This is a genomic window from Marinilactibacillus piezotolerans (genome assembly GCF_900169305.1).
GTDB lineage: Bacteria > Bacillota > Bacilli > Lactobacillales > Carnobacteriaceae_A > Marinilactibacillus > Marinilactibacillus piezotolerans_A.
Window position 1 is genome coordinate 576,714 of the sequence record NZ_FWDP01000004.1, and the last position, 230,686, is coordinate 807,399.

204 protein-coding genes and 1 pseudogene (2 of these 205 only partly in view) are annotated in these 230,686 nt (G+C 37.4%); 36 read left to right on the forward strand and 169 right to left on the reverse strand.

Annotated elements, in window-relative coordinates; genetic code table 11:
* The 51 genes from ftsE to B6F02_RS06915 form a co-directional block, all read right to left on the reverse strand.
* A protein-coding gene (ftsE, locus tag B6F02_RS06665) for a cell division ATP-binding protein FtsE (protein ID WP_080146583.1) crosses the window boundary here: on the reverse strand, positions 1-490 show its 5' portion. Its footprint begins 227 nt before the window's first position; 490 of the gene's 717 nt are visible here — the first part of the coding sequence; its start codon is at positions 488-490; the stop codon falls past the left edge of the window.
* Positions 491-543: 53 nt separating this feature from the next.
* Positions 544-1,326: a flagellar hook-basal body protein gene (locus B6F02_RS06670; RefSeq protein ID WP_080146584.1), complete on the reverse strand. Its 783-nt coding sequence runs from the start codon at positions 1,324-1,326 to the stop codon at positions 544-546.
* 11 nt (positions 1,327-1,337) lie between these two features.
* Entirely contained in the window at positions 1,338-2,117 is a 780-nt protein-coding gene (locus B6F02_RS06675) for a flagellar hook-basal body complex protein (RefSeq protein WP_218672170.1), read from the reverse strand.
* Positions 2,098-2,814: a sigma-70 family RNA polymerase sigma factor gene (locus B6F02_RS06680; protein WP_080146586.1), complete on the reverse strand. Its 717-nt coding sequence runs from the start codon at positions 2,812-2,814 to the stop codon at positions 2,098-2,100. The genes B6F02_RS06675 and B6F02_RS06680 overlap by 20 nt, the downstream gene beginning before the upstream one ends.
* Before the next feature lie 21 nt (positions 2,815-2,835).
* A complete protein-coding gene (gene flhA, locus B6F02_RS06685) occupies positions 2,836-4,920 on the reverse strand; it encodes a flagellar biosynthesis protein FlhA (protein ID WP_372924830.1) in 2,085 nt (694 codons plus the stop codon).
* Positions 4,921-4,943: 23 nt separating this feature from the next.
* A complete protein-coding gene (gene flhB, locus B6F02_RS06690; protein ID WP_080146587.1) occupies positions 4,944-6,011 on the reverse strand; it encodes a flagellar biosynthesis protein FlhB in 1,068 nt (355 codons plus the stop codon).
* A 41-nt stretch (positions 6,012-6,052) separates the two neighbouring features.
* Complete coding sequence (gene fliR / locus B6F02_RS06695) at positions 6,053-6,805, reverse strand: flagellar biosynthetic protein FliR (RefSeq protein WP_080146588.1); 753 nt, start codon at positions 6,803-6,805, stop codon at positions 6,053-6,055.
* Positions 6,806-6,811: 6 nt separating this feature from the next.
* On the reverse strand, positions 6,812-7,075 hold the full coding sequence (gene fliQ / locus B6F02_RS06700; RefSeq protein ID WP_080146589.1) for a flagellar biosynthesis protein FliQ: 264 nt from the start codon (positions 7,073-7,075) through the stop codon (positions 6,812-6,814).
* A gap of 35 nt (positions 7,076-7,110) precedes the next feature.
* Complete coding sequence (fliP, locus tag B6F02_RS06705; protein WP_080146590.1) at positions 7,111-7,776, reverse strand: flagellar type III secretion system pore protein FliP; 666 nt, start codon at positions 7,774-7,776, stop codon at positions 7,111-7,113.
* A 15-nt stretch (positions 7,777-7,791) separates the two neighbouring features.
* Entirely contained in the window at positions 7,792-8,175 is a 384-nt protein-coding gene (locus B6F02_RS06710) for a FliO/MopB family protein (protein WP_080146591.1), read from the reverse strand.
* A gap of 30 nt (positions 8,176-8,205) precedes the next feature.
* Entirely contained in the window at positions 8,206-8,694 is a 489-nt protein-coding gene (locus B6F02_RS06715) for a flagellar basal body-associated FliL family protein (protein ID WP_179128540.1), read from the reverse strand.
* Positions 8,684-9,472, reverse strand: a complete 789-nt coding sequence (locus B6F02_RS06720) for a flagellar motor protein MotB (RefSeq protein WP_080146593.1) — start codon at positions 9,470-9,472, stop codon at positions 8,684-8,686. The genes B6F02_RS06715 and B6F02_RS06720 overlap by 11 nt, the downstream gene beginning before the upstream one ends.
* Positions 9,473-9,495: 23 nt before the next feature.
* Positions 9,496-10,296, reverse strand: coding sequence for a motility protein A (locus tag B6F02_RS06725; RefSeq protein ID WP_080146594.1), 801 nt, complete (start codon positions 10,294-10,296; stop codon positions 9,496-9,498).
* A complete protein-coding gene (locus tag B6F02_RS06730; RefSeq protein ID WP_080146595.1) occupies positions 10,293-10,496 on the reverse strand; it encodes a flagellar FlbD family protein in 204 nt (67 codons plus the stop codon). The genes B6F02_RS06725 and B6F02_RS06730 overlap by 4 nt, the downstream gene beginning before the upstream one ends.
* A gap of 37 nt (positions 10,497-10,533) precedes the next feature.
* Positions 10,534-11,433 carry a flagellar hook-basal body complex protein gene (locus B6F02_RS06735; protein WP_080146596.1) on the reverse strand — a complete coding sequence of 300 codons (900 nt, stop codon included), beginning with the start codon at positions 11,431-11,433 and terminating at the stop codon, positions 10,534-10,536.
* 106 nt (positions 11,434-11,539) lie between these two features.
* On the reverse strand, positions 11,540-11,920 hold the full coding sequence (locus B6F02_RS06740; protein WP_080146597.1) for a hypothetical protein: 381 nt from the start codon (positions 11,918-11,920) through the stop codon (positions 11,540-11,542).
* Position 11,921: 1 nt separating this feature from the next.
* Positions 11,922-12,347 carry a hypothetical protein gene (locus B6F02_RS06745; RefSeq protein ID WP_080146598.1) on the reverse strand — a complete coding sequence of 142 codons (426 nt, stop codon included), beginning with the start codon at positions 12,345-12,347 and terminating at the stop codon, positions 11,922-11,924.
* Between the two features lie 26 nt (positions 12,348-12,373).
* Positions 12,374-13,855, reverse strand: a complete 1,482-nt coding sequence (locus tag B6F02_RS06750; protein ID WP_080146599.1) for a flagellar hook-length control protein FliK — start codon at positions 13,853-13,855, stop codon at positions 12,374-12,376.
* Positions 13,856-13,899: 44 nt separating this feature from the next.
* Positions 13,900-14,349, reverse strand: coding sequence for a flagellar export protein FliJ (gene fliJ / locus B6F02_RS06755; protein WP_080146600.1), 450 nt, complete (start codon positions 14,347-14,349; stop codon positions 13,900-13,902).
* A gap of 12 nt (positions 14,350-14,361) precedes the next feature.
* The gene (gene fliI, locus B6F02_RS06760; RefSeq protein ID WP_080146601.1) at positions 14,362-15,687 is read right to left on the reverse strand and encodes a flagellar protein export ATPase FliI; all 1,326 of its coding nucleotides are present in this window, start codon (positions 15,685-15,687) and stop codon (positions 14,362-14,364) included.
* The gene (locus B6F02_RS06765; protein WP_080146602.1) at positions 15,687-16,448 is read right to left on the reverse strand and encodes a FliH/SctL family protein; all 762 of its coding nucleotides are present in this window, start codon (positions 16,446-16,448) and stop codon (positions 15,687-15,689) included. The genes fliI and B6F02_RS06765 overlap by 1 nt, the downstream gene beginning before the upstream one ends.
* The gene (gene fliG, locus B6F02_RS06770; protein WP_080146603.1) at positions 16,432-17,463 is read right to left on the reverse strand and encodes a flagellar motor switch protein FliG; all 1,032 of its coding nucleotides are present in this window, start codon (positions 17,461-17,463) and stop codon (positions 16,432-16,434) included. Before fliG ends, B6F02_RS06765 begins: the two co-directional genes overlap by 17 nt.
* 10 nt (positions 17,464-17,473) lie before the next feature.
* Entirely contained in the window at positions 17,474-19,099 is a 1,626-nt protein-coding gene (gene fliF / locus B6F02_RS06775) for a flagellar basal-body MS-ring/collar protein FliF (RefSeq protein ID WP_080146604.1), read from the reverse strand.
* Between the two features lie 42 nt (positions 19,100-19,141).
* Positions 19,142-19,465, reverse strand: coding sequence for a flagellar hook-basal body complex protein FliE (gene fliE, locus B6F02_RS06780; RefSeq protein WP_179128541.1), 324 nt, complete (start codon positions 19,463-19,465; stop codon positions 19,142-19,144).
* A gap of 49 nt (positions 19,466-19,514) precedes the next feature.
* Positions 19,515-19,949, reverse strand: a complete 435-nt coding sequence (gene flgC, locus B6F02_RS06785; RefSeq protein WP_080146606.1) for a flagellar basal body rod protein FlgC — start codon at positions 19,947-19,949, stop codon at positions 19,515-19,517.
* Between the two features lie 26 nt (positions 19,950-19,975).
* Positions 19,976-20,353 carry a flagellar basal body rod protein FlgB gene (gene flgB / locus B6F02_RS06790; protein WP_080146607.1) on the reverse strand — a complete coding sequence of 126 codons (378 nt, stop codon included), beginning with the start codon at positions 20,351-20,353 and terminating at the stop codon, positions 19,976-19,978.
* Between the two features lie 536 nt (positions 20,354-20,889).
* Positions 20,890-21,255, reverse strand: coding sequence for a flagellar export chaperone FliS (fliS, locus tag B6F02_RS06795; RefSeq protein WP_080146608.1), 366 nt, complete (start codon positions 21,253-21,255; stop codon positions 20,890-20,892).
* A gap of 20 nt (positions 21,256-21,275) precedes the next feature.
* The gene (locus B6F02_RS06800) at positions 21,276-21,638 is read right to left on the reverse strand and encodes a hypothetical protein (protein WP_080146609.1); all 363 of its coding nucleotides are present in this window, start codon (positions 21,636-21,638) and stop codon (positions 21,276-21,278) included.
* 18 nt (positions 21,639-21,656) lie between these two features.
* Positions 21,657-23,090 carry a flagellar filament capping protein FliD gene (gene fliD / locus B6F02_RS06805; RefSeq protein ID WP_080146610.1) on the reverse strand — a complete coding sequence of 478 codons (1,434 nt, stop codon included), beginning with the start codon at positions 23,088-23,090 and terminating at the stop codon, positions 21,657-21,659.
* Positions 23,091-23,094: 4 nt separating this feature from the next.
* Positions 23,095-23,487, reverse strand: coding sequence for a flagellar protein FlaG (locus B6F02_RS06810; protein ID WP_080146611.1), 393 nt, complete (start codon positions 23,485-23,487; stop codon positions 23,095-23,097).
* Between the two features lie 149 nt (positions 23,488-23,636).
* Positions 23,637-24,623, reverse strand: a complete 987-nt coding sequence (locus tag B6F02_RS06815; RefSeq protein ID WP_080146612.1) for a flagellin N-terminal helical domain-containing protein — start codon at positions 24,621-24,623, stop codon at positions 23,637-23,639.
* 176 nt (positions 24,624-24,799) lie between these two features.
* Positions 24,800-25,735, reverse strand: a complete 936-nt coding sequence (gene flgL / locus B6F02_RS06820) for a flagellar hook-associated protein FlgL (RefSeq protein ID WP_080146613.1) — start codon at positions 25,733-25,735, stop codon at positions 24,800-24,802.
* Positions 25,736-25,738: 3 nt separating this feature from the next.
* On the reverse strand, positions 25,739-27,232 hold the full coding sequence (flgK, locus tag B6F02_RS06825; RefSeq protein ID WP_080146614.1) for a flagellar hook-associated protein FlgK: 1,494 nt from the start codon (positions 27,230-27,232) through the stop codon (positions 25,739-25,741).
* A 12-nt stretch (positions 27,233-27,244) separates the two neighbouring features.
* Complete coding sequence (flgN, locus tag B6F02_RS06830; RefSeq protein WP_080146615.1) at positions 27,245-27,610, reverse strand: flagellar export chaperone FlgN; 366 nt, start codon at positions 27,608-27,610, stop codon at positions 27,245-27,247.
* Positions 27,611-27,613: 3 nt separating this feature from the next.
* On the reverse strand, positions 27,614-27,898 hold the full coding sequence (gene flgM, locus B6F02_RS06835) for a flagellar biosynthesis anti-sigma factor FlgM (RefSeq protein WP_080146616.1): 285 nt from the start codon (positions 27,896-27,898) through the stop codon (positions 27,614-27,616).
* Between the two features lie 205 nt (positions 27,899-28,103).
* Entirely contained in the window at positions 28,104-29,222 is a 1,119-nt protein-coding gene (gene fliY / locus B6F02_RS06840) for a flagellar motor switch phosphatase FliY (RefSeq protein ID WP_080146617.1), read from the reverse strand.
* On the reverse strand, positions 29,215-30,219 hold the full coding sequence (fliM, locus tag B6F02_RS06845) for a flagellar motor switch protein FliM (RefSeq protein ID WP_256864663.1): 1,005 nt from the start codon (positions 30,217-30,219) through the stop codon (positions 29,215-29,217). The genes fliY and fliM overlap by 8 nt, the downstream gene beginning before the upstream one ends.
* Positions 30,219-30,632: a chemotaxis protein CheW gene (locus B6F02_RS06850; RefSeq protein ID WP_080146618.1), complete on the reverse strand. Its 414-nt coding sequence runs from the start codon at positions 30,630-30,632 to the stop codon at positions 30,219-30,221. The genes fliM and B6F02_RS06850 overlap by 1 nt, the downstream gene beginning before the upstream one ends.
* An 85-nt stretch (positions 30,633-30,717) precedes the next feature.
* Positions 30,718-31,080 carry a response regulator gene (locus B6F02_RS06855; protein ID WP_080146619.1) on the reverse strand — a complete coding sequence of 121 codons (363 nt, stop codon included), beginning with the start codon at positions 31,078-31,080 and terminating at the stop codon, positions 30,718-30,720.
* A 23-nt stretch (positions 31,081-31,103) separates the two neighbouring features.
* Complete coding sequence (locus B6F02_RS06860) at positions 31,104-31,706, reverse strand: chemotaxis protein CheC (protein WP_080146620.1); 603 nt, start codon at positions 31,704-31,706, stop codon at positions 31,104-31,106.
* A complete protein-coding gene (locus tag B6F02_RS06865; protein ID WP_080146621.1) occupies positions 31,703-33,727 on the reverse strand; it encodes a chemotaxis protein CheA in 2,025 nt (674 codons plus the stop codon). Before B6F02_RS06865 ends, B6F02_RS06860 begins: the two co-directional genes overlap by 4 nt.
* 25 nt (positions 33,728-33,752) lie before the next feature.
* Entirely contained in the window at positions 33,753-34,541 is a 789-nt protein-coding gene (locus tag B6F02_RS06870) for a CheR family methyltransferase (RefSeq protein WP_080146622.1), read from the reverse strand.
* A complete protein-coding gene (cheB, locus tag B6F02_RS06875) occupies positions 34,538-35,545 on the reverse strand; it encodes a chemotaxis-specific protein-glutamate methyltransferase CheB (protein WP_080146623.1) in 1,008 nt (335 codons plus the stop codon). Before cheB ends, B6F02_RS06870 begins: the two co-directional genes overlap by 4 nt.
* Positions 35,546-35,579: 34 nt before the next feature.
* Positions 35,580-36,062, reverse strand: a complete 483-nt coding sequence (locus B6F02_RS06880) for a chemotaxis protein CheD (RefSeq protein ID WP_080146624.1) — start codon at positions 36,060-36,062, stop codon at positions 35,580-35,582.
* A gap of 34 nt (positions 36,063-36,096) precedes the next feature.
* On the reverse strand, positions 36,097-36,573 hold the full coding sequence (locus B6F02_RS06885) for a chemotaxis protein CheW (RefSeq protein ID WP_080146625.1): 477 nt from the start codon (positions 36,571-36,573) through the stop codon (positions 36,097-36,099).
* A 22-nt stretch (positions 36,574-36,595) separates the two neighbouring features.
* Entirely contained in the window at positions 36,596-38,860 is a 2,265-nt protein-coding gene (locus B6F02_RS06890; RefSeq protein WP_080146626.1) for a methyl-accepting chemotaxis protein, read from the reverse strand.
* Positions 38,861-39,075: 215 nt separating this feature from the next.
* On the reverse strand, positions 39,076-41,196 hold the full coding sequence (locus B6F02_RS06895; RefSeq protein ID WP_080146627.1) for a methyl-accepting chemotaxis protein: 2,121 nt from the start codon (positions 41,194-41,196) through the stop codon (positions 39,076-39,078).
* Between the two features lie 188 nt (positions 41,197-41,384).
* The gene (gene hflX, locus B6F02_RS06900) at positions 41,385-42,629 is read right to left on the reverse strand and encodes a GTPase HflX (RefSeq protein ID WP_080146628.1); all 1,245 of its coding nucleotides are present in this window, start codon (positions 42,627-42,629) and stop codon (positions 41,385-41,387) included.
* A 4-nt stretch (positions 42,630-42,633) separates the two neighbouring features.
* Positions 42,634-43,569 (reverse strand): tRNA (adenosine(37)-N6)-dimethylallyltransferase MiaA, encoded by a 936-nt coding sequence (gene miaA / locus B6F02_RS06905; protein WP_080146629.1) that lies wholly within the window; start codon positions 43,567-43,569, stop codon positions 42,634-42,636.
* Between the two features lie 97 nt (positions 43,570-43,666).
* A complete protein-coding gene (locus tag B6F02_RS06910) occupies positions 43,667-43,999 on the reverse strand; it encodes a hypothetical protein (RefSeq protein ID WP_080146630.1) in 333 nt (110 codons plus the stop codon).
* An 89-nt stretch (positions 44,000-44,088) separates the two neighbouring features.
* Entirely contained in the window at positions 44,089-47,373 is a 3,285-nt protein-coding gene (locus B6F02_RS06915; protein ID WP_080146631.1) for an SNF2-related protein, read from the reverse strand.
* Between the two features lie 146 nt (positions 47,374-47,519).
* Here B6F02_RS06915 and B6F02_RS06920 point away from each other — a divergent pair, with 146 nt between their 5' ends.
* On the forward strand, positions 47,520-48,164 hold the full coding sequence (locus tag B6F02_RS06920) for a pentapeptide repeat-containing protein (RefSeq protein WP_080146632.1): 645 nt from the start codon (positions 47,520-47,522) through the stop codon (positions 48,162-48,164).
* A gap of 683 nt (positions 48,165-48,847) precedes the next feature.
* Here B6F02_RS06920 and xylA read toward each other — a convergent pair.
* Both xylA and xylB read right to left on the reverse strand, forming a co-directional pair.
* Positions 48,848-50,176 (reverse strand): xylose isomerase, encoded by a 1,329-nt coding sequence (gene xylA, locus B6F02_RS06925; protein ID WP_080146633.1) that lies wholly within the window; start codon positions 50,174-50,176, stop codon positions 48,848-48,850.
* A gap of 135 nt (positions 50,177-50,311) precedes the next feature.
* A complete protein-coding gene (gene xylB / locus B6F02_RS06930; protein ID WP_080146634.1) occupies positions 50,312-51,805 on the reverse strand; it encodes a xylulokinase in 1,494 nt (497 codons plus the stop codon).
* Positions 51,806-52,059: 254 nt separating this feature from the next.
* Between xylB and B6F02_RS06935 the strand changes: the two genes are divergently transcribed.
* The 3 genes from B6F02_RS06935 to B6F02_RS06945 all read left to right on the forward strand — a co-directional run bounded on the left by B6F02_RS06935 (position 52,060) and on the right by B6F02_RS06945 (position 56,495).
* On the forward strand, positions 52,060-53,211 hold the full coding sequence (locus B6F02_RS06935) for an ROK family transcriptional regulator (protein ID WP_080146635.1): 1,152 nt from the start codon (positions 52,060-52,062) through the stop codon (positions 53,209-53,211).
* Positions 53,212-53,575: 364 nt separating this feature from the next.
* Positions 53,576-55,177 (forward strand): PTS transporter subunit EIIC, encoded by a 1,602-nt coding sequence (locus tag B6F02_RS06940; protein ID WP_256864664.1) that lies wholly within the window; start codon positions 53,576-53,578, stop codon positions 55,175-55,177.
* The gene (locus B6F02_RS06945; RefSeq protein ID WP_256864665.1) at positions 55,167-56,495 is read left to right on the forward strand and encodes a 6-phospho-alpha-glucosidase; all 1,329 of its coding nucleotides are present in this window, start codon (positions 55,167-55,169) and stop codon (positions 56,493-56,495) included. The genes B6F02_RS06940 and B6F02_RS06945 overlap by 11 nt, the downstream gene beginning before the upstream one ends.
* 44 nt (positions 56,496-56,539) lie before the next feature.
* On the opposite strand, the gene B6F02_RS06950 is transcribed toward B6F02_RS06945, so the two are convergent.
* Positions 56,540-57,286 (reverse strand): MurR/RpiR family transcriptional regulator, encoded by a 747-nt coding sequence (locus B6F02_RS06950; protein WP_080146636.1) that lies wholly within the window; start codon positions 57,284-57,286, stop codon positions 56,540-56,542.
* 151 nt (positions 57,287-57,437) lie between these two features.
* Between B6F02_RS06950 and B6F02_RS06955 the strand changes: the two genes are divergently transcribed.
* Positions 57,438-58,274 carry a DUF72 domain-containing protein gene (locus B6F02_RS06955; RefSeq protein WP_080146637.1) on the forward strand — a complete coding sequence of 279 codons (837 nt, stop codon included), beginning with the start codon at positions 57,438-57,440 and terminating at the stop codon, positions 58,272-58,274.
* Between the two features lie 40 nt (positions 58,275-58,314).
* Here the strand turns inward: B6F02_RS06955 and B6F02_RS11070 are convergent, their stop codons facing one another.
* Both B6F02_RS11070 and B6F02_RS06965 read right to left on the reverse strand, forming a co-directional pair.
* Complete coding sequence (locus tag B6F02_RS11070; RefSeq protein ID WP_080146638.1) at positions 58,315-58,989, reverse strand: VanZ family protein; 675 nt, start codon at positions 58,987-58,989, stop codon at positions 58,315-58,317.
* A gap of 71 nt (positions 58,990-59,060) precedes the next feature.
* Positions 59,061-60,011: an aminopeptidase gene (locus B6F02_RS06965; protein WP_080146639.1), complete on the reverse strand. Its 951-nt coding sequence runs from the start codon at positions 60,009-60,011 to the stop codon at positions 59,061-59,063.
* Positions 60,012-60,121: 110 nt separating this feature from the next.
* Here B6F02_RS06965 and B6F02_RS06970 point away from each other — a divergent pair, with 110 nt between their 5' ends.
* Complete coding sequence (locus tag B6F02_RS06970) at positions 60,122-61,138, forward strand: zinc-binding alcohol dehydrogenase family protein (protein WP_080146640.1); 1,017 nt, start codon at positions 60,122-60,124, stop codon at positions 61,136-61,138.
* Between the two features lie 23 nt (positions 61,139-61,161).
* Here the strand turns inward: B6F02_RS06970 and B6F02_RS06975 are convergent, their stop codons facing one another.
* From B6F02_RS06975 to B6F02_RS07060, 18 genes are all read right to left on the reverse strand, one after another.
* Positions 61,162-62,100 carry a sensor histidine kinase gene (locus tag B6F02_RS06975; protein WP_179128542.1) on the reverse strand — a complete coding sequence of 313 codons (939 nt, stop codon included), beginning with the start codon at positions 62,098-62,100 and terminating at the stop codon, positions 61,162-61,164.
* Positions 62,101-62,156: 56 nt separating this feature from the next.
* Positions 62,157-62,951: a hypothetical protein gene (locus B6F02_RS06980; RefSeq protein WP_080146642.1), complete on the reverse strand. Its 795-nt coding sequence runs from the start codon at positions 62,949-62,951 to the stop codon at positions 62,157-62,159.
* The gene (locus B6F02_RS06985) at positions 62,944-63,864 is read right to left on the reverse strand and encodes an ABC transporter ATP-binding protein (protein WP_080146643.1); all 921 of its coding nucleotides are present in this window, start codon (positions 63,862-63,864) and stop codon (positions 62,944-62,946) included. Before B6F02_RS06985 ends, B6F02_RS06980 begins: the two co-directional genes overlap by 8 nt.
* Positions 63,865-63,994: 130 nt before the next feature.
* Entirely contained in the window at positions 63,995-64,669 is a 675-nt protein-coding gene (locus B6F02_RS06990; protein WP_080146644.1) for a response regulator transcription factor, read from the reverse strand.
* A 147-nt stretch (positions 64,670-64,816) separates the two neighbouring features.
* Complete coding sequence (locus B6F02_RS06995; RefSeq protein WP_143745233.1) at positions 64,817-65,437, reverse strand: YesL family protein; 621 nt, start codon at positions 65,435-65,437, stop codon at positions 64,817-64,819.
* A gap of 8 nt (positions 65,438-65,445) precedes the next feature.
* Entirely contained in the window at positions 65,446-66,192 is a 747-nt protein-coding gene (locus tag B6F02_RS07000) for a carbohydrate ABC transporter permease (protein ID WP_179128585.1), read from the reverse strand.
* A 216-nt stretch (positions 66,193-66,408) separates the two neighbouring features.
* Positions 66,409-67,299 (reverse strand): carbohydrate ABC transporter permease, encoded by an 891-nt coding sequence (locus B6F02_RS07005; protein ID WP_080147400.1) that lies wholly within the window; start codon positions 67,297-67,299, stop codon positions 66,409-66,411.
* A gap of 167 nt (positions 67,300-67,466) precedes the next feature.
* A complete protein-coding gene (locus B6F02_RS07010) occupies positions 67,467-68,798 on the reverse strand; it encodes an ABC transporter substrate-binding protein (protein ID WP_080146646.1) in 1,332 nt (443 codons plus the stop codon).
* A gap of 344 nt (positions 68,799-69,142) precedes the next feature.
* Positions 69,143-70,117: a permease prefix domain 1-containing protein gene (locus B6F02_RS07015; RefSeq protein ID WP_080146647.1), complete on the reverse strand. Its 975-nt coding sequence runs from the start codon at positions 70,115-70,117 to the stop codon at positions 69,143-69,145.
* The gene (locus B6F02_RS07020; protein ID WP_080146648.1) at positions 70,101-70,445 is read right to left on the reverse strand and encodes a PadR family transcriptional regulator; all 345 of its coding nucleotides are present in this window, start codon (positions 70,443-70,445) and stop codon (positions 70,101-70,103) included. Before B6F02_RS07020 ends, B6F02_RS07015 begins: the two co-directional genes overlap by 17 nt.
* A gap of 158 nt (positions 70,446-70,603) precedes the next feature.
* Positions 70,604-72,205, reverse strand: coding sequence for an ABC transporter permease (locus tag B6F02_RS07025; protein WP_080146649.1), 1,602 nt, complete (start codon positions 72,203-72,205; stop codon positions 70,604-70,606).
* A 1-nt stretch (position 72,206) separates the two neighbouring features.
* Positions 72,207-73,103, reverse strand: a complete 897-nt coding sequence (locus B6F02_RS07030; protein WP_080146650.1) for an ABC transporter ATP-binding protein — start codon at positions 73,101-73,103, stop codon at positions 72,207-72,209.
* Between the two features lie 23 nt (positions 73,104-73,126).
* Positions 73,127-73,774 carry a TetR/AcrR family transcriptional regulator gene (locus B6F02_RS07035; RefSeq protein WP_080146651.1) on the reverse strand — a complete coding sequence of 216 codons (648 nt, stop codon included), beginning with the start codon at positions 73,772-73,774 and terminating at the stop codon, positions 73,127-73,129.
* 99 nt (positions 73,775-73,873) lie between these two features.
* Complete coding sequence (locus B6F02_RS07040; RefSeq protein ID WP_080146652.1) at positions 73,874-74,947, reverse strand: ABC transporter permease; 1,074 nt, start codon at positions 74,945-74,947, stop codon at positions 73,874-73,876.
* Positions 74,947-76,221, reverse strand: a complete 1,275-nt coding sequence (locus B6F02_RS07045; RefSeq protein ID WP_080146653.1) for an ABC transporter permease — start codon at positions 76,219-76,221, stop codon at positions 74,947-74,949. Before B6F02_RS07045 ends, B6F02_RS07040 begins: the two co-directional genes overlap by 1 nt.
* Before the next feature lie 14 nt (positions 76,222-76,235).
* Positions 76,236-77,168, reverse strand: coding sequence for an ABC transporter ATP-binding protein (locus B6F02_RS07050; RefSeq protein ID WP_080146654.1), 933 nt, complete (start codon positions 77,166-77,168; stop codon positions 76,236-76,238).
* 105 nt (positions 77,169-77,273) lie between these two features.
* A complete protein-coding gene (locus B6F02_RS07055) occupies positions 77,274-77,909 on the reverse strand; it encodes a response regulator (protein WP_080146655.1) in 636 nt (211 codons plus the stop codon).
* Positions 77,902-79,014, reverse strand: coding sequence for a sensor histidine kinase (locus B6F02_RS07060; RefSeq protein ID WP_179128543.1), 1,113 nt, complete (start codon positions 79,012-79,014; stop codon positions 77,902-77,904). Before B6F02_RS07060 ends, B6F02_RS07055 begins: the two co-directional genes overlap by 8 nt.
* Before the next feature lie 264 nt (positions 79,015-79,278).
* Between B6F02_RS07060 and licT the strand changes: the two genes are divergently transcribed.
* From licT to B6F02_RS07075, 3 genes are all read left to right on the forward strand, one after another.
* On the forward strand, positions 79,279-80,115 hold the full coding sequence (licT, locus tag B6F02_RS07065; RefSeq protein ID WP_080146657.1) for a BglG family transcription antiterminator LicT: 837 nt from the start codon (positions 79,279-79,281) through the stop codon (positions 80,113-80,115).
* A 110-nt stretch (positions 80,116-80,225) separates the two neighbouring features.
* Entirely contained in the window at positions 80,226-82,124 is a 1,899-nt protein-coding gene (locus tag B6F02_RS07070; protein ID WP_080146658.1) for a beta-glucoside-specific PTS transporter subunit IIABC, read from the forward strand.
* Positions 82,125-82,481: 357 nt separating this feature from the next.
* A complete protein-coding gene (locus B6F02_RS07075) occupies positions 82,482-82,904 on the forward strand; it encodes a hypothetical protein (protein ID WP_143745235.1) in 423 nt (140 codons plus the stop codon).
* A 53-nt stretch (positions 82,905-82,957) separates the two neighbouring features.
* On the opposite strand, the gene B6F02_RS07080 is transcribed toward B6F02_RS07075, so the two are convergent.
* The 7 genes from B6F02_RS07080 to B6F02_RS07110 all read right to left on the reverse strand — a co-directional run bounded on the left by B6F02_RS07080 (position 82,958) and on the right by B6F02_RS07110 (position 91,242).
* Complete coding sequence (locus B6F02_RS07080) at positions 82,958-84,061, reverse strand: NADH-dependent flavin oxidoreductase (RefSeq protein WP_080146660.1); 1,104 nt, start codon at positions 84,059-84,061, stop codon at positions 82,958-82,960.
* Between the two features lie 97 nt (positions 84,062-84,158).
* Positions 84,159-84,623 (reverse strand): hypothetical protein, encoded by a 465-nt coding sequence (locus B6F02_RS07085; protein ID WP_080146661.1) that lies wholly within the window; start codon positions 84,621-84,623, stop codon positions 84,159-84,161.
* A gap of 156 nt (positions 84,624-84,779) precedes the next feature.
* Entirely contained in the window at positions 84,780-85,517 is a 738-nt protein-coding gene (locus B6F02_RS07090; protein WP_080146662.1) for an SDR family NAD(P)-dependent oxidoreductase, read from the reverse strand.
* Between the two features lie 174 nt (positions 85,518-85,691).
* Positions 85,692-86,540, reverse strand: a complete 849-nt coding sequence (locus B6F02_RS07095; protein WP_080146663.1) for a PRD domain-containing protein — start codon at positions 86,538-86,540, stop codon at positions 85,692-85,694.
* A gap of 44 nt (positions 86,541-86,584) precedes the next feature.
* Positions 86,585-88,039, reverse strand: a complete 1,455-nt coding sequence (locus B6F02_RS07100; RefSeq protein ID WP_080146664.1) for a glycoside hydrolase family 1 protein — start codon at positions 88,037-88,039, stop codon at positions 86,585-86,587.
* Positions 88,040-88,041: 2 nt separating this feature from the next.
* The gene (locus B6F02_RS07105; protein ID WP_080146665.1) at positions 88,042-89,892 is read right to left on the reverse strand and encodes a beta-glucoside-specific PTS transporter subunit IIABC; all 1,851 of its coding nucleotides are present in this window, start codon (positions 89,890-89,892) and stop codon (positions 88,042-88,044) included.
* A gap of 258 nt (positions 89,893-90,150) precedes the next feature.
* The gene (locus tag B6F02_RS07110; RefSeq protein WP_080146666.1) at positions 90,151-91,242 is read right to left on the reverse strand and encodes a glycerol dehydrogenase; all 1,092 of its coding nucleotides are present in this window, start codon (positions 91,240-91,242) and stop codon (positions 90,151-90,153) included.
* Positions 91,243-91,629: 387 nt separating this feature from the next.
* Between B6F02_RS07110 and B6F02_RS07115 the strand changes: the two genes are divergently transcribed.
* The 4 genes from B6F02_RS07115 to B6F02_RS07130 all read left to right on the forward strand — a co-directional run bounded on the left by B6F02_RS07115 (position 91,630) and on the right by B6F02_RS07130 (position 96,951).
* Positions 91,630-93,447 (forward strand): DUF4153 domain-containing protein, encoded by a 1,818-nt coding sequence (locus B6F02_RS07115; protein WP_080146667.1) that lies wholly within the window; start codon positions 91,630-91,632, stop codon positions 93,445-93,447.
* A 404-nt stretch (positions 93,448-93,851) separates the two neighbouring features.
* The gene (locus tag B6F02_RS07120) at positions 93,852-94,742 is read left to right on the forward strand and encodes an SDR family oxidoreductase (RefSeq protein ID WP_080146668.1); all 891 of its coding nucleotides are present in this window, start codon (positions 93,852-93,854) and stop codon (positions 94,740-94,742) included.
* A gap of 171 nt (positions 94,743-94,913) precedes the next feature.
* Complete coding sequence (locus tag B6F02_RS07125; protein ID WP_080146669.1) at positions 94,914-95,726, forward strand: aldo/keto reductase; 813 nt, start codon at positions 94,914-94,916, stop codon at positions 95,724-95,726.
* A gap of 106 nt (positions 95,727-95,832) precedes the next feature.
* Positions 95,833-96,951, forward strand: coding sequence for a bifunctional glycosyltransferase family 2/GtrA family protein (locus B6F02_RS07130; protein ID WP_218672171.1), 1,119 nt, complete (start codon positions 95,833-95,835; stop codon positions 96,949-96,951).
* 53 nt (positions 96,952-97,004) lie between these two features.
* On the opposite strand, the gene B6F02_RS07135 is transcribed toward B6F02_RS07130, so the two are convergent.
* The 4 genes from B6F02_RS07135 to B6F02_RS07150 all read right to left on the reverse strand — a co-directional run bounded on the left by B6F02_RS07135 (position 97,005) and on the right by B6F02_RS07150 (position 102,371).
* Positions 97,005-98,411, reverse strand: a complete 1,407-nt coding sequence (locus tag B6F02_RS07135) for a glycoside hydrolase family 1 protein (protein ID WP_080146671.1) — start codon at positions 98,409-98,411, stop codon at positions 97,005-97,007.
* Positions 98,404-100,338 carry a beta-glucoside-specific PTS transporter subunit IIABC gene (locus B6F02_RS07140; protein ID WP_080146672.1) on the reverse strand — a complete coding sequence of 645 codons (1,935 nt, stop codon included), beginning with the start codon at positions 100,336-100,338 and terminating at the stop codon, positions 98,404-98,406. The genes B6F02_RS07135 and B6F02_RS07140 overlap by 8 nt, the downstream gene beginning before the upstream one ends.
* Before the next feature lie 294 nt (positions 100,339-100,632).
* Complete coding sequence (locus B6F02_RS07145; RefSeq protein WP_080146673.1) at positions 100,633-101,481, reverse strand: aldo/keto reductase; 849 nt, start codon at positions 101,479-101,481, stop codon at positions 100,633-100,635.
* A 104-nt stretch (positions 101,482-101,585) separates the two neighbouring features.
* Positions 101,586-102,371 carry a glucose-1-dehydrogenase gene (locus B6F02_RS07150; RefSeq protein ID WP_080146674.1) on the reverse strand — a complete coding sequence of 262 codons (786 nt, stop codon included), beginning with the start codon at positions 102,369-102,371 and terminating at the stop codon, positions 101,586-101,588.
* 216 nt (positions 102,372-102,587) lie between these two features.
* On the opposite strand from B6F02_RS07150, the gene B6F02_RS07155 reads away from it, so the two are divergent.
* The gene (locus B6F02_RS07155; protein ID WP_080146675.1) at positions 102,588-103,292 is read left to right on the forward strand and encodes an FAD-dependent oxidoreductase; all 705 of its coding nucleotides are present in this window, start codon (positions 102,588-102,590) and stop codon (positions 103,290-103,292) included.
* Positions 103,293-103,713: 421 nt separating this feature from the next.
* Here B6F02_RS07155 and B6F02_RS07160 read toward each other — a convergent pair whose 3' ends face one another.
* The 6 genes and pseudogenes from B6F02_RS07160 to B6F02_RS07185 form a co-directional block, all read right to left on the reverse strand.
* Positions 103,714-106,389, reverse strand: coding sequence for an HAD-IC family P-type ATPase (locus tag B6F02_RS07160; protein ID WP_080146676.1), 2,676 nt, complete (start codon positions 106,387-106,389; stop codon positions 103,714-103,716).
* 257 nt (positions 106,390-106,646) lie between these two features.
* Positions 106,647-107,330, reverse strand: coding sequence for an N-acetylmannosamine-6-phosphate 2-epimerase (locus tag B6F02_RS07165; RefSeq protein WP_080146677.1), 684 nt, complete (start codon positions 107,328-107,330; stop codon positions 106,647-106,649).
* 10 nt (positions 107,331-107,340) lie between these two features.
* Positions 107,341-108,726, reverse strand: coding sequence for a M24 family metallopeptidase (locus B6F02_RS07170; RefSeq protein ID WP_080147401.1), 1,386 nt, complete (start codon positions 108,724-108,726; stop codon positions 107,341-107,343).
* Positions 108,727-109,046: 320 nt separating this feature from the next.
* A complete protein-coding gene (locus B6F02_RS07175) occupies positions 109,047-110,195 on the reverse strand; it encodes a plasmid pRiA4b ORF-3 family protein (RefSeq protein ID WP_080146678.1) in 1,149 nt (382 codons plus the stop codon).
* Between the two features lie 387 nt (positions 110,196-110,582).
* Positions 110,583-110,810, reverse strand: a pseudogene (locus B6F02_RS07180) (6-phospho-beta-glucosidase); the annotation flags it as partial.
* 202 nt (positions 110,811-111,012) lie between these two features.
* Positions 111,013-111,741, reverse strand: a complete 729-nt coding sequence (locus B6F02_RS07185) for a nuclease-related domain-containing protein (protein ID WP_256864695.1) — start codon at positions 111,739-111,741, stop codon at positions 111,013-111,015.
* Positions 111,742-111,814: 73 nt separating this feature from the next.
* Here B6F02_RS07185 and B6F02_RS07190 point away from each other — a divergent pair, with 73 nt between their 5' ends.
* Positions 111,815-112,150, forward strand: coding sequence for a DUF6054 family protein (locus tag B6F02_RS07190; RefSeq protein WP_080146680.1), 336 nt, complete (start codon positions 111,815-111,817; stop codon positions 112,148-112,150).
* Between the two features lie 321 nt (positions 112,151-112,471).
* On the opposite strand, the gene B6F02_RS07195 is transcribed toward B6F02_RS07190, so the two are convergent.
* The 3 genes from B6F02_RS07195 to B6F02_RS07205 form a co-directional block, all read right to left on the reverse strand.
* Positions 112,472-113,317 carry an N-acetylmuramoyl-L-alanine amidase family protein gene (locus tag B6F02_RS07195; protein WP_080146681.1) on the reverse strand — a complete coding sequence of 282 codons (846 nt, stop codon included), beginning with the start codon at positions 113,315-113,317 and terminating at the stop codon, positions 112,472-112,474.
* A 23-nt stretch (positions 113,318-113,340) separates the two neighbouring features.
* Positions 113,341-113,889 (reverse strand): sigma-70 family RNA polymerase sigma factor, encoded by a 549-nt coding sequence (locus B6F02_RS07200; RefSeq protein ID WP_080146682.1) that lies wholly within the window; start codon positions 113,887-113,889, stop codon positions 113,341-113,343.
* A 262-nt stretch (positions 113,890-114,151) separates the two neighbouring features.
* Entirely contained in the window at positions 114,152-114,823 is a 672-nt protein-coding gene (locus B6F02_RS07205; protein WP_080146683.1) for a YoaK family protein, read from the reverse strand.
* Positions 114,824-115,242: 419 nt separating this feature from the next.
* On the opposite strand from B6F02_RS07205, the gene B6F02_RS07210 reads away from it, so the two are divergent.
* Positions 115,243-115,560 (forward strand): PTS sugar transporter subunit IIB, encoded by a 318-nt coding sequence (locus B6F02_RS07210; RefSeq protein WP_080146684.1) that lies wholly within the window; start codon positions 115,243-115,245, stop codon positions 115,558-115,560.
* Between the two features lie 96 nt (positions 115,561-115,656).
* On the opposite strand, the gene B6F02_RS07215 is transcribed toward B6F02_RS07210, so the two are convergent.
* Positions 115,657-116,424 (reverse strand): tyrosine-protein phosphatase, encoded by a 768-nt coding sequence (locus tag B6F02_RS07215; protein ID WP_080146685.1) that lies wholly within the window; start codon positions 116,422-116,424, stop codon positions 115,657-115,659.
* 322 nt (positions 116,425-116,746) lie between these two features.
* On the opposite strand from B6F02_RS07215, the gene B6F02_RS07220 reads away from it, so the two are divergent.
* Positions 116,747-118,000: an MFS transporter gene (locus B6F02_RS07220; RefSeq protein ID WP_080146686.1), complete on the forward strand. Its 1,254-nt coding sequence runs from the start codon at positions 116,747-116,749 to the stop codon at positions 117,998-118,000.
* A gap of 803 nt (positions 118,001-118,803) precedes the next feature.
* On the opposite strand, the gene B6F02_RS07225 is transcribed toward B6F02_RS07220, so the two are convergent.
* From B6F02_RS07225 to B6F02_RS07250, 6 genes are all read right to left on the reverse strand, one after another.
* Positions 118,804-119,520 carry an MIP/aquaporin family protein gene (locus tag B6F02_RS07225; protein WP_080146687.1) on the reverse strand — a complete coding sequence of 239 codons (717 nt, stop codon included), beginning with the start codon at positions 119,518-119,520 and terminating at the stop codon, positions 118,804-118,806.
* Between the two features lie 6 nt (positions 119,521-119,526).
* Positions 119,527-121,356, reverse strand: a complete 1,830-nt coding sequence (gene glpO / locus B6F02_RS07230; RefSeq protein ID WP_080146688.1) for a type 1 glycerol-3-phosphate oxidase — start codon at positions 121,354-121,356, stop codon at positions 119,527-119,529.
* 25 nt (positions 121,357-121,381) lie between these two features.
* Complete coding sequence (glpK, locus tag B6F02_RS07235) at positions 121,382-122,887, reverse strand: glycerol kinase GlpK (RefSeq protein ID WP_080146689.1); 1,506 nt, start codon at positions 122,885-122,887, stop codon at positions 121,382-121,384.
* A gap of 188 nt (positions 122,888-123,075) precedes the next feature.
* A complete protein-coding gene (locus B6F02_RS07240; RefSeq protein WP_080146690.1) occupies positions 123,076-124,545 on the reverse strand; it encodes a helix-turn-helix domain-containing protein in 1,470 nt (489 codons plus the stop codon).
* Entirely contained in the window at positions 124,535-125,872 is a 1,338-nt protein-coding gene (locus B6F02_RS07245; protein WP_080146691.1) for an FAD-dependent oxidoreductase, read from the reverse strand. Before B6F02_RS07245 ends, B6F02_RS07240 begins: the two co-directional genes overlap by 11 nt.
* Positions 125,873-126,125: 253 nt before the next feature.
* Positions 126,126-126,377, reverse strand: a complete 252-nt coding sequence (locus tag B6F02_RS07250) for a Txe/YoeB family addiction module toxin (protein WP_080146692.1) — start codon at positions 126,375-126,377, stop codon at positions 126,126-126,128.
* Between the two features lie 300 nt (positions 126,378-126,677).
* On the opposite strand from B6F02_RS07250, the gene B6F02_RS07255 reads away from it, so the two are divergent.
* Both B6F02_RS07255 and B6F02_RS07260 read left to right on the forward strand, forming a co-directional pair.
* The gene (locus tag B6F02_RS07255) at positions 126,678-127,517 is read left to right on the forward strand and encodes a competence protein ComK (protein WP_080146693.1); all 840 of its coding nucleotides are present in this window, start codon (positions 126,678-126,680) and stop codon (positions 127,515-127,517) included.
* Between the two features lie 500 nt (positions 127,518-128,017).
* Positions 128,018-128,353 (forward strand): hypothetical protein, encoded by a 336-nt coding sequence (locus tag B6F02_RS07260; protein ID WP_080146694.1) that lies wholly within the window; start codon positions 128,018-128,020, stop codon positions 128,351-128,353.
* A gap of 99 nt (positions 128,354-128,452) precedes the next feature.
* Here B6F02_RS07260 and B6F02_RS07265 read toward each other — a convergent pair whose 3' ends face one another.
* Positions 128,453-128,695, reverse strand: coding sequence for a hypothetical protein (locus B6F02_RS07265; protein ID WP_080146695.1), 243 nt, complete (start codon positions 128,693-128,695; stop codon positions 128,453-128,455).
* Between the two features lie 273 nt (positions 128,696-128,968).
* Between B6F02_RS07265 and B6F02_RS07270 the strand changes: the two genes are divergently transcribed.
* Positions 128,969-129,673, forward strand: a complete 705-nt coding sequence (locus B6F02_RS07270; protein WP_080146696.1) for a dihydropteridine reductase — start codon at positions 128,969-128,971, stop codon at positions 129,671-129,673.
* A gap of 775 nt (positions 129,674-130,448) precedes the next feature.
* Here the strand turns inward: B6F02_RS07270 and B6F02_RS07275 are convergent.
* The 8 genes from B6F02_RS07275 to B6F02_RS07310 all read right to left on the reverse strand — a co-directional run bounded on the left by B6F02_RS07275 (position 130,449) and on the right by B6F02_RS07310 (position 138,991).
* Positions 130,449-130,982: a hypothetical protein gene (locus tag B6F02_RS07275; protein WP_143745239.1), complete on the reverse strand. Its 534-nt coding sequence runs from the start codon at positions 130,980-130,982 to the stop codon at positions 130,449-130,451.
* Positions 130,927-132,150, reverse strand: coding sequence for a muramidase family protein (locus tag B6F02_RS07280; protein ID WP_080146698.1), 1,224 nt, complete (start codon positions 132,148-132,150; stop codon positions 130,927-130,929). The genes B6F02_RS07275 and B6F02_RS07280 overlap by 56 nt, the downstream gene beginning before the upstream one ends.
* Before the next feature lie 561 nt (positions 132,151-132,711).
* Entirely contained in the window at positions 132,712-133,368 is a 657-nt protein-coding gene (locus B6F02_RS07285) for a transaldolase family protein (protein ID WP_179128545.1), read from the reverse strand.
* Positions 133,369-133,427: 59 nt separating this feature from the next.
* A complete protein-coding gene (locus B6F02_RS07290) occupies positions 133,428-134,354 on the reverse strand; it encodes a transketolase family protein (protein ID WP_256864666.1) in 927 nt (308 codons plus the stop codon).
* A gap of 32 nt (positions 134,355-134,386) precedes the next feature.
* On the reverse strand, positions 134,387-135,238 hold the full coding sequence (locus B6F02_RS07295; protein WP_080146701.1) for a transketolase: 852 nt from the start codon (positions 135,236-135,238) through the stop codon (positions 134,387-134,389).
* Positions 135,239-135,258: 20 nt separating this feature from the next.
* Complete coding sequence (locus tag B6F02_RS07300; RefSeq protein ID WP_080146702.1) at positions 135,259-136,626, reverse strand: PTS ascorbate transporter subunit IIC; 1,368 nt, start codon at positions 136,624-136,626, stop codon at positions 135,259-135,261.
* 24 nt (positions 136,627-136,650) lie between these two features.
* Positions 136,651-136,941 (reverse strand): PTS sugar transporter subunit IIB, encoded by a 291-nt coding sequence (locus B6F02_RS07305; RefSeq protein WP_080146703.1) that lies wholly within the window; start codon positions 136,939-136,941, stop codon positions 136,651-136,653.
* Between the two features lie 4 nt (positions 136,942-136,945).
* Positions 136,946-138,991: a BglG family transcription antiterminator gene (locus tag B6F02_RS07310; protein ID WP_179128546.1), complete on the reverse strand. Its 2,046-nt coding sequence runs from the start codon at positions 138,989-138,991 to the stop codon at positions 136,946-136,948.
* 173 nt (positions 138,992-139,164) lie between these two features.
* On the opposite strand from B6F02_RS07310, the gene B6F02_RS07315 reads away from it, so the two are divergent.
* Both B6F02_RS07315 and B6F02_RS07320 read left to right on the forward strand, forming a co-directional pair.
* Positions 139,165-139,728, forward strand: a complete 564-nt coding sequence (locus B6F02_RS07315; RefSeq protein ID WP_080146705.1) for a helix-turn-helix domain-containing protein — start codon at positions 139,165-139,167, stop codon at positions 139,726-139,728.
* Complete coding sequence (locus tag B6F02_RS07320) at positions 139,692-140,558, forward strand: IS3 family transposase (RefSeq protein ID WP_080146706.1); 867 nt, start codon at positions 139,692-139,694, stop codon at positions 140,556-140,558. The genes B6F02_RS07315 and B6F02_RS07320 overlap by 37 nt, the downstream gene beginning before the upstream one ends.
* Before the next feature lie 293 nt (positions 140,559-140,851).
* Here B6F02_RS07320 and B6F02_RS07325 read toward each other — a convergent pair whose 3' ends face one another.
* Entirely contained in the window at positions 140,852-142,111 is a 1,260-nt protein-coding gene (locus B6F02_RS07325; protein WP_080146707.1) for a sunset domain-containing protein, read from the reverse strand.
* A gap of 200 nt (positions 142,112-142,311) precedes the next feature.
* A complete protein-coding gene (locus B6F02_RS07330) occupies positions 142,312-143,673 on the reverse strand; it encodes a DUF4301 family protein (RefSeq protein WP_080146708.1) in 1,362 nt (453 codons plus the stop codon).
* Between the two features lie 153 nt (positions 143,674-143,826).
* Between B6F02_RS07330 and B6F02_RS07335 the strand changes: the two genes are divergently transcribed.
* Entirely contained in the window at positions 143,827-144,219 is a 393-nt protein-coding gene (locus tag B6F02_RS07335) for an ATP-binding protein (protein WP_143745243.1), read from the forward strand.
* Positions 144,216-144,398 carry a hypothetical protein gene (locus tag B6F02_RS07340; RefSeq protein WP_080146709.1) on the forward strand — a complete coding sequence of 61 codons (183 nt, stop codon included), beginning with the start codon at positions 144,216-144,218 and terminating at the stop codon, positions 144,396-144,398. The genes B6F02_RS07335 and B6F02_RS07340 overlap by 4 nt, the downstream gene beginning before the upstream one ends.
* Before the next feature lie 477 nt (positions 144,399-144,875).
* Here the strand turns inward: B6F02_RS07340 and B6F02_RS07345 are convergent, their stop codons facing one another.
* From B6F02_RS07345 to B6F02_RS07400, 12 genes are all read right to left on the reverse strand, one after another.
* Positions 144,876-146,408 (reverse strand): oligosaccharide flippase family protein, encoded by a 1,533-nt coding sequence (locus B6F02_RS07345; protein WP_080146710.1) that lies wholly within the window; start codon positions 146,406-146,408, stop codon positions 144,876-144,878.
* Between the two features lie 28 nt (positions 146,409-146,436).
* On the reverse strand, positions 146,437-147,570 hold the full coding sequence (locus tag B6F02_RS07350; protein WP_080146711.1) for a hypothetical protein: 1,134 nt from the start codon (positions 147,568-147,570) through the stop codon (positions 146,437-146,439).
* A gap of 150 nt (positions 147,571-147,720) precedes the next feature.
* Positions 147,721-148,869: a glycosyltransferase gene (locus tag B6F02_RS07355; protein ID WP_080146712.1), complete on the reverse strand. Its 1,149-nt coding sequence runs from the start codon at positions 148,867-148,869 to the stop codon at positions 147,721-147,723.
* A gap of 243 nt (positions 148,870-149,112) precedes the next feature.
* Positions 149,113-150,288, reverse strand: a complete 1,176-nt coding sequence (locus B6F02_RS07360) for a glycosyltransferase family 4 protein (RefSeq protein ID WP_080146713.1) — start codon at positions 150,286-150,288, stop codon at positions 149,113-149,115.
* 1,191 nt (positions 150,289-151,479) lie between these two features.
* A complete protein-coding gene (locus B6F02_RS07365; protein ID WP_080146714.1) occupies positions 151,480-152,496 on the reverse strand; it encodes a glycosyltransferase in 1,017 nt (338 codons plus the stop codon).
* Positions 152,471-153,631, reverse strand: coding sequence for a hypothetical protein (locus B6F02_RS07370; RefSeq protein ID WP_080146715.1), 1,161 nt, complete (start codon positions 153,629-153,631; stop codon positions 152,471-152,473). Before B6F02_RS07370 ends, B6F02_RS07365 begins: the two co-directional genes overlap by 26 nt.
* A gap of 17 nt (positions 153,632-153,648) precedes the next feature.
* Positions 153,649-154,773, reverse strand: a complete 1,125-nt coding sequence (locus B6F02_RS07375; protein WP_256864667.1) for a glycosyltransferase — start codon at positions 154,771-154,773, stop codon at positions 153,649-153,651.
* A 2-nt stretch (positions 154,774-154,775) separates the two neighbouring features.
* On the reverse strand, positions 154,776-155,489 hold the full coding sequence (locus B6F02_RS07380; RefSeq protein WP_080146716.1) for a sugar transferase: 714 nt from the start codon (positions 155,487-155,489) through the stop codon (positions 154,776-154,778).
* A gap of 116 nt (positions 155,490-155,605) precedes the next feature.
* Complete coding sequence (locus tag B6F02_RS07385; protein ID WP_080146717.1) at positions 155,606-156,307, reverse strand: CpsD/CapB family tyrosine-protein kinase; 702 nt, start codon at positions 156,305-156,307, stop codon at positions 155,606-155,608.
* Positions 156,308-156,318: 11 nt separating this feature from the next.
* A complete protein-coding gene (locus B6F02_RS07390; RefSeq protein ID WP_080146718.1) occupies positions 156,319-157,062 on the reverse strand; it encodes a YveK family protein in 744 nt (247 codons plus the stop codon).
* A 123-nt stretch (positions 157,063-157,185) separates the two neighbouring features.
* A complete protein-coding gene (locus B6F02_RS07395; RefSeq protein ID WP_080146719.1) occupies positions 157,186-158,355 on the reverse strand; it encodes a nucleotide sugar dehydrogenase in 1,170 nt (389 codons plus the stop codon).
* Positions 158,356-158,521: 166 nt separating this feature from the next.
* Positions 158,522-159,493: an LCP family glycopolymer transferase gene (locus B6F02_RS07400; RefSeq protein ID WP_080146720.1), complete on the reverse strand. Its 972-nt coding sequence runs from the start codon at positions 159,491-159,493 to the stop codon at positions 158,522-158,524.
* Positions 159,494-159,936: 443 nt separating this feature from the next.
* Between B6F02_RS07400 and B6F02_RS07405 the strand changes: the two genes are divergently transcribed.
* Genes B6F02_RS07405 through B6F02_RS07415 form a run of 3 tightly spaced genes read left to right on the forward strand, consistent with a single transcriptional unit; the run spans position 159,937 to position 162,985 of the window.
* Positions 159,937-161,598 carry a CotH kinase family protein gene (locus B6F02_RS07405; protein WP_179128547.1) on the forward strand — a complete coding sequence of 554 codons (1,662 nt, stop codon included), beginning with the start codon at positions 159,937-159,939 and terminating at the stop codon, positions 161,596-161,598.
* The gene (locus tag B6F02_RS07410) at positions 161,591-162,307 is read left to right on the forward strand and encodes a polyphosphate polymerase domain-containing protein (RefSeq protein WP_080146722.1); all 717 of its coding nucleotides are present in this window, start codon (positions 161,591-161,593) and stop codon (positions 162,305-162,307) included. Before B6F02_RS07405 ends, B6F02_RS07410 begins: the two co-directional genes overlap by 8 nt.
* Before the next feature lie 3 nt (positions 162,308-162,310).
* A complete protein-coding gene (locus tag B6F02_RS07415) occupies positions 162,311-162,985 on the forward strand; it encodes a DUF4956 domain-containing protein (protein ID WP_080146723.1) in 675 nt (224 codons plus the stop codon).
* Positions 162,986-163,249: 264 nt separating this feature from the next.
* On the opposite strand, the gene B6F02_RS07420 is transcribed toward B6F02_RS07415, so the two are convergent.
* The 23 genes from B6F02_RS07420 to B6F02_RS07535 all read right to left on the reverse strand — a co-directional run bounded on the left by B6F02_RS07420 (position 163,250) and on the right by B6F02_RS07535 (position 193,740).
* On the reverse strand, positions 163,250-164,308 hold the full coding sequence (locus B6F02_RS07420) for a bifunctional glycosyltransferase family 2/GtrA family protein (RefSeq protein ID WP_080146724.1): 1,059 nt from the start codon (positions 164,306-164,308) through the stop codon (positions 163,250-163,252).
* A gap of 12 nt (positions 164,309-164,320) precedes the next feature.
* On the reverse strand, positions 164,321-166,081 hold the full coding sequence (locus tag B6F02_RS07425; RefSeq protein WP_080146725.1) for a hypothetical protein: 1,761 nt from the start codon (positions 166,079-166,081) through the stop codon (positions 164,321-164,323).
* A 785-nt stretch (positions 166,082-166,866) separates the two neighbouring features.
* A complete protein-coding gene (rfbD, locus tag B6F02_RS07435) occupies positions 166,867-167,700 on the reverse strand; it encodes a dTDP-4-dehydrorhamnose reductase (protein ID WP_080146727.1) in 834 nt (277 codons plus the stop codon).
* Between the two features lie 54 nt (positions 167,701-167,754).
* Positions 167,755-168,738: a dTDP-glucose 4,6-dehydratase gene (gene rfbB, locus B6F02_RS07440; protein ID WP_080146728.1), complete on the reverse strand. Its 984-nt coding sequence runs from the start codon at positions 168,736-168,738 to the stop codon at positions 167,755-167,757.
* A gap of 2 nt (positions 168,739-168,740) precedes the next feature.
* The gene (rfbC, locus tag B6F02_RS07445) at positions 168,741-169,307 is read right to left on the reverse strand and encodes a dTDP-4-dehydrorhamnose 3,5-epimerase (protein ID WP_080146729.1); all 567 of its coding nucleotides are present in this window, start codon (positions 169,305-169,307) and stop codon (positions 168,741-168,743) included.
* A gap of 14 nt (positions 169,308-169,321) precedes the next feature.
* Positions 169,322-170,191: a glucose-1-phosphate thymidylyltransferase RfbA gene (gene rfbA / locus B6F02_RS07450; RefSeq protein ID WP_080146730.1), complete on the reverse strand. Its 870-nt coding sequence runs from the start codon at positions 170,189-170,191 to the stop codon at positions 169,322-169,324.
* A 96-nt stretch (positions 170,192-170,287) separates the two neighbouring features.
* Positions 170,288-171,709 (reverse strand): lipopolysaccharide biosynthesis protein, encoded by a 1,422-nt coding sequence (locus tag B6F02_RS07455; protein ID WP_080146731.1) that lies wholly within the window; start codon positions 171,707-171,709, stop codon positions 170,288-170,290.
* 282 nt (positions 171,710-171,991) lie between these two features.
* Positions 171,992-174,184 (reverse strand): Ig-like domain-containing protein, encoded by a 2,193-nt coding sequence (locus B6F02_RS07460; protein WP_080146732.1) that lies wholly within the window; start codon positions 174,182-174,184, stop codon positions 171,992-171,994.
* Between the two features lie 51 nt (positions 174,185-174,235).
* The gene (locus B6F02_RS07465; protein WP_080146733.1) at positions 174,236-175,882 is read right to left on the reverse strand and encodes a glucosaminidase domain-containing protein; all 1,647 of its coding nucleotides are present in this window, start codon (positions 175,880-175,882) and stop codon (positions 174,236-174,238) included.
* Between the two features lie 111 nt (positions 175,883-175,993).
* Positions 175,994-178,663, reverse strand: coding sequence for an N-acetylmuramoyl-L-alanine amidase (locus B6F02_RS07470; protein ID WP_080146734.1), 2,670 nt, complete (start codon positions 178,661-178,663; stop codon positions 175,994-175,996).
* A 264-nt stretch (positions 178,664-178,927) separates the two neighbouring features.
* The gene (locus tag B6F02_RS07475) at positions 178,928-179,836 is read right to left on the reverse strand and encodes a glycosyltransferase (RefSeq protein WP_080146735.1); all 909 of its coding nucleotides are present in this window, start codon (positions 179,834-179,836) and stop codon (positions 178,928-178,930) included.
* A 15-nt stretch (positions 179,837-179,851) separates the two neighbouring features.
* A complete protein-coding gene (locus B6F02_RS07480) occupies positions 179,852-180,904 on the reverse strand; it encodes a hypothetical protein (protein ID WP_080146736.1) in 1,053 nt (350 codons plus the stop codon).
* Between the two features lie 16 nt (positions 180,905-180,920).
* A complete protein-coding gene (locus tag B6F02_RS07485; protein ID WP_080146737.1) occupies positions 180,921-181,841 on the reverse strand; it encodes a glycosyltransferase family 2 protein in 921 nt (306 codons plus the stop codon).
* 21 nt (positions 181,842-181,862) lie between these two features.
* Positions 181,863-182,990: a glycosyltransferase gene (locus tag B6F02_RS07490; RefSeq protein ID WP_080146738.1), complete on the reverse strand. Its 1,128-nt coding sequence runs from the start codon at positions 182,988-182,990 to the stop codon at positions 181,863-181,865.
* Positions 182,987-184,330 carry a hypothetical protein gene (locus tag B6F02_RS07495; protein WP_080146739.1) on the reverse strand — a complete coding sequence of 448 codons (1,344 nt, stop codon included), beginning with the start codon at positions 184,328-184,330 and terminating at the stop codon, positions 182,987-182,989. The genes B6F02_RS07490 and B6F02_RS07495 overlap by 4 nt, the downstream gene beginning before the upstream one ends.
* Positions 184,324-185,562, reverse strand: a complete 1,239-nt coding sequence (locus B6F02_RS07500) for a hypothetical protein (RefSeq protein WP_080146740.1) — start codon at positions 185,560-185,562, stop codon at positions 184,324-184,326. Before B6F02_RS07500 ends, B6F02_RS07495 begins: the two co-directional genes overlap by 7 nt.
* Positions 185,563-185,721: 159 nt before the next feature.
* Positions 185,722-187,041, reverse strand: a complete 1,320-nt coding sequence (locus B6F02_RS07505) for a nucleotide sugar dehydrogenase (protein WP_080146741.1) — start codon at positions 187,039-187,041, stop codon at positions 185,722-185,724.
* Positions 187,042-187,052: 11 nt separating this feature from the next.
* Positions 187,053-188,186 carry a glycosyltransferase family 4 protein gene (locus B6F02_RS07510; RefSeq protein WP_080146742.1) on the reverse strand — a complete coding sequence of 378 codons (1,134 nt, stop codon included), beginning with the start codon at positions 188,184-188,186 and terminating at the stop codon, positions 187,053-187,055.
* 17 nt (positions 188,187-188,203) lie between these two features.
* Positions 188,204-188,956, reverse strand: coding sequence for a glycosyltransferase family 2 protein (locus B6F02_RS07515; protein WP_080147403.1), 753 nt, complete (start codon positions 188,954-188,956; stop codon positions 188,204-188,206).
* 11 nt (positions 188,957-188,967) lie between these two features.
* Positions 188,968-190,347: a sugar transferase gene (locus tag B6F02_RS07520; RefSeq protein ID WP_080146743.1), complete on the reverse strand. Its 1,380-nt coding sequence runs from the start codon at positions 190,345-190,347 to the stop codon at positions 188,968-188,970.
* A gap of 39 nt (positions 190,348-190,386) precedes the next feature.
* The gene (gene wecB / locus B6F02_RS07525; RefSeq protein ID WP_080146744.1) at positions 190,387-191,505 is read right to left on the reverse strand and encodes a non-hydrolyzing UDP-N-acetylglucosamine 2-epimerase; all 1,119 of its coding nucleotides are present in this window, start codon (positions 191,503-191,505) and stop codon (positions 190,387-190,389) included.
* A 171-nt stretch (positions 191,506-191,676) separates the two neighbouring features.
* On the reverse strand, positions 191,677-192,603 hold the full coding sequence (locus tag B6F02_RS07530; RefSeq protein WP_080146745.1) for a glycosyltransferase family 2 protein: 927 nt from the start codon (positions 192,601-192,603) through the stop codon (positions 191,677-191,679).
* A gap of 81 nt (positions 192,604-192,684) precedes the next feature.
* The gene (locus B6F02_RS07535; protein ID WP_080146746.1) at positions 192,685-193,740 is read right to left on the reverse strand and encodes a glycosyltransferase family 2 protein; all 1,056 of its coding nucleotides are present in this window, start codon (positions 193,738-193,740) and stop codon (positions 192,685-192,687) included.
* A gap of 228 nt (positions 193,741-193,968) precedes the next feature.
* Here B6F02_RS07535 and B6F02_RS07540 point away from each other — a divergent pair, with 228 nt between their 5' ends.
* The 3 genes from B6F02_RS07540 to galE all read left to right on the forward strand — a co-directional run bounded on the left by B6F02_RS07540 (position 193,969) and on the right by galE (position 196,000).
* Positions 193,969-194,385: a nucleotidyltransferase substrate binding protein gene (locus B6F02_RS07540; RefSeq protein ID WP_080146747.1), complete on the forward strand. Its 417-nt coding sequence runs from the start codon at positions 193,969-193,971 to the stop codon at positions 194,383-194,385.
* Positions 194,378-194,716 carry a nucleotidyltransferase family protein gene (locus tag B6F02_RS07545; RefSeq protein WP_080146748.1) on the forward strand — a complete coding sequence of 113 codons (339 nt, stop codon included), beginning with the start codon at positions 194,378-194,380 and terminating at the stop codon, positions 194,714-194,716. Before B6F02_RS07540 ends, B6F02_RS07545 begins: the two co-directional genes overlap by 8 nt.
* A gap of 270 nt (positions 194,717-194,986) precedes the next feature.
* On the forward strand, positions 194,987-196,000 hold the full coding sequence (gene galE / locus B6F02_RS07550; RefSeq protein WP_080146749.1) for a UDP-glucose 4-epimerase GalE: 1,014 nt from the start codon (positions 194,987-194,989) through the stop codon (positions 195,998-196,000).
* Positions 196,001-196,697: 697 nt separating this feature from the next.
* On the opposite strand, the gene B6F02_RS07555 is transcribed toward galE, so the two are convergent.
* The 5 genes from B6F02_RS07555 to B6F02_RS07575 all read right to left on the reverse strand — a co-directional run bounded on the left by B6F02_RS07555 (position 196,698) and on the right by B6F02_RS07575 (position 202,814).
* Positions 196,698-197,465, reverse strand: coding sequence for a carbohydrate deacetylase (locus B6F02_RS07555; RefSeq protein ID WP_080146750.1), 768 nt, complete (start codon positions 197,463-197,465; stop codon positions 196,698-196,700).
* A 339-nt stretch (positions 197,466-197,804) separates the two neighbouring features.
* Entirely contained in the window at positions 197,805-198,113 is a 309-nt protein-coding gene (locus tag B6F02_RS07560) for a hypothetical protein (RefSeq protein ID WP_080146751.1), read from the reverse strand.
* Positions 198,114-198,435: 322 nt separating this feature from the next.
* A complete protein-coding gene (locus B6F02_RS07565; RefSeq protein WP_080146752.1) occupies positions 198,436-199,869 on the reverse strand; it encodes a glycoside hydrolase family 1 protein in 1,434 nt (477 codons plus the stop codon).
* 24 nt (positions 199,870-199,893) lie between these two features.
* Positions 199,894-201,798: a beta-glucoside-specific PTS transporter subunit IIABC gene (locus B6F02_RS07570; protein WP_080146753.1), complete on the reverse strand. Its 1,905-nt coding sequence runs from the start codon at positions 201,796-201,798 to the stop codon at positions 199,894-199,896.
* Between the two features lie 167 nt (positions 201,799-201,965).
* Positions 201,966-202,814, reverse strand: a complete 849-nt coding sequence (locus B6F02_RS07575) for a PRD domain-containing protein (RefSeq protein ID WP_143745245.1) — start codon at positions 202,812-202,814, stop codon at positions 201,966-201,968.
* Between the two features lie 411 nt (positions 202,815-203,225).
* Between B6F02_RS07575 and B6F02_RS07580 the strand changes: the two genes are divergently transcribed.
* Positions 203,226-205,166, forward strand: a complete 1,941-nt coding sequence (locus tag B6F02_RS07580) for a heavy metal translocating P-type ATPase (RefSeq protein WP_080146755.1) — start codon at positions 203,226-203,228, stop codon at positions 205,164-205,166.
* A 36-nt stretch (positions 205,167-205,202) separates the two neighbouring features.
* Here B6F02_RS07580 and B6F02_RS07585 read toward each other — a convergent pair whose 3' ends face one another.
* The 9 genes from B6F02_RS07585 to B6F02_RS07625 all read right to left on the reverse strand — a co-directional run bounded on the left by B6F02_RS07585 (position 205,203) and on the right by B6F02_RS07625 (position 216,229).
* Positions 205,203-205,532 carry an ArsR/SmtB family transcription factor gene (locus tag B6F02_RS07585; RefSeq protein WP_080146756.1) on the reverse strand — a complete coding sequence of 110 codons (330 nt, stop codon included), beginning with the start codon at positions 205,530-205,532 and terminating at the stop codon, positions 205,203-205,205.
* A 1,334-nt stretch (positions 205,533-206,866) separates the two neighbouring features.
* Positions 206,867-207,067: a hypothetical protein gene (locus B6F02_RS07590; protein ID WP_080146757.1), complete on the reverse strand. Its 201-nt coding sequence runs from the start codon at positions 207,065-207,067 to the stop codon at positions 206,867-206,869.
* A gap of 121 nt (positions 207,068-207,188) precedes the next feature.
* On the reverse strand, positions 207,189-208,604 hold the full coding sequence (locus tag B6F02_RS07595; protein WP_080146758.1) for a glycoside hydrolase family 1 protein: 1,416 nt from the start codon (positions 208,602-208,604) through the stop codon (positions 207,189-207,191).
* 116 nt (positions 208,605-208,720) lie between these two features.
* A complete protein-coding gene (locus B6F02_RS07600; protein ID WP_080146759.1) occupies positions 208,721-210,079 on the reverse strand; it encodes a PTS sugar transporter subunit IIC in 1,359 nt (452 codons plus the stop codon).
* 1,905 nt (positions 210,080-211,984) lie between these two features.
* Positions 211,985-212,701 (reverse strand): GntR family transcriptional regulator, encoded by a 717-nt coding sequence (locus tag B6F02_RS07605; RefSeq protein ID WP_080146760.1) that lies wholly within the window; start codon positions 212,699-212,701, stop codon positions 211,985-211,987.
* 143 nt (positions 212,702-212,844) lie between these two features.
* The gene (locus B6F02_RS07610) at positions 212,845-213,390 is read right to left on the reverse strand and encodes a metal-dependent hydrolase (RefSeq protein WP_080146761.1); all 546 of its coding nucleotides are present in this window, start codon (positions 213,388-213,390) and stop codon (positions 212,845-212,847) included.
* A gap of 34 nt (positions 213,391-213,424) precedes the next feature.
* The gene (locus B6F02_RS07615; RefSeq protein ID WP_080146762.1) at positions 213,425-214,501 is read right to left on the reverse strand and encodes an acyltransferase; all 1,077 of its coding nucleotides are present in this window, start codon (positions 214,499-214,501) and stop codon (positions 213,425-213,427) included.
* Positions 214,502-214,743: 242 nt separating this feature from the next.
* Positions 214,744-215,499, reverse strand: coding sequence for a type I methionyl aminopeptidase (gene map, locus B6F02_RS07620; protein WP_080146763.1), 756 nt, complete (start codon positions 215,497-215,499; stop codon positions 214,744-214,746).
* A gap of 112 nt (positions 215,500-215,611) precedes the next feature.
* Positions 215,612-216,229: a hypothetical protein gene (locus tag B6F02_RS07625; protein WP_080146764.1), complete on the reverse strand. Its 618-nt coding sequence runs from the start codon at positions 216,227-216,229 to the stop codon at positions 215,612-215,614.
* 255 nt (positions 216,230-216,484) lie between these two features.
* On the opposite strand from B6F02_RS07625, the gene B6F02_RS07630 reads away from it, so the two are divergent.
* The 4 genes from B6F02_RS07630 (at position 216,485) to B6F02_RS07645 (ending at position 219,534) form a co-directional block, all read left to right on the forward strand.
* Positions 216,485-217,432 carry an NADP-dependent oxidoreductase gene (locus B6F02_RS07630; protein WP_080146765.1) on the forward strand — a complete coding sequence of 316 codons (948 nt, stop codon included), beginning with the start codon at positions 216,485-216,487 and terminating at the stop codon, positions 217,430-217,432.
* A gap of 265 nt (positions 217,433-217,697) precedes the next feature.
* A complete protein-coding gene (locus tag B6F02_RS07635; protein ID WP_080146766.1) occupies positions 217,698-217,952 on the forward strand; it encodes a kinase to dihydroxyacetone kinase in 255 nt (84 codons plus the stop codon).
* A gap of 152 nt (positions 217,953-218,104) precedes the next feature.
* Positions 218,105-218,563 carry a flavodoxin gene (locus B6F02_RS07640; protein ID WP_143745250.1) on the forward strand — a complete coding sequence of 153 codons (459 nt, stop codon included), beginning with the start codon at positions 218,105-218,107 and terminating at the stop codon, positions 218,561-218,563.
* 125 nt (positions 218,564-218,688) lie between these two features.
* Positions 218,689-219,534 (forward strand): aldo/keto reductase, encoded by an 846-nt coding sequence (locus B6F02_RS07645; RefSeq protein ID WP_080146768.1) that lies wholly within the window; start codon positions 218,689-218,691, stop codon positions 219,532-219,534.
* 794 nt (positions 219,535-220,328) lie between these two features.
* Here the strand turns inward: B6F02_RS07645 and B6F02_RS07650 are convergent.
* The 5 genes from B6F02_RS07650 to B6F02_RS07670 all read right to left on the reverse strand — a co-directional run bounded on the left by B6F02_RS07650 (position 220,329) and on the right by B6F02_RS07670 (position 226,319).
* Positions 220,329-223,076 (reverse strand): YfhO family protein, encoded by a 2,748-nt coding sequence (locus B6F02_RS07650; RefSeq protein WP_080146769.1) that lies wholly within the window; start codon positions 223,074-223,076, stop codon positions 220,329-220,331.
* 1 nt (position 223,077) lies between these two features.
* Positions 223,078-223,497, reverse strand: coding sequence for a GtrA family protein (locus B6F02_RS07655; RefSeq protein WP_080146770.1), 420 nt, complete (start codon positions 223,495-223,497; stop codon positions 223,078-223,080).
* Complete coding sequence (locus B6F02_RS07660; RefSeq protein ID WP_080146771.1) at positions 223,494-224,510, reverse strand: glycosyltransferase family 2 protein; 1,017 nt, start codon at positions 224,508-224,510, stop codon at positions 223,494-223,496. Before B6F02_RS07660 ends, B6F02_RS07655 begins: the two co-directional genes overlap by 4 nt.
* Before the next feature lie 33 nt (positions 224,511-224,543).
* Entirely contained in the window at positions 224,544-225,575 is a 1,032-nt protein-coding gene (locus B6F02_RS07665; protein WP_080146772.1) for an NADH:flavin oxidoreductase/NADH oxidase, read from the reverse strand.
* A gap of 183 nt (positions 225,576-225,758) precedes the next feature.
* Complete coding sequence (locus B6F02_RS07670) at positions 225,759-226,319, reverse strand: TetR/AcrR family transcriptional regulator (RefSeq protein WP_080146773.1); 561 nt, start codon at positions 226,317-226,319, stop codon at positions 225,759-225,761.
* Positions 226,320-226,687: 368 nt separating this feature from the next.
* On the opposite strand from B6F02_RS07670, the gene B6F02_RS07675 reads away from it, so the two are divergent.
* Positions 226,688-227,926: an aminopeptidase gene (locus B6F02_RS07675; protein ID WP_080146774.1), complete on the forward strand. Its 1,239-nt coding sequence runs from the start codon at positions 226,688-226,690 to the stop codon at positions 227,924-227,926.
* Positions 227,927-227,983: 57 nt separating this feature from the next.
* On the opposite strand, the gene B6F02_RS07680 is transcribed toward B6F02_RS07675, so the two are convergent.
* The 3 genes from B6F02_RS07680 to B6F02_RS10945 form a co-directional block, all read right to left on the reverse strand.
* A complete protein-coding gene (locus B6F02_RS07680; protein WP_080146775.1) occupies positions 227,984-228,448 on the reverse strand; it encodes a GNAT family N-acetyltransferase in 465 nt (154 codons plus the stop codon).
* Between the two features lie 113 nt (positions 228,449-228,561).
* The gene (locus B6F02_RS10940) at positions 228,562-230,199 is read right to left on the reverse strand and encodes a glycoside hydrolase family 13 protein (protein ID WP_143745252.1); all 1,638 of its coding nucleotides are present in this window, start codon (positions 230,197-230,199) and stop codon (positions 228,562-228,564) included.
* A gap of 12 nt (positions 230,200-230,211) precedes the next feature.
* Positions 230,212-230,686: the end of a LacI family DNA-binding transcriptional regulator gene (locus tag B6F02_RS10945; RefSeq protein WP_256864669.1), read on the reverse strand. The gene runs 506 nt beyond the window's last position; only the last 475 of its 981 coding nucleotides appear in the window; its start codon lies beyond the right edge, outside the window; it ends in the stop codon at positions 230,212-230,214.

Consider the following 230,686-nt stretch of genomic DNA (forward strand, 5'->3'; position numbering starts at 1 on the left):
GCTCATCTGCTAACAGTATCACAGGTTCATGGACGATTGCTCTGGCAATAGCAATTCGCTGCTGTTCTCCACCAGAGCACTGCTTAGGATATTCAAAAATTTTATGCTTCAATCCCACTACGTCCAATGCATGGATCACTTTGTCGCTGATTTCTTCTTTTGGAACACCAGTGACTTCCAGCACATAGGCAATATTCTCAAAAACCGTCAGGTAAGACAACAGCTGAAAGTCTTGAAAAACTACACCGATTTTGCGTCGCAAAGTATGAAGCTTTTTGCTCTTTGTAGTATGGACTGGGACATCAGCAACATAGATCTGACCAGAAACAACCTTTTCCTGTCCATATAAGGTTTTAAGCAAGGTACTTTTGCCAGATCCGCTTTTCCCTTTTAAGTAAACAAACTCTCCTTCTTCTATTTCAAGAGAGACTTGCTGTAATGCTTTGGTACCATCTTTAAATACTTTGGAAACTTTATTTAAAGAGATCATTTCATCACCATGGTCCTTTTATGTTCGTTTCTAGGGAGTTCCCTATCTAGAGGTTAACTGAATTGATTAATTAATGATTGTATTTCGTCGGTACTTCTAGTGACTTGGGCATTTAGGGAATAGGCCCGTTGAGTCATGATCATGTCTGTAAAAGACTGTGCCAAGTCGACATTCGATTCTTCATAAACGCCTGACATAAACGTTCCAAATGCAGCTGGATTATCAATAGAATTGGTCAATGTTGCTTGTTGTTCCGGGCTGACCATAAAGTTGTTATCGCCGGTCGGAATCAAGGCTTGCGGATTTTCAACTGTATAGAGTGGAATTCTGCCAACCTGAACATCTCCCTCAGTCGTTTTGACCAATAAGTTTCCCTCACTGCTAACAGTCAATTCACCTTCCGGCCAAGCTTCTCTAGGAACAGTCAGATCTGCATTCACTAACTGTCCGCGTCTATTAACCAGTCGGTTTCCTTCATCTAAAGTAAACTGCCCGTCTTTTGTCAGTACTAGATTTCCAGCATTGTCTGTAACGCCGAAAAAGCCCTCTCCATTAACAGTCAGTGATAGATTATCAGCTGATTCAATCAAGGAACCAGTAGAAAAGTCAGTACCATTAACTGAACTCTGTACACCGCGGTTTAATCCAGCAGCATTCACTTCCGCAGATAAAAGTGTGTCTTGTTCGGTAATGTCATTCACTAGCAGCTCTCTGAAACTGACATTTTTTTGTTTGAACCCAGCAGTATTGACATTCGCAATATTATGCGCAAGGGCATCTAATTTCTGCTGCTGAGCTTTCATTCCGCTTTTACTGATACTGTAAGGAATTCTCATTCTATCTGCTCCTATACTCTTCCGATTTCTTGTGTTGCTCTACGTAAGGTTTCATCTGTTGTCCGCAGCATTTTCTGATTTGCTTCGAATTCTCTGGAAATCTGCATCATATCCGACATAACGTCGACCATATCGACATTTGACTGCTCGACATATCCTTGACGAGCCGAGAATCCCGTACCTACAGGTGTTCCATTTTCTCCTTGGTACAGCGTGTCACCAACGTGTGTCAGATCAGCTTGATTTTCAAAGCTTGTAATGTATAAAAATTGCTGCGCATCTTGTCCTGACTGAACAAATCCATTTTGATCAATTGTAAAGTTTGTAGAATCAACGGTAATCGGTGCAGTTCCCCCGCCGGGTAGGATCCCTAACACATTATATCCTTCTTGTGTAACCAGTTCATTCTGGTCATTTACAGAAAAATTACCGTTTCTTGTATAAAAAGTTTCACCTGCTGGACTTTGCACCGTGAAAAATCCATCTCCACTTAATGCAACATCAGTCTGACTATTAGTTCCTTGAATTGCACCGCTCTCAAGATTGAGATAGGCTTCATCAAGTTGATTTCCGAAAACGATTTGTCCTGTTTCTCTTCTGAGATTCAGCTCAGGACCATTAGTATAATTATGTACATCGACTTCTTCCATCGCACTGGTCACTAGCTTTTGTGCTCTATACCCAGGCGTTGTCACATTTGCCGCGTTGGAAGCAAGGTTTTTTTGTTTTTCAGATAATACATTGAAGCTTCTGGATAATGTATCGATTCCTCTAATCATTTGCGTAGTCACTCTCCAAAATGGTTCTAAGTTTAAGTAAAGTTTTCCCATGAATCTGCGAGACTCTTGGAATACTTATATCAAATATATAGGAAATTTCTTTCATGCTCAAACGCTCAACGTAAATGAGCTGCAAAATCTGTTGTTCTCTTTCTGCCAGTTTTGTAATGGCTTTTGAAAGATATCCAGACTGTTCCTTTTTTAAAATAGATTCATCCATTGAAAGTGAATCCTGATCATCAATCGCGTCCATCATGGTTACTTCATTATCAGAGTCAACATTTATCACTTCATCTAATGAAACATAAGCAAGATGATGAACGGTATCATGAATTCCTTCCAGGTCTTTTTTCGTTAACCCGAGTTTGCTGCAGATCTCTTTTTCTGTCGGTGTCCGTTTCAATTCCACTTCCAGTTCTTCTTTAGCTTTGTAGTATGCATTCAGCTTAGACATTCTGGAGCGAGGGACTCTTGATGTTTTACGAACTTCGTCGATTATTGCCCCTTTGATTCGAATATAAGCATAATTTTCAAAAGGAACTTTCTGCGTTTCATCATATCGATTCAACGCATCCATCAGACCAATCACACCAATATTTACCATATCTTCATGGTCATAGTCCCTGTTCTTTACATTGATTGAATGAACGACTTTATGAACAAGCGGCATATACTGCATGATTGTCTGATTACGATCTTCTACTTGCATACGAACGACTCCCTTTCTTTATTATCCTTTGATCTCAATCATTCCAACAGTTTCGATTGGACAGTCGTTAGGTACTTCGTTCAAAGAAACGACCGCTAATTCAGGAAAGTTGAAGGCAATGAGATTTTTAACAGCCGGTCTGATTTTAGGCGGTGTCAATAAGACATGACTGATACCTTGAGCCGTCAAACCAGTGTGCTGCTGATTAATACTGTCAAAAAACTTCGTAACAACTTGCGGCTGCAGTACAGGAATGGATCCAGCAGAAGATTTTTGAATACTAGTGCTGAGAATTTCCTCAGTATCTGGATGAATGGTCAAAACATTTAAGGTGCCTTGTTCATCTAAATGAGGCTTAATAACAGAGCGTTTAAGCGCCTGGCGTACGTATTCTGTAAGGGTTTCAGGATCTTTTGTAGTATTGCCGTAGTCGGCTAAAGTCTCTAATATCGTTACTAAGTCAGTAATCGCAACATCTTCTTGCAGCAAGTGCTGCAGTACTTTTTGCACATCTCCTAATTGAAGAATATCTGGGATCAGTTCATCAATAACAACATTATACTGATCTTTGATTCCTTCTAACAGTTCTTTTACTTCTTGTCTGCCCAGTAACTCGTGTGCATTTCTCTTAATCACTTCTTTAAGATGTGTAATCAATACAGTTAAAGGATCTACAACAGTAAAATCGTGCAGCTCGGCGATTTCTTTATTCTTGTCTGTTACCCAAAGCGCGTCTAGTCCAAAAGCTGGTTCAATGGCCGGAATACCATCAAATTCGAAATCTTCCTCTGGTCCGCCTGGTTCAACAACTAAGAAACGGTCGGTATAAAGTTCTCCGGAAGCAATGACATTTCCTTTTATTTTGATAACATATTCATTCTGCCCCATTTGCAGATTATCTCGTATGCGTATAGGATTCAGCAGAATCCCTTTTTCGTACGAAAGCTGCTTACGTACAGCTGCAATCTGATTTGTCAGATTGGAATCTTGATCTTCATTTGCCAACGGAATCAATCCATAGCCAATTTCGATGGCAATACGGTCGACTTGAAAACTGGAAACTGTCTCTTCCTCTTTTACTACCGGCTGACTTTGTTCAGCCTGTTGCTGATGTTTAGCTTTGTCGGCTGCTTCTTGTTTTTGTCCTTCGCTGACCAAGTATCCGGAAACGCCCAGAATAATACCTAAGATAATAAAAGGAATAAATGGAAAACCAGGAATAATCGCAAACACAACCATCAAACTAGACACGATATACAGTACTTGCGGTGTATGGAAAAGCTCACCGCTGATCGTATCTCCGAACCCTTTTTGGTTGGATGTTCTAGTAACCAAAATACCGGAAGCGACGGAAATGAGCAGTGACGGAATCTGGCTGACCAGACCATCCCCTATTGTTAATCTGCCGAAGTGCTCAATGGCTTCTGTAAACGAATAACCGCCCTGGAAAGAGTGGATCAATATCCCACCGATCAAGTTGATCGCTGTAATGATCAAACCTGCAATCGCATCACCTTTAACAAATTTACTGGCTCCATCCATCGCGCCGTAGAAGTTAGCTTCTTTTTCTAAATTAGATCTTCTCTCTTTAGCTTGCTGCTCATTGATTAAGCCAGAGTTTAAATCTGCATCAATGGCCATTTGCTTTCCTGGCATTGCATCCAATGTAAAACGTGCGGATACTTCAGAAACTCGACCAGCACCATTGGTTACAACCATCATCTGAACAAGTACGATGATGATAAAGATTACAGCTCCAACAATGTAGTTGTTACCCGCAACGAAGTTAGCAAATGTTTCAATGACTTCACCCGCTTCTCCTTCACTAAGAATCAGTCGGGTAGAACTGATATTCAGTCCTAATCGAAACATTGTTGTAATAAGCAACAATGTAGGGAAACTTAGAAACTCCAATACAGAGTGCGTAAATAAAGATAAAACTAAAATTGTAATGGCTAATGATATATTAACAACCAGCAGCACATCCAGTATAAATGGCGGCATGGGAATCATAATAATGCCAATGATGGATACAACAATAAAGGCGATAAAGATATTTAAATAATTGCCGATTCCTTTTTTACTTGAAGGCATCACTTGCTTCATAATCATTCTCCTACTTCTTTAATCTAGATTTTATGTTTTTTACGTTTCTCTGCCTGTAAGATCAAAGCTAAGATCTCTGCAATAGCTTCATACAGCTCAATAGGGACAGGATCTCCAGCATTCACATCTTTATACAATGCTCGGGCAAGCGGTCGATTTTCAATCATCGGAATATCGTGTTCTTTAGCACGTTCTTTCATTCTTTGTGCTAAGTGATCTTGGCCTTTTGCTAAGACAACTGGCACTTCATCGATCGTTTGATCATAGCGGATCGCGATGGCAAAGTGAGTCGGATTGGTAATAACGACCGTCGCCTGATCTACGTCAGAAACTTTCCCGTTCATTATTTCACGGTAACGTGCTTTCCGCTGAGATTTCATCTGCGGATCGCCTTCCATTTCTTTGTATTCATCTTTGATTTCCTGCATAGACATCATTAATTCTTTTTTATGTGTGTACCGCTGGAATATGAAATCTCCAACACCTAGAATGGCTAAAAAGACTGCCAATCCAAAAGCTAATTTCGTAACTAGTCCGATCATTAAGGGAAAGATGTGTTCTGTTCCTACACTTCCTGCATTCATGATCATTAATGCAGAATCCCATAATATGTAAAGAGTAAATCCAACCACAATAGCCAGTTTTGCTAAGTTTTTAAATAATCCGAAGACTGCTTTCTTACCAAAAATGTTTTTAAAGCCGGATATTGGATTGATTTTCTTCAAACTCGGTTTCAAAGGTTCTCCAGTAAATAAAAATCCAACTTGTGCTAGATTTCCAATCAGTGCAGATAGGAATGCAATGATAAGAAAAGGTGCAGCCAGCAGGAAGAAGAACCCCATAGCTTGTGTGCCGATACTGCCTAATTCGTTTTCTATGTTTTGAATTTTGAATCCGCCTCTCAGCATATTCTGCAATATGACAAAAGCTCGCTGTAAAACATAAGTAGTCAACGCAGTAAAAGCAAGCGCAAATGTGACAAAAGATAAGGCCGAGGATAAATCTTGGCTTTTAGGTACCTGCCCTTTTTTTCTAGCATCTCTCAGCTTCTTGGGGGTGGGCTTTTCCGTTTTACCGTCTTTTTCAGCCAATCTTCCTCACCTCTTTCTACAAATTATCACTTTTTACAACATTACATAGACTGCATAAATTCATTCAAATACTTGATCATCTCTGGGAATACTTCTGCGATATTTTCCATCAACATCGGTAAAAAGAGAAACATGAAAACTAAACTCAACAAAATTTTCATTGGAATACCTAAGATTAATACATTGATTTGAGGAACAGTTCTGGAGATCAACGCTAAAGTCAGTTCCGATAATAGTGCTACGATTATAAATGGAACTGCCAGATTAAATGCCAGCTCGAAAACATGACTGAAAAGATGAACGATTCCTTCTGTACCCATATATGTAAATGACAATTGCTCCAGCGGGATATAATCAAAGGACTGTACTAAACTTCTGATCACGTGATGATGAATATTCGCGATAAAAAATATGCCCATCGAAATCCAGTAATAAATTCTCCCAAAGTTTGATGCGCTGACACCAAGTGAAGGATCATAAATTTGTCCCATAGAAAATCCAACTTGAAAGTCGACTAAAGTTCCGGCAATTTCGACTGTTGTAAAGAATAATAATGTAATATAGGCTAATGCCATGCCAATCAGCAATTCCTTGATGCCGGTAACTAGAAACAGCCCCATAGGCAGTGATGCATTTAACTGCGGGATGCTTCCCATAACGATGACCGATAACGCCAAAGAAATACCTAATTTTGCAGCGGTTGGAAAAGCACGATTGGAAAAACCGGGACTCAGTGAGATAAAAGTTGAGATTCTGATTAAAATCAATAAGAAATGCTGTAATTCTGATTCCATTTTTAATCACAACCCGGCAATAATATCAAATAAACGTTCAGTAAAGGAAATCAATGTATTCAGCATAAAATTGCCCAATAGTACAAGCGTCAACAAGATTGCAAATAACTTAGGAACAAAGCTTAGAGTCTGTTCTTGTATTTGAGTGGTCGCCTGCAGAATACTGACCACTAGTCCTATAACAAGTGCAATTACTAATACGGGAGCTCCAACGCGCAACAGTACAAGAAAAGCATCTTGTAAAACATCTAATACATTTTGTGTGGTCATTTATGCATTTCCTTTCTTATTTTTTACCTGTCAGCTTAAAAGAAACTGCTGACAAGGGACTCTACAACTAAATACCAGCCATCTACCAGAACAAACAACAGTAGTTTAAACGGTAACGAGATCATGACGGGAGATAGCATAAACATTCCCATTGACATCAATATACTGGCCACAACGACATCTATCACAAGAAAGGGAATGAAAATAAGAAAGCCCATTGTAAAAGCAGTTCTTAATTCACTAATTGAAAATGCCGGAATAATCGTCGTAAGCGGCAAGTCAGCTGGTACATCAGGATAATCCTCCCCGGAAAGATCGACAAACAACTCTAAATCGCTGGTTCTAGTTTCATCCAGCATAAACTCTTTTATCGGGCTCTGTGCTTCTGCAAAAGCTTCTTCTCTTGTTATTTCACCATTCATGTAAGGCGAAAGAGCTGTTTCATTGACCTCTTCATAAACGGGTTTCATCACAAATAGGGATAAGAATAAAGCTAATCCAATCAGTACTTGATTCGGAGGTGTCTGTTGTGTACCCATTGCATTTCTTGTAAAAGACAATACGACAATGATCCTTGTAAAACTAGTCGTCAGTACTAAGAAAGAAGGAATCAGTGCTACTATTATCAATAGTAGATACAAATCGATGACTTCTGAAGATTCACCAGTATTTGAAAATACATCTACTAAATTATTGATCATATCTTCGTCCCTCTCCTAGTCTTGCTTAAAAGAATGCTCATACTTCTCTTTGAATTGATGAACTTTACCTTTTAAGGTACCGGTAATTTTCTTGATGTCTGTTGCATCCCTGACTTCTTGAGTTTGCTGATGAATTTTTTGCTGAATCTCTGCTTTTTCTTCAACTGTAAACTCTTTAACCACAGTACTGCCCTGCTCGCTGAAGCTCATCAGCATGTACTGATTCCCTACTTGTACAATACATAAGGAGGAACTTTTTGATACAGGGACACGTTCGATGACTTTGATAGCCTTGGTTCTAACCTGATTGATATTATTCAATTTCTTCAATAAGTAGTTGGCTAATACAATGATCACGAATAACGCAGCCAGCATTTGAAAAATTTGGCCTAATCCCATTTTTCTTTCCTCCTTACTTGTAAAATAGACTTAGTTTTGAGTCAAAATATTGGTGATATAGACTTCGTCGATCAGTTCTTCGCCGAACGACTCATTGATACGATTTTTTAAATCGTCTTTTATTACAAAAGATCCATCTTTTCTTTCCAGCAGGGTTTCCGTACTTTCATTAGAAACAACATGTATAATAGCATCTCTGACTTTTGCTACATCTGCCGTAATCAGTTCTTCAGCACCCTCTGTAAAGCTGCTGACAGTGACTTCCATTTTCACCATTGCATTGCTGCTGCCGGATTCATTTGAAACATTGATTAAAAATTCTTCTAATGGAACTTGTACTTCTGCTGGTTCGGGTTCTTTTGCTAACTGGCTGATAAAAGGGATGTTATCAGAGCCTGTGACCAATGAAAACCCTACTGCCCCGCCTAATACTAAGATGATGGCTGACAGAATAATAATGATGATTTTTCCTTTTTCGCCTTGTTTCTTACTGTCGACTGTCACTATGTTATCCGCCACTTTCGACTTCCTCTCTACTCTCATGCATAATGGTAATATTTACTCTTCGGTTTAGTGCTCTATTCTCTGGTGAATCATTCGGTACAATTGGCGAATGTTCCCCGTATCCTTTTGCTGACAGTCGGCCTGGTGCCACGCCTCTTTCTTCACTCAAATAACGAAGTACAGAAACAGCTCTGCCTGTCGACAACTCCCAGTTAGACGGGAACTGAGAAGACCTCATAGGGACATTATCCGTATAGCCTTCTACAACGATCTCATTATCGAAGAGTTCAAATAATCCAGATAACGAGCCTAACGTTTCTTCTCCTGAGGATGTGATCTCTGCACTTCCTGAGGTAAATAGAATGGACTCTTGAATATCGATATAAACGCCTTCTGCATCTCTAGAAATGGTGAGATCAGACTGAATGCCGTTTTCTTCAAGGTATTCATTTGCTGTTTCATATAATTGCTGCACTTCTTCCGGAATGACATTTGACTGTGGCTCCGTTTCTGCCACTATGGCATCTTCAGGATTCACTTCTTCCATATCTTCTAATTCTGTTGTATTCAAATCTGAGATCGACTGCCCGCTGTCTTCAAGAATCGAATCATTGGAACTGCCGGCCAGTGCTACTCTCAGTGAATCTGCAACGGCTTTGAATCGTTCCTCACTGACAGCAGACATCGAAAACAATAGAATGAAAAAGGTCAGCAGCAAAGACATTAAATCTGAGTAGGTCGCCATCCAGGAAGGGGCGCCGCCAGAACTTTGTTTTTTTGCTTTTCTTGCCATGTTACCCCTCTTTTACTGACTCATTATCTTTCGGTTACTGCAACTGGATCTTCTGTATTTACATCTGCCTTGATATCTCTTGGTGAGATGTAACTCTGAAGTTTTTGTTCAATGACACGCGGGTTATCCCCTTTCTGCAATGCTAGAACGCCTTCGATGATCATCTCATTCGTTTTTAATTCATCTGCAGTTTGCATTTCTAAGTTTTTTGAGATTGGGATAAAAACTAGATTTGCCAGAAAACTTCCGTAAAAAGTCGTCAGCAAAGCAGTCGCCATTCCAGCTCCAATCAGTGAAGGATCCTGCAAGTCTCCAAGCATGGCAATCAGCCCCACTAATGTCCCAATCATACCGAAAGCTGGAGCGTATTCGCCCCATTTTGCAAAAACTTCATGCCCGACTGAGTGTCGGTTTTCAATTTGTTCCAGTTGAACGGTCATCAGTTCCTTGATAGTTTCTTCGTCTGTACCATCTACAACCATCTCAAGTCCATATTTCATTAATGGATAAGGCAGTTCTTTGATATCAGATTCGATTGAAAGAATACCTTCTACTCTAGATTTTTTTGTGATTTGTATCATGTTTTCTATCAATGTTACACGGTCTGTGTCCGGAGAGCTAAGCAGTTTTTTCATCAGACCAGGTACTTTTTTCATAGTTTCTATAGGATAACTGATCAACAATGCACAGAAAGATCCTAACAAAGTGATGATCAAAGAAGGAACGTCAAAATATCCAGCTAAAGGACCGCTCGAAGACATTGCGTAAATAACGAGTCCAATTCCAAGAATCATCCCTATAATAGGGGTCAAGCTTCGTTTCATTCCTCTACCTCCAATGGTTGAGTATATAGTTTGCGCTTATACGCAATGACTTTGTCTCTGACTTCGGCTGGCGTTTCTTGAACCCACAAGGCTTTTTGATCCGTCAGCGTAATCAAAGTATCATATTCTCTTTCAATCTTATAAATTAAATCGCAATTTAAGTAAAACTCTTTTCCAGTCAGTGATTTCAAAAGAATCATACTAGACCTCTTTCCTTAACGATTAATCTCAACTTGATTAACGTTTCAAGTTGATCAGTTCTTGAAGCATTTCGTCAGAAGTCGTGATACTTCTAGAGTTTGCCTGGTAAGCTCTGCTGGCTACGATCATTTCAGTAAATTCAGATGCTAAATCTACGTTAGACATTTCAACGAATCCGGAGCGGACAACGCCGTATCCATCTTCAGAAGGAGCGCTGAATTGAGGCTCTCCAGAGTTGGTAGTAGCATTGTACATGTTGCTTCCAGCTTTTTCTAACCCATCTGGATTTGCGAAATTCGATAAAGCTAGTCTTCCTAAGACATAAGTATTTCCGTCACTGTATGTAGCGATGATTGTCCCCGTATTGTCAACGTTATAATCTTGAAGTTCTAAATCTTCTCCATTGACGGTCATTGTTTGATTGATTTGAATCGGTGTTAAGCTTCCTTGCTCCATTGTGAAGGTATCTGCTGTGTAGTCTGCTTCCTGTGTTGGTGCTCCAGGCATATATCCCATCACACGTCCACCGTTGGTTGTTGTAAGATTTCCATCATTATCAATTGTAAAACTACCATCACGACCATACATCAAATCAGTATTCGTCCCGCTCTCACTAACAACAAAAAATGAATTGTCGCCATTTTGAATAGCGAAGTCAAGGCTTCTTCCTGAATACTGTAATGATCCGCCTTGCATCAGCATACCTGTAGAAGCGACTTGTGTACCTAATCCAACTTGCTGTGCATTGATCCCACCTCGACCATTATTATTCGGTCCTTGTGCTGCTGCATTTGTTTGAGAAATCATATCTTGGAAAGAGACTTTTTGAGATTTGAATCCAGTTGTATTCACGTTAGCAATGTTATTTGAGATAACATCCATTTTTGTTTGTTGCCCTTTCATGCCTGTAATACCTGAGTACAATGATTTTAACATGTTTTTTCCTCCTATAAATTAACAATGTATGAACATTAGATGTCTCTATATCAGTCGGTCAATAGAGATAAGCTTCTTTTCAGTCCAGCTTTTTACATCAACTGCTTTATTTGATTTGGATGGCGCTGTCTATGTTTGTTACTTCGTGCATTTCATTTGATTTCAATGCTGTAATGACTTTTCTATTTTTGATACTGGCGATCAGTGCCAGATCATCATAAAGAATCAGAGACTGCTTCGATCCTTTAGCTGCCAGTGTGTCAACAGCTTCTTCCAGCTTTGTAAGGTCCTGCTGATTCAAAGATACACCGTGCTGATCTAATCGCTTCTGTGCATGATGGGAAAAGGTCATCTTTGGTTCTGAATCAACATTCTTTAAAGCATCATCAATAAAGGAACGAAATGTTCTATCGACATTTACTTGTTTAGACTTTTGCTGGATAGGTTGATGAACAACTCTATCTGAACGGTTGATGTTATGTATCATTTTATGCACCAACTTCCACGATCGTATTCAGTGAATAAGGCTCGCCGTTTACTTGAATAGTTGCATATCCACTATCAAAGCGAACTTTTTCTACAACTCCCTCAACTAGTTGATCTTCTTGAGTTTTTAGTTTGACGTTTTTTCCTACCATACTTACGGCTTGCTGCTGTTGTGTCATCAGCATTGTAGTCTGCATTGTATCCGTCAGATCCTGCATTTGGTTTAACATCCCAAATTGAACCATTTGCCCAATATAGTCGGTTTCACTCCCGCCGCCACTGCCGCCGCCTTCAAGAGATGGCATACTCATTGCGCTGGAAATAATCTGTAAAAACTGTTCCATATTCAAATCAGAATTTTGTTTAGTTTCTGCTTCCGGGGCGATTTTGTCCATAGATCCAATCGTCATTTGTGTTGGAATATTCATTATTTATCACTCCCTACTCTTTTAGATTAGGCCATTAAATTCAAACTGCCTGCTTGATTATTAGTTTCTGTTCTTGACCGTTCGCTCTCTTCTTCCGATTCGGCATGAGAGAGGATATTATTCTGCTGCGCTTGTTCTTCAAAAGAATGCTGAGCGTGCTGCTGTTCTGAAAAATTAAATGCTGCTTCAAAAGATTCCTGTGGAGGTAATACGGTTATCTCGATTTTTTCCAGTGGAATCGATTGACTGCCCAGTCCAAATGTTACGGACTTGAACTGCTGCTCGACTAATCTTTTAGCTTCTTCAGAAATCACAGTCAGTTTTCCAAATAGTTTTGAGTCTGAGTATTCTAATTCAATCGTGACTTTACCTAAAGTTTCCGGTGTCAACTGAACGGTTGACTTAATCAGCTCTGGTTTGCCGGGTTGTTGAATCTTCTCAGTTACCATGCTCTGGAGTTCAGCCAGATCTGCTTTTGTCATTACAGCTGGTACTTCAGAAGATTTTAATTGTACCGACTCCGTTACCGGTTGCTGGGTTAACTGAATACTTTGTTGAACCTGCGTCTGATTACTTTTTGTTTCAGGTAATGCTGTTTCTGTCGAAAATTTACTGATTATAGTCTGTTCGGTTCCTTCCGTACTGACTGTTTCAGAAGTAGTTGCACTTGTTTCACTTGCGGAAACCAAATTAAGTGTATCCTGTATTGACTGTTGAGAGTTCATCTCAATACTTCCTTCACCGCCTGTTTTTTCAGTTAGTATAAGTTCTGCAGATTCAGTTAAGGTACTCAGATGCTTTAAATAATGAATCATTGTTTGGTTTTCTTTAGATAAGCTGAAAGATTGAGACGGCTGTTTTATAGGCGCATTTTCATTAGAAGCATTTGCCGGTAAAGATTGGCCTTTTACATTTCTACTCGATTCTTCTTTTGAGCTGATTTCTTTTAATGCCTGCTCAATAGATTCAACAAGCGTCGTTTCATGCTTTTGTTCAAACACTTGTTTCTTATAAACAGTCGGATCAGCAATCTGCTCTTTAGGCACAAGATCTTTCAGTTGAACAGGTGTCGAAGTCGTATCCTTGGTCTTTTGACTAGAATTCAATTGGTCAACTATTCTAGCGACTAACTCAGCTTTTTGTTCATTCAGCACGACTTCAGGAGAAGCTTGTTTAGTAATGTTTGCAATCAAGGTTTGTTCTGGTTGATTGAGCGTACTAACCGTTTCTTCATTCTTTAATAAGAACTGTAGAAATTCCGACACCATCAGTACCTGTTCTTCTGCTTCCTCAGACGTTTTTTCTTTTTTTATAAATGAGTCGCCCGTTTCTGATACTGATTTAGAATCCTTAGGTTGGCTGCTCGCAGTTTCTGACTCTTTTGACTTCCCTGATTCTGTCTGCTTTGATAGATAAGAAACAAAAAGGGGGTTATCTGATTTTGTTTCTTTGGACTTTGCCTGCTGTCCAGCCGACTTGATGGATTGTAGCTGTACTTGCTGGGTCATTTTATCACCTCCTTTCAATAGCTTAAATGGATTGAACGAAGTGCTTAGCTTTTAGGATTAAAAACAAAATTTCGACCAAATTGCAGTGTTGAAATTTCATCTAATTGCTTTTGTTCTTCTTTTTTTTCTGCTTCGATATGTAAGAACCGCTCTTTTTCTTCCAGTTTTTCCATCATTCGCTTATCCTTATTGGCTTTCATTAAGGCTGTTTGAGCAGCAGCCAACTCTTGTTCCGCTTCTTTGATTTGCAGACGCTGCTGAATGATTTTGTCATTCAGCATGTCTTGATATAAACTATGTCTTTTTACAGAATCGATATTAGCATTAAACAAGCGGTCACTTTTTAACTTGCGGCTGTCTTTCAACAGCGCTTCTAGGCGTTGTTCTTCTTTTCGGACTTTTAGTTCTGCTGCTTTGACAGTATTGCGCGCTTCTTCTTCAAGATCTTCGCGCCAGTCTAGTATTTTACCCATTGAAAACTGGTATGGCTGCATTCTTCATTCTCCTTATCTTATCGGTTGAGCTGAAAACACAGAGTTTAATTCTGATAATGTTTCTTCGAAAGTATACGATTCAGTTGTTTTTTGTTTTAAGAATGCTTTGATCGGGCGGTTCAATCTGACTGCCTGATCGATTAGAGGATTAGAACCTTGCTGGTAAGCTCCTACATCTATCAGATCTTTAGAGTCCGAATAGCGAGTTAGATTTTCTCTCAATCTGCCTGCTAGTTCATCCTGTTCAGGACTGACCAGAGCTTTCATTAAACGACTTAAACTATTCGGAATATCGATAGCTGGATAATGGTTTTCTGAAGCGATTTTCCGCGACAGGATAATATGTCCATCCAGAATTCCTCGAACCGAATCGGCTATCGGTTCATTCATGTCGTCTCCTTCTACTAATACCGTGTAAAAGGCTGTAATAGAGCCGGTTTGAGAGGTTCCGCTGCGTTCCAGCAGCTTTGGTAAAGTAGTAAAGACAGAAGGGGTATATCCTTTACTCGTCGGTGGTTCGCCTGTTGCCAAACCTATCTCCCGCTGCGCCATTGCGACACGGGTAACGGAGTCCATCATCAAAACCACTTTTTTCCCTTGGTCACGGAAATATTCTGCAATCGCTGTAGCCACGTAAGCCCCTTTCAAGCGGACTAAAGGCGGCATATCTGAAGTTGCACAGACAACAACTGACTTAGCATACCCTTCTTCTCCAAGGTCTTTTTCAATAAACTCCAAAACCTCTCGACCACGTTCACCAATCAATCCGATGACGATCACATCTGCTTCTGCATAACGCGCCATCATTCCAAGCAGAGTCGACTTACCGACGCCCGATCCGGCAAAAATGCCCATCCGCTGCCCTTCTCCAACCGTTAATAATCCATCAACTGCTTTAACGCCAGTCGTCAGAACATTTTCGATTTTCTTTCGCTTGAAAGGGTCAGGAGAAGAACGATTCACTTCAAAATTTTTGCTTTCCGTCAATCGCTTTTCTGTTAACGGACGGCCGAGACCGTCTAACGTCATGCCAAGCATGTCATCAGAAACTTCTACTTTTAACGTCTTTCTTGTCGGTCGAACCAGACAGCCTGGACCAATTCCTTCTAGTTCGTCCAGCGGCATCAGCAGAACCGTTTCATCTACGAAGCCTACCACTTCGCTCAATACGACCTTATCCGTCGATTTGATTCGAATCTCGCAGACTTCACCGATGAAGGCATCCAGTCCATCTACTTTGATGATCAAACCAATGACTTGGCTTACTTTACCTTGTTTTAAAGTATAAGCATTCTTTTCTAGAGAATCATGATACGCTTTGAAAGGAATATTGAGCATTAGACATCCCGCTCCGTTTCTTTCATTTCCTTCAACATAGATTCTAACTGCGCCTTTACTTGCAGATCGATCACTTTATGCGAACTCTCTACAATGCATCCATAAGGATCAAGCTGACTATCTTTCAATACTGCAAATCGAACACCATGATAGCTCTCTTTAAGTGCTAATAAATGATCTTGTACCCATTCTTTCGAGGAAGGATGGACGGTGAGAGAAATAAAATCTTCCTCTCTATCCAGTTGATGAAGAATAGGATGAACCAATTCGAGTATACCTTCATCAGAGTGATCCAAATGATCATGAATCACTTTTTCTGCCATATGTAAAGAAAGAGACAGCAAGTCTTCTTTCTTGTCTTGAATGTATTGCTCGATCTCAAGCTGAGCTTCAACTATTAAAGCTCGGCCTTGCTGTTTCAGCAGTTCGCTTTCTTTTTGCCCTTCAGAGTATCCATTACTCATTCCTAAAGTATAGCCCTCTTGATAGCCAGCTTCCTTACCAGCTTGCATTCCTGTTTCATAAGCTTGCTTTTTGATGGCTTCTGCTTCTTTTTTTGCCTGTTCAATGATTTCGGTTTGTTTTACTTGAGCTTCATTGATGATTTTTTTCTTCTTGTATTCTGCTTCAGCAAGCTCACCGGAATCTTCTGTCTCCTCTTCAGCTTCTTCTGCATCAGTTATGACTGTATCGATTACCCAGGCATTTTCAGCACGGTCCATGTTGTATTTTGATTTGATGATTCTACTCGACGATTGCATCTTGTTCGCCCCTCATAATGTACACTTCACCCTGCTCGTCTAAGCGGCGAATAACCGTAACGATTTTCTGTTGCGCTTCTTCGACAGCTGACAATCTTGCAGGTCCCATAAATTGCATATCTTCTTGGAGTGTTTCCACTGCTCTCTGAGACAGGTTTGAGAATATGAATTCGCGCAGTTCGTCCGAAACGCCCTTGAGTGCAAATATAAGGTCGTCTTGATTGACTTCGCGCAGAACTTTTTGAACATCGTTTTTTTGCATGGAAACAATGTCTTCGAAAGTAAATAAGCTGGCCTTGATCTCTTCTGCCAATTCGGGTTGTTTTTCTTCCAACTCAGAAACAATGGTCTTCTCAGTTGTACGTCCGACTTGATTCAAGATATCGACCAGCGTATTAACGCCTCCGACACTTTCGGTTTCATTCTCAACGTAAGAAGAAAATTTGCTTTCAATGACCTTTTCAATTTTCTCAATCACTGCTGGAGAAGTACTGCTGATCGTCCCGATTCTCTCAGCAATATCAATCTGTTTCTCCGGCGGAAACTCAACAAGGATCTGAGCTGCTTTATCCGGCTGCATATAGCATAAGATCAATGCAACTGTCTGCGACTGCTCACCCAATAATAAGTTAGTCAACTGTTGCGGATCTGCTTTGCGTGCAATATTGAAAGGACGCTCGCGCAGCTGGATCTGGTTCAGCATATCGATCACTTCTTTTGCCCGATTTGATCCCAAGGCTTTATTCAGAAGGGTCTTCGCGTAGTCAATACCCCCATCTAAAATATATTCACGAGCCTGAGACATCTCAAGGAATTCATCGACAATGGCTTCTCTGTCTTCTCGACTGACATGATCGATATTTGCAATTTCATAACTGACTTTTTGGATGTACTGATCCGGCAGCTGTTTCATAATCTGAGCAGAGGTTTCCGGACCTAAAGCAATCATGAAAATAGCCGCTTTTCTTATTCCATCAATTTTAGGTTTCTTTTTCTCTTCTTTGATCTCTGCCATCTTATCCCTCTTATTCTTTCATCCAGATTTTCATTAATTCTGCAGCAAGTTCTGGATTTTGTTTCGCTTCTTCACGAACAAGATCCTCTTTCTCGCTCATTACTTTCATCTTCTGTTTCTTCCGTTCTTGATTCATATCCACCGGATCCGGTTCGATTGGTGTCAGTTCAACGGATTCTTGTGGTACTGAATTGACCGGTTCAAAAGCTTGATCAAATTCATCCAAGTTGTCTTTTCTGCCGCGTCGGAAAATACCTAATACAATAATCAGCGTGACAAGTAATACAATGCTGCCGACCATGTATGGCCAGTATCGATTAAAGAAGATCATTAAGTCATCCATTAAGTTGCTGCCGATCGGATCAATCTCATTCCCTTCAGCAAATGGCATTGCTTGGAATGCTACATCCCCAACTAATTCTTCATTACCCGGATCATCTAAGCCTAAAACTCTTCTGGAAATTTCTACAATTTGCTCTTCACTCGGTACAACTTCAGCATTCTGATTCACAATGATCGAAGCATTGATTGCTTCGACTTTGCCAGGAGCTTCTACATAACGTTCTGTTTTGCTGTCTAATTCATAATTGGTTGTACGATCTGCTGAAGTATTATTTCCATCTTCAGCTTCTGCTTCTTCAGCAACAGGCAGTTCTCCTTGCTCAATCAGACCTTGCACCGCATCACCAGAACCGTTATAGCTTTCTGTCTGACTTCTGATCAGTCCTTGGGGGTCTTCAACTTCTTCGCCTTCTTCTGTCATAGGAGCAGTGTATTCCACTGTTTCTCCTTCAACAGCATCAAAGTTCATTCTCGCATTAACTGCAACTCTCAGATTGTTTCGTCCGTATACAGGTCCTAAGAGCGTCAGAATACTTTCTTCCATTTCTTTTTCATAGCTATTTTGTACAGATAACTGTTGATTAGAAATGTCTGTCGCACCCATCGCACTCTCGCCGCTTTGTAAAAATCCACTCAAAAGATTCCCATTCGCATCCACGATTTGAATGTTTTCAATGGGCAGTTTATCTACAGCACCAGAAACCAGCGCAGCAATTCCTTGAATGTTCTGAGTCGTTAACTGACCAGCGCCGGTCGCATCGACTACAATAGAAGCAGAAGCTTCACTACTGTACTCGGGATTTTGGAATACACTCTCTTCTGGCAGTGACAGCATTACTTTTGCAGAATCAATTTGTTTTAAAGACGAAATAGATCGTTCTAATTCTCCAGTAACCGCCCTCTGATACATAATCTCGCGGTCTTCATCCGTCGCCATCATACTGGTTTCATCAAAAATCTCAAATCCAGTAGAGCTTTCCGGCATCAATCCGTTTGTAGCTAACTGCAGACGGTACTCGTCAACTTTTGTGTCGTCAATTAGGATCTTTGTCCCGCCGTCTTCCAGTCTGTAATCTACACCGTCTGTTTCAAGATTTTCTACGATTGCTCCTGCGTCGGCTTCATCCAACTCGGAGAACAGAACGGTATAGCGGATCTGTTGGGTAATATATGCTAGTACACCCAGTAATACAGCAGCAACCACAACAACTGAAATCAGTCGCGTTCTCTTTTTTGAATCCAGATTTATCCAACCGTTTCTCAGGTTGTTCCATAGTTCTTTTACCTTATCCATTCACTCTTTCTCCTTCTAGCAGCAATTGAACTTGAATCCAGTCTAGAATTGCATACCCTTAATCTCGTTGTATGCTTCTAACGCCCGATTTCTTAATTGGACAGCTACTTCCAAAGAAAGCTGTGCTTCTGTCGTTTTCATCATTACAGTATGTAAATTATCTGCTGTTCCATTCACTAGTGATTCAACCGCTTGTGTAGAGTCTGTCTGCTTTTGCTCCATCGTTTGGATCGCTTCTGTAAATATGTTAGAGAATGCTTCTGATTCTTCTTTTGAAACGCCCGCTTTCTGACCAGCACCTGCTGCCTGGTTCATCTGACTTAAAGCATTCGTATATAAAGAACTCATTCCATTTAATTCATTCATATTTAAATCCCCTTTTTGTTTCATTCTGATTTAACTTTTAAATGTTGGTTTATTTCCCGATTTCTAGTGCTTTTGTCAACATGTCTTTATTGTTGTTGATTGCCGTTACGTTAGCATCGTATGTCCGCATCGCTGTCATCATATCAACCATTTCATCCGCCATATCCACGTTAGGATAAGCCACATAGCCATTTTCATCTGCATCTGGGTGTTCCGGTTCAAAAACCATTTTGATATTCTCTTCGTCAGCCTCAACACCTGTAATACGTACTCCCGCGCTTTGTGTTGAAGTTTCTCCTGTAAATCCCGAAGTTTGTGTTCTCATGCTTTCTTCGAATAGTACTTGCTGTTTTATGTAAGGTCCTTCTCCGTTTTCAACTCGTGTGGTATTCACATTTGCAATATTTGTTGAAATCGTGTCTAGCTTGAATCGCTCCAGTGTCAGTCCGCTCGCATTGATTCGCATTCCATCAAAAATCGACATACTCTCTCTCCTGTCTAAAATTTAAATTAACGCAGCACTGAGCGAAGCATGCTGTACTGTGCACTTGTCTGAGAAATCAGTGACTGGTAATACAAGTTGTTCGCTGATAATTCAGCCATCTCTGTATCAATTGCCACATTGTTTCCGTCGTCTCCGACCATGTTACCTTCTTGTTCTTCTACTCGAGCCGTAACCTCGTTAATGCTGTTTGCTCCAAAATGACGGTCATTTGTACGACTTAATCCAGTACCATTCATCGCTTCTGTAAGCAAAGATTCAAATTCCACTCGTTTAGCTTTGTAGCCAGGTGTATTCACGTTGGCAATATTGTTTGATACCATCTCTTGTCTCAGATCAGATGCATCTAACGCTCTATGTAATAAGCTGAGATTATGAACATTCATCTCATGTCCTCCTTAAACTGTATGAGTACTTATTCTTTTGTATAAAAATCGAATATAAAGGATTTATACAACAGTAATTAGTTTAAATTAGTCATCAAAAAGTTTCAATCTTAATTTTATTGAAATGAAAATATTAAGTCTGTAATTGTGAACATTTAAGAAAATTCATCAATCTAAACTGGTACGTTCTTTCAAGTTCTCTCAAACTCGTAAACAAGACAACCCTTATAATATCAACGTTATTCTGGAACCAATTGCACTTGTCAAGGATTGAACCAGTTTACATTGTTTTATATTATAGTTGTTATCAAACGGACTTTCTGTCAAAAAGTAAACAATCGACAATATTGTGAACGATAGAATATAACCGATTACATCTATGCTGGAGTTTACCCAATTTTTTACATCAATTTTTAAATATTTCAGCTATAGTAAATTTTGTAAAAATCAATCTTTTTTTGTGTATATTTTTTATCAATTTTTATACATTATGTTATCTATAAAAGTCTCATTATGCTACAAAAAAAGACCAGCAACTAAATGCTGGTCCAAGCTTCCAATAATTCACTTAAGATATTACGAGCGCTGCTCATTTTTTCAACGTCTTTTTTTAGATTTGCTTGCAGCAATTCATTCAGCAAGTAATCGTATAATACTTCCAGTTCACTAGCAATCGCGTTTTCACCATTTTGATGGTTCAATGCATTAGATAATTCTGAAACGATATCTTGTGCTTTGATCAAGTACTGATTGACCTTTGCAATATCCTGTTTCTCTTGTGCCAGTTCTGCCAAGCGAATATTTTTAATAGCTCCTTCATACAACAAAATAACTAATTGTTTAGGAGAAGCCGTTTGAATTTGGTTCTTTTTGTACACACTCGATGCATTTCCGTATGCCATAATGGACTCCTTGTCTATCTTTAAGCCTGTTTGTCTAAAAACATGGACTGGTTCTTTTCCATATAGTTTTCAATGATGTGGTTCTTTTTGTTGACCTGGCTCATCTGTTTTCTGACTTGCGCATTCTCTTCTTTCATCAGCTCAAGAATCTCAAGATGCTTGGAAATAATTTCTTTCCAGATATCCTGGTACTGCTCTGTAAAATCCTGTTTTTCTGCATCTGACAGTTGAAGATCAATGTCTGTCATTTCTAAGAAGTATTCTTCAACTTCCTGTACAACAGTAACCGCAGACTCCAGTGAATATTCATAGTTCTCATATTCATTGAATACCTTCAGCAGCAATGCTTTTTTTCTCTGTAATAATGGATTGTGTATTGCCATGGTCTACCCTTTCTCTTATTATGCTCCAGTCGTTCCTCCAAGTTGTCCCATCATAAAAGATAATTGAGACTCTGCTTGCATCATCGCCGTATCTAAAGCTGTAAACTGGCGAATATACTGTTGGCGTTTGGTTTCAATTCGCAGATTGAATGAATCGATTCGATCATTGATATCGTTGATCATACGATCATACGTGTCTGATTTTGTCTTAATAATCCCTGTAGTACTGGAGATATACTCATCCACAAGAGAGCGTGCTTCATTTGCAAATCCTGTCAGTTCTGTCTCAGTCTCCATAACGCCTTCTGCATTTTCTCTTTGGATCTCTTTTGTACCGCTGAAAAAGTCGACAACATCTTGCTGGTTTGTTTCCAGCTTTTCAATGAATGTTTCACGATCAAAAGTCGCTACACCGTACCGGTCAATTTCTACTCCGAGATCTTGAAGGTTATTGATCGATTCAGAATCTGATACAATATTGCGGGTAAACATACTTCTTAGATTCGTTTGAAGTCTAGTCAGTGCACTGTCACCAGATAGTGCTCCCGTTTCATTATCTTCAGCAGAAGGATCCCCAACGGATAACTGATCATCAATAAAACTAATCGTAGAGTTATATTGATCGATCAGAGCTTTCATCGTATCTGCTGCCTTTTCAGTGTCTTCTGCTATTGTTAGAGTATCTGCTTCTGATCCTTCATGGATATTTTTTAACGTAAAAGTGACGCCTTCAATAACATCTTCGATTTTGTTGGAATCCCGCTCGATTTCTATTCCGTCAATAGTAAATATAGAACTTTTTCCATCGGCAGCAGCAACATTCAGTTGAAGGATATCTTCAACTCCGTTTTCACCTGTGTCATTAACGGTAAGACCTTTGTACCCAGTCTCCATATGCGTAAATATCAATCGATTATCAACAATATTAGCTTTGATTTTATTATCTTCAGCGTGTTCATTTATAAGATCTTTCACTTCTTCTAAACTAGCATTTGCAGGAATAACATAGTTCAGTTCTCTCTCATTGATTGGTATGCCGGCATCATCGACTCCATCATTGACCGTTAAAGAAAGTGTAGACTCTGCAGTAATATTCAGATCATCTTTTATAGAGGCAACATCTATTCGGTTTCCTGTCAAACGAGATGCGCTGGCCAGCTGTTTGACCTGAACACGATACTCGCCAGTAGCAGAATTTTCATCAGCACTAACAGAAAGATAGTCTTTACTGCTGACATTTACCGTTTTAGAATTGAAAGATTCCGCTTTTTTTAAAGCATCCAATCTAGTATACAGGTTGTCAAGTCGGCCATTAACATCTTTCCAAGCCGTCTGTTCTTGTTGATACGCTGTTTTTTGCTGAGTGTATCTTGTTCCACGTGAGGACTCTGCTTGTATCAACTGATCGATCGTTGACATATCAATCCCTGAATAAGTACCCATAATATTCATTTTCTCACTCCATTCTATCTATAATAAGTCCGGACCATTTCCAGATTCCAGAAATTATATCCAGAATTTTTTCTGATGGAATTTCTCTTAGTACTTCTCCTGATTTAATATCTATTAATTCCACTACTGTTCTTCCCGTACCATCATGTTTACGAAAAGATAATTGCGTATTCACTCTCTGCATAACTTCTTTAGCTTCTAGTACCCACTGATTAACCTGTTCTTCTGAAATCGTTTCTTTATACAGATCCGATGTCTGATCAGCTCTTCTGATTTCTCGGACCGGCTGAATAGGTTCTATGTAAGAATCCTCGTATAATGATATCGTACTTTTAGGTTGTTGTAAAACTCGGTCAATATGTTTTATAGCTGTCTGCGTGTGTATAGGCTGTACCATGAATCCAGCTCCTCTAGTCAATATGGATACAGTTCAGTATCCATATTGACTAAAAGCTATGGATCTCTGCATCTTATATGTACAACAAAACCGAAGCTGGAAAACCAGCTTCGATCCCATTAAGTTTAGTATAATAAGAGTATTGGAGATTAACCCAATAATTGAAGAACACCTTGTGGCATTTGGTTTGCTTGAGCAAGCATTGCAGTTGAAGCTTGAGAAAGGATGTTAGATTTAGTAAAGCTCATCATTTCTTCAGCCATGTCTACGTCACGGATACGTGAGTTAGCTTCAGTCAAGTTTTCTTTAGTTGTAGTTAAGTTGTTAATTGTATGATCTAAACGGTTTTGGTTAGCACCTAATTTAGAACGTTCTTCAGAAACAGATGCAATTGCGTTATCAATAGCTGCGATTGCTTCATCAGCTCCGCTTTCTACTGCTTCAACGGCGGCTTCAGCTACAACAGCTGGAGTGATTTCATAATCAGTTTCTACTTCATCAGTATCAGGATTGTCACCAACAACAGCATCTTGTGCTTCAACAGCATCTTGTGCTTCAACAGCTGCTCTAGTTACATCAATTGCAGATAAAGCAACACCAGTAGTCGTCCCTTCAGCATCTGTTTTAGTACCTAAGTCATCTTTACCCATTCCGTTGATTTGAATTGTCAACTTGTCATCTGCACTAGTTTTAGCTCCAATTTGTAAAGAAACACTAGCTGTTCCGTCTAATAATTTTGTACCATTGAATTCAGTAGTATCAGCAATTCTACCAATTTCAGTAGTTAATTCATCAATTTCAGATTGGATAGCTTCTAAATCTTCAGTACTGTTTGTTCCGTTACCCGCTTGAACTGAAAGGTCACGCATACGGTTCAAGATTGAGTGTGTTTCATTCAAAGCACCCTCAGCTGTTTGGATAAGAGAAATTCCATCTTGAGCGTTACGAGTTGCTTGAGATAGACCTGAGATTTGATTTTTCATTTTTTCAGAGATTGAAAGTCCTGCAGCATCGTCGCCTGCTTTGTTGATTCTAAGTCCTGATGATAGTTTAGCTAATGAACCACTCTTCGCTGAATTTGCTTGAGTCAAACGAGAGTATGTATTCAAAGCTGCTGTGTTTGTGTTAATACGCATAGTTGATTTCCTCCAATAATTGTTTAATAATTTTTAAGGCTTTATCGCCTTCTAATTATAGTATCGGTTCAGTACTATAATTATTAAGCCCATTTAAAGAAAATATTCAAAAAAAAACTTTCTAAAATCGAGTGTGAACTCAGAATTAGAAAGTTAAGTTGATAGAAAGCTATTTTTTACATGTAATTCAATAAACTGTTCTGAAGTATTTTATTTCCCATCTGAAGTGAAGCTTCATAAGCTACCATTTCCATTGAATACTGCATATATGTTTCAGCAAGATCAATATCTTGTGTGTTGGAATAGGTTGTTTTTAAATTCAAATATTCTGATTCATTACGATCTTTAGCTGCTGTCAATCGGTTGTTGGTTGCTCCAATACCTGTTCGAAGGTTAACGATATTATTCATTTCAGCATCCACTCGTTCTAATAACTCTCCGCCAAGATCGTCTGTATTGTTTTCATCAAGCGCAGTCAGCAATTTATTAAAGAAAGCACCTAAATTATCTTCTTCACCTTGGCTATTCATTAAAGCGCGTCCATCGGTCTGCAGCTCCACATTAACCCCACGGGCAATTTCTTTCGTTGTATTTCCAGACATGCCAGGGCCATTTTCTTCTGTAGTTCCATTATATTGGATACCTGTAAAGTTGCCTTCTGCATCTAAAGTTTTTTCGAAAGGTTTTGATGTTGTATGATTACCCGCAAAAATGTATCGACCACCGAAACTGGTATTCAGTGAATCCAGCAGCGTATCGATTTCATTCTCTACTTCTGTTCTGATGGCATCTCGGTCTTGTTCATTATAGGTACCATTCGCTGCTTGTTGCGTCAGTGTATAGATTCGCTGCATTGAATTCGTTGCATTTGCCAGTGCTGAATCTTGAGCATTGGTAAAATCAATTGAGTCGTTGATCGTAGATTTGTATTCTTCATTTTGTTTGATTTCATTATTCAGGTCTAATACTTTAGAAACTTTCAGCGGATCGTCACTAGGACGGCTGACTTGTTCCATTGTGGAAAGCTGCTCCTGATATTTATAAACACTTTTCATATTGTTGTTTAAGTTGCGCATAAAGTTTTTAGACATTAATGAGTTTGTGATTCTCAATGATTACACCCCTGTTCGGTTGATTAATGTATCCAGCATTTCTGACAATGTGGCAAGCACTTTTGAATTTGCTTGGAAAGCACTTGAATATTTGATCATATCGGTAACTTCACCGTTAATGTCAACACCAGATACAGATTCACGACGTTGTTCCAGTAGTGCCATCAATCCTTCTTGGGTATCCAGCATATTATCTGATTGCTGCTTGATAATGCCCATGTCCGTTACCATCCCGTTATAGCTGTCAAATAGTGTTGAACTATTTACATCTGAGTTGATTTTCATAGTATTCTCATTATACCAATCACCGTCTAAGTTAATGGGTGTATTCTTCAAACTTGAAATCAACTGTGCTCTAGAACCATCCCCAGCAATCTCATTGTTTAAAGATTTTCCGGTTACAATCAGACTTGGATTTTCCTTGATCTCTTGGTTAACTTGCAAAGATAAAGCCGATCCTTCTTCGCTGACAGTAAAGAAATCAATTCCATCTTCATCGCCATCGTTGCTGTGAATGGTGTTAACAGCAGTAGCAAAGTCATAAGCAAATTGATCTAATCCCGCTTGCATATCATCAATAACCGTCAAAGCTTCTTGTGTTCCTTTAACACTTCCGCCATCAAGGTTGATGGGCTGATACGCAGCAGTTCCTTCATTATCCGACTTGATAACGAATTGTCCTACTTTTGCTTCGGCAGTTAAAGTTGTTTTGTCTGATAAAACGGCTTCCCCAGAATCATTTAAGCTGGTAACGGTCATGATTTCATTACGCGTATTTTCATTTAGCAGCGTTTGTTCATCCATGGTAATAGAAACTCGGTTATACTTGTCTTTGCTGACTTGGATATCTCCCTGACTCGCTAACTTATTGACAAGCTGATCTTGCGTATCTAATAAATCATTAGGTGTATATCCTCTAACAGAAGCTTGCCAGATCTGGTGGTTCAAATCTTCCAGCTGCTTAAGCGTTGAGTTTGCATCGACAGCAGCTTTATCCAGTTGCTGTACAGTATCTGCTTTTAGTGCTTTCATAGCATTAGCCATATGTTGGATGGTATCTACAAATGTTTCACTCGTTTGAACAATCATAGTTTTAGAAGCTGCTTGTTCCGGATTGGAAGCTAAGTAGGTCCATGCATTGAACACTTCGGAGATCTGGTTGGATAACCCAGTTTCTGAAGGTTCATTGAACGTCGCTTCTAATTGTCCAATTGTATCCGATAGTGCTTGATGTTTGCTTGTTGTAGAATACCCATTCATTAACTGATTCATAATAAAGGGATCAGTCATTCTAGAGATCCCGCCGACTTGTACGCCTGTACCGATCTGACCGACTCCCGGTACTTGTTGCGCGACATTAGTCTGCAGATCTACACGCTGTCTTGAATAACCTGGTGTGTTCAAGTTCGAAACATTGTGTCCAATCGTTTGTAGTGCATTTTGCTGTGCAAGCAGTCCGCTGGTTGCCGTATTTAGTGTTCCAAATAATCCTGACATGGTATGTACTCCTTATAATGACTGATCAATAAAGGCCGTTTGTCCTGTTTTTTCAAAGGTGCCTTTTTTAGAATAAGTATTTTTCTTTGTGACATTCTTTTGAATATTACTGACAAGTTGTTCTGTAAAACTTAAAGATTGTTCTGTCAGCATTAAGTTTATTTCCTGCAGCTCTTTGATTTCTTTTGTTGTTTCGATTAATTGGTCGATGTCGATATCTGCCTCATCAAAAGCAGATAGTGCAGTCATGATCTCTTCTTTTGACTGCACTAATTCGACAAGTCGCTCGCCATTATGTTGGATCAGAACGGTGCTTTCTTCAGTCAGCAGGTTCTTCAATTCCAGCATTTTAGCCAGTACTTGTTCTGTTTTTGACATGGATTATAGCTCCTTTTGATCCTGGATCGTACGAACTAACTCTTCAGAAATTTTGCTGGCATCCACTTCATATTCACCGTTTTGGATTGCGGCTTTGATGGCTTGAACTTTTTCTGAAAAAGCTGTCTTTTCAGCATCCAGCAGTGCTTGCGCTTCTTTAGAGATATTGACTTCAACGGGTGACTGGCTTTTTGCAGACGCGGCAGCTGGCTTAGCAGCTTTTGAAGCGCCTGATTTGGTTTGGTTGATAGAGTTCAAATATTTATTATATTGGTTATCGATTTTCATGATTATCGCCTCTTTTTAAATAGATTATTAGGTGATCAACTGTGTTCACAACAAGGTGAACGGTATACAGTACTATTATCGGTCAAGATTTTATAAGTTTAAGGTTTAATTTCTATTTCTCCAACTTAAATAGTATAGCGAAAATCGTCACAGGTTGAAAGTACAAAAAAGCATCAGCCGGAGCTGATGCCATTAAGTATTCAGTTTATTTCAAATGATTCAATCTTTGTTCTTTGCTGAGGATATTTGTGATTCTGATACCGAAGCTTTCATTAATGACAACGACTTCGCCTTCAGCGATCAATTTTCCATTTACGTAGATTTCTAATGGTTCATCCGTCATTTTATCCAATTCAACGACTGAGCCTGTCCCAAGCGACAAAATATCTTTGATCGTCTTTTTGCTTTTTCCTAAAACAACGCTGAAGTCCAGCGGTACATCCATGATCAGATCCAGATTACGCGGTGAATTTCTTAAACTTGATTGTTCAAGATCTTGGAATTTCGGTTTCTGAACATTCACTGTTTCTTCTGCTGGAGCTGGTTCAGCTTTCTGTTCAGGTTCGTAAGCGGATGGTGTCTCTGCAACAGCCTCTTGTGGTTGAGAGGTTTCTCTTCCGTTCAACACTTCTGCTTCATCACCCAGCATAATCTCTACGATTTCCGAAGTCGTATCCAGCGGTAAAATCTGCATGATCTCGCTCTCCAGCAATCCTTCTACGCTTAAGTTGAAAGAGGTTTTTACAACCAGGCTTTCATCGGTCATTCCTTCAAGAACTGCATCTTCCAATTTATTCCATGATTCTACCTTAGGCGGCAGGATGTCGATCTTTTTATTGAACATCGTAGCCATGGCGGTTGAAGCTGACCCCATCATTTGGTTCATCGCTTCAGCAACGGCACTTAGTTCCAGTTCTGTAAACTCTTTTCCTTCTACATCTGTTCCATCGTTACCCATCATCAAATCAGCAATAATGATGGCATCTTGTACATCGATCATCAAGATGTTGTCGCCTTCTAACCCTTCTTTAAAGCCAATAGTTGTTACGACTTTTGGAACATCAGACTCTTCAATAATTTGTTTCAACGTCACACCAGACACTCTTGGTGTCGTGATTTTGATCGTACGATTCAATAATTGAGAAAGAGTGGTAGCTGCTTGAGACATGGAAATATTTCCGACTTCGCCCAAGATATCTTTTGTCTCTTGACTGATCAGGTCTGCTGAATCAGTATGATTGCCAGCCGGTTTATCAGCAGTACTCACACTGCCGCCGTTCAACAATGCATCGATTTCTTCTTGTGATAACTGATTGCTACTCATCTGCGCTCTCTCCTCCCATAAATTTTAATACTTCTACTGCTAAATGATCTTCTATCATGCCAGGTTTAACCTGATAATAAGGTTTATCTTCAATATACATTGTCAATGGTTTAGACGTTTTTTCATTCAACTGAATGATGTCGCCTTCTTCCATCTCTAAAAAATCAGAGATGGTCATCTGTGATTCACCCAGCAGCACTTCTAAGTTCAAAGGGACGTGATCCAGATTTTTGGACAATTGGCCTCTTTCAGATGAATCAAAGTCTTTACCAGAATGGAACCAGTTTTTGAAACTTAGTTTATCCAGAATTTCTTCAAAGAAGATATACGGAACACACATATTGATAAAAGTCCGCTGTTGTTCAAGACCTACTGAGAAAGTGACCAGTAAGACCGGTTCATTCGGAGACATGGTCTGCAGTAACTGCGGATTGGTTTCTGTGTATTCCAGCTCAACGGATAGCTCAGTGATTTCCCGCCATGCGGTTTCGAATGAACGTAAAAAAGATTTCGTAATATCTTCTAGTATCGCTCGTTCGATATCTGTAAAACTGTTTTTCTCTGAAGAGAAGTTATCTTCTGAAACTTCATTGTATCCGCACAGCAATTCGATCATTTGCAAACTGAACTGCGGATTGATTTCAATGATCTGCATCCCGTTAAGCGGTTTGCTTTGAAAAATGCCCATTAGGGTAAAGCTGGGAACAGAATGGACAAATTCATCAAAAGAAACTTGTTCAATTGCAGCGATTTTGATATCTACAGGTCTTCTCAACTGAGTAGATAACAGATTAACGGCAATTTTGGCAAAGTCTTCAAAGACCATTGTAATGGTTGATAAGTATTCTTTAGACAGACGAACAGGACGGCGAAAATCATACGGTTTTACCTTAGGGGAATCCAGTTCCTCTACCATTTGTTCTGTATCGATTTCGCCACTGTCCATCGCATCCAACAATGCATCGATTTCTTGTTGTGACAGGACTTTTTGGCTCACTATACTTCCTCTTTCTCCTTAAAGATCTTTTCTAGTTCAATACAGCTTACGATCTCACCGTAAGCTGAGATGTATCCAGAAATTACAGATTCTTCTTCCCCCACAGATTGCAGCTGGTCCTCTTCAATATCGCTTACTCCAATTACAGCGCCTACTTTAAGTGCAATAGGATTTTCTTCGGTATGTATGATGATTGTATTTTTATACCAATCGCCTTCAGAAGAATGGGATCCATTAAGGAGTATATCGAGGTCTACAAGTGTCATCACCTGTCCTCTTAAATTAACCAGTCCTACCGTCCACTCAGGAGACTGCGGTATAATCGTTGAGTCCAGTACAGTCGTTATTTCTTCTACTTTGTCTGTGGAAAATCCATAAATTCTTTCACCTAGACGAAACACGATCATTTGCATGGCTCGTCCCTCCTTATTATACGTAATATAAAACGGTGTGGGTGTGACAATTTTTTGAATTTCACATCCCCACCGTTATGTAGTCTTACTGGCTTGCTTTATCTAGTGCTTTGATGACACGTTCTGTATCAAAAGGTTTTACGATAAAGTCAATAGCTCCTGCACGAATCGCATCCATTACCATTGATTGTTGTCCCATAGCTGAGCACATCAATACAACAGCACTAGGGTCGATCGCTTTGATTTCTTTCAAAGCTTCAACACCATCTTTTTCCGGCATGGTAATATCCATCGTTACTAAATCAGGTTGAGTTTCTTTGAATTTTTCTACTGCTTCAATTCCATTTTGAGCTTCTGCTGCTACTTCATACCCATTTTTCTCAAGAATATCCTTTAATTTAATGCGCATGAATGCTGCATCATCAACGATCAATACACGTTTAGCCATTTTAACATTTCTCCTTTTCGTTCTTAAATTCCTAGTTGACGCAATAATAATTCTAACACACCAGGCTTAGGTACAAAATATAAACTTCCGTCAATTTTGTGTCCTAAATTGTAAAATTCATTTTTGATGATAAATATATTTTGATCAAATTGTTCTTGTTCCATATAAACACTGCTTAAAATGGATCCAAACATATCTTCTGTCATGATGGGAACGGTTGACACAATATTACGTTGGATCATCTTCATGACAGCAGTCATAAAGGAGTGTACAAGGATATTCACAAGTTCCTTGATCGCTGAATCAACAAGTTCATCTGTCAACTCGACATCTTCCTGAAGCATCATTCTTGCCAGCTTTTCTGCATTTTCGGGTTGAACGACAAACAGAAAGACACCGTATTCTTTGAAATCTCCAAAAGCGTTCATCAATACCGCCTTGACGATTTCATCTTCCTTGCGAATTTTTTGAAAGACTTGCTCGTAATCCATGATTTCTAACGTTGGAACATCCATCTCAACTTGCCCGTCGATCATTGTTGCTAAGCTAGTTGCTGCGTTACCTCCGCCAATATTCACAATCTCCTGTAAAGCATCTAAGCGAAGCAAAGATTTTTTTTGCTTCATTGTATCGCTTCCCTTCTGCCTTTGCAGATGGAAGTGAGATCCAGAATCAGACTGATGCTACCGTCTCCCATGATCGTAGCACCTAAGAAGTGACCCATTTCACCCAGTTCTTTCCCTAATTTTTTGATGACGATTTCTTTTTGTTGAACTAACTCATCAACAACTAAGGCGTGTTTTTCATCTCCGATCGAAACAATGATCACATGCGGACTGCCGGACTCATCTTCTGGCAATTCCAGTTTTTCCGTTAAACGGGTCAATGGAATGGTTGTTTCTTTGTATTGATAGACCTCTCCTTGGTGAACTTGAATAGCATCCTGTTCTTCAAATCGGTTTACTTTATCTATGATGGCTTGCGGCATCGCGAAGGTTTCTCCACCAGCTTTAACTAGTAGGGCTTGAATAATAGATAAGGTCAGCGGCAGAACGATTTTAAAGGTCGTTCCTTCTCCTGGAACACTGATCGTTTCGATCGTTCCGTTCAAACTGTTGATTTTTTGTTTAACAGCATCCATCCCTACACCGCGTCCGGAAATACCGGTCACTTTAGCAGCTGTTGAAAAGCCAGGGTGGAAAATCAGCTGCTGAATCTCTTCATCGGATAAGCCATCGGTTGATATGCCTTTTTTCTCTGCACTTGCTTTGATGATTTCCGGTTTTAATCCTTTACCGTCATCAGATAGCGTAACGACCACTCTGTTTCCTTCAGGATAAGCTGCCAGTTTAACTGTACCTGTTCTTGGTTTACCCAGTTTTTCCCGTTCATCCGGCATTTCCACACCGTGGTCGGCCGAATTTCTGAGCAAGTGAATCAGCGGCTCGCCAATTTCAGAAATAACCGTACGGTCTAACTCAGTGTCTTCTCCTTCAGTGACTAACTGGATCTCTTTCCCCAGTTCGTTCGCCAGATCTCTCAGCATTCGAGGAAAACGTTGAACGACCACACTAAAAGGCTGCATCCGTAACTGAAGAACTAACTCTTGCAGTTCTGTTGTAATTCTTCCAACTTGAGTCAGTGGTTCCGAAAGTTCAGATAATTTCTCTTTCTCAGATAAGTCCTCCAAACGGGTACGATGAATCACCAATTCAGATACTAAGTTCATAAATTGATCTAGTCTGGATAGATCTACGCGTATCGTTTGCTTTGCGATCGATTTTTTAGCTGTGGCAGCTTTTGTTGCTTGGTCAGCAGCAGCAGTTGGTGTTTCGACTGCGTTCGCAGCTGTTTCGATCGGAATGACCTCTGCTTTTTTTACGTGCTGCTCTTTTTGGAACGGTTCAATCAGCACTTGTTCAATTTCACTGGTATCCATAATTTGTGCTTTAATGTCTTCAGTATCTGATTTGCTGAGCAGCAGCAGTTTGAAATAATCCTCAAAGTCGCCTTCTTCGATTTTGTCAGAAGCAGGCTCTGTATGCATAATATCGCCTTCCTGCTCTAGCTTATTGATGACAAGGAAAGCTCGAGCAGCTTTCATAAAGCTCTCGTTATCGACTTTTACAGCAATCGAATAGGCTTTGTACTCAGTCTGTTCAGCTTGGGCAATCACTTCTAAGTCAGAGTCTTCCAAGTTAGATAAGATCAGATTCATTTCAGCAGAATGCTGATCACCAGTATCCTCAGTTACTGCATTCCATTCTGCGTCTCCGACAGCTTCCAGACGTTTGACAAGATGAGTGATATCCATATCATCACTTTCTCCGGCCCGAAGCGCTTCTACTATATCTGTTAATGCATCCAGACAGTCAAATATCAGTGAAATCGACTGTGTGTCTACCTGAGCAGTATGAGATTTAAATAATTCAAAGACATTTTCGACTGAATGGGTTAATTTTGCCATTGTATTATATCCCATTGTAGCAGCCATTCCCTTTAGGGTATGAGCGGCTCTGAATATAGCATCAATAATCTCACGGTCTTCAGGATTTTGTTCTAAACGCAGCACTTCTTCGTTTAATACTTCTAAATTGGTGTCTGTTTCCTCGAAAAACAGATCGCGGTATGCACTATTATCTTCCATGCTGATCGCCTCCTTCTAAATTGATTTAAACTATTTTTTCATATATAAATGATGCAACTTTTCTTAGTCCATATTGATCCGGCTGATAAATAGTCTCTGTTGCTCCTGTAAACAATAGGCCGCCCTTGACTAGAGAATCTGCCATCTTCCGATAAATTTCATCTTTCACTTCCGACTTGAAATAAATCGTCACGTTGCGGCATACGATTGCGTGGAACCCACTCTCATAATTTTCTTGCACTAGATCATGCTGTTTAAACTGGACTTTATCCCTTATTGATCGATGAATCGTATAATATCCATCGTCTTTAGTAAAGTACGTTTCTTTATCTACAAGCGATACATTTTTCAGTTCACCTTCACGGAAGTAGCCTTTCCCAGCTCTTTCAAGAATGGTCGTATCAATATCTGTTGCCAGGATTTTCTGTTTCAATTTGATGTTGTTTTTTTCCATAATAATAGCTAATGAATAGGGTTCTGCACCGATAGAACAAGCGGCACTCCAGATTTTCAATGCATCAAATTTAACCGACAAGTGCGTATTGACCATGAGTTCAAAGTTTTCAAATAAATCTTTATTTCTGAAAAATTCGGTTACATTGATCGTTATGTAATCCAGGAATTGTTTTTTAATGATTTCATCTGTTGAGATACTTCGGGCATATTCTTCTAAAGTAGCAGCTCCAGCCTGTTTCATTACAGTGCCGATTCTGCGCTGCAATTGTTTTTCTTTGTAAGCATTTAAGTTGATTTCCAGATTATCTAGAACCCACTTATAAAAAAACTCAAAATTTAATGTCGACATATCTATCATCCAATCATATGTTTTAATATTCCGCCGATTTCATCCAGCCTTGCTACTTTATCCGAAAATCCTTTTTCTTCCACATTCTTTGGCATACCGTAAATCACACAAGTCTCTTGATCTTGTGTGATCATATATCCGCCAGCTTTTTTGATGGCCATACTCCCTTTTAATCCATCATTTCCCATTCCAGTGAGCACAACACCCACTAGATGATTTTGATACTTTTCTGCTGCACTTTCAAATAAATAATCGACAGCAGGTCTGACTCCATGAATTTTTTCATCTTCTGTTAAGCGGATTTTATTGTTTTCAATCACCATGTGTTTTCCACCTGGTGCAAGATAAACGATGTCATTGTATATTCGTTCTCCGTCTTCAGCTTCGACGATTTTGAGAGCCGATAAAGTGTCTAGCCGTTTTGCAAATGATGCAGTGAATCCTTTAGGCATATGCTGAACGATAAATATCGGGATACCCACTTTATCCGGCAATTCTTTTATGACTTCGATAATCGCTTTAGGTCCTCCAGTAGAGGCTCCGATGACGATGGCATCCACTGGTGATGCAAAAGTCTGCTGAACTTTTATAGGTTGTTCGACCTGTTTGACTGCTAGTTTGATGACTGAAAAGTGCGCTTTGATTTTTTTCTCTAACGCTTCGCTGAACAGTGTCCAGTCTTTATTGATATCTTTAGGTCGTGAGATAAAATCTAAAGCGCCAAGTTCCAAAGCTTTTAATGTTGTCTCTTTTCCATCTGTCGATGAGCAGATCAGCAGTACTGGAACATTATATAGATGAGTCAGCTTACTCAACAGGTTCAAGCCAACACTACTTGAATCTTGTATGTCAATCGTGATCAGATCCGGCAGTTCTTTTCTCAATTCGGTAAATAACTCAGTTTCCGTGCTGACCGTTTTAAAAACTTCTACTCCTTCTATATCTCGGAGAATATGGCTCATGATTTTTCGCATTAATGTGGAAGAGTCCAACACCATAACTTTTATTGACATCTTCCAGCATCCTTCTCTAATAGTGATTTTTTTCTTATAGTATGTGCAGTTCGCGATTGACCATACGCACAGTCACTTTGAACGTTTCTAAATCAACAAACATGGTTCTTCCCATTTCTCCTCCAGTATGTTCTCCCAGGACAGGAATGTTCATTGAGTATAAGACATCTTTGACCGCCTTTATATTTCGCTTTCCGATCTGGATAGAATCAGGCTTCGAGCTGAATGAAAACATGCTGGCACCTCCAGCAATTTTTGCAATCAGCTTCTTATTGCCTGTCTGTTTAAAAAGCAGCTCAGCTACTTTCGGTATCGCAAGATCAGCAAATTTTTCCCATTTGGTCGTATCTTTGAATCCGCTGCTTTCCGGCAGCATGATATGGATCAGCGCCCCGACTTTAGTAATGGGTTCGTACAAAGCGATTCCCACACAAGAGCCCAGCCCTATCGTAATCAGCTGATTGGGCGGCTCGGAGATTTTATAATCTGAAATCCCCACTTTCACTTGTTCTGACATGACCTATCCTCCATCACTTGATAAAGCATTGCGCTCAATGCTGAATGCTGTCGATTTCTAACAAAGCTCGGATTTCTTCAGCTTGTTCAGCATTGAATAACAGGTTCGTATCTAAGATAGGAATAATGCCAGTATCCGTTTGAACAAAGTTTGAAATATAGGACGTCGCCAGTCCATCCATTTTATCTAATTGTTTTCTGTCTTTTGAAACTTGAGTTTCATAGTACGTTTCAACTGATAAAACTTCATTTACAGCGATACCGATTTTCTCGCCTTTCCAGTTAACGATGATTGTATCTGAGCGGTCAAGGTTTTCAATCTTCATCCCATAAAATCTTTGTGCCATATCTATGAGTGGTGTTATCACACCTTCTACGTCTTGGATTCCAATGACAGAGGCAGACATATCGGGCACAACAGTGAGATTTTCAATATGGATCACTCGATCCGTACTCGAGATTGGAATAGCAAAAGTCTGTTCTCCTACTCGAAACAAAATATGTTTATTCAATTTAGCTCCTCTTTTCTACAAATTAGACAGGTTGAGCTGTCAAGTTACCTTCGTCTACTGTCGGTCCAGCTGCTGATTTGCGTGAACCATTGATTTCAAAACCAGCTGCAGATTCTTTTAATGTTGCAGCAACTTCTTCAAGCGTTCTGATATGAGAAGAGAAATCTTCCATTGTTGCCAGAATTTCTTCTGCATTAGCAGAAACCTCTTGAGTCCCAGCAGAATTTTCTTCCGCTGAAGCTGCAATATTTTCCAGTTGAGCAACCACTTCATCTTTCCGTTCATTGATTACGGTAGAAGACTGCATAACGACAATCATACTCGCAACTAATTGTTCTAATGAACTCGCAACATTTTCAGAAGCTGTCAATGCTTCATTGATTTTCTGTGTCTGAACTTCGCTTTCCTGATTCGTTTCTTCTAAATGACTGACCATTCCAGTAGATTTCCCTTGGATAGTATGAATAATATTTTGAATATCTTTGGAAGACTGAGCACTTTGTTCAGCCAATTTGCGAATCTCTTCTGCTACTACAGCGAATCCTCTTCCTGCATCGCCAGCTCTGGCTGCTTCAATCGAAGCATTAAGGGCTAGGAGATTCGTTTTCTTAGCAATATTTGTGATTGCTAAAACGATGCCTTCGATACTTTGAATGTCGCCATCCACTTCTTCAATTTGTTCTTTCAAATTGTTTAAGGTCTCTAAGGTGACTTTCCAGTTTCCATCTACTTCTTGAGTAGCAAAAATGTTATTCCCGTTCAGTATCATTGTTTCATCTGCATGTCCACCCATTTTACCGACTGCTTCGTTGATCTCATTCAAAGCCTGCGACAAGTCGTTCATTTGGGTAGCTGTTTCTTCTGTATCCTGTGTCTGTGAACTCGTTGCTTCTGCTACACCCGTTATCGTTTGAGAAACTTCTGCTGTCGCTCTACTCGTCTGATCCGAAAGTTCAGTCAGAGTTGTAGCCATTTCAGATACATTTTTACTATTTCCTTGAATAGTCGCAATCGTAGATTCAAAAGTATCCATGGTCTCATTAAATGCTAGCGCTATTTGGTGAATCTCATTCCCTTTAGGATCCAGATCAGATCGAGCAGCTTTTTTTGTATTTTCTTTAGATGGCTGGCTGCCAGCCGCTTTGTTCACCAAAGCTGAAATAGGATTTTTGAAACTGACTAATTCCCCATAAGATAGACGATTTTTTAGATTTCCATTTTTCACTTGCTCGAATTTCTCCATCAGACTATTGGTAATGGACATGATGAATCCTGCTGCAAAGTAAGAAATAATCGCTGCGAGGATAATCGTAAAAATGATAATGATGATCAGCATAGTGGTTAAAGCAGCTTTTTCACTGCTCATTTCATTGGCATCGACCATCCCAAAGACCATCAAATCTAAATTAGGAATCCGTTCATAGTAAATTCCGAATGAAGACTGGTTAACAGTCTGATCATAGATCATGCCGGTATTATCATCAGTCATTTCATTTTTTGCTTTGACGAAAAACGGCTTATCTTCATATCGCTGTCCAATAATAGATTCATCTGGAGAAGCCAATACAATTCCATCATTCGTAATAATCTGTACGGATCCTGTTTCTGCGATTTCTGCTTCTCGAACGTCTTGTTTGATTGTCTCTAAATCCAAATCAACTGCCAGGATTCCAATCGTCGTTCTGCCAGCTACAAGTGGTCTAGTAACTGTCATGCGAGTTCGATTATTTAGAATAAACGGCTCAGACCAGTCCATTCCAACCGATTCCTTAGCTGTATTGAACCACGGCAGGATTTCAGTAATCGCTTTTCCTTTTAGTGATACAGTAGTTACAGCATTTTCTTCAGTATTTTCTGTCGGTATATAATAAGCATCAGCTATGTAACGATTTCCAGTAGACACATAATTGAGTCGGGAACTCAAGTCTTGTTTGGCATCTTCTACTCCAGAAGAAACCTGGTTCAACAAACTGTCCATCGCCAATCGTTCAACGGTTGACTCTGCTGCTGCTGCAGCACTATCGATCGTGCTGATAATATTTGTTGTGATCTGACGTTCTTGATCTTCAATTCGCTGCGTTAAAACGGTTGTTGTCTGTATGTATGCAAAGGTCAGCGATGCTAGTACCGGGATCAGCATCACGACGGTGAGTGCGATCATAATCGGCCATCTGACGCTTTTGTGACCTTTCTTATGTATGTTGTTTTTAGAACCCTTCAGTTTAGACCAATCGACTTTATTCCATTGACTCTTGAAAGTGTTCCATTGTGCTTTGATTTTATCCATAAATTTACGAACTCCTTCTCAGTGCAACAATGCACCTCATTAAAATATACTTTAAAGAATACTTAACCGACATAGTTTATTATCGGTAAGTATTCTTTAAAGTTTATATTAAAAAAGGAATAATTTAAAATAGAAATCTCACTCTTTAACTTAAAGTTGTTAGAATAGAATGAATAATGGTACCGTATTAAGAAAGAATTGAAGATAAAATTATCCTATTTGATCGTAAAATGATCAGTCGATTCTTTTAATGTGCCTGATAATTCTTTTAGATGATGGATCGTATCTAAGAATTCATCCATTGTAGCCAAAATTTCTTCAGCGTTAGCAGAGACTTCTTCTGTTCCTGATGAATTTTCTTCTGCGGAAGAAGCAATGTTGACTAAAGCACCAACAACTTGTTCTTTTTTTTGTTCGATCGTCGAAGTTGAATCAATGGTTTTATCAATAGATACCACCAGTTCTTCGATCCGTTTAGAAATATCAGCATTGGTCTGTGTTACTTCACTCAATGCACTAGTCTGATTTTGACTCTCTTCAAAGGCTTCTTCTAATGTATGGACCATTCCGGTTGATTTATCTTGAACATTCGATATGATTGTACTAATGGTATCAGAAGATTTATGACTCTGCTCAGCCAGTTTTCTGATCTCTTCAGCAACCACAGCAAATCCTTTTCCAGAATCACCAGCACGCGCCGCTTCTATAGATGCATTAAGAGACAAGAGGTTCGTCTTCTCTGCAATTCCTTGAATTACTTCAAGAATTCCTTCGATATTTTGAATGTCTTGATCGACCGTCAAAATATTGCCTTTCAACTGCTCTAATGTGCGCAACGTTGCAGACCAATTCTTATTAACATTATCCAGATTAGCGTTATTTTCTTTCAAAGCACTCGTAGTCGTATCTGATTTATCAGCAATGATCTTTACATGTTTTGAGATTCGGTCTACTGAACTCGATAATTCATTCATCTGATTTGCTGTCTCTTCCGTGTCCTTAGTTTGTATACTGGTTGCTTCAGCAATTCCAGCAATCGTTTCAGAAACTTCCTCTGTCGCAGATTGTGTCTGTTCTGCAATATTATACAAATTATCAGACATAGACGTGACATTTGTCGCTTTATCAATGATCATATGAATGACTTGGTTAAATGAACGAGCTGCCTGGTTAAAACTAATGGCAATCTGATGTAATTCATTTCCGTTAGGATCCAGATTCGCTTTTTCCTTTTGTTCTTCAAGCAGTGCCTGCGGGTCTTTTTTCTTGTCTTTTCCAAATAAGTCATAATTAAATGCATAAATACGTGCCGTCATGTCTCCGTGCTCTAGTTTATATAGAGCTTGCTGAATCGTACGGGTTATAGAGACAACATACTGAGACACCAGCCATCCGATAATGACAGCGAGTATGAGTGTAATGAATAGAACAATCACAACTCTATTCAAGAACATCTGGTTCTCATTCGCCATTTCATCTGCTGATACTGTACCATATACTGTTAGTCCCAACTGCTCAACATTCTCATAGTAAATGGGGAAAGAACGATTATTTAGATCGTTGAAAAGTTCACCTGATTCACCCGTTGCATCTAAAAAGATCGACTGATCCGAGACGTCTTGTCCATTTAATTCCTGATTACTGGTTAGTTGTCTGATTCCTTTATTTGATATAACAAACGGATAGCCGGTACGTCCGATCTGTTTATTGTCAACAAAATCGCTGATATTCTGTAAATCGAGTGTTACACCGACAACTAATTCCTGGTTAGGCACTTGTCTTATAATAGCCATTGTAGTCGCTTCAGTTTCTTTATCAATATATGTATCTGACACATAGAATTCTTCATCTGTCTGCATTGCTCCATCGAACCATGCATTAGCCGATAAGTATAAATTTTCTTCAGATAATGTACTTACATTATTCATACCTGGTTGGTAAACAAAAATATCCGATACATAAGTCAATGATTCTTTCATCAACTCCATTGATCGATTTAATTGTGCTACGGGAGCGTCTTGTCCTAGTTGTCCGATTTCAGGAGCATTCGTTACGGCAGTAATCGTTGATTCAGCTTCAAGTTCAGCATCTTCCAGAAAAGATATCACTCGTCCTGTCGCTTCTTTTTGCTCTCTGAGCAAACGATGCTCTACCGTTTCCTCCATTTCAAGATATAACACATAAGATACAAGTACAACTGGTATCAGAACGAGTAAGCTGAAAATCAGAATTAATCGATTTCTAAGAGATTTCTTTCGCTTAATGTTCTTTTTTCGATCAGCTTTAGAAAAGTTTCTGAATTTTTCTTTAACATTTTCTTGAATAGAACCTTCCATTTTATTCCCACGCTTCCTTTTCAGTTAAATTTTACAACCTTTCGTATAATCGGAGACTAAACTATTGTTTTAAGGCTGTTTTCAGTAACCTTACTTCTTTGTAATCGTTAGATAACACTCTTTACATAAAATAAAAACTTCTATGCCAGCTGATTGTTTTATCAGCAGCATAGAAGCTTTTTTATGATTTATGATTTTTCAAATCGATTCCACTTCGAATCTTCCCTAGTATATCCTTCTAAGTGATAAACCTGATTCTCTTCGTCATATAACTGTCTTTCAATAATAGTTTCATTACGGAGCTGCACTAATAAATCTCCACGTGTATGCTCCACTTCAAGCTGATATGGAACCATTGTTTCCTGAATGGCATTCTCAACTTTCTCCAACAATAAAGCAATATCTTCATCAGACTTGGCTGAAATGACGACATTCGGGTACAAACTCGGCTCAACATTTCCTTCAACTAAATCTTTTTTATTGTAGACGGTTAATCTTGGAATGTTATCCATATCCAGTTCTTTCAATAAATCCAAGACCGTTTGTTCATGCCCGGATATATTTTCTTCTGATGCATCAACAACATGCAAAAGCAGATCCACCCCTTTTGACTCTTCTAAAGTCGATTGAAAGGCTTCAATCAGCTGTGTCGGCAGGTCCTGAATAAATCCTACTGTATCAGTTAGGGTTGCTTGCAGACCTGATGGCAAAACGATTTGTCTTGTTAGCGGGTCCAATGTGGCAAATAACTGGTTCTTTTCGTAAGTGCCTGTTTCAGTAATAGCATTTAATAGAGTGGATTTCCCGGCATTTGTATAACCGATTAATCCGATCTGATAGACATTGCTTTGTTTTCTTTGTTCACGGCTGCGTTCTCGGTGAGCTTCAATTTTTTTCAGTTCTCGTCTGATGTCTGTCATTTGTCGCTGGATATGTCTGCGGTCTGTCTCTAGTTTCGTTTCACCAGGACCACGTGTACCGATTCCAGCACCTAATCTTGACATATTGACCCCTTGTCCGGCAAGACGCGGCAGCAAGTATGATAACTGCGCCAGTTGTACTTGTAAACGTCCTTCTTTACTCTGGGCTCTTAAAGCAAAAATATCTAAAATAACTTGAATCCGATCAATGACTTTTGTTTCTACTTCTTCCTGGAGGTTGCGGATGTGTCTGGGAGAGAGTTCCTGGTTGAATACAACGGTGGCAGCCTCTGTTTCTTCCACCAAGTGTTTTAACTCATTCACTTTTCCTTTTCCAATAACGGTTTTTGCATCTTGCCGTTCTCTTTTCTGAGTTAATTCTCCGACTACTTCTCCTCCGGCATTTTCGACCAACTGCTTCAGTTCTTCTAATGAGTAAAGAAACTGCTGATCGGTTTCCGTAGTCTGGATGCCGGCAACGATCACTTTTTCATATTGCTCTTCTTGTTCCATCGTCTCACGTCCTTAAAAATACTTCTATTTGTTCTAGAAGCTCAGATTTTGTTTCTGGGTACTCTACTAAATTCCACCAGCCGCTGACCTCCATCCGATTTCTGAACCAGGTCAACTGACGTTTTGCATATCTTCTGGAATTCTGTTTGACTTTTTCTGTCGCTTTTTCTAATGATTCCTCGCCTTCAAAATAGGGAATCCATTCTTTATAGCCGATTCCTTTGATACTTTGCGCATCTGCTGGAACAGAACGGATCAGTTTTTCAGCTTCTTTCAGCAAGCCGAGTTCAAGCATTTCATCCACTCGTGAATCGATACGCTGATATAACAACGCTCGGTCAGTCGTCAGACCAATGATGAAAGCATCATACAATTTCTCTTTCTGCTGCTTTTCTGATTGCAGTACTGAAAAACGTTTACCAGTTGTTTTAAATACTTCTAGTGCTCGAATCACTCTGCGTACATTGTTAAAATGGATTTTTTCTGCAGCTTCAGGATCAGTATCTGCCAGTTTCTTCCATAAAGATTTATTGCCATGCTTAGCTGCATAACGCTCCATTTCAGCACGGTAAACTGGATTAGGTGCTGCTGATCCGCCATGAGAGACATTATATAGAAGGGACTCGATATATAAACCCGTTCCGCCTGCAATAATCGGCAGTTTATCTCGACTAGCGATCTCTTCTATTCTCGCAGAAGCCTTTTCTTTAAAATCAGAAACCGTATAAGCTTCCGTCGGTTCAATTTCATCAATTAGATAATGCGGGATCTGACTTCTTTCTTTCTGAGTCGCTTTTGCTGTACCAATGTCCAGACCTTTATAGATCTGCATAGAATCTCCGCTGATAATTTCTCCATTAAGCTGCTGTGCCAAAGAGATACTTAAACTTGTCTTTCCAACTGCGGTAGGACCGACAATCACAATTACTTTTTCTTTCACGTTCTGCCTCCAGTCACTTTCTGTACCGTTTAGTATACCATATTGACTGATAGGCTCTAAACAAAAAAGCAGCACCTGTACGGTACTGCTCACTGTATTACGCGTTCATTTGAGTTTCGATCTTGTCTAACAGTTCATTTCTGCCAGCGACTGCAAAGATAAATTCATCACCCTGGTTGTCGCTAATAAATAGTCGATTGGAAACCAGCTTGATCGATTTGCTTTTACGAAGCACATGGATATTCTCTAATTTGATGCGCAATGGTTCGTCAGAGAGGCTTCCTTTAAGTGATTTAAAATAAAGTGCCTGATCTGTAAGGATGATCGTTCCACTGATAAAATCATAACGTTTGTGCTTGAGCTTTGCTTTCTTATCTATGATTTGTGTCTCATCAGGTGGAAAAATTGAAGCTTCATTACTGTTTTTCAATATACACACCTTCTTTATGAGTCAGTATTGAATTAATCATAGTTTAAAACTTCCCTAAGCTAATCACAACTAAAACACTTCTGGTTTTGTTAATCATTTAATAAGGATAAGACTTCATCTTTTGAAAGACTGGAAATGGTTTGTTCATTACCTGTTTCTATAACCGTATCGATCAATTCCCGTTTTTTGGCTTGCAATTCATTGATACGTTCCTCAATCGTTCCAGTAGCGATGAGGCGTATGATTTGAACGGCCTTTTTCTGTCCATAGCGATGAACTCGGTCAGCGGCCTGATCTTCGATCGCCGGATTCCACCAAGAATCATATAAGATAACTGTGTCTCCGCCAGTTAGGTTCAGGCCAGTACCGCCTGCTTTGAGTGAAATTAGGAAGAGATCCTTTTCGCCCATATTAAATCGAGTCGTTAAAGTCAGTCGATCTTCATTTTTTGTCTGTCCATCCAGATAATGATAATCAATTTCCTGTTGATCCAGCCGCTCCCGTATGATGCTTAGCATGGAGGTGAACTGAGAAAATAATACGACCCGCTTGCCATTCAATCTTGCTTCTTCTAAATATTCAAGCAAACGTTCAAGTTTTGCAGAATGTCCTTCATAGTCATTTATAACCAGTGAAGGATCGCAGCAGATCTGTCTCAGTCTCGTCATTCCTGCTAAGACTCTTATTCGGTTACGTTCGAATGAGTTCTCTCGAATCATTCCTTTTACTTCTTCTCTGATCAAGCTCAACTGAGATTGATAGATTCGTTTTTGGTCGGTCGTCAGATCGATGTATTCTGTAGTCTCTGTTTTCTCCGGCAGATCGCTTAACACATCGCGCTTCAGTCTTCTCAATACAAAAGGACGTATCTTCGCTGCAATTCTGGATTGATCCAGCTGCTTATACCCTTTTCTGTTTTTAAACAGACCTGGCTGAATAATGGAGAATAATGACCACAGTTCTCCAAGATTATTTTCAATCGGTGTTCCAGATAGTGCAAATTTTGTATCTGCTTTAAGCTGATGAACAGCCTGCGTCGTTTTCGCTGCACTGTTTTTAACATTTTGCGACTCATCCAATACGATCGTCTTGAAGGATTGATTCTGGTACAGCAAGAAGTCTCTTTGAATCAACGGATAGCTGGTGATGAGGATAACAGAATCTTGATCTTCAGTCTGACTGATGATGGCTTCACGTTCTTCAATCGAACCAGAAACCAGCACTGTATCTAATTCCGGTGCAAATTTCTTAAATTCATGCTGCCAGTTATACAAGACGCTTGATGGACAAATGATCATATACCGTCCACCAGATTCTTGAATTTTAGATAGCAAGAAGGTAATGGTCTGGAGCGTTTTTCCAAGACCCATATCATCCGCCAGCACCCCTCCGAAACCATAATGATCCAAGGATTTCAGCCAGTTGTATCCTGTTTTCTGATAAGGACGCAATTCAGCATTCAGATGATCCGGTAAGTCAAAGGTAATATTCTGCGGTTCCAATAACTGCTCAGCCAATTTTTTGAATTGATTTCCTTTTTTAATGATCGAATCTTCTAGAACACTCAACCCTTGAAAAACAGGTACTGACATATTTTTAGATATATCTTTAGATTCAATATCCATCTTCTGGACTGTTTCATTTAACTGTCTGAACTTTTCTTCTTTTAAGTTCAAGATTTTACCATTCGATAAGCGATAGTATTGTTTGTTGTTATTTAGTTTCTTGATAATTTCTTTCAGATCTTCTGCGTGTATATCTTCAGCATCGAAACTGACATCCAGCAGATTAGAATTTCTGTTAAGTTCAATGGAAAGTGATGGAGCAGTTTTAGGCTCATAAACCAGTCGTCTGGCATTGACAGACATAAAGATCTCGAACTGTTCTGCCAGTACAGGCAGACTTTCATACAAGAACTCACTTAATTCATCTAGTGTTTCCAGTACCCAGCGTCCATCTTTGACTACTGCTGTACTTAAAGCTTCATGTGCCATACGCAGCAAGTAGTCTTCTTTGATCAGCTGACGAATCACTACTTTGTCGGCTTCTTCTTCAATCGGCTGATCTCTGAGCGGATAGATGGTAATACTGCCATACTTGAACACTGGACTGACATGCAGCTGGTCATTCACTGTGTCGATGTAGCATTGAGCTACAAGTTCTTCTTGATAGACCGTCTGCTGAACATCAGTATTCATTTCAATATCCAAAAAGGATGAAAGTTGAGAAAGGACAGTTGAAGCAAATTCCGTCAACTCTCTTGATCTCAATACTAATGGAGCGCGTTCTGTTTTATCAAATACTTCCATCAGACTGCTTAACAGCTTATATTGATCGGTCTTCAGAAAGAAGAATTCATGGTTCCATTCCACTAAGTTAGCTCCACGATGAAAATTCAGTTCCAGCTCATCCGCATTTTCTTCAGCGATTGAGAAATGATACAGCTTATCTTTTTTCTCCAGCTTGAAAGACAGTGGAAAGCGGTCAAAAGAATCAGTAATCAGAACATTGTCCAAATCGCTCAGCTTCATCAAATGCTTCGGCGGTCTTCCGAAGCGGACAAATCCGCCATCAGTTTTTTCCAACGTTTTCAGAACCAGCTTCAAGCTTCTCGATGGAATTTCCAGTTCGTTTTTATTCTGATACGAACTCGCGTATCCCACTGGAGTCGCTGAACGGACTAATTGATAGACATCATACAATACTTCAAGCATTTTACGATCCCATGGATTCAGTCCATGCTGATCTGGATCATACGTGAAGTTTTTTCCAAATTCATATGTTCTGCCTTCCAAAATCTCAGAAATAACATGAGGAATATTTTTGACCACGTACAACCGATCAATACCGGCTTTCATATAGAAGTCATATGCATAGGCGTATCCAGTCCCGCTAATGTTCAGCACAAATTCAAATTTGATTGCCTGATTCTTATAATCGTTAGATTGTCTCGAAATTTCCTGCTTGGAGACTTGTATCAATTGCCGAATGGCTTCTTCACTTTTCTTATACGAAAACATTGGCTCTTTTAATGTAGATTCAGGTCTTAATTGACCGACTTTTTTTAAGTCATTGGATTGGATTTCATTCGCTCTCAACATACTGGCAACCACATGTTTACAAGCTCCGGCATTTTTTTCAAAAGGAAGGCAAGAACAGTGATATTTTTTCGCAACACCATTTGGGTAGAATCTCAGATTGACTTGTTCTGTTTTTTGATCTTCTACACTAAATGATAATGTGTTCGCCGGCTCATCTACACTAGTCAAGTGTACAGTGCCTGCTTTAAACAACTGACTGCCTTCTGAGTAAACGTTGGAACTAGAGGCTAATGAATTAATGGTTGTTTCGGGAAAAAATTGCTTTTTAAACATGCATGTCATCCTTTAAACAGTTTTAAACAGAAGAAAGGATTGCTCCTTAAAGTTCATCTATATATTATAACAAACATTGAAGAAACTTGTAACACATTCACAAAAGAGATACACTAAATCTACGAATTTAGACTAGGAGAATAATCATGCCAAAGAGAAAAATTGTATCCCCTAATTTACCCGACCAGTTAGCTGCAGGAGATCTGGAGGTTCTGTTAGATGTAGAAGATCCCATTATAGAAAATGTCCTGATTGAGAACTGCACAGTTTCGATTGATTCCATTCGAAACTTGGAATTCAGACAAGTTCGTTTCAAAAATGTAATATTTATGAACTTCATTGCCCCAAATGTCTATTTAAGAGATGTTGAATTTGATCATTGTCAATGTATCAATGCGGAACTGACCGAATCAGCACTAAAACAAGTTGAATTCCGTCAGTGCAGAATGAACGGTATCTCATTTGGTGAGAGCTTTTTAGAGGACGTACAATTCAATCATTCCATGCTGGATCTTTCCAGCTTTGCCTATGCAAAGCAAAAAAACGTCCGCTTTTCTGATTCCCAGCTAAAAGAGGCTGACTTTTACGAGAATACCTTTAAATCCATTCAGTTTGATCAATGCGATCTGTCAGGCACTCGATTTTCTAATACGTCTCTCAAAGGGATTGACTTAAGTACTTCAAAATTTGAACAAATCAGTGTTGATATTGACAGTATTAGAGGGGCCATCGTTAACCGCGAACAAGCTCTCGGATTTCTGCAGCTATTAGGATTAGTAGTCAAAGATTAAAAAGTAGATGAACTGATCATAAGCTGATCAGTTCATCTACTCTTTAGATTAATTTATATAGTTTTACATCATGACTTTCATTTGTTAAATTGGTCGATTCTATTATTGAAATGTTATTCAAAATTTCTTTGGCAACTTTGAGCATTATAGAGCTATTTTTATAGTAAGATAAATTACCTATCGATGTATCCGATATAAGATAAACAGACAAAACATGACCTACAACTTTTTCTTGATTTAGACTATTTTTATGTTCTTAGTGTTACATTGAATACGTCTGGAAATTCATGTCACATTTTAATCCTGTTTCTTATTCAAATGGTTTTGATAAAGTCAGGATACTAAACGCAACTTTTAAAAACTAGCTGCTAAATATAAGGTACTGTTTATCTTAAGTCATTTCAAACTACTTAATAATTTAATATCTGACTTCTTGTTGACCATCCGTTCTTTTGGTTTTCTTTCCTTAGATTAATAAATTTTCAAATATATTATGTACTATTTTTACATCTATAGTAAAAATTACTAAATAATGAAAAATTGCTGAAGGCTAACTGAATAAATTAAATTAATTCATTATGAGTTCTTTGAGGAATGAAAGCAGTATCAATATAATACCGTAAAAAAATTCCCGGATTCAACAGTGTTGGTTCACTGTCGAATCCGGGAACAATTCTTTTATATTATTTACTGTCAAGTGTTGTAACTAAATATTGATTTAAAGTAGCCCGTATTTCTTCTAAATGTCCTGATTGATTGACAGGCTGATCATTTTTCAAAGCATATTCCTGCAATTCTTTCAAACTGGTTGTTCCTTCGACGATTTTCTGACCAATCCCAGATTCAAAAGATGCATAGCGTTTACTGACGACTTGATCGAGTGCTCCATCTTCAATAATACGGTGCGCTGTTTTCAGCCCAATTGCAAAACTGTCCATACCAGCAATGTGAGCTTTGAACAGGTCCTCTGGTTCAAAGGACGTTCTGCGTACTTTTGCATCGAAGTTCAATCCGCCTTTTCCAAGGCCTCCGTTTTTCAGAATCTCTACCATGGCTAATGTTGTCGCATATAAATCAGAAGGAAACTCATCTGTATCCCACCCTAAATGCGGATGACCCTGGTTGGCATCTACAGAACCAAGCATGCCATTGATACGAGCATAGCGCAATTCATGTTCGAATGTATGACCAGCCAAGGTTGCATGGTTGGCTTCGATATTAAATTTAAAATGTTTTTCCAAGCCATATTTTTGAAGGAATGCAAAGCCGTGTGCTGTATCATAATCGTATTGATGAGTAGTTGGTTCCATTGGTTTTGGTTCAATAAGGAACTGCGCATCAAAGCCGATTTCTTTTGCATAATCTACAGCGAGATGGAAGAATCTTCCTAGATTGTCAAGCTCCAGTTTCAAGTCAGTATTCAATAGGCTTTCATATCCTTCTCTACCGCCCCAGAACACATAGTTTTCAGCGCCTAATCTATTTCCGACTTCCAATCCTTTTTTCACTTTAGCTGCTGCGTACGCATAAACCTCGGCATTGTTAGAAGTAGCTGCACCGTGAACAAATCTTGGATGGGTAAAGTTGTTAACGGTATTCCAAAGCAGCTTCACTTTACTGTCTTTTAAGTAATCTTCCATTAAATCTACAATAATGTCTTGATTATCAAACGTCTCTTTTAATGTAGCCCCTTCTGGAGCAATATCTGCATCATGGAAGCAGAAATAAGGAATGCCCAGCTTTTCAAAAAATTCAAAAGCAGCTTCAACTCTAGCTTTTGCTTTATCCATTGGATCTGAAAATTTATCCCATGGACGGATAGCAGTTCCGCTTCCAAAAGGATCTGATAAATCTTCTGTGAAAGTATGCCAGTAAGCCACACCAAATCTCAATTGCTCTTCCATCGTTAAGTCGCCTACTTTTTCGGCTGGGTTGTAAAATTTAAAGCTTAATGGATCTTTTGACTGGCTCCCTGCAAACTGAATTTTTTTAACTGAATCAAAGTAGCTCATTACTTCATCTCCTATTTTTAGTTAGTTAGTATAACTTACAAACTAACTATATGTTATTTTGTAAACGGTGTCAACGTTAAATGTTCTCTCTTTTTTCTGTCTAACAGTATCCATTTTGCCATATCTCTATTTTTCTTAGAATTTCGCTAATTTATGACTTATTGGTTTGATTGATGGATAAATTTCTCGGTAGATATTATAGAGTTCATTATACCGCTCGACATTATCCAGGTTTGGGATGACGGCTTTTTTATATTGAACAAAACGATCTGCACAGTCACTGAAGTCAGTGAACCACCTTGCACCTACCGCAGCAATCATAGCAGCGCCCAATGCCGGTCCCTGTTCAGCTTTTAATGTAGTGACGGGTGCATTAAAAATGTCCGCTTGCATCTGCAGCCATTCAACGTTTTTGGAACCGCCTCCGACTGAGACAATTTCTTTAAAGGACTTCCCGGAGAATTCTTTCATCAGCTCGTATGAATCTCGAAGCGAAAAAGTAATGCCTTCAAGAACAGAACGGGTGAAATGATCTCTAGTATGATTGATATCCATTCCGATGAACGTTCCGCGAATCTCACTGTCTGTGTAAGGCGTCCGTTCACCTGTAATATAAGGTGCAAAGAGCAAACCATTAGAACCGGGATCAATGTTGTCGATTTTCTCTAAAAGCGTCTCATAACTGGTTTCTGGAGCAAAGGTCTTCTTATACCAGCTCAGGCTGTTCCCTGCTGCTAACGTGACGCCCATAGAATAAAACTGCCCCGGAATAACGTGGTTAAAATAATGAACGTGCCCTTGATAATCTTTGCTATCTGAAGGTTCAAATGCCAGAAACACTCCTGAAGTCCCGATACTTGCCATCGCTTGGTGAGGATGAATGATGCCTGCTCCCAATGCGGCACATGCGTTATCTGCTCCTCCTGAAAAGACTTCAACGTCTTTACTTAGATTCAACTTTTCTGCCAGCTCTTGAGAAAGCGTTCCGATTTTGTCTTGAGACTTTACGAGTTTTGGACAAATTTCTGGACTGATATCAAAGGCATCTAAAATCTCTGTGCTCCATTTTCGGTTTTCAACATCCAATAATGAGGTCCCTGCTGCATCTGAGTACTCCATTTGTTTGCTTCCGGTCAGTTTAAACCCTACGTAATCTTTAGGCAGTAAGAATCCTGCAACCTTTTCCCATATCCTTGGTTCATGTTCTTTTACCCAAAGTAATTTCGGAAGTGTGAAGCCTTCCAAAGCTTTATTTTTTGTAATGTCAATCAACTGATCTCCCAGTTTTTCTTCAATCATTCTGCATTGTCTAGTTGTCCTGACATCGTTCCATAAAATGGCTTTTCTAAGGACAACATCATTTTCATCTAAAAGAACCAGCGAGTGCATCTGACCAGAAAAACTGATAGCCTCTATATTTTCCGCTGCATCTTCAGTCGAAGCTGCAATTTCTTTCAAAACTGATTTAGCTGCTTTAACCCAGTCATCAGGATCTTGTTCACTATACCCTTTTTGAGGAGTATATAGATCATACTCAGCAACCGCTGAACTTACGATATCACCATTCTCGTTTACCAAAATACCTTTTAATCCGCTTGTACCGATATCTAATCCAACAACGTAACGCATTGACTCACTCCTTTGATCTTTTTACTTTTCCAGTCTATTTATTCGATGATAAAGACTTCGAGTTATCAACAAAGCTTTTGATTTTCTGATAAATTATGGTAAAGTAAAAATACTTTCTTAGTTTGTTTAAATTTTAAACGAACTTGCAAGCTTACTATATCGAATCCACAACTTATTGTCAACCGCTTTCATTGCTTTATCTTTAGCAAATGAGCAGCGGTTGCTAAACTATACTTAAAAAAGAAGGAATCATTATGATCCAATCCATTAGAGAACAAAATTCACTGCTCGTGCTGTCAGAAATTATCAATCAGTATACAATTTCTCGTGCCAAAATCTCAGAGAATACAGGTCTCAATAAAGCGACTGTCTCAGAAATTGTAAAACAGTTGATCACTGATCACTACGTTATTGAAACGGGAGCCGGCACCAGTACTCCTTCAGGCGGCCGCAAACCGATCATGCTGACGCTCAATCATCAAGCAGGCGTCGCTGTTAGTTTCGATATTCGTTACAATCGACTGAGTTACCTAGTCACCTACTTGAATGGAGAAAAAATTGAACGACACTCAAGAGAGATAGAAGTCAACAAACATACTGTGATTCCATTGATTTCGGAAGTCTATAAAGCTTTGCATGAACGCTATAGCGACTTGCCGTTTAGTATCATTGGTGTCACTGCCTCAATCCACGGAATCGTTGATCAGAATCATATTTTACTGACCCCCTATTTTGATTTAGATGAAATAGAGCTCGCTGAAAAGTTACAAGAACACCTGCAAATTCCTGTGTTTATCGAAAATGAAGCGAATTTAGCGGCTTTAGCTGAACTTTCGTTCAACCCTTATCGTTCACACCTTATTTCATTTAGTGCTCATACAGGTATCGGAGCTGGGATCATCCTTGATCAGCAACTCTATAAAGGATTTAAGGGCAGAGCTGGGGAAGTTGGCCATACCGTGTTGTATCCAGAAGGAAAACTTTGTGCCTGCGGCAATCATGGCTGCTTTGAACAATACTGTTCTGTCACTGCTTTTGTCAACCGAATGCACACTTTAAAAAAAGATCATACACTTTCACTGGACAGCATCGCAGCCCTTTACCGAAATGATGATTCTCAGACACAGCAGTTTTTAAATCAGTATTCTAAAGAAGTGGCTATCGGATTGACCAACTTGATCGGCTTATATGATCCTCAGATCGTCTACCTGAATTCTGAAATTTTCGAGCTGTTTCCAGACAGCCTAGAACAAATTGATCAGTATATCCAGCAGACAATTTATAAAGATGTATCTGTACTTCCTTCACAGTTGGGAAGTGATGCCAGTCTTTATGGGGGCGCCGTCTTATGTTTGAAAAATTATTTTAAAGTAGAGACCTTTGCATTTCCCCAATCCACCGCTTAATAATTATTCATGAAGATAAAACATCCCTGGATACACTTTTATCTATTAAGTGTATCCAGGGATGTTCTTTTCCCCCTCTTCTATATCAAGCAATCCAAATTATGCTTTAATAGCTGCCATAACTCATTAAATGACTAGGTAAAACTTAATCTTTAAATAGTTGCTTATGTTATTCAGACTGAATACTTACGGTTTCAGTTTGATTATAGATATCACACCATTAAAACTGAAATCGCTGTTTTTATGTCTTATGTACACCGGAATGTGTACAAAAAGAATGAAAGTGTACAGGTGCGCTTCTTCTTGTAAACGGTTCATTAAAACCCTTACAATAAGCTTATCAAAAATATAAGGAGGCATCATCATGTCAAAAGATTTTTGGCAACGTCTGGGTAAATCTTTAATGACCCCTATTTCTCTGATTGCTGCAGCAGGGATTTTTCTAGGGATCAGTTCTGTTCTTCAAAACGCAGATATTGTAGGAGAGGCTTTTGTCTCACTGACTGTTGTACAGCATTTTATCGGAATCGTCCGCGCATTAGCCGGAGGAATTTTCGGAAACTTGCCGATATTGTTTGCGGTAGCCATTGCCTATGGTCTAGCAAAAAAAGAGAAAACGACCGCTGCTTTTTCCGGTGTGATCGGATTTATTTTATTCCATATTACGATTCAGTATTTATTGAGCGTTAACGATATCACCGCCGCAACTTATTCTGTTGAAGCACTTATGGAAAGCGGTATGTCAGAACTCGCAGCAACACAAACTGCTTCTCAGTATGAGACCGTGTTAGGCATATTCACACTGCGCATGAACGTGTTTGGCGGTATTTTAGTCGGTCTGCTCGTTTCATTCTTGCATAATCGTTTCCACACCATCGACTTACCGACTGCTATCAGCTTTTTCGGCGGAAAACGGTTTGTCCCTATTATTACTGCAGTAGTAACACCATTTCTTGCATTATTAATGTATTTTGTCTGGCCTTATTTTGGAGCTGCTATTGAATGGGTCGGAAACTTGATTGCACAAGCGGGTTTGATTGGAACTTTCTTGTTTGGGTTCCTCGAGAGACTGCTGGTTCCTACTGGATTGCATCATATTCTGAATCAGCTGGTTCGCTTTACACCGATTGGAGGAATAGCAGAGATCGATGGCGAACAAGTAGTAGGTGCGCTGAATATTTTTAATACCTCTCTTGCACAAGATACACCAGATATGGGCGTCATGTCAGAAGCTACTCGATTCTTGGCACAAGGTAAAATTCCATTTATGGTATTCGGTCTTCCGGCGGCAGCCTTTGCTATGGTCAAAACGGCTTTGAAAGAGAAAAAACAAGAAGTTAAAGGATTAATGTCCGCTTCCGGTTTAGCCAGCTTTACCACCGGAATTACTGAGCCGATTGAATTTTCATTTATTTTCGTTTCGCCTATCTTGTATTTATTCCATGCTTTTATGGCTGGAATGAGTTTTATGCTGATGGACGCTTTCGGGGTTGTAATCGGAAATGTTCAAGGCGGCGTAATTGATCTATTTGTTTTCGGTATTTTACAAGGAACAGCAACGAATTGGTACTGGGCAGTGTTAGTCGGTTTATGCTATGCCCCAATCTACTACTTCGTATTCAAGACCGTTATAGAAAAAAGACATGTTCTGACACCAGGTCGAGAATTAGAAGATGATGAAGTAACAAATGAAACAGCTTCTCCATCTGCTGATTCAGGAGATCTGGGAACCGCCATCGTTCAAGCTTTAGGCGGCAGCAATAATATTAGAAGCATCGACAACTGTTTTACTCGTTTAAGATTAGTTTTAGGAGATACCTCTCTTGTTGATGAAGCAGCATTGAAAAAGACCGGTGCAGCTGGAACGGTTCAACTAGATGAGACCAATTACCAAGTAATTTATGGACCAAAAGTAGAAAATATTGCACCACAAGTGAAGGGAGCAGCAAATTATCATGATGAATAAAAAAAGTAAAATCGTACTCGTAGGTGGCGGCTCAACATGGACGCCAGGAATTCTCAAAGCGATGACGACACATTTAAAACAATTCCCATTAGAAAAAGTTACCTTGTATGATATTGACGAAGAACGTCAGAAAGTTATAGGAGAATTCGCAAAAATATTGTTTAAAGAAGAAGCACCTGAAGTAACAGTATCTTATACCACTGATGAAGAAGAAGCTTATTCAGATGTAGACTTTGTCTTTTGCCAAATGAGAACTGGCGGATTTGAGATGCGCGACAAAGATGAAAAAATACCGTTACAGCATGGTGTAATTGGTCAGGAAACTTGCGGACCAGGCGGGTTTGCTTATGGATTGCGTTCGATTCGCGACATGGAGAAAATGGTTAAAAGCGTTCGAACCTATTCCCCTGACGCTTGGATTTTAAATTATACAAATCCAGCAGCAATTGTAGCCCTTGCCTTGGATAAGATATTCCCTAAAGAAGATAAGATTCTAAATATCTGTGATCAGCCAGTCAACTTGCTGCGCTCTTTTGCCAGCTTGATCGATTTCGATGCTAGTAACTTTGAACCAGTTTATTTCGGATTGAATCACTACGGCTGGTTCACCCATCTTTATGACGAAACGGGACATGACCGCATGCCGGAAATCAAAGACATTATTTTGAACGGCGGGTTCAGACCAGTTGATGCAGAACAGCGAGATCAATCCTGGTTAGACACTTATGCAATGGTTGAAGATATGCTGAAAGACTTCCCGGATTATCTGCCAAACACCTATTTACAGTACTACCTATACCCTGAGTATAAATTATCTAAAATGGATCCTAACCATACTAGAACCGACGAAGTTCGCGAAGGACGCGAAAAGAAAGTCTTTGAAGAATGCCGAAGAATTGTAGAAAATGGGACGGCAAAAGACTCTTCTGTCGTTCATAATGATGCCCACGGAGATATGATGGTTGAAGTCGCTGCATCTATTGCTCACAACTTGAGAAAAACCTACGTTGTTATGGTCAGAAACAATGGAATTGTTTCAAATCTGCCGGACGACAGTATGGTCGAAGTCGCTGCATCTCTAGGTGCTAACGGTCCTCACCCTTATGCAGTCGGTGAAATCGAAACCTTTTATAAAGGGTTGATCGAATCGCAGCATGCATATGAGAAATTAACAGTTGAAGCCTATATGGAAGGTTCTTATACTAAAGCCCTCCAAGCTTTGACCATGAATCGGACAGTCGTAGACGCGAAAAAAGCACGCAGACTGCTGGATGACTTGATTGAAGCCAATAAAGCTTACTGGCCAGAATTAAAATAAACGGTATGTTAAAAGGACTCTCCTGTTGTCAGGAGAGTCCTTTTTCAGGTTGCCGGATAATATTGACTGAGATATTCATTGAACAGTTTATTGACTAAGTAATGCAAGCCGAAACGATCTGCAGCATCTATCCCTTCTATCCTTATTTCAGAACTGTACGCATACAATTGAAAGTCAGTGATCTTAGATAGATCATTGCTGGAAAAACCGGTCAGGCTCACGGTTTTAGCCCCAGCGATATTTGCCCGATTCGTTGCCGAAAAGACATTGGAATTCCCGGATCCGCTTAAGCTGATGGCGATTCCCAGATCTTTTTCCGTCATTTGTTTGGCATTATGCTTCATCAAATGCGGATCTATAAATGTCTGGCTTCTCTTTCCCAGAATTTTCAAACGTTCACTGAACTCTTCCGCTGGAAAACGAGAAAGCCCCACTGCGAAAAATAAAATATTATCCGACTCATGGATTAAGTCTAGAACTGATTGCATCACTTCTTTATTCAACAACTGCTTTGTCTTGATGACTTTTGCATCCATATCTGTCATTTCAAGAATCGTTTCTTCTACTTCAAAGGTTTTCAGCAGTTCTTCTTTAAACTCTTGATACCCCTTGAATCCTAACTTCTGACATAATCGAACGACCGTATTAGGTACAGTATAGAACTGCTTTGCAATATCTCTAATCGTCCAATGCTGCAGGTGCTTTTTTTCATTGATCAAATAGGTAAGAATTTTTTCTTCGTTCTGGTTTAAATGTGTCCGGTTTTCTTTAAGGCGCTCGTAAAAGTACATTTCTGATCCTCCTGACTGTTCATTCTAACTTAGTATAACAAACTTTTAATCAGACTTGTTCTTGATTCTCATCAAAATGCTAAATATAGAAAGCAATCCTGTATCATGCTACACTAGAATCAAATAGTGAAATACGAGGAGGTAAATATATATGATTACGATAGGACTGACCGGGTGGAGTGACCATCCGACCATTACACAAAAAACATCCACAAAGCTGGAAGACTATTCTGCACATTTTCCAGTTGTTGAGTTAGATACAAGTTATTATGCGATTCCACCAAAGAAAAATATTCAGAGCTGGATAGCCAAAACACCAGAAGGATTTCAATTTATTCCTAAAGCTTATAAAGCTATGACACAGCATAAAGAGTGGATAGAAGAATTCTCAAGTGTAGAAAACATGTTCCAAGTATTCTGCAATACTTTTGAAGCGATGATGACTGCCCAAAAAGTCAAAATGTTTCTTTTTCAGTTTCCGCCTTACTTTGACTGTACAAAACAGAATGTTGAGTACTTAAGGGCAGTGAGGACGCTTATGAAAGACTGGCCAGTTGCGATTGAATTCAGAAATCAAAGCTGGTTTAGTGAGCAGAATAAGGAAAGGACCCTCCATTTTTTAGCTGAGCAGCAGTTTATTCATGTAGTCGTAGATCAACCTCAGACGCCGAATAACAGCGTCCCTGCTATTCCAACTGTCACAAACCCAACGCTTTCTTTCTATCGTTTGCATGGAAGAAATTATGAGGGGTGGTTGGGAGAGAATATCAAAGACTGGCGTGCAGAACGCACCCTATACAACTATTCAGAAAAAGAGTTAAAAGAGTTTGCAGCCACTGCTAAAACCTTAGAACAGTCTGCAGAAGAAGTTTGTGTGATCTTTAATAACAATTCAGGTGGACATGCTGCCGGAAACGCTAAAACACTACAGGATCTACTAGACATAGATTTTCAGGGCCTTTCTCCGCAGCAGATGGATCTGTTCTAATAAAAAGATGACTTGAATGGCTCAAGTCATCTTTTTATTGCTATCTTTTTTTAGTGTTCCAGAATGCCTGCCAGATACTTCTTCTTCCAGATATCCAATCCAGGAAAGAATAAAATATTATTCCGAGAAACGAACCTGTAGAATCAATCAGCACATCACTGACCAAAGCCGTTCTTCCTGGTATAAACCTCTGATGAAATTCATCTGTAGAAGCATAGGCAGCACAAATGATCAAAGCCAGCAAGATGGCTTTAACCCCATTAACTCCTGAAGTAGAAAGGGCATTTTTCACTATAATCCCAAGTAAGAGATAAATAAAGAAATGAGCATTTTTTCTTAAAAAATTATGCAGGACATAATAGTTCATTTCTCTTAATTCACTGATGCTGAATCTAGGTCGTACAATACCGATCAAAAAGTAGACTGTTGCAGCACAAAACAGCAAGAATAGTATGAACAGCAAGACTTTTCCCCATAACGGAGCATCTCTTCTTCCCAACCATACTAAAAATAAGCTGAAGACCGCCACAAATCCGGCAATGCCGACTATCCGCCAGTGACTGACTACCTGTCCGGCAACCTCCATTGCACTAAAGCTTAATTCAGCAGATTCGTTCGCTGGCTGCGAAGAAAACCAGAAAATGATCGCCATCCAAATCAGAACGGCAAGCCAAGCAAAGAGGATCGGGTAAAAGGAAGTGGTTTGCTTTCTCATAGACGCTCCCCTTTCTCATAATTTTTAAAACTATCTTCCTATTTTACGCTTTATCGAGAGAAAAAGCGAGCTTAAGCATCAACTAAACTTTTTCCTTGATCCAATATTTTCTGGCCATCGATCCAGACTGTCGGTTCTTTAACAACGCAATCGATATGGACTCCTGCTTCTGTCTGTCCCCCAAACGGCTTATTGCTTCCAAAAGCGATATGAATGGTTCCATAGACTTTTTCATCTTCTAAGACGACTCCTGTGATTCGTGCCGCTGGATTTGTCCCAATGCCGAATTCAGCAATCAATCGACCGTCTGCTTCTCCAAGCAAAGCTAACAGAGCTTCTCCCTGTTTTCCTTCTGCCTCCATCAAGCGGCCTTCTTTTAATGTCAATTTGATAGGATCGCTGACTTTTCCCAGTTGTGCAATGGACCCGTCTACTATGATCGATCCGTTTGCGGAATTTTCTAAAGGTGCTATAAAGGCTTCTCCAGAAGGAATATTCCCACTTTGCCCTTTCTCCCGGAAAATGCCGGTACTCGGAATGCCTTTTCTGCCATTTATATTAAAGGTCAACGTTTCTCCATCTTTTTCAATTCTGACTTCTGATCCCTTTTCCAGCAGTGAAGTAAATTGAGCGGTTAAAGATACGACGACACTCGGCTCTGCTTCAATCGCTCCTTTCTCTAGCATCTCTAAGGTGATGCCTGGCATCGTACCGATTCTTGTTCCAGTTGCAGCTGCTTCTTTTTTAGCTTTAGTGTGTGTCAGACTGGCAGAAGTTATGCAAAGTGCTACATCTGCTTCTTTTAAAGAGTTACCAATCAAAGCTGGTGGTTCTTCTCCGCTTTTATAATTTGCGGGAAACTGGATCAGTACAGTCTCATTCCCTTTTGCACTAGCTGCTTCATAAAAGTGCTGCGCAATAGTTTTCATATCATCATCCGTAACAATCAGTACTTTTTCTTCTGACTGCAAATCAAAATTGTTCTCTAAAACTTTTTGAGCATTAATGATGTATTGTGTCAATGCGATCCATCCTTTTTGTTTATTCTTTTTTCATTTTATCACATTATATTTGTTCTCGCTTTTTTGAAAGAGTAAACTGGATTTATCATACTCAGAAAGGAAGATGAAACGTGTCAGAAAAAATGACAGCTTACGGATTTTCTAAACCAGGAGATACAAGCAAAACACCTATATTCGAGGAAACACAATTGGAAAAGCCTCAGCCTTCAGCACATCAGCTGCTTGTCGAAATTAAAGCAGTCGGACTGAATCCTACCGATATCATGACTTGGAAAACGAAAAAAGATGATGACACATTTACGGTTTTAGGGAGAGATGCTGCGGGCATCGTTCGAGAAGTTGGAGACGATGTGACCATGTTCAAACCAGGCGATGAAGTTTATTATCCAGGATCAAGTAATATACAAGGTGCTCAGGCAGATTTCCATGTAGTAGATGAACGAATGGTCGCTTTGAAGCCAGATAATTTAGACTTTGCAGAAGCTGCAGCACTGCCATTAACGGCTCTGACAGCTTATGAAACCTTTAACGATCGCATGCATTTACCTAAGCAGTCAGAACAGACTGCTGCTTTACTGATCGTAGGTGCTGCTGGCGGTGTTGGTTCAATTGCTTCCCAAATTGCTTTACAAGACGGCATTCGAGTAATCGGAACAGCTTCAAGAGAAGAATCAAGAAATCATCTAAAGGATTTAGGCGTAACAGAGATCATTAATCACAAAGAAAATTTCAAGCCGCAATTAGAAGAAGTTGGCATAGAGTCTGTCGATTATGTTTTTCTTGCAGCAAACGCAGACCAGAATATCGAAGAAGTCAGCAAGATCATCAGTCCTCAAGGCCATGTTTGCTCTATCTTGCCATTGAGCAACCCACTTCCAAAATCTTTTTTCGGAAAAAGTGTTTCCTTCAGTTATGAACTGATGTATACACGATCTGTTTTTGAAACCACTGACTGGATCAAACAACATGAATATTTGACAGAACTAAAAGAAAAAGTCGAATCCGGCGCTATCAAGACGACCCTTAACCATCGTTTTGACAAAATGAATACAGAGACTCTTTCAAAAGCATACGAACAGCTGATGACAGGACATACTAACGGAAAAATTGTCCTTGAACATCAATAACCTTAAAAAGGACGAGAACGTTTCTAATGATAAACGTTCTTGTCCTTTTTGATTTTATTTAGTGGTATCGATAACTTAAATTGAAGTCGCTTGTGATTTAAGTCAGCTTCCAGTTCATACCCAAGCGTATCTGCAATTTTTTTAGCGATAGATAAACCCAATCCAGTTGAACCCGTTGCTCTGGTCTCATCCCCTCTGTACATTCTTTCAAATAGTCGATCGACTTCCAGAGTACTAGGACTATCCACCTCGTTTTCAATATAAATCATTAGGTGATGCTCCGACAACTCATTGTATATAGAAAAGCGGTTAGTTCCATGTGTAAAAGCATTTTTGATGAGATTGCCAAGCATTCGATTGAACTCTATCGGGCTGGTTTCGATCGATTGTTGTTCTTCCATCAGCTGTACGGTAATATGATCAAACGTTTCATCCAGTTCTGCATGATAAAGGGCAATCTGCTCTTGTATCAAAAGGATCGGATAGACGTTTTCGATTGTCAGCTGATACTCATTGGATTCCAGCAGGCTGAGACGATAGAATTCTTCCACTAATTCGCTTAATGCTTTCGTTCGCTCTTCGACGATTCTTAGATATTTTTCTTCTTTCTTAGAATGACTGCCAGACTGTAAAATCTGTACATAGCCAAGCATAGAGGTCAGCGGAGTTCTGAAATCATGTGAGATCGAAGAAATCATCCGTTTATTCTGTAAAGTTACTTCTTCAAACTCAACCTGCAATTTACTTAACTGTTCGATAATCTCGTTGATTTCATCGACTAACAAATCTTGAGCAGACGAAGACTTGGAATGCCGCAGTTTGGATAGAGCATCTCCAGAAATAATCCAGTTCAGTTGTTTTGTCAATCTTTTATAGGCTTTTCGGTCTTGATAAAATTTTACGACAAACAAAGTATTGATCAACAAACTGATAATAGCAATCCATAACCAGATCCACTGCATACCAAGTCCTCCTCTCTGCATTTATTGTTTAAAATAAACCTAAGCTTCTGGATTGATTACTTGCCTTCTTTAATTTCCACTTTGTTTAAGACTAGAATACCCAATACACTTGCAACAACAATATAAATCAAAGTTACGCCCCAAGTTTCAAAAGGCATCGTAAATCCGCTATCTGGCACAAGGAGTTGAGTGAATAAAGTGTTGTTTGATTCACTCAAATGGTAAGAAAGTGTATATTCTCTAAGAAATTCTAGTTTATCTGTTGCTAAGCTGGCTAAATTCAAAATGGTCAAAACCATATTTGAAATCAGCGCTACGAATGTAATAAGCGATATTGTCGTGTTTTGAGTGAAAAATGCAACTACACTAGCAACCATTGCATAACCAATCAATCCCAGGAATACATTAAAGGTCATAACGGCAACTTTCTGGAATCCTTCATAGTAGATTTCTCCGCCTTCAAGCAATAACAGCACTCCATAAAATCCTAGATATACCACAATACCAGACAAGAAAGTGATCAGCATATAAGTAAACATGATCATCAGTTTACTAAGAACGAATTCTACTTTTGACAAACCACTGCTGAAGATATTCTGATAGCTATTGGAAGACACATCATTTAAAAATACAGTACTATACGCCTGAACACCAAAGACCAACGGAAATAATTGTGTCAGCAGTATGCCAGCTAATTCAACAAATCCATTTGTGAATCCTTCACCTTGTTCAAAAGCTGTATAAGTCCAAGTCACTAAGGCGATAAATGCAGCAAATAGAACCCCATAAAAGATGTAATTAGATTTTTTGTGAAACAATCTGTAAAGATCTGCCTGTATATAATTAAGCACGTTGAGTTCCTCCTTTAGCAATAAGATTCAAGTAGTAATCTTGAATCGAAATTTCTTGAGTGATCAATTTATACAGTTTCAAATCATTGGTCACCATCAGTTTGGCGATTTCATCCGACTGATCTGTCATTTTAGAAACGACAAGCTCTTTATCTCCATTGATGATATACTCTACTCCGTCAAATTGCTGTTCCAGCAGATAAGCTGCTTTTTTAGGATCATCCGTTTTCACTAATACTTTTTCTTCTGTTTTCTTGCGGACTGTCTCTCTATTCAATTCTTCAATCAGTTTTCCATCATGAATAAAACCAAATCGAGTAGCCATCAATTCTAATTCACCCAGAATGTGTGAAGAAATCAGAAAGGTAATTTTATTTTCTTTATTCAGTTTTTGAACAATTCTTCGAAAATCTGCGATTCCTTGCGGGTCTAATCCATTAATTGGTTCATCTAAAACAATCACATCTGGATAGCCCATCAGTGCATTAGCAATACTGACTCTCTGTTTCATCCCTAATGAGAATGACTTAAATGGTTTTTTCACACTGTCCATTTCAACTAATTTGAGAACTCTATGCACTTCGTTTTTATCAGAAATTCCTTTTAATCTTCTGAAATACTCCAGATTCTCACTGGCAGAAAGGTATGGGAAGAAACTTGCCCCCATCATAAAGCCCATTCTTTGACGAGCATGGTCCAAACCACTAGATGAAGTTTCACCAAACAGTTTGATTTCTCCAGAAGTTTTAGGTGCAAGCCCCATCATCGTTTTAAATAATGTTGATTTACCCGCACCATTTTTTCCAATCAATCCATAAATTTCTCCTTGTCTTACATGAATCGATACATCATCTAATGCCACAGACCGGTTATAACGCTTGGTCAAATTGACGGTTTCTATTAAATTCTCCATTTTAACGCTCCTTTTTCCAACTTGTTCTCATCAATCGTAAGATCTCTTATCGACACTTATCATTCTATAGAGCACTCTTTTCAAAACTTTGTATTAAATCTTACAAAAGTTTTAATTCCTGATCAGAATTTCAGAATTGTTTTAACTTGAATCCGACACCCCAGATCGTTTCTATCAGTTCTTCTTCATTATACTGGGACAATTTTGACCTCAATCTTGAAATATGTACTGATATCGTGTTATCATCCCCGAAATAAGGTTCATGCCAGACAGATTCAAATAAGTTGGCTTTCGTAAAAACCTTTTGCGGATGAAGCAGGAAACTTTTGAGCATATCAAATTCCTTTTGCGTTAAAGTAACCTCTGAACCGTTGACTTTAACCACTCTGGCTGCTTCATCCAGCTCGATTGGTCCTCTCCTATGTACTTCAGTCTTCTCAAAAAATTCTTTATGGTCTCTCAGCTGTGCTTTTACTCTCGCTTGAACTTCTATTGTGTTAAAAGGTTTAGAGACATAATCATTCGCTCCGATACTCAACACATTGGCCAAAACATCCACTTCTGCTTTTGCAGTCAAAACAATAATAGGGACTTCTGATGTACGTCGAAACGCTTCAATAAAAGCTTCTCCGCTGATTCCCGGAAGCATTAAGTCCAGCAATATAAGATCAAAAGATTCAGTCTCTGTTAATCGCTTAGCTTCAGATCCTGCATAAGCTTGAGTAACATCGTATTGCTCATTTAATAAATCATATAATAGTTCATTGATCGCATTATCATCTTCAACTATTAGGATTCTTTTCATTTCCACCGCTTCTTTCTTTATATGTAATCTCTGTCTAATCCAGTTTACAAGAAGGCTGATCAGAATACTAGGGACCAAAAGTCCTATTTTTAACCAAAAAAAGACTGAAAAGAAGGAATAGCTTCTCTCCAGTCTTGATTGATTCAGTTATTTTTTTGATGTCATCTTTTTTAGTACTTTTTCTACTGCGAGGTAACTGACAAAAGCTGGAAAGCTTATCAAGAAAAATACAGCAAACGCCGGCCAGAAAATATATACAACCATTGAAACAGCGAAAAAAAGAAAGGTTGATATACTGATCAATGGATATTTTACAATCAGATAAAAAGAAAGCAGCCATTGTTCTTTAAGCGGTCGCTCTGTTTGCTGTGCGACTGCAAAGTAGTAGCTCGTCACGATCAAAAACAACACAAACAGTAAACCAATGGCAACCGAAACGATACTAAACCATTCTGGTATCGCCGAACGGTTCCAAAGGATTAAAAAGTCTATACCAAATATAACGCTTAAAACGATTAGCGGCCAATTTCTCTTATAACTATTCAGAAATTCAGCTTTGAAATAAGTTAGAAATTGTTTATAGGGATGCTTTTCCTGATGTTGGCGAATTCTATAGAGACTATAATATAGCCCCTCTGTCGCCGGCAGAATCGTAATGATCGGAAGTGAGAATAACAGCCACATCAGATTCAGTATAGCCAAGCGAGCAAACCACTCAGTTGCTTTAACGATGACTGTATTCTGCTTAGGCATATGCTCATTAGACATGTTTCCCACTATCCTTTCGTCCCTCCAGTCAAGTCCATTCCTTCAATGAAATATTTCTGTGCAAAGAAGAAAAGTAAAATACTTGGAATCAAGACGAGTGTTGCTCCAGCCATTAGATAATTCCATTGAGTCGTTGACTGATTCGAAAAAGACTGAAGTCCAATCTGCAATGTGTACATGCTTTCATCTGTTATATAGAGCAATGGACCAAGGAAATCATTCCATGCACCATTAAAAGACATAATTCCTACGGTAATCAATGCCGGTTTAGTTAAAGGAATCATTAAATGACTCCAGATATAAAGATGGTTTGCACCGTCTATCTTAGCAGCTTCGATCAATTCATTATTGATCGATAAGTAAAACTGACGTAATAAGAATATATTAAACGCACTACCGAAAAAGGATGGAACGATCAACGGCAGATAAGTTCCAACCCAATTGATTCTTGTAAATAAAATATATTGAGGAATCATCGTCACAAATCCCGGTACCATCATTGTAGCGAGAACCAGTGCAAAAAGCACTTTTTTACCCGGAAATTCAATTTTGGCAAATCCATAGGCAATAAAGGAATTTGACAAGACGTTTCCTAAGACGACAAATATGGTTATAATTAGTGTATTTCCCATATATTTAAAAAATGGAAAAGACTGAACCGTGTCTACATAATTCTGCCAGACAATCGTTTCAGGTATAAAAGTAGGTGGAAATCGAACGATTTCCTGCATTGGCTTCAGTGATGTACTGACCATCCATACCAATGGAGATAACAGCAAAACACTGACTAAAATCAAGACAATATAGACAAGAATTTTACCATTTCTATCTTGTTTTTTCTTGCTTTTAAAATACTTTGTTTTTGAGGTCGAGGATGAGCTGTCGCTTTCCTGGACGTATTTCGTTTTAGATGATTCTATCAAGGTTATTCCCTCTCCTTCTATCCGACAAAAAACGGTTTATAATCGGAATCAGTAATGGACCCATTTAGGTGCCAGCTTAAGATTGATAAAGGTCAATACCAGTACAATGGCAAACAGTACCAGCGACATAGCCATGGCATACCCCATATCAAAAGCCACAAATGCTTTGTTCCACATATGCAGATTATAAAATAATAAGGAGTTTGCCGGTCCGCCAGTTCCATTCTCAGTCATGACATAAGCAGCTTGGAAAATCTGGAATGCACCAATCGTAGAAGTAATAACGTCATAAAAAATGATCGGTGTAATCATCGGCAAAGTGATATGCCAAAGCTTTTTAAATCTGTTCGCACCATCTACTTCAGCTGACTCATAAAGCTGTCTAGGGACATTCTGCAGCGTTGCCAAGTAAAGCAGCATCGCGCCGCCTACACTCCAAAGTCTCATCAGGATCAGTGCTGGTTTCGTCCAGTCCGGGTCAAATAGCCAAGCAGGACCATCAATACCTACGAAAGAAAGCACTAAATTGATCAACCCACTCGTTGGCGACAGCAGCTGCATCCATAATACATATACCGCTACACCAGATAAGATTGCCGGCAAGTAGAAGATTGTCCGAAAAATCGTAATCCCTCTGATGTTTCGGTTCAATAGTACAGCCAAAAACACACCACCGGCAGTTGTCAGCGGTACATTCAAAATAACATAATAAATAGTATTATATAGTGACTTTAAAAATAGTTGATCTGTTGTAAACATTCTAATGAAATTGTCTAATCCAATAAAATCCATTTGAGAAGTGATATTATAGTTGGTAAAACTACCGATTAAAGAAAACATCATAGGCAGAAACATAAAAGCTAAAAATCCTATAATAAATGGAGAAACGAAAAGCAAGCCCCATAAAGCCTCATTTCGTTTTCGTTTATTCCAATTCATTTTTTTTCTTTTGTTTTTTCCATTGTTATTTGATGTTTGATTTGCATGCATGTATTCTCACGCCACCTTAAAAAAAGAATAGTGAGAAGGAAAAGGGCTGCCCCGCTCTCCTTCTCACCTTTTCCACTGTTCTATTCATCCTGCTTAATAGATTAAACAGTCAAACTTTACTCAGCTAAGTTTTCAACTGCTTCTTGAGCATCATTCAATGCTTCTTCAGCTGATTTTTCACCTAGGAACGCCGCGTCAATCTCTGCGTTGACTAGAGAAGAGAAATCTGGAGCATTTAAAGGTACTGGTGTTATGGTTGTAACGTCTAAATTGGCATCTGCTAATTCATAGATTCTGTGTCCCATTTCATCCAATTCTGGATGACTTTGCAGATTTTCATTTGCTTCTGTATTAGCCATAATATCAAAACTGTTCATTCCAAACTGCTCTTGTACTTCTGTAGAAGATAAATACTTCATGAAGTCATATGACTCTTCAGGATGTTCAGTATTTCCTGGAATCTCAAGAACAAATCCTCCACCCCAAGACCAGTGACCACTGCCTTCTTCTTTTTCAGGAAGCGGCGCAACACCGTATTCAAAATCATCAGGTGCATTTTCAAGCAGATTTGTATAGTAATTAATGTTTTGGCCGCGCATTGCTACTAAACCAGAGATAAATGGGTCAGAAACACCTGAACCAAATTCTGCTTCGTACTGATTAATTGTGTCTCTTCCATAATAGTCTTGCCATTCAAGCATCCATTCCAGCGCTTCTACCTTTTCAGGAGTATTGATTCGAATATCGCCTTCTTCATTAAACCAAGAGACACCATTATCAGCATTCAATGCCCATATGTCAGCTCCTAAATTCCAGCGAGGGTAGAAACCAATCTGTTCCCAATTATCGCCGCTGCCTTGATCTAATGCTCTTGCGGCTTCTTCCAGCTCAGCCCATGTGGAAGGCGGATCTTCTGGATCTAAGCCAGCTTCTTCAAATGCAGTCTTATTGTAAAAGAGTACTTGAGTATCCGTATTGAACGGTAATGCATAAGCCTCGTCTTCATATAAAACAGTGTCCCATAATTGTGGATAAAAATTTTCTGAAATATCATCTTCATCGAGATATTCTTGAATATTTGTCGCTTGATTCGCTTCTGCTCGCTGCTTTACACTGTTAATATCTTGTACAATCACGTCCGGTGCATTACCACCTGCAATCGCTGCAAGTGACTTCGTCCAGATATCTCCCCAAGGCTGATAAACATATTCGACCGTTACTTCTTCTTGTGATTCATTATAGTCGCTGATGATATCTTCAATGGCATCTCTTCGAGAACCAGATCCCCAAAATGACCAGAACTCTAAAGTTGTTCTACCATCTTCTCCTTCAGTTGCTGCTCCACTTTCAGAAGCACTTTCTTCTCCACCGCAAGCAGACAAGAGTAAAGCTGCACTTCCAAGTGTCAAGCCGTATTTTAAGATATTTCTTTTAAATAATGATTTCAATGGAAACCCTCCTTAAGTTTTGACTGAAGAAGATTATGTATCCGTCTAACTGCTTCTTCTTCTGCTTTCTACAATAATGCAGAAAAGAAGAAGAAGCAAATAATAAGACTTTTCACTGCTAAAATTTTATAAGTTAAAATAGAATCAGTTTTGATTTACTCACATAAAATAGAAGTTAAAAAAACTTAATTATAACAAAATAAACACACATACACAAACGCCTATCACAATAGAAGCACTTCTCTTCAAAGCTTATCTGATTTCTTTCCCTCAACTTTGCAAAAAATTTCCATTAAAAAACTGCTAAGAGCAACCAAATCAGTGCACTCAGCAGTTCTTTCACTTTATTTTTCTTCAAGATTAAACATATCTTTGATGATCGTTTCAAAGAGACCAGCTATAGGAAATATAATCCATGTCCATGCCCAGCCTCCAAAAATATAATTCATTAAAAAATATGATATGACAACAATGGGCCAGTAAATATTAGATAACAGATGATCTACTTTTTTCGTTTTATAGTACCGCTCCCTAGCTGCAGTAACTTCTTCAAATGATTTTCCTTGTGATAAAAGGTTATTATACCCCGTCCACTTCATTCCTGTATAAATAAACAGTAAGACACCGATACTAGCAACAATAAACATCATTGCCGCGCCTAGCAATATAACATCATCATGGTATGTCATCACCCCAAGTAAAACAGGTATCAAAGAAAACACACAAAAGGCTATTCCAGAGATAATGCTATAAATATGTGACTTTTTGTACAGTTCTTTTAGTTCTGTTATTTTTTCCTGCGCTTCTGGAACGAGTATAAATGGACTGTGATATGCTTTGTACCTTGATAACTGCAGACCTTGAAGAATAAATTGAGAAACACCTAGTACTCCCATAATCAACAGCCAGATCACTCCAATCATAATGTATGAAATTGAATACATATCAATAGCGACACTGCTAACGAGTCCAGCTACCCCAATTGAACAAGCGACGACTCCTAGACCAATCCCCAGTCCTGCTTTTCGCCGTGCTTCGAGATACTCATGAGCATCCTCTAATTCGACGACCATTATATCATCGTATTCTCTTTGATGATTCTCTTCCTGGCTTAAGCCCATTTCGTCCAGTACTTCTTCAATATTTCCAAATTCAACGATGACTGTACCGACCGCTTCATTTTCAGAAGCCCCTTCTTCAATCAGTGCCTGATAACGATCTTCCATATTGGCTAGAATATCGATCTTTAATTGTTCTGTTTCTTCAGTTTTTACCACATGTTTAAACATCTTTTCTACATAGTCATGAATCGTATTCATTTTGTCCACCTCCAAAAAATGTATCCACAACAGATTTCGTTAACAACCATTCTTTTTGTTTTTCCAGGAAATACCCTTTTCCTTTAGCCGTAATTTTGTAATACGTTCGTTTTCTTCCCTGCGTTTCTTTTCCAGGATATGATGTAATAAATCCTTTCTTCTTCAACCGCGTAAAAGCAGAATAAAGTGTTGTTTCTTTCATAACATATTGTTCATTTGTTCGTTCTCTGATTTGTCTGGAGATCTCGTATCCATACGAATCTCCATCAATCAAAATAGATAAGATAAATGAATCGTTATATCCTCTGCTGACATCACTGCTGATCATCCACCTCACCTCTTTATGTATACGGAATGGAGCCATAAATTACTTCATCTGTCGTTGTAATCAGTATACCAGAGTACTTTCAGCATTACTACATCAGATGCAGTAAAATAATAAAAATCAGACCTGAGACCTAGTTAGCTCAAATCTGATTTTTTGTTTTAATCGTTGATTAAATCCCTGCGGTTAAACCCTATAAAACCACTTGCTGTCAACACTGCACTCATCATCATTAATAAAATTAAGCTAAGCGTTCCCTCTTCTCCCCTTAAAATTTCCGGAACATGATAGAACGGTGAAATACCTTTGACCCATTCAGCAAGGTCAAAAAGGTTAGAAAAGTAAAGAATCATGAAACAGAATCCTAATAATCCCCAAACTCCTGAGATTATTTGCGGAAACCAGCCATAAAGGAATACTGCTGCTCCAATCAATACCCAAAGTGCTGGAATATAAGCCATGCCGCCTAAGACGACATCCTTAAATGCAAGTCCTTCTGGCTGACTGGTCATCGCTGCTCCGCCGAAAGCGGCAGTTTGCAGCAATTGCATGAAGACACTGACAAGGAAACTAAATGCAGTGTAACTTAAAAGAACTCGAGTTCTTGAGCGGTTTCCGACCAGCAGATGACTTATTCTCCCTTTCTTTTCTTCACTATAGGCTTTCATCATTACCTGAAGTGCGGGAATAGCCGCCGCTATCGACAGTACACCCAACAATATAGAAATAAACTGATTGACGATGCTCTGTGAAGGGTCATTTGCAATGATTTGTTCAATTACCGCATTTCCGGCAATCAAGGTTTCAACGTCTCCAATGACAGATCCATATGCAATACCTAATAACACAAACGCCATAATCCAGATAATCAACGGCATTCTGAGGAGTCGGAATATAATACCAGGCAAAGATTTCAAAAATGATGAAGCTGCCCTTTTCCCGTTTCCAGCAGGAAATAACCCTCCTCCCATGTCTCTTTTGCTCTGCAGATAAAAAGCGGTTAATCCCAATACCATCATAATGGGTATAATCACTAAAACAGGCCACCATTGATTCGTCACAAAAGGTTCCGTTCGGTATAGAAGTCCTAAAGGTGACAGCAGACTGAATAGTTCCAATCCTGTATCACCGATAATACGCAATCCATAGGCAATGCCTAAAATAGAAAATGCTGTAACAGATGCACTCCTGCTGTTCGCTGAAAATTGTGCGACAAGCAAAGCCGTTATACCAAAGAAAAGACCATTTAAACCATAAATAATCCCTGTGAGTATCGCTCCTTCTAGAGAAATACTGCTATCTCCAAATATCAGCAGTATCAGTATAGTAAAGACAGCAATCAATATATTGCTGATCAAAAGCATACTCAAAGCAGCCGTAGAATGAGCCATTTTTCCTGTAGGCAGGGACCGGAATAATTCCAGCATCCCTTCTTCTTCTTCCTGCCTAGTGTTTCTTACTACTAGCAAAATAGAGTGAATACCAATTAAAGACAAGGTCATCACCGTCATTGTATGAGAATACATAGCACCAATTGTATAATTGTCCAGTCCGATCGCTTTCCCAAACAAAGCTTGCATTGCTGGATTGGACATCGCTGCTGACATTGCCTGCCGGTCCGCTGCGCCACTGTAAATACTGACAAAAGCGATGATTCCGACTAATACAAAAGACAAACAACCTAAGACCCATAAGCTGAATTTCAACCATTCTTTTTTTAGTGAGAAAAAAAGCAGCGATCCTGTTTGCTTAAACGCGCGCATGTTAGTCTACCTCCTCATCCGTCTCATAATGACGCATAAAGAAATCTTCTAATTTTGGCGGTGCACTTTCAAATTTTGTAACGTTGCAATTTTGCAGTTCGGACAGCAAGTCAGCTAAATGGTTTGTATCTAGCAGAAAAACCGTCTCAGACTTATCTTTGGAGTAATCATGAATCCAGTTTTTTTCTTTTAAATGGTCTAATGAACGTTCAGCTTTCACTCTGATCTGTGTTCTTGTAAGATGTTTTAATGCTTCAAGTTTTCCTGTTTCAACAATTTTGCCATTTCGAATGATAGCTACTGTGTCACATAATGCTTCTACTTCTGAAAGAATATGACTGGATAACAATACACTTGCGCCTCTTGCTTTCACTTTTCGTACTTGATCTTGAAAAACTCGTTCCTGCAGCGGATCAAGGCCTGAGGTCGGCTCATCAAAAATATAAAGGTCAGCGTCTGCAGCGAAAGCAGCAATCAATGCAACTTTTTGTCTGTTTCCTTTAGAATATGCTCGGCATTTCTTCGTCGGATCAAATTCAAAAGCTTTCATGAGAGCTTCTTTTTTATCTTGGTCAACAGCAGCACCACGCATACTTAGAAATAAGTCAATCACTTCTCCACCAGTCAGATTCGGCCAAAGATTCACATCCCCCGGGACATAAGCAATTCTTTTATGGATCTCTACTGCATCCTTCCAGGCATCTTGACCAAAAAGTTCAGCCGTACCAGAAGTGGGTTTCAGCATCCCCAGTAAAATGCGAACGGTCGTAGATTTGCCGGCTCCATTAGGTCCGATAAACCCCAACACTTCTCCTTTTCCCAAAGAAAATGAAACGCGATCCAACGCTTGATGTCTGCCAAATGATTTTGAGAGACTTTCGATTTTAATCATTTTCATGTTGCTTTTCTCCTTTTGATCCATTATTCTGCCGATTGTTTATAATAAATTTTTCTCAGTTGATCTTTTAGCTGTTCATATTCTTCGTATATGGATTCAATGGTCTTTTGATCAAATTGTTTGTCTTGAAGCTTTTTGACTTTCGCTTCTGCTTCTAGGCGAAACCCGTCAACTGTCCATCTGACTAGATCCAGCACAGAATCTCTTGAAAGATCCTCTCTGAATTTAGTTAAATCAATGTTCTTCTTTAGTATATCAGCCCATGCAGCTTCTACTTCAGCTCTTTTTTTCAGTTCTGCTTCAGACAAAGGATACTTATCCAGCCCCATTAAGATTTCAGAAAGAAAACGCATAGAATAAGGATATCGCTGGTATATGGACTGTTTTAATTCATTCACTTCATCTAATCGTTTAAAGAAATCAGTCTGATCATAATCAATCTTAGAAAAATATACATCATAAGTTTGCTCAAAAGCGGTTTCTATTAATGCATGAAACAGTTTTTCTTTATTTCCAAAATAATAAAAAAGTGTACCTTTCCCAATCCCAGCTTGCCTGGAAATAGTGTTAGTAGATGCTTCTTCATAGCCTCTTTCTGAGAATTCCTTATAAGCGGCATTCAAAATCGTTTCTTTTTTTTCACTCGATAATTTCAAAAATGCTTCATTCATACTTTCACTTCTTTCAATTTCCTAAACAAAATCGACCAACCCGGTCAACAACTGAAGTTTAGCACTTCTGACCGGGTTGGTCAACAGCTTTTATCCTATTTATCTACTGACTCTTTCCATCAAATTAATGCCCACGCCCATGAACAGAACACTCATTAAAAGTAATATGCTGATTGGTTGAATCGATTCCAGGAAGCTTCGGTTTTGTAAAATCGTCTCCATCATTCCATAGACAGCATGTTTGATCGGCATCAGTTCAGCGGCAAACTCCAAGAAAGCATTATTAACAACTTGCAGCGGCCAGAACGCACCACCTAGCATAGCCATAGCTGTTGCCACAATTGGTATAATGACTTGCAGCATCGATACGGTTCTTGATAAAGCTGTCAACAAGATGCCTATCGAAACAATACATAAAATATATGAGAACGTAATGGCCAGTAAGGCCGGTGTGTTTCCAGTGAATTCTATAGATAATAATTGACTTAGTATAATAAACAGCGTTAGTACCTGAAGGAAACCTATCGTCACATAAAAAACCAGATGACCCAGGTAAAGTTGTGTTTTTGATATTGGTGAGAAAATCAGTCGATTCCAAGTTCCAGACTTTTTTTCTTCAAATAAATTCAGCATCAGAAATAAAATGGAATAAATCGAAAAGTAAAAGGTCATACCTAAAATAACGGACATACTTGTAATATTACCACTTAGTTCGGTTAAAGAATTCGTTTGAATCTTTACTACTTCGTTCGCTTCAAGATCTGAACCAGGAAAGTCAGCACGAACTTCTGCCAGCGTATTCTTCTCTCGATAGAATTGCTGCAAATACTGATCAACTATCGCCATAGTCTGACTCTCTCTGCCAACAAGAAACCGATAATTTTCGGTATCCAGATTCACCCCATATCCATATCTGTCCATACGAATATCTTCTTGAATGTCTTCACGAGTCATTTGCTCAAAATGAAAGTTCTCATCCTCATTCAATGTGTTTACCAACGTATCTAACTGATCACTGGACAAGGTTTCACTGAATGCTCTAACGGTTGTTTTCTGATTTCCTTGAGAACCGGCTACTACGGTCACCATCATTATTGTTAACCCCATGAACAGCAGAACAAGGAATGGTTTTTTGATTAATCTTTTCCATTGCAATGCATAAACAGTCAACATCAGTTTAACCTCCTTTTTGGAAACAGCAAGACTGCACTAATCAGCATTACTAACGACATACCAATCATTCTAACGAGCAGGGGAGCTATTTCTGCGAGATCAAATCCCATCATAATTTGAAGATATGAGCTTAATGCTGCACCGTTTGGTGTCCAGTTTCCAACTTCTTTAATTAGTTCAGAAAATGTTTCTACCGGAGTAAAACTCCCACCTAAAAAGGCCAGTACAGCAATAAATGAACTGAAAAATCCTACTGTTGCATCACTCGAACTTCTTAAAGACAGCGACGTCAACAGGCTGGTCACACTGCCCACTACTAACGAATACAGGAAAGTGATCAGTAGTGTATTCATCCAGAAATCTAATCCTTTACCACTAAAAGTTCCAAAAAAGACAGTAGATAACACAAACAAAATCAGTAATTGAAGATACGTAATGAGTGTTCCGGAGACCATCTTACTGAACAGATAAGCCATTGGAGACTGATTACTCAACATGATCCTGGCAAAAACATGCTGCTCTTTTTCTTTGTATGCTCTAAGAGCTACTGATCCTGCTACACTCAAAGCGTAAAACACGCCCATTCCAATAGTATAATATTGAAAAGAATTGATCGGCTCTTCTGTCGAGAATCTCTGGATTTCTCCATAATCTTGGTTATCAGCTGCAGCAATTTGGGCTTCGCCTTCCGTTGCGATAGCTACCGAAGCCTGCAAATTATATTCCTCAATAAAACTGCTCAAAATAGTGTCTAAAACGACTGCTCGAATTTGAGAAGGATCTTGGACAGTCACTTCTAATTCAGCCGTAGTTTCTTCCTCTAAAAACAGACTTTTCCAAACGGAGTAACTAAAAGATTCAGGAATTTCAATAAAGCCTCCAATCTCATCATCTGTTGCAGCGGCTTCCGCCTCATTTATAGATTCGTATGGCTGGATATTGATCATTTCTCTGATCTCCTCTGACTCGAACATCCTATTCAACTGTTCTGCAGGATCCATCGCTGCTGCTGCTGACAGCAAACCTTGGACGGTTTCTTCTGGCATTCCAGCTTCTCTTAAATCTGATTCAAATCTGTCTAAACTATCTTGTAAGTTTTGATGATTGATCACCCCAAATTCAGCTGTTTCCAATTCGACCTCCGTGTTATTCATCAGCCCGCCTAAAGCGAATCCTAATATAGAGAGAAGTAGAAGAGGGGTAAGCAGCAGTTCAATCAGTTCATTTTTACTTTTAGAGAGCGTCAATAAATCCTTTTTAATTAAACTGAACATTTTGGAACTCCTCTCTAATCTCTTAATGTTCGACCTGTTAAATGCAGAAAAACATCTTCCAGTGTAGGTTTTTTGATCTGTATTCCTAAAATCGACATGCTGCTCTCTTCTGCATATTCGAATAACTGTACTAGTAACTGTTCACTATTCGTTACGATCAAAGTATAGCTGCCTTCCGCTGCGATCACTTGATTGACACTAGGATGTTCTAAGAGCTTTTCTTTAAAAGCTTCACTAGTTTGTTTCACCTTTACTTCAATCGTCTCTTCATTCGATAATATACTGCGCAGTTCTTCATTTGTTCCAGAAGCTACGACCTGACCATGATCCATGATATAAACCCGGTCACACAGTTTTTCTACTTCTTCCATATAGTGACTGGTATATAAGACCGTCAACTGTTTCTCTTTATTTAATTTGCGGATCATTTCTAAAATATAATTTCTGGATTGCGGATCTATACCGACAGTCGGTTCATCCATAATCAGTAGTTCAGGATCATGTAAAAGAGCCACTGCTAAATTTACGCGCCGTTTCATACCGCCAGAGTAATCTTTTACCGGGTCTTTTTGCCGATCTTTTAATCCAACTAAACCGAGTGTTTCTTGAATTTTTTCTTTTAAGATTTGCCCTCTTAGTCCGTGAATCTTGCCAAAGAACTGCAGATTCTCTAAGGCAGAAAGTTCTTCATATAATGCAATCTCCTGTGGAACAACCCCCATCTTAGAACGAATATCTCGAGCATCTTCGAAAACATCTTTCCCATAGAATTGTACACGTCCATTCGTTGGATGCAGTAAAGTAGATATCATAGAAATGGTTGTCGATTTCCCCGCTCCATTTGGTCCTAAGAGACCTACTGACTCTCCTTTTTCAATATATAAGTTGATATGATCCACTGCAGCCTTTTTCTTGAAAACTTTTTCCAAATTTTGCACTTCTAACATTTCAGTTCAACTCCTTTGCTCTTTTTTAACTAGTTTCATTGTATATAAAAAGAGACAGCACGGTCACTGTCTCTAGTCATGAATTCCTATGACTTAAGTCACTATTTACTGAATATCATGATTTAATGCATAGATTGCTAATTGAGTACGGTCTCGTAATTCCAATTTGTGTAAAATACCAGAAATTTGATTTTTAATTGTACCAACTGATAAAAATAGTGTCGCTGAAATCTCCTGATTACTCAGCCCTTTTCCAATCAGGGCAATGAGATCAAGTTCTCGGTCTGTCAATCGTTCATCTACTTTCTGAGTGAATTTCTGTTGTTCAAGTAAAGTCGGCATAATCTTAGCCGCTACATGATCTTCTAATGCTAGACCGCCGCCTAATGCACTTTTGACAGATTTGATCAATTCTTCCGCATCTCCGTCTTTTAATAAATAGCCGTTTGCACGATTCTTTAATGCTTCCAGTGCATATTCCTCATCATTAAACGTTGTCAACATAAGAATCGTGCTGTCAGGAAGCAGTTCTCTGATTTTTTTACCTGCTTCCAGCCCATTCATGACAGGCATTCTGATATCCAGCAGAACTAGATCATAGCGGTTTTTTTTACAGCACTCAACGGCTTCTTGTCCGTTTACTGCCTCTCCGGTGACTCGAAAGTCTGCTTCTGTTTCCAGCATCATTTTCAGTCCTTGTCTGACTAATGCCTGATCTTCAGCTATCAATATATCAATCATTCTGCTTCACCTCTAATGGAAATTGTCCTATCAAACTCAACTGCTCTGTAGTTTGATTAAAACTCAGCCTTCCTCCGATCTTGTTCAGCCTTTCCCGCATACTGGTAAGACCGAAGCCTTCTTTTATCTGAATTTTTTCTTGGATTGGATGGCTGACTTTAAATCGAAAGTCACGTTCAGCAATAATTTCAAATTCTATTTCTGCGGTTCGGCTGTTTCCATGTCTCATCATATTAGTCAAAGCTTCTTGGATAGACCTATATAATGCAACAGATTGCTGATTAGTAAAAAACAGGTTCAGTACTCCAGGCTGCAATTTGATTGACAACCGAAGGTGACTTTCAGATTCCAGTTTTCTAATAAGCAATATAACAGCTTGAAGTCCTGAATATTCTTCTGTTTTAAGTGACTGGACGGCCTTACGCGTATCCTGCAGACTACTTTGAGCTAATGTTTTTAATTCTGTAAATTGCTGTTTGCTTTTGTCATCTTGTGCTTTCAACCGTGCCACTTCCATCTGCATCAATAAGGCAGTCAGTCGATGCCCAACCGAATCATGGATTTCTCTTGCAATCTGATTTCTTTCTTCTTGCCTGATCAGTGTTTCATTGCTGACATTCTGCCGCTTACTGCTTCTTAGTTCTTCTGATACTGATATGTACTGTTCTTTCCACTTTTTTATCTGAAATGATTTCTCTTCTATACGATCTAACGCAACCAGCGAAATGACTACGAAGAGAAACAGAAAGACTATCTCGAGCAGATCAGCTTCAAAGACAGCAGAAAAAGAAGTTGCCGCAAAACTTAAACTGATCATTCCGTACAACTGTCCTCTTTTAAATAAATCTGTTGCTTGTGATGCCAAAAGGATCAGTACCAGCCAAGCAAAAAGGTTTAAAGTATCTGAATAGAAGCTGATAGTCGTCAGTGTTACTAAAAAAATAATCCCAATCTGCTGCATCCGTGTATTTATGATTGGAAGAATAAAGTATATTGTAAAGAAGACAGCAGCTGAGAAGATCATTACTGCTGAAAAACCAGCTGTCATAGCAGCAAACAACCAACTTAACGCAATAAAAATAAACGTAGTCCAGAACCCTAACATCATCTCCCTCCTTCCAAATCTACTTGATGATCTAATTGATGATCTAAGTATAGCTCAAGACAAATCAGAACAGCAAGCGCCCTTCAAATAATCATAGAATTAAAGGTTTATGATCTATAATATGTAACCGCTAAAATAACTGTTGACACTATTTTTAATCTATGTTTCAATGTTAAAGAACGTGAAAATTGTTACTGTTAAATCAGGCTATATTTTATGTTCAAATCTGTTAGTCGACTAATACGTCTAAAGGGATAGACGCAAATGAAAGTAAATAAAGTAATTAATAATAATATTGTTCAATCTATAAATGAATCAGATGCTGAAGTACTTGTTATGGGAAAAGGAATCGGTTTTAAAAAGAGTGTCGGCGATCTTATTGATCAAGAAAAAGTTGAAAAGGTGTACACAATCACTTCCCACTTATCTACCAATAAGCTGGAACAATTATTAGCTAATATCAAATTAGAACACTTGCAGGTAGCCAATGAAATCATCAGCTATGCAAAAGTTTCTTTAGGTAAAAAGCTGAGTGAAAATATTTTTTTGACCCTTACGGATCATATTGATTATGCTATTGAACGTTTTAACACTGATCTCCCTATTAAGAATGCTCTACTATGGGAAATTAAAAGATTTTACAATCATGAATTTCTAATTGGTAAAGAAGCACTGACCATTATACAGCGTAAACTCGGTATTCAATTACCAGAAGACGAAGCTGGATTTATAGCACTTCATATCGTTAATGCAGAACTTGACATGGCAAAGGTTAGTCAAGTTTCCGAAATGACGCAAATTATTCAAAGAATCATGAACATCATAAAATATCATTACAAGGTGGACATAGATGAATACTCTTTAAATTATGAACGATTCATAACACATCTTAAATTTTTTGTACATCGGTTATATAGCGGTGTTGAATTAGAAGCAGATAAAGATACCGGCTTTCTTTTTATGCTGAAAGAACGTTATGCAAAAGAATATGGATGTGCATTGAAGATCAGAGATTACATTATTAAAGAGTTTGGTCGTGACCTTAAAGAAGACGAAATGATTTATCTGACCATCCACATTCGCAGAATTACAAGTAAATAAGGATTGTTACTATTCAATTAGGCTATACCTGGATAATCTCACCTATTCCATTAGGTGTTGTTATTTAGGTATTTTTTATTGCCTTCATTAATCAAATTAAGGAGAAAAATATGGATTACAACCAACTTGCAAAGAAAATAATAAAAAACGTCGGTGAACAGGATAATATTAATGGACTTGTTCACTGTGCAACTCGTCTAAGATTCAATCTTAAAGATGAATCTGCAGCAAATACTGAAACACTGAAAGGAACCCAAGGTATTATGGGGGTTGTTTCCAAAGGTGGTCAGTATCAAATCATTATCGGCAGCGATGTCGGAAGTGTATACAATGAGATTGTAAATGAAATTCCATCATTAAGTGAGGACCAGGAAGCTGAAGGAGATAGTGAAAAGTCAGTCGTTGCTAGAATCATTGACACAATTACTGGTATTTTCACACCTATTTTGCCAGCAATTACAGCTGCTGGTATGATTCAAGCAGTATTATCATTATTAGTTGTTTTTAACTGGATCGATAATGAAAGCCAAAACTATCAAATTATCAGTTTTATGGGTAATTCAGCATTTTACTTTTTGCCTATGCTTTTAGCAATGTCATCGGCTCGAAAATTTAAAACAAATCCCTACTTAGCAGTCATGATTGGAGGAATTCTCCTTCATCCTAATTTCTTAGATATGATTGCTGCTGTAGAAGAAACTGGTGGCATCCAATTTTTTGGTATTCCGATTTCTCCAGTTAATTATTCTTCTTCTGTTATTCCAATTATTTTATCTATCTGGTTTATGTCTTATGTAGAACCGATTGCTGACAAAGTATCTCCAAAAGCAATCAAATTCTTTAGCAAACCATTGATTATTATTGCAGTTGTAGGAACCGTTGCATTAGCTGGAATCGGGCCTCTTGGTCATTATATCAGTGAATTGATCTCAGCTGGTATTCAGTGGCTTGAAAACTTAGCACCTTGGTTGGTACCTACAATTATCGGGGCATTTTCTCCACTGTTTGTTGCAACAGGAACTCACTACGGGTTAGTTCCAATTGGGATTAACAATCGTTTGACTAATGGTTTTGATACCGTGATTTATCCAGGAATGCTGGCTTCAAATGTTGGACAAGGTGCAGCCGCTATGGCAGTTGGATTTAAATCAAAAGACTCAACAATCAAACAGCTAGCTTCTTCTGCAGGTCTAACGGGTCTGTTTGGAATTACTGAACCAGCCTTATATGGAGTAAATCTAAGATTTAAAACACCATTATACGGTGCCATGCTAGGTGGAGGAATTGGTGGGCTTTATATGGGTATTATGCGTGTGAGAAACTTTACTGGTGGTTCACCTGGTCTACTGACCTTACCTAGCTACATTGGTGATGATACATTGCAATTTCTGATTCATGCTTGTGTAGGTGCAGCTATTTCTATCATCATTGCTTTTATCGCTTCATATATTTTGTATAAAGATCCAGCAGCTACAGAGGATCCAGTTGTATCAAAAGGACAAAAAGCAGTTGATCCAGAAGATGGAACTTTAAGCAGTAAAAATTATCAATCAACTGAAGAAATACTAGTATCTCCTATGACCGGAAAAGCTATAGACTTAGTACAAATCGATGATGGTATGTTCTCAGAAGAAATTTTAGGAAAAGGGATAGCGATTCGTCCAAGCGATGGTACGGTAACTTCCCCAATAAACGGAACAGTCACTGCTACTTTTGATTCTAAACATGCCATAGGATTGACGACCACATCAGGATTAGAAATTTTAATTCATGTTGGTATTGATACTGTTCAACTTGCCGGAGAAGGATATCACTATCTGGTTGAACAAGGACAAAAGGTATCTGCAGGAGAACCGTTACTGAGCGTTGACTTAGACTTTGTCACTAAAAAAGGCTACGACACGGTCACACCTATAGTCATTACAAATTCTGCAGATTATGGAGATATCTTAAATTTATCCAATACAGAAGTAACACCAGGAGATCAAATTATTAAAGTTTTACCTTAAACGATCACTTCTCTTTAACTCCTTTTTCCATTTTTGGGAAGAGGAGTTTTTGATTAAGCAGTATTTTCTGTCTATAATCTAATTAATTTTAATCGAGAGTCCAACATTAATGATCTAAGAGAGAATTTTATTTAGATTATTACAACATATATACGTAGGAGCATAATAATTGATTGTAATGCGAATTTTCGTTAAAATATATAATGTTATTTTTATCATGAATTTTTAGACTTTGTGGAAGGAGGTCTTTTTATCAAATTCATGGACTCGATAAAGAGGTTATGGCAAAAGCAGACCTATCAATCTCAGCAGTTAATCAAGCAATTACCCAAGTTAAAAGACAAAAATAGTCTCCCTATGGAGATTGAGTATAAGATCCATCTTAATGCTGAGAAAATAACTTCTGATCAAGAGGTTATAGATAGAATCGCTAACCAGATAATTGAAGAAGATGTTGCGAAAAGAAAATATGCTGGTAAATCAGACCAAGACCTCAAAACCTATCGTGACAAAATATATAAATATGAAAGTTTTTTAACGCAGGATGTAAAGTTGGTTCCAAATGATGTCAATCATTTAGATGTATATGTTAACCAGATCCTTCTTGGCCAATTGCCAGATGAGTACACTGTTGATGTCCTTCACTTTCTACAGTCGACGATTGTGATGGCATTTGCCTATATCAAAGGCGGACCTTATAAAACGTATGATGCAGCAACGGATTCTGTTGTAAAGAAAAGCGAACCGTTTGACCTTAATCTATACATTCAATTCAGTTAAAAACGAATAAAGAAAGCTGAAACACTTCAATGTGCTTCAGCTTTCTTTTTTGTCTATTTAATTCTATCTGGCATCATTGCTTGCATGAACATCCAGACACCGGTATTTAATTTTAGTTCATTTCTTTCTTCTGCAGTAACGGTTGTACGGATCGTATCTTCTCTCCCGCTCAACACTTTGCTGGTCCAGTGAGGATCAGCAAGCAGCACTCTTCCCATGGCTACCATCTCGCTATTATGAAGAGCTTCTTCTGCATCGGCTCCGTTACGAATATCGCCTACACTAATCAGTGGAACTCTTCCGTTGATCTTTTCATGAACTCGTTCTAGAATTGTCTGCTCGTTTTCTTCATCTGTTTGAGCAGATTTTCTGAAGTCCCCTAGTGAGATATGAAGATAGTCCAACGGTTTTTCCGCTAATTGATCAACCAAGTAAAGCGTATCTTCCATACGAATACCAGGATTTTCGTACTCTTCAGGAGAGAATCGATAACCGATTATGAACGGTTCAGAAGTGTATTCATTGACCGTCTCAACAATCCCGTTAACCAATTGATCAATGAAAGAGTACCGTTTTTCGAGTGAGCCGCCCCACTGATCATCTCTGCGATTAGAATGCGGTGAAAAGAATTGTTGGATCAAATATGTGTTTGCACCATGAATCTCGATACCGTCAAACCCAGCTTTGACCGCTCTTACAGCAGCTGCTTTAAAATCCTCGATCACTTGCAGCACTTCTTCTTCACTTAATGCTCTAGGTTCTTCCGAGTCAGAACGCAAAGCTTTAACTGCACTGGCAGAAACTGGCTGCTCTCCTCTTAAAATCGAAGAATTCGTCATTCTTCCTCCATGAAAAATCTGCAGGATAGACTTTGTACCGGCTTTTTTTATAGATGAGGCAAGTTTTGATAATCCTTCAATATGCTTATCATCATAAACACCCAGCTCACCTTCCCAGCCTTTGCCAATTTCCTGTACATTGGTAGCTGCTGTGATAACAGCACCTACTTCACCGCTTCTTAAAGCATAATAGTCTAACTCATTATCGGTAATGGTTCCATCAAAAAAACTCATCATATTGGTCATAGGTGCCATAACTGCTCGGTTTTTAAGCGTAATACCGCTATTTAACTTAATTGGTTCTCCCAAATTCTTCATTACTGTCATCCTCCTAAATAAAGTCACTTACTAATTGTAACTTTACCTAATGGAAAAGACAACTCATATATTACTGATCAACTTTTAAAACAACAAACTATTTTGAAACAGAAGAATCCTTTCCATAAATCTTCTCGACTGTTTTGTCAGGATCAATAACAATATACAACTTTTGCTGGCTGCCGATCATAGAAGTCTGATAAGCATTATCATGACCATCACTATCTAACGCTTCATAAGGGAAGTAAATTCTATCTTTTTCTGCTGAATTTTTATAGATAATGTCCATTTTTTCAATATCTTTGAACTGAAGAACACGATCAAACATTCCGGTTTCTAGTCCGCCTAAGTTGATATCATTGGAATTTACATGATCTGCTTCGCTGTCGATTTCAATTTTGAAGGATCCACAAGGATGGATTTCTTGAAAATCGTCCTCCCCAATACGCCCAAAACTAGTGGTTACTTGTTTAATCCATAAATCTCCAATATATTTTCTGTCAATTGTCCATGTTTCTCCATTTCTAAAAATGAATTTCAATCCGCTCATCACTTTTTTCATACTGTCCACTCCTTTTTATTTGTGAATAGTATAACAAATAAATTGATAGATTCAAATAGTTTCATACTATATTTTTTGTCTATTTTGTGTATAAATGAACATTAAAAAAGAGAGTTAAACCAGTTTATCTGATTTAACTCTACTATCATCCTTAAATTATCTTCCGACAGTCCACCCGCCGTCTAGCGTTAGCGAAGCACCTTGCATATAGTTAGAATCCTCAGAAGCTAAAAAGACAGCAGCTGCAGCGATTTCTTCTGGAGTACCGGCTCTTTCATCAGGAATATCTTTTAAACGATCTTCTTCAATACCTTCTGTCATTGGAGTTCGAATGAATCCAGGTGCCAGCAGATTCGATTTTATTCCTTTGTGACCAAAGTCATAAGACAGTTGTTTCGTAAAGCCGAAAATCGCATGCTTTGATGTTACATACGCTGAACCGCCAGGACCAGCCGCAAATGTCGCTTGAGACCCAACATTTATAATGGTTCCTTTACCTTTTTCTACAAAGATCGGCAGCACTTCTTTAGTCGCAAGATAAGGTCCTTTAACATTGACTTCCATCAATTTATCATAGTCAGACTCTTCTGTATCCAATACTGTTTTGTAAGAATCATGGATACCAGCTCCATTATATAAGATATCTATGGTTTCATAGGCATCTTTTATGGACTTAACTGCATCTTGCAAGTCTTCTTTTTTTGTAGTGTCAACTTTTACATAAATGGCTTCTCCGTTATCTTGCTTTATCTCAGAAGCGATTCGGTTGCCTTTTTCTTCATTTCGTCCGGCTACTACTACTTTTGCGCCTTCTTTTGCAAATCTCTTTGCAGTAGCTTCACCAATCCCAGAAGTCCCGCCAATAATCAAAGCTACTTTATTTTCTAATTTCATTTCGCATTGCTCCTTTAAGTTTTCTAGAATGATTTTTCCAACATCATCTTAACGCTCATCGTTCATTGAAATCAAAAGATACAGTTTGAAGCAGTTGTTTTATTTATACATACAGGAATACATAAAAACGACTGCTTAAAAAACACGCTGACGATAAATGTCAGCGTGCTAAAATTAACGATTCAATTCTGAGTATTTCAACAGTCGGTTGATATGGACTGCTATATAAGTCAGTTCATCTTTCGGTATCGACTGGTGATGCACTTCCTGCATATATTCCTTAATCTTAAAAGCAATATTCATTGCTTCAGGATACAAGGTTGAGATTTGTTCAAACAATTCATCGTCTTTCTCTTCCATAAGATGACCAGATAAAAAGCGATCCACAAAGAATTTAACGTGAGTAATAAAACGACTGTAATGAATAGAGTCAGTTTGCAGATTTGTATTCAAATGGTATCGAACGAGATTGACGATACCGCCAATCATTTTGGCTTTTTTCATTCCATCTTTGTTGTCATTGGCTGAACCTTGAGCATTGATCAGGTGGAAAGCAATATTTGCTGCTTCTTCTTCAGGCAGTTCTATATCAAATTCTTTATTCACTAATACTCTAGCGTACTCACCAACTTGGAATTCTTCTGGATAGTAGTTTTTCACTTCCCAGTATACACGATTTGAAATGTTGATCCCTTTTCTGGCTCTTTCCACTGCAAAATGTAAATGATCCATTAAAGTAAAATAAATACTTTGCTGCAGCTCGGTATCTAGATGCTGTTTGGAATAAAGGATAATCTCTTGAACCATTGACAAGTAAATTTCCGGTATGTTACTCAGCAGCTCCAGTACTTGCTGCATTCGGAGGTCTTCTGCAGATAAGAATACTTGATCAATTTTCGACTGATCGATTTGTTCACCGGGTTTTGCTCCAAAGCCAATTCCCTTGCCGAACGCAACGATTTCTTTACCTTCTCTTTCGATTAGTACCACGCTCGTATTTAAGACTTTTTTGATCCGCGCCACAGAACCCCTCCTTTTAGACCATTTGAAAAAAAATACTTATTATTCTATAGGTTTTCTCCGTTTGTCTCAATCACTTCTTTATACCAGTAGAATGAATCTTTTTTGATCCGCTCCATCGTTCCATTTCCTTCATCATCTTGGTCTACATAGATAAATCCATAGCGTTTAGACATTTGAGAGGTACTTGCACTGACAATATCAATTGCACCCCAGCTTGTATAAGCAATCAAATCTACCCCTTCATTAATGGCTTCTTTCATTGCTTTAAAATGAGATTCAAAATAAGCAATTCTATATGGATCATGTATTTCACCATTAACTACTTCATCTTTAGCACCCATACCATTTTCGACAATCATGAGTGGTACATTATAACGGTCATACAATTCAAGCAAAGATATTTTCAAGCCTTTAGGGTCAATTTGCCAACCCCAATCAGTGGACTCCAGGTATGGATTCTTAACGCCTAAAACCGTATTTCCCGGAGTTCGTTCAGCATTTTCATCATGAGATTCTGTCATCGACATATAATAGCTGAAAGAAACAAAGTCGACAGTATGTTCTTTCATCACTTCTAGATCGCCTTCTTCAAAGTGAAGTTGGATACCTTTCAATTCTAAGTCTCTTAAGATCAGACGAGGATATTGACCAAATACTTGCACATCTGCATAAAAGTTATTTTCAAGATTCTTTTTCAATGTCAGTTCCACATCTTCAGGATGACAAGTTCTAGGATAAGTCGTTAATTTTGTGATCATACAGCCAATTTGACTGCCTTCAATGATTTCATGGCAGTCTTTCGTTACAATTGCCGAAGCAACAAACTGGTGGTGAAGAGCCTGATAAATATCTTGTTTTTCATTTCCTTCTTCACACTGATCTGGAATGATTCCAGCTGTAGTAAATGGATGTCTGTGGATACTGTCGATTTCGTTGAACGTTAACCAATATTTTACTAGATTCTTATATCGTTTGAAACAAACTTTTGAAAACCGTACAAAATCATCTACAACTCGTCTATCTACCCATCCGTTATACTTCAAACTCAATGATAAAGGCATTTCGTAATGAGATAAAGTGACAATGGGTTCGATATTCAATCGATTCATCTCAGTAAATAAATCTTCATAGAATTGTAAACCTTTTTCATTTGGTTCTGATTCTTCTCCGGTTGGAAAGATTCTTGCCCAAGCGATGGAAACGCGCAGTGTTTTAAATCCCATCTCTGCAAATAGTGCTAAATCTTCTTTATATCTATGGTAAAAGTCGATCCCTCTTCTTTTAGGGTACCATTTATCAGTTGGGTCCTCTGCGGCTTCTTTTACCATTTCAGAGCTGATACTCATATGCTTGGCATAGTTTTTAACGTCCACATTCGGTTTATACGTTGCAATATCCGCTACCGATAACCCTTTCCCGTCAACATTCCAAGCTCCTTCTGCCTGATTTGCAGCAATTGCGCCGCCCCACATAAAATCTTTTGGAAATCCTTTTGTCATTTTTATCCTCCTATTGGTGATACTGTCATAACTGATTGGTTGATTAACACTGTTTCATTACTGACTTTCTGATCAACTGCATAATCATCTTGATTCGTAACGACTACGATAACATCAGAGTCGTATCCAGCTTTTTTAATCGCATCAATATCGAAAGAAACCAGTAAATCTCCTGCGTTCACTGTATCTCCTGCTTTGACATGTGCTGTAAAAGGTTTCCCTTCTAATTGTACTGTGTCTATACCGATATGAAATAGTAACTCAGCACCATTATTCAACTTCATCCCTACTGCATGTTTTGTATCAAAGACCATACTGATTGAGCCTTTTGCTGGTGCTCTTAATTCACCTGTTGCTGGTTGAACAGCGAATCCTGATCCTACTAATCCTTTAGAAAATACTTCATCATTTACATCTGATAACGGAATGATGGTTCCTTCAACCGGACTATTCATATCAGCTGTTGTTTGTCGTTCAGTATTGAATTCTTCTTGAGCTTCCTCTACATGTTTTTTCTCGTCTTTCCATAATACTAAAACGGCAACAAATGAGATAAACAGAGATAATACAAACGTAACCCCTGCCCAAACAATGTTCATAGGATTATCAGGGTTTGCGAACATCGTAATACTTGCAAAACCTGGTCCAACTAAAGCAAAAGCCTCAACTGCCATAATTCCGATAAATGATCCACTGATCAAACTACTGATAATGACACTATATAATACAGGTTTGTGTAAAATCGTTACCCCATATAGTGCCGGCTCAGTAATACCGAAGAAAGCTGAAATTCCGGCAGAAATTGCTGTAGCTCTTAATTTTTCGTCTTTCGTTTTGATTGCGACAGCAAAACAGGCACCTGATTCAGAAATATTGTGTGCTAGTGAAGCAGGAAGATATAAAAGCTCTCTCCCGATACCACTCATTGAGGAGACAGCATAAGGGATCATTGCTTTATGCATCCCAGTCACAACCATGAAAGGCAATACAGCTGCCAGAAGACCTGTAGCAACCCAACCTACATTCTCAAAAATAAATAAGATGACAGCTGATAATTGTTCACCGACAACATATCCAATTGGCCCTAACACCAATAGTGTTACAGTGACAGAAATAGCCAGTGACATGAGTGGAACAAAGAAAATTCGAATAGCTTTTGGAGAGATCTTCGTAAAGAATTTCTCAAGTACAGCATAAAACAAAACTAAAAGGATTGCCGGAAACACTTGAGAAGAATACGTAATGTTTTGAAGTGGAATACTCAACAAACTGACTCCATCACCCAATAATGTCACCATACCCGGGAGCAACAAAGCTCCTACTGCTGAAGCAGCTACAACTGCATTGACTTTCAACTTGTTCGCTGTAGTGATTGCTACGATAATGGGTAAGAAGTATAGCGGCGCAGAACCGATTAAATCTAAAACTTGGTACGTTTCAGAAGTAGATTCCATCCACCCCAGCATGTCAAAGAGCAGTAACAGAGATCGAAGAATTCCTCCACCGGCTACGGCTGGAATTGTTGGTTGAAATACACCGATGATAAAGTCTAAGAATACAGCACTCCATTTTTGTTTCGGTGCATTCTGCTTTTCAGCAGCTCCATTCCCGTTACCCACTATCGCTTTTACTTCATCATAAACTTCTACGACATCATTTCCGATGATAACCTGTGTTTGAACATTTTTACGTACACCCATTACACCATCAATTAATTCTAATTGATCTATGTTTGCCTGACTATCATCATTTAATGTAAATCTTAAACGAGTAGAACAATGCTCTAAATGCGCAACGTTTTCTTTTCCACCAATGTTTTTTACAATTTCACTAGCTGTCTTTTGATAATCCATTCATTTCATCTCCTTATGATCATATTTTGTTTGCTTGGCCAAAACAAACAAAAAAGACAGGACACCACACTCAAAAAGATTACAGTTTTCCCGTAAAATTTAAGAAGTGTAAGGTCCTGCCTGCATTACCAGTCACATGCCTGTTTATTTGATATCACTATATCATCAGTTTTTGGAAACGTCAACAATAAATTTAAATTTATTCTGTTGTGTTCATCAGTATATCTGCTTTTCCGTTTTTTTCAGTCCATTTCTTATTTATGACTTGCTTAGTGTATCAACTGCTAGTATAGCTTGAGCCACTTGTTCTGCTGTAATTTCCGGATCTAAGTTTTCCATTGTTTCGCCTTCAGCTGTTGCCAATTTTCCAACCTCTTTCAAGTCTTCTAAGGATGCATTTTCCAAATGAAGATCTTTTAAGGTTGTCGGCATATCGATGGCCTGGTAAAACTCAATATATTTCATGATTTCTGCTTCCGTTTTTCTTTCTAATACTAACTGTACGAGCGTTCCGTAGGCGACTTTTTCTCCGTGAGTCAAATTGTGGATATCTCCATGCAAAGCTGTAAAGCCATTATGAATAGCATGCGCACCTGCGAGCCCGCCATTTTCGAATCCTAAACCAGAAAGCAGCGTATTTGCTTCAACGATTGCTTCGACTTGAGGAGTTACTAAACCTTCATTTGCAGCTTTATATGCAGCTAAACCATATTCGAATAATACGTTCTCTGCCATTTCAGCAATTGCTCTAGCTGCAAATGTCGGTTTTCCGCCAGCCATAGCATTTCCATTTCTTTTCAACGTTGCATTGACTTCTACTAAAGTTGCCATTGCATCACAGATGCCTGACGCAAATAATCGAATAGGCGCATTCACGACCACTTGTGTATCCACTAAAACCAGTTCTGGATTTTTATCATAAAATTTGTATCCTTCAAATACACCGTCTTCTGAATAAATCACAGAAAGCGCACTTGTCGGTGCATCCGTAGAAGCAGTCGTCGGTACAATCACGACAGGAACGGCTAGTTGATCAGAAACCGCTTTGGCAGTATCCAGTGTTTTACCGCCGCCTACGCCGATCACATAATCAGCACTCTGTTCTTTCCCTACATTCGTTAAGCGATTGATTTCTTTTGTAGAAGCTTCTCCATTAAAGGCCTCGAAGTAAAAATCGGTCTCGGATTGATCAAAACTGCTTTTCAAAGCTTCTTGTGTAATTTCCCATACGACATCGTCAGCGATCAACAACGGTTTTTGCCCTAACGCTTCGACTTCCTTTGCCAAGTCTTGCATGACTCCGGCTCCTTGGATATAACGACTGGGTGAACGAAAAACAACTTTTGTCATGATTGTACCCCTTTCAATTTTTATTTCTAACTTTAGGTTATCAGAAATTATACTGAACACTATGATTTATATGTGAAAGAGTTAACTATATAAATTTGTAAAACTATACTTTTAAAAACTATAACATATCGGTTTTTATTTGAGAAAAGATATACCTCTTATTCAAACCTTTTCTATTTAAAATGAACATTTCACACAATTTCCGACCTATTACCTCACCCCTTTTCACTTGTCTTCCATACTGCTTATTTTTTTGTATGAACTGGGTTTAATATAAATATAGTATACACTTCTTATTATTTAATTGTTCTGTATAACGATTGTTTTACTTAAGGGATTAGATTATCATATTGATATAATTACATACTATTTAAAGGAGAACTGATTATGAATCTATTTCAACGTAACGCTTTGAGAATGGCAGGTTTGACAGAGGCCATCATCAGATATCCGTTATCTGCTTTATTGTTTATTGTATCGGTTGTGAATATTATTTATTACATACATGACAGCTTTTTTTCTACCAATACTGACTGGTCGTTTGAACAAAGCTATTATTTATCTTTTATCTTTATTATTGGAGGACTTGCCGGTGCTGCGGGTCAAGTATTTTATGAACGTTTCTTTTATGACAGACCTGTTTTTCGCTGGACGATTTTTGGCGGGATCGCTGTCTTAACTCTTTTGTATTATTGGATATTTTTAAGACCGCTTGATCAATTGACGGCGACTGCTGCTGTTCAACTGAATGTATTGACTGCTATCTTTTTGACACTTTTTGTCTGGATTCCCTCTATTAAAACAACGTTTTCTTTCAGCACAACATTTACGACTGCGTTTAAAGGCTTCTTTACGAGCTTACTGTTCTCAATCGTCTTGACCATTGGGTTAATGTCTATATTAGGCACCATTAGTTTGCTGCTGTTTCCAATTGATCCAGAGTTCTTTTTTGATACGGTTGTGATTATATACAACTTGTTTTTCCCATTATATTTTCTAGCTTATGTTCCCAAATTTGATAACAAAAGCATGTCTGAAAAAGATCAATCTGCTCTAACGATCCCGAAATTGCTGGAGATCTTGGTAGCTTATATAGTCATTCCTTTGATTGCTGTGTACACCATTATCTTGATTCTTTATATTTTACCGAATATTGCCGGCAGCTTTTGGACGGATAACCTGCTCGAACCTTTATTGGTAAGCTATTCCATAACTGGACTGCTGACATTATTTTTGTCCGAGAACATTCAAAATAGAAGTACAGATTTATTTAAGAAGGTTTTTCCAAAAGTTTTGCTCGTTATTGCTTCGTTTCAAACGATTGCCTCAATCCTTAAAATCGGTGAATCAGGAATTACGCATGGCCGGTATTATGTCATTCTCTATGGCGTTTTTTCCATTGCCGCTAGTATAATCTATAGTTTTTTCAATAAAAAAGAACTGTTTGTTCCTGCTATTTTTGTTGTATTTTCTGTTATCTCCATTACACCTCCAATAGACGCCGTGACAGTCGGAATAAACGCCCAAGAGGATTTCGTGGAAAGTGTCCTTAGAGAAAATGATATGCTCGTAAACGATGAAATTGTTAAAAGCGAAACGATTTCTGAGGAAGATCGCGAGAAAATTGTTAATGGTGTTCGTTATTTATATTTTAACGATGGATTAGATCAAACGAAATGGCTTCCTGACAATTTTTCTTTTTATGATGATTTTGAGCGTGTTTTTGGATTTAACGATTATAACTATGCGTTTACTGGAGATGAAGATTCATTTTATGGATCCTCTGAAGAGTCAACCTATGCTGAAGTGCGTATTTCTTCTGAAGCGTCTTATTCTATTCCAGCGGAAGCTGCAGATTATTATGCAGCATTGAATATTTCTTATGGAATTCACACAGATGAACCAACTGAAACATCTGTTTCGATGGACGATCATCAACTTAGAGTTTTAACGGATGAAAACACCTTTACCGTCAGTCTGCTAGACAATCAGGAAGAGGTTTTACTAGATCATGATCTGAATTTCTTACGTGAAGGTAGATTTGAAAACAGTTATGAAGTTCAGATGCTTGAGCCCGAAGATTTAACTTTTTCAGAAGAAAATGACGCCGCAGAGATGATCGTAATAGTAGAAAATATTATAGTACACGATGATAACAGCCTTACAGCTGACTTTAAGGTGCTCGTTTCATTAAAAAATGAATAAAAGAACGAATAAGACTTTTACATCGTTATAAAGACTAAAATGCACAGAGATTGAATGGGAAACCCCCGCCAATCCTGTGCATTTTTATCATCTGTATTTCATTTTAAGAATATAAATAAACATCAAAGTTACAACAACCAACAATATGACTACAGCGATATATAAGTAATTCGTATGTGCAGAATCAACAGCTGCAGCATTCTCACTTAATACAAAAGGTTCTTCATACACACTTTCTCTTTACTCGGCATTAACTGAGTAAACAAGTTTGGTAAAAAAAATAGAGGAACTACAAATATGGAGCTTTTGTTACTCAAGCATTAATGTTGTACTTTCGAAAAACATCTAATATGATGATTGCATAGTTAAGATAGTAAATATAATTTTTGAGGAGCGATTTTTTTATGAGTAATGAACAAAATGTCAATCCGTTAAATGAGTACTACAACGATGAGTATCCAAAACAACCGCAGTCCCCTCCCGGACTTCAGAAAGAAATGGATCCTGTACCGGATTGCGGTGAAGAATCCTATAAAGGAACTGGGAAATTAGAAGGTAAACGTATTTTAGTGACCGGTGGAGATTCTGGAATCGGACGTGCTGCTGCTATTGCTTATGCACGTGAAGGCGCCGATGTAGCAATCGTATATCTCCCTGAAGAGCAACCTGATGCGGATGATGTAAAATCACTGATCGAAGCAGAAGGTAAAAAAGCTGTATTGATTCCTGGTGATTTGAAAAGCGAAGAATTTTCTAAAGAAATCGTCAAAAAGGTTGTAGATGAATTGGGTGGCTTAGATGTTCTCGCACTAGTTGCTGGTAAACAACAATCTACTAGCAACATTGAAGATATTACAACAGAACAATTGACAAGTACATTTGAAACAAACGTCTATTCTATGTTCTGGACGATACAAGCTGCAATTCCTCACTTGTCTGAAGGAGCTTCTATCATTACGACTACTTCAATTCAAGGATTCAGCCCATCTCAAAACTTGCTGGATTATGCGTCAACTAAATTTGCCATTAGAGGATTTACCATCGCGCTGGCTAAGCAGTTAGCTCCTAAAGGTATCCGTGTAAACGGGATTGCACCAGGACCAATCTGGACAGCACTGCAAATCTCAGGCGGCCAACCTCAAGAGAAAATTCCTGAATTCGGTAAAGAAACACCATTGAACCGTGCTGGTCAACCGGCTGAATTAGCAGATATGTATGTATATCTAGCTTCTGCAAAATCAAACTACGTAACCGGTGAAATTATCGGAATTACGGGTGGATTACCGATCGCATAAATAAATGGATGCTCAACAAAAAGTATGCATGGGACAAGCTATTCAGCTTGCCTTTGCATACTTTTTTAATTTTTTCATTTCCAATCTGATAAGTTGTCTGAAAAGACACATCTCTCCTTTTGTTGTAAACTAATAGATGTAGTGAAATAAATCTAAATGGAGGATTTTTAAATGACTAAAGGTAATTTTGTTTTTCATAATAATGTAGAAATCCCAAATCTTGGTTTCGGTACTTGGCAGATCCCTAATGAAGAAGCTTATGATGCCGTAACAATGGCACTGAAAAATGGTTATACTCATATCGATACTGCACTGGCCTACAAAAATGAAGAAAATGTTGGAAAAGCCATAAAAGACTTCGATATTTCTAGAGAAGATGTATTCATTACTAGTAAACTGCCTGCTCAAACAAAAGGCTATGACGAAACAATGGACGCTTTCAATGAGACGATCTCAAATCTTGGTGTAGATTACTTGGATCTGTACCTTATTCACGCACCTTGGCCATGGGATGAAAAAGGAAAAGATTATACAGAAGGAAATATCCAGTCTTGGAAAGCAATGGAAAAACTGTATAACGATGGTAAAATTCGTGCCATCGGAGTTTCAAACTTTGAGATTTCAGATATCCAAGCCTTGTTAGACAATTGCGACATTGTTCCAATGGCAAATCAGATTCCATTCTATGTGGGACGCGATCAAGAGGAACTACTAACTTTCTGCAAGCAGCATGAAATTGTTGTAGAAGCCTATTCACCGCTTGCTACAGGTCAATTGTTAGACAATCAGGATGTTAAAGACATGGCAGATAAGTATAGTGTAACACCTGCACAGCTGCTCATTCGTTATTGTTTAGAAAGAGATACGTTACCTCTTCCTAAATCAACACATGAAGAACGTATTAAGCAGAATAAACAAGTAGATTTTGAGATTTCTCAAGATGACCTTAAACAACTAATGGATATGGAAGACGTAAGAAAATAAAAGGCTGCCCTATCTAATCGGATTGCCTTTTAAATCAAAACTGCTGTCTATCTAATCATAGGCAGCTTTTTTGATATATTTTATTTAAGTAAAGGAGGAACCTATGATGGCATCTACCATTCAAAAAAGTCAAAATAAAATAGATAGCGTTATCATTGTGATCCCTTCTTTGAATCCTGATCAGAAATTGATTGAACTGATGCAGCGTATTCGGTCATCAATCAGCGAATCAGTACCAGTGGTCATTGTAAATGATGGCAGCGACCCAGAAACACACTTGTTTTTTAAGAAGGCAGCTTCAGACGATCACTGTCAAGTCTTAACTCACGAAGAAAATGGCGGAAAAGGAAAAGCATTGAAAACGGCATTTGATTACATTCTTAATCAATATCCCGATAGTACCGGCGTCATTACAGTGGATGGTGATGGACAGCATACAACAGAAGATGTTAAGCGTTGTATTGAGTATTTCTTGAGCAATCCGGAGACGGTCATCTTAGGCAGCCGTCATTTCAGTAAATCTGCCACTCCGCTTAGAAGTCGATTTGGTAATCTATTTACACGTAAGCTCATTAGTAATCTTAACGGATTGAAGTTAACAGATACACAGACAGGATTAAGAGTTCTCCCCTATTCCACACTAAAAGATCTCTTGAATATCGAAGGAGAGCGTTATGAATATGAAATGAATATGCTGTTTTATTTTAGAGACCATAATATTGACATAGAAGAGATTCCTATTGAAACGATTTATATAGAAGAAAATAAATCATCTCATTTTAATCCTCTGATAGATTCTCTTAAAATTTATTCTGTCTTCATCAAATATAGTCTGTCTGCGTTGGTTTCATTTTTGATTGATATTGCTTTGTTTACTCTGCTTGTATCTCTTTTGAGATCTGTTTTGCCAGTCAGTTATATTATCGTCTCAACGGTAGTAGCCAGAGTAAGTTCAGCGAGCTTTAACTACCTATCAAACCGGTATCTGGTTTTTAAAGCTAAAAAAAGAAATACTTCTGTCTATAAATACAGTTTATTATTTGGGATAGAAATGTTCTTGTCAGGAGCGATCGTTCAGGGACTGATCTTATATACGGCTTTAGAAACAGAATGGATGGTAAAAATCTTTGTAGACATCATCATATTCTGTCTCGGTTTCTTTGTTCAGAAAAACTGGGTTTTTAAAAAAGAACATCAGAAGGATTCAAAACAAGTTAAAGATTAGATATAACGAGGTAATCAAAAACGGCTTGAGTATCAGCTCAAGCCGTTTTTGATTTAATCTGTCAAGCCATTGTTCTGGATGACCTTTTGATAGAAGTAAAAACTATCTTTTTTAATTCTTGCAAGATCTTTAAGATCATGATCTTCTCTATTTACATATACAAATCCATAACGTTTCTTGAACCCTTGATGCGAGCTTAGAATATCAATAGCTGCCCAAGGACAATAGCCGAATAATTCAACACCATCGGCAATTGCATCGTTACATGCCGCAATATGATCACGAATATAGTCGATTCTGTAATCATCATGCACTTTGCCATCTTCCGTCAACTCATCAGGAGTTCCTAAGCCATTTTCAGTAATGATCAATGGCAGACGGTAACGATTATAATAATCGTTCAACACAAGGCGTAAGCCCATTGGATCAATTTGTGCTCCATACTTGCTGGATTTTAGATGTTGATTCTTTTCAATCTTGAAATAGCCATATAAGTCATAATCGATTTCGTTTACTTTCGTTCCATAAGGATGTTCTTCTGACTCAGGTAGATAACTCGCCACCAATGTACGATAATAGTTCAAAGCGATTAAATCAGGTTTAGCCTTTTTCAAAATCTCTTCATCTTCAGGCTGTCTGATTGGACTGATGCCAGCTTTTTCAAGGTATTCTTTGTAATATCCGGGATAGTCGCCATAGCAGTACATATCTAAGGCGTAATTTGTCTTAAAATTATCATTCATCTCAGCGGCCCAGACATCCATCGGTTTATTTGAAGCTGGATAGGTTTTAGTAGAAGATACGGCCGGTCCTATTTTGCTGCCCGGGATCATCTCATGACAGACAGTCGTAGCCAATGCATGAGCAACAAACATATGATAATCCATCTGAGCTCGAACACGTTCTGCGTCCTCTTTTGGAACATCGGACATATTCATCCGTTCATTAACCCGGATCATCAGGTTCTGCTCATTATTGACTTGCCAGTGCTTCACGCGGTCGCCGAAAGCTTCATAACAGGTTTTAGCAAAACGCTCGAATGCATAAACGCAATCTCGGCTTTCCCACCCATTGTATTTTTCAGCTAGAGCATACGGCAAATCAAAATGATACAACGTGATAAAAGGAATAATGTCTTTTTCTAAAAGAAAATCAATGACTTTATTATAGAAATCAATGCCCTTTTGATTGATCTCACCATCTCCGTCGGGAATGATTCTAGCCCATGAAATGGAAAACCGGTATGTTTTCATGCCAAGTTCTTTCATTAGTGAAATATCTTCTTCATAGTGATGGTAAAAATCGCTGGCTACTTTCGTATCGGCTTGGACAGCTGACTTTTTAAATGAATTGTAATCGGCAACGGTCATTCCTTTGCCGTCTTCATCCCATGCTCCTTCTATTTGAAAGGCAGAGGAGGAAGCACCCCACCAAAAGTCTTCTGGAAAATGATTATGCATAACGAGTCTCCTTGTCTTGAATAAATAAAATATCGTCTAATGGTGCTGTACTTGTTTTAGATACACTCTGAATTTCTTGGTACTCTTGTGTGTTGGTAATCACTACAGGAACCGTTACATCGTAGCCTTCTGCTTTGATGTCCTCAATGTTAAAGGACAGAATCTTAGTACCTTTTTTTATCTTGTCTCCTACTGTCATATACTGTGTAAAATGTTTTCCATCTAGTTTTACAGTGTCCAAACCAATATGAATTAACATTTCTACTCCATTATTCAAGGTCAGCCCTACTGCGTGAAGCGAAGGAGCTAAAGCTGTAACAGTACAATCATCCGGTGCAATCACTTCTCCAACTTCTGGAGAGATCGCAAATCCTTTACCCATAGCTCCCGAAGCAAACACTTCATCTTTAACATCTTTTAAGGGGAGAATTTGTCCTTGAATAGGAGACGAAACGATTTTATCAGCATTTGCAGCAACTAAAGTAGGTGCCTCGCTCAATTCTTTAAACCCTAACTTCTCATCATTACTATATTTACTGTGTTTACTTTGTTCATCTGTATCGTCAGGCAAATCCTTAAATCCAAAAATAACCGTCATCCCGCAGGCACCAAAGAAAGCAACTGCAATACCGACTACATAAGCAATAAAGGCTGCAGCTCCTGCTTCAGCATAGACTGGAATGGTCAATACACCTTGGTTGGCGAATGCAGTCCCATAAGAACCGCCCCATCCCATAATGGCTCCGCCAAGCGCTCCTGAAATAACCGCATAAACCATCGGTGTTTTTAAGCGTAAGTTTGCACCATAGATAGCCGGTTCAGTGATCCCGAATAAAGCTGTAACGCATGCTGACAATGCGACTGTCTTTAACGCTTTATTTTTTGTTCGCAAAAACACACCTAAAGCTGAACCCGCTTGTGAAAAATTCGCCGCTCCTGCATACGCCAACAAACTTTGTCGACCGTTTTGAGCTACATCGTTGATACCGATAGGAATAATTGCTCGATGTGCTCCAAAAACTACTAAAACACACCACAATCCGCCTATAAAGGCTCCCAGCAGAATAGAACTAAAGTCCATAATATAGTAATATGCCCAGTTCACAGCTTCTCCAATATAAATCCCGATAGGGCCAAAAAGTAACAGAGTTGAAGGAACCATTACTAGTAAAGAGAGCGTAGGCACTACAATAATTTTTAGTACTTCAGGTATCGTACGTTCAAAAAATCTTTGAACATACGACAAAATAAAGATTGCTATAATAATCGGTATAACAGAAGAAGTATAGCTAGCTTGTGTGACCCCTAAGCCAAACAATGTAACTCCACCATCGCCATTCATCAGTTCAACAAGCGTTGGGTAAACTAGCGTTGCTCCTATGACCATAGCCACGAATTCATTGGCTTTAAAGACTTTTGCTGAAGTATAAGCTAGAATGATCGGCATAAAATAAAAGACTGCATCTGAAGCAGCGCTTAAAATAATATATGTATCATACGTTTTGATATCTGCTCCATAAAAGCTATCTGCGATCATAACAGCTATCGCTAACAATCCTTTGATCATTCCTGAAGCAGCAATCGCTGGAATAGTCGGTGTAAATATGGCCGCTACAGTATTCAACGCTCGATTTCCTAATGATTCGTTTCGATCCAATTGTGCATTATCAGGATCTGGCTGATTATTTAAAAGCGGTTCTATTTTCTCATAAACTTTTGCCACTTCATTTCCAATGACCACTTGTGTCTGTCCGCCGCTTTCTACAACAGATATCACGCCATCTATTGTCCGCAATCTATTTAAATCAGCTTTATCTTGATCATTCAAGACAAATCTCAGTCTTGTAAAACAATGTGTAAGTTCTCTAACGTTTTGTTTTCCACCAACATTAAAGAGGATTTTTTCCGCTGCTTTATCGTAATTCATAAGTATCCCTCGAATCTTTCGTTTCACTTATAATAAAAATCACAAGATGAATTCTTACTTAAAATGAGTGTTTTTTAAACGCTGAATTTAATCATAAGTAATATTAAAGAAAAATTCAATTAGATTTATCTGAAATATGAATCTAATATAACACTTGTTACTATGTTGAAAGATTTATTCGTAATATAGATAAAATTGAACAAGTAACTAGGCTGGTAATAAACTTTCCAAATAATAAAGCCGTCAATTCTACTATAATAGTAAGGTTGACGGACTTTGATTTAAAATTCTAAATTAACTATATTCTTCATACTCATTAGGATGCTGGCCTTCTACACGTCCCGGTTCTCCTTGATCCAAAGCATCAATTGCTTTGATGTCTTCTTCGTCTAATGAGAAATCAAAAATGTTGAGGTTCGCTCTCTGATGTTCTGAGGACGATGACTTCACTATTGGCATAACACCATTTTGAATGTTCCAGCGAAGAATCGTTTGAGTAGGCGACTTGCCGTATTTTTGACCAATATCAATAATCGTTTGGTGCTCAATAACGTCATTGATTTCACGGCCAAACGGGCTCCAGGCTTCCGATAATATGCCCAGCTTTTTATTCGTTTCAACTAATTCATTGTTATTGAAATACGGATGACGTTCGATTTGATTGGTAGCTGGTGTTACTCCAGTCTTATCGATGATTTTATTCAAATGCTCTTCTAAGAAATTGGAAACACCGATCGTTTTGATCAACCCGAATTTTTGTGCATCTACAAGCGCCTGCCAAGCTTGATCATATTTGTCTTGTTTCGGTAATGGCCAGTGGATCAGATATTTATCAAAGTAATCTAGTCCTAATCTGTAGAGCGATTCTTGTATCATCGTAATGGCTTTATCATAGTCATGTGCTGCACCAGGCAGTTTTGAGCTGACCATGATTTCTTCTCTTGGGACGTTAGAACGGCGAATGGCTTCACCTACCATACCTTCATTCATATAATTTGTAGAGGTGTCGATCAATCTATAACCATTTTCAAGAGCTGACAATACACTATTGACTCCTTTTGCTCCTTGCACATTGACCGTGCCTAATCCTACTGCGGGAATTGTTGATCCATCATTTAAACGGAATTTCTCTAGTTGTTCCATTCAATAACTCCATCCTTTCAATTCTATCTTCATTCTAGTATAACGAAAATGGATAACTTAATCAGTTCATAGACTTCAGTGAACTTTTTCAACCTATATAACGATTAACCGTCCCCTTTTTCAAAAGAAGGATACAGCGTCATGCCCCCATCAACATATAAAGTCGTTCCTGTAACATAGCTTGCTTCCTTAGAGGCCAGCCAAGCCGCCACAGCCGCGACTTCTTCCGGCTTTCCAATATAGTCCATCGGAATCATATTCAGTGTTTTCTGCTTCGCTTCTTCATCTTCGAATTTTTCTGCATTGATTGAAGTGTTGATCGCTCCTGGTGAGATATTATTGACTCGAATTCCTTTGTGAGCATACTCTAAGGCTATCGTCTCTGTGAAAATCTTGACCCCGCCTTTACTTGCTGCATAATGGGCAAATGTCGGCCAAGGTATTTTGTCATGTACAGAAGACATATTAATAATAGATCCTTTTATGTCGTTTTCTACAAAGTAATTTAAAGCAGTTCTTGAGCCAAGAAACACACCATTTAAGTTCACATTCATAACTTTCGTCCAGTCATCATAACTAAGCTGGTGGGTCGGTGACTTATTTTCCATACCGGCATTGTTGACCCAGAGATGTAAGGATCCAAAGTGCTCGATTGCCGCATCAAGCAGCGCTTTAGCACCCTCTTCATCCCCGATGTCTGCTTGAATGGCTACAGCATCGCCGCCATTTTCTTTGATCATATCGACAGATTCTTTTGCTCCTTCTTCGTCACTATGATAATTAATGACTACAGACATTTTTTCTTTTGCGAGTCGTCTGGCAATTTCTTCACCAATTCCTTTTGAACCGCCCGTTACAACAGCTACTTTGCCTTCTAAGTCTTTATACACGCTTATTTCCTCCTCGAATAATTTCAGTGAGTGATCCATTAAAACGTTTGATAAATTTACTGTACCGTACTACTCTAATATTCTCAAAATATATATCTTATCAGCTTTCTTCTTTCAAATATCCTTAAAATAATCATCATTATTTAAATAACTCTTCTTTTGTAAGTAAGGTATACTTACCCTATACACATTAAAAACATGACCGGAGGAAACGATATGAAATTTTCTGATTTATCTGGTGTAATGAAAAAAACATCGCTTACGATTGATACTATTGAAAATCCTTTTGAACACTATTACATAATAAGAATGAACATTCCAGATGGTATGAAATGGGTAGCTGGAGAGCACGGATTGTTTTTCCTGCCGAACAGAAGAGTCAAACAGTTGCAGAAGTTTCGTCCGTTTTCTGTAGCTTCCATTCCAGAAGAAGGTAAAGTGATAATCGGTATTAAAACCAAAGAACCCCTCAGCAGCTTCAAAAAAGAACTGATCACCATGCAAAAAGGCGAAGAAGTCACTGTCAGAGGTCCATTTGGTTGGTTTAAAATTCAGGATTCTAAGTCGCCTATCGTTTTGTTTGCCAGCGGTGTCGGCATCACTCCCATAAGAGCCTTATTTAATCAAATAGCAACTGATTCCAGTCGACCGGTTCACTTAGTCTATGTTTCAAATGATTACCATCTGTTTAAATCAGAGTTAGAAAAGATCGCGGCTGAAAACGCACAAATGACTATTCAATGCTTGAAGAATCGCACCGAAGCTTCTTCCGCTTTAGCAGCTCTTTCCAAACAGTACGGGAATCAAGCCTATTATTACATTTCAGGCAGCGGAAAAGTTATTTCCTCCGTTAAAAAGACTCTGAAAAGTAAACAAATTTCTGGTAAACGCATCATTACTGATCCCTTTTTTGGCTATTAAAGAGAGAGGTGAAAAAAACGAACTAAAAAGTAAAGCTTAATCCATTATGATGATCCTTTGACTGAATAGACTTACCTTTCTTCAACATTTCAAGTTCCTATTAAATTTTCTGATATAAATCGTTTGTTTGTAACTCGTTTGGAGAAATGCCCCTTGTATATTTCGTTACATACCTAAAATGCGGCGAGTTCACCGAGCATAATTGAATGAATTATTTAATATCCCGCTTTAGTAATCAGTTGCAGGAATAATAAAGTTTTCGACTGGTTACTATAGTATGATTGCAGCTAGTTCCACCATTAAGAATGAATTGAAGAGATAAATTAAAAAACCGAGTAGAATTGTACGGTTGTACAATTCTACTCGGTTAGTTTTTAGATTAGCCATATTACTACTTTTTCCCGACCTTTTTGTTTTAAGTTTATTTTGCTATCTTCATACGGATCAGTTTATCAATTTCTGCAATCACTAAAACAATGGCACCTACTCCTGTTGCAATTGCCCATTCTGTGAAATTAATAGATTCTGTATAGAAAAACCTTTGGAAGAACGGAACATACGTCAGCATTAACTGCAAGACAATCATAACTCCTATTATCATGAAAGCTTTCTTATTGGTAAAGAATTCTTTTGAAAATGCTAATGCATGTGTTCGAATATTAAACAAATAGAAGATTTTACTGATAACAATGATATTGACGACCATCGTACTGGCAGTTGCTTGATTGGCACCTGCAGCGATCAGCCATTCATATGCTATTAAACTGAATCCAGCCATTAATATTGAAACGTACGCCATTTGGAAGGCGTCATGTTTTCCAATAAGCGAGTCTGTTGTATCTCTAGGTTTTCTATCCATTAGACCGGGCTCAGCAGGTTCGAAGATAAAGGCAAATTGAATCGTAATTGCCGATACCATATTGATCCAAAGCATCTGTGTTGCTTGCAGAGGGAGATCTCTTTGTGCAAGCAAGGTGAACGCAATGATCAGTCCTTCAGCAAACGAAGTTGGTAAAAGATAGAGGATACTTTTCTTGATATTATCAAATATCCTGCGTCCTTCTTCAATAGCCACAGACATCGTAGAAAAATCATCATCTGTTAATACCATATCTGCAGAGTCTTTTGATACATCGGTCCCTTTAAGACCCATTGCCACTCCTATATCAGCCTTTTTCAACGCCGGTGCGTCATTTACTCCATCACCTGTCATAGCAGTTGTTTTACCACTTTTCTGGAACGCTTCTATAATCTGCAATTTATTTTGAGGTGTTGTTCTAGCGAATACTTGATACTCATTGACATGTTCTTGTAATTCTTTATCCGATAATTCGTCTAGTTCTACACCGGTAATCGTTTTGATCTCTTCAGCCAATCCCAATGCTTCCGCAATGGCTTTAGCTGTAGTAGGATGATCACCAGTGATCATTTTCACTTCAACGCCTGCTTTTCGCATGACTTTAATTGATTCAATTACTTCTTCTCTTGGCGGATCAATAATTCCGACGACTCCTAAAAACTGAAGACCTTTCCTCAGATCTTCATGTTCAAGATCCTCTTTGTTAATATCTGCGTTTATTGCACCAACTGCGATTACCCTCTTACCTTGAGAAGAAAGAGCAACTACCTTGTCTCTCCAGAACGTTCTATCAAAGTCGCTGTTTGTTTCTTCTGCCAGATCGAACAGCTTGTCAGGAGAACCTTTAATAAATATCTGTTTTTCATTGTTGTCTTTATTTTCTGAAAGTGTTGCTATATAGCGATACTCTGAATCAAAAGGAATTTTACTGATTTCTTGGTATGGAGACTCAGCATCTTGGAAAGCTTTTCTATACAAAGTTAAAAATGCGCCATCCGTTGGTTCTCCATTAATCGACCAATGTCCCTCTTCTTTAACAAGCTCTGTTTCGTTTGCTTCAAATCCGGCAATGATTAGCTTTTCTAAATCGGCATCTTCATTCACGTTAACTGACTGATCATTCTTCTTTAATTCTCCATCAGGAGCGTAGCCGATACCGGTTATTTTATATTCTCCATGTGAGGTAATAACATCTTGAGCGGTCATCTCATTTTTTGTCAGAGTCCCTGTTTTATCTGTCGCTATGATATCTACAGATCCTAATGTTTCAACTGAAGGCAGCGTCTTAACAATTGTATGTTTGTTTTTTGCCATATCACTAACACCCATCGCTAATACAACAGATGTAGTAGCCGGAAGACCCTCAGGTACAGACCCAACTATCATCGTTACCACAGCTAATGATAAAGCTGATAGTGAATATACACCGCTTAACAGACCGTAAATGAATAAGACAACTGCTACGCCCATAATGACATAAGAAATCGTTTTTCCTAAATGATCGATCACTTTTACTAATGGAGTCTTTTTATCTTCTTGATCGCTGACAGCTGTACTGATTTTACCGATTTCAGTTTCTTCTGCAGTAGCGACTACTACTCCTGTTCCCGTTCCATTTGTGACTGAAGTAGAGGCAAATCCCATATTGATTTGATCTCCTAAACCGACTTTTTCTTCAATTGAGTCGGAAGTCTTTTCAATAGAATCTGCTTCCCCTGTCAAAGATGACTCTTGTATCTTTAATCGATCTGAATCAACGATTCTTACATCGGCCGGGATATTGTCTCCCGCTTCTAGATAGACAAGATCGCCTTTTACCACATTAATAGCCTCTATGTCTTTTCGCTGATCATCTCGAATGACAGTAGCATGAGCAGAGAGCATATCTTTTATTTTCTCTAATGCATCAGAAGCATTAACTTCCTGATAATAACCAATCAATGTATTAGCAACAATTACCAGTCCAATGACAACAGCATCTGAATAGTGACCTAAGATGACAGTTAATATTGCCGCAACAATCAGTATATAAATCACTACATTATTAATCTGCCTGATTAGAATGGTCCACTTTGATGTCTTTTCTTGTTCTAGTTGATTCAATCCATCCTTTTGGAGTCTTTTATCCGCTTCTTCACCAGATAAACCTTCCGTTAAATCAACATTGAATTGCTCAGAGAGCTCTTCGCTGCTCCTCTGGTAATATGGAGATTCTTTTGTTCCTTCTTTATTTTTCATAAGTGTTCCTACTTTCTATTCTTATAGGATAAATAATAGTCTTAATATCTATCATAAGGAAATAAAGGAACCATTTCAAAATATAAACTCTGCTGCTTTTAAATAGAAGTTTTTAACTGGGTAAACATTTTTTGATTTCGATGATTTTAAATCAAAGCCTACTATCAATGAAAGAAGATCTGTCCAGCACTTTTTTAATTTATCTTTTACATATTACACTTACCACTATTGATAAGACTAATACGTCTAAAATCATTTTACTGCATTACGTTTACGAACTTTTCGGTAATTAATTGAGGTCTCGTAATAGCACTTCCGACGACTACTGCATGAACACCCAATTCAAGGCATCGTTTTGCTTTTTCAGGTGTGTCGATATGCCCTTCTGCAATAACAGGAGTAGAGACAGCAGCTAAAATCTGCTTCATCTGCTCAAAGTCCTGATCAGCGATGTTCATCCCTTTCGATTTTTCTGTATAGCCCATTAGCGTAGTGGAAAGAAGATCAAATCCTAGTTTTTCAGCATTGATCACTTCATCAATTGTTGAAGCATCTGCCATCAAAAGTACATCTGGATACTTGTCACGAACGTTTTTTATAAATGACGCAAGCGTCTGTCCTTCTGGTCTTGTTTGGTCGGTCGCATCCAACGCGATAATGTCGCACCCGACTTCCATTAATTCATCGACTTCTTTCATCGTTGCTGTGATATAGACCTTTGAACCTGCATAATCTCTTTTGACGATTCCTATGATCGGTAAAGCAGTCTGTTGTTTGATTTCTGCAATATCTTCCTTTGTGTTGGCACGAATCCCAATGGCCCCGCCCTGTTCAGCAGCGATCGCCATACGTCCCATAATAAATGAACTGTGCAGCGGCTCATCTGGAAGAGCTTGGCACGATACCACTAAACCACCTTTAATTTTATTTAGTACTGACATGATCTTCCTCCTATTTTAATTTTTTCAAAATATTGACTGCTTTTGCTTTTTCCAGCAGGAATGGTCTTAAATAAGGTGTCGCATTCCCCAGCATCAGTATATCTTCGTGCAGTTCAATCCCTAATACCTCGGTAACATACCGACGCCTTTCTTGCATTCTGCTCCACAGCTCAGGATAGTCTCTCTTGATATCTTCTTTCAATGGCGCATCAGCTAAGACAATCCCACCTTCTGCACTTGTTCCGGGCATTTTAGGAATCGATGGAATAATGTCAACTTGAAACATCATCCCGCTTTTTAACACTACTTCAGAATTCGAATAAATTGGAGATGCCATCCATTCTTCATCTGCTACATAGTGTCCAGGATTCAAATGCCATCCGTACTGTTCTTTAGGCAACTCGGTTTCAATCAGTTCATAAACTTCTTTGCCCTGCATTCCAATATGAACGGTTTCCAGCCAAGTGGTGATAGCGTTAAAATAAGGAAAAACGACCTTGTCTAAATAATCTTGATACTCATCCGGCAAGTCAGCGGGACCCTTAGCAGCGAAAGCACTGCGACTTTGAAGTCCGCCCTTGTAACCGACAGTCAGTGAGATTTTGTCTCCTAAGGCAACTTTTTTGTATGCTGGATAGAGATTTGCCTGTTCAAATCGCTCTCCTGTTGCTGCTATGGTCACCACACTGTTGGGCTGCCCGAAGCCATTAAGTTGTTGTCCTAGTTCCATCTCCGTTTTCCCTACTTCTACCATCTCCAGTGTTTTCAGCATCTGAGCAGATGCCAGAGCAGCTCCAAACTCGTAATGCGCAATTTCATTACTGTTGTTAACGGTCCGAGCCCCTTCGTCTCCAATAAATAATGCCGTCGCATTTTCCAGTTTTTTCGAGTCGACGCTTTTTTTGATGGTCTCTACAATATAGTAGGGCACATCAAACTGTTTGCTGGCTCTATCTGCCGAACCAGTAAATAGTTTCCATCCGACTAATCCGACTTTGCCATCCTGTTTAAAAAGAGACTCATCTAAAATCTCTTCCATTGAGACTGCATCGTTCATCGGCTGATTGGGTAAGGAGAAGTATGGACAATGTACGACTTCTCCTTCTAGCCTTGTATGTGCCGAAAGTTTCAAATTCTCATTTCCTAATACATAAAATACATTACCATCATCATGAAGAATTAAAAGCGCTTCTTCGAAACGTGTCAAAAATCCAGTAAGATATTCGAAATTAGAGCCATGCTCTAGATCTTCGTAGATCACTAACGTTGAATAGCCTTCTGTCTTCATTTTAGAAAGGATTTTTTCATACCTTTGCTTCATCGTCTGATCTGTTAAAGCGATGGGGTGTATTCCTGCCTCTGATTTCGGTGAAGGGATTTCACTGTATTGAATCACTCTATTTAACTGCTTCATCTTTTTCTCCTTTATGATAAACTCAATTGGCCTTTTTTCTTAGAAAAGAGAACCATCTGATATATCGATCGCTTTCTTTAAATGATTAATTTAGATCCGATTTATCTGTATAATTATCTTGATGAATAAATTGACCTGTTATCGCATCAATTCATTTCAACTACAATACAACCGTTTTTTGTATGAAGAGGCACACTTCTAAGCTGGGTTTTGGATTGAACGTTTTCTGAATAAATATGATCCATCACTCTATTACCTGCGTAAACAAGTTCTCATTCACAAACACCGGTCGGACAATATCTTTATTGAATCTTTTCATTCAAAAGTTTATTGATAAATTCCAGATTCAGATAAGGCTTTTTTTGTTCATCAAAGCTGGCTTTCCACTCTACTGCTTCCTCAAATTGCTCATCATCTGGGTTGTTGAGGATGTTAAGCAGCATGAAATATCCTTCCAGACCCCCAATATCTTCAGGCATAGGATGCCCAATCATCATTGTACATTCTATCGGATATAGTTCAGTTTCTTCAAATATCCTATGTATTCGGATTTCATGTATCCAGTCGTCACCTAAGTCATACACATATTGAAAGGTCTTATTCTGAGATTGATTCAATTTCTCAATTGTCCATTCTTGCTCAACGATCGTTTTCTTAGAATGATCATTTTCTATTGCAAACTCGTCGGATACTGTCTCGCTAGATTGGATGACCGTGCCGTCTTGAAGGATGTACAAATGAAGATGTGAGTTACTCCACATAAAGCACGTTTGAATCACTATATGCAGCTCTTCCAGCGTCATTGATACTGGTACATGTACCACTCTGACAACATCTTGATGGTCGTCCAGTTTTAAATGAATGTGGACTTCAGCTTTCTGAACACTCTTCTCTAATTCTGCTGGAGTCTCATTTAAAACGGCCAATAACTGATCAATAGGAGTCTTTCCCTCTAACCGCTTAAAAGCAAACTGATTGAGTTTTAAATTTATCTCAGCAACATGATGCTCAATTCCACCATTACTTGCATAATGGTCAATCAACTTTAATACTTCAGATGTCATCGCAGACATTCTGCCAATCTTTTTCAAATCTGTGGCGTTCGTCAGAATCGTCTTTTGCGGGTCGGTTATGTATGTGTCTAGCGAACGATGATTTCCGTCTAGTTGCTGCAGGAGAACCGTTAAATGATGCAGAATGTTCTCTGATAAGCTGTTTGTAATAGTCTTTTCATCGATTGCAGAAACCAACATCATACCAGTGAAATCGTTGTAGTAGACAATCATCTCAGCAGAGTCTGTTGACACTATATTCACATACCAGTTAGATAACTGTTCCTCTGCTTTTAGATGCTCAATAAAATTCTCATCCATACTCGTAGAGTCGTTAGCAGTCCCTTTTCTGTACTTTTTGATTTTCTTGAAGCACTTCTTGGTTACACTGATGATCATAATGATTACCTGCCTTTACGAATTCTTTCATCCATTTTAGCACATAGATAAGCAGAGACATTTTATTTTGTGCAGTTTTTTAATAGTGAACCGTGCTCGCTAAAGAATTTTTTATATTGCCTGCGCATCAGCTATCCATTAACTGCAACAATCTGATATTAGTTTTTCCACCTTTTAAGTGACTGCTTCCTGACTCTAAAGCTTTATGAAGTAGCTATTGTTCCACTTCCTTTATAACCCTTTCCATTCTCAGGTACAAAATAAGCACTACTTTAACCATTAAGGTTGTTTAAACTGTGCTCAAAAATAAGTATTCGAAAGAGATTTAGGTATTTTTAATATATCCAAGCCTCTCCGAACATTTTCCTGTTTTTTGACTAATTTATCTTAGATCGCGGACAACTTTATCTTGATTGTAACTTTTTCTGCTTCTAATCGTTCAATTGTTTCAGCGAATTGAGGCAGGTAGTTTTTACGCACTATGATCAATTTATCCATTATTTTCTTAGCTGTTTCGCCGGTATGAACTAAAAGATTGATTGTAGATGCTTGTAAAGCAGTACCATAATCTCCTGTAACTGGTGCTTCAATGATTAATAATTCCATTGCTTTCATTTAACTGTACTAAAAAGCATATTCAGTAAAAAAAATAAAGCGATAAGCAAATTCTAAACATTCAGATTCTCAGCTTATCGCTTATTCCCTTTAAATAAAAAGACAACTTAATACTAATATACGCAGTTTATCATAACAAGAAAGGTGTTTGCTGAAAAGTGCCGCCTATAATTAAAGAACAAAATTATTTTTTGAACATCAATTATAACTGCTTTTGTTTAACTTGATCTATATGCCTTTGCTTCGTTGAAGAATTAACTCTTTGGTAGCTGCTTAAGCGCTGAGCTACTGCCTCTACATGCTCTTTCTGCAGTACAGGCGGGGATGATTGGATTACACTCTTAACATACCGTTTCAGCTGAGTTCTATACAGAACGGTCGCCGTTTGTTTATTATAGTCGATTTTCTTTAATGTACTGTGATCACTGAAGACAATCAAAGAACGATATAGTTGGTCATCTGATAGTCGTAGAGCTTCTTTCAATGCAGTAATATGTCCGCTGTTTTGCCAAATAGGATTAAAAAATTTGAATTTCTGACCGTTTTTAAAGGTCTGAGTCCATTGACGCTGCTTTTCATTTCCATAAATCCAGCCACTGTAGTTTTTAGACTCAATTACAAAAATACCCCAGCAGCATATAAATACAGTATCGATTTCTGTTGTTTGTCCATTACTTTTTGGTATGTATAGATTAGTCATTATCTTGCTAGTAACATTTATCTGCTCAAACAGCCGGAATATTTTAAATTCACCTACATTTCCTTTATTGAAAAATGTTTTAACGTAATTGTTACCGCTCGCCTCCCCGTAATTTGACTGATTAAACTCAATGTAATATTTTACAAGAATCAATGCGTATAATGTCAATACTAAAAATACTGGTAAAAGAACTAAAATAATAATTATCTCCTTTCTGTAAATTTTTATCACTTCCAATATAGGTTTTCAATCTAATCAGTGATAAAATAATTGTATCATAGTTCTTTGTAAAAGGAGTCTAAACATGACAAAGTACATATTTAATACGAATGGCGACTTTAATCGTTTTGTTGGAACGGTTCAAGATATTGCTGCTCATCTAAGCAATACGACTGAATTTGAAGGTGGACATCGATTTACTTCCAATACTGCTTTTCTAGTGTACGAACGCTATAGTCTCATTGGCAGCAGCCGAGTTTCATTAAGTATAGTAATTACAGAATCAGATGGTCAAATTCAGCTGGCAGCAATTTCTTCTGGTGGGAGTCAAGCCATGGTCCTGAAAATCAATACATGGGGAGAAGACGCCTTTTTGAATAAATTTATAAAAGCTCTAGAATCCACTGAGAAAACCTGGTAAATAAAGAATTTTTATAAAAGTATAATTCTTCAAATTTCTAACATCTGATTGTAATATATAGGAAAAAAATCGTGTTTTATCTTTAGTAAATTGAATCATTACTAAAATAGAAACACGATTTTTTTTTGAATCTTTTGTACAATGTTTTTAATCAATAAACATAGTATAGTAAAGGTTATGTTATAGAATATTTCTTCAATGATATAGAAATAACGTTAAATTTATTGAAACTCAATCCATAGTATTAACAGAGATCTCAATTAATATAAGGTGCTCTGAATAGAAACACTCCTGTGAATAAAATATTTTATATGCTTTTTACTATTCTACTTCTACAAAATTTGAATGTGCAGTAATGTAAAACTGCTGTCCTTTGGAATTTTCTACCTTATACTGTTCACCGCCGCCAACAGAAATTTTATCCAGAATTCTAGGAAATCCTTGTCCCTTCGTTAAGAAGCCGTAAACGTCAGCATCTTTCCAGCTGGGTGTCTTATAGAATCTCAACTGTCCATCATACTTGCTTTCAAGTCTTCTTCCTAAAAAAGACTTCAGCTCCGTTTTCTGATTTTCCTTATGAGTCTCTTTTGCTGCTCCATCAACATTTAAAGGGATATACTTTAGTCCGATCTTCCCGCAAATCACTTCGATGACAGCTTCTGCTGCGAGAATAAATGAAGCTTTTTGATGATAATACTTATGATCTAGTTCATGATCAATAAACCCGTATTCCATAATGACAGTTTCCGTTCTGCCGGTCAATCTGTGGAGAAAGTAGTAATCAACACCTGCACCTATTTTTCTAGTAAAAACTCTTCTTAATGGCAGTCCGGTCACTTCTACGAGTCTCTTTGCCAGATCCGTTGCAAAAATCGGCTTTGCATGAATAGAATGAATGGTTTCTACTCCTCTAGCTTTTCCATCAAAAGCATTCCAGTGATTGGATAAGCATACATCATACTGGTTTTTGATCCGAGCAATACGTTCTGTCGGACTTAGTGTAATATCGGATTTCCGTGTCATCCTTACATCTGCACCCATTGCTTTTAATCGACTATACTGGTACTTGCTGATTTCAAGTGCCCAGTCTTTTTCCAGCACGCCAAACCCGTTGGCTCCAGAATCTTTACCTCCATGTCCTGCATCAATGATAATTGTTTTTGTCATTTTTGTTCACTCCTCATAATTGGTTAAGTCTTAAGAACCGTATAAAAATGCTGCAATTTTTTTGCTATTCGTTTCTTTCGTTGATAAACAGTCTTGCGGCTGATTTTCCGCTTTCTTGAAATCTCCGTTACCGACAGCTGTTCGATTACAGCATCTTTCAAGTACTGCTGTTCTTGCTCATTCAAACAGTACAGCATCGACTGGAACAACGACCAGAACAAGACGTCTTCTTCAAACGCTTCAGTTTGATCGGTATTTAATTGCTCGAACTGTTCCGGTAATTTCTCTTCCCGCTCATGCTTTTTCTGTTCCTTCCGGATCTGATCAAGCAGTCCCCAATAGACTTTTCGATACGCATATCCAGTAAATTGATAAAAAAATTCTTCATTAAATAAATCATTTGGAAACTGTTCATACGCTTCCACTAATTTCAATCTCCCGATTTGAACAAAATCATCATAACTGTCACTGTCTAATCGGATATGGCATTTTTTCATTGCTCCAAAAATAATTGAATCATGAACAAAGAAAAAGTCACTTTCCATTTCAACGTGCAACTCTCTGCTTTTCATATTCCCTCTATTTCTAGAAGATCTTCTGAATAAATTGATACAAGGCCTTGTATGCATTTACTATAATCTTAGGGTTATTCTCATTCAAAAGACAGAAAAAGGAATATACTTAGCCAAAATGTCGATTCAGCTTTTTATTGCCACTATCCAGATCATTTATCAGAATTATTCTGTTTTTCTCATTAAACTTTTACTCATATCGACTAAAAAAGCCTTCCTGCAATCAAATGACTGCTGAAAGGCTTCTTATATAATAAAGTCGTTATGTTTGTTCTACCTGCTGAGTGATATAGAAGGCATAAATTAAAGGAATAATACAAAACAAGATACTTTTTATATCGAATAAGGTGACAAGATAAATTCCAAAAACCACTCCTATATGATAATAAAGTAAGGTAGCCGTATAAAAAACAGCTTTTGGTTTCAGTTTAGATTTAAAATGACTGTTCATCTTTTGTCTGCGGTAGCCTACCCACGAATTGATGCATTCGCGAATATTCCCTGTGGAAAATAATGTTGAGCTGTTATACTCTTTTGTTCCGCTGAAGATTCCCCATTGAAATGCAGATAATGCAAATAGCGGCAGTAAAGCCAGCAGTTCGTTGATACGGGAAGGAATAAACCCAATCAATATGACACCCATTATTTCAACCAGTATGCAATATTTCATGGATTCTTCGTCAAATTTCTCTCTAATAAAGGTGGAAATAACTAAAAGTAAAACAAAAGCAATTAACGCGAGCAATCTTAAGACAGCATCTAGAAAATCAGAAGCACCTAAGTTAATGAATAAATTGATTAAGTTAGCCGTCTGTGCAGATCCGAAATTACCTCTGGACAATAGTGCATAACTTCCAAAAAATCCACCAATCAGACACATTAAATAATGAATAATTTTTTCACTATCATTGTTTTTGCTCAATAAAATATGCATAACGACTCCCTGCTGTTGAAAAACCTACTCGGACATCTTCTTATAAATATTCTATATTGTATCAAAGATAGGTACTTTCAACAACTGAACAAGGGATGCGGATATACTTTTGGCACATTAACCAGCTCTGTTCCATCTTCAAAGCAGCTGCCGGAAATAAGCTCGTTTTTTTTTACAAATATATCTGTTTTAAATGAAAATAATGGTATTTTAAGTAATATTTTCTTATCCGTGTTTAAACTCAACTTTTGTTAAAATTAATCAGCTTATTTGATTATGAGAACACATCAATTGAATCATATTGATATTTAGTGTATAACTTAAGTATAGTTAGAAAACGTTTACATTCTGACTATACTTTTTTAGGAATCCATTGTCGGGTCAATCTTATACCAATTAAAGATAAGGAGAGATGTGGAATGTCTATAAAAACCATCATGTTAGTCTGTACAGCAGGTGTGAGTACGAGTAAACTCGTTTCAAATATGAGGACAGCAGCCGATGATAGAGGAATCGAAGCCGATATTTTTGCCGTATCCCCAAATGAAGCAGATGGCTACCTTTCTTCAAAAGACATAGATGTATTGTTATTAGGACCGCAAGTAAAATTTCTGAAAGATCAAATCCAAGAAAAAGTTTCTAGTAAAAATATCCCAGTTGAAATCATTGATATGAGAAATTTTGAAAATATGAATGGAGAAGCAGTATTGGATAAAGCTTTGGAATTTGTGCATTAGGAAATTTCAATCAAAAAGGAGATGCAGCTTAATGCTCTGCATCTCCTTTTTCGTGTTTATAGAACAAAATACATCTACAAACGAAAAAGCCATTTTCTAAAATAATCCTAAAAATTTTTTCTTAGGGATAGAAGTAGGTGTCGGCGGTATAACCGGATCTCCATTAATCAGATCTTTTGTAGTCTGATCAAATTCATGCCACTTGCTGCGTCCAAAATCTTTCAAAATCATTGCTCGTGCTTCTTTCATATGAAAGGCACGATTGTTTGTATTATGCGCATCAGAAGCAATAAAATGGACCATATTCGCTTCAACCAGTTGTTTACTCAGCTTTTGAATATGTTTTCCAAACCCGCCAGTGTAACTTGCTGCCGTTAACTGTGCTAAAGCACCGTGTTCTACTAAGTGTTTCAATTGTTTAGGATCTTCTTGAATCGCACGATTTCGTTCCGGATGGACGATCACTGGGGTCTTTCCATTCGTCTGCATTTCATAGAATAACCGCTCTGTATAGTTTGGAATAGTTGCAGTAGGAAATTCAATTAATAAGTATTGTTCTAATTCATCCGTAAACAGAAGTGTATCTTTTTCTAAGTCGCTTAAAATCTCACCATAGATTCGTATTTCCTGTCCTGGAAACAGCTTCAAAGAAATACCTTCCCGGTCTATTTCAGCCTGTACTTTTCCTACTAACTCCAAAACATCTTTTTTCTCATTCATCCAGCTTCGGTTCATATGGTGCGGCGTGGCTAAGATGTGAGTTATTCCCTCTTCTTCAGCCATTCGAGCCATTTCCAATGATTCTTCCATTGTTTTCGCGCCATCATCGATTCCAGGCAGTATATGGCAATGTAAATCCAGCATAAGTTCACTCTCTTTCAACATTAGTCTTCTTATCAATTCTGCTGTCAATTATTTACTTTATAGATATTCTTATTTTACACTAGAAAGAGATAGGTTACAAAACGATCTCAACTGCTAATAATGTCAAATGTCATTGGTACGTGAAATTGACTTTATTATAGCTATATTTGAATTATCTTCTCAATAAAATTTCCAAGCAAATACTTTCTTGCTTTCTAGTTATTAAATATTAAGACTTGTCAAAAGAATGATTAACCGCTATACTGTTGAAAGATTAAAATAAAAGATGCCAGTGAGCATCTATTTTAAGGAGTAGATCAATATGTTAAGCACAACTAGCACAACCCGCACAATCAGTGTGTCCAATAATCAAAAGAAAGCCCTCTTTGCAGCCCTTTCCGGATCTGGGATGGACGATATGAATGTCATGTTTCTGTCATTCGCATTATCTTCCATTATTACAGATCTCGGTATTACAGGTGCTCAAGGAGGGCTTATTTCAACGATCACCAATCTCGGTATGCTGCTGGGTGGACTGGTCTTTGGAGTATTAGCTGATCGAAACGGGAATTTAAAACTGTTCAAATGGTCGATTGCAATCTTCTCTATTGCTACTGCCGGCATGTTTTTTGTGGATTCATTTTTATGGATCAGTATACTGCGCTTTATTGCCGGAATCGGAGCCGGTGGAGAATATGGCATAGCCATGAGCATAATCGCTAAAGTTTCGCCTCCAGAAAAGTTGGGCAAAATGTCTTCCTGGAATGGTGTGGCTGGACAAATCGGTTCCATTTCCGCTGCTTTACTAGCTGGCGCGATGATTCCGCTGCTTGGCTGGAGAGGACTTTTCTTGTTCGGACTGATACCTCTTGCTCTAGTCTTGTGGTTGCACTTTTCGATTGATGGAGAATTTGAACTGATGGCTTCTGAAAAAGAGATCAATAAAGAAAAACCTTCGTTGAAAGAATTGTTTGCCACTAAAGAAATGACTCGAACGACTTTATCTTTAATGTTGATGACCACTGTGCAAATTGCCGGATATTTTGGCTTAATGAATTGGCTTCCTTCTATCATGCAGCAGCGTATCGGTCTGACAGTAACAGGCTCTTCTTTATGGATGGTCGTGACGATCATCGGGATGTCTCTAGGTATGCTGCTTTTCGGACGACTGTTGGATAAATTTGGACCGCGCACAATCTTCGCAGCTTTCCTGCTGGCTTCTGCAGCATCTGTTTTCTTGTTTGTTTATGCCAGTACACAATGGGCATTACTACTCGGCGGCGCCTTTGTAGGGTTCTTCGTCAATGGTATGTTCCCTGGATATGGCGCGATCGTAAGTATGCTTTACCCTAGTCGAATTCACTCTATCGCGAACAACGCCGTACTGAATGTTGGTCGTGCAATCGGCGGGTTTTCTTCTCTGGTCATTGGGTTTCTGATGGATAACTATAACTTGTTTTTCGTCATGGGATTCTTGAGTGTGCTGTATATAGTCAGTTTTGCAGTCATGATGACCATTCCTGGATTGAGAAAAGACACATACATGAGCAGTCGTGCGAAAACTTCTAAGATATAAATGAATAAAGTAAAATAGCAAACTTAATTATTCTGATGGATTAAAAGGACGATGCCAGTAACCGGCATCGTCCTTTTTGGTTGAGTTTTATTTGTAAGGAAGATTAGTTAAGACCTTATTCCATTTTTGTCTAAGCGATTAGAATGTAGCCAATTCGAAGATTGATAAAGAAATAAGGAGAAAAGGCACGCCTTTTTGACAAACATTTAATTTTTTTATGGAAGTTGGGACAACTTTTTCCTTATTTAGGGTGATTACTCTGCTCCAATTGATAGAAATCATCTCCTATTTTAGTTACTAAAGTTCTTTTTCTGCTTTAGTAGGTAAAATTCACCCTTTATTCTTGCTACTTGACCTCTTCTACTGCTTCAGTTGATAAAATTTACCACTTATTCTAGCTACTCAATCTCTTCTATTGCCCCAGTAGCTAAAATTAGCCCTTTATTTTTGCTACTCAAGCTCTTTTACCGCTTCAGTTGATAAAATTTACCCTTTATTCTTGCTACTTGACCTCTTCTACTACTTCAGTTGATAAAATTTACCACTTATTCTAGCTACTCAATCTCTTCTATTGCCCCAGTAGCTAAAATTAGCCCTTTATTTTTGCTACTCAAGTTCTTTTACCGCTTCAGTTGATAGAATTCACCTCTCTTTCTACCAACTCGACACACTTCTACTACCACAGTTGTTATAATCCCCATTTTATCCATTCAACTACCCATTCTTCCAACGAATTTTTTCCATAAAAAAAAGATTTCATATTCCACTCGAAAGTGAGCTATGAAATCTTTTAAAACTCCTATTTAAACAATTACCATATAAAGGGCTGCTGCTAATGCTGCTCCGACCATTGGTGCAGCAACTGGAATCCATGAGTAACCCCAGTCTGATCCGCCTTTATTTTTCAGTGGCAAGAATGCGTGAGCAATACGGGGACCTAAGTCACGAGCAGGGTTGATCGCGTACCCAGTAGATCCACCAAGTGAAAGACCGATAGATAAGATCAGTACCCCGACAACTAATGGATTCAATCCATCAGTAAATGAGTTTTGTCCGAATGCCATGATTCCAAATACTAATACGAATGTCCCAATAACTTCTGACAATACGTTGCTGACTGTGTCATAAATCTCTGGCGCTGTAGCAAAGGTTCCAAGGATTGCACCTTGGTCTGTTGTTTCTCTGAAGTGAGAAAGGTACGTTAACCAAACCAGTACAGCTCCAACAATTGCGCCAGCAGTTTGCGCAAGAATAAATGGCAGAACCATTGACCATTCCAAATTACCGATAATAGCCATTCCTAATGTAACAGCCGGGTTCAAATGAGCGGGTCCCATAAATCCTGAGATGTAAACGGCCATTGCTACGCCGGCACCCCATCCCATAGTGATGGCAACCCAGCCGGCACCTTCTGCTTTACTCTTTTTCAAGTTGCAAGCTGCCACTACACCGTCACCTAATAAAATCAAAATCATTGTTCCTAAAAATTCACTAAATATCGTCAACATATCTCCTGTCATCTACGTTCATTCTCCTTTTAATGTTTTTAAATCAGATTCCGCAACAGCAGCTTCTAATTCATTTTTGTATTGTACTTTCATTTCCTCAGTCCAGCCTTGATAACGAGCCATCTCTTCAATGACAGGTTCAATGATACTGTCCAGCGTGTCGCGCATAAATAGCATGTGGTTCGTACGGCGAATCAAGAAGTCGCTTGGTGTCAGTGTCATTTCTTCATCCATTGCATAGCGTAAGCTGAGCGTATCTGCTAACGTCAGTCCCTCTGCTTTTTCGACATCATCCAGTAAAGCAAAAACTTTTGGTGTATTAGATCCGTACAAATTAGCCAAGTACGAAGCTTCTGACTCGCTCAGCCCTAATTCCACACCTTGTTGAGTCAATTTATCGGTCTCTTCATCCACTTCCTGAGGGTTCAAGTCTCCACCAGATACTGGATATTGAGTAGAATCGATCAATTGGAAAGATTTATTAAAGTCATGATCCAGCACTTCAATCACTTTTCTCATAGCCCCTAATGCCATCTTGCGGTAATCAGTGATTTTTCCGCCGGCTACTGTAATCAAGCCGTCTTCATCAATATCCAGAGCACTACCTCGAGAAATCGATGACGGATTTGCGCCAGATTCAGCATTGCTGCTTTCAACACTTTGCAGAGCATCCTCTACATCAATGCGGTCTGCATTCCCTTTTTGATACGCTTCGATCGTAGAAATGACTCGGTCAAAACTTTCATCCGTAATCGCCTGTTTACTTCCGCCATTGTAGTCAGAGCCGCCATTTGTAGCAATTAACGGTCGTAATCCAGCCCAGCTGGATTCAATGTCATCTAAAGTAATATTGGCAGACGGATAACGGTCATTGACGATATCCAGCAAGTAGTCAACATCGGATTGTTCTACCGTTGGATTTGAGAAATCGCCTTTATAATCTGTATCTGTCGTTCCAAAATACGTTTTTTCTTCACGCGGAATAACAAAGACCATACGTCCATCTTGCTTGCCAGTATCAAAATAAGTCGGCTGCGGAACATGCAGCTTGCTGTTATCTACAACTAAATGCACACCTTTTGTCGGACGCATTTGAGGAGCTGCATCTGTTTTGTCATCCATCTGACGAATCGTATCAGACCAAGGACCGGTTGTATTCAACACGATTCTTGCTTTGATTTCAAAAGTTTCTCCTGTCAGCAAATCTTCTACTTTTGCGCCGCACGCTTTATCTTGCTGGTCATGCAGAATACCGACTACTTTCATTCGGCTGACCATATGACCGCCATCTTCAGCTGCGCGTTTGATATTTTCAATCACTAAACGTGCATCATTATTACGGTAGTCCAGATAAACACCAGCACCTAATAGTCCTTCGCTTTTCAGCTGAGGGACACGTTCTAACGCTTCTTCTTTTGTCAAAGTAATGTTCGCATATTTTGTTCCTGTCACGCTGGCTAATTGATCATAAAGATCCATTGCGACTTTTAAAGAAAACATTGAAAACGTTGAGCCGGGTTCATCATAGATCGGCAGAATCATCGGATCTGCTTTTGGAATATGCGGAGCAATTCCTTGAACAACGGCACGTTCTTGAACCGTATCTGCCACTACTTCTACGTCGAAGTTTTTCAAGTAGCGCAGTCCGCCATGAACGAGCTTAGTGGAGCGGGAAGAAGTTCCTTCCGCAAAATCCTGCATCTCAACCAGACCGGTTTTCAAACCAGAAGCGCTAGCCTGCAAAGCAGTTCCAGCACCTGTGATTCCTCCTCCGATGATCAATACGTCCAATGTCTCTTCTTTCAATGCTTGTATATCTTGTTTTCTTCTTTCTAATGAGAAAACCATCAATCTGTTCCTCCTAATTTAATGCTTATACTTCTGGTTTGTAGATTTGTGTTGCTTGAACGGCTAATTTCCAGTTTTTATATAGTTTTTCACGTTCTGCTTCTGGCATTTGCGGTTCGAAACTTCCACCTTCTTCGTACATGTTTTTAATCTCATCCATGCTTTCCCAGAACCCTACTGCTAGTCCTGCTAAATAAGCAGCTCCCAATGCAGTGGTTTCCAAGTTATGCGCACGCTGTACTTTTGTACCTAAGATGTCTGCCTGGAATTGCAATAACCAGTCGTTATTCGCAGCTCCGCCGTCTACTTTCAATAATGGGATATCAATTTCTGAATCTTTGTTCATCGTATCGATAACGTCACGTGCTTGGTAGGCGATTGATTGTAGTGTCGCTTTAACAAAGTCTTCTTTTGAAGTTCCTCGTGTCAAGCCAAAGACTGCTCCACGTGCATCTGAATCCCAGTACGGTGCACCTAGTCCAGTGAAGGCTGGAACAACGATGACTTCATTATCACTTGTAGAAGCTTTCGCCAACGCTTCTGAATCTGCAGAGTTCTCAATCATTTTCAGACCATCACGCAGCCATTGAATAGAAGAACCTGCAACGAAGATACTTCCTTCTAACGCATAGTAAATTTTTCCGTTAATACCGTATCCAATTGTTGTCAGTAAATTGTTTTCTGAAAGCTGCGGTTTTTCACCTGTATTCATTACGATAAATGAACCAGTACCATAAGTGTTTTTCACCATTCCCGGCTCGAAGGCCATTTGTCCGAATAAGGCAGCTTGCTGGTCACCCGCCATACCTGAAATCGGAGTGTTCGCCCCATAGAAATGGTAATTTGTTGTATGTCCATAAACTTCAGAGTTGGATTTTACTTCCGGCATCATCGCACGCGGAATATTTAATAAGTCTAAAATATCTTGATCCCAGTCCAGTTCGTGAATGTTGAATAACATTGTACGACTGGCATTTGAGTAGTCTGTTACAAATGATTCCCCACCAGTCAGCTTCCATACTAACCAAGTATCTACTGTACCAAATAGTAATTCGCCATTTTCTGCACGTTCTTGTGCGCCATCTACATGGTCCAGGATCCAGCGGATTTTAGTCGCTGAGAAGTAAGAATCAATGATCAGACCTGTTTTTTCGTGAATCATGTCTGCATGTCCTGCTTCATTTAATTCGTTTGCGATTGGCGCTGATTGACGAGACTGCCAAACAACCGCGTTATAGATTGGTGCTCCGGTTTTTTTGTCCCAAACAATAGTCGTTTCACGCTGGTTGGTAATCCCGATACCAGCAATCTCTTCAGGTTTGACACCGGATTCAATAAATGCACCGGCAATAACAGATTGAACCGAGTTCCAAATTTCATTCGGGTTATGTTCTACCCATCCGCTTTGCGGGAAAATCTGTGTAAATTCTTTCTGCGAACTTCCAATCGTGTTTGTTTCTTTATCATAAATAATAGCTCTTGAGCTTGTCGTTCCTTGGTCAATCGCCATAATATATTTTTTCTCTGTCATCGTGTTGTTCCTCCTTGTTTTTGCAAACGATTACTTTACAAAATATATTGTAACCGTTTTTCATGAGATAAAAATGTCAGGTTTTTTTGGTTCTCTGAATTTTTTGAGAGTTTTTATTCTAAAAGCGATGATATCAGTGTGTAAGCGTGCATAAAAAAGAACAAGCTGCCTTAAATTCGGAGCTTGCTCTAGGTATTCAACTCTTGAATGAGCGTTTGAATGTTTTGGAGATCAAAGGGTGATAAGATTTCTGAAAGAACATACACCTTGGCATCTCCGTAGTGTTTTTGATCTGCCGGCTGCTCATTTGTCAGTATTAGATCGTACGCTTTTCCAGCCCTGTATCCTTCTATTTTTGTACCGTTGATGTGGCGCATCTTTAAAAGCAGCAGCTGATTCAAGGTTTCTTTATAAATTTGATCCATTCTCAGATCAATTCCGATCTCAACAACTGTTGTCATTTTGAACGTAACGATCGTCAGCAAGCTGATGTACTTCAACAGCTCCATCTTCAGCAGACTATTGTTTTCGTCGGTGTTTACCTCGAATTTCTCAGTACTTGTCTTCAGCAGTCTTTGAGCAAAGGAATAAAGACTCCGACCAGTGAATTCCTGCTCTTTGGCCATCAGCTCTTCATATTCATAGACTTCAATATCCCCTTGAAAAAAATAGAGTCTAGTATGAATGTGAGATAAATGGTAAAACATGTCGCGTTCAAGCATATAATGCAATTTACGGTACTTAAAGTGGATAATGATCGTCTCGACAATATACGTATCCAGCGTCGCAATGGGCGCTCGTCGGTCTCTAATCAAAGCATACTCATGAAAATCAGGCTCCGTTAATATTGGAAATGCCAGTAGAAAGGCAAAATGCAGCATGGCTTCCTCTTCATCCACTTCGATAGAATAGCGACTGAAATAGCGCAGCACCATAATCCGAATTTTTTGATATAAAGGATCTTTCAGATACGGCTTCATCTGTTTTCTCAAATAAACATATTTTTTATTTTTACTGGTCACTCGATGTTTACTGATGATCATCCACTGATTGAGCCGCTGTTTATTTTCTGAGTCGATTGAAACCTGCAGAAAGTTTTCGACAGCTTGTACAGCTTGGGAAATCTGCTTGTTCGCCCGATTAGCCATCAATACATTCTTATCCTCAATATACCCATAGAATTGAAAGTAAAAGTACCTTATCTGCAGTTCTTCTCCCTGCAGACGTCCATTACGAATTTTGATTTCAAACTCTTTCAAATACTTATTCAGTTCTTTGATTTTACGAAACAGCGAAGAATCGCTGATGGCCAGTTCCTGTGTCAACTGTAAAATGGAAAATTCCTGATGCTTGAACAGAAAATTGATCAACTGCACCTTAATGGATTGGCTTAAATATAGACGATAGATTTTTTGCAGAGACATCTCATCGCTCATTATTAATGTAATTTGATTGCCATCATAGCTAATCTCTACTTCCCCTTTAAACACTTGAATTCTTGCAGCTATAGAATCCAGATCATTATCGAGAGAAGCTTTGGTGACATTTAAATGTTCCAGCATAGCTGAATAAGTGAGCGTTCCTCCGCTTAAAACGAGTTGCTTAAAAATCGTGACTTCTCGAATCTCATTTTTCTCAAGAAAGTGTTCAAATTTCATCTTCGTCCTCCTCTTCATGCAACCAGGTAGATAAGTTAGTGGTTGACAGGAGTGAAGTATAAGCTGGATGAAAGAAAAAGTCTTTTTGCTGCAGATCTTCCAGCGTCTGTTTCGTTTGGATCGCTAACGCCAGGATATTGATTTTTTCTAATATATCAGTCTTTGAAACCAGTTGTGCACCAAGCAGAACGCGGCTCGATTCATCATAGATCCACTTGATCATCACCGTTTCTGAATTCGACAAGCTGTTTAGACGGACTTCCTGTCGAACCGATTTGACCGTTTGGCTGGTAAACAAACTTTCGGCCTCTGTGATTCCTGTGCTGGCAATGTAATAGCCAAACACAAATGTTCCGATGGTACGGAGAGAACCTTTAAAAGGGATATTTGCTCTTTCTATATTCGACGCTGCCACAATCCCTGTTCGAACGGCATTGTTTACGAGCGGGATATAAGCCATTTCACTATCTTCACCGAATGTTAACTGAATACAGTCCCCGATCGCAAAAACATCTTTCGCCGAAGTCCGCATATATTCGTCCACCGCAATCGTCTGGTCCATATGAAGCTGAATGTGCTCATCCAAAAAATGCAAATCAGGTCTGACGTTAACACTCAATAGTACCGTATCACTTGTTATCGAATCTGTTCCCAACTGGATAACAGCTGACTGTTCTGCTTCAGATTGAATCGCCGAAACGGTTTCGTTCAACCTCAAGTCGACCCCTTGTTCATTCATCTTTCTTTGAACCGGCTGAATCATCTCTTCATCAAAATATTTGAATAAGACGTAGTTCATACTTTCAATCAGGGTGACTTGTTTCTGCTGACGGCTCAGTAAATCCGCTGCTTCAATGCCTACCTGACCACCACCGATAATAGCTACACGCTTACTCGCTTTAATCGTTGCAAGTGCCGCTTCCGCTTCCTCATGACGCTTGTATCTTACAACCTGTTCGCTGTCACTGCCAATGATTTTTTGAGAAAGCTGACTAGAGCCTGTTGCAATAATCAACTTATCATAGGTCAATTTTTCTTCTATTCCGTTTTGATCATAAATGACTTCTTTTAATACTGAGTGGATTTTTTTAACGGTTGTATTTAATTGAAAATGAATCTGTTGGACTTTTAATTGTTTTTCTGTGATAAAATAGGCCTCATCTAAAGAGCGGATTTGATCGTTCCAATATAAGTGCAGACCATTGGGAATATAGCCTAACGTAGGCTGTTTCTCCAGTAAAATAACTTCTGCATCTTTATGCTGCTTACGAACTTCCAGCGCTGCTGCTACTCCCGCATATGACGCGCCGATAATGACTACTTTCATAACGATCTCCTTCTATCTTCTATGTAAAGTCAGTATACCACAGTCAATATTCTATTATATGATTGATTGTATCTTAATATTATGTATTCGGTTCTAACTGTTCAATTGACTTAAAAAGAAGCCCAATATAGGACTTCTTTTAGAAATTGATATTGAATTGTAATGATTCATTCAATAGATTCCTTTTGTTATCATAATCAACATTTATTCGAAGGGATTATTTAGAAAATCATTATAGTTTATTCTTTATTTATTACTCATAATGCGCCCATGCTGAATAAATACTGACAACCTTTTCAACTTCATCAACACGATAGACAACTCTATGCTGTCGGTTTATCCTTCTCGAATACCGATTTTCAACTTTTGTAAGAAGCTTTTCAAATGACTGTGTTTTTTTGTAAGGGTTCTCTTTTAAGGTATCTATTATATCCTTAACTTGATCTTTCAAATTGCTCTTTGCTACATTTTTTAAGTCTCTTTTTGCTGAATTCTTGATTTGAATTTTATACTTCTTAAATAATAAATTTCATAATCTTTAATCTAAAACGTTGCAATAGAACTATTTCGCTTTCATTCAAATTCAATTTTAAAATAGTTCTCTTGAAAAAAACTTATCATAAAAACCCTTTCAATATTATAAGGATTTTAATATACTGTTTGTAAGGTTATCTTATATTGCGCATATAATTGAACCCCATTATGGTGATGGTTATCTCAAAAAAGCTGCAGCAACTCTCTACCCGGCCGGGAAGTACAGCTTGTCTTGTGATAATCGTCACTAAATTATGAAGGGATTGTATGTATGGAAATAGAAGATCTAAATAAACAAGAGATTATCAGTAAAATTCAGTACAGGTTTCAACCTGTACCGGTTGTTCGTGAGTCATATCAACCTTATCAGTCTGTTCCGCCGATTCATCAGTTTCATTTTGATCGCATTCAAGAGTATCTTGACTTTGCGATTAATCAGGAGAGTATTGCCATCGATGACGATACTCTCTATGTACATGACTTATCGAGATCCTCAGAAACAGCGTTCAACAGCCTGATTCTGCAAGCTGACGGCGCTGCGCTTAAAAGTCTGGAGAAGACAAATGTCATCATGAGTCGCTACTTCTCTACAAGAGCTGCCTATCATTCTATGCAGTTTCTTGGTAAAACGGTCAACGTAACGCGAAAGGTTCCATATGTCTATGGGCATATTATTTTCGCCCCCACTAACGGGCCATCAAAAAAATCAGTCAGCTGGATTGGGCTGCATCATCTCGTAGCAATCATTTCAAAGGATAGAGGAACATTGATCAAAATGAAGAATTACCATGAACTGACGCTTGATATTCCAAAGCAGCAAATTGATTCGATGGTTGACCGATCCTTACCAATGTTTTCAGCCGAACTGGATAGTTACCATATGTTAAAACACTGGTTCGAAGAGAAATCTAAGTTGTATAAAGATAATTATCTGTCTCGAGCACATGCTGCTTATGTGAAAGACCATCCTGTTATAGAACCAGTTGATGGAATCAGTCGTTCTCATTTAAATGCTGCCGTTCATTTAATTAATACTTTTTCAGAGGAAGGACAGTCTTTCGGCAAAGAAATTAAAGAATTGCTTTCTGAATTTGGAACACTAGATTGTTAATTGACTTATGAACCGAATTAGACCGTTGCTTATCCTATAGAAATTAAACAATGGTCTTTTCTGTTTGATCAATTTTTTACTATTCAGAGAACATTCTTTATGATAAAACCTAATTTTTAATTAGAGTCCTTTCTTTTCATCCACTACAAAATAGGATGAAATTTGAACCCTTCTTCAAATTATTCCCAATAACTGAATGAATTGTCATACAATAAGAGTACACCTTCGTTTCAAGGTCAAATAAATGCATTTACTCAATCTCTTGTAACTTCAACTCAAATTATTGTGATTATTATTTAAAACTTTTCAGTTCTCTCGTTTCTTTTTTCTCTATAAGTTAAAACTACCGTTTATTTTTCAACATAAATTCTATTGTTAAAGAATACATTAGAATACTATATAACTTTAAATAAAAATAACAAGTTATAAATTTACATTTACTTTATGAAAAACTATCATAGTTTCTATAAAATAGTGAAAAATTTTAGGAGAAATGACACGTGCATTTAAAATTTAGCGCCGAAGACAAGCGCGATATTGAGGCTCTTGTTAAGCAATTGGATATATCAAAAGAAACTTATGTGCTAAATCTTCATAAAAAGAATGCTATGACGAGAGAAGCGTTGAAAGACAATGAACAATTTAGAGGTTTCGTAGAAGATTATCATCGGATGCTCGATAATCTCTATGACAATAATCAAGCTTTAAAAGATATGATTGAAAATAACGATGATGCCGAGGTGATTGATGCAATTCTTAACTTTTTAGAAACTACAGTCAGAGATCCCATGTTCTTAACACAGCTATATGGAATCTATAAAAAACAGAACAGCTAAATTATTTTAAACGGATACTCAAAAGAGCTTGTATCTGTCAAATTATATCGAAAAAAACCGCTGGTAAAAATTTACCGGCGGTTTTGCTATTAAGTATGACTAGTTTGCAAAATCAAATGTTTCTCTCTTACTTAAGGTTTCACCGAATTCTCCAAGAGTCGTTTCATGAAGTACCAATCCTGCTGAAATCAGCTGTAATGAGTCTGGCATTTTATTTGCTGGAGCTCCTTCTACAATATGATCCACGTATCTGAATGTATCGTTATACAATACGAGTGCTATCGGAGTATCTAATCCAAATCTATGTATTTCATCGGCCACTTGAAATTTCAGTAATTCCAATTCATTGAGACCGCTTAAATTAAACTTATTCAGTTATCTCATTCCTTCCCTTAAACTCATTAGGAATTATTTGTGTTATCTATCACAATTCCAATGATACTGATCTTCATCTTACTTGTCAAACTGCTTTTAGTAAAAATCAAAAAGAATCTCTATGTAAAATAGTTCAATCCAATTTAGATTACCATATTAATTGAGAATGATTCTCAATTTCAGTATAGTAAAAAGAAAGCACTTAATTTTTGTTGAAAAATTTAATTGGGAGTTGATTGAATGAGAATATATTGGACAGAAGTTAACCAAATCATTGAAGAAACACCAAATACGAAAACTTATTTATTTAGTTGTCTTGAAGATTTCATTTGGGAAGAAGGCGCTCATACTCATCTTGCTTTAGAAGGCTTCAACGCTGGTGAGAAACCGAATCGCAGCTTAGTGCGACACATGTCTATCTCTACTCTTCCCCATGAAGAAAAAATCGGTATCACGACGCGTATCAAAGAAAATGCTTCAGAGTTCAAGACTATATTGAACAAACTTAAGGTCGGCGATAATGTTGCTCTGTTTAAAACAGGATCCCGCATTCAATTAAAAAGACAGGACAAACCGATTATTCTCCTATCATGTGGCGTCGGTATTGCGACTTTTAGACCCTTGATCTTGCAGTACTTGCAAAATCCTGCTCAAATTAAAAGCCTTCATTCTTTAAATGTCGATTCTTCTGGGCAATTTTTATTCAGAAATTCGTTTCTCAACGAATCCTCTTTACCTTTGACGACTCAATATGTTGATAACCGTTTGGAGTATTACACAGAGTTAAATCAACTCATCCAAAACAATGATGCCCTCTTTTATGTAGTTGGCAGTGACGAATTTTTAAGTGAAACAATTAGCGCTATGAAAGGCGCTGGCATCTCCCCTAATCAGATTATTTTGGATAAGCATGAAAAGAAAGTTAGTGAATTTCTAGTGGTCTAATGTCTCAAGAAATTAGAGCAAGAAAATAGAACTAGGAAGCAATCTCAAGGTTCGCTTTCTAGTTCTATTTTCTTTAAAGTCTTTCTCTGCCCAATTTATTCCCTAAGTCTACTTGATCATGCTTGTTTTCTTGTGAGATTAAGTCCACCATTTCATTGATACTTAAATGCTTTTGCTTTGGTTCAATCCTTAGTCTATTTCCTTCTGTATAGATAAAATTCTCTGTTCCTTACTAAAGCTTCTAATTTTTCAGCTATTTCATTTGGAATCCATACTCCGATATCTTTCCAACATTTGCATATGTGGTCAATGATATATTTTAATAAAATTTTGATGAAAAGCGATTAAAAAACAATGACTTCTTGAAATGTACTTAATATAGACAACCAATTGGGGATAATTTTGATTGTAGAGGATAAACAAAATCATATTATCAATATGCATTACTATACAGGACACGGACTAAGTGTAAAGTATGACAATTTAGACATAATCCAGCAATTCAAATTGTACGCGTTTACTTTATGCGCAAAGAGTTAGGCAATCAAAACTTTATTTGTCCTGATTGCCTAGCTACTTAAGAGCTTAACTGCATTAAACGTTTAACAAGTAAGTTTAAATATAATATAAAGATTCTGACTAACTATAGTACTATATGCTTCTGTATAGCATTTAGAAACAATTCATCATTTCGATCCCGATTTAAGGACTCATATATAATTTATTATCTTAAACATTTTTTCATGAATCTTTCTATATGTCATCTTTTTATAATTTATAAAGTTAAATCTTCTGCTGTTACATCAACTGTTTCTTCAACTGTTGTTCCATTTTCATCAACTAATGTAAATGTGTATGCTCCAATAGAACTTTCATCAATAGGCAACTTCCATTTCAGATTAAATTCCCACGTATCTAAAGTATAAGAATGCGCGTTACCTTGTTGTCCAATACTATCCAAGTATTCAGTTTGACCTGTAGCTTGTGGTGTTAAAATTGAACCGTCTGGTAAGATCACGTGGCTTAACCTACTAGTGTCAGACGTTGTTATGCTGATGATTGCGTAGGCTTCTCTAGGATCATCCGAATCTAGGCAGCTTTCCTGTTCAATATACGACACACTTGCTTGATCGAATTTTAAATTCGTCGATGTCTCTGGCGTTTCTTCCTGTGATTCGGATGATTCGTCATCTTCAATAGGAGTTTCAACGGCTTTTTCTAATGGTGCTTCCTCAACTGGTTCAGTAGGTAATTCAGGATTTTGGGTTGTCAAGATCAATAAAGAAGACATGAGATACCATACCTTCATTTAAGAAGTAATCATATCCTTGAGCATCAAGATAATTTCTAATTGTTTCTGTTGCTTCTCGAACTTCTTCATGAGTTGGGAATGGATTTTGTTCTCCTTCGATACCTAATAATTCAACTGAATTAAGTTGAACTTTAACGTCCCATTGTGGTTCTTCTGTAAATGTTGAGTCGCCAAATCTTACATGTTCGGATGCTTCTCCTAATTCTACACGTAAAGTGTTAAAGAAAGCTTCATTTCTTGTTATTTCTTCTTCAATTGGTTCATTTTCATCATCGTAGTCAGTTTCGTCTTCTGAATCAGTAGGAGTTTCTTTAACGGGTTCTGTATTATCTTCCTCTTCTACTGGTGTTTCTTCTTCTGGCTCAGATGGGGTTTCTTCTGCAGGTGTTTCTACATCAGATCCGGTTTCTTCTTCATCTTCTGGCGTTTCTACATCAGATCCGGTTTCTTCTTCATCTTCTGGTGTTTCTACATCAGATTCAGTTTCCTCTTCTTCATCTACGTTATCCTGGTCAGATTCGTCGTCAGAGATAACAGGCTGCTCAACAACTGTTTCGGTTTCATCTTCACTACCAGTCACAGGTGTAGTTTCTTGAACATCATTTTGAGCTTCTTCAGTTTCTGTTGTTGCTGACTCAGCTACTTGAGCATCTTCAGTCACACGCAAAACTTGTCCTGGAAAAATTAAGTCCTTATTCATGATATTATTCCAAGAAACTAAACGTTCAACGGTTGTGTCAAATGATGCAGCAATAGAAGATAATGTGTCGCCGTACACCACTTTATAAGTACCTTCAGCTGATTTAGTTCTTGAAGGTGTGAATCCCACAGACGATTCGCCTAAGCGATTTCCTGCATAAATCAGGTTAGGATTTTGAATACCAAACGCACTAATGAATTCTGAAATACTGAAACCACTAGCTTGCGATAAACCCCAAAGCGTGTCTCCCCAGACAATTTGATATGTAGATAGGTCTTTTACAGTTTTATAACCTTGTATATCTTGAGAGATCTCTTCAGGAGTTCTTGCTGTCCATGACTGAGCACTAGCTGTTGCAGGGGCAACAAGATTTGAAGCAATTAGCCCTGCAATTGCCACTGTTACCCAATTTTTCTTTACCTTACGTAAAACTTTTCTTTGTACAGTTTGTTGTCTTGTCATCATAAGTACGATTCTCCTCAATATTTTCTATTTTTTGATATCTGCATTAAACATTAAGTTAAAATAGTCAGCCTGATATCAATACCTGAAAAGTATAAATCTAATCAGATTGTAAATAACTATACAGTCTCTTAAATTTGTACCCCCTTTCATTCACATTCCCTGTTTGCTCATTAAGTTATTAATTATATTATTTAGCAAATCTATTAATTAGTATTTTACATACCTATTACAATTATAATGGTTAATTAATAGTTAAAATACTCCTCAATGAATAAAAGGGTCTTTATCTATATCGGACTATTTTAATTTCTGTTAATATTAAAAGTTAATTTATTAAATGTTTTGTTTTTTACATGCAGAATATATTATATATCACTTTATTTTTTCTGAAAAAGTAAAATATATAGCTTTCCATTATTTAGTTAACCTGAATACTTAAACTTTAGCTGCGAAACTGATAACATACATTCGTTACTTAAAAACTTAGTAAAGATTTTAAAGGTGTTTCATTATCTATCGCAGCTAAAGTAATAATTAATTGAATCACTGTGTACTTAAGCCTTATTTTTCTTTAAGTTTAACTGAATCACCGACGAATTTATCAATAGCTGCTTCCACTAAAGGGTTACTCAGCATAGAGTGTACGATCTCTGGAGGAATCGTTACGGTATCTGCTCCGGCACTGAGCGTCTTAGTTACTTGTTTGGTATTCTTGAAACTAGCGCCCATTATTTTTGTTTTCAAGTTTTGAGAGTCGATATACTGTTTTGTTGCTTTGATTTCTTCATATGGATCGATGTGATTATTTTCCATCCGATTCACGTAAAACGCCAGAAAATCGCATCCAGCTTGTGCGGCTAAAATCCCTTGATTGGCTGAATATACTGCAGTACCTAAAACGATCTGTTTAGGATTTTCGCTTTTTATCTTGCTGATTAGCTTCAATCCTTCTAAATTGACAGGGATCTTTATTCCCACCCTCTCATTAAAATACTTGGAATCCTTTAAATCTTGGAAATCTTTCTCCATCTCAGCTAATGATTTTCCTTCAATCTGTACAAATATAATTTCTGCACCCTTACCTTTAAACATCTGCAACACTGTCTCTCGCTGCAGTTTTTCTTTCAATAAAATACTTGGATTTGTTGTTATTCCTTTAAAAATCCCAGTACCTTCATATAGATTAAAAATGTCAATGTTTCCTGAATCAATAAGCATTACATTCTCCTCCTTATAAGGAAAACAGAACCCCATCATAGACAGGATTCTGTTCACTTTTATGCTATATTCGCTTTTTTTAGAATCAGTTTTTTCGCCTGTTCTACAATTTCTTCTACCGTGATGCGGTAATCCTCTTTTAACCAACTTGTGGTACCTACTTGACCAAATTTTTCTCTGATACCTACACGGTAAAGATGTGCAGGAGACTCTTCTGCTAAAACTTCAGAAACTGAACTTCCCAATCCGCCTATTACATTATGATTTTCTGCTGTGACAATCGCTCCAGTTTTAGCAGCTTTTAAAACGGCTTCTTTATCTATTGGTTTTAGTTGATACATATCCATTACCATAGCTTCGATTCCTTCTTCAGCTAACTGGTCTGCCGCTTCTAAAGCATCCGACACCATAATACCCGATGCCAGCAAGGCGATGTCATTACCTTCTCTTAACAATTTTGAACCTGTTTCAAAAGTATCTTCTTCTCCATATAGTTTTACTGCTTTCTTTCTAATTGTTCTTATATAGGTTAAGCCTTTTTCATTATATCCTTTGTGAAGTAAATGTCTTAACATGGTTGAGTCACTAGCTTCATAAACCTTATTATGAGGTATGATGCGCATCAAGGATAAATCTTCAAACGGCATATGTGTTCCACCATTATGTTCAGCTGTTACTCCAGCATCCGATCCTAAGATGACTGCATTTAATTGAGCATAAGCTAATGATACAAAGACTTGATCATAAACTCTTCGTGTAGCAAAATTCGCAAAAGTATGGACAAATGGCTTAAATCCAGTTACTGACAACCCAGCTGCTGTACCAATCATTTCTGCTTCCATGATCCCTAAGTTTAAAAATTGATCTTTTAGCTGATCTTTGATTTTACTTGTAGTAATGGCGCTTGAGAGATCCGCTTCCAAAGCAATAACCTTCTCATCTTTTGCTGCCAATTCAATCAAAGTATCTGCATACATCTTTCGCATTTCAATTTCCTCTTTTATCGGCATAAAAGTCATTAGCTGATCACCCCTATTTCTTCACCTATTGAATTCAAAGCTTCAACGATTTCTGCATGTGTCGCTTCATCTGGTCTTAAGTGATGGTTGTCGCTCATACTCTCAATAAAAGGTATTCCCTGTCCTTTTATTGTGTCGAGTATTATAGCGGTAGGTTTACCTTCACTTGACTTTGCCCATTCAACGGCTTCGTTTATCTCTTTGACTGATGCGCCATCGATTCGTTTGGAATGGTAGCCAAATGCTTCAAACTTCGATACAAAATCAAGTGGATTGCTGATATCTAAAGTTGGACCATCCAGCTGCATTTTATTGTCATCAACAAAAATGATTAAATGATCCAATTTATTGTGGGAAGCCATCTGTATTGCTTCCCAAGCCTGTCCTTCATTTAACTCACCATCTCCAACAATACAGAATGTATAATTATCTCTTCCGGAAAGCTTATTTCCTAATGCTATACCTGTCGAAGCAGAAACTCCTTGTCCTAGAGAACCTGTCGTCATGTCTACTCCTGGAGTCAAGTTTCTGTCAGGATGAGAAGGAAGGTTTGTTCCATTATTATTTAAAGTATAAAGCCATTCTTCAGGAAAGTACCCTTTAAGAAAAAGAGTGGCATATAGAGATGGTCCTGCATGCCCTTTGGATAAAACAAAGTAATCTCTATTCAAGTCGTCCTTGATTTCAGGACTTGCATTCAGCTGTTTCCCGTATAAAACAGCCAGTGTCTCAACAATAGATAGACTTCCCCCATAATGCCCAAATCCCATTAACGTTAGTTCTTTAAGTGTATAGTAACGAATCTTTTTAGCAAAAAGTTCTAAATCTTTTATTTCATCATGATTTACCATATGTGATTCAGTCCTCCTTTTTATTGATTGGTTTGTTTTTCAGCGCCTTTATTTTTTGAAAGGAACGTCAGACCAAACATTAGCGCCAGTACAGCAAGAATACCGATAATTACTGCAATCTGACCACCGTATTGACCTAGTGTTCCTAAAAACAGTCCTGACACTGCAAAATCTCCATCAGAGAAGGTAGAGCCAGCAAAACCGAGATCTCCAAGTACAGGAAGCAATAAAGCAGGCAATAAGCTAATCACTACACCATTTATAAAAGAACCGATAACACTTCCTTTGATTCCTCCTGAGGCATTTCCCATAACACCAGCGGTTGCCCCGACGAAGAAATGAGGAACCACACCTGGTAAAATGATGACACTTCCTACTAAAATCATCGCTAGCATACTGACTATACCGCCCACAAAGCTTGCGAAGAATCCAATCAATACAGCATTAGGAGCATAAGTGAATACGATGGGACAGTCCAAAGCCGGTTTTGCATTCGGTACTAACTTTTGAGAGATCCCTTTGAAAGCGGGTACAATTTCTGCCAGAATCAATCGAACACCGGCTAAGATTACGAATACCCCTGCTGCAAACGTTCCAGCTTGCTGTATGGCGAACATAATATGATTCACGCCACCGCTTAAGTTTTCAGTAATATATGCTCCTCCCGCAAACAAAGCAACGATTAAATAAATAATTGCCATCGTAATCGCTATACTTACAGTTGAGTCCCTTAAAAATCCCAGTCCTTTAGGGAATTTAATATCTTCAGTAGATCTGGAGTTTTTTCCGACTTTACTTCCTATCAGCCCGCTCAATGCATAGGTAACTGCACTAAAGTGACCTAGCGCAACTTGATCTTTCCCTGTCAGCTGCCGCATATAGGGTTGAACAATGGCCGGCGAAAGCGTCATAATAATCCCTAAAGTCACTCCACCTAATAATATCAGTGGTACAGTGTTAAAGCCTACAACTGCTAGGATAACAGCAATCATACATGCCATATAAAGCGTATGATGCCCAGTTAAGAAGATGTATTTGAACTTAGTAAGTCTTGCAATGATGATATTAAAAACCATACCAAATAACATGATTAAAGCTGTTGTCGTTCCGAATTCATTTAAAGCAACAGCAACGATTGCTTCATTATTTGGAACAACCCCCTGCATATTGAACGCTACTTGAAACATTTCTCCAAATGGGATTAAAGATTGTTCTACCGCTCCTGCTCCAGTAGTCAATACAATGAATCCTACAAATGTTTTGATTCCTCCTTTTATAACATCTGATATCCCTTTTTTCTGTAAAACTAATCCTAGAACAGCTATTAGAGCAACCAGTAAAGCAGGTGTACTAGCAATATCAATTATAATTTGTAGAATATTATTCATGTCAACCACTCCCCTTTTATATTTTTATATCAATTCCTTTTCTTCTGCTACTTGTGTAACTTTTTCTCTTAACTCATCCATATCGATAATACTGTTTAGAATACGCACATCTCCTATATGACTTGATGCTTCCTCTAAGTCTGCTCCTATAAACCAGACATCCGCTGCATCCGGTGTAACTGAACCCATATCATAATGTTCTACTTCTACAGTAGACATATCTACATTCAATTCTTGCAGTATTTGTTCAATGTTCATCTGAACCATAAAACTCGATCCTAACCCTGACCCGCATGCTGTACCTATTCTTAACATAATCTTACACTCCTTTTTCTTTTATCAATTCCAACACTTCTTTGTTATCTGCAGCTTTTTTCAATTGTGACAATTTTACTTTGTCACTTAAAATCTTTGTTAACTGAGATAATGCTTTTAAATGCGTTTCATTATCTATTGCAGCTAAAGTTATAATTAATTCGATTTTATGATTTTCATCATCTAGCAAGTAAACCGGATTCTTTAGTTTTAAGAAACTCATTCCTAATTCTTTCACCCCATCTTCTGGTCTTGCATGAGGAATAGCTACCCCCTGTCCTAAATCAATAAAAGGACCATATTCTTCCACTTTAGAAAATATGGATTCTATATAACTAGGCTCAATATTCCCCTTATTTATTAATGGTTGGCAGGCTAGTGAAATGGCTTCTTTCCAGTTATTTACTTCCTCCTCTTTTTGAATCTTGATATAGTCTTCCGTTAATAAGTCTTCTAACACCGGCAATTCCTCCCTTTGTATATTTTCCTGCTCTAGTAAGCAAGAAAATAGTTCCTTGTATAACTTTTTTTCATCATGAATGGTTGCGTTTCTTCTGATAACTTTTAAAAGATTTTCGATATTTGGAATTTTAATATGTTCTAATGCAAAATCATTCGTTACTTTTTGTATTAATTGGTTTTTTGCTAAAGGCTCCATAACAGGTTTGACTATATAGGCAGGTTTCTGAGTAGAAATGTAAACAGTCGAAAACACCATATCATACTCTGTTTCAGCCACTTTCTTAAAATCATCTACAGAATGATTTTGCAGAAAAGTAAATTCCGGAAAAAGCTGTTGCAACTCTGCTTTCAAAATAAGGGAGGAGCTGATACCATTCGGACACACTATCAAAGCTCGATATTTCTTTTGTTTCCTCAGCTGTTTTTCTAACTGTCCTCCAAAATGAATCACAAAATAAGCAATCTCGTCGTCTGTTATTTCTGTTTCAACTATTTCTCTTAGCGGCGTTAATGCCCGACTGACGATATTAAATAATTCCTGATTCTCTTTTTTTACTTGTTCTGTTAATCCATTTTTGAAACGCCATTCAAATATTAAACGGTAATACGCTGGAACCATATGGATATACAGTGTATTGATGAGTTTATCTTTGGATTCAAAAGATACAAGTGATAATGCCTCCATTATATTGACTACTTGTGATGTAACCTTATATAACTTTCTATCCCTATCTTTTAAGCTATTCCCTTCTGCAATACTCATTAGTAAACTGCTTAGAAAGAAGATTTCTTCCTGATTCATCTGATTTTTTATTAAATCTTCTAATATGCTTTTACAGTATTGATATATTTCCATATCGCTTGAAATATTATTTTTGTATCTTTCATTTTCTTTGTCCAAAGGTTTATTCCGCAGTCTTACTAAAATGATCATGTGGGCAATCTCATTAAGGCGATCTTCCACTAATGAAATCGAATACTGTTTGGCTTTTTCTTTCATCTCGTTGATGATGACCTTTAGATTATTTTCTTCACCCCAATAGTTCAAAAGATAATCCACGATCCATTTCCCGTTAGTCGATTCTAATAACTTTGAGATAATACTAAATGCCATTTTACGTTTATTGATTTCATTTCCTTGAATAAAGTACCCTTTTTTTCTTGAATAGGAAAAATTGAGATCAAATAACGTGCAATCTTTTCTTAACTTTTTCACATCGTTTAAAGCCGTATTTTTACTGACTTGTAAAAATTCTTGATAATGAAAATTCGATAACTGATTTTTTCGGACAAAAGTAACAAGATAAATCAATTTAATTCTTTCTTCTTCACTTAAGAAGATTTGAATGTTTCTCGGCAACTGACTGAGTGTTTTAAACTCTTGAATTAATTTCTCAGGTACTAGATATCGATCATTATTTATTAGTATCAAAGAAAGGTCATTATCTTTTAAGTAACGATTAATTTCTATTATGTCTGTTTCAATATCCCTCCTTCTCTTTTGCAAAAGCGCTGACAATTCAGTTAAAGAAAATTGCGGCATCTCTACTAATTTTCCTAAGAGAGCTAACAAGCGATTATCTATCATTACTATCCTCCTTGTTTTCATTATATTATGTAAGCGATTAAATTAAAATTGAATTTGAGCCCAATTTGTATATCTTTATAAGACTTTAGATTGTGCTGAACCATAAAAAAGGGAGTAATGGTGCCGACCCCCAGAAGTTAGAGTAAACAATCTAACTTCTGGGGGATTTTTGTATGGTAAAATACAGCTTTGAATTCAAATTAAAAATTGTAAATGAATATCGGGAGGGACCTTTAGGGTATACGTTACTAGCGAAAAAATACGGATTACCTAGTAACACCCCTGTTGAAAAGTGGGTTCAGCTGTATCAACGTTTTGGAGAAGATGGATTAAAGCGTAAAAAATCTAAAGAAGTCTACTCTGTTCATTTTAAATTAGATGTATTACACTTTATGAAACGAACAGGTGCTTCTTATCAAGAAACAGCTCATTCCTTCGGAATCAGAGAATCTTCTATAATTGCGAACTGGAATCGAACGTTTCATCAAGAAGGAATAGAAGGCCTGAAACCTAAAGCCAAGGGGCGACCTTCTATGTCTAAGCAACCAAAGAAAAAAACAGGTAAAGATCAAAATAAATTATCTAGAGAACAAGAACTGGAACGGGAAAATGAGCTTCTCCGATTGGAGAATGCTTACTTAAAAAAATTAGAAGCTTACGAGAAGAATCCGAATGCCTTTCTCGAAAAGCACAAGCAACGGTGGCGTTCGAGCTCAAAGAAGAAGGATACAGACTAAAGGATATACTTTTAGTAGTAGGAATTCCTGAAGCTACGTATCATTATCATGTAAAGCGATGGAACAAAGCAGATCAGAATCTATTCTTAAAAGAAACTATTTCCGAGCTGTTTTATCACTTCAAAGAGCGATATGGATACAAGCGAATCACAAAAGAGTTGAATAAGACTGGAATCAAAATCAATCATAAAAAAGTTTATCGATTGATGAAAGAACTCCACTTAAAGTGTACTAAGTTCACCCGTAAAACGCGTAAATATAACTCTTACAAAGGAACAGTAGGAAAAGTTGCAAAAAACCTTCTAAACCGACGGTTCACTACTCCTTATCCTTTACAAAAATTAGTGACAGATATTACGGAATTCAAATGTCTTGGAGACTATAAACTCTACCTCAATCCTATTATGGATTTATATAATGGAGAAGTCATTTCTTATGGCCTCAGTCATCGTCCAACTTTGGATTTAGTAATACATCCACTAAAGGAAGCTGTTCAGGTAGTTAAAAACAACGCTACAGTGCGTACGACGATTCATTCCGATCAAGGCTGGCATTATCAACACAAACAATGGAGAACTTACTTGAAGAAAAACAAGGTTTTTCAAAGTATGTCTCGTAAAGCAACGTGTTCTGATAACGCGGCGATGGAGAACTTTTTTGGCATTATGAAACAAGAAATGTATCACGGAGAGCCTTTGAAGGCGTATGAGGAACTCAAAAAAGAAATCGAAGAGTATATTGAGTGGTACAACACTATTCGTGGAAAACAAAAATTGGCTGGCCTAAGTCCAGTGGAATACCGAACTCAAACCAGCCAAGAGGCTGCATAATATTAAACTCTAACTTTAAGGGGTAAGCACCAATCCGTTACAATTGGAGCATACAAAATGACCACCTATATAATAAGTATGCCGTCAAGCATAGCTCTAATTATACAGGAAGTCTATTCGGATAAGACTATTTAATTCTAAGAGTGGCTCTCTACTACCCCTCACTGACTCTATTATCTGCATGCAGTGGCTTACTCTCCACACAGGAACATTCATTGTTAAAGTTGGACAATACAAATAGAACCTATATGCAAGAATGATTTCTTGTAAACAGGCTCTATTGGTCTTATTTTTTACTTAGCTGGCCTATACCCTGCTTTCATAGCTTGAGCTTCAGTCTTGAACATAGCTTTTGGTCTGGTTGTTGAGTTGTAGTACTGACTATTTGGAAGATGGTAAATCTTGCTGCTTGATCCTTTGATCAGTCCTCTACCATTCTTGACATACTGTTTAGTCCCATCTCTGTAAACGTTAGTCGTTGAACCTGGAGGATTATTGCCTTTCTTAACTAATCGGATTTCTATACCTTCTAATCTGAAGCTGAACCCTGAAGTTCCAGAAATTTGACCATTCTTAGCCCATCCTAGCCAGCCAAACGTCTGAGAGTGTACTCGGTAGTATACATCATAGTATTTTGCCATTTCACCAGTTAGTTTGATTTTAATTGCTTCTAAACGTTTCGCTTCTCCCGAAGTTCCATTTACTTGATTATTTGATTTCCAATCTAACCATCCATAAGATTGAACGTGTGGTTGATAAGTGATTCCCCCACTGTATTCTGGATTTTCAATATTGATTTTTAACGCTTCTAATCTCTTTGCTTTGCCTACAGTTCCCGAGGTTGCTCCATTGCTTACTGGAGATTGCCAACCGTAAGATTGAACATGAGTTGAATAATTAAGCTTCATTTGAGCTTTTGGTTTGGTATATTTTACAAAAGGTCTCTTAGTAGAACCAGGAGCATTTTGATATTTAGGCACCACTTTGACCTCAATTGCTTCAAGTCGATAAGCATACGCTTCCGTTCCAGCAGCTTCTCCATTTTTTGCCCAGTCTAACCACCCAAAACTCTGAGCATGTACTCGGTAGTATACATCATATTGGCGTTCTAAGTTTCCAGTCAGTTTGATTTTAATCGCTTCTAACCTTTTTGCCTCGCCAGAAGTACCGCTAGTTTGACCATTTTTCACCCAGTTTTGCCATCCATATGATTGAACGTGAGTTTGATATGTAATGTCACCTTCAGCTATATTCGGCGATTGAATTTGTATGGCTTCCAACCTTTTAGCTTCACCAGAAGTGCCGCTTACTTCCCCGTTAGTGACATATCCTTGCCAGCCAAATGATTGGACATGCGTTCTATATAGAGGTTGAGACGGTTGTGTGCTTGACGTTATATCAGAGTCATCCATTTCTAAAGTATCATTACTCTGATCAGCACTTAGATTGTTGAATTCAATATCACTATTCTGAGCATTTGCTGAAATAAAGTTGCTGTTAAAACTTATCAATACAGCTACTGCAGCTATTAATTTCACAAGTTGTTTTTTCATATTACATCTCCTTTTCTGTTTGCCTATAGAATAGCATAATCTAAACAGATAAAGTAACGTAATTATGAACAAAATAAGTCTTTTGCAAAAGCATCTCGTTCCTGTTTAACAACAAAATAATTCTGAAAATAACGAATAATATTTTAATTAATGAATATATAGATCAGATGAATTAACAGTTTCTTTTCATCAATTGAAGTTTAGACTAGAACTGACTCTTGATGTCCATCTCTCAACAAGTCATTCACTGTTTTGATTGGATTAAATGTCGATGACGGTACTTCCACAAATAACGTATTCCAGTGGTGCATCGCGCCATTCCATAGCCCCGGATGTTCTAAAGCTTTCAGCTTCCTGCCGTTATGTGATTTCTCACTGATAAAGTATCGGTCTTCATTAACATACTTGGTTAAATCGTACTTGTTGTCTTCATAATCTTTTACAAAGCAAACTAGATCTACTGGATTAAAGTATTGAGAGTTATTCAAGATTTCCACTTTAGCTGGATCTGATAAATCAATTTCCGACTTTTCACAAATCTGCAGATCTAGATACTCTCCGTTATCTACTATGAATGGTCCCCCACCAGGTTCACCAGCGTTTTCAACCACTCCACAAACTCTAAGCGGTCTATCTAAAAACTGTATCGCTTTTTCTTTCGTCCATTCGCTTTTCAAGGTTACATTCAGCGTTTCATTTAAGAACTGCACAATTTCTTCTAAGTTATATTCATCGGTTTTTAGTTGCATTAAGTATTGATCAACTTGTTTTTTAACTTCCAAACCAATTGAAGCTAGCGCTTTTTTAGAAGATAGAGTATCTTCAATACGACTTCTATGGCAGACATTGTCTACATTTTTAATAAAGATAATGTCTCCGTCTAGATCATTTAAGTTCTCCAGCAATGCGCCATGACCACCAGGACGATATAACACCTCTCCATTATTTAAAACGAACGGTGCATTTTCCATATCTACTGCCATTGTATTTGTCTCCGGCTTCTGGAAAGAATAGGTAACTTCTACATTAGACTTGTCTTTGATCGCTTCCTCAATATATGTATTAAACAACTCTTCGTGATCATTTGCAATTGTAAAGTGCAGTTGAATACGTTCATCATTAAGATATTGTTCACCTTCGTAAATATGCTCATCAATTGGTGTGGTCGTAACATTACCATAGTCATGAATCTTGATCAGCGCTTTTGGCAAGCTGCCATAACTTAAACCATCTTTTACAATGTTATTAATAAGATAATTTTCTTCTTTATCACCCATAGAAAAATCAACTGAATTTACTGTATCTTGAAGATCGTCATAAAAAGCAAAGTTTTCTAGATTACTTAAAAAGGTTTCTACAAACTCAGTTTTTTCTTGATTTTCCAAATATGAGTATAAGTCCTTAAACATTCTAGTAGCAGCTCCACTTGCTGGAACAAATTTGATGCAGTTATAGTTTATGTAATCGCTATTTATATTATTTAATTTTCTAAGTTCTCTATCACTTACTGCAGATTTAATGTTTACAAAATTAATTCCATTTTCAAATTTTTCACTCGACATGTTTCGAGACACTCCTTTTATAATTGAAGTTTTCTAAAAGTTAAAAAGTTTAGACTTCTATGAATCATTTTAACATAACACCTTTAATCTTAATAGTGAATATTGCATCTCAATAGAGCCACCCCCGCATGGTTCATTTGAGAGGCAGTAGTCATTAAGGCTTGTCGTCAACACCACAAAGTAAAATATGTTCGCCTTCCAGAATTGCTGGATGAATTTATGGTGGCCAAAAATGAAGCCGATGGAAGTTTCCTAAAATTACTCAATAGATATAAGAGAGTTGAGCTACTCATTATTGATGAGTGGTTACTGACTACTCTTCCGGCTGTACATATCTATACTTTATTTGAGATCATTGAAGCTCGATTGAAGGCTACCTCTACGTTTTTTTGTTCTCAAACCGCCCCTAAAAGATGGTATGAGAAATTAGGCGATGCTCTTGTGGCAGACGCTATCCTTGACCGCGTTGTTCATGATTCCTATAATGTTTTGTTAGATGGAGAAATCTCAATGCGCGAGCGACATGGTTTGGGGGCATTCAAATGATCTCAGAAGATGTAGAGATACGAATTGCTTTACATTATTTTCATCGCTACCTTCCTTCTGAAGTGATGGAAGAATTAGAATTTCTTTTACTTCCCTATTACTTAGGCGAGGAAGAGCCATCGGCAGATGATATGGTTAAATTAGCTATCGCATGTATGGACGAAGCACTAGAAGAATAAGCTTGAACGAGCTGCTTGTAGTCTATGACTATGAGCGGCTCTTTCTTCTGCACTCAGTGGCTCAGTTCTCCGCAATCACTGGCTCTAAACTCCGCACAGCTGGCTCTATTTCTTCGCAATACTCATCTATCTATCGATTTTATAAATATCATTTATTTAAAGTTACATGCTCGCTCAATATGTATACCGGGGCAAGATATGGATAATGGTTTAGCATCCAATGGTGCATTTTTGGCGCATTAATAAACGACGTTGGTGAAATCACTAACGTCATTTATTATAGTATAGAACCCTAATTGACACAGAGCCATTATTAAAGCTTGAATAGATACTTAAGTAAAATAAGAGACTATGACTTATGGAAAATATCTAGCTATCTAGTCCTAATTATAGTGAAGGTCCAAAAAAGACGTAAGTTTAAGAAAAGTAGGTAGGCGGTTTTATTCAACAGGCTGTGATTTAGCATATCCATGTCATTTAATGAAAAATCTTTTTTTTAAACACCACTATGATTTTATCTAACCAATATTTAAAACTATCTGTTTTAAAATTTACCAAACTGAATATAATTATTACTGATAAGAAGCTGACAATGATTTTTATTCCTATTGTTGTAAAAGAAGCGCTCATTTGTTGAGTCAAAAACCATAAAATGACATATGAAGTTACAGTACATAAGAAATATTTAATCTGTGTGAAATAATAAGTAGAAATATTCTTATGAAATATATTTCTGTTTAAAACTAATGGTTCGTACCATACTGTTGTTAAAACTCTTGATATACCAGTAGCAATAATAATACCTGCAACTCCCCAGACGGAACTTAACAAAATAGATATTAAAATATTAATTACAGCAGTAGCCAACATTATATAACGTATTTGTTTAAATAGCCCATAAGCTGCTCGAAACATCCAAATCGGGTTTATTATATTTTGTATATAGAAACTAAACACAATGGCAAAGACAGCTAGATCCGGTAATAAAAACTCATTACCTAGCCAAATAACTATAAAATCATTAAAAATTGATAAGAAGCACAAGGAACAGAATGCAGTAATAAAATGGAAAAATAACAGAAGATGATTAAAAATATCATAAGATTTATTCGTATCATTTTCTGTTGATAAGTTACCAATACTTGCTATAATTGCTGTTGTCAGAATACTAATAAATCCTTGTATCTGTGAAACAATCATAGAGTAATTAGAATAGTATCCAACTACAATAGTTCCAAGTAAAACTGAAATTAAAATATTATCTGTATAATTGATTATAGTCTGACCAATCTTATACAAAAAAGTTGATTTTACATTAGTAATTATTACTTTTTTCTCTTCATCATGCAACGTCTCATTATTATCCGAAATATGGTACCTTTTATTTGCAACATATGTAAGTAACATATTTTGTAATAATGTACTTAAAATAGTAATCAAAAGATATAAAATAAAATTATGGAATAAAAACAATATCAAAACTTGAATGATCGTTGTAATAATGCTTGCAATTGTAGTGATCAGGTCAATAATATAATTTTTTTGATCTGCTTTAATAAGCGTAGATTTATAAACTGCAAGATAAGATAAAGCAGAATTAGTTAGATAAATTATATAATACAAGATGACATCATTATTAGGTAGAGATGAATTCACAATATATTTCATAAACGGAATAATTGTAACCCCAAGTAAAAATACACCTAACGCTAAAAACCGATATAGCTTTTTATAAAAATTCAGAAGTCTTCCTACTGAACGCCTATCACCATTTGCTAACGGCTTATATAAACTAAATGTCAGCACGTTCCCTAATCCTAATTCTGCCAAAGATAACATTGTTAAAATATTAGTAAATAAACCATTAATACCTAAATATTCAGCTCCTAATATTCGTATAAATACTGTACGGCTAAGGAACATTAAGAGTAACATGAAAACTTTATTACTGATACCAATTAATCCATTAATAATAACATTCTGACTCCGAGATCTGCTCTTAAGACTCAATAAATTGGCTTCCTTTCTAGATTTATTTCTATAGTCCTATTAAATCACATAAAATTTTTTCCATTTCAATCTTTAAATTTTCATTGTCATAATGGAAAGGTATATTAATTTTGTAAGTACTGGTTCCTTCGAAAACCGTAGACATTCTTTGCTTCCAAGCCATGAAAATATCATCAGGATCAAACTGGTTAGTTGAATTATTATACAATGCGTTCAAATTTCTATATGAGAGTGGTACAAAAAATTTGTTCATTTCATTTCGAATAATGTAATAACTCATTTCACAGGCTTTATCAGCATCAATTTTTTCAACACTTAATTCTGCAACTTTATCATCCCTATTTAGTATCACATATGTGTTTAATTTCAAATTATTTAAATCTTCTTCAGGCATAATTTGATAAAGAGTATGAGGGTTTCTACGACGCCTAACTTTCGACGGATTAATTTTTTTTCTTAGATTCCATTGAAATCTACCAAATAATCCATCATCATTTAGAATTTTTTTTTCAAAATTTTTCGATCCAATAGTGTTATAGGCATATATTTTAGGATAAGCATAATTAACAAACACCTTTCCCTCATCATTCAATACACATAAATCATCACACACAAAGAAAATATCTTCTCTTTGGCCCAGTGATAATAAAGTTGATGTTTTCCCAGTTCCCCCAGTACCTCCTACCATCGCGACCCTACCGTCCTTAGTTGCCATAGCACTACCGTGTAATACAAACATGTTGTCACGAAACAAAATATTTCCTACTAAAATATCTTCATGTATTTTTTGACCCGCCGCTTGATCTGGCAGAGAAAACTGTATATCTCTCATTAGAACATAAGATTGACGAAGATAATTGTATTTGTATTTATTCGGATATACATAGATTTCATTCTTATTAAAAACCCAAAATACTTTTCCCCAGTAAAAATCTAGACCAAACACATCGGAATCAAAATAATGCTCCTTTGGATTTCTAGAAAAATTATATTGTTCTTCAATATTAACTTTAGGGTTAACGAAAATACTTAAGTCAACTTTTTCTTTATCAGTCACGATTGGATATAAATTTAATTCATCTATTAAAATAGCGGAAAATTCTGAATTGTCATAATTCATTTGTACAGTTTGATTAAAAATTTTATAAGTTATATTTTTCATTATTTCACATTCTCCTCGTTATTCCTAATTTGATTTTAAAGCAAATATTAGTTGATTTAGAAACATTTCTACTAATACCGGATCATCATATAACAGTTCTAGAAATATAATATAATGATTCTTGGACTGATTATATAATAAACTAATAGCTTAGGTTAAAGTTGTTAAGTGAGCTTCTGATAATACCTCTTCCCATTGAGTAATCACTTTTTTTAAAGAAAATTCTTCTACTCTTTTTAGTGATTTATTCTGATATTCTTTTCTTATTTTATCGTTATTAATCATAGAAATAACTTCTTTCATTATTTTTTCTATATTGCCATTTTCTACTAGTTTGCCATATTTACCAAAACCTAATGCCTCAATTGATCCTGTGTTTTCAAAAGATATAACTGGCAATCCAAAGCTCATTGCTTCTGCTATAACTAACGGAAACCCTTCCCATCGACTAGTCATCAAATAAAAACTACTTTTAAAATAATGCTTGTGTAATTCTAGGCCATTTAAAGGGCCACGAAATATAATTTTTTCTCTAGCATCAAATCTAGTTAATAATTTTTCAACCTTTTTTTTGGTATGTTTATCTACAGAGCCAGCTACCGAGATTTTCCAATCTTTGGGAAGTTTTGAAGCTATTTCTATTAGATAGTCAATACCTTTATGCTGAATATCAACACGGCCTACAAAGCAGATTATTTTATCTTCTAATAACGAAACTTTGTTATTATCTATTGTTAGAGGATTGTATATCCTTGAAATAGAATTAGCATAATTATTATATACAGTGAAATCACTATCAGTTAAACATATTACATGATTAGCCTGAGTCAATCCTTTTAAATAGGCAGTTTTATATGATTTGGCGTAATCATTTATGTACGTGTTAGCATTATTATGCTGCCACGCGATTAAGAATAATTCTGGTGCTCGACGCTTAATGTAAGGGATAAATGAGGTTAGATCTGGCCCACTTAATATTAAGCAGTTAATATTATTTTTTTTTGAAAAGTTAATTAATTTTTTTAGATTTGCTGTAACATATCTTGAAGGAGTATATTCTCCGGATGAAAGGTACTGCTCAAGCAATCTTCGAGATTTCACAAACTTTCTTAATAATAGATTCTTATCCAACCACGTTTCACCATTTATTAAGTTATTTTCTATTCCATAAAAATTCTCTGCACTATGCATAGAATAATAATATACTTCATGCTTTTTTGACAACTCTTTACCTATTATGGTAGTAACTCGTTGAATCCCGCCTAACTCAAAATTACCATTAACAAATGCAATTTTCATATATTTCTCCTTTAAGACTTATCGAATCCTCTTGATTATTTTTCTTTTATTAAATTATAATAAATAAAAGTTTTACTACTTCAAATTTTACAGTAGTTGACAGAACCTTTTAATTTTAGTTAATTTATGTGTTCATAAAGAAACTAATATATTTGAAAATGCGTATGAGAAGACTAAATGTTCAACTGAATTAATAATGACTAGTATAAAATACAAGTATTAATTTTCTCATACATATTCGTACTATCTAATAGCAGTTTGCTCTTTCATTTCTTTTGAGATGTCCTCATATATTAAAGATATGTTTTTAGCATTAATTTCTGCAGTAAAGTTTTCTAATACAATATTCTTAATTCTATTAGTCTCAAGGGAATAATATTTAATGTTTTTTAAAACTTTCTCTATACAATTTAATAAACTTAAGTGATTATGAGATTCATAAAGCAAATTTGATTTAACAAATTTAAATATTTCTTGAGTTCCTGCTACATTGGCTCCTATTGAAATTTTATTTGCTAGCATTGCTTCAATAGTAACTCTTCCGAACGCTTCTGCTCCCGAAGCAATGATTACAATATCTAAATTTCCCCATATTTCCTCAACACTATGCTTAGGTCCTTTAAGAGATACATATTTTCCTAAAAAATTTTTCTTAACATACTGCGTAAGTTCAGACTGGTACTTTTTGTCATGAGTAGGTCCTATTATATTCAAAAAGATATTATTGTAGCCTTTCTCTTTTAATTCGCCAAATGCTTTAATTACTTCTAACTGTCCCTTACTTGGAGATATTCTTCCAACTATTCCAATTTGAATCTTTTTAATATTTATAGTTTTTTTTTCTAATGTTTCTAATGTTTTTGAATCAACACCATTAAAAACTGTTACTAATTTTGTGTTATTTACTACTCCTGAATACTTCTCTTTAACACTGTTAGAGATAGCAATTACTTTTACTGCTTCTCGTATCTCATTTATACTTTTCTTTGGTTCAATTAATCTTATTTTATGATCAGCTTCTAGAAATTCCCGAATGTGCCAAACAATAGGAATCCCCAAACTTTTAGCCGCTTTATATCCTACGTTTACAGTGCTAGCATTAATATGAAGAATGTCTATTTTATCTTTTAAAATAATTGACTTCACTTTTGTGTTCGCTATGTTGTTAATAGTTTTTTTTAAAATAAACTTAAAAAAATGCTTAAAATTTCCTAACTCATTTTCTCCTATTGTATTATCATAGTAATTAATTATATAGTATTTTATTTTTATTTCATTCAACTTTTCTGTTAAATATCCTTTTGACTTTAAAATTACTATAGGATTATAATTCAATTTTTTTAGTTCTCTAACTAATCCTATTAATGAATTAGTTGCTCCAGTCATTTCAGGATATGTAGCTATAAAAAGAATATTCACTTACCTTACTCCCTACCCTAGATATTTTATATTTTTTATAATAATTTATACTTGTTTAAACTTGTTTTGCAAGTAATCAAACACCTCATTTTTGAATATAGTCTAAGTAACAGATTTTACTCAAAGTAAAAAGTAATTTTAATAAGTAATTTTCGTAAATTCCAACAAGAAAAATTTGTAAACTATATTTTAAACTTCTTATAGAGGTAATATATTTCAAGCAATTTCATTTGAGATTTTTTAAATCTATAAAAAATTATAGCTTACGAAAATACCTAAAGATTTATATGATGGTAAATAACTAAATAAGTTGCCACCACGAAAATAAGGTGATCCTGATATGGATGTTTTAAATCTTTTTCCGGTATAATTCGAATTCTTCTGACGCTATCTATAACGGTTTAAAGCAATGATTAATCCACTCACAACATTGAATCAGATCTTATTGATAATAACAACTAATTAGAGACTCTATTAATCTAGTTGCTGATTATAATTCTCAAGAAACAATAAGCCATCAGGAAAAAAATAAATTAAAGTGTGTGCTAACATTATTTTATTGATGACTTTTAAAGGTTTAACCCATGCTGTATTAAAAAGAAAATGCGTTCTAGAAAATAAAACACGCCTAAATGTTGCAAAAAGTTAACCTAAACTTTATTTGAGCATATTAATTATATTTTCCTGTAAATTACAATCTAATCAGCGTTAACAGTATGTCTATGAAACGCCTTTAAAGTTAATAAAGAACACAAGAACCGGTATCTCGCTCACTTAAAAACGAATAGGTGCTTTGGAACATGAATTTTTGTTTGGCCGTTCCAAGAATTTTTTTGAAAATAGACATCAAATAATGTGTTAAGCGTAGACCTACAAAAAATCTCTAGCATAGAAATATATAAACACATTCTTCTTAGTCTTAATTTTGAATAAATTTCATCTTTTTGGCAAAGATCATCAATTTTAATAATATTTTTGAAATAATTTGGGAAATATTATATTTGAATCAATTCATTTGTATTTAAAAAACTAGCAAGCTTTATTAGTGAACTAAAAAATTTAATCATCTTGAGCCTATCTACGGTTCCCTTTGCTTCAAAAAAATTAACAGATTTAAATAGCATGAATAACCGTCATAAAATTAAAGCTAATTTTGTTTTTTTCAAGATAATCACTAACAGTATAAATCAATTAATTGCCATACACTGTTTGGAGTTTACTCAAAAATTTATCAATATCATTAAGCTTTATAGCTTTTGCTTGTGCATGTTTACTTTTATTTCTATAGTAGGAATCTGATTTTAGTAATTTTATTATTTCTGTTACTTGATAATCAATGTTACTAGATATTAAGCCCGATTTATTATCAACAATAGTAGGAAGTCCGCCAACATTTGACACAACTGCTGGTAGTCCTAGTAACATTGCTTCAAGGGCTACCAGTCCAAAACCTTCATACAACGAGGTCAATACAAATACTCTACTTTTTTTCATAAATTGATAAGGATTTTCTTGAAAACCCAAGTAATTAATATTAGATTTCAACCCCATACTATTTATATTCTTATGAAATTCTTCATACATACTACCTTCACCCACATATGCAGCTTTTATACTAGGAATTTCTTTTTTTACATGTGTTATTATAGATAGAAATTTAATTGGGTCTTTTTGAGGTTCTAATCTACCTACCATTATGACATCATACAGTTTCTCAGTAGTTACCTGTTCTATGCCACTAAAAAAAACTACATTTCCTAAAGTAATACTATTTTTCAGAAAATTACCTTTGTATTCGTCTTTTACTGATTCAGAAACTATAAATATTTTTTCAAATCTAGGAATTGATAGAGTATATAGTAACCAACGTTTAGAAAATACATTCATTAAAGGATCATTACTGTGAAGGTGAGATATAATTCTTTTTTTAAATCTAAAAGATAGCACAGCAGCAATTACCGAAGCAGTAACGTCATGTGCATGAATAATATCAGGCTTTTCTTGCTTAATTATCTTACTAATTTTTCTACATGAAATTTTTTGGACATCAATATGACGAACATTGTTTTTTTTTAATATATTATTAATTTTTCCCCGAGGTGATACATATATATGTTCGTTATTTTTATCGAGTTTACAAATATTCATAACTACATTCTCTAATCCACTGTAATTGCCAGTATTAACTAAATGAACTATTTTTTTCATCCGAACCTACCTTTAAGTTACTAAAATAATTTTTATTAAAATATGATATTACTAGAAATGGTAATGTAAAATTAAGACTAGGAACAATAGCATTAGTCTCCATAAAACCATATACTAAGAAAATAAAAGATGTAATCAATAACATAGTATTTCTTGTATTGATTAAATGATTGAACATCTTTACAAATAAGAAACTAATTAATATTGTTGGTAAAATACCATGCTGAGTGATAGAAAAGATATATATATTATCTAAAGTAGCATCATATTGGCCTGGTACTAAATAAGGATCTATAACACTAACCCCTTGAATATTAATTAGTTTTATTTGATTATTTAAATATAGATTGAACAAATACGGTCTTCCAGATAATAGACGGTTAATAGCTGAGTTAGGATCGGTTCCGATGACAGCGATAACCACTGACAAGGTTAAAAATATAAAAAAACTGTATTTAACTACTTTACGAAAAGCGTTAAAAGACAAAAATTGTAAAACTTTCTTTTTAAAAAATTTTAAGTTTAAGAAATAAAACATTACTAGAAGAATAAAAGCAGTCCTAGAGTTGGTCAAGAAAAACAGCCAACAACCAATAATTAAAAACAAAAATTCCACAAGAATATGGTACTTTGTATTTCTCAGATAAAAGTGTACTGAAAAAAATATAGGAAGAAAAAACATGAATACTGCATTAGGATGTGTAAATCCCAATGAATGTCTAATCCCAACATCCCCAGTAGAATATATTCTGATTAAATCATGACTTTCTAAAAATCCAGTAAAATAGAAGAGAAAGTGAATCGAAAAGCAAATTGTCGAGCTAAAAAAAATAGACTTAAAAAATAGACTAGGATGCCTATAAGCAAACATTATTGCAAAGATGACAGGCATTATAAACGTTGTATCTTTTGAAATCCCAGTCAGGATAAAACTGACCACTACTACGATAAGTGTTTTTACACTCCACTTCTCTACAGAAAGCATCTTTCCTTTTTTTTGTAAAATATAAAAATCAATTAGAAAAAAGAAGATAAACATACCTAAAGAAAAAATTGCATAAGTTAATGAAATTTTTTCATTAACCAAAATGTATTTGTATGCTACCGCAAAAAAGACAGAAAGGAAATAGAACATACGTCACCTCCTCATAGCTAATAATTATTTTGAATGTTATTGATCATAACCTCTAATGAAAATCGAGTTTTAAACTTTTCTTTTGCTTTAATAGAATATCCGTTGTTATTTTTTATATGAGAAATCAAATCATATATTTCTATATCGGAATCTATAAATTCTCCATTTTCGTTAGTAGCTACAATTTCATTATTCCCAACTACGTTAGTGGCTAATATTGGAACGCCAGCTCTCATAGCTTCAATAGGTGCATAAGGCAACCCTTCATATAAAGAAGTTATCAAAAAAATATCGTATCCAGCAACTATAAACTCACTGTCTCTTCTATCTCCTAGCAAATGAATGTTTTTTTCTAGTTTATTGGTATGTATGAAATCTTTAATAGTATCCATTAACGGTCCATTACCAGCCCATACAAAATGATAATTTTCATCAGTTTGAATCACTTTTCTAGCTATTTCCAGAAATAACCTAGGATTCTTTTGATGTGACATGCGTGCATTATTCCCAATCACAAAACTAGTTTTTTTAAGACCTAGTAACTCTCTTACTTCTTCTTTTTTTGGAAGCTCAACTTCTGGCAAACCATTGTATATTACTTCGAATTTATCTTCTTTATCTAATAAATTCTCTAATGCAGATTGTTTCTCACCGTTTGAAACACAAAAAGTTTTAGTTGTAGCAAATCTACTTAATATTTTTTCTATACCTATAAATAGTTTTTTCATATTTGTATTAAATTCTGGAGCTAAAAAAGAATAAGCATGAGGCGTATAAAATACTTTTTGCACACCACACATTTTAGCTGCTAGGCGTCCAACAACTCCTGCTTTAGAACTGTGACAATGAATAATATCAGGATTAATCTCTTTAATTTTTTCTATAATAAACTGATAAGTTTCTATATCTTTTTTCATATTTATTTTTCTAACGAATGAATTACAAGGAAACAATTTTGCATTTAATTTTAAACTTTCATATCGATTTAGAAATACATCATCTAATGTTTTTGTTCCGTGTATAAAATATATTTCAAAACTATCTTTATCTAGATTTTCAATTAATTGAACAACGTGCTTTCTGAGTCCTCCACTCATTGACTCACTAATTAACAATACCCTTTTTTTCATGTTGTTTTCCACTTTTAATATGCTCCGTTTGGTTTTATCATAATATAAACTGTTTTAATAATAATTTTTATGTCATTAATAAGACTCTGTTGCTTGATATATTTCAAATCCAATTCTATCATGTCAAAAAAACTAACGTTATTCCGTCCACTAATTTGCCATAGACCAGTACATCCTGGTTTTATTAATAGACGCTGTCTATCGTATGTAGAATAATTTATAACTTCTCTTTCTAAAGGTGGTCTAGGTCCTACTAAACTCATATCCCCTTTTAAGACATTTAGAAGTTGTGGTAGTTCATCTATACTTGTTTTCCTAATAAACTTGCCTATAGTTGTAACTCGTGGATCGTCCTTCATTTTAAACATTGCTCCATCAATTTCATTGTACTTTAGTAATTCTCTTAGTTTATCTTCAGCATCTACACACATAGAACGAAATTTATACATTTTAAATTTTTTTCCATCTTTACCAACACGTATTTGAGAGAAAAAAACTGGTCCTTCTTTCTCCTCTCGTTTAATTGCTATGGCTACAAAAAGAAGTAATGGAAATAACATTACTACCCCTATCAAACTTCCTAAGATATCAATCAAACGCTTTGAAAAACGATAAATAAAATCATTATTTACCTCTTCAGTTCTAAGAAAAGAAGAGGTAATAACAACACTGTTCTTTGAAGACTGTGTTTTTAACAATTCTAGTTCGCATTCTTCTTTCATTCTCATTCTCCTTTCAAAGTACTTTGTTTTTTATTTTATATGATAATTTATAACGAAGTTTTTATTTACATCTGTATCATATATCATATCACTCTTAACTTCTCTTTTTGAACAGTCTTAACTCATTCTCCATAATAATAATAGTAATTGTCATCTGATTTCTCCACTTTATTTAATACTGCTCCTAATATGTTCGCTTTTACATTAACAAGCAATTCTTTTGATTTAATCATTTGTTCTTTAGATACTTCCCCTTTAGGAATGATAAATAATACTCCATCTGCTTTAGAAGCCATTATTTGAGCATCTGTAACTGCTAGAACTGGTGGCATATCGAAAATTACCATGTCAAAATACTTATACATCTCATTTATAATGCTAGTCATTCTTTTTGAAGACAAAAGTTCTGCCGGATTAGGTGGAATTGCGCCACTCGTTAACAAATACAATCCTTCTGTGTGAGTTCTATATATTGTGTTTTCAATCTTCGTTTCTTTATCTGTTAACAGTTTTGTCAGTCCATCAATGTTTTTTATATTAAAAGTTTTATGAACAGTAGGTTTTCTTAAATCAGCATCTACCAGTAAAATTTTTTTATCTTCAGAAGCAAAGGTTACTGCTAGATTTGCTGAAACAGTTGATTTACCAGATGATGGTCCAGCCGATGTTACCACGATTGATTTTAATGTTTCATCCACCATTGAAAATTGTATATTAGTTCGAATGGTTCTAAACTGCTCCGATACTACAGAAGTCGGTTTGTTAACAACTACTAATCCTGGTCTTTCATTATTTTGAACTCGTTTATTTTTTTTAAATAACATATATACTCCCTTTACACTCTTGATCGTGAAGTTCTTACTTCAGTTGTTTTCTGAGAAAAAGATGGATGATTTTCACGTTTTAATTCTTCTGGGGTCATAACAGATATATGACCTAAGTTATTCCAACTTAATTCTTCCGTAATAAATCTATCATCTTTTACAGAGGTATCTAAAAACTCTAATAAAAAGACTACACCAATTCCTATTATTCCGCCCGACACAATTCCTATAATAACGTTTAATAGATTGTTAGGTGAAATAGGATTTGTATTTGCAATTGCTTCAGAAATTACCGTTACATTATCTACGTTCATAATAGTTGCTAAATTATTTTGAAACACTGTGGCTGTTGTATTGGCAATATCTGCTGCAGTATAGGGGTTGTCACTATTAACTTGCACAGAAAAAACTTGAGAGTTATTTTCTGTTGTAACATTTATCTTATCTTTAAGATTATCAGTTGTTGTCTCTAAATTTAATTCTTCAATGACTGGGTCAAGTATAACTGGATTTCGAATAATGTCTGAATATGTATTGATCAATTGGACATTTGTATCGATATCGGCTCTTTGAATGACTTCCGTTTCTTGTGTTCGATTGACCAACAATTGCGTAGTTGCGCTATAACTAGGTGTTGCGATAAAAAAAGTATAAGCTGCTGAGAGAACCAGCCCTACCAATACCATATTAATAATTAAACCTAACCTCTTCTTGAATATATTGAAGAGTTCAACTAAACTAATTTCTTCTTCCATTGTATCCTCCTGATGTATGTATAAACGTTATTTTAGTTTTTAACTACTGCATAAATGCTTTTCTTAAAAAGATCATATACCTCTTCTTTAATAATAGAGGTATATGATAACTAGTCCTTTACTCTAATCTAAATGATACAAATCTCTTGTATACACTTTATCTTTAACATCAACAATATCATCCGTAATTCTGTTCGCTACGATAACATCTACTTCTGATTTAAAAGACTCAAGGTCATTATTAACTACTGAATTAAAGAACAGCTCATCTTGCAAAACTGGTTCATAAACAACCACTTCAATTCCTTTAGCTTTTATACGCTTCATAATGCCTTGGATAGAACTTTGTCTAAAGTTATCTGATCCAGCTTTCATAACCAGACGGTAAATTCCAACCTTTTTAGGATTCCTAGCGATTATCTGGCTGGCTACAAAATCTTTTCGAGTTCTATTTGCATCTACGATTGCCCCGATAATATTATTGGGAACTTGGTCATAGTTCGCCAATAACTGTTTCGTATCTTTAGGCAAACAATATCCGCCATAACCGAATGATGGATTATTATAATGATCTCCAATGCGAGGATCTAATCCTACACCATCAATAATGGATTTCGTATCAAGACCATGTACTTCTGCATACGTATCTAATTCATTGAAGTAAGCGACTCTAAGTGCAAGATAGGTATTTGCAAATAGTTTTACAGCTTCTGCTTCCGTAGAGTCCATTAGTAAGACAGAGATGTCTTTATCTTCAGCGCCTTCTACTAATAGATCTGCAAACTTTTGTGCACGCTCAGAATTTTCACCGATAATAATTCGACTAGGATGCAAGTTATCATATAGAGCTTTTCCTTCTCGTAAAAATTCTGGCGAGAAAATAATTTTATCTGTATTGTATTTCTCTCTAACAGAGGCTGTATAACCTACTGGAATGGTAGATTTGATAATTATTGTTGCATTAGGAGCATATTCAAGTACATCTTCAATTACGACTTCAACTAAAGAAGTATCAAAATAATTATTTTTGTCGTCATAATTAGTTGGAGCAGCGATGACGACATATTCAGGGTTATGTCCATATGCAACTGTTTTGTCAGATGTTGCTTCTAAATTTAATTCTTTATTTGCTAAGTACTCTTCAATTTCTTTATCTTCAATAGGTGATTTTTTGTTTCTAATCATCTCTACTTTTTCTTCAACAATTTCTAATGCTTTAACATTATTATGTTGAGCAAGTAAGATGGCATTTGAAAGGCCAACGTAGCCCATGCCAACAACGGTTACATTCATGTTGTTATTTCCTTCCGTAATCAAGTACTTCTATTATAACTTATCTCATATAAAAAACAATAAGTGTATGAAAATTTAAACAATAAAATAAAACATTTTGTGACAGAAAGCTATAAAAGCAATCAAAAAAGTACAATTCACTTGAGATAAATTGTACTTTTTTACTTTAAAGCTCTAATTCAGACTTCAAAAGGTCACTAATTCTCTGAACTTCTTCATCTGGGATAAACTCATAGTAAACACCATTTTGTTTTCTACCCGTTCCAGACATCTGAACTTGTTCCATTTTTCCGATAGCTGAATTGTATTTTGTAAATAAATCTACCATATCATCAAACGTTAGATTCGTTTGCATATTGCTGCTCAAAGAATTAAGCACACTCTGATAGTTCATAACAGATTCTACTGAGGCCATTTTTTTGATAGTTGTGGTTACGACTTCCCTTTGTCTTTCTTGTCGTCCATAATCTCCATTAGGATCATCATAACGCATTCTTGAATAAGCTAACGCTGTTTCTCCATTCATATGAGTAGGCTGTCCTTCTTCGAAGTGGTAGCCACCTTCATAATCAAAAGTTAGAGGAGGAGTAATATCAATTCCACCTACAGCATCAATGATTTGCTGCAACCCTTCCATATTTACTGAAACATAATAATCCACTGGAATATCAAACAATGTCTGCACTGTATTTAGTGTCATATCAATTCCGCCAAAAGCGTAAGCATGGTTAATTTTATCCATCGTTCCATGTCCAACAATCTCAGTGTACGTATCTCTTGGTATACTAACGATCGTAGTCTCATTGGTATTAGGGTTCACTGTCATCAACATTAATGAATCTGAACGTCCTTTGTATTCTCTACCTAGAGCTCCAGTATCAATACCTGTTAACAGTACAGAGAACGGATCTTTACCTTGATCTACAACCACAGGCTTTTCTCTCTTCTGCTCATGATTTGATTCTGTATACATCTCATCTGTAGAAGATTGTACATCACTATACACTTTCCATGCTACAAAAGTTCCTGCACCAACAATAAGCAATAAAACAACTGCTAGAGAAATCAATATCTTTTTCCAGATCGATTTCTTTTTTCTTTTTTTACGTTTTCTTCTTACACGTTTTTCTTCTTCCATATTTTACCTTCTCTCTAAATAAGTAGCTTTGCATTCTTCATTATTTTACCAGTGTATATCAAGAATACAATAGCTGACTTATGAAGATTTTATTAACATTTTATTTGTTATAGTATCACTATTTAAAATGTAACTTTTTGATTTTTCCCTGATACCTACTCTCTCTAATCCTGCCCACTTCATCAGTGCCTTCTATCACTTCTTATCTTTATAAAGTAATATTGTAATTATTTCACCTTTCACTACTTTAATGATAAATAATATAAAAACACATTTGAAACTGTTATTTAATCAGTAAACAATTTGTGTATGGCAGAATAAATTTGTAAGTATTAACCAATTATTGAAGATTTACAATAGGTATAAGGGATATTTCCTTTTAATTTTGTAATAATTTTGTTACACTATTTACCGGCTTTCAACAAATAGCTATGGAGGATTTTATGAAATTTGAAAATATAATAAAACTTGTCTTGTTTGTGTTTAGTATAGTCGGCATTGTTTTCTTTGCTTTCGGATTAGACTTTGGTCAGTCAAATCGCTTTGAAGATCTTTTTATTGAAGCAGAGGCTTACGAAGAAATAAAGGAAAACAGAACCCATATAACAGAAGATACTCATCCAGAAATTCAGTTTGATGGTCAGTCTCTCAATTTTGATTCTTTAAATGGCTTTTATCTATATTCTCTAATTGATGACAACGCAAATCGTTTTAACCCTGTAGTCAAGACTTTGTCGCATGAATTGACTCAATACGATGTAGCCTTATCAGGAGAAGCTATTACTGAAAAAAGTTTAAACGAAAACGATTCTGTCCAGATTCTTCTATATACGGATTCAAATTATAAAGAGTATACTTTGAAAATGACTGATCTGCCTGTTGTAAATATTAACCTTGATCAGTCTCCGGAAGACCCAACTCATCCCATTGGAGATCTTGATGCTTCTGCTCAGTTCAGTCTGTTTGATAATCGTAAGGATGTTCCTTCCGCTGAAAGATTGATTGAAAGTCAGTCATACATTCGACTCAGAGGTGCTTCAAGTAGAATGCACCCTAAAAAGCAGTTCCGCTTGAACTTACGCGAGTTTTCAATTGGGGCTAGCGAAAGTAACAACCACTTGTCCTTACTCGATATGAGAAAAGACGATGACTGGATACTATATGCCGCTTATAATGATCCTGAAAAAATACGAAATACATTTTCTAATAATCTATGGTATGAATTTGCTGCAGATAACAATCCACTTGGCATCGTCAATGGTACACAAGGGAAAATTGTTGAAGTATTCATAGATGATATGTATTGGGGGGTCTATACATTGATGCATCCAATTGATGATAAACAGCTCGAACTCTCAACAACGAACGATCCTGAAACAAGTGAACTATACTATCGTACAGTATCCAATGTACCATTCGATAAAGAACAGATGATAGCTTCTGAGAATCATTTGGTAAATGGACGTTTCGAATTTAGAGATCCCGAACCCTTTTATGATCCAAAGCAGTGGGACCCAATCATTCGTCATATGTCTATGCTAACAGCTTCTGAAAAGGAACTAAGATCTTATTTAAACGAAGAAGTTTATCTTGAAAACTTAATTGACTATTACCTGTTTTTAAATTTATCTCAAGCATCTGATAACGATAAAAAGAACCATAACTACATTTCTAAAATCAGTGATGGTCAGAGAATGATGCTAGAGTCCCCTTGGGATCTAGATTTGACATGGGGATTGCAATGGACACCAGAAAGTGAGTTTCTCTCAGTCGTTCGTCGAGATCCTGCTGTAAACTTTATCCCTTCAGTTTCTTTGATCACTCATGCCGTAGATTTGAATATGGAAGATGTTATTAAAAAAATAGAACAAAGGTATGATGAGTTACGCAATAGTGATTGGGAAACGAATAATTTATTAAATACCTTATCTTCATACGAAGAACAGATATATGGTTCTGGTGCTATGTTAAGAGAGCATGAAAGATGGCCGGATTCAGCCTATACGGAAAACGCTGAAGAGTTAAAAGACTATGTTGAAACGCGATTGATTTATCTCGATCAATTCATAGAAACGCTTGGTAGAAAGGAGACCCCAAATGAGTAAGTCTGGTGTACATTATCGAAATGAATTAAAGTATTTTGTATCTGCCAATAGTTTAGATGTGGTTGAAAATCGTCTCAAAAATTTAATTCATCTTGATCCTTATGTAGATAAAGAAAAAGGATTCTATATTGTTAAAAGTCTTTACTTTGATGACTATGATGATACGTGCTTAAATCACAATGAATACAGTCTAGGTCGGAGAAAAAAATATCGTATCCGCATGTATGGAAACAATGCTGAGCTGATCATTTTAGAAAAAAAAGAAAAAGAAAACAGCATGTCTCGAAAAACAAGTTGTAAATTATCAAAAAAGCAATATCATGCACTTTTTAATGGAGAAGTAGAACGATTATACTGGGAAACAGAAGATGAGCTTTTAAAAGAATTCTCCTTGCAGATTATGCTGAAACGGTTCACCCCAAAAGTCGTCATTAAATATGAACGAACAGCTTTTATTGATTTTCCTGGAAATGTGCGAGTAACCATTGATCGTAATATTTCCTGTTCTACTCAAATCAACCGCTTCTTAGACAGTGACTATACTGTTATTCCAATACTGGAGAAAGGACAGCATCTGCTTGAAGTAAAGTATGATGAGTTTCTGCCTGATTACATCAAACAGGTCATTCAGTTAGATAGTTTAGAACAAGCAACATTCTCAAAATACTATATGGGAAGAATCACTTCTCAAAATCACGGAGGAATTTAAATTATGTATCAATTACAAAATATCTTAGACGGCATTAGCCCTGGATTTGAAAATGAAGAAATTACAACCACTACCATTCTCACAATGTTACTAATGGTATCAATATTCTCGTTTTATGAGTTTCTGGTTTATCGCTATGTCTCTAAAAGAAGTTTCTATTCTAAACACTTCAACATTTCACTAGCGATTATTCCATTTTTTATTGCGAGCATCATCATGTCGCTTCAAAGCAGCCTTGTAGTTACCTTAGGAACAATCGGCGCGTTAGCCATTATTCGTTTCCGTACAGCCGTTAAGGATCCTTTAGATATGGTTTACCTTTTCTGGTCAGTACATACAGGTATCGTAGTAGGTACTGGATTATATGAAGTAGCCTTTCTCACTTCAGTAGTCGTTACTGTCTTTATCCTATTACTTGACTTTATGCCGCTTGGTAAAGCCCCTTATTTACTGGTACTCAATATTAAAGACATTGAAGAGGAAGACACTGTATTAGCTTTAGTCAATCAATATGCCCGCAACGTAAATGTTAAATCTCGTAATTTCTCTTCAAATGGTATTGATATGATTGCAGAAGTCAGAACAAAAGAAGAAGCAAAATTAATGCAGGAAATTGTCAATCTTGATTCAGTCAAAGCCGCTTCGCTGGTCGCTCATGATGGAGAAAAGGAATTTTAGAGTATAAAATGATATTAAGAAAGTCACTAATCTAAAGGGTTAAAGTCAAAATCGAGCAAAGAGCTAATCGCTTTTCGATTAGCTGCCCTCCCACACCATCGTGCCTACGGTTCCGTACACTGCTGTTCAAATACCTTGCGTAAGCAGACGCTGCCAGCTGGCAGCGTCTTTTCGTTATAAGTGCCCAATGAACTTTAGGCATTTTAGATATTCTCCAGTATTTCTCACGAGAGTATCCGATGCGTTTTACGCAAAACTAGTTGACTAGAATACATATACCCTTTGTATCCTGTAACTAATGAAAAATAAAATTCCATCAACAACTATTTTAATAGCTGACTCTTGATAGCCTGTGACAGAGTAAACTAAATAAACAAGTACTGCTGATAGAGTCAATTGTAAGATCACTAGTGTAAAATACCGCCACATAGAGTACGATATATTTTTAGTACTTTTAAATACAATATTTTTATTGACTGTATAGTTGACAGAAGAAGAAATTACACGAGCAGATATAGTGGCTAATGCTATTCTAAATGCTGCTGAAATCGGCCCTAAAAGATTGAAAACCAACTGAAAAATCAAAATATCAATAATGAAAGATAACACAGAACTAGAAATATATTTAAAGAAGTTTCTAAATAATAGATAGTATATTTCAATTGAATCTGTTATCGGGTTAAAGTGCGTTTCGCTATTTCCCTCTATATAAATCGTCTCAATTGTTATCTCTTTAATCGGTATAAGTTCTCTGACAGTTTTGATCAACACATCGGTCTCATAACTGAACCGTTCTCCATCTAGATCGATAAAGTGATGCATAATTGAAGTAGGGATAGCTCTAAGGCCCGTTTGTGTATCCTTTATTGGTTTTCCAAAAAGTAATTTAAAAATCGTTTTCGTCAACTTATTACCAAATTTACTTTTAAAAGGGACCATTTTACTGTTAAAGTCCCTGGCTCCAAGAATCAATGTAGTTGGATTTGCTTCTAATTCTTTTGCTAGTTTTTCTACGTCACTAACTAAATGCTGACCATCTGAATCAACAGTAATCATCCCTGTCCACTGTTCAAGATTCGGCATATTCAAAAAATAGTTAATAGCATTTTTTAGAGCTCTTCCTTTTCCTAGATTAATGGAATGGTTTATTAGTGTAACTTCTTTATTTTGATCGAGTTGTTTGAAAATATGCTTACATTCAGCTTTACTGCCATCATCAATTACTAAGATAGATTGATACCCTTTTTTAACAAGTTCATCCACATAATGAATCATTTCATTGCCTGGATTATATGCAGGAATTACGATTAATGTTTTTTTCATATAACGCCCTCACTATTTATTTAGGAAAATAAGTGAATCAAGTTCTTTATCTTCAAAACTTGTTTCTAATATTTCTGTTAATTTTTGATCGTTCTCTAGTATTAATAGATATCTGTCTTCACCAATTATAGACTGGTCTACTGTTTGATTATCTAAAATTTTGATATCTGAACTTCTTAGTTCGTAACGTGCAATGTACCTCAATGCACCACTGCTTTTTAACGCTTCATTATCTGAGATATAAATCGTGTACTTCTCTCCAGGTATATATGGCTGATCCGATAAGGCATCATTAAAATACCTTCTTACTGGTGTCTCTTTATGTTCGAGTTGCACTAAGTTGAAAACTTCAGTATATTTCTCTCTAATTAAAATTGGTGTAACTACAAAAGTAAATAATAATATCAAAGTAATAAAATTGGCTTTAGTCCGTGATTGTGTTTCTTGCGTTGCTTTAAGCAAATATATTAATCCAACCCCAAACAAATATATAACGATTGTAAAACTATAACGACTGTATGCAGCTAATATTAGAGCTTCATCTAAAGGCATGGACAGTACATACATAGCCCATAATGCTAATTGATAGAGTGAATAGACTGCCAGTAGTGCTACTATAATTTTCCAACTAAAAAGTCTTTTGCTTTTTTGACCTTGTAACGCTCTTATACCATTAAAAATAACGATAAAACTAAATATGAAGACTAAAATTTTGACATCAACATTACTCAAGGTAATCATTTTATTAATAAATAAGTCTGTAATTTCCTTGATATCTTGAGAAGTTTTGCCGTCAAAAACATTTCTATAATTCTCTAATGAGAATGAGTGCTTTGTCTCCAGCCCAGTTGGAAAGGTAAAAGCTACATGCTTTGACCAAAGATAGTTGATAGTAAATGGAACTCCTATACTCGCAATTATATAAAGTAAAATATTTTTTAGTGGTTCTCTGTTAATAAATGAATAATAAACGATCAGTAAAGATACTATAACCACAAAAAAGAGACTACTATTCTTAACGGTTACTAAATATGTTAGTATTGGTAAGACAGTATAAAAGCCTTTAGATATATTTTTCTCAGTACTATAAAAGATTACGATACAAGTTGCTGCAATTCCAATTAAGGGGAGAATCGTATCAACTAGCAAAACAAATGGAGAATTATAAGCTGTTAAGAAAAAGACTGTTGCTATAATGATAACAATACTTTTGACAATACGATTTTCTTTTACCAATGAGAACAAAGTTGTAATACTTGCAGAAACTAAAATACTCTGAGCAAAAAGGAATACCCCTTCAGTATTACCAAGTGTTTTAGCTATAAAGTAGATAAAACTAGCACTTCCGGTTGGATAAGATTTGAAAATAATTAAATCAGAAGAATTGGACGGAAATTGATTAGAATTTACAATTTCTCTAGTGACCAATCCCCAGTGAGAAAAATCATCATAGTGTGCTAATGATTTTCCTCTAAGTAATAAAACAAAATAGACTGTCATGGCTACAAAATAAATCAATCCGACTGGAAAAGATAAGTTTAACTTCTTTTGCCAAATTATATATATCAAGCTAAGTAATGATACAATAGATAATATAATTACTGATTCAATTAATAGATTGAGTAACCCTGAAATAAATACAATAATCCCCAAAACACTACATATTACAACAGGACTGAACTCTTCTTTGACCTTAAAGTAAACAGTAGCAACTTGGTAATAACCTATAAAAATTATCGTTAATAGAAAAAAACGAATTAATAATACTAGCATAAGCTTTCCTTTCAATTTAAATGTTAATGATCTTACAATTGTATAAAAAAATTATAAAAGGAGTATCCCAACTATTTTAATAGAAACTCACTTGTTAATCAAGATGTAGTACAAAACCTTTATTATAAATTTAACTAACCAAAGCGAAAGTCACTGCAAAAAGCAATGGTATATAGGTATCGCAAATAATCATAGCTTCGATAGATTTGTATTACAATAGAGGGGGGGGTCAGTTCTCTTGAACTACTTTACTTCATGGTAATACAAGGAGATCGACTTTGATAGTAATGTATAAAATATCTTCCTTACAGATTGGACACTCATAAGTATAGCATATAATTTTATAACCTTTAGATCAGCAGGAATAAATTCAATTTCTTGGTGAACTTCTTCTTTCCAATAAATCCTACATTTTACTACACCAGGAACACTATCATCAGTTTGTTGCATTGGAACTTCTACTATCTCTTAATTTATCATCATCAATCTTCAAACTTGTTTACCGTAAAGCTAAACATAAAAAGGAATAATTGATTCTAATGATACTACTTCTATCTTTCCATACACATTATTCTTATATGTATTTGAGTAACATTGAATGACTTGGCATAAAAAAGTAGTATCAGTCCATATCTAATGAACTGATACTACTTTTTTGTATTATGATAATTTTCATGCAGCATTATCCTCTTAGAAGAGAATAGAGCATTTAGTGTTACTACCATACTTACTTTTAAAAAAAGAGAGTATAGACGAGCTCTTGTTTTCACTATATTATGATAAGCTTAGTTTTTTAACATCTGCTCAAGAGCAACCGACCAATCCAGAATATCAAAATTCGTATTTTTAGCCTTACTCAGATTCATAACTGAGTGATTTGGTCTTACAGCTTTTTGGGGAAACTCTTCTGAAGTGACAGGATCAATTTTTATCTTGTTATCTTTTAAAATCTCTTTAGCGAAATCATACCAGGTGGCTGTTTGATCATTTGACAAATGATAAATTCCGTAAGCAGGTTTAGTGTGAGCAAGGTGCAGCATAAACTCTGCTAAGGTTTTAGTCCACGTAGGTCTGCCAACCTGATCATTTACCACTTTCAGTTCATCTCTTGTTTCTGCCAGCTTTTTCATTGTCCAGACAAAATTGTTTCCAAATGCTCCAAAAACCCATGAAGTACGTATAATATAATATTTCTCCAAGTTCTGTTCGACTGATTTTTCTCCAGCTAGCTTTGCTTTACCATATTCATTCTGAGGATTGGTTGAATCATCTTCAGCGTACTCTGCTTCACCATTACCATCAAATACATAATCGGTACTAATATAAATCATTGTCGCATCCAATTCCTTACAAGCTGCAGCAATATTTCCAGTACCTTGAACATTTACCGCCCAGTTCATCTCTTTTCCTTCATCTTCTGCCTTATCAACCGCTGTATAGGCAGCACAATGGAAAACCATATCAGGCTGATCTTTTTTAAACGTCTTATTAATTTTCACTTTATCTAAAATGTTTAATTCAGAAGAACCATAAGCTGTAAAGTTTAGATTCAAATCTGTTAGTAAACGGGTTACTTCTTTTCCTAACTGTCCAGTGGCACCTGTTACGAGAAATTTCATTAAAAAAGCTCCTTTTTAAGTTATTGATAAATGAGCATGTACATTTGCTTTTACTTAACCTAACTTCGCTCTTTCTTTCAGTGGTCGCCACCAGCTCTCATTATTGTTGTACCATTCTATCGTTTCTAAAATCCCCGTATCAAATGTAAATCTCGGTTTCCAGCCAAGTTCTTTTTCCAATTTTGTTGGATCAATCGCATATCTTAAATCGTGACCTAGTCTATCCTCTACGTATACTTTCAATTCTTTCGGAGCATCCAGTTTTTCTATAATCAAATCAACGATTTCATTATTTGTCCGTTCATTATGTCCACCAATATTATAGACTTCCCCGCTTCTGCCTTTTCTTAATACTAGATCAATTGCTTGGCAGTGGTCTTGGACATGCAGCCAGTCTCTTATATTTTTCCCATCCCCATATACCGGCAACTGTTTCCCATCCATAGCATTCGTTATCATTAAAGGAATCAACTTTTCTGGAAAGTGATATGGACCGTAGTTATTAGAACACCTTGTGATATTAATGTTCATTCCATATGTTTCATGGTAAGAGCGTACTAATAAATCTGCCCCTGCTTTAGAAGCTGAATAAGGACTGTTTGGAGCTATGGGAGTCTCCTCAGTGAAGTAACCTTCTTCTCCTAAACTACCGTATACTTCATCTGTTGAAACTTGTAAGTATTTTTCTATATTCATTTCCTTCGCAACATTTAATAACGAAAGAGTTCCTTTAATATTCGTTTCTACAAATATCTCTGGATTCAAGATACTTCTATCTACATGTGACTCAGCCGCAAAGTTAACAAAATGCGTTATCTCGTACTGATCTACTAAGTGTTTAACTAGTTCGGCATTATTTATATTTCCTTGAACAAAATAGTGATTAGGATGATTCATTACATCATCTAAGTTATGAATGTTTCCAGCATAAGTTAATAAATCTATATTAACAATTACATCATTGGGATGGTTTTCCAGCATGTAGTGTACAAAATTGCTTCCAATGAATCCTGCTCCACCAGTAACTAAAATATTCATGTTTACATTTCCTCCCATTTAAAAGGATTATCGAATTGACCTAAGGTTGGATGTTTTGTATCTTTTTCAGAAAGGATTGCTTTTTCAGTTTGTATTGGCCAATCAATCTGAATGGAAGAATCGTCAAAAGCAATTCCACCATCATGTTCAGCCGAATATACTTCGTCAACCTTATACTGAACATTACAATTAGGCGTAAGTGTCACAAAGCCGTGAGCAAATCCTTTAGGAACGAGTAGTTGTCTATGATTATATTCGCTTAATATATAGCCTTCCCATTGACCATACGTTGGAGAACCTAAACGAATATCTACTAGGACATCATAAATGACTCCGGTCGTAGCTCGAACTAACTTTGTCTGTGCTTTTGGAGGCACTTGAAAATGCATTCCTCTTAGGACACCTGGTTCTACAGATAATGAATGATTATCTTGAATAAACGTATGACTGATCCCTGCCTCTTCGAATTTCACTTTAGAATAGCTTTCTGTGAAGAAGCCCCTATGATCACCAAAAACGTCTGTCTCTATAATTTTTACATCTTGTAGTTTTGTGTTATAAACTTGCATCTGTGAACCTCCAGTTATTTTTCGTTCGCAATTCGTAACATATATTGTCCATACTCATTCTTTTTGAATGGTTGAGCCAATTGTATTAGCTGTTTTTTAGAAATATAGCCCATTCTCCAAGCAATTTCTTCTAAACAAGCAATTTTCATATTCTGACGTTTTTCAATTGTCTCAATAAATTGTCCAGCTTCCAGTAAAGATTCATGCGTCCCAGTATCTAGCCACGCATACCCTCTGCCCAATAGTTCTACATCTAATTCGCCAAGTTCCAAGTAAGCTTGGTTAATATCTGTGATTTCTAACTCACCACGCTCAGACGGCTCAATCTTTTTAGCGATATCTACCACCTTATTATCATAGAAATAAAGTCCGGTGACAGCGTAAGAGCTTTTAGGATTTTTAGGTTTCTCCTCAATCGAAATCGCTTGATTCTGGTCATCAAACTCTACTACTCCGAAACGCTCAGGATCATTAACATGATATCCGAAAACAGTTGCTCCTGTCGGCTTAGCCGCAGCTCTCTGCAGCATTCTAGACAGTCCACCACCGTAATAAATATTGTCACCTAATACCAATGAAACAGAATCATTACCTATAAAATCTTCTCCAATTAAAAAGGCTTGTGCCAATCCTTCCGGTTTTTCCTGAACGGCATATTCAATTGATATTCCAAGGTCAGAACCATCTTTTAGTAGTTCTTCAAATCTTGGTGTATCTTCTGGTGTAGAGATAATTAAAATTTCTTTTATCCCAGCCAACATTAGAATAGATAACGGATAGTAGATCATCGGCTTATCATAGATTGGCATTAATTGTTTTGACACTGCAAGTGTTAATGGATACAGTCTTGTACCACTTCCACCTGCTAATATAATTCCTTTCATACTAACAATCCTTTCTTTTAGAACGATATGTTTTTCAATTCTTTATTACTATAAGCTCATTGTCGTATTGATATTTAAAATTAAAGTCGATTTTTGTTAGTCCTTGACTAACCTGACAATTTCTTTTAACTGTTTGGTAACTAGTAAACCAACAACTAATCCGATGACAAACAGTGTACCTTTCACAACTAAATTAATGAAAGGATTATCAGTTATTGTAGGAAGAAATGCAAAGATGGCTAATTGAATCAGCCCCAACACCGCTGGTTTAGCCAATGCCTCCAGTACTTCTCTATATTTTGACTCAAATGTTTTAATTAAAAGCAGATAATTATTAACGACAAAATTCAGTGTAAAGGAAATAACAACCATGATAGCAACTGACTCAATTGTACCCAGATAGATACCATAAATGATAGCTGCTACGTTAAGAATAGTTGACTGAATACCTGAAAACAGCAACAAGTCCGTTCGGTTGGCAGATTGGTAAAAGGCACCAGTACTTGAAGCTATCATCTGAAGCCAAATTGATATTGCTAAAATTCTAAATACAGGTATACTTTCAGTCCATTGATCTCCGAATAAAAACATAATAATGTCAGGAGCAGCAAAAAAGCAGAAAATTGAAAGCGGAATACCTAGATTACCTAATAAGCGAACTACTCTTAGATAGACGTCTTTTATAATATGCTTTCGATCCTGGTAGTCAGACATTATAGGTTGAATAACAGGTGAAAGAATACCAGCTAAAAGTGAATTCGGATAGATAGAGGTCTGGTAAGACTTGCCATAAAACGCTAAAGCTGTTGATCCAATATAACGACCAATTAAGATATTATCTAAGTTTCTGGAAAAATAATTTATAAAATTAAATAAGAACTGATTTCTAGCGAATGCCCATATTTTTATGATGGGTTCTTTTCTGAGTTTCGCTCTGTAGTTGATTTTATTATGCGTAAAGTAAAAGCTGAACATACAAAAAATCTTAACGACTCGCCCTAAAATGATCGAATAGTACGTAAAGCCAAGTAAAGCTAATGCTACAGCTACAATACCATAAATAATATTAGAAACTACTTCAAGTAAGTTTACAGATTTAAAATCTTTTTTCTTCAATAAAAGTGCTCTCGGAACAACCATTAATCCGTAGAAGAAAATCTCAAATCCTAAAATAATAAAAATAGGTACAAAAACATCTTTATCATAAAAAATATTAACTGGTTGCCCCAATAAGGCAAAAAATATTCCTAACAGTATTGAAACGAGGATAGAAAATTTAAAAATCGATCCTATATCATCATCATCCAAAGTCCGATTTTGAATAACCGCTGGTCCAAATCCCATATCAGCCAGCATATCAAAAAAGACTAGGAAAATTTGTACGATTGTTATAATTCCATAATCTTCTGGAGTTAATATCCTGGAAAGTATTGAATTGATCAGTAAGTTGATGGCAAAATTCGAGTATTTCCCGAATGCACTGAAAAGTATACCTGTTTTAAAAGCATTTTTTGACATTGCGAAGTTTCCCTTCTTATTAAACACTAAGTTAGATAAAATTGATTTTAGTCCAAGACTATAATACTACCGACAAATTAATATTTCCTAAACAAGAAGTAGAGAAAATATAGTAAAAGTTTTAAGAACACTATGAAGTTCTTTCTCATTAACACTACAACTGCTTATCAAAAATGAAGAACCTTCATCTATCAATAATAACATAGAGAAGGTTCTTCCGTATATTTAATTAAGATAACTTAATATTTATTGTAATAAGCTTTTTGAGTGCTGCCGGGTGCTTTATACCCCTTTTTTGACGAGTTGAATCTGAATACTTTCTAAACGATACTTATAACCTGAAGTACCTGCACTATCACCATTTTTAGCCCAGTCAAGCCAGCCATAGTGTTGAGCATGGACTCTATAATATATATCATAGTATTCTGAGAGTTGACCAGTTAATTTAATTCTGATAGCTTCTAATCTTTTAGCTTCTCCCACAGTTCCATTTATCTGTTCATTACTGCTCCAGTCGATCCAGCCATGCGATTCAACATGGGTCTGGTAACTAATACCACCCGGATATAGTGCATTGTCTACACCCATTTGAATCGCTTCTAATCGTTTAGATTGCCCTACTGTTCCAGAGCTTTTACCATCAGCAACCCTATTTTGCCATCCGTAAGATTCTATATGCGTCCTATACTTGACTTGCATTGGTTTTCTATACTTTTTAAAAGTATCTACTGACGGACCTGGAGCTGGTTCATTGTCCGGAACGATTTTAATTTCAATTGCCTCAAGCCTGTAGGCAAACCCCGATGTTCCTGCTGGTTCACCATTTTTAGCCCAGTCTAACCAACCAAAATGTTCTGCATGAACTCTATAATAAACATCATAATGTCGTGCTACTTCACCTGTCAACTTGACTTTAATAGCTTCTAGTCGTTTGGCTTCTCCTTCAGTACCACTGAACTGACCATCCTTGACCCAATTTCGCCATCCATATGATTCAACATGCGTCTGATAAGTTACTCCACTATTTTCATCCATGTTTGTATTAATTCTTATTCCTTCTAAACGCTTAGACTGCCCAATTGTTCCACTAGTTAATCCATTACCTGTAACGTATTGCCAACCTATTTTTTCAACATGAGACTGATATTCTATATTTGTTACTTTATTGAATACGTTGATTCTTGTTTTGGCTTCTAAAGTTGTTCCTTTTATCTTGGCTGTTAACTCCGTGTTTCCTACTCGCAAACCTGTAACGATTCCTTGTTCGTTTATTGATGCTATTGAAGGATCGGCTATTTCCCAAATGATTTCTTTTTCAGTAGTATCAAATGGTTTAATCGTTATATTGATTGGTTTAGTATAACCACGTTCTACACTATTTATACTCGGGAATATGGAAATGCTATCCGCCTTCACAGGTAACACTTCTACTGTTACGTCGAAATGGACACGATTTTCTTCCTTAGTCTCGCTAAAAGCATAACTTTTCGCCATAGTATATTTTAAGGTATAAAGTCCTGGAACAGTCGGATCAAAGTCTCCTTTATCCACTCGATAAGAATGCATGTTTATAAAAGAATCAATATTTTCAAATGGTGATGAAAAGTCAAAGTCTGAATTAGCTTTTACTTGGAAATTATTAATTAAATTTGTAGGTAAGAGATTATTTTGAAAATTGAGTCTGATATCTGCTCCATATTCTATATTATGAAATTCTCTTTCAAATTCAATTGATAATCCATTATTAAATGCACTGACACTTTCAATGACAAACAAACCATCTTTAAAATGTCCTTGTTCATTATAGCCAACATTAATTTTTTCACCATTATGCAGTTTATAAAAAGACAGATCTACATTCATAGGTAATTGGGTTACTGGAGAAGTCATTTCTATGATCTTTGACTGATAACGAAGATCCAGAGAATCATATCTGCCCATGGAATCGTTGATCTTTTCTAATGGAGAAAAATCGACTATATTACTTCCATTTAAATTCACATATTTTATACTCGCTTCATTTCCATTAGTGTAAAAATCCACCAAATTACTAATATCCTCAATTTCACTATTGGTCATGCTGATATTATACAGTTTAGGAAGTGTAAATAAAGGGGAAATATCTTTTATGCTCGTACCTTTCAAAGAAATACTTTCCAAATTTTTTAAATATTCTACTCCTCCTAGTGAATATATACTTTTTCTGTGATAGTAATCGTGAATTCGAGTAATCTTATCTAACTCTTGAATACTAAATTCCTCGTCTAAAGACTCAATGGAAATATTTTGTTTCTGCAATTCTTTTAATACAATTCCCGCTACTTCTTTATCTTCAAATATCTCACTTAATTTAACTTGTACAATCTCTTTTTGTGCATCTTCTATGACTGTTTGATTTAACTCCTCAGCTTGTGCGTGATTTGTCGCATTTATAAAGCTGAAAAACAAAACAAATAAAAATGCTATTTTTTTCAATTCTAATCTCCTTTGAATGATCTATTGGATGAAGTATATAATTCTCATAAATTATTGAACAAAATGATTGGAAGTAGATCCACTAATTGATTGACCTTTAGGAACTAGTTTAACTTGAATAGATTCCATTCTCAGTGTTTTACCTTGTGAACCGGACTTCTCGCCATTTTTAGCCCAGCCTAGCCAACCTTCTGATTCAATATGTGTTCTATAGTACACATCATAGTGTTGTGCTAAATCATTGGTTAATTTGATCTGAATCGCTTCTAATCTTTTCCCTTCTCCTGAGGTTCCAGATACTTGATTATTAGTTTTCCAATCCTGCCATCCATATGACTCTACATGTGTGCGGTATTGTATTGAACCAGCATATTCTTTATTTTCAAGTTTCAATTTAATACCCTCTAGCCTTTTAGCTTCTCCGACAGTACCAGATCTTTTACCATTACGCACATACTCTAACCAGCCATCTTTTTCAACATGTGTAGTTAAAGCTACTAAAGTAGGGGCTTTTTTAAATGCAGCCTTAGAATATCCCGGTAATTGAGTTCCTTTAGGCACAAGTTGAACCTCTATTGCTTCCATTCTATATTTATAAGCTTCGGTTCCCGACTTTTCACCATTCTTAGCCCAGTCTAACCAGCCAAAATGTTCTACCTGAGTACGGTAATAAACGTCGTAGCGTTCAGCTGCTTCTCCTTTAAGTCTAATTTGAATAGCTTCTAATCGTTTAGCTTCACCTGTGGTTCCACTTAATTGACCTGTTGACTTCCAGTTTTGCCAACCGTAACTTTCAACATGCGTACGATATTCAATAGTTGAATTTGGTAGATTTTCTAATTTCAATTTTATAGATTCTAAACGTAATTTAGACCCTACAGTTCCTGAAGTTTGACTGTTTCTAACAAATTCAGTGTTACCAATAGACTCAATATGAGTTGAATAAGCGACACCTTCATCTAAACGAGTTAAATCCCAGCGTTCAATGATACTGTTTAATTTTTCAGCATATTCTGGGTCTGTTGCATATCCAGCATCTTGTAAAGCTTTTGTCGCGTCTTTAAATGTGCTCGCATAATTTCTAAATACAAGCTTATACCGACGATTATTCTGTAAGAATTTAGCCTGATCTTGAAAGGCTTCGTTGTAAGAAGGATATACTCTAAATTCAGCATTAATCGTTATAAAATAACCCCCATCTTTGTGGTTTTTATCTATAATCCATTCTCTAGTTGGCATTGTAATCGTTTCTCTTGAATCACTTGTTCCTTTAATACCAAATAGCTGATGATAAGGAGGGGACGATAACTTGCTTGACCCCCAACCAGATTCCAAAATAGCTTGAGCCATCATGACTGACGGATATAAATTCGCTTGATTTGCATATTTTTTTACCCGATCATGATGTGCATTGATAAAGTTCTTAACATTAGATGGGTAATAACTAAATGGCCATTGAGAAGAACTTGTAAAAACTTTATGTGAAGCTTCATTTTTTACACTTAATGCATAGTCATGATAATATTCACGGTCGTATATATAGTCTTCTTCTTTCACATCGGTTGATTGTTCTAGTAAATTTTCTTCTTCAATATCCAACTCACTAGCAGTTACACTAGATGAAATATATAAGCTGACGAACATTATACTGAATGTATAAACTAGTATATTTTTTGCAATTAGTAAAAATTTATTCATTTCTATCTCCCTTTAGTTTCTTTTCCAAATTAAAAGAGACACTTTTCAACGTGAACTTCTTGAAAGTGTCTCTTTTAGCTATACTTATTTGATAACTAGAAGTTTCAGTGTCTATCTACCAAAGTAATCATCTATCCCATTTGTTACACCAACAGCTAATTTAGATTGATAGCTGCTTGTAGTTATTTTACTCAAATCACTAGGATTATCCATAAATCCTAATTCCAGTAATACAGCTGGCATATGCGTTTCTCGAATAACATGGAAGTTTGCTTCTTTGACTCCACGATCTTTTGCCCCAGTCTGTTTAATTAATTCAGATTGCATTTTTGTAGCTAACGATCTTGAATTAGCAATTCTTGTATAGTTGTTAGACAATCCAGGATTGCTGCTGTTTCCGTCACGATTATAAATATACATTTCTATACCAGTTTGTGTACTAGTAGGATGTGCATTAAAGTGGACACTCAAAAAAATATCAGCATTTAAGCTGTTCGCTTCATTAGCTCGATATCTTAAATCTGAACTTAAGGTATTAGAGAAGTGTTTATCACTTGTACGAGACATCTTTGTACGATATCCTTTTGCCTTTAATATTGCTTCGATTTTTTTAGCAGTTTGCAAGTTGATTGTTTTCTCTGCAAAACCTTGATAGGCAGCACCTGAATATCTTCCTCCATGTCCTGAATCGATATAAATCAGTGGATCTTCGAGAAAGCCTGCACTACTATTCACTTCTGGACCTTGCCCTTTAGGGACAATTTTAATTTGAATAGCTTCCATCCTTAAAGCTTTACCTTGAGAGCCAGATGACATACCGTTTCGTACCCATCCTAACCATCCATTAGATTGTATATGAGATCTGTAGTAAATATCGTATTTAGTTGCTAGTTCACCTGTTAAACGGATTTCAACTGCTTCAAGCCTTTTTTTCTCTCCAACTGTTCCACTAAGCTCACCGTTAGAAGAAAAAGATGTCCAGCCGTTTTTACTCACATGAGTACGGTACTCAATATTCCCAGTAACAGGGTAATCAATTAGATCTAATTTTAAGGCTTCTAAACGTAAAGCTTTATCAAGTGTTCCGGAAATTTTATCATTAGAAACTGAATTTTGCCATCCAATTGATTCTACATGAGACTGATAGTTTAAAATTGGAACTTCAGGAATTTCATAAGCATTACCAGTAGTGTCTATTGAAGTATCATTTTTTGGTAAGACAGTTACTTGCATTGATTCAATGCGATAATCGAACCCTTCAGTTCCAGCTTTTTCCCCGTTTTTTGCCCAAGGCATCCACCCGAATGAACGGCTATGAACTCGGTAATAAATATCAAACTTCGAAGCTTGAGGTCCAGTTAGCTTAAAACTAACTCCTTCTAATTGACGCTTCTGATTTATAGTTCCGCCAAGTGCGCCTTCATTCAACCAATCTGTCCAATTTCCATTTTCAGATCTTGTTCTGTATTGAATATCTACGCTGTTATGATCACTAGTTAACCGGAAAGCTTCCATTCTAAGTGATTCTCCGACTGTTCCAGCAGTTGCTTTATTTTTAACCCAAGAAAGCCAACCTTTAGTCTGAACATGAGCTCTGTAATTAACTTCAGGTGTTGTTAATATTTGATAAGCATTTTCAGAAGTGCTTATTGATTTGTCGCCTTTCTTCAACACAGTTACTTGCATAGACTCAATACGATAATCGTATCCTTGAGTTCCAGCTCTTTGACCATTTTTCGCCCATGGCAGCCAACCAAATTTTCTAGAATGTACTCGATAGTAAATATCGTAGTTAGAAGCATCTGAGCCAGTCAACTCAAATCTAACTCCTTCTAACTGTCGTTTCTGATCGGTTGTCCCTCCAATTTGATCACCAGTTTCCCAGTTGGACCAGTTTAACCCAGCTGATTGAGTCTGAAAACGAATGCCTAGATTTTTGGAATTCGTTTTAATTTGGAAAGCTTCCATTCTTAATGCTTTTCCAATAGTTCCGCTAATTTCATTGCTTCCTACCCAAGGCAGCCAACCTTCTGACTGTACATGTGCACGAACTTGAATTGAAGGAACTGTTGAAGAACTAGTATATGCACGGTTTTGTATAACTTCTGCTTCCTTCTCCGCGTCTGTTGTTATAGATTCTTCTGCGTCAGTTTTTTCTTTTGAATCATTAACTGTAGACTCAGATTCTGCAATGACAGTATCTTCACCTTGCTCTTTTCCATCAGTTTCTTCTTTTACAACTGTTGTTTCTTCAGATGAATCTTCTTGATTAATAGAATCATCTACTTTAGGTACACTATTCTCTTCCGAGATTTCTACTGATTCTGCGTTGACCCATCCAATAGGATTATTGTCATAGCTGATATAGAAATATTGATTAAGTTCAGTCTCAGCTTTTCTTAAAATACCGACTGCTTCATCAATATACTCATCTGTAGAATCAATAATATTGGACTTATCAGTATTGCTTAAATCTATGTAAATATCATAACTTTTTTCTTTTACGACACCTACCATCTGTACTTCTTCATCTGACAATACTTCACCAAAGGTTATCGATTCATCAGTATTTTGACTAAGATCATCGACAATTTCAGTATCACTTGTTACTATTGAGTTGACCTCATCTGTATTGCTTTCAGATAATTTATCATCAGTAACTTGCTGTACTTTTGGCATTGCTGGTTCTTCGCTGGCGTACACTGTTATAGGACTGATATATGTAAACAACATCGAAACAGCGGCCGAAACAGCAAAAAACTTCTTGCGAATTTGCTTCATCCATATTTTCCTTTCTATTTAATCTACTAATAAGATATCATACTTTTAAAACAAAAAGTTATAATGAAGCGATTTTTTTCAAATGTAATATTTTTTTGTTCAAAACTTTGACAATTAGTATTATGAAAAAAAACTTGACTATTCATAAAACATTTGGTATCACAACATTAATATGTATTCAATCAGTCCAATTAATTAAATTATACAAGAAAACAAAATAGAGCCTTAGCACTAATAGCATCACTAAGCCTCTATATCGTTCATTTATTTAATTATATTATAGGTGTATTTAGTTATCAGTTTTTTGTTTATTGAGCTTAAATTCATTAGTCGTACTTTCATAGCAGTAATTATACTTTGTCGTAATAATTTTTTCTTAGCTTTTGAAACATCTGAAAAACTTAAAGCCATTGATTGATCTTCTTTATGGTACAATGCTAGTTTTTCTAAATAAAGCATGTTCAATCCTAATTTTTCAAATACGATCCCTAAGATATTTTCTTCATAGTATAGAAACGTTTCAGGGTAAAACCCGTCAGATTTTTTCAAGTAGTTCTCTGTAAAATAAATGGCTGCTCCATGCAATAAGTATGGATGACTAGGAGAATCAGTTTTAGAATTTACCTGTGAAGTACTCTCTTTAGGACTCTTAGACTTTTTAATTTTTTGTACAAGACGGTGAGTATTAGCTAAAACTTTAGAAAAACCGATTTCCATTAATAGGGGCTCTAATAAGTGTTTGACCAAAGTATAAAAATCAATTTTCAATTTAACCGGATTTTGGTTTTTACCATCAGAACCTATAATTGTAGTACCGATGGCTCCTGTTTGTTTATCTATTTCTAGTCTGGACAATTTTTCAAAGAAGTGCTGGTCATTAAAAATAACATCATTATTGCAGACGAATATATTAAAAATGCCTTTCTCATCTTTGAGAAACTTAATTCCTGTGTTGTTTCCTTTTGCAAAACCAACATTTGAAGTAGTTTCAATAACCGTAATATGTTCATATTCTGAGCAGTATTCAGATATTTTTTTTTTCGATTCATTATTCGAATGGTTATCGACAATTACAACTTCTATGTCTTTTTTCGATTGCTGTAATAGAGAGTCGACACATTCAATAGTATCTTTCCAATTCAGATAATTGAGAATCACAATACCAAGTTTCATAATTACCTCTTTCTATTATTTAGCGTTTATTTGAACTACTTTCGTCGGTAAAGGAATCATTTCAAGTGACCTTCTTTGTTTCTTATACCATTTTCTATCCGTTTTATTTGAATTGACGATTAAAATAATCTCGCTTATCTCTTCTAAAGAATGAGCTTCTGTAACAGATGAAGTCACTAAAGTTTGACCTTCTTCATTTTGAGTTGATAAGCTACTTTTTATCCTGCTTTCCAACGGCTCATTAGATACAACTAATTTATTATTTCCCTTAGGAAAATTAATAAATTGCACCAATTCATCATTATTGTTCAATTTAGGATCATTTAAGAAGAAAACATCTTTTTCATCCCAAGAGTAAGTGAATGAGTATTTTAACTTTTTACTGAATAGCGACATTAGGACTGTAATACCAGTAACTAATAATACACCTAATACTGATCCTATTACAAAGCGTATTAGGATATCCACTATATTTAATGAGGCTGCATCAGAAGCGGAATTTTCATCTAGCTCGATATTTTCATCTAGTTCTTGAATAGCTGGTTCTTCGAAATAATAGACATCTTTTGTAGTTAAGAAGTCTATTTCTTGATTCTGCATCTGCTCATAAAAATATTGAACAATGTTTAAGTTATCTTGTTCGTTTCCTGTGTTAGCTACTAAACTGATTCGATAGGAATATGGATTCATAGTAACACCCAAAACTCCTCTGTCTTCTGGGGTGCGCTGATATTCTATCTCCAGTTCTTTCTGGAATAATTCATATAAATTAGTATTCGTAGCTTGACTTACGTCTTCAAGTGTTTCATCCATTAATAAATATTGTTCGATAATAGAGGTATTTGTATAAATAGAACCATCAGGGTTTTCTACATAAAAATTAAAGAAGGCAGGACGACCATCTCCTTCAATTAGTTCGCTATCATTTTCTATTTCTGATTCTGGGTTGCCACGATCTAAAAGAATCGAACCTAGACTAAAAATGATTCCTAGCAGTAGTGCTCCCAAAAGAATTGTTTTAATATTTTGTTTCAAAAATCTCATTATTTCAATTCGTATATTTCTCACTTTTTCTCCTCCTAAGTTAATTATTTCGATATTTTGCTTCTAATATAAAGGATTCAAGATAATATTTGTATATTCTTACGCCAAAAGGCTGAAGCCGCATGCTTTGAACTAAGTATTCTCTTGCTTCTTTCCCTTTGCCTGTTCTCATTAAATAAATCCCGATTTTTTTAGTTTTATCACTAAGAGCCTCATGATCTTTCTTTATATCTGAATAATACTTTTCAAGAAATTTCTTTTCTGCATTTGCCTTTTTTTGTGGATTTCCAGTAATTCTTTCTCCTTGATGTTTATAGTAATTAACCAATGGTTCTTTAACACAAGTAACAGAATATTCTTTTGCCACCCTTACCCACATATCATAATCTTGACTCGCTTCTAAGCTTTCATCGAAGTATCCTACTTTTTCAATTGCGGTTCTTTTGATTAACGGAAATGAAGTGGATCCTATATAGTTTGTTCGTAACAATTCCACCAAGACCTTTTCGTTTTGAAAATCAGGTAGTTCTCTTTGAACTTTTTTTATTGTACCGTCTGTCATTTCAATTAATTCGTTGTACCAACAGTATACTAGTCCTAAATCTTTGAAACTTGGATCAAAAAAAGGGGTTAATTGTCTTGCAATCTTGTTTGTCAACCACTCATCATCGTCATCAAGAAACGCAATATACTCACCATTTGCATTTTCAATTCCATTATTACGTGATTTTTGAACTCCCATATTAAAAGGATTCACGATGTGTTTGATATTAAACTGATCTTTATAACCGCTCACTAATTTTGATGTCATTTGAGAAAAAGTTGACTCTTTTCCATTATCATCTACTATGATCAGTTCAATGTTTTTATAGGTTTGATGAACTACGCTCTTAATAGCTCTATCAAGAGTCTGTTGATTTCTTTTGTAAGTCGTAATGACTGCAGTAACCAAAGGCTGCATCGATTCTGTCTCCTTCAATTTTTAAATTTCATAATGGCTTCGCTCTTTTTTTAAAAACTCTAAATATAATCTTGCTGACTCTTCATTCGTAAACTTCTTATCAACCAACGTATTTTGTATTGTTGCAGAATTTAACCCTTTCAAATCACTAGGCTTAGAAAGCTTACTAATCCATTCATCTTTATTTGCTAATGATAAAAACTCAACAAGATTCAATCCTAAGTCACTTTCTTCTGTAATACTGTCAGAAAGTAAAACCTGTGTACCAGAAGCTTGTGCCTCAATTGCAACAGTAGGCAACCCTTCATAAAAAGAAGGTAATACAAAGTAATCCATCACTTTGTATAGTTCAGCTAAATCGTTTCTTCTACCCAGAAACAATACATAATCATCTAACCCTTTTTCTTTGATTATTGCTTTTACTTCCGTAAGTAACGCACCATCACCAATAAATAGCCATACAAAAGATATATTTAAGTCAGCTAACCTTTGAATCAAGTCAATCATAAAAGAATGATTTTTAACTGGATGAAATCTCCCAACATGTCCGATAACGATTTTGCCTTTAATCCTCTGTAGAAAGTCTGGTTCAAATGTATTTTGAATACGATTATTGAAATAGGCATTTACATTTATACTATTAGGTATATGCATGATTTCTTTTTTTTCAACTGCTTTTTTACCAAACATACTGATAGATGCCTTTTTTCCACATGAGATTTTTTCAATATTCAAAGACTTATTTACAACTCTATTTTTCTCATTTTCTAACAGCCCACTATGAGCATGAATGATAAACCTTTCTACTCTATTCTTTTTAGCAATCAGATAAAAGGGCAGCACGCGATATCCTTGGATATGAGAATGAATGATCAGGCCTTTTCCTAAAGACTTAATAGTTTCGTTTACAGTCTTGTAGAACTGCTTGAACCCCTCTGTTTTAGGGTTTTTCATCAAAAATATTTTTCCACCCGTACTTTCGATTGATTTCCTGAAACCATTGTCGACTTCATCATAAGTTAACACATAAAATGGAATACCACTTAAGCTTAAGGCTTGCGCTTTATTTTTTACAAAGGAAGAAATTCCTCCTCCAAAACCGCTCATTATGTGAAGTACTTTAATGTTTGCTTCATTTTTAGCATTCAAAAATTTTCTTTCCTTCCATAGTTAAATAAAGAAAGTTTGGACTCTGCAGTATAAATAGTTAGCAATTCTTCTTTTCTATTGATAGGTTTGCTTGTATACTCTGCAATATATAACACTATAATTATAGGTATTAGCATGATAACCACTTCAGCTTTAATTTCAAAAATGAATAAAGTAGAAACCAGCATTAATACGAAGAGTTTATTTAGCTTTGAGCCTTCTCCCATTTTAAATGTAAGAATCAAAGGAATTAGATAGGTTGTCAAAAGAAATGGCAGACCAGAAAATAAAACAGGTCTTAAGAAACCAACATCCGTCCCCATATAATAGCCGCCGCTGGTTGGACTAGAATAAAATCCATTTCCTAACAATAGTGTAGGAAAGTCCGGGATAAACCACATAGTCCAAAGCACATCAGTAGAGGAAGTTTCAATACTACCGGTTGTAATAAGACTAGTTATGGGTTGCATCATCCAATTATACCAACTGGCTAGTGTTTCATTATACTGTTGAAGAATAGTCAAGAAAATAAAAACCACCAATATTCCTACTGTTAGATAAATGGCATAATAGATTTTCTTATTTACAATAACAACATAGAGTATTCCTAGAGAAATCAATAATAAAGATGTTAATAATCCTGATCGACCATAAAAAGAATTTCCGATTAAAGAAAAAAGCATAGAAATAACATGACTAGCATGGATTTTGTGTTCTCTTTTTAAACTGTTTAAAATAAGATAGACCGAAAAAAGAACTGATAGTGTGCATAGAAAAGTAACAGAAAATCCAGAATAACCCGCCCAACCAATACGGGCAAAATAACTAGAATTTTCTAGAAGTTCTAAACGATTCGGTGCTTCTTTAATAATGTTCAGCCAAACTGTTTTTAGGTTCGGAATAATAACTAATACAATTGTAAATATTACATAGTTACGAGTAGCGAGCGAAAATATTTCCATCGTTTTTTCTTTTAAATCTTTGGTGTCGAAATAGGTTCGTATCATAGATAATAAAACTATATACGAAAACAGATATATAAAATAACGTAAGTACTGACTAAAATATGAGAAATCATAGGTTTGATACACTAAAGGTATAAAAAACGTTAAAACGACAATCATCGTATAGAGCACCATGGCAATAAAGAGAGGTATTTTATTTTTTTGAATACTATTGAACATTGCAGCGACTTGATTAAAGTTTAGAAATGCATATAGAGCCAAAAAACCAAATATTAACAGTTGCTGCACTGCATTACTTGTTACCTGTAAATAAAATGGGAAAAACAGGTAGTGTGCTAATATAATTATTAAGAATTTTCTTGTTTTATTTACCATAGTCTATTACCTCCCTTTTTCAAATAATACGGAACCATATTTCTTTGATTCTGCTTTGGTGTTTTTGAATAGATCAAAATCATTAATACAAACAGAGCAAATGTCGGAGAGAGATACCCTCCACGCTGAAAATTCATAGTTATAAACAGTAACCCCAGCATTGGGTTTAAAAATAAAATATATATAGAAAAAGCAGCAATAGCACTCAATCCTATTATGCCGAGATCAGATAGAAAATAAGCATAAACATTCCAAATAATCGGTGTATTACCAAGACCATTTCCGAAAATCAAGTTGTCTTTATTTACATATTGCCAACTTTCCACTAATCTCTGCACTGCTGAATTATCTTCTCCGGTCAAAATATCTTGTGCCCTTTCAATAAGTGACACATAGATAAAATCACGAGTAAGGAAAATCAGAAATAGTATAATTACTGCTATAATAATGAATCGTCCCTTAATTAAATTGAATTTACCCTCATTAAGCAGAGAAATGAACTTCATTATAAGAATTAAGCTTAAAATTAATATGGAAGAAAAAGAAAATGTTAGTACTATTGCAGTGATAATTACACCATTAACCAGTGCTGATATATTGATTTTAGATCGATTGAATAGATTTACGCCTAGAACTGCATTTAAGAAGAATCCAAAGTGCGCTGGTTCTGAGAATGTACTTCTCATCCTTACAAGATATCTGGTTCCTCTAAAATAATAACTTTGAGGATCATTTCGAGTAAATGTCCAAAAAAATTCAAAAGGAAGACTGTCTGTTAGGATAGCTATATAAATATAAACACCAATTAGTATACCTATAACAACTACAATATTGATTATTTTGAGAAAGGTTTCTTCTATTTTTTTATAATAGATATATCGATAACTTATAATGACAAAACTGGAGTAAAAAATAGCTTTTATACTTGCAGCAATCGCTGGTTTAACTAAGAAGTCAGAGTTTAGTATAGCATTCGCAAAAAAAATTACACCTAATATCATTATTATAGCGGTCACTATTACAATATCTATTTTCTTTATATTACCGAAAACTAACACTAATAACACAAAAAAAATAGGTGCCAGTATGAATTCGCTAAACGAAAAAATCCCCACCAGCCAGTCACTCGTCAAAAAAGAAAGACTGATCAACGATAATATCATGATATTTATGATCCCGCTATATTCTACTATCTTATAATTTAACTTTTGAATGGCTGATGCTTTTCTCACTTTTTCACCTACATATTTTTATTATATAATAAATCTTTTTTATAGCTTTTATAAGTTACAAATATATGTATGATCATATAGATTACCCAATCTCACATTAAAAGCACCTATTTTGTACATTAGGTGCTTTTAATGGATAGATGATAAAACTAGTATGATCTATAGTCTCCAGTAGTTGTACTCATTACTAGAAAACTCTTTTTTATCCAGTAAACCTTTAATATCAATTAAGACTTTATCTGCTGTATGTTGTTTACTATACATTGAATCAATAGCATCTTTGTTTAAAGAAAGAAATTCTGAATGTCCAACTGCCAAAATAATAGCATCCATATCTTTTACTTGATCAACGCCGTTAATTGTGACACCATATTCTTCCATAGCTTCATCTTTATCTGCTACTGGATCAGCAATAAATGGATCTATCCCATATTCTTTTAACTCGTTTACTATATCAATTACTCTAGTGTTTCTTGAATCTGGAGTGTTTTCTTTAAATGTAAACCCTAGAATACCAATTTTAGCATTTTTAATAGATATATCCGCTTGAATCAGTTTTTTAATAATGTTTTCAACAACATATTTACCCATATCATCATTGATTTGGCGTCCAGCTAAGATAATTTTAGAGTGGTAACCTTCCTGTTCAGCTTTGTATGTTAAATAGTAAGGGTCTACTCCGATACAGTGTCCCCCTACTAAACCAGGGAAAAACTTAAGAAAATTCCACTTTGTCCCAGCTGCTTCTAGTACTTCTTTTGTATCAATATCTAATCGATTAAAAATCATAGAGAGTTCATTCATAAATGCAATATTGATGTCTCTTTGAGCATTTTCAATCACTTTAGCTGCTTCTGCAACTTTTATTGAAGGAGCTCTATATACTCCAGCATCTACTACTAGCTCATATATTTTTGAGATAGTTTCCAGTGATTCTTCATCCATTCCAGAAACAATTTTGATAATTGTTTCTAAACGATGCACTTTGTCCCCTGGGTTGATCCTTTCCGGAGAATAACCTACTTTAAAATCCAATCCGGCTTTTAGTCCTGACTCTTTTTCTAGAATAGGGACACAAATATCTTCTGTTACACCCGGAAACACTGTAGATTCATAAACGACTATAGATCCTGCAGTTAGGTTTCGCCCAAGTGTTCTGCTAGCTGATTCTAATGGTGTTAAGTCAGGCGTATGGTTTGGATTTACAGGCGTAGGTACAGCAACAATGTGAAACTTAGCTTTACGTAAATCCTGCTCGTTCGAGGTAAATATGACTTCTGTATCTCTTATTACTTCGTCTCCTACTTCACGGGTAGGGTCAATTCCATTTTTATACTGGTTAATTTTACTTTCATTAACATCAAATCCAATGACCTTGGCTTTTTTTGCAAATGCTACCGCTATCGGCATTCCTACATAGCCTAACCCTACCAAAGAAATGATGTCATCTTTTTTTACAATACTTTCATATAAATTCATTACTCCAACTCCTACTTATCTATAATCTCATTGTACATTTTTATATATTTTTTTGAGATATCCATCCAATTGAATTTCATAAAATTTTTTAAAGCATTCTCAGACAGTACATTATAATGAGCAACGGCTGTTTTGATTTTCTCAGAAATATCTTTAGGATCTGTTGCGACAACAGGATATCCAACCTCTCCATCTGGAAATTGGCCATCAAATCCTTGTCCTTTTGTATAAATAACAGGTAAACCTTGACTCATTGCTTCTGGATAAACAAGCCCAAAAGTTTCTGAAAAAGAAGGCATAATGAAAATATCATTTTCTCTATATATATCAATAAGTTTTTCTCTTGGTTTAGGCTCAATTATTGTAATGTCTATATCTTTTACATTCATGACAATATCAACGTAATCACTTTCAAACTTTTTACCTACAATTGTCAGAGAGGCATGGTATTCAGGATTCCGGTTCAATTCTCTAATCGCATTAACAGTCCCCATAATATTTTTCAGTTTCATAATTTTACCTGCATAGATCAGTTTGATGTCTTTTTGATCTATTTCACTTTTAGGCTTGTTAGCATTCTCAAACCAAAAGTCATCAATTCCATTAGGATTAATTATGCTTTTGTCAAGAATATCTTTCTTATCTTCTGGCTTCTTTATAAAACCATCTAGTAATTCTTTTCGATTAGACGCTGAAAGAAAAACAATACGTGAGGCATTTTTTAATATTGCTCTGCCTTTGTTTCTTAAATTCGGACGTTTTTTGAAAAAACTATTAATATCTGTATAACCTCTTACTGTAACAACGTATGGAATCTGATACTCTTTAAATAATCGGTACGCCACATTTCCATCTGTAAATAAAGTATGTGCATGTGTAAGATTAAACTGTTTAGGATCTAAATTCGCTTTCAGTTGTTTCATAATCTTATACTGTTTTAAAGAAAAAATATATTTATCTTTATCAACAAAAGAGACTGGGTTATAGACTGCATGCTTAGATTCATATATAATTTCTTCTTTTTTTTCTCTCTTCATAGGCATGAATATTTTATTATGCACTTTGTCTGATTCTAGCTGATCTATCAGATTTTCATGTAACTTAGAGGTTAGAAAATTTGAATTTATATGAAGTACATTGATCATTATAGATCTCCTTTATTTTAAACTCTTCTTAAAAAGGCATTAATTAACGAACGGGATAAAAAATAAACAGCAAGAGGCAACGGTAATTTTTCTAAATTGCGATACGTATTCCACGTTCTTTTGATCGCTTGAACCTTGTTACTTGATAGTGAACCATCTACTGCTCTATATTGGTTTAAAGTTTCGTTTAAAAGGTATGCATAATCAATATCCCGTAAAATTTTTAACCAAGTTGCTGTATCTTGCCCTTTTCTGACTAGAGGCATACGAAAATCACCTATTATTTTCCGATCTAAAATAACTGTGCTGCAAGCTATAGCCGTGTTTTTAAGCAACCCGTAATAATTTAATTTCTTAGGAAGATCAGCAGCTTTTTTTCTCAGTGTACCGTCATTGTTGATTAACTCAAACTTGGTATAACTAAACGCAATATTGTTTTGCTTCATAAACCCTATCTGTTTTTCTAATTTAGTTGAATACCACTTATCGTCGCTATCCAGAAAAGCGATATATCTACCTTGCGCAGTTTCAATACCTTTATTCCTTGCTACTGCTGCACCCGAGTTTTTTTTTAATTTTATATATTTTATTCTTTGATCAGTGCTTGCAATTTCTTTAATAATTTCTGCACTGTTATCTGGTGAACAGTCATCAACCAGTATCATTTCAAAATTTTTATAAGTTTGATTTTGTACTGATTGAATCGTTTCTAAAATATATTTTTCTGCTTTGTATACCGGTGTTACAATCGAAATCAATGTATCCTGCATATTCGTCACTCTCATTTTATTATTTCAATACTGTTTGGTATATCTCCGATTTCCGCTTGCTCTTCTAAACCTTGTGAAGAAACTTTATCAAATAAAATTTTAATTGTTTGTAAAAGGATTTTTATATCTAAAATAAATGAATATTTTTTGATATACACTAAATCGAAGTTTAACTTGCTGTTAAAGTCGGTTGCATACTTACCATAAACTTGTGCATATCCCGTTATACCAGCTCTTACATTATGACGAAGGTAATAATAAGGGTTTTCTTCATTAAACTGATCTACAAAGAATGGTCTCTCTGGTCTTGGACCAACTAAGGCCATATCTCCTTTTAATACATTCAGTAATTGAGGCAGTTCATCGATACGCAGTGATCGCAAGTACTTTCCAATAGTCGTTACGCGTGTATCGTTTGCCGTGGCTAAAACGGGCCCAGAGTCTTTCTCGGCTGTTGCACTCATCGTACGAAACTTCAGAATATTAAATTCTTTTTGATCTTTCGTTATTCTAACTTGCTTATAGAAGACAGGTCCTTTAGAAGTAGCTTTAATTAAAATAGCAGTCACAAGCATAATTGGAGAAGCAATCACTGTTAGTATAAGTGATACTACTAAATCCACTATCCGTTTAATCAAATCGTCTTCTGGTGGTATTTTAAAATTCGATACTTCTATGACACTTTCATCTTCAATACTCATCATATTAGGATTGACTAAAACCATATTTTCAAAACTTGTATTTAAAAATAACTTTTTTTGATTTCTGATCAGCATATCGTAAATTTTAGTTTTTTCTTCATCTTTAATATGACCGGCAAGATAAACGATATCTACTGATTGCATATGCTTCTTGATATTTTCGTAATAATTATTCATTACTGCTTTGGTAATAACATGTCTTTTATTTTTTGAATTTTCAAAATTATGAACTGCTTTTCTACAATTATCTTCGGTTCCTACAACCATAACTGTTTTAGTACCATCTATTCTTTCGTACAGTTTAAAGATTAATGTTCTCCATAAATACAGTAAGATTGTACTGACTATGAAGCTAATTAATATAATTGTCCTTGGGAACGCAAACCATCTACCTACAAATGTCATAGCCATAATAAGAATAGTCATCAGTAGTTGGACTATAATGGTCAGATATAGAAAGTCTGATTTTTGCTTGTTATATAATATATATATTCCAAACAAAATGTTTAATAATATAAAACCAATATAGATGTATATGCTTGCTTCTTCAAAAGCTTGATAATTTCTAGCTGGAAGCTCCCAGCTATATCTGATTAAGAATGATAATAAAATAGAAAAATGGTAGATTAGAATATCGATAATCCCTATTACGACTTTTCTTGTTCGATCAAACCCGTTAGAATGGGCCATAATGGATCCTCCTAAAAACTTTAAATCTCATTTTGAGTGTTATTTTTTACTAAAGAACTTATTAATTTTAACTACTATTTCCTTACTAGCTGTTCCATCTCCATAAGGATTTTCAGCTAATGCCATTCCATTGTAAGTTTCTTGTTCAGTCAACAGTTCGTCAACAGCTCGATAAACACTATTTTTATCAGAGCCAATTACTTTTAGCGTCCCGGCTTCGAGTCCTTCAGGCCGCTCTGTCTTGTCTCTTAATACTAACACTGGAATATCAAATGCAGGAGCTTCTTCTTGAAGACCTCCAGAATCAGTCAGAACAATATGAGCTTTGGAAATGACTTTATGGAAAACATCCACTTCTAGTGGTTGCGTTAGAAGGATTCTATCATGTCCGTTTAACATTTCTTTGACAGATGCTTGTACACTTGGACTTAAATGTACGGGCATAATAATTGCCACTTCTGGGTGTTCTTCTACTATCTGTTTGACTGCTTGAAAAACTTGCTTCATCGGCTCGCCTTGATTTTCTCGTCTATGCATTGTAAGAAGAATCCATTTTTTGTCAGATGTCATCTTATCCAGTACGGGGTGTTCCATCTCTAACTTCCGCGTGAAGGCAATGGCATCAATGGCTGTATTACCTGTTACGAAAATTTGGTTTTCTGGTTTATTTTCTTTTATTAGATTTTGTTTAGTTAACTCCGTCGGTACAAAGAACAGGTCTGCCAGATTATCGATCAGCTGACGATTCGCTTCTTCAGGAAACGGAAAATACTTGTCGTATGTTCTTAGTCCTGCTTCTACATGGCCGATGGGAATTTGCTGATAATAGGCAGCCAGTGCCGCTGCAAAACTGGTCGTCGTATCTCCATGTACCAGTACCATATCAGGCTTATCTTCTATAAAAATATTTTCCAGCCCTTTGAGTACTTTCATTGTAATATCGGATAAAGTTTGATTTCTTTCCATCACGTTCAAATCATAATGAGGATGGATATCGAATACTTTCAGCACTTGATCAAGCATTTCACGATGTTGTGCTGTTACAATTACTTGAGTTTCAAACTGGTCAGTATGCTTTTCTAATTCCTTGATGACTGGGGCCATTTTAATGGCTTCAGGCCTAGTGCCAAAAATGACAGCAATCTTTTTTCTATTCATCCAATTAATCGTCCTTTTATATCGCATTGGGAAATTCACTTTTTTGATGATTTGTACTATTAATGCATTAAAACATTATACCTATTGACGTTTACGCATTCAACAAGTATTCTACCATAAAAAAAGCCTTGTAGTTAGTGAAGTTTTTTAAAGATTCACTTAACATTCAGGCTATTTTGTCATATATTGTCTTAATCTTGAAAGGTTAATTCTAAGTTTGTCTTTTAGTGAGATTGTCTTCAGCTTTTGCAGTTCTTTTTTTAATTCTGGTTCTACTTTGCTTTGCTGAAGCCCATTGTAGATTGAGAGCAGTTGTCTTTTCAAAAAGTTCTTTTGTTTTTCTGTATATTGGTCAGATTGATACTCATTTTCTAACAGCTTAAATACTTTTAAATAAGATTCGAAAGACCGTTTCTTATGCAGCGGAGTCTGCTCCGTCATCGTTGATGCGACTCTGTATCTTCTATGATAGTAGGCCTGATCTACGTAGCACATTCTTTTAGTGTGCAGAAAGACTTGCGTCGTAAAGTACTCATCTTCATGCAGGATTCCCTCAGGAAACAGGATGCGATGTTCTTCTAGTAAATCTTTACGAACTAAGTATAAACAAGGAGAAGCCGAGTAAGCTTTCTGATTTTTGACCAGACTCTCTTCATTTGAATAAATCTGATCAGGACTCAAAACAGCAGAAAAATCATATTTTCCTTCTTCAGAAATGGCAGTTCCGCCTTCGAAAAAGGATTGTCCATTGAAGCGTACTAGATCCGCCTCTGTTTGGATCGCCTTTTGAACAAGACTTGAAACTGTCTTTGGTTCGATCCAGTCATCTGAATCAACAAAAAGGATATACTCGCCGCTCGCTGCTTTTATTCCCTGGTTTCTGACGGCGCCTTGTCCTTGGTTGGTTTTGTTCAGCGTTAACGAGAGTTTGCTGCGGTAAGGCTCAAGCAGATACGGTGTCGCATCAGTCGATCCATCATCAATGACAATGATTTCTAAATTTGAATAGGTTTGGTTTAATATGGAATCTAAACATTCCTCAACATATCGTTCAACGTTGTATGTCGGAACGATAATAGAAACTAATGGCTGGTGCATAGAAACCTCCTTTCTACGTTTTTCACTAATTTTAAATTATTCAAGCATTAACTAAGACATTTAATTTAGTCCATTCTTATCTCAAGACGTAAAAAAGCGTCTGACTTTCTGGAATACTTTGCGGTAGTTATTCGCCGATTCATTTCGTTTTTCCATCAATTTGATGGCCATAGCATAATGGCCTTTTTGGATCCGCTGGTGCAACAGTCTTCTGAACGGATTCGGTTCTCTTCTGTCTTGTTTGATGACATATTTTTGAATGTTTTCTTCTGAACAGATGGTTTGAATCCATTCGACTTTTTCTTCTTCAGTCATCGGACAGTCTGGATGTGCCACATTGGCGATTTCCAGGTAGACTGGATGCCAGAATTCTTGCTTCAGTAAATCATTGAAGTCGGCTTTCATGTCCCAGTACTCCACCAGATCTTTGAAACGAAGTGCAATATTCAACTCCATCTCGAACCGGTCTTCTCGGTAGCGATTGACCGCTGAACCTGCATGTTCTACATAATGATAATACGCTTTTCGACTGAAAGCGACATGCTGCAGTTCTTTGAAGACTTTAAGATTGAACAAGGCATCTTGTCCCAATTTCTGGTCTGTAAACCAGATGCGATTCTCTCTTAAATATTGTCTTCTATATAGTTTATTCCACAATGCATAAGGTGTGAAATGATAAAAGTTGCGGAAGTGTTTCCGGAATCCTTCTTTTGTATAGAAATGCGGTTGTCTCGGCAAGAAACTTTCACGGTCTTCTGGTTTGCCCTCTGCTTCTCTAGTATAACCGAAGACGACGACTTCAGCCTGTTTTGCGTCAGCTAACCGGACGTTATCTGCGAGTAAAGTCGGCTTAAAGTAATCATCCGGATCCGCAAAATAAATATACTTGCCTCTCGCTGCTCTCAATCCTGCATTGCGCGCTTTTCCTGAACCCATATTTTCTTGGTGGATCACTTGGATCAAAAGCGGCTCTTCTTCCGCAAACTGGTCGCAGATCAATCCGGAATCATCTGTCGAGCCATCATTCACTAAGATCAGTTCAAAGTCCATTTTTGTCTGCTTCAAGGCAGACTGAATAGCCCTCGGCAAATGAGCTGAGACATTGTAAACTGGCATAATAATGGACACATCGAACATTTGAATTACTCCTCACCTGACTAAAATCATACTGACTTATTATACAACATACTTAACCTTTATCATAGATGGTTTGCCTAACTTCTTTTGTAGAGAATATAAAAAAAATTTTTAACGATTAAACTTCTTTAAATTGTTCTCAGTTTAGTTTATCAATAATTGAAGAATGTGTTAACAGTATCAATATGTGTTAAAATACAGTCAAACAAATTCTGAGGAGAGATACTGATGACTCACCCAAAAGAAATCAGGTGGAAACTAAGGTATACTGATTTTGATCGTGCTTTTAGACAATTAGCTGAGGGAATACAACGGTATCATAGTGAATCATTTGATAAACTTCTCCTAGAAGGCATTATCCACCGCTTTGAATATACTTTTGAATTAACATGTAAAACATTAAAAGATTACCTTGAATCCAAAGGAGAATTGGTGAGATCTCCAAAGTCGGTCATCAAAAAATCATTTGAATACGAATTTCTTGAAAATGGAACTTTATGGATTGATATGCTGAATGATCGAAATCTCTTATCCCACACATATGACGAAAAAACATTTAAAGAAGCATTTGATAAAATTCTCAATCAGTACTATCCCGCCATTCAAAAAGTTCATCATAAGTTAGAAGGGTTATATAATGAATGATAAAGAATCTTTTGGTATCGAAATGGAAAGCTATCAGCGACTGACTAAGTTCTTGAAAAGCGAAAGCAGCATTGATGAAGTCATTCTATTTGGAAGTCGGGCTATAGGACATGCACGAAAAGGATCAGATATTGATTTAGCTTTAAAAGGGCCTTTACTAACATCCAGTTCAGTCTCCAGTCTTCGTGCGTTTATCAATCAAGAGTTGCCTATCCCCTATTCTGTAGATCTCGTTCATTATGACTCTTTAGAAAATACAGCACTTAAGCATCATATTGATACGGAAGGAATACATTTTTTTAAAGATCAAAAAACCGCTCATACAAATTAGAGCGTCCTCCAGAAATCAGCTTTAACTCTGAAATCTGGAGGCTTTTTTTAAAATTTTTATCTGAATACTTTTTAATGTTATCTTTTTACAACTGCATTAATAAAAGACCTAGTACAATTAAACAGCTAGTGACCTCGAAAGTAAAATCTTTTACTCTTATTGTATTGATATTCCATGCGCAAGTTTTGTGATTATGTTAAAATTGACTAGATTAGAAATACGTACTAAAAACTGATCTTAAGAATACATAACGATATAAGGAGCGATTTTATGGCTATTTTAGTAACGGGCGGTGCCGGCTATATCGGATCACACACCGTGATCGAACTGTTGAATGAAGATTATGAAGTTGTCATCGCGGACGACTTTTCCAATTCAAAACCGGAAGTTCTGAACCGCATCAAAGAGTTATCAGGTAAAGACTTTGTATTTCACGAAGTAGATGTTGCAGATAAAGAAGCATTAAGAAAAGTATTCGAACAGCACGATGACCTTGAAGCGGTGATTCATTTTGCGGGCTATAAAGCTGTCGGCGAGTCTGTGGCTAAACCACTGATGTACTACCGCAATAACTTGATGAACTCCATTGCATTGATGGAACTGATGAACGAATTTGATGTGAAAAATATGGTCTTCAGTTCAAGCGCAACGGTATACGGGATGAACAATCAGGCACCTTTTACAGAAGATATGCCGTTGTCTACGACTAACCCGTACGGAACGACTAAGCTGTTTATCGAACAGTTTATCCAAGATCAAGTGGCGGCTGACCCTGAGTGGAGTGCTGCATTGCTGCGCTATTTCAACCCGATCGGTGCCCATGAATCCGGTCGTATCGGAGAAGACCCGAATGATATCCCAAACAACTTGATGCCATATATCACTCAAGTCGCAGTCGGCAAACGCGAAAAACTGTCTGTCTTCGGTAATGATTATGACACTGAAGACGGGACAGGTGTGAGAGACTATATCCATGTTGTCGATTTGGCTAAAGGTCATATTCGTGCACTGGAAAGCGTGTTGAGAACAATGGGTGTGGAAGCTTACAACCTTGGAACCGGCGTCGGCTACTCCGTATTGGATGTCGTCAAAGCCTTCGAACGCGCCAATGATGTGGAAGTTCCTTATGAAATCGTGGACCGCAGACCTGGCGATATTGCAACCAGTTACGCTGACGCGACAAAAGCACAGAGAGAACTGGACTGGACCGCTCAACTTGGTCTGGAAGATATGTGCCGCGATTCCTGGAACTGGCAGAAGACAAATCCGAACGGGTTTGCTTAATTTAACATTGAAAGTATCCTGTGACCTGATTAGAGTTGTTCATTGAGCAGCTTTAATCAGTTTTTTTGTATCCTATGATGTATGCATTTTATGGGGGTGGTAGATCATTCAGCGTGATATAGAAAATGGAAGGAAATAAGTCGCTGAATTTGACCTTTATTCAGTGAGTTAATTGGAGTGGTGCGGAATAAGGTGCCGAATTTGGCCTCTATTCAGCATGTTAATTGCAGGGAATCAGAACAAGGCGCCGAATCTGGTCTCTATTCAGCGAGTTAATTGTAGGGAACCAGAATAAGTCGCCGAATTGGACCGCTATTCAGCGAGTTAATTGCAATAAGTCAGAATAAGGCAACGAATTGGGTCGCTATTCAGCATGTTAATTGTATTTGAACAGAACAAGTCACCGAATTTGGCCTCTATTCAGCGAGTTAATTGCAATGAACCCGAATAAGGCGTCGAATCGCGTCGCTATTCAGCATGTTAATTGCAGGGATTCAGAATAAGTCACCGAATTGAATCGCTATTCAGCGAGTTAATGAAACAAAAGCGGCAATAAGGACAATATTCTCGGCACTAGACCGAGAATCCACCTATTTTAATAAAGATACACCAAAAGAGATTGCCCGGATCAATAGACAATTTCCTTTTATTGAGTGGGAATAGTAGTAGAATGTGATTGCCTGAAAAAACTTGAAAATCAGATATCTCGATAGTTAATGAGCTGGATTTCGGTATCTTCTTTTATACGTTTAACAAATGCTGATTTTATTAAGAAATCCGTTTGGTATATACGCGGCACTGAGAAAGACGTATGGGTTGCTAAGAATCGATCGATATACCCTACATGACACATGATTTCTGTGGTGTCATATTGATGGAGTTTTTCGATCAGCTGATCAGTATAAGGCTCTATCTTCTGCTCTTCCTTTTCTTCTTGCATCCATGTTCCGATCAGGTCAAAATCTGGTTCAAAGTAATCTGTCGTTTTAACAGCTGCTTTTTGATCAAAGTTTCTTCTGATAGGCAAATTATACTTTTCTGCTAATCTGATGATGACTTCTGAATGTTTTCCTATTGTATGTATATGATGATGGCTGTCTAGATGCGTGGGTTGGACTCCGTGCTGAATCGCTTTTTGGATTTGACTATTCCACTCTTCATACAGCTCATCTAAATCTACTGCTATTGTTCCTGCTTTGTATTCAGACAGTTTGTGAAATTGACCAGTTAAATCGGTCAATGAATTGACTTTTCCGCTAAGCGGTTTCAAAAACGTCAGTGTTAAATGGATGCCTACCCCTAAGCTAGAGGTTTCCTTTGCCATTTGGACGGCTTGCTCAAACCCCGGCGTATTCGTCATCAGTGTGGCTGAGGTTAGTATTCCTTTTTTATGTGCTTCTAAAATACCATGATTGATTCCGCTGCTATAGCCAAAATCATCTGAATTGATTATTACTTTGCCCATCTTTTTCTCCCCTTTATTCTTATAGTCTCACTAGTCCAAAAGTCAAAAAAGTCAAAAACAGTTTAAGCGGCATGTGTTACTAACGACTATTTTATATGTTAAAGACCATTAGTACTATTTATTCTCACAAACTGAATTTTTATCCCTTATATTATTTTATCTATCTAATCTGCCCTGTTTCTACTGAAAAGTTTATCATACTATTGGTTTGAAATGCATTTATCTTCATTCCATATATATCCAAAGAACATTAAAAACCCCTCTCAAACGGAAGATCCGCTGTTTGAGAGGGGCTGGTCGTTTATTTGGTTTGTTGAGCGTCAGTCTGATGAGTTCGTTCTATTCAAACAAATCATCTGTTGTAATATAGTCGTATACTGAGTGTTTTGAGCGTCTTTTTTCTTGTTGAGCGCCAGGGTAGTTAGATGCTAGTGCATCTTCAATTTCGTTGAGTGCCAATCTTTCCTCCATAACAGCTACTTTGTTCAGTAAGCTGGTGTACTCTTCTCTGCTGATAATCACGGCTTGGTTTAGGTGATTGTCATAAACGAAAAAGGGTTGTTGAGTCTGGTTGACATCTCTAATAATCTCTTTCAAGTCAGCTTGAGTGAAGGTAATCGATTTGATTCCTTTTAATTCTCGTTTCATCTTTCTTACCCCCTTTTCTTCTATCCTATCTGAACTATACGATGAATAACACGTATTTTCAATTAAAACGCCTCATAATGGAAATTATCATTAATTTTATGATAAATACTGACTATGGAAACTAGACATCATGAGTATGCAACTGCTTGATTCCAACTTAAGTTGAAATAGTCCAGCCTGCGTGTTACGTTAGAATCATCGTATCGTCTTGTGAATTGAGTCCTTTTTAATATTGCTTTGGGGTTGGGTCTCGATTTATATATATAGAAAAAAGGCTTGCAGTCGCTAGTATTCACTAGGGCTGCAAGCCTCTTTTATGCGGTTATGCTTTTAAGCTTTCGCCGTTTGTTGCGATGACTTCTTTGTACCAGTTGAAGCTTTTCTTTTTGTAGCGTTCAAGGGTTCCTGATCCGTCGTCGTGACGGTCTACGTAGATGAATCCGTAACGTTTTGCTAGTTGTGCAGTTGATGCACTGACTAGATCGATACAGCCCCAAGTTGTGTAGCCCATAACGTCTACGCCGTCTTTGACAGCTTCTTTTACTTGAACCAGGTGATCGTTCAAGTAATCGATACGGTAGTCGTCGATTACTGTTTTGTTGCCATTTTCATCAGTGATCAATTCGTCTTTGGCGCCTAGACCATTTTCAACGATGAACAAGGGTAATTGGTATCTATCCCAGAATTCGTTCAAGACGATACGAAGTCCTTTAGGATCGATTTGCCATCCCCACTCTGAAGCTTCTAGATAAGGATTTGGAACGCCGCCAAGGATGTTTCCTTCCCCTTTGACTTTCTTGCTTTCGTCCGCTGTATCGGTTGAACTCATGTAGTAACTGAATGAGATGAAATCTACTGTGTGTTTCAATAGTTCTTCGTCTTCAGGTGTTACGTCAAGTTCAATGTTGTTTTCAGCGAAGTACCGCTTGACGTATCCAGGATACTCTCCGCGTACGTGTACATCTGAGAAGAAGTAGTTCTTTCTTTCAGATTCCATGACTTCAATCACATCATCTGGATTAGGTGTCAGTGGATAAGTCGGCATCGCCAATACCATACACCCGATTTGAGCATCCGGCATGATTTCATGTCCTAGTTTCGTTGCTAAAGCGCTCGCCACTAATTCGTGGTGAACTGCTTGGTATAAGTCTTGTTCTGAAAGCTCTTCAGGCGGTGTAGAAATGCCTCCACTCATGAAAGGTGCATGTAATACAGAGTTGATTTCATTGAACGTCAACCAGTATTTTACTTTGCCTTTATAACGATTGAAGACAGTGCGAACATAGTTTTCATAGAATCCGATCATTTTGCGGTTGACCCAGCCGTCGTATTCTTTCGCTAAGTGCAGAGGTGTTTCGTAGTGAGATAATGTGATCAATGGTTCGATTCCATATTTGTTCAATTCATCAAATAAGTCATCGTAAAATTGCAGTCCTGCTTCATTTGGCTCGTTTTCATCACCATTAGGGAAAATACGTGTCCAGGCGATTGAAGTACGGAACGTTTTAAAGCCCATTTCTGCAAATAACTTGATGTCTTCTTTGTAGCGATTGTAGAAGTCGATCCCTACTAGTTTCATGTTAACTTCAGTCGGTCCGTCAGTAATTTCTCCAAATCCTCCGTTAGGTGTGACGTCTTGAACAGAAAGACCTTTTCCGTCTTTATCGAATGCACCTTCGAACTGATTTGCAGCAGCTGCACCACCCCATAGGAATCCATCTTTGAATCCGGTAACGGGTTTAGTATTAAAGCTCATTTTATCTCTTCCTCTCAAATTAAATTATGAAATTGCAGATAGTAATTGTTCTTTCTCAAAGATTTCGCCTTCTGTTGTAACGGATACTACATCTAAATAGTCAAAGGTATTAGTTACAATGATCATGGTGACAGTATTGTAGCCAGCTTCTTCAATAGCTTTGACATCTGCTTCAACAAGTACGTCTCCAACATTCACGCGGTCTCCAACTTTTAGTTTAGGAGAAAAGTGCTCACCTTTCAACTGTACAGTATCAATTCCGATATGAATCAGTACTTCCGCACCGCTGTCTGCTTTGATTCCGATCGCATGGTGAGAGTCCGGGAATACAGTGATTTCACCGGAAACTGGTGCAACAAAAGTGTTAGAAGCGGGTTTGATGGCAACCCCTTTACCCATGATTTCATCTGCAAAAGTCGGATCAGGAACTTCATTCAATGGAACGATTTCTCCTTTTACCGTTGCAAAAATATCTGCTGGTTTGTTGCCTTCATTGTTCGCTTCTACGACTGCTTCTGATTTTGCTTCTGGATCGTTGTCGATTTTAGATGAAGCGACTGGTTCAATAACGTTTTCTTCAAAACCGAATACAAATGTTAACGCAAAAGCGGCAACAAAACTGATCAAGATTCCGCCGATCAGGTAGAAGATATTTGCCCCATTATCTGGATCAATAAATACTGGAGCCATTGGAAGACCTGGTACACCTGTACCAAATGCTTTGACCATGAACATCACGACGAACGCTCCACCTAGAGCACCACCCGCCATTGCTGCATAGAAAGGTTTTTTCAGTTTCAAGTTCACTCCATACATTGCCGGTTCCGTTACCCCGAATAAAGCAGAGATTCCTGAAGATGTTGCAAGTTGTTTCATATTTTTGTCTTTAGATTTAATTGCTACGGCAAACGCTGAACCTGATTGAGCGATGTTCGCTACAAACATAACTGGAATGATCGTTGTGTCATATCCCAGTGTTGCAAGGTTCCCGACTACCAGCGGTGTAAAGGCATAATGCATTCCAGTGATGATGATCAAGGACATCGTTCCACCTAAAATCAATCCGGCAAAAGGTCCTGTATTGGCAAATAACCAGTTGATGACATCCGCTAATCCTACCCCAATATAGTTTCCTAGTGGTCCTAAGAATAGGAGTGTAATGGGAATCGTGATGGTCAAAGACAGTAATGGACTGAACATCATTGATATCACGCTAGGCATCCACGAACGTACCCACTTATCAATGTATGACAGTAACCAGACACCTAAAATGATTGGAACAACAGATGAGCTGTAGTTGATATAAGGCACATCGATTAAACCAAATAAATTGATCGGTGCTGCATCTGTACCAGCTGCATTTAAAATCGTCGGATACATCAATCCACCAGCAACTGTTAACGATAGGAACTCACTGGTCTTGAATTTCTTAGCTGCTGAAACTGCTAGTAAGAATGGCAGGAAATAGAATACGATATCTGAAATCAGGAATAATAACTGATAAATTCCGCTAGTGTTAGACATCCAGCCTAATGCTATAAATAGTGCTAAAAATCCTTTAAGTAATCCTGTACCTGCTAATGCCGGTAAGATAGGTGAGAAAATTCCGGAAACGACATCCATGATTTTAGAGACGATGCCTTCTTTGTTGTCACTTGGTGTTGGCTCAGAAGAGGTACTTCCACCTAGTTGTTCTTCAAGGTTTTCGTATACATCAGCAACTTTGTTCCCGACGATCACCTGGAACTGGTCTCCTGAAAATTGTGCCCCCATAACACCCGGCACTTCTTTAATTTCGTCTAGCTGAACTTTACTTTTATCGTTCAAGTTAAAGCGTAAACGTGTTACACAATGCCAGGCATTGTTGATATTTTCTTTTCCGCCAGTCAGTTCTAAGACCTTCTGAGCAATTTCTTTGTTAGAGCTCATTGTTTTCCTCCTGTTGTTGTTGTTTCCCTGCTGCCCATCACAGCGAGGACAAATAACTGGTAAAAAAAATACCAAATATTTTCTTATGTACAGGAAAAAAGAGTGATCCCGTAAATAAGAAAATATTTGGTAATGCCTGATCGAATCAGTGACAATCCTTTTATTTTCTATCGTTTTATTCTGCTTGTAACGCGTCTGATATGAAGAGTTAAGTAAAGCATTTCATCCGAAGACAGTTTCCAACCTTCTTGCTTATATAATAAATTAGATACCTTTTCAGCAGCTTCATAGGCTCTTCCGTAAGTTGTTTTAACTGCTTCAACAACCGTCTGATCAATACTTTCTTGATGCATGTTTTCTCCATGTGTCTGACGAATAATGAAATATCTTAAATGCGTCAGAAAACGCACGTAATTCAAAGATTCTTCATCCAGTTCAATCTGGAAATGGTACTTCACTACTTCTAAGATTCGATTGATTAACTTAGTCATTTTAACCGTATTTTCAAGTTTCCCTTCATCATTTTGAGCGTTGACGAAGTGATACGTGATGAACGTTTCTTCACTTTTAGGTAAGGTAACATTCAGTTGATTGTTAATGGTCTCTATTGTTTTTAAAGCTGCTTGATATTCTTTTGGATAAAGTTTTTTAACTTCCCAGCGCAGATTTTCTGTGTACTCTACAGACTCTTGTGTTCTCTGAATAGCATAATTCAAATGGTCTGCTAATGTAATATAATTACGTGTACTAAATGTGATTTCCAGAAATCTTTCTGCTTCTTTAGTGACTTCTGAAGCTAGTTCAATAATCTCAGGATCTATACTCGCAATCGTTTGTAGTAAATCAACTTGTCCGTTCGTCGGCTCAGCAACAAATCTGCGGTCGATGATCGTTTTATCTACGTTATCGCCCTTTTCACTACCGAATCCTATTCCTTTGCCAATAACGATCCATTCGATATCTGACGAATCTTCTACTAATGCAACATTATTATTGAATTTTTTCAAAAATTTCACAGATATCCTCCTTATTTTGAGCAAAAAAATAGCCTAAATTGAATACAACGGTTCATACCGAAGAATTCAGATTTAGGTAATGCCTGATCGAATCAGTGACAATCCTTTATTTTTCTCACTTTAAATAATATACCATGGAGAATATTCAATGTAAACCCTATTTTACTATTAGGATTTTGATGTCTTATTGGATAGTTCTTTTTCTTTTATTTTGAATCTGAATCTAGACTGTTCATCAAAGTTTACTCTTTTTTAAATCATCACTTATTTTATTTTCTTTATTTTCTTTCTTTATTTCTTTTGACAAATGAATGGAAATTCATGTATAATCACTTCATACATATGAATAGTCACTCATTTATAAACTTGATACTCCTTCAGTGACTAACCTAACAGTAAAGGATGAGATTAATGCACACAAAATCTTTAAATCAAGCAAATGTTGCAGATCGTAAATACATTGAGGAAGATCACCATCATGGTAAATCCCCTATTATTTTATATAGTTTAGGATTGCTTCTTTATCTGCTTGTTCTATTCGGAAGTTTTAATCCTTTGATCGAAAACAGCTTATTCATACTGACGATGCTGTTATCTGGTTATCACGTTTTATCAGAAGGCATTGTCGATACTGTTACAGAATCAGTTAAACGAAAAAGGTTCCATCCCAACGTCCATTTACTGATGGCATTAGCTGCCTTAGGTTCTTCCATTATTGGTGCGTTCGATGAAGGAGCTTTGTTAATACTGATTTTTGCAGGTGCTCATTTTTTAGAGGACTATGCAGAAGATAAAAGTAAAAGAGAAATCACTAATCTGCTGAAGATGAATCCAACCGAAGCCAGACTAGTGCTCTCTTCCGGAGAAACAAAAATAGTCAACGTCTCTTCTTTGAAAATCGGTGATGAACTAAAGGTCTTGCCGGGTGATCAGATTCCAACTGATGGAGAAATCATAAGTGGATCAAGTTACATCAACGAAGCAAGTATCAACGGTGAAAGTATTCCTAAGGAAAAAACGGTTCAAGATGAAGTGTTCGGCAGCACGATTAATGGAGACGGCTCGTTCAATATGAAAGTAACAAAAAATAGTGAAGATACGGTCTTTGCTAAAATTGTCGAACTGGTCAATCAGTCACAAACGAATTTATCCAAGACTGCTACCAAAATCAATAAAATCGAACCGATTTATGTGACAGTTGTTATGATTGTTGTGCCGGTATTTATTCTTTCGGTCCCTTTCTTGTTAAACTGGAGCTGGAATGAAAGTTTTTACAGGGGAATGATTATGCTAGTTTCCGCTTCTCCCTGTGCTTTAGCAGCCAGTGCCGTCCCGGCTACATTATCGGGTATTTCTAATTTAGCCAAAAGAGGTGTTTTGTTCAAAGGCGGCGCTTATTTATCTAACCTTGCCAACATCAAGTCCATCGCATTTGATAAAACCGGAACCCTTACTGAAGGAAAACCGTCTGTAACAGACTATTATTTTATCAACGAAGATCAAGCAGATGAATGGATCAGTATTATTGTAAGCATGGAAAAAAGCGCTAATCATCCCTTGGCAAATGCTATACTGGAAAAATTCCAGTCTCAATCTGATTTCCTTCCAGATTTATCCGTAGAAAACAATATCGGAAAAGGCCTTGCAGCAATGGTTCAAAACAAACACTATCAGATCGGGAAACCTTCATTATTTGAAAATGTTCCAAGCGAAATACAAACACAGTCTGACCAATTTTCTAATGAAGGAAAAACCGTTGTCTATTTTAGTGAAGAGAACAAAGTGGTTGGCATTATCGCTATGATGGATTTACCAAATCCAAATGCTAAAGCTGTCATCCGTTATTTAAATAAACAAGGTATTCATTCCACAATGATTACCGGGGATTCTGAACTGACTGGAAAAGCGGTAGCGAACATGCTGTCGATCGATGAAGTGGCTGGAAATGTTTTACCGGAGAATAAATCTCAGATTATTGCTGAATCTCAGAAAAAATATGGCTATACTGCTATGGTCGGTGACGGGATCAATGATGCACCTGCTTTAGTAGCTGCCGATATTGGGTTTGCTATGGGAGAAGGTACTGATGTCGCTATTGATGTGGCGGATGCGGTAATTATGAAAAATGATTTAACGAAGTTTCAGTATGCACATAGAGTTTCGAAAAAATTGAACCGAATCGTGTGGCAGAACATTCTTTTCTCAATGTTGATCGTCGTCTTGCTTATTACTTTGAACTTTTTTGGCAGAGTCGATATCGGAATCGGTGTATTAGCTCACGAAGGAAGTACAATATTAGTCATTTTAAATGGATTAAGATTACTGTTACCAATAAAATCATCATTACAATAAACCTAAAAAAGTAAGACATCATCTTTGAATTTTGTCTTACTTTTTTTGTTCATCTGGAATGCTCTCTTTTGTATGTGTTCTTACCTGTTCCAAAATCTTGAAGACATGATCATCATCTAGGCTATAGAATACCGTTTTTCCGTTTCTCCTTGGTTTGACTAAACGATTTTGCTTTAAAGTTCTTAACTGATGCGAAATCGCGGACTGATGCATATCTAATGCATCTGCTATATCGCCTACATTCATTTCTTGTTCTTGAAGCATAAAGAGAATGGAGAGTCTTGTTTTGTCACTGATGACTTTAAAAAACTGACTGATCGGTTGGATCATCTCTTTATCTAACTTAGATTTGGTGCTGTCTGTCATGATTGTTCTCCTTATTTCTTGATTAAAAATTATATCAGATAATGAATGAATCGTAATCATTCTGTTCTATCTACATTATAATCGTAAGTGACTGCAGATAACAAGCGGATTCTTTCCGATTCCTGATTCTTATAAGGGTATCTCGCTTTGATGTCTTAATAGTGGTGAAGATATACGCTATTTAATGCCCTATTCCTTTTTTGCGTGTTTAATTCGCTGAATTGGCACTTTATTCGGCTATTAGCTGATAACTCGCTGAATCAGCGCTCTATTCGTTACGTTATTTTCTCATTAGACGGTTAACTCGCTGAATCAATGCTCTATTCTGCACGTTATTTCCTTTTGGCGCTTTTAACTTGCTGAATCGGCGCTCTATTCGTTACGTTATTTTCTCATTAGACGGTTAACTCGCTGAATCTATGCTCTATTCTGCATGTTATTTCGTTTTGGCGCTTTTAACTTGCTGAATGGGTGCTCTATTCGTTACGTTATTTTCTCATTAGATAGTTAACTCGCTGAATCAGCGAGTTATTCTGCATGTTATTTCGTTTTGGCGCTTTTAACTTGTTGAATGAGCGCTCTATTCGTTACGTTATTCTCTCATTCTGCGGTTAACTCGCTGAATAGACACTCGATTCGTTACGTTATTTGCTTTTTGGCACTTTTAACTTGCTGAATGAGCTCTCTATTCGGTACGTTATTCTCTCATTAGACGGTTAATGCACTGAATCAGCGGCCTATTCTGCGCGTTATTTCCTTTTGGCGCTTTTAACTTGCTGAATGAGCTCTCTATTCGTTACGTTATTTTCTCGTTAGACGGTTAACTCGCTGAAACGGCGCTCTATTCTGCACGTTATTTCCTTTTGGTGCTTTTAACTTGTTGAATAGGTGCTCTATTCGTTACGTTATTCTCTCATTAAACGGTTAACGCACTGAATCTGTGCTTTATTCTACACGTTATTTCTTTTTGGCGCTTTTATCTTGCTGAATCGGCGCTCTATTTGTTATGTTATTCTCTCATTAAACGGTTAACTCGTTGAATAGACACTCGATTCGTTACGTTATTTGCTTTTCAAACAGTTAACTCTATGAATCTGCTTCCTATTTAGCGCACTATTTCCTTTTCGAACGTTTAGCTCACCGAATCGGCCTTCTAATACCGTGCTGCAATAGTAAGAGGAGCTGTTTTTTTCAAGTCTGCTTATTAACCCTCTGACTAAAGGTGAAGAATCTGGCGATTCTCTCTGAATGGTACTGCTGTCTCAGGTTGAACCGCCAGTTTTATGCTGTCGTCAAGATTCGGGAATGACATTTCACTGAAATCGGGGGTTGATCTAGTGGTTTTTGGTTCGTTTTTCGAGGACTTTCAAGAGTGAGATGAGTAGGATGAAGGTGAGGAGGAAGAAGACGCTGAAGTTGGTGGCGCCGTAGCGTGAGATCATTTGGTTGGCTTGGGTGCTGATCAGGATTATGTAGATGATGTAGATGAGGTAAAACGGGTTTTGTTTTATGAATGCAACGAGTTTTTTCCACATGGTATTGCCCTCCTTTTTTGGTTAAGTATAGCCTATCACCGCAATCGATACAACGCTTTCTTGAACAAAAAAGATGCTGCGAAAGCTTTTCAACTTCCGCAACATCCCTCTTTCTATTCTATTATTTAATTTCAGCATCCGACTGAACCAGCGTTCTCGACTGGATCAATTCTTTGTACCACGATCCGGATTTTTTCAGTTTCCGCGTCCGCTGCTCGTCCAGCTCGATGCGAACCAGTCCGTAGCGATTCTTGAACGCATTCATCGGCGACACACAATCCGTGAACGCCCATAACATGTAGCCCTCACAGCTCGATCCTTCCTCTACCGCCTTCAGCAGCCAGGAAATATGCTCCCCGATGAAGTCGATCCTGTAATCATCCTGCACCTCGCCCGCATCATTCATAAACCGCTCTTCCTGCTCGATCCCCATACCATTCTCGGTGATCAGCCACGGAATATTATCATACTCATCCTTGATCCGCATCGCCATATCGTACATCAGCTTCGGATAAATCTCCCAGCCTCTCGACTTGTTCATCCGGCGCCCCGGCAGGTCAAATGAATTGTAATACATCTCCGGGTGGAATGGTGTCTCTTTGTTCCATTCGTGTTTCGGTGCTTGCACGCGCTTTGGAAAATAGAGATTGATACCCAGAAAATCCACTGTGTTTTCCATAATCAACTGGAGCTCTTCCTCGTCATGGTCAAACAAGATATCGTGCTGCTTCAGCAAGTCGATCAGTTCATCTGGATAAGTTCCTTTGACGGCCGGATCCAGAAATACTCGGTTGTAGAATAAGTCAAAGAGATGAGCTGCTTTCTGATCCGCTTCCGAAGAAGAACGGGCATAGGTTACCTCCGGATTAAGGATTGTCCCGATTCTGCCTTCTCGGCCGCTTTCACGGAAAGCTTTCGTGACTTTGGCAGTCGCCAGTACTTTGTGATGATTCCACTGCATCCACTTTTTAGTATTTTGCTCATGCGGCCATCTGATGGCGTCTAGATAGACTCTGGTTTGAACGACCACGGGTTCGTTGAACACGAACCATTGTTTTACGCGGTCGCCGAAACGGTCAAAGGCGATTTTGGCATACTCGACAAACAGGTCGACGACTTGCTTGGAACTCCATCCATCATATTTTTCCTGCAGCTGTGCCGGCATTTCATAATGCTCCAGGCATAGCATCGGCTCCACATTTGCTTCAATCAGTGCATCGATCATGTCGCTGATATGCTGCGCATAGGATTCATCAACGATCAGATTCTCATAGTCTGTGAAGAATCTTGCCCAGTTGATGCTGGTCCGGTAATGCGTCAATCCGATTTCTTTCATATGATCGATGTCTTCTTGATAGTTTTCCATAAAGTTGGTGGCAACGGCTGGTCCATAACCTTCATGCCAGACGAATGTTTCGTTTTTATACCAAGAATCCAAATAGGAATCCTGATCTTCTTTCTTGCCGCTCCAGCCTTCCGTCTGCCAAGCTGAAGAAGCTGCTCCAAGTACAAATTGTTCCGGTATGCTCTGCTTCATTATTAAACCCCTTACATCTTTTTAATCTTTGATTTATTTTTTTTGATCCTACTGCTGTAATTTATTCTAGTAATGATCAATTGAAAGTTCATATCTGGTAATTTTTGACACTCATTTTATTGATTTTCCATATTTGGCTCGCCAATCACTTCTTCGCCAAATTCTTCTTTTTCGATTTCCTGCACGCTGGCTTCTTTGTTTGCAATTCTGACAAACGGCAGATAGACCAGTACAGAGACAGCAATACAAACTACTTGCGTAACCACTGCGCCCCAGCTTCCTGCTGTTGCTAGCCATCCACTAAGCAGCGGCGGCGTTGTCCAAGGAATCATAACAACGGCTCTTCCGGCAAATCCAATGACTGTCGCGAAGTAGCCGATCACTCCGGTGATGAGCGGTGTGATGACAAATGGAATGGCCATGATAGGATTCAACATGATCGGCATTCCGAAGATAACCGGTTCATTTACATTAAATAATCCTGGCGGTGTTGCCAATTTACCGATTGAGCGGTAATCATCTCTGCGGCTTCCGATGAAGAGTGCGATCAATAGACCGATCGTCATCCCGGAACCACCCATAGACATGTACATATCCCAGAATGGCATACTGATGATATTTGGAATTTCACGTCCTGCTTCAAGTGCTGACGTATTTTCTGCAATCGCTGCTAGCAAAATCGGCTCTCTGATTGGTTTGATAATTTGATTACCATGAATCCCGATAACCCAGAACAATTGAGCGACCAGCATCAAGAGTAAAATACCCGGCAAGCCTTGAACTAAACTTTCCAGCGGTCCTTGAACAACGTTGTAAATAATATCGTAAATATGAACACCGGTTACCATATTGATGGCAAAACCAATTGCTGCAATAGCAATAATGGTAATCAATGTCGGCAGCAAGGCTGAAAAGGATCTGGCAACGTTAGTCGGAACGGAATCCGGCATTTTAATGTTCAGTACTTCTCGTTTCCCTAACCAGGTGAACAATTCAATTGATCCAATCGCCACGATCATTCCTAAGAACAACCCGCTTGAACCCGTGTAACTGCTTGAAACGACATCAGCGACTGAGACATTGCCAGCCCCTTCAACCAACACTTCAATGGTCGTTGGAATGACTGCAATATAAGATACGGCTGCTAACAACCCTGGGAAATGCCCATTCAAGTTATTCAATTTAGCCATTTCATTCCCGATAAGGAATACAGCTAAGAGCGCCATCATATCCATCGTCGCATAATTTACCATTTGTGAAAGCGGCTTGAGTGTTTCCAGCCAGCTTAACCAGCTGATTTGCGCCAATCCATTCGTGCTGTCGAACACCATATTTGAAAAGAGCGTCGCAAAGGCTCCCGTAATGATGATCGGCAGTAATAACGTGAATGAGTTCTTGATTGCAATAATGTATTTATAGCTGTTGATCTTATAAGCAACCTGATTCAGCACATTCACAAACTTACTATTCTCCATCTTCTTTCCTCCTTGATTTATCACTTTCTGTAACTGCTTACAACGTAAGTTTACTTGAAAGCGATTTAAATGTAAAGCGTTATTATAAATTTGTATTTACAAATTTTACCTTTAGTGGTTTTTTAAATTGAGTTTTACCTTTGAGGAGGCGTTTTGAGGCTTTGTGTCAGAGTCTGATACATATATGGGCAGTTGTCGTTGAGTTAATTTGACGTTGACTTCGCTTTTGAAAAAGCTGCGGCTTATTGTTTGTACTCACTCTCTGTTTCGATTTGAGTGCAGAGAATTGATGGTTTATTCTCCGTACTCACGTTTAGTTTGAATTTGAGTTCGAAGAATTAAAGCCTTAATGTGGGCACTCACTCTCTATTTCGATCTGAGTGCGGAAAATAAGAGCCTTACTGTGAGCACTCACTTCAACTTTGAATTTGAGTACGGAGAATTAAAGCCTTAATGTGGGCACTCACTCTCTATTTCGATCTGAGTGTGGTGAATCGGAGCCTTATTTTGGGCAGTCATTCTCTTTTTCGATTTGAGTGCGGTGAATAAGAGCTTTATTTTGGGTACTCATTCTCTGTTTGAAGTTGAGTTCGAAGAATCAGAGCATTATTGTTGGTACTCACTCTCTGTTTCGATTTGAGTGCGGTGAATAAGAGCGTTATTGTGAGCACTCACTTCCACTTTGTATTTGAGTAGAGAGAATTAAAGCCATATTGTGAGCACTCACTCTCAGTTTGGAGTTGAGTTCGAAGAATCAGAGCGTTATTGTGGGCACTCACTTCCACTTTGTATTTGAGTAGAGAGAATTAAAGCCATATTGTGAGCACTCACTCTCAGTTTGGAGTTGAATTCGAAGAATCAGAGCGTTATTGTGGGCACTCACTCTTAGTTTCGATTCCAGTACGGAGAATGAGCTGCCAATTTTTGGTACTCGTTCGCTATTTTGTTTTAAGTTGTGAGAATCGGCGACGTATTATCATTATTCGCTATTTTTTTAGCTTGAACGCAGATAATTAAGTTCCTATTTTTGCTTTTACCAGCTTAAAACCTTAAATTCAGTGCGCTATTCCTTTCTTAGAGTTATATCATGTGGAATAAGTGCCTTATTCAGTGCACTATTTCCTGATTGAAGATTTATCGTGTGGAATGCGAGGCTTATTCGGCGTGTTATTCCCTGCTCGCTGTTTTATAGTGTCGAATGCGTACTTTATTTAGCATGTTATTTCCTGTTCGGAGCTTTATCGTGTCGAATGTGCGCTCTATTCAGCACGTTATTTCCTACTCAAAGCTTTATCATGTCGAATAATTGCCTTATTCTGTACGTTATTTCCTGTTCGAAGATTTATCGTGTGGAATGCGTGCTCTATTCAGCACGTTATTTTCCAATCGGGGCTTTATCGTGTCGAATGAACGCTTTATTTGGCACTTTATTTCCTGATTGAAGATTTATTGTGTGGAATGCGTGCTTTATTCGGCACGTTATTTCCTGATTGAAGATTTATTGTGTGGAATGCGATGCTTATTCGGCGCGTTACTTTCTGCTCATCAATTTATCGTGTCGGATGCCACCTCTATTCGTCACGTTATTTCTCCTTCGCCTATTTATCGTGCTGAATTCGAGCGCTATTCTGTATGCTACATCTTCTTCACACATACAGCATGTCGAATTCGGCCTTATTATGTAGGATAAGCTGAGGAACGAAGGCTTCCAACCTCATTCGTTCGCTTCGGCAAGATTCCACTGCCCTGCTATCCGCATCAATAAGCGGCTTTGACCTATATTAAAACGACTCTCTTCGGCAACTCGCGGCCTGTCTTAGCAGCACTGTCCTCCATGGGTGACATTTCAAGAAAAAAGAACGTCACCCTGATGGAAGCTGGCTGCTTGGTGGGTGACGTTGCGCATTAGTTGTCTTGGTTGATGAAGGACATTTCCACCATGTCGAAGCGGTGGTGGACGGTCGAGTATTCGAAGGGGACGCCGGACTTGAGGAACATGATTTTTTCGACTTCGAGGACGGGATCGTCGTCTTTGCAGTCGAGGTATTTTTTATCAGTTGCGGTCGGCTTGGCTGCGCGGACGATTTGACGATTGTCGCCGAAAACGATACTCAGCTCTTCACGAATGTAGCGGTAAACGGAATCCTTGAGCACCTCTTCGGTAATACCCGGAATGGTGTTGACCGGCACGACCGTGTTTTCCAGCGAGTACGGACGGCCGCCGAGAATGCGCAGCCGCTGGTAATGATAGATCGGCGTTTCCTTGTTGATCATGAGCTGCTGCTGTTCCGTCTCATCTGGAAAACGAACATCAAAACGAATCACCTTGCTCTCCAGCTCCACCTCATCCTGAATCGCAGTCGTCAGCCCCACATTGTGCCCGATCTGGATGCTTGACTGTGCCTGCAGCAGCGCATTCCGCTTCACATATGTACCTGACCCCTGAATCGTATACACCAGCCCGGCCGTCGTCAGCAGATCCAGCGCCCGCTTGATCGTGACCCTGCTCGTCCCAAACTCCTCGGCAAGTGAATGCTGATCCGGAATCCGCTCATCCACCGCATACTCCTTACTCTTGATCCGCTCCCTGATTTTCTCTGCAACTTCCTTATACTTCGGCAAAGTCCGACCTCCTTTTTAGTAAAATGCTTTCTACGTGTTCATCTATTTTAAAGTATATTTCAGTATTTTACAAATACCCGCTTACATCATTGGTATAGAGCCATTCGAAAAACCCTTTCAGTATACAGTTATGCCGGCTTTCGTCAATCGAACAGGCGGCTCAGCCAGCCTTCAAGAGAAACAGGAAGCAGTGTGCCGAATTCTAACGGTGAAAAATGATACAGGATCGCTAGAATTGACAAAATAAAAATCAGCTGTTCCACTATACTGCCGGTGCTATAGTAAATGAGGTTGAAGCCGGATTGGAATCTTTTCTTGGAAAGAGGCTGCAGCCAGGAGATGCCTTTTTTGGAGAAGGAGTCTTCGACTAGATGCGCAAAGTAGCCTAGACAGAAACAGAAAGCCAGGTTCTCGGAGAACCCGAATGCTTCTGCGAGTGCATATGCACCAGCGCCCATCAGCAGCAATCCCACGATACTGTGCGTGAGTCCGCGGTGCCCGAAGATGGATTTGAAGCTGTGACTGACGCCGGTCAGTCTTCTTCCGATATAGGAATTCGGCTCGTCGATGTCGGGAAATACTGCACCGACGGCGAGCAAAGAAAGACTTCCAACGGTTAGTGCATCGTTGGAAGTCATGTACGGCAGCGAGACGGCGAAGGTCGTTGCCAGATGTGTTTTGTAATTCAATTGATTTTTCTCCTTAATACTTTGAAGTTGTGATTTATTTAGAAGGTATCTTCCATTGGCCTAAATTTAACAGACGGCTGCCTTGTTTCCAGAAGCGCATTAGAACCCAGATGATACCATAACTGATGCCGCCGACCAGCAGCGCGAGTGCAGGAATCGAAAAAACAATTGGAAAAAGCGTTGTATTGATTCCAGCATCCCAAATCAAATCTCGAGTCAGCACATGCACGAGATAGATTCCAAAAGAATATTTTGATATATGGACAATGACGTTTTGAATCGGCTTTTTCAGCTCCAAATCCTGCATAGCATATTTTGCAAAAACAAATGTCCCGACGGCTGCGAAAAAGACATTTGGTGTCAAGTACTCATAAAACAGCGAGTACATTTCTCCATCCATCATCGTTCTGATGGACGTTCCGATAATGGTGACGGCAAAGCCGATGCCGGCAAGCACATACAATACAGTTCGCCATTTCTTAGATAAAGCAATCTTGTGCAGGACATATCCAGCCACAAAATAGCCTGCATAGCCGAGTGTAATGTCTACATTCAGCCCATTGTCCACCACTGTGTCTGTTGATCGCACCGGAAATTGGTTGATCGTAGGAATCAGTATGCCCACAACGAAGCTGAGCAGTAAGAAATAGATGGTCAACTGCCTGTCTCGCGTAATCGGTCTTAAGAAAGGGACGATCACATAGATTTCTGTCAAACGGTAAAGAAACCATAAGTGAAAATAGCCCTGAACAATTTCCAATACGGTTCGGTCTACTTCTTCTACTAAGACAGTTGGATCAGGTTCTGGAAAACTGTTAAAAACAACATATATCACTGACCAGAATACAAAAGCACGGACAAGCCGCCAGATATATTTTGTATACATTTGTTTAGGTTCGATCTTTTTTTCTGGATCCAGAAAAAACATACCGCTGACCATAAATAACAGCGGGACACAAATTCTTGAAATCCCATTTAATAGATTCATCCACTGCCACTGAAAAGTATCAATTTCGTAGCGGTGTGTATCCTTAGAGATAATATGAATGAAGATGACCATAACGATCGCCAGAATCCTTAAGACATCCGCATACCATACGCGCTGCTTCATTTGTTCATTCCTCTCAACCGTTTTGTTTCTTCTATCATATCAAATAATGTAAAAGAACCCTTTTCGGAACGCTTGTTTTGTAACCATTCTGCTTAAAAACAAGAAAATCCAGAAGCCGCCGTATCATGACCGCTGAATTCGGCTATGATGCTGCGTACTCCCAGATTTCCAGATATTAATGGAGTTGATGGATATGATCGAGTGGATATGATCGAATGTTTATTATCGAATGTATCCGCTGATTATTCGCCTTGTTGTTTGGTCAAAATTCTTGGACCCTCTTTTGTAATGGCAATCGTATGCTCGTACTGGCAGCTTAATCCGCCATCTTGGGTACGGGCTGTCCAGCCATTGTTGTCCATTTTAGATTTCCATGTTCCGGTATTGACCATGGGCTCGATTGTAATGACCAAACCTTCTTTCAGGCGCATGCCTTTCCCAGCTTGTCCGTAATGCGGAACACTTGGTCCTTCATGCAGTGTGGGTCCAATGCCGTGTCCAATAAATTCACGGACAATTGAAAAGCCTTCTGCTTCAACATAGGTTTGGATCGCATGTCCAATGTCGCCGATCCGGTTGCCAAGTTGTGCTGCTTCGATTCCTTTATATAAAGCTTCCAAAGTCACGTCCATCAGTTTCTTTACTTCATCAGTGGATTCTCCAACGGCATAGCTCCAGCAAGAATCGGATAAAGCACCATTTAAATTAATGACCATATCCACTTTGATCAAGTCGCCTTTTTTCAGCTTTTGGCTTCTGGGAAATCCGTGGCAGATCTCGTCATTGACACTGACACAGGTCGCATACTCGTATCCTTCAAAGCCTTTTTGCTCAGCGATCGCGCCGTGTTCTTCGATCAGTTTTTCAACGTACTGATCAATATCAGTTCCAGTAATGCCTGGTTTGATAAAGGTTCTCAGTTTTTCGTGGATATCTGCCAAGACGTCTCCTGACTTATCCATCGCTTCTATTTCTCTGGGTGATTTCAATGTAATCACGTCATCAGTCCCCTTAAACATTTAGATTATTCTCTATTATACCGAAAAAACGTTCAGTTCGGAACCATCATTCTTTCAAAATGAGAAGTTGTTCATTTGCGGCAGCAGTATGCTAATCAAGATACTCTAACGTCAGATCTACTTCTTGATTGTTGAAAAATGCCTGTGTCAAAGGTTTGTGCAGCGAGTTAGATGGGACTAAAGCTACCAGGTTCTGTACGTATCCCAGGTCAGAAAAGACAGGAATGATGTCGGAAGAAAGACCAACCTTCTCCTCTGACTCACTATCAAAATAAAGGCCGGAATCATTTATATCTTCAGTAACAAATGGCGTCATTCCGCCATCAGCGCCGAAGCTTTCATAAGCTGCCTCAGAGATCAGGATCAAGTCATACTCGCCCGCTGTCAGCTGTGCAAAAAAGCGCTCTGACATCTGTCCTGTCGGCGTTGCCGTAACGAGAACGTCTCCTTCAACTGTTTCTGTTTCTAGTTCTGAACTGACTTCTTCTTGTAGCGCTTGTATTTGCGGATCAGATAAGGCTGGTCCTAAAATACCCACATGATAGCCGACTTGCGGTCGCCCAAACCACTGAAATCCCATATAAATAATAAAAAATACCAGCAGTATCCCGCCAATCACATGCCATTTATAATATTCCCAAAAGTAAGTCAGTTTTTCTTTGAAAGGGTCATCTGATTGCAAGATTTCTTTTGCTTTTGTCTTCGCCATTATGTACATCCTTTTCCATCTTTTTACCGTTAAGAGTTATCCGCTTTCATTTTACCACATTCTCTCTTTTAGAGAAACCAGTGAGAAGATGGTGAAGACTGTAATTTGATTTTGCACAATTTAATTTGTATACTTGCTACTGAATGCAAATGATTTAAGGTCCTATTGATTTTTGATATGCTTGATTTAGAATTGAAAACAACTCAAAAACAATGAGATCGAATATCATTCTATTAAAGAAAGAAGGACGAATAAATGAAAGCTATTGTTATCGAAGAATATGGTTCTGCGGATCAATTAGTAGAACGCGATCTTCCAACTCCTGAAATCAAAGACGATCAAGTACTGGTCGAGCTTTACGCTACTTCTATCAATCCGATCGACTGGAAAATGCGTGCAGGCTATTTAGCCCAAATGCTTGATTATGAATTTCCGATTATTTTAGGCTGGGATGCTGCGGGAATCGTTAAAGAAGTCGGTTCAGCGGTAAAAAACTATCAAGTCGGCGATCGTGTCTTCTCCAGACCTGAGACAAATCCGAGAGGGACATACGCAGAGTATATTGCAATAGACGAAAATCTGTTAGCTCCCCTTCCTAAAGGTGTCTCTTTTGAAGAAGCCGCTTCTGTGCCTTTGGTTGGACAAACAGCGTGGACAGCGCTTGTCGAACTTGCGAAAATAAAAGCTGGCGATAAAGTCCTGATTCATGCTGGAGCCGGCGGTGTAGGCAGCCTGGCTATTCAGATTGCTAAGCATTTCGGTGCTGCTGTGGCTTCTACTGCCAGCGAGGATAATGAAGATTACCTGAAAGACTTAGGCGTAGATGTATTCATTGATTACAAAAAGCAAGATTTTGAAAAAGAATTAGCTGATTATGATATCGTCTTTGATACCATGGGTGGCGACATTCAGGAAAAAAGCTTCAATGTCTTGAAAGAAGGCGGCATTCTGGTCTCTATTACAGGACAACCTAATCAAGCGCTTGCTGAAAGCAAAGGCATCAGAACAGCTTATTTCTTCCTGGAACCGGATGGTGCACGTCTTGCTAAACTAGGAGAATTGATGGAGAGCGGCGCAATGAAACCGACAATTGGCAGCCAGTTCCCTTTCTCAGAAAACGGTTTGCGTGAGGCGCACCGATTAAGTGAAACCCACCATGCAAAAGGAAAAATCGTCATTAATATTAAAACCCCTTCCTCCTGATGAATTTGATCGGGCTATTTTCCATTTTGCAATTGAGGGCTGGTTTTCTTTCGTTATTTTTAGAAAGCTGCTTCTTTTTATTTGCTTTTTCTCTTAAAACCAACTAAGTTATAGAAGTATTTAAATCGTACTTATTACGCTTTTATACTTTACTACAGTAACCCTTTTAAGCTCCTTTTTGACTTATCTAGTCTAGTGACAAGGTGCTTAAAAGATGACTAAGTACTGAATGCTTGCTTATTTGATTACGTTAAGGAGAAGGATTATGGATACAGATTATAGATATGACACGCAATTATTGATTGAAGGAGAAAATCTTTCTGAGGATAACATTTTCGATCATATAAAAAATACGTTTGAAGGCGACAGCTTGCTGGCTGTCGGCGATGAATCGCTGGTCAAGATTCATTATCATACAAACAGACCTTGGGAGATTCTAGAGTACTGCTCTACTCTCGGAGAGATTTTTGATATTGTGGTGGAAGATATGTTCCGCCAGTCTAAAGGACTAAAAGGTTAATGTAATATCGGCATCTACTGCTTTAATGCAGTAGGTGTTTTTTATTGTGTGCTTGCTTTTTTTAAGGTGGATTCTTTGCTATACTATTTAAATGAATAGTGAAATAAATGGACGTTTAATGAAATAATTGGTGTACAGAAAGGATGACAAGCGTGCCTAAAGTAATGATCGTTTATGCCAGCTTGACAGGCAATACGGAAGAATGTGCTGAGATTTTAGAATCAGCTTTTGAAGAATTAGGTGCAGAAGTCGAGTTGGTGGAAAGTTTTTCTGCTGATCCAGAAGACTTTTTAGATATGGATATTGTGATCGTTGGGACGTATACGTACGGAACGGATGCTGATCTGCCGGATGAGATCGTTGACTTTTATGAAGAATTGGAAGAAGTCGACTTGACGGGTAAAATCTACGGAACGTTTGGCTCCGGCGATACATTCTATGAGAAATACTGCAAGTCGGTGGATGATTTTAGTGATCAGTTCGAGAAGGCGGGTGCAATCAAAGGTGCCGAGAGTGTAAAAGTCGACTTGGATCCGGAGCAGCCGGATATTGAAAATCTCCAAGCGTTTGCGAAGGCATTGTGCGAAGCACACGAGAATCAAGGGGTATAATTGTTTTGAAACTGGTGTTGTGGAGCGGATCTCTGTGATGCCGGTTTTTTTATTCGCACTCTTTTGTATGTTTGTGTATACTTTTAGTTAGTGACTTACTTTAAATATGGAAAGAGGTTTGTGTTATGTCGTTAACGGACACTTATAAGTTAAAGAATGGTGTGGAGATTCCGGTTGTTGGTTTTGGGACTTGGCAGTCTTCTGAGGAGGATGCTGAGCAGTCTGTGCTTTGGGCGCTGGATGCTGGATATCGTCATATTGATACGGCTGCTGCTTATCGCAATGAGGCGGGTGTTGGTCGCGCGCTTAAGAAGAGCGGTTTGAAGCGTGAAGAAATTTTTGTGACGACGAAGCTCAGCAACAAGGAGCATGGTTATGAGGAAGCGAAACAGGCGATTGAGGATTCTTTGAGCAAGCTGGATTGCGAGTATATTGATTTGTACTTGATTCACTGGCCGAATCCTATTAAATATCGCGATAACTGGAAGGAAGCGAATGCTGAAAGCTGGCGTGCGATGGAAGAAGCGGTTGAAGCGGGTAAAATCCGTGCTTTAGGTGTTTCCAATTTCCATGGCCATCATTTAGATGCATTGGCTGAAACGGCTAAGATCGAGCCTACACTGAATCAGATTCTATTGAACCCAAGCGATATGCAGCCGGAAGTGGTTCAGTATAACAAGGATCACGGTATTGTATCTGAGGCATACAGCCCGCTGGGTACTGGTAAGATTTTTGAGGTTGAAGAGTTGAAGGAATTGGCTGCGAAGTATGATAAGTCGATTGCTCAGCTTGTGTTGCGCTGGAGCCTGCAACATGGATTCTTGCCGCTGCCTAAGTCTGTTCATGAGGAACGTGTGCGCGAGAATGCGGATATTTTTGACTTTGAAATTTCTGAAGAAGATATGAAGCAGATCGATGCTTTGAAAGGCCGTGCTGGTGAAGCTGCGGATCCTGATCAAACTCAATTTTAATTGATTTATGTTCGGTTGAAATGAAATTTGGGAAGTCGCTTTGGGCGGAAGACGGTTTGTCTTTTGTCTGAGGCGGCTTTTTTGTTTAGGGGCTGGTGGTTTTAAGTTGGACTGGTGGATTCTCGGCCTGGTGCCGAGAATATTGTCGTTATTAATCTGTTTTGATTAGGTATTTTGAGGACTGAGCGTTCTATTTGGCAGGTTCTTTTGAAATGTGTCGCTGAATAGGGATCGGATTCGTCATCTTATTCCGGTTTCTTTCATTTATCTCGCTGAATAACGACCTAATTCGGCGACTTATTTCGATTCTTTCCATTTATCTTACTAAATAATCCTCCAATTCGACGACTTATTTTGAATCTTCCTTTTTATCTCACTGAATAACGACCTGATTCGACATCTTATTTTGAATTTTTCTTTTTATCTCACTGAATAGGCCTTCAATTCGACACCTTATTCTGAATTTTACTTTTTATCTCGCCGAATAACGACCTAATTCGGCGACTTATCCTGATTCTCCCCTTTTATCTCGCTGAATAACGACCTAATTCGGCGACTTATCCTGATTCTCCCCTTTTATCTCGCTGAATAGTGCCCTTATTCGATATCTTATCCTAATCCGTCCCACCTATCTCTTTAAATGGCAATTCAACTCACATCAGCTTTAAAAGTCTATCTTCTTTAACAAAGAATAGTTTCTCTAACAGGCAAACGCTCTAACTAAAAAAGCCGCTCTCAGTCTGATTCAGCAGTTTCGTGCTGATCAGCCGAGAGCGGCTTCGAACGTTTTTCAATTATCTTTTCCGCTTAGCTGACAGAATGTTTATAGCAAGCAGAATCAATCCTACTGCTGAGATAACTGCGCCGGCGATGAGCCATGGTGTTCTGTATTCAAGTTGAATTTCATTGTCACCTTCAACCACCGGGATACCGATAAAGCCGAGATTTGCTTTGACGATCTCAACTGGTTCTCCATTCCGCTCAGCGTGCCAGCCTTCTGAGTAAGGAATCGTAGTGACCAGTATTTCGTTCCCCTGGCTTGTGACGGAACCTGCTACTGTTTGGCTGCCGAACGTCGAGATCTCTAGAGCATTTTCGTTTTTCTTTTGAGCTTCTGCAGCGATCTCTGCTTCGTCGATCGGTTTAGCAAATAAGTCTATGGGCCCGACAGTATAGATACCAGGCCGATTTAAATTCACTGTGACAGTTTCGTCTGTCGCTGCTTCTACGTAGCCCATATTGATCAGAATCGTTTCTCGTCTGAAATAAGAACTGAAGCTGTAGCGGTCAGATTGGTAGATACTTTTACTGATGTCCCCATACTCTGCTGTCAGATGATAATTGGTCGGCTGCCTCAGTAAGGGATTTTCATCCAGCGGGTCGTATCGCAAACCGCTTGCACGAACATAGAGTTCTGAGCCAACCACAGCTTCAGGAGAGTCGATTGTTAACGTCATATTGATCTCGCCAGATTCTGAAACAATTTGCTTATCAAAAATGTCTGTTGTAGGCGTTTCTTCAGAAATGGTTAATTCATAAGGCACTTTTAAAATAGTTGGTTCTTGTTCAATTCCCTCCAACTCCGAGTTGCTCACAACTTCTTCATCCAGTACAGCATTTTCAGATAAAACAGCTTCTTTTTCCAGTGCATTATACTGTTCAAAAACTTCTGCTGTTACTGCACTGTCTTCAAGGTAAGCGAGCGGTGCTGCGTAGTCGGTTTGTGCTCTGACAAACCCGTTTTCAGTCTCTACTATCTCATAACCGAATGGAATGTAGGCTGCTTTTTCCGTTTCCGTAATAATTGTGTCAATGCCCAGCAGACGATTGATGCCGCTTCGATCATCAATCCCGCCGCGCAATGGTTGAATAATTTGATAGCCGCTGGTTTCAATAGCCTGAGCCAATTCGGACAGAGCCCCATTTGAAACAGAAAGATAGGAATTCAAGCCCATTTCATCCAGATAAATGAATTGATTTTTTATCTGATTGTCTTTTGACGTTACGCCGATTCGGTTGATTTTTTTAGAAGCCGCTGAAGCCGCTGAACTGGCTGAATCGTCTGTTGAGTCTTCTAGATCGCCGAGTGCTTCTCTATAAGAGGTTTCTGCTGTTCCAAGCTCCACGACCTGTCCGGCCATATTATCTCCAAACGGATAATAGAAAAAGACGGCATTGGAAATCATATTCAAGCATACTAAGCCAAGCAGGATTATATTCAGCTGCTGACCTTTAAAGCGATTTGAGAACAATGCAAACCACATCAGCCAGCCAAACAGCAGCGGAATCAGCATGTAAAACGTTAGGTGATTTCGAATGAACAAGGCCAAACAGGCTATGCCCGTATAGATGACCAAAAACCATTTCACCTTTTTACGAGCATTCAAAACCAGATCAGTCTGCCGGTCAATCAAGTAACCACCGGCGAGTGCCATGTAAAAGGCAAAGACGAAGGAAAATCGATTATAAGGTCCGGACAGTCCATTCATCAGGGAGCCTAAAAGTGGAAACAGCAGCAAGACTCCTAAAATGATTAGAACGACCTTTACATAACGAGTCTGATGATCTTTTTTCAAAGAAAACAATGCGATAAACGACAACAGTGAAAAACCGCCGATAGTCCAGAAATAGCTTCCCGGCGCAATCGCATGCTTAATGAGCGCAACATAATATTCCAGCGGGTAAATCCATAAGTTGATTTCTACGCCGCCCGGACTTCTGGACGAGTGGAGAAACCCATAGACCATGGGTAAAAACAAGACTGCCGCAATCATCAAACCGACTAAGTACGCATACACTGTCTTCATAAATAAGCTGAAAAATGATTTAAAGGAGTGTTCTTCTTTCATTGTAAAATAGCGCACCATAGCATAGATAAAAATCAGAATCGTCAGTTTATAGAAAAAATAGAAATTACTGAAAGCACTGACGGCTACTGCCAGCATGAAAAAAGTACTGGATTCTTTTCGCAAGATTTTTTCAGCACCCAAGCATAACAGCGGGTACCAGATCAACGCTAGAATAAAGAACGGATGACGGGACATATTGAAGATGCCATAGTTTGCAAATGCATAAAGAATGGCTCCGGTCAATCCGGCAGAATGAGAAAAATTCATTTTTCTAGCAAAGAACAAAAAGACTGCACCTGCGCTCCAGACTCTGACGAAACTGAGAAGGTGAAAAGCGAATTCGCTCCAAGATGGCGGAAATAGTAAACCTAAGTAAATAAAGGGATCTCCGATAACGTAATAGCCATAAGACTGGATGACATCGGCACCCATGCTGATCGACCAGTCCCATAACGGAAATCCATCACCACTGAGTAAGCCGCGCAGCTTTTCAAGGTAATCGCCAAAAATCAGAAAATGCTGTGTCAAACCGTCACTTGTCCAGATAAAGGAAGCATCGAGCACTAAAAAGTAAGCAGAAAAAATTGCAGCCATCATGACTATAAAAATAGCGGTATAAATCCACAAGGTTTTTAAGCTGATCTGCTGGTTAATAGCCAAATCCGCTTGATTCGTTTGTTTGGTCTGATTCATTTTACCCCTCTTCCTGTTTGAAAATGAACAGTTTGCTGAAGGCGTAATTCACGACCACAACGATAAATTGAGTAATGATTTTAGAAATATTGGTATCGATCGTCAAAAAGTCTACTAAAATAAACATACTCAGCATATCAAAAAGTCCGGACACTAGACGGAATCCGACAAAAAGATAAAACTCGCGGAACGCTTCTTTAGTCGAGGTCGAAGTGGATTTAAAGACGTACTTTTTATTGGTCACAAAAGCGAATAGAATCGCTGCAATAATAGATATAGCGTTGGCAAATAAATAGGGTGTATCCAGTAAAGTGTCGAAGACATAAAATACGCCGATATTCACAATTGTCGCTAGAACGCCAAAGAATAGATAGTCTATTACTTCTTGATATTTAAAGTATAAGGATTTGATTTGCTTCATAAAAGAGATTCGTCCTTTTCATTCTTTTCATCCACTGATTTATCAGTTGGAGTGACTTCTATTTCATCCGTAGTCTTTTGCTCATTTTCTATGGAAGATTCTCTTGTAAAATAAGGCGGTCTGCCTTTCGTTTCTACAAACACTCTGCCAAGATATTCTCCGATGACTCCCAATGAAATCAACTGGATTCCGCCTAAGAACAAAATTGCGGCCAGTAAAGTCGGATAGCCGGCAGCATTTGTTCCAAACAGCAGTGTCTTCGTAATTTCGACCGCTAAAAAAATAAAAGCTAAAAAGGAAATGATGAACCCGATATAGGACCAGATTTTCAGCGGAACGGTACTGTAAGAAGTAACGCCATCCATCGCCAATTTAAACAGCTTGCTCCATTTCCACTTGGTTACGCCGGCTGCTCGTTCTTCTGCATAGTATGAGATTTCTTTTTTCTTGAAGCCGATCCATCCGTACATGCCTTTTGTATATCGCTCGGATTCTCTAAGCTGCCTTAAAGCTACTACACACTTTTTGTCCAGCAATCTAAAGTCACCGGCTTGTGGAAAGACTTTTTCAGGCGTCATTTTTTGTACGAGTTTATAATAGAGTTTGGATGTCAAGACTTTTAGGAAAGTCTCTCCTTCTCTTTTTTTACGCACAGCGTACACGTCTTCATAACCTTGTTCCCACCAGCTGATCATTTCCTGCATCACTTCCGGCGGGTGCTGCAGATCGGCATCAATAATGACGACACCATCTCCTGTTACATGGTCAAATCCGGCCAGCATCGCCGTTTCTTTTCCATAGTTTCTGGATAAGTCCACATACTGCATCCGCTGATCTTGCTGATTCAATTCTCGTAATAATTCCAACGTGCGGTCAGAGCTGCCGTCATTGACAAATAAAAACTCAAATTCATACTGGCTGATCGTTTCACTGACCGTATTCAACCGCTCGACCAGCTGCGGGAGTACTTCTTCCTCGTTGTATGCAGGAATAATAACAGAAATCTTTTTCATCATGTTTCCTCAATTCTACTCAGTACCCTTTTTTTATTCGTTAAATCCGCGTCCATAAGAATGATTATAGGGTACATAGTTTTTATCATGTAATGCTTTTGCGGCAAATGCCGGCCAGTTCGGATTTCTTAATAACGGTCTGCCGAGCGAAATTAAATCTGCTTGCCCATCTTCCAGAATATAATTGGCCAAGCTTGGATCGCCTAGTTTTCCGACTGTTGAAATAAATAGGTTTGAACGCTCTTTAAACCGTTTGGCATATTGTGTCTGGTATCCAGGATAAATACTGTCAGGACGTTTGGGCAGTAAGCCTCCGGTCGAGACATCGACTGCATCAACAGATAATGTTTCAAGCCATTGATTCATCTGATCAAACTCTTCTAAAGTTGTACTGTTCTCATCATAGTCACTGGCAGAAAATCTGACCCAGACGCTGCCTTGAAATACAGACTTCACAGCAAGCAGCACTTCTTTCAGTAATCGGAAGCGGTTTTCCAGTGTCTGCGGTCCATACTCATCTGTTCTCTGATTGGTAAGCGGTGAGATGAACTGATTGATCAGGTAGCCGTGTGCTGCGTGTACTTGAATAACGTCAAATCCGGCTTCTTGCGCTCTTGCCGCACTGTTTTTGAAATCTTGGATGATTTTTTCGATTCCTTCAGCAGTCAGTGCATTCGGTGTATGGTACTGGGCGCTGTAAGCTAGTGCACTCGGGGCAACCAAATCTTCTGCATCTTCAGCTTTTCTCCCAGCGTGAGCCAATTGAATACCGGCTTTGCTGCCTAATTCATGTAAAACTCTGACCAGCGTTTTTAGTTTATCTGTCTGCTGATCACTATAAATACCCAAATCCTGATCGGTAATGCGGCCTTCCGGAGAAACGGCTGATGCTTCTAGGATAATCAAACTTGCTCCTCCGATTGCACGGCTGGCATAGTGGGCTTCGTGGAAAGGCGTTAGGACGCCATCTTCTTTATGTACAGCATACATACACATGGGCGCCATCACGATCCGGTTTTTCAAGTTCAGCTTTCCCAATTGCAGCGGTTCAAATAATTTTGCCATTTTAACTTCTCCTATCTCGTAACTCTATCAATAGCTATTCTATCACGTTCAGTAATCTTCAATGGATTAATTTGTCTTTTCATTAAAAAACTATTATTTGCTTATGCGTTTTTTTACTCTCAAACTATAGAAAAAACCAAAAAAAGAAGACAACTCTAATCTAGTTAGAATTGTCTTCTTTTTTCATTGTACCTGTTTGTTCCAAAGCTTAGTGGTCATATCAATGATCGCCTGTACTTTTTGGCTGATTTCTTCTTCATTGTACACCAACTGACCCTGTGCTACCAGCATAGCAACACCATGGATAACCGGCCACAATATATCCAGCAGCTCTTGCAGACTTGCATCATCCCAAACATTCAGTTCTTTATTTAAAAGTCCTTTAATGGCTTCATAAGAGAATGCATGCAATTCGACCGCTTGCAGTTCACGATCCATAAAAATTGCTGAAAATAGTGTCGGTTCTTCTTTTGCAAATAGAATATACTTTTTGCATACAGAAGTCAGATCAGATTGCGGAGTGTTAACCATAAAGATTTCTTCAGCTAAATACTGCTTAATATAGTCAAGCAGTCCAACTTTAAGATCATCCATATTTTTAAATTCTTTATAGATGGGTTGCGTTGAAGAATTCATCTTGATTGCAATTTGTCTAGCGGTAAATTGCTTAAACCCGCTTGTTCTGAGAAGCTCCATAGAAGCATCTAAGATATTCTCTCTCAAAATCGTTCGTTGTCTTGGCACCTTCCTATCTCCCTCAATTCATATTTTCAACCTTGCCTAGTTGACAATAGATAGTAGTATAACATACTTAACATCTATTGAAAAGACAGTATGTATCCTTTAAATACAGTATACTAAAAAACAAAAGTTATTAAAATACTGATATTCAAGCCTTTATATAACATATGTTATTATACGAATTGGAATTAATCTCGTCATAACTATTATTTTTGAATAGTTAGATAGTAACAAAAATTTAAAAATCAATGCTAAATTCAACCTAAAAGAATCTAGTCTGCTTTCTCAGACTCGGACATTCTCGCACTGTTTATTAAAATATGCTATTATATAAAATGAGGTATAAATATTCATTACAGGAGGATATTACAATGAGTTTAGAAAATTTTAACAATTTATTACAGAAATACGCTAATTTAATCGTCACTACTGGTGTCAATGTTCAAGACAGTCACACTGTCGTATTGAGCATTGATGTTGAACAAGCTCCGCTTGCGCGTATGATTACTGAAGCTGCTTATAAAAAAGGCGCAAAAGAAGTGATCGTCAAATGGGCTGACGACAGCATCACTCGTTCAAAATTCCAATATGCTCCCGAAGAAGTCTTGACTGACGTTCCTCAGTACCGAATTGATGAAAGTTTGGATCACATTGAAAAAGGGGCAAGCCGTATTAGTGTCCGCTCTTCTGACCCAGATTCATTAAAAGGATTAGACAGTTCTAAAATCGCTGCTGCACAAGCGGCATTAGGAAAAGCATTATCTGAACAGAGAAAAGCAACTCAATCCAATAAAGTCAGCTGGCTGGTTGCTGCAGCTGCTGGAGAAGCATGGGCTGCAAAAGTATTTCCGGACTTAGAGTCGACTGAAGAACAACTAGATGCTCTTTGGGACGCTATTTTTAAAGCCGTCCACTTATATGATGAAGACCCAATCAAAACTTGGGAAGAAAAAGACAAAACGCTAGAAGCAAAAGCTGAAGAGTTGAATAAAGAACAATTTGTTGCCCTTCATTATACTGCTCCGGGCACTGACTTGACTGTCGGATTGCCTAAAGGTCACCGCTGGGAAGGTGCTGGAAGCTTAAACGCTCGCGGAGAACGCTTCATGGCGAATATGCCGACTGAAGAAGTCTTCACTGCTCCAGATGCTAACCGTGTTGATGGGGTTGTTGTTTCAACGAAACCTCTAAGCTATGCTGGAAATATCATTGAAGGCATGGAATTCCACTTTAAAGATGGAAAAGTTGAAAAAGTAACAGCGAAAAACGGCGAAGACGTGATTACTAAACTGGTCGATACGGACGAAGGCTCTGCTCGTTTAGGCGAAGTTGCCTTAGTACCGGATGCTTCTCCAATTTCTCAATCAGGATTGACATTCTTCAATACATTATTTGATGAGAATGCTTCTAACCACTTTGCATTAGGGTCTGCTTACGCGTTCAACCTGCAAGGCGGAACAGAAATGTCTGAAGAAGAACTTAAGGCTGCCGGACTAAATCGTTCTGACGTACACGTTGATTTCATGGTGGGATCAAATGAAATGGATATTGATGGTATACGTGAAGATGGTACTCGCGTTCCAGTATTCCGTAAAGGTGCTTGGGCATAATCACTATAAGATGAACAAGATGACTAAATGAAAAAGAGATAGCTGCTTTCTAAGCGGCTATCTCTTTTTCACTTTATAAACCATAACGTGCTCCCCATTGTCCTCATCTATGATCCCAGTCTTTGTAAAGCCTGCTTTCTTGTATAATTGTTCTGCCTGCTGATTTTCCGGTTCGATGCTCAAAACAATGTCCTTTACTGGCCAATTCTGCTGGATATAGTTAAGTATTTTAGTTAAAAAGAGCGATCCGTAGCCTTTTCCTTGATGCTGACTGTCAATCATATACCGGTCCAGCCAAATGTAGCCTTTTTCTTGATGGAAGGCACCGATCATAGCAAATCCCACTGGATAGGCATCTACATATAAACCATAAGTTGACCAAGCAAACCGGGTTTCGTAGACTGCTTCAAGCATAGATTCTGTATTCGGAGCAACGAATGACGCTTGATGCGGATGAGGTTTCAGCTCTGCAATGGCTCGCCAGTTATCCTCAGTTACTGGACGGATTGATAATGTATCCACTTTGTTCTCCCTTTACTGTCGATTTAGTCATTGACTATTTCTTTGGCTCTATCCATTCTATGGTATCACAAAAAAGACAGCACTTCAGCGCTGTCTTTTTACTATCATGCCGTCTAGTTTTCATTAGACTCTACTTTAACGACAAAGGCTTCATATGGCGCTAATGTCAGTTCATTCAAGTCATATTCCGAGCGATCATAGTTTGCGATCATCGGTATATTAGGTGTTGATGTTTCTGCTAGGGAACAGCGAATCGTTTCAGGACTGAAATTCGCTGTGACTAACCAGGTTTCTCCTTCAAATTCTCGTTCATATGCAAAGATATGTGGATGATCCTTCAGCAGCAGTTTAAAAGTACCTTTTACGATAATCGGATGCTCTTTGCGCAAGTGGATCAGTTTCTGGTACGTATAAAAAACGGACTGCTCGTCATTTACCGCTGCTTGGACATTGATCTCAGAAGTATTTGGGTTTACGGTCATCCACGGCTCTCCATCAGTAAAGCCGCCGTTTTGGCCTGCCGTCCACTGCATTGGTGTACGGGCATTATCTCTTCCTTTTGCATTGATGGTTTCCATAATCTCCGCTTCAGTCCAGCCTTCAGCTAATTTTTCTTCATAGAGATTCAGACTTTCGATATCCTGTGCTTGATCAATCTGTTGAATCGGATAATTGGTCATTCCGATTTCTTCCCCTTGATAAATATATGGTGTTCCTTTCATCATATGCAGCAGAATCGCCAGCATTTTCGCACTTTCTACACTAAAAGTTTGATCATCTCCAAATCTTGAAACAATCCTCGGAGTATCATGATTGTTCCAGAATAAACTGTTCCAAGTCGTTTCCGGCAGTTGCGTCTGCCATTTATTGAAAACCTGTTTAAATTCAGGCAAATCCAATGATTTTAACTGCCATTTTGACGTATTCGGCTGTTCATCCAGCATTAAATGTTCGAACTGAAACATCATATTCAGCTCTTTACTTGATTCATCCGCGAATAATGGGGCTGTCTCTGGCGTTACAACCCAACTTTCTCCAACGGTCATAACATCATAATGCTCAAACGTCTCTCGTCGCATTTCTTTTAGAAATTCATGCAGTCTGGGACCGTTCCCTGTGATCTGGTTGTCCGCATCCTTTCCGAGCAAATCGATCACATCCATTCGGAAGCCGCCGATGCCTTTATCCAGCCAGCGGTTCATCATCTGATAGATGTCCTTTCGCATTTGTTCATTTTCCCAATTTAAATCAGGCTGTTTTTTACTGAAAAGGTGAAGATAGTACTGATTTGTTTGCGGTTCATATTTCCATGCTGACCCGCTGAAAGCCGACCGCAGTTCATTCGGCGCTTTCCCATTCACCGGGTCTCTCCAGATGTAATAGTCACGGTAAGGACTGTCTATATTGGATTTTGCAGACTGAAACCAGGCATGTTCGTCGGATGTATGATTCACGACGAGATCCATAACAATGCGGATACCGCGTTCTTTTGCTTCATCGATCAGCTGTTCCATGTCTTCCATCGTTCCAAACTCAGGATGGATTGCCTCGTAGTCGCTAATATCATAGCCGTTATCATCATTTGGCGATGCATAAACCGGACTTAGCCAAATCACATCCACACCTAGTGTCTGTAAGTAATCCAGACGCTGGATGATTCCTGGGATATCTCCGATGCCGTCTCCATTCGAATCTTGAAAACTTCTAGGATAAATCTGATAAACAACTGCTTCTTTCCACCAAGTCATCATAAGCTCCTTTTCTTAATAGGGAAATTTGGTTGAAATCAAGGTATGTTCTATTTTTTGACCATTCAGCATTTTATACAAAGTATTCATGCCGACTGCTCCCCATTCTCTTTTTGAGTAGGCAACACTTTTGATCGGCGGAGTGATGTAGCGGCTGACGAGCAGATCATCAAAGCCGGTTATCCTTACTTGTTCTCCAAGCTTATAGGGTGTGTGACTAAAGTAATTATGAGCACCGATGCCCATTTCATCATTCAAGGCTAAAATTTCAATGTTGTCCAGCTTATGCTGTTTTGCTTCTTTTTCAATCTCGCGAGCCGCTTGAAACCCTGATATCTCAGTAAATTCCCCTTTATATATACGGAACTGTTTGCCAATTCTGGATATTTCCTGGGTAGCAGCTTCTAACCGTTCTTTTGTATCGAAATTTCCTTTTGGACCGCTGATAATTTCTATCGTTTCCGCTGGAGACTGTTTCAAATGCTGAACC

Coding starts and splice junctions, on each gene's coding strand:
- B6F02_RS07155 (WP_080146675.1), top strand. CDS start 102,588: ATGAAATTTTCTGATTTATCTGGTGTAATGAAAAAAACATCGCTTACG.
- B6F02_RS07200 (WP_080146682.1), bottom strand. CDS start 113,889: ATGAAAAGCAGAGAGTTGCACGTTGAAATGGAAAGTGACTTTTTCTTT.
- flgC (WP_080146606.1), bottom strand. CDS start 19,949: ATGTCGATTTTTGATGGAATGCGAATCAATGCGAGCGGACTGACACTG.
- fliI (WP_080146601.1), bottom strand. CDS start 15,687: ATGCTCAATATTCCTTTCAAAGCGTATCATGATTCTCTAGAAAAGAAT.
- B6F02_RS06865 (WP_080146621.1), bottom strand. CDS start 33,727: ATGGAAGATAATAGTGCATACCGCGATCTGTTTTTCGAGGAAACAGAC.
- B6F02_RS07570 (WP_080146753.1), bottom strand. CDS start 201,798: ATGAGCTCTAACAAAGAAATTGCTCAGAAGGTCTTAGAACTGACTGGC.
- B6F02_RS06720 (WP_080146593.1), bottom strand. CDS start 9,472: ATGGCAAGAAAAGCAAAAAAACAAAGTTCTGGCGGCGCCCCTTCCTGG.
- B6F02_RS07160 (WP_080146676.1), bottom strand. CDS start 106,389: ATGAAAAATAAAGAAGGAACAAAAGAATCTCCATATTACCAGAGGAGC.
- B6F02_RS06710 (WP_080146591.1), bottom strand. CDS start 8,175: ATGGGATTAGGCCAAATTTTTCAAATGCTGGCTGCGTTATTCGTGATC.
- B6F02_RS07125 (WP_080146669.1), top strand. CDS start 94,914: ATGACTAAAGGTAATTTTGTTTTTCATAATAATGTAGAAATCCCAAAT.
- hflX (WP_080146628.1), bottom strand. CDS start 42,629: ATGGAACAAGAAGAGCAATATGAAAAAGTGATCGTTGCCGGCATCCAG.
- B6F02_RS07355 (WP_080146712.1), bottom strand. CDS start 148,869: ATGAAAATTGCATTTGTTAATGGTAATTTTGAGTTAGGCGGGATTCAA.
- B6F02_RS07245 (WP_080146691.1), bottom strand. CDS start 125,872: ATGAAAGTAGTCATTATCGGCGCGTCATATGCGGGAGTAGCAGCAGCG.
- B6F02_RS07370 (WP_080146715.1), bottom strand. CDS start 153,631: ATGTTCTATTTCCTTTCTGTCTTTTTTGCGGTAGCATACAAATACATT.
- B6F02_RS07410 (WP_080146722.1), top strand. CDS start 161,591: ATGAGTAAGTCTGGTGTACATTATCGAAATGAATTAAAGTATTTTGTA.
- B6F02_RS07100 (WP_080146664.1), bottom strand. CDS start 88,039: ATGACAAAAGGATTTCCAAAAGATTTTATGTGGGGCGGCGCAATTGCT.
- B6F02_RS07105 (WP_080146665.1), bottom strand. CDS start 89,892: ATGGATTATCAAAAGACAGCTAGTGAAATTGTAAAAAACATTGGTGGA.
- glpO (WP_080146688.1), bottom strand. CDS start 121,356: ATGGTTTTCTCATTAGAAAGAAGAAAACAAGATATACAAGCATTGAAA.
- B6F02_RS07635 (WP_080146766.1), top strand. CDS start 217,698: ATGGATACAGATTATAGATATGACACGCAATTATTGATTGAAGGAGAA.
- B6F02_RS06855 (WP_080146619.1), bottom strand. CDS start 31,080: ATGGCTAAACGTGTATTGATCGTTGATGATGCAGCATTCATGCGCATT.
- B6F02_RS07415 (WP_080146723.1), top strand. CDS start 162,311: ATGTATCAATTACAAAATATCTTAGACGGCATTAGCCCTGGATTTGAA.
- B6F02_RS07530 (WP_080146745.1), bottom strand. CDS start 192,603: ATGCACCAGCCATTAGTTTCTATTATCGTTCCGACATACAACGTTGAA.
- B6F02_RS07615 (WP_080146762.1), bottom strand. CDS start 214,501: ATGAAGCAGCGCGTATGGTATGCGGATGTCTTAAGGATTCTGGCGATC.
- B6F02_RS06950 (WP_080146636.1), bottom strand. CDS start 57,286: ATGTACTTTTACGAGCGCCTTAAAGAAAACCGGACACATTTAAACCAG.
- galE (WP_080146749.1), top strand. CDS start 194,987: ATGGCTATTTTAGTAACGGGCGGTGCCGGCTATATCGGATCACACACC.
- B6F02_RS07470 (WP_080146734.1), bottom strand. CDS start 178,663: ATGAAGCAAATTCGCAAGAAGTTTTTTGCTGTTTCGGCCGCTGTTTCG.
- B6F02_RS07600 (WP_080146759.1), bottom strand. CDS start 210,079: ATGGAGAATAGTAAGTTTGTGAATGTGCTGAATCAGGTTGCTTATAAG.
- B6F02_RS07015 (WP_080146647.1), bottom strand. CDS start 70,117: ATGAATACGATTCATGACTATGTAGAAAAGATGTTTAAACATGTGGTA.
- B6F02_RS07115 (WP_080146667.1), top strand. CDS start 91,630: ATGAATCTATTTCAACGTAACGCTTTGAGAATGGCAGGTTTGACAGAG.
- B6F02_RS07290 (WP_256864666.1), bottom strand. CDS start 134,354: ATGCGAAAGATGTATGCAGATACTTTGATTGAATTGGCAGCAAAAGAT.
- B6F02_RS06935 (WP_080146635.1), top strand. CDS start 52,060: ATGATCCAATCCATTAGAGAACAAAATTCACTGCTCGTGCTGTCAGAA.
- B6F02_RS06735 (WP_080146596.1), bottom strand. CDS start 11,433: ATGTTAAAATCATTGTACTCAGGTATTACAGGCATGAAAGGGCAACAA.
- B6F02_RS07325 (WP_080146707.1), bottom strand. CDS start 142,111: ATGAAAAAACAACTTGTGAAATTAATAGCTGCAGTAGCTGTATTGATA.
- B6F02_RS07305 (WP_080146703.1), bottom strand. CDS start 136,941: ATGTTAAGAATAGGTACAGCATGCGGGTCAGGGTTAGGATCGAGTTTT.
- B6F02_RS07660 (WP_080146771.1), bottom strand. CDS start 224,510: ATGAAAAAGATTTCTGTTATTATTCCTGCATACAACGAGGAAGAAGTA.
- B6F02_RS06870 (WP_080146622.1), bottom strand. CDS start 34,541: ATGATAGATATGTCGACATTAAATTTTGAGTTTTTTTATAAGTGGGTT.
- fliE (WP_179128541.1), bottom strand. CDS start 19,465: ATGAATGAATTAAATGGAATGAGTTCTTTATATACGAATGCTTTAAGT.
- B6F02_RS07025 (WP_080146649.1), bottom strand. CDS start 72,205: ATGCGCGCGTTTAAGCAAACAGGATCGCTGCTTTTTTTCTCACTAAAA.
- B6F02_RS07195 (WP_080146681.1), bottom strand. CDS start 113,317: ATGACAAAAACAATTATCATTGATGCAGGACATGGAGGTAAAGATTCT.
- B6F02_RS07330 (WP_080146708.1), bottom strand. CDS start 143,673: ATGTCGAGTGAAAAATTTGAAAATGGAATTAATTTTGTAAACATTAAA.
- B6F02_RS07665 (WP_080146772.1), bottom strand. CDS start 225,575: ATGGCAAAATTATTTGAACCGCTGCAATTGGGAAAGCTGAACTTGAAA.
- cheB (WP_080146623.1), bottom strand. CDS start 35,545: ATGTCAATAAAAGTTATGGTGTTGGACTCTTCCACATTAATGCGAAAA.
- B6F02_RS07270 (WP_080146696.1), top strand. CDS start 128,969: ATGAGAATATATTGGACAGAAGTTAACCAAATCATTGAAGAAACACCA.
- fliY (WP_080146617.1), bottom strand. CDS start 29,222: ATGAGTAGCAATCAGTTATCACAAGAAGAAATCGATGCATTGTTGAAC.
- B6F02_RS07240 (WP_080146690.1), bottom strand. CDS start 124,545: ATGAAATTTGAACACTTTCTTGAGAAAAATGAGATTCGAGAAGTCACG.
- B6F02_RS07165 (WP_080146677.1), bottom strand. CDS start 107,330: ATGTCAGTACTAAATAAAATTAAAGGTGGTTTAGTGGTATCGTGCCAA.
- B6F02_RS07365 (WP_080146714.1), bottom strand. CDS start 152,496: ATGAAAAAAATAGTTCATTTAGTTAATACTGGCAATTACAGTGGATTA.
- B6F02_RS11070 (WP_080146638.1), bottom strand. CDS start 58,989: ATGAGAAAGCAAACCACTTCCTTTTACCCGATCCTCTTTGCTTGGCTT.
- B6F02_RS07140 (WP_080146672.1), bottom strand. CDS start 100,338: ATGAATTACGATAAAGCAGCGGAAAAAATCCTCTTTAATGTTGGTGGA.
- fliJ (WP_080146600.1), bottom strand. CDS start 14,349: ATGCAGCCATACCAGTTTTCAATGGGTAAAATACTAGACTGGCGCGAA.
- B6F02_RS07145 (WP_080146673.1), bottom strand. CDS start 101,481: ATGGAACAACTAGAGAAATTCCGTTTAAATGATGGATCAACAATTCCC.
- flhA (WP_372924830.1), bottom strand. CDS start 4,920: ATGAAGCAAGTGATGCCTTCAAGTAAAAAAGGAATCGGCAATTATTTA.
- B6F02_RS07090 (WP_080146662.1), bottom strand. CDS start 85,517: ATGAAATTAGAAAATAAAGTAGCTTTGATTATTGGCGGGACTTCTGGG.
- B6F02_RS07655 (WP_080146770.1), bottom strand. CDS start 223,497: ATGAAGCAAATCAAATCCTTATACTTTAAATATCAAGAAGTAATAGAC.
- licT (WP_080146657.1), top strand. CDS start 79,279: ATGAAAGTAAATAAAGTAATTAATAATAATATTGTTCAATCTATAAAT.
- B6F02_RS07070 (WP_080146658.1), top strand. CDS start 80,226: ATGGATTACAACCAACTTGCAAAGAAAATAATAAAAAACGTCGGTGAA.
- B6F02_RS07540 (WP_080146747.1), top strand. CDS start 193,969: ATGACTCACCCAAAAGAAATCAGGTGGAAACTAAGGTATACTGATTTT.
- B6F02_RS07050 (WP_080146654.1), bottom strand. CDS start 77,168: ATGTTAGAAGTGCAAAATTTGGAAAAAGTTTTCAAGAAAAAGGCTGCA.
- B6F02_RS07350 (WP_080146711.1), bottom strand. CDS start 147,570: ATGAAAAATATAACTTATAAAATTTTTAATCAAACTGTACAAATGAAT.
- rfbC (WP_080146729.1), bottom strand. CDS start 169,307: ATGCAAGTTTATAACACAAAACTACAAGATGTAAAAATTATAGAGACA.
- B6F02_RS07020 (WP_080146648.1), bottom strand. CDS start 70,445: ATGATCAGCAGTGATGTCAGCAGAGGATATAACGATTCATTTATCTTA.
- B6F02_RS06995 (WP_143745233.1), bottom strand. CDS start 65,437: ATGTCTAATGAGCATATGCCTAAGCAGAATACAGTCATCGTTAAAGCA.
- B6F02_RS06955 (WP_080146637.1), top strand. CDS start 57,438: ATGATTACGATAGGACTGACCGGGTGGAGTGACCATCCGACCATTACA.
- B6F02_RS07210 (WP_080146684.1), top strand. CDS start 115,243: ATGTCTATAAAAACCATCATGTTAGTCTGTACAGCAGGTGTGAGTACG.
- B6F02_RS07585 (WP_080146756.1), bottom strand. CDS start 205,532: ATGACAGACAGCACCAAATCTAAGTTAGATAAAGAGATGATCCAACCG.
- B6F02_RS06990 (WP_080146644.1), bottom strand. CDS start 64,669: ATGAAAAGAATCCTAATAGTTGAAGATGATAATGCGATCAATGAACTA.
- xylA (WP_080146633.1), bottom strand. CDS start 50,176: ATGAGCTACTTTGATTCAGTTAAAAAAATTCAGTTTGCAGGGAGCCAG.
- B6F02_RS06750 (WP_080146599.1), bottom strand. CDS start 13,855: ATGACCCAGCAAGTACAGCTACAATCCATCAAGTCGGCTGGACAGCAG.
- B6F02_RS07135 (WP_080146671.1), bottom strand. CDS start 98,411: ATGCATAATCATTTTCCAGAAGACTTTTGGTGGGGTGCTTCCTCCTCT.
- B6F02_RS07630 (WP_080146765.1), top strand. CDS start 216,485: ATGAAAGCTATTGTTATCGAAGAATATGGTTCTGCGGATCAATTAGTA.
- B6F02_RS06860 (WP_080146620.1), bottom strand. CDS start 31,706: ATGAAGCAAAAAAAATCTTTGCTTCGCTTAGATGCTTTACAGGAGATT.
- B6F02_RS06940 (WP_256864664.1), top strand. CDS start 53,576: ATGTCAAAAGATTTTTGGCAACGTCTGGGTAAATCTTTAATGACCCCT.
- B6F02_RS07225 (WP_080146687.1), bottom strand. CDS start 119,520: ATGACAGGAGATATGTTGACGATATTTAGTGAATTTTTAGGAACAATG.
- B6F02_RS07495 (WP_080146739.1), bottom strand. CDS start 184,330: ATGGTAAATAAAACAAGAAAATTCTTAATAATTATATTAGCACACTAC.
- B6F02_RS07505 (WP_080146741.1), bottom strand. CDS start 187,041: ATGAATTTATATGAAAGTATTGTAAAAAAAGATGACATCATTTCTTTG.
- xylB (WP_080146634.1), bottom strand. CDS start 51,805: ATGCGTTACGTTGTTGGATTAGATATCGGTACAAGCGGATTAAAAGGT.
- B6F02_RS07385 (WP_080146717.1), bottom strand. CDS start 156,307: ATGTTATTTAAAAAAAATAAACGAGTTCAAAATAATGAAAGACCAGGA.
- B6F02_RS07580 (WP_080146755.1), top strand. CDS start 203,226: ATGCACACAAAATCTTTAAATCAAGCAAATGTTGCAGATCGTAAATAC.
- B6F02_RS07560 (WP_080146751.1), bottom strand. CDS start 198,113: ATGAAACGAGAATTAAAAGGAATCAAATCGATTACCTTCACTCAAGCT.
- B6F02_RS07075 (WP_143745235.1), top strand. CDS start 82,482: ATGGAGATTGAGTATAAGATCCATCTTAATGCTGAGAAAATAACTTCT.
- B6F02_RS07675 (WP_080146774.1), top strand. CDS start 226,688: ATGAGTTTAGAAAATTTTAACAATTTATTACAGAAATACGCTAATTTA.
- B6F02_RS07390 (WP_080146718.1), bottom strand. CDS start 157,062: ATGGAAGAAGAAATTAGTTTAGTTGAACTCTTCAATATATTCAAGAAG.
- B6F02_RS07030 (WP_080146650.1), bottom strand. CDS start 73,103: ATGAAAATGATTAAAATCGAAAGTCTCTCAAAATCATTTGGCAGACAT.
- B6F02_RS07175 (WP_080146678.1), bottom strand. CDS start 110,195: ATGATCATCAGTGTAACCAAGAAGTGCTTCAAGAAAATCAAAAAGTAC.
- B6F02_RS07515 (WP_080147403.1), bottom strand. CDS start 188,956: ATGCAGGATACATTGATTTCGATTGTAACACCGGTATACAAAGCAGAA.
- wecB (WP_080146744.1), bottom strand. CDS start 191,505: ATGAATAGAAAAAAGATTGCTGTCATTTTTGGCACTAGGCCTGAAGCC.
- flgN (WP_080146615.1), bottom strand. CDS start 27,610: ATGTCAAAAACAGAACAAGTACTGGCTAAAATGCTGGAATTGAAGAAC.
- B6F02_RS07405 (WP_179128547.1), top strand. CDS start 159,937: ATGAAATTTGAAAATATAATAAAACTTGTCTTGTTTGTGTTTAGTATA.
- B6F02_RS06915 (WP_080146631.1), bottom strand. CDS start 47,373: ATGTTTAAAAAGCAATTTTTTCCCGAAACAACCATTAATTCATTAGCC.
- flgM (WP_080146616.1), bottom strand. CDS start 27,898: ATGAAAATCGATAACCAATATAATAAATATTTGAACTCTATCAACCAA.
- B6F02_RS07035 (WP_080146651.1), bottom strand. CDS start 73,774: ATGAATGAAGCATTTTTGAAATTATCGAGTGAAAAAAAAGAAACGATT.
- B6F02_RS07420 (WP_080146724.1), bottom strand. CDS start 164,308: ATGAAAAAAACATTAATCGTAATTCCTGCATATAATCCAGGCAATGAA.
- B6F02_RS07130 (WP_218672171.1), top strand. CDS start 95,833: ATGGCATCTACCATTCAAAAAAGTCAAAATAAAATAGATAGCGTTATC.
- B6F02_RS07055 (WP_080146655.1), bottom strand. CDS start 77,909: ATGATTGATATATTGATAGCTGAAGATCAGGCATTAGTCAGACAAGGA.
- B6F02_RS07310 (WP_179128546.1), bottom strand. CDS start 138,991: ATGATAGATAATCGCTTGTTAGCTCTCTTAGGAAAATTAGTAGAGATG.
- B6F02_RS07380 (WP_080146716.1), bottom strand. CDS start 155,489: ATGAGAATGAAAGAAGAATGCGAACTAGAATTGTTAAAAACACAGTCT.
- B6F02_RS07295 (WP_080146701.1), bottom strand. CDS start 135,238: ATGGTAAATCATGATGAAATAAAAGATTTAGAACTTTTTGCTAAAAAG.
- B6F02_RS07085 (WP_080146661.1), bottom strand. CDS start 84,623: ATGAAAAAAGTGATGAGCGGATTGAAATTCATTTTTAGAAATGGAGAA.
- B6F02_RS10940 (WP_143745252.1), bottom strand. CDS start 230,199: ATGATGACTTGGTGGAAAGAAGCAGTTGTTTATCAGATTTATCCTAGA.
- B6F02_RS07595 (WP_080146758.1), bottom strand. CDS start 208,604: ATGAAGCAGAGCATACCGGAACAATTTGTACTTGGAGCAGCTTCTTCA.
- B6F02_RS07190 (WP_080146680.1), top strand. CDS start 111,815: ATGACAAAGTACATATTTAATACGAATGGCGACTTTAATCGTTTTGTT.
- B6F02_RS06815 (WP_080146612.1), bottom strand. CDS start 24,623: ATGCGTATTAACACAAACACAGCAGCTTTGAATACATACTCTCGTTTG.
- B6F02_RS07215 (WP_080146685.1), bottom strand. CDS start 116,424: ATGCTGGATTTACATTGCCATATACTGCCTGGAATCGATGATGGCGCG.
- fliR (WP_080146588.1), bottom strand. CDS start 6,805: ATGGAATCAGAATTACAGCATTTCTTATTGATTTTAATCAGAATCTCA.
- B6F02_RS07465 (WP_080146733.1), bottom strand. CDS start 175,882: ATGAATAAATTTTTACTAATTGCAAAAAATATACTAGTTTATACATTC.
- B6F02_RS07280 (WP_080146698.1), bottom strand. CDS start 132,150: ATGATGACAAGACAACAAACTGTACAAAGAAAAGTTTTACGTAAGGTA.
- rfbA (WP_080146730.1), bottom strand. CDS start 170,191: ATGAAAGGAATTATATTAGCAGGTGGAAGTGGTACAAGACTGTATCCA.
- B6F02_RS07520 (WP_080146743.1), bottom strand. CDS start 190,347: ATGGCCCATTCTAACGGGTTTGATCGAACAAGAAAAGTCGTAATAGGG.
- B6F02_RS07080 (WP_080146660.1), bottom strand. CDS start 84,061: ATGAAGAATTTGGGAGAACCAATTAAGTTAAATAGCGGTATTACGCTT.
- B6F02_RS07275 (WP_143745239.1), bottom strand. CDS start 130,982: ATGAAGGTATGGTATCTCATGTCTTCTTTATTGATCTTGACAACCCAA.
- B6F02_RS07545 (WP_080146748.1), top strand. CDS start 194,378: ATGAATGATAAAGAATCTTTTGGTATCGAAATGGAAAGCTATCAGCGA.
- B6F02_RS07045 (WP_080146653.1), bottom strand. CDS start 76,221: ATGTTCAGTTTAATTAAAAAGGATTTATTGACGCTCTCTAAAAGTAAA.
- B6F02_RS07205 (WP_080146683.1), bottom strand. CDS start 114,823: ATGCATATTTTATTGAGCAAAAACAATGATAGTGAAAAAATTATTCAT.
- B6F02_RS06975 (WP_179128542.1), bottom strand. CDS start 62,100: ATGCAGTGGATCTGGTTATGGATTGCTATTATCAGTTTGTTGATCAAT.
- B6F02_RS06850 (WP_080146618.1), bottom strand. CDS start 30,632: ATGCAAATGATCGTGTTTCGTCTAGGTGAAAGAATTTATGGATTTTCC.
- B6F02_RS06680 (WP_080146586.1), bottom strand. CDS start 2,814: ATGCAAGTAGAAGATCGTAATCAGACAATCATGCAGTATATGCCGCTT.
- B6F02_RS07040 (WP_080146652.1), bottom strand. CDS start 74,947: ATGTTGACTGTTTATGCATTGCAATGGAAAAGATTAATCAAAAAACCA.
- B6F02_RS07300 (WP_080146702.1), bottom strand. CDS start 136,626: ATGAATAATATTCTACAAATTATAATTGATATTGCTAGTACACCTGCT.
- B6F02_RS07425 (WP_080146725.1), bottom strand. CDS start 166,081: ATGCTAGTATTATTAATTCGTTTTTTTCTATTAACGATAATTTTTATA.
- rfbB (WP_080146728.1), bottom strand. CDS start 168,738: ATGAATATTTTAGTTACTGGTGGAGCAGGATTCATTGGAAGCAATTTT.
- B6F02_RS07285 (WP_179128545.1), bottom strand. CDS start 133,368: ATGCTTATTGATTCAGGAAACATTGACATTTTTAATCTATATGAAGGT.
- B6F02_RS07400 (WP_080146720.1), bottom strand. CDS start 159,493: ATGGAAGAAGAAAAACGTGTAAGAAGAAAACGTAAAAAAAGAAAAAAG.
- B6F02_RS07005 (WP_080147400.1), bottom strand. CDS start 67,299: ATGAATTGGAATAAACGAAAACGAAATGAGGCTTTATGGGGCTTGCTT.
- fliS (WP_080146608.1), bottom strand. CDS start 21,255: ATGGCATACGGAAATGCATCGAGTGTGTACAAAAAGAACCAAATTCAA.
- rfbD (WP_080146727.1), bottom strand. CDS start 167,700: ATGAAATTTCTCGTAACAGGTGCCACTGGACAGTTAGGAAAAGAAGTA.
- B6F02_RS07625 (WP_080146764.1), bottom strand. CDS start 216,229: ATGGCGAAGACAAAAGCAAAAGAAATCTTGCAATCAGATGACCCTTTC.
- B6F02_RS06880 (WP_080146624.1), bottom strand. CDS start 36,062: ATGTCAGAACAAGTGAAAGTGGGGATTTCAGATTATAAAATCTCCGAG.
- B6F02_RS07555 (WP_080146750.1), bottom strand. CDS start 197,465: ATGGGCAAAGTAATAATCAATTCAGATGATTTTGGCTATAGCAGCGGA.
- B6F02_RS06800 (WP_080146609.1), bottom strand. CDS start 21,638: ATGGCAATACACAATCCATTATTACAGAGAAAAAAAGCATTGCTGCTG.
- B6F02_RS06670 (WP_080146584.1), bottom strand. CDS start 1,326: ATGAGAATTCCTTACAGTATCAGTAAAAGCGGAATGAAAGCTCAGCAG.
- B6F02_RS07590 (WP_080146757.1), bottom strand. CDS start 207,067: ATGTGGAAAAAACTCGTTGCATTCATAAAACAAAACCCGTTTTACCTC.
- B6F02_RS07565 (WP_080146752.1), bottom strand. CDS start 199,869: ATGAGCTTTAATACTAAACCCGTTACCGGATTCAAAGATGGATTCCTA.
- fliG (WP_080146603.1), bottom strand. CDS start 17,463: ATGGCAGAGATCAAAGAAGAGAAAAAGAAACCTAAAATTGATGGAATA.
- fliP (WP_080146590.1), bottom strand. CDS start 7,776: ATGATCAATAATTTAGTAGATGTATTTTCAAATACTGGTGAATCTTCA.
- B6F02_RS07455 (WP_080146731.1), bottom strand. CDS start 171,709: ATGTCAAAAAATGCTTTTAAAACAGGTATACTTTTCAGTGCATTCGGG.
- B6F02_RS07535 (WP_080146746.1), bottom strand. CDS start 193,740: ATGTTCGATGTGTCCATTATTATGCCAGTTTACAATGTCTCAGCTCAT.
- B6F02_RS06740 (WP_080146597.1), bottom strand. CDS start 11,920: ATGATACATAACATCAACCGTTCAGATAGAGTTGTTCATCAACCTATC.
- B6F02_RS07650 (WP_080146769.1), bottom strand. CDS start 223,076: ATGAATCAGACCAAACAAACGAATCAAGCGGATTTGGCTATTAACCAG.
- B6F02_RS06765 (WP_080146602.1), bottom strand. CDS start 16,448: ATGCAATCGTCGAGTAGAATCATCAAATCAAAATACAACATGGACCGT.
- flgB (WP_080146607.1), bottom strand. CDS start 20,353: ATGAATGTTCATAATCTCAGCTTATTACATAGAGCGTTAGATGCATCT.
- B6F02_RS06890 (WP_080146626.1), bottom strand. CDS start 38,860: ATGGATAAAATCAAAGCACAATGGAACACTTTCAAGAGTCAATGGAAT.
- B6F02_RS06920 (WP_080146632.1), top strand. CDS start 47,520: ATGCCAAAGAGAAAAATTGTATCCCCTAATTTACCCGACCAGTTAGCT.
- B6F02_RS06730 (WP_080146595.1), bottom strand. CDS start 10,496: ATGATTCTTTTGAAATCACTGACTGGAAAAGAGTTTTACTTAAATTGC.
- B6F02_RS07510 (WP_080146742.1), bottom strand. CDS start 188,186: ATGATCAATGTACTTCATATAAATTCAAATTTTCTAACCTCTAAGTTA.
- B6F02_RS06945 (WP_256864665.1), top strand. CDS start 55,167: ATGATGAATAAAAAAAGTAAAATCGTACTCGTAGGTGGCGGCTCAACA.
- B6F02_RS07220 (WP_080146686.1), top strand. CDS start 116,747: ATGTTAAGCACAACTAGCACAACCCGCACAATCAGTGTGTCCAATAAT.
- B6F02_RS06725 (WP_080146594.1), bottom strand. CDS start 10,296: ATGAAACGAAGCTTGACCCCTATTATAGGGATGATTCTTGGAATTGGA.
- fliF (WP_080146604.1), bottom strand. CDS start 19,099: ATGGATAAGGTAAAAGAACTATGGAACAACCTGAGAAACGGTTGGATA.
- B6F02_RS07110 (WP_080146666.1), bottom strand. CDS start 91,242: ATGACAAAAGTTGTTTTTCGTTCACCCAGTCGTTATATCCAAGGAGCC.
- B6F02_RS07645 (WP_080146768.1), top strand. CDS start 218,689: ATGTCGTTAACGGACACTTATAAGTTAAAGAATGGTGTGGAGATTCCG.
- B6F02_RS07395 (WP_080146719.1), bottom strand. CDS start 158,355: ATGAATGTAACCGTTGTTGGCATGGGCTACGTTGGCCTTTCAAATGCC.
- flgK (WP_080146614.1), bottom strand. CDS start 27,232: ATGTCAGGATTATTTGGAACACTAAATACGGCAACCAGCGGACTGCTT.
- B6F02_RS07475 (WP_080146735.1), bottom strand. CDS start 179,836: ATGAAACTTGGTATTGTGATTCTCAATTATCTGAATTGGAAAGATACT.
- B6F02_RS06810 (WP_080146611.1), bottom strand. CDS start 23,487: ATGGTACAGCCTATACACACGCAGACAGCTATAAAACATATTGACCGA.
- B6F02_RS07315 (WP_080146705.1), top strand. CDS start 139,165: ATGGTAAAATACAGCTTTGAATTCAAATTAAAAATTGTAAATGAATAT.
- B6F02_RS07120 (WP_080146668.1), top strand. CDS start 93,852: ATGAGTAATGAACAAAATGTCAATCCGTTAAATGAGTACTACAACGAT.
- B6F02_RS07485 (WP_080146737.1), bottom strand. CDS start 181,841: ATGCAGCCTTTGGTTACTGCAGTCATTACGACTTACAAAAGAAATCAA.
- B6F02_RS06985 (WP_080146643.1), bottom strand. CDS start 63,864: ATGGAGAATTTAATAGAAACCGTCAATTTGACCAAGCGTTATAACCGG.
- B6F02_RS06895 (WP_080146627.1), bottom strand. CDS start 41,196: ATGGAAGGTTCTATTCAAGAAAATGTTAAAGAAAAATTCAGAAACTTT.
- B6F02_RS06745 (WP_080146598.1), bottom strand. CDS start 12,347: ATGAATATTCCAACACAAATGACGATTGGATCTATGGACAAAATCGCC.
- fliD (WP_080146610.1), bottom strand. CDS start 23,090: ATGAATATTATGGGTACTTATTCAGGGATTGATATGTCAACGATCGAT.
- B6F02_RS07000 (WP_179128585.1), bottom strand. CDS start 66,192: ATGGTCAGTACATCACTGAAGCCAATGCAGGAAATCGTTCGATTTCCA.
- fliQ (WP_080146589.1), bottom strand. CDS start 7,075: ATGACCACACAAAATGTATTAGATGTTTTACAAGATGCTTTTCTTGTA.
- B6F02_RS07060 (WP_179128543.1), bottom strand. CDS start 79,014: ATGTTAGGGTTCTGGACTACGTTTATTTTTATTGCGTTAAGTTGGTTG.
- glpK (WP_080146689.1), bottom strand. CDS start 122,887: ATGACAGAGAAAAAATATATTATGGCGATTGACCAAGGAACGACAAGC.
- B6F02_RS07255 (WP_080146693.1), top strand. CDS start 126,678: ATGGAAATAGAAGATCTAAATAAACAAGAGATTATCAGTAAAATTCAG.
- B6F02_RS07340 (WP_080146709.1), top strand. CDS start 144,216: ATGATCTCAGAAGATGTAGAGATACGAATTGCTTTACATTATTTTCAT.